The organism is Microbacterium sp. TWP3-1-2b2 (genome assembly GCF_049896145.1).
In the GTDB taxonomy this organism is placed as follows: Bacteria; Actinomycetota; Actinomycetes; order Actinomycetales; family Microbacteriaceae; genus Microbacterium.
Map to the genome: position 1 here is coordinate 2,955,690 of NZ_JAFCTS010000001.1, position 173,111 is coordinate 3,128,800.

Below are 173,111 nucleotides of genomic sequence, written 5' to 3' on the forward strand. Positions count from 1 at the left end.
GGTGGCCAGTTCGGCGAGATGCGCACGATGATGCAGTACCTCTTCCAGAGCATCAATTTCCGCGGCGCATCCGGCAAGCCGTACAAGGATCTCATCCAGGGCATCGGCACCGAGGAGATCAGCCACGTCGAGCTGATCGGAACGACCATCTCGCGGCTGCTCGACGGTTCACCGCAGTACCAGGGAAAGCCGAGCGACCCGGTTGACGAGCCGGGTGCAGGAGGTGCGACACCCCTGCGCATCGCGGTCGACACGAGCAACATCCACCACTACCTGGTCGGCGCGCAGGGCGCGTTGCCGGTCGATGCGGTGGGAAACCCCTGGTCGGGCAGCTACGTGTACAACTCCGGCAACCTCGTGCTCGACCTGCTCTACAACCTCATGCTCGAGTCCACGGGCCGACTGCAGAAGTGCCGTCTCTACGAGATGACCGACAACAAGATGGCGCGCAGCACGATCTCGTACCTGATCGTGCGGGACCAGGCTCACGAGAACGCGTACGCCAAGGCGCTCGAGACGCTCGGGGTGAACTGGCGAACGTCGCTGCCGATCCCGAAGACGAACGCCGAGCAGTTCCCCGAGGTCAAGAAGCTCCTCGATCTCGGCCTGCAGAGCAAGCAGTACTCATTCGACCTCACGGCGCAGTCCGAGGCGGGAAAGATCTTCCAGGGCGCGTCTCCGTCGAATGACGGCACCGAACTCGACGCCAGCGAGCAGGCCCCCACCGGTGCGCCGATGACGATCTCGCCCGAGCGCCTCGAGGAGTTCTCCCCGGGAGCGGACGAAGACCTGCGCAAGCTGATCGAGGCGACCGCGGCCATGGAGATGGCCGATATCGACGCGACCTTCGGCCGCATGGGATGACCCACCCCATCGTGGAAGCGCACGAGTTCAACCTCGTGCGCTTCCACGATGACACTGTCGATCATCCAGCTCTGAGGCGGTCCAGCAGATCAGTCGACGGCGACCTCGAGGATCCGGTCGTCGTCCGGCCCAGGATCGCCGCGTCCGTCGGTGTTGTTCGTCACCAGCCACGTGGATCCGTCGGGAGAGACGACGACGTCACGGAGGCGTCCGTGTTCACCGATGAGGTGCTCGGTCGACGCGGTGAGATCTTCGAGGGGAACCTCGAGGAGGCGCTCTCCTCGAAGATTCGCGATGAGGATGACATCTCCGACGACGGCGATGCCGCTCGGACTGGCGTCGTGCGGCGCCCACTGCTGCACCGGGTCGATGAAGTCGTCTCGCTCTGCGACGCCCTCGACCTCCGGCCAGCCGTAGTTGCCGCCGGGCTCTATGACGTTGAGCTCGTCCCAGGTGTTCTGTCCGAACTCGCTGGCGTAGAGGGTGCCATCGGCGTCCCAGGCGATGCCTTGGGGATTGCGATGGCCATAGCTGTACACGGGTGAATCCGGAAACGGGTTGTCCGGTGGGATCGCGCCGTCCGCCGTGAGGCGGAGGATCTTTCCGGCGGGGCTCTCGAGATCCTGTGCGTCCTGCCCGTTCCCGGCGTCGCCGGTCGTCGCGTACAGCATGTCGTCAGGGCCGAAGGCGATGCGGCCGCCGTTGTGGTTGCTCGCCGATGGGATGCCGTCGAACACCGTCTCGGGGGTGCCCAGGCTCAACGAGCCCGGCTCGCCGGTCAGCTCGAAGCGGTCGATGCGATTCTCGTCGCCGGCCGTGAGATACGCGTAGAGCTGGTCGTCGTGGACGGTGATGCCGAGCAGCCCGCCCTCGCCCCCCGGGGTGACGCCGTCGATGACGGCGACCTCGCGAGCACCTCCCTCGTCGTCGAGTTCGAGGATCCGTGCCGTGTCCCGCTCGCTGACCAGCGCCGTCGTCCCATGGAAAGTCACCGACCACGGGGCATCGAGCCCGTCGGCGATGACCGAGGGTGTCTGGGTCTCGGACGGTGACGGTCTCGCGGTGCCGTCGACGAAGGTGCACGCCGTCACTGTGGAAGCGGCGAGCAGCAGGGCGACCGAGGGCATGAGGCGGTTCTTCGTCATGGATCCTCGCCTCTTCGTCGCTGGAAGTCTCGGTCAGCTCGTTGAACCGGCCGGCGTCACCATCGCGCGCTCTGCCAGAGCCGCGGCGATCCGTCTGATGGCCTCCGACATCAGCGGCCTCGGCAGAGCGAAGACGAAGCGGGTGAAGCCGACCGCGGCGACACCGCAGGCTGCGCCGTCGGTCATCGCGACGCCGGCGTTCTCGCGGAACCAGGTGCCGAGATCGCCCGTGAGACCGGTGCCGCGGAAGTCCAGCATTGCGATGTACGTGCCTTCCGGTGTCGTCATCCGCACGTCGGGAAGGAGCTCGGCGACCAGCTCTGACAGCAACCGGCGGTTCCCGTCGAGGTAGTCCACGACTTCGCTCAGCCAGCCTCCGCCCCCGGTGTAAGCGCCGACGTTCGCCACCGCGCCGAGCGTCGATGTGCCGTGCCCGACCCACCCGCCGGCGCTCTCCCACAGCAGAGCATCCTGGTCGTTGGACAGGATGATCTGCGCGCATTTGAGGCCCGCGAGGTTCCATGCCTTCGACGCGGATGCCGCTGTGATCGTGTGTCCGGCTGCTGTCTCGGAGATCGAGGCGTACGGAATGTGCCGAGCGGGCGAGTACACGAGCGGGGCGTGGATCTCGTCGGAGAACACCCGGCCGCCTGCCGCGGCGACAGTGTCGGCGACGCGCTCGAGCTCCTCGCGTGTGGACACCGTGCCCAGAGGATTGTGCGGATTGCACAGCACGAACAGCTCGCCCCCGTCCGCGAACGCGGCGGTCACCGCATCATGGTCGATCTGCCAACGGCCGTCCACCTCGATGCTCGGCACCTCGATGACGCGGCGGTCGTGCATCTGCGGCACCATCAGGAACGGCATGTACGCGGGTGTCGGAACGATGACGGCAGCACCGGGACGTGTGAACTGCTCGATCGCGAACTCGAATGCCGCGATGACGTCTGGGACGTGGTGCACGCGATCGGCCGGTACGTCCCAGCCGTACGAATTCGCGTACCAGGCAGCTGTCGCCTGCGCGAGGCCGTCGGCGAGATGCGAAGGGAGGTAGCCGGTGAGTCCGCGTTCCAAGGCGCCGTTCACGGCGTCCTTCACGGCCGGCGCGACGCCGAAGTCCATCTCTGCGACGAATGCACCGATCATGTCGGGGAACATCGTCCATTTCATGCTTCCGGCCTGGCGCAGGTCGACTTCTGTGATCGCGTCTAAGTCCTGGGGCGACATCCGCGCCCTCCTCTCGATCGGAGCCTGGAGAACGGACTCGTGGACGTGCCGCTCCGCTTTCCAGCGTAACCACGATCTGGTGTCTGGGGCCTGCCGCGAGGACCCGGACGGCAGATCACATCCAATTGCCCGCCGTCTCCGAATAACGTGTGAGCACACCTTCACGGGTGAAGTTGGAGGAGATCGTGGCAAAGCGCAGCAGTGGCAGAGGATTCATCGCGTGGGCAGCGCTCGCAGGAGTGATCGGTGGTGCGGTCTTCCTCGCAACCGCTGAGCTGTTCGCTCTGCTCTTCGCGCGCGCAGCGAGCCCCATCCTCGCGGTGGGCGGGTTCGTGATCGACATCGTCCCGCAGCCGTTCAAAGAGTTCGCGATCGCCACCTTCGGCGAGTACGACAAGATCGTGCTGCTGGCCGGGCTCGGCCTTGCCGTGGTGATCGCGTCCGCGATCGCCGGAGTTCTGCAACTGGTGCGCCCTCCTCTCGGTGTGATCGCTCTGATCATCGCCGGGGTGCTCTCGACCGCCGCGATCGTGACCCGTGCCGGCGTGACCCCGCTGGCCTTCCTCCCTCCGGTGCTCGGAACAGTCATGGGTTCCTTCCTTCTGGTCCTCCTCGTTCGGCGGCTGCGCGCATGGCGCGCATCCACCGCCCAGGACAGCGATCGCGAGGACGCCGACGAAGCGCCGGCATCCGATACGTCCGGACGGCGTCCGGTCGAGCTCAACAGGCGACGCTTCTTCGTCCTGGCGGCGCTCGCCGGAGCATCCGCCATCGTCGTCGGCATCACCGCCCGCACTGTGAGCATGGCCGTCGCGTCAGTGGAGTCGATCCGCAAGGCCCTCAAGCTTCCCGCCCCTCGGACACGAGTGACCGTACCCGAGGGCGCAGAACTCGATGTTCCTGGACTGAGTGAGCTCTTCACCCCCAACAAGGACTTCTACCGCGTCGACACCGCGCTCACGGTTCCGACGATCGATCCGGAGACCTGGCGTCTCGTGATCGACGGCATGGTCGACCAGCGCGTCGAGCTGAGCTTCCAGGACATCCTCGACATGGGAATCGACGAGTACGCGATCACTCTCACGTGTGTCTCGAACGAGGTCGGCGGAGAGCTCGTGGGCAATGCGATGTGGCTCGGCGTGCCTCTGCGCGACGTGCTCCGCAAGGCCGGGGTGAAGTCCGGCGCCGACATGGTGCTGTCCCGCAGCGTCGATGGATACACCGCGAGCACTCCGCTCGCAGCGCTCGTCGACGACGAGCTCGATGCGATTCTCGCGGTCGGGATGAACGGCGAGCCGCTGCCGCTCGAACATGGCTTCCCGGTGCGGATGGTCGTGCCCGGTCTGTACGGCTACGTGTCGGCGACGAAGTGGCTGACTGAGCTCAAGGTGACGACCTTCGCGGACGACGAGGCCTACTGGACGCCTCGCGGATACAGCGCCGAGGCGCCGATCAAGTTCTCGTCCCGCCTTGACACTCCGAGCATCGGTGAAGCGGTACCGGCCGGGCGCATTCCGATCGCGGGTGTCGCCTGGGCCCAGTCGGTCGGCATCGAGCGCGTGGAGGTGCGCATCGATGAAGGGGAATGGGAGCAGGCGACTCTGTCCACGCCGATCAACGACGACACCTGGGTGCAATGGTTCATGGAGTGGGATGCGAAGCCGGGTACGCACTACGTCGCAGTTCGCGCGATCAACAAGAACGGTGACCTGCAGATCGAAGAGCGTGCGCCGATCGCCCCTGATGGCTCGTCCGGCTGGCAGCGTTCGCTCATCCGTGTGACGTGATCGTGCGCGGCGCACGGCGCCACCCGCATGCCGATGGGGTTGCTCGGCGCGTCCCGGAACGCCGGGCTGCGCCGAGCAACTGGCCGATCAGCGGGGGCGACCGTAGGTCTCGAGCAGTCGGAGCCACACCTCACTGATGGTCGGGTACGCGGGGACCGCGTGCCAGAGCCGCTCGATCGTGACTTCTCCGACGATCGCGATGGTCGCCGAATGCAGAAGCTCAGCGACATCCTGCCCGACGAACATCGCTCCGACGATGACGTGCCTGTCCTCATCGATGACGAGCTTGGCTCGTCCGGCGTAGTGGTCGGCGTGGAGCTTGGCGCCCGCGACCCACCCCAAGTCGTACTCCACCGCGCGGGTGCGCAGCCCCGACTCGCGAGCGCCGCTTTCAGTGAGCCCTACGGCGGCGACCTCCGGATCGGAGAACACCACGCGTGGGACCGCCGCGTGGTCGGCTGATGCGACGTGCTGTCCCCACGGTTCGTCAGACACGGCGGCTCCCTGCAGGCGAGCGGCGATCGCCTCGCCGGCCGCGCGGGCCTGATACTTCCCCTGGTGGGTGAGCAGAGCTCGGCCGTTCGCGTCTCCGACGGCGTAGAGCCAGTCAGTTCCTTCGACCAGCATCGTGTCGTCGACAGTGAGCGGTGCACCGGGGGTGAGCCCGATCGTCTCCAGACCGACGGCAGCAGTGCCGGGGCGACGCCCCGTGGCGACCACGACCTCCTCGGCTTCATGCTCGGTGCCGTCGTCCAGGGTCACAATGACAGTCCCCTCGGCATCGCGCGCGACCAGCGTCGGTGAGACTCCCATCCGCACGTCGACGCCCGGAGAACAACCGGTGCGGGGACGCGACAGCGGATACTCGACGCAGCCAACGAGCTTTTCTACAGCCACGGAATCCGGGCGACGAGCGCTGACCGGATCATCGAGCAGGTCGGTATCACCAAGGTCACGTTCTATCGACATTTCCGCACGAAGAGCGACCTGGTGGTGGCCTACTTGGAGCAGCAGTCAGACGCAGAGCGTGCGTGGCTGGAGAGTACCGTTCGCGGGGGAGACTCGATCGCGAGGGCGCGCGCGATCGCCGCGGACATCGGCTCGGCCAGCTGCACTCCGGGATTCCGCGGATGCGCGTTCATCAACGCGGCAGCAGAGTTCGCCGATCCTGACGACCCCGTGCGCATCGCTGTCGACGCGCATCGGGCGTGGATGGTCGGCGTCTTCGCCGACATCGCCGCGCAGGCCGGCGTGCGAGACACCGGATCGGTTGCGAACCAGCTCATGATTCTTCGAGACGGCGCCATGGTGAACGGCTATCTGGGCGACCCGTCGGTCGTCGCAGGTTCACTCGAGGCGGCGTTCATGTCGATCCTCACACCCGCCTGACCGGAATCAGGATCGAGCTGCCGTCGTCGAGGTGCGGATGCGGTAGAGGCTGGTCGTCGCGGTGATGAACAGTTCGGTCCCGTCGTCGCCGCCGAAGCAGAGATTCGAGACCACCTCGGGAACCGGGATGAAGAGCACTTCCGACCCGTACGGCGAGAACACGTGGATGCCGTCTCCCGCGGACGACCACACACGACCTTCGACATCGACAGCGATGCCGTCCGGTGCGCCGACCTCGATCCTCGCGAACAACCGACCACCGCTCGCCCGAGATCCGCTCACGTCGTAGACACGGATCCAGCGCCCTGGGCCCTCTTGCTGCCCCGCCGTGTCTGTGACATAGACGGTGCCGCCGCCCGGGGAGAAGGCGATTCCATTCGGGCGGTCCATGTCGTCGATCACCGAAGTGAGTCCGTCGACCTCTGACCACCGGAAGACGTGGCAGCCCCCGTACTCGCGGATGCCCGGATGCCCCTCGCGAGGCTGTGTGATCCCGTAATCAGGGTCGGTGAACCAGTAAGAACCGTCCGGTGCGAGCGCCACGTCATTCGGGGAGTTCACACGATGCTCGCCCCAGCGGCTGACGATCTCGGCGACCGTGCCGTCTGGCATCTCCCGCTCCAGCCGGCGCCTGCCGTGCGAGCATTGCACGACGCTGCCGTCTCGGTCCAGCATCCGTCCGTTTGTGAACTCCACTCCGCTTCGATGCACGCTGGCCTCGGAGGTGGCGGCACTCCAGCGCATGATGCGATCACCCGGGATGTCGCTCCATCGCACTGCGCCTTCGTCGGGGATCCAGAGCGGCCCTTCCGCCCAGGTAGAGCCGGTGGCCAGTCTCTCGATCGCTGCGCCCGGGGGGATCAGATCCGAATCGTTCGCCATCGACGCTCTCCTGCTTCTGGCTCGGGGTCGGTCCCAATCTACTCCGCACCGTTCATCCGCCGGGTTGGATACGGTGTCCGGTGACGGGAAGTTCGCCGTCTCCGAGTTCGCGCAGTGACATGTGACCGATCAGGAGTGAACAGTGACCACCAACGACACAGATGCCCGTCAATCGACGAACATCGATCCGATGCTCAGCATCAACCCGGTCTTCGTTCGGCCCGGCGAGGCGACGGAGTTCGACAAGTTCGTCATGCCCGATGGGCCCAGCCTTCCCGAGACCGCGTACCAGATCGTGCACGACGAGGCGATCCTCGACGGTAACGCCCGGTTGAACCTCGCGACGTTCGTGTCGACCTGGATGGATGACGAGGCGCGCAAGCTGTACCTCGAAGCCGCCGACAAGAACATGATCGACAAGGACGAGTACCCGGCGACGGCGGCGATCGAGGATCGCTGCTGGCGTATCCTCGCCGACCTCTGGAACGTGCCGGATGCGAATGACACGATCGGCACGTCGACGATCGGATCGTCCGAAGCGTGCATGCTCGGCGGTCTGGCGATGAAGCGGCTGTGGCGGGAGAGACGCAAGGCGGAGGGGAAGTCGACCGAGAACCCCAACATGGTCATGTCGGCAGCGGTGCAAGTGGTGTGGGAGAAGTTCTGCAACTACTGGGACATCGAGCCGCGCTACGTGCCGATCACTCCAGAGCACATGGTGCTGGACGGGCACGAGCTGGAGAAGTACGTCGACGAGAACACGATCGGCGTCGTCGCGATCCTCGGACAGACCTACACCGGGGCCTACGAGCCGGTGGAGCAGATCGCGAAGAAGCTGGATGAGATCCAGCAGAACACCGGCGTCGACGTGCGGATCCACGTCGACGGAGCATCCGGGGCGATGGTCGCACCATTCTGTCAGCCCGACCTCGAGTGGGACTTCCGCATCGATCGGGTGAACTCGATCAACACCTCAGGTCACAAATATGGTCTTGTGTATCCCGGCGTCGGATGGGTCGTATGGCGGAACACCGCCGTGCTGCCGGAGAGCATCATCTTCCACGTCAGCTATCTCGGCGGAGACATGCCGACCCTGGCTCTCAACTTCTCACGCCCCGGCGCGCAGGTGCTGCTGCAGTATTACCAGTTCCTCAGGCTCGGACGGGAGGGCTACCGCGAGGTGCAGCAGAACTCAATCGACGTTGCGACATATCTGTCGAGCGAGATCGAGCGTATGGCGCCGTTCGAGCTCGTCAGCCGCGGTGACACGATTCCTGTCTTCGCCTGGGTGCTGAAATCGGATCACACCGACAACTGGACTCTCTACGATCTCGCGGATCGGCTACGGATGAAGGGATGGCTGGTTCCGGCGTATCCGTTGGCGGATGATCTTTCAGACGTCGTGCTGCAGCGCATCGTCGTGAAGGCCGGGCTCAGCAGGGATCTCGCGACGGCGCTGCTGGCAGACATCAAGGGCGAGGTCGCCTACCTCGACAGCCTCACCTCGCCATTGCCTGATCGCGTGGCTGGTCGAGGGCAGTTCCACCACTGATCTTGTTCACAGCGCCTTGACGTGCGCACGGCGCTGATGTTGCCTTGGACGATGGAGCACGTCACGTCTGCGGACGGAACACCGATCGCCATGCACGAAGTCGGTACGGGCCCGACGATCGTCATCATCAACGGGGCGCTGTCGACGGCGCGCGATGCCGCTGAGATCGCCCGTGAGTTCTCCGACGCCGGGTTGCGTGCCATCACGTACGATCGACGCTCGCGCGGCGACAGTGGAGACAGTGCTCCCGCCGCGCCGGAGCGCGAGGTCGAGGATCTGGCCGCGATCATCGCGGCATCCGGCCCCGACGTCTCGGTGATCGGACACTCGTCCGGAGCCATCCTCGCGCTGTTCGCCGCAGGCCAAGGCGTGCCGATGTCGCGGCTGTTCCTCTCCGAGCCGCCGTTCCGATTCGGCGAGGATGACCCTGCGCCAGATCTCGAGCAGCGCCTTCAAGCGCTGGTCGACGACGGGCATCCCGAAGAGGCCGTCGTACTGTTCCAGCGGGAGGCCGTGGGTCTGCCGGAGCCGTTCATAGAGCAGTTCCGCGCCTCGCCGGCGTTCGCACAGATCGCGACGCTCGGACGCTCCACTGTTTACGACACCATGGTGACGCGTCGCGCGTCGACGCCGTCCGCAGAGATGCGTGAGGTGACGATGCCGGTGACGATCCTGCGCGGAGTCGACACGATGCCCATCCTCGTGGCCGCCGCATCCCGGCTGGCCGAGATGATGCCGGATGCCGAATTCCTGGAGGTGCCGGAGTCTGTGAGCCATCGGATGGACGCCGAGGCGACCGCCCGTATCGTAGCGGCGCGGCTCGCTGGGTGAACCACCGGCCCGCTCGTCCTTGTTGCACCGAGTCGCGCTCCACCTTCGGAGAAGTGCAGCATCTTCGGAGAGACTCTACGGAACGGGTCCGAGCGAAGCGTGCTTCTCCGAAGAACGCGCTCGTCTCACAGCCGGAGGGACTGACGGGAATCGAACCCGCGCTATCTGCTTGGGAAGCAGAAGTTCTACCATTGAACTACAGTCCCGAACCTGCTCATGAAGAACAAGTGAAGGCAAGCCTACCTGCACTCGCTTGGATGGCCAAAGCTCGACGTGACAGGCCTTGCTTGGTGCTGACCTCCGCGCTCGCAGAGGAGAACAGAGGCATGCATGGGCGCCATCATCGGCGAGTTCCTGCCCTTCGCGATCGGGATTGCGATCAGTCCGCTGCCGATCATCGTCGTGAACCTCACGCTGCTGGGCGCTCGGGCCCGAACGAGCAGCGTCGGATTCCTGCTCGGCTGGGTCGTCGGCATCCTCGCCGTGATCGTCATCTTGACCGCGGTCTCGACCGTCCTTCCGGAGCGTGCCGATTCAGCACCGAGCATCTGGTCGGGCATCCTCAAGCTCGTGCTCGGCGCCCTCCTGCTGCTGCTCGCTGTGAAACAGTGGCACAAGCGCCCGCACGCAGGCGAGACGCCGGAAGTCCCCGGCTGGATGAAGAAGGTCGATTCGCTGGGATTCGGCGGGGGAGTGCGCCTGGGTCTCTTCCTGTCCGTGGTGAATCCGAAGAACGTGATCCTGAGCACCAGCGTCGGCGTCGACCTCGGCACATCGGATCTCCCCTTCGGCGCGCTCGCAGTCGCGACCGGAGTGTTCGCGGTCATCGCCGCATCCACCGTGCTCATCCCGGTGATCGCTTACGCGATCGCGGCGCGGCGTCTGCACGCACCGCTCGAGTCCCTCCACACATGGCTCACTCGTGAGAACCACACGATCATGGGCGTGCTGTTCGTCGTGCTCGGATCCGTGACGCTCGGCAAGGGCATCGGCATCATCTGGCCGTAGTCCGCGCCATTAGGCTGTACCCGTGCTTCTCAGCGACCGCGACATCAGAGCAGAACTCGCCTCAGGTCGGATCGGCCTGTCCCCGCACGAGCCGGAGATGATCCAGCCGTCGAGTATCGATGTGCGCCTGGACAGGTACTTCCGTCTCTTCGACAACCACAAGTACCCGTTCATCGATCCGGCAGAGGACCAGCCTGAGCTCACGCGCCTGATCGAGGTCAAGCCCGACGAGCCCTTCATCCTTCACCCCGGAGAGTTCGCACTCGGTGCGACGTTCGAGCAGGTCACGCTGTCCGATGACATCGCCGCACGCCTCGAGGGCAAGAGCTCGCTCGGACGCCTCGGCCTCATCACGCACTCCACCGCGGGATTCATCGATCCGGGCTTCACCGGGCACGTCACGCTCGAGCTCGCGAACGTCGCGACTTTGCCGATCAAGCTCTGGCCGGGAATGAAGATCGGGCAGCTCTGCTTCTTCCGTCTGACCTCTCCGGCCGAGAACCCCTACGGCTCCGGCCCGTACGGCAACCGGTATCAGGGTCAGCGCGGGCCGACGGCATCCCGCTCATTCCAGAACTTCCACCGCACCGATGTGGGCAACACCGATCTGGGCTCCCTCGGCGGCTGATCAGCGGCGAGCGCCTGCTCGTCGGGTGCAGATCGTCGCGTCACACGTAGTATCGAGAGCGTGAGCGGCGAAAACACGGAAGAACCGCAAGATCCCGGCGAGGATGCCACGACTGATGCGCCCGTGTCCGGTGGTGAACCGCCTGCGCCCGCAGCAGTTCCGGGCGTAGAGCCCTTCGCCGTCCCAGCGCCGGAGACGGTGGCGATTCCGGATGCTGAGGCAGCCATCGAGAACTTCGAGGTTCCGCCGCCACCCAGATTCGGCGCGGCGCCGCCACCCGCCAGCCCGGAGCCGGTCATCCCGCGGGCCCCGTCGGAGAACGCCGCGACTGATACAGCCGACGCGCCTGCGCTCCGCAAGCGCAACACCTGGGCGCCCAACGACACATGGACCTCGGCATCGGCCCATAAGCAGGAGCCGGTGCCGCCGACCGCTGCGCAGAAAGCCGAGTCACGAGCCGCCGCTTCTCGTGCCGCGACTGCACGGGACGAAGCGAGTCGCAACTACGTCAGTCCGGCCGCTGGTGGCACGGACGGCAACAGCTATCGCGGTTGGACGGTCACGATCTTCGCCGGACTCGCGATTCTGCTCATCGGCGCCGTCGTACTGATCGGTTTCCTCGTCGGCAACCCGCCACTGGCGCTGGGGCCGCCTGCGGCGCTCGCGGACGCGACTGCGTCTTACGCGCTGCCGATCTGAGCGGATACCGCCTCCAGAGCGTCGACGGCATGCACGCCGCCGTTCTTCATCGCCATGACCGCGTCGAGCACGGAGTCGTCCGAGAGCACTCTGGTATGCCCGAGCCCGCGTGTACGGATGAGTCTCGCCCGTTCGCCGTGCGCTTCGTGAAGGCGGAGTGATCCGGCATCCGGCATCCGTCGGTCCTCCCGGTCGTGGACGATGAGCAGTTCTGTCGTGTCCGGAAGCGGGCGGGCGACCGCGTCGTAGCGCGCGAGTGCCGTGGCCTGAGTCTCACCCAGCCGTGCGTAGAAGAGCCGCTCGAACTCCGTACGAGTCGCATCGTCGAGTTCGACCATCGTGCTGAACTCGTGCAGGAAGCCGGCAGGACTCGACGTGGCGGCGATCACTGCCACTGTTCGGATCGCCGCGTCGTCACGTGCCAACGCAAGGGCCGCGAGACCGCCGAAGCAATGCCCGATGACGGCCTCGAATCCGCCATATCGGCGCGCGAGTGCGGCGCTCGCGTCGAGCCAGTCGGAGATGTCGGCACGTCGACCGTCTGATGCGCCATGTGCCGGTGCGTCGAACGACACCACCCGGTACCCCGCCGCCACAAGCTCGCGGACGAGTGGTGCGAGCTGCGAAGCGCGCCCTTGCCAGCCGTGCAGTACCAGCACCGTGCGATCGCCGGCGCCCCATCGATACGTCGCGACATCGCGACCATCCATCCGCAGATAGTCACGATGTCCGGCCAGATCGGTCGCAGCGTCGCGTTCGTGCACGGCCATCTTCGGGCCGGGTCGGAAGAACGCGCTGAGTGCGAGCCGAGCCGCGATCGTCGGAGAGATCGCGGCGGAGATGCGGATGCTGCGCCGGAGAGCGGTTACGGAGGCAGACATGATTCCTCGTTCCTGAGCCGATGGGTTCCTGAGCCAATGAATACGTACGATCGTATGTAGAGTATACGAACGATCGTGCGTACACTAGGGGTATGGCGGAGAATCTCGTTCAGGATGGGCGCCGTGCACGCGGCGACGCGACCAGGCGCATCGTCCTGTCCAGCGCGACCGATCTCGCCTCGGTCGAGGGGCTCGACGGCCTGACGATCGGGCGACTGGCCGGATCGTCCGGTCGAAGCAAGAGCAGCATCGCCACACTGTTCGGCAGCAAAGAAGCCCTTCAGCTCGCCACGATCGCCGCGGCCAGAGAGATCTTCATCGACCGGATCATCGTTCCCGCACGCGAGGAAACGCGCGGACTGCCGCGCCTTGTAGCGCTGTTGCAGAACGCGCTGATCTACTCACGCGACCGGGTCTTCCCCGGTGGCTGCTTCTTCGCGGCGACGGGCGCCGATGTCGACTCCAAGCCAGGGGAAGTCAGTGACGCCATCCGTTCCGCGACCGCCGCGTGGTACGGGTACATCGAGGCGCAGATCGATACCGCCATCGAGGCGAGGGAACTGACGGCCGACGCGGCGGGCGCCGAGCTCCTCGCGTTTCACCTGATCGCGCTGTACGAAGAGGCGAACTCTCGCTCACTGCTCATGCGTGACGACCGCCCGTACACGCTTGCCGCTGCCGCGATGACGGAGCGGCTCATCGCGGCCGGTGCGCAGCAGGGTCTGCGCGTCTCGCTGGAGAAATGACGATGGCGGATGCCGAAGCATCCGCCATCACCCGATCCGACCCGCGCGCTTCTTTCACGCACAGAGGTCACTGCGCGTCGCGACCCCGAGCGAATCCGGCGTCGAAGCCGCGTTCGTACGAACCCTGAACGAAGCGCGCGAAGTGCGCACGTCCACGGTCCTGGTGTCCGCGCCCCTCGTGAGTGCGGGGTTCGCCGCGGCGTCCGTGGTCGTCGTGCGTGCAGTGCTCGCGTCCGTCGAACTCGGGCGCGCCATAGCCCTCATGGTCGAAGTGCTGCGGGCCGAATCCGTTCGTGCTGAAACTGCGTGGGCCGAATCCGTGATCGCGTCCTCGACCGAAGTCGCCTCGACCGAAATGGCCGCGGCCGAAGTCGCGTGGGCCGAATCCGCCAGCCCCGAATCCACGACGCCCGCGTCCGCGCGGGAGCGGCGTCTCCTCGTCCCACCCGAACGTGCGAGCCAGCTGCTCGAGTGTCGACATAGTGGTGGCGAGGTCGTCCGCGGGAACCGCATCGGTGACCTTCGCCCGGATGCCGTCGACGATACCGCCGAGGCGCTCCTTGGCTGTGCGGCCCTCGTCGGTGAGTGTCCAGGTGCCATCGGCATCCGTCACCCAACCGCGCTCGATCAGTCGCGCCAGCTTGTACGAGGGCAGTGGGCGATCGCTCTTTGCGTGAGCGGCCGGAACCGTGCCGTCGACGACGTTCAGGAGACGCCATTCGCGACGTGTGATGCCCTCGGACTCGAAGGCGGAGGCGAACTCGGCCGCCATGAGACGATCGACGGCTTTGAGCCAGAATCCGAATGGGCGGGAAGTCTCATCAGTGGTTTTCGTGTTCATGGAGATCCTTTGCTTGTAACTGTGCATGTATATGTAGTGTGACATGCAATGCAAATGCATGTCAAGTCGCATGTAAAATCGGATACGTGAGCACTGACAATCCGGACCCGGCTGAGACCATCGCGCAGGCTCTGTCGCGCCTGCGCGGACGACGACCGCACGGACCGGGGCGCGGTGGTCCGCATGGAATGCGCGGCGACATCGGAGACCATCACGGGCATGGCCACGGACACGGCGACCACGCGCCTCTCGGTCGCCGCGGAATCGTACCGCCACCGTGGGTGGGCGGACCGGGTGGACGCCTGGGAGGTCCTGCCTGGATCCGGATGCTGGAGGCTCTCGCCGCAGCATCCGAGCCGCTGAGCGTCAGTGCGCTCGGCGAAGCCGTCGGCGTCGACCAGCCGCGCGCCTCACGACTCGTGCAGCAGGGCGTTCAGCGAGGACTCGTGCAGCGCGAGGCCGACCCGGACGACGCGCGCCGCACACGCATCGCCCTCACGGATGCCGGACGGAAGATCGCCCGCGGCATGCGCGGCGAGAGGCGCGAAGTGCTCTCGAAGGCACTCGAGTCCTTCACCGAGGACGAGAGCCGTGAGCTCGCCCGTCTGCTGAGCAAGCTCGCCGACAACTGGGGCAGCTGACCCCACTCGAGCCCTATTCGATGACGGCCTGCTTGGCCTTGACGGGGAGCATCAGCACCAGCCCGACGAGCAGAACGATCACGATGCCGAGGATGCCGAGGCGGGTGTCCCCACTGATGCCGACGAACAGGGCGAACAGAGTGGGGGCCAGGAACGATACGGCGCGACCCGTGGTCGCGTACAGGCCGAAGATCTCCCCCTCGCGGCCCTCCGGCGTGATGCGTGCCAGCATCGATCGACTCGCTGACTGCACGGGGCCGACGAACATGCACAGGATGAGTCCGGCGATCCAGAAGCCCATCTGCGCATCGCCGATGAACAGCACGGCGGTTCCGGCGACCACGAGTCCGATGAGAGAGGTGATGATCACGCGCTTGGGCCCGAACGCGTCATCGAGACGACCGGCGACGATCGTGCTGATGCCCGCGACCACGTTGGCGGCCACGGCGAAGTAGAGCACCTGAGAACTGGAGAAGCCGAAGACCTGCGCGGCGATGATGGCACCGAAGGTGAAGACGCCGGCGAGCCCGTCGCGGAACACGGCGCTCGCCACCAGGAACATCAGCACTTGCCGATTGCCGTGCCACAGCTTCGCGATCGTGCCGGCGAGTACGGCGTACGAGCGGAAGAATCCGACGCGGTTCTGAGATTCACGCGCGGGGATCTCCGGTACGCGCAGCAGCACGGGGATCGCGAAGACACCGAACCAGACGGCGGAGGCGAGAACGGCGAGCCGGATGTGCAGGCCGCCATCCGTGGTGATCCCGAGCGGGCCAGGGCTCGCGACAAGGCCGATGAAGCCGACGAGCAGGATGACAAGCAGCACGATGCCGCCGACATATCCCATTCCCCAGCCGAATCCGGACACCCGCCCCATGTTCTCCTTGGTGGAGACCTGCACGAGCATGGCGTTGTAGTTCACTCCGGCGAACTCGAAGAAGATGTTCCCGACGGCGAGCAACGTCGCGCCAAGGATGAGGTACTCGGGAGCGCCGACGACGAAGACCATCGCGGCCATGGCGAGTACGACGATGCCGGTGTTGATGCCGAGCCAGAGCTTGCGGCGTCCTGTCCCGTCTGAGCGCTGGCCGAGCACCGGGGCGAGTACGGCGATGAGGACACCCGCGATGGCGAGTGCCCAGCCGACCAAGCTGGCGTTGCCCGCGAGTGCGGCGACGAGTGCCGGGTCTTTCGCATCTCCGCCCGCCGCCGCCACGGTCTCGGGATCGACGAACAACTGGCTCGCCAGGAAGGTGCTGAACACGAAGGTCGTGACGACCGCGTTGAATGCGGCGGATCCCCAGTCCCACAGCGCCCAGGCGAGAACGCCGCGGCTGCGGGCGGGTCGTTCGACGTCGTCGGCCTTCGGTGCGGAAGCGCTCATGGTCGAAGTCTGGCGGGATCCGGTGAACGAGAGGTAGCGGCGCGCCGCGCACCCCGCGCCGCTCACGTGTACGACGACGTCATCAACTCGGCGAACAGCTCCTCTGCATCGCATTCCACCCGGCGCCTGGTGAACCAGTCGCACACGTTCACGCAGTCTCGATGCAGCAGATCGAGCCCTTGAGGATTCGCGATGATGTCGACGATCTGCGGCAGGTCGATCACCCGCACGCGACCCTCATGCACGAGGAGGTTGTACGGCGAGAGGTCGCCGTGGGCGAACCCCGCGGCCGCGAAGATGCGCATGATGTCGACGATCTGAGAGAAGTAGTCGGCGAGGATGCGGCGGTCGCCGCGCTCCTGCGCGAGTCGGGGCGCCGCCGTGGCATCCGTGCCGATGAACTCCATCAGCACCTCCGTCCCGTTCACCTGCACGGGATAGGGCACCGGAGCGCCGAGCTCCCACATACGGCACAGCGCGTTGAACTCGGCGAACGACCATTCGGCTGCCGCGACCTCTCGCCCGAATGCCGATTTCTTCGCGAGAGCGCGCGCATCGCGGGAGTTCTGCACGCGCCGACCCTCGGTATAGGCCGCCGATCGGTGGAAGCTGCGGTGCTCCTCGCTGCGAAAGCGCTTCGCCGCCAACAGCGTGCGCTGCGACGGATCATCGGGGACGGCGCGCTCGAGCAGGAAGACGTCGGCCTCCTTGCCGGTCTTGAGGATGCCGAGTTCGGTGTCGAGCGCACCGGCGGAGGTGACGACCCACGCGGGCCACGGCAGCGGGCCGCGTTCAGTGGGGGTGACCGCCGGCCACGTCGACCAGCGCTGGCCTTCGCCTGGTTCGACATCGGCGAAGGAGAGAGGGGTGGATGCGTCGAATGACGCGAAAGGATCAGTCAAGGTGGTTGCTCCGGAAGGGAGACCACGCGCTGATCAGGAGCGGGCGGCCTCGTGAGGAAGGATGTCGGCGAGAGGCGCGACGACGACAGCGTTCATGTCACAGCTCCTCTCTCGCAGACTTCTTCCGGGGCGTCCCGGCGCAGGAACGAGCATAGGCGCGTCCGTGTCGTGTGTCCAGAGACCCGTGGGCCGTGCGTCGGACGATCGGTCGGATGCCGCGGACGGGGGATCGGGCGCGGCACCCGCGCATCTGCGAGCGTGGGATCATGACAACGACCGCGTCCATCCCCGTCACCGAAGCTTCCGCAGCCGAGCGCATCAGATACGGCGCGCTCATCGTCATGATGCTGCTCAGCTTCCTGCTCGTGACGGCGGAGTTCCTGCCGAACGGAATGCTCACCGAGATGGCAGACGGGCTGGACATCACGCCGGGTCAGGCGGGTCAGACCGTCACCGTCACCGCTCTGGTCGGCCTCCTCGTCGCGCCGACCGTCGGAATGATCTTCCCTCGTGTGGATCGTCGTTCGCTGTTGGTCTGGATGGCGGTCGCCGCCGGTGCGACCAACCTCATCGTCGCGATCGCGCCGAACCTGATCATCATCCTGCTGGCCCGATTCCTGCTCGGCGCCGCCTTGAGCACGTTCTGGTCGATGTCGATCACGGTCGCCGTGCGGATCGCCGGGCCGGACCGGCTCGGCCGCGCGGTGATGTTCACATCGGCCGGAGCGTCGCTGGCCACGGTCGCAGGTGTTCCCGTCGGCGTGATGCTGAGCGAGGCTCTCGACTGGCGCGCGGTCTTCGCTCTCGCCGGCATCGTGACCGGGTTGCTGGCGATCGCACTGCGGATGCTTCTTCCACGCGTGCCCGCCGCGCAGGTGTCGAGTTTCCGCCTGCTCCTCGACACGATCCGCCGTCCAGGCGTTGGCCTCGGACTCACAGGGCACGTGCTCGTCGTCCTCGGACACTTCCTCGCCTACACGTACGTCCGCGTGGCACTGGAGCGGCTGCCTGAGATCGACCCAGGCACCATCGTGATGCTGCTTGCACTCTTCGGTGTCGGGGGCCTGATCGGCAATCTCACCATCGGTGTGATCATCGACCGCTCGTTCCGCCTGTTCGCGGTGCTCGCGCCGGCCGTGATCGCGGTGGCCGTCGCAGGGACGATTCTGCTGTCGGGATCGGTTCTCGGTGTCGGTATCGCCGTGTTCGTCTGGGGCTTCTTCTTCGCGTCATGGCTGATCGTGGTCAACACGTGGGTCGGACACCGGATGCCCGACCGTCTCGAGGCGGGCGGAAGCCTCGTCGTCGTCGGGTTCCAGGGCGCCATCATGGTGGCGGCGGGTGTCGGGGGCATCCTCGTCGACAGCATCGGGGTCGAGCCGTCCTACGCCCTCGGCGCAGCCGCGTTGGTGGCGGGCGCCGTGCTGTTCGGGGCATCGAACCGGGCGCGCGGCTGACCCGGAGCCACGGCCTGCCGGGACGCTAGGCCGGAACGCCCGCGTTCTCCGCACGCCAGGTCGATGGCGTCATCCCCGTCTCACGACGGAACGCGCGGCTGAAGCCCTCATCCGAGGAGTAGCCAAGTTCCCTTGCCGTCTCCGACACCGTGCTTCCGGCCGCGAGCATCGACTTCGCAGCATCCATCCGCACGCTGACGACATAGCTCGCCGGAGATCGGCCGATCACCGATCGGAAGCGCTCGGCGAACACCGAGCGTGACATCGCACCCACACCGGCGAGGGACTCGACCGTCCACTCACGGCCAGGTGCCTGATGGATCGCCGCGACCACTCGGTCCAGGAAGGGGTCGTTGGATCGGGCAGCCCACGCGTCAGGAACGCATCCGATCTCGGCCCATGCGCGGATGACCGAGAGCAGCACGGTGGTCGCCATCATCCGGCAGATCACAGGGTCACCGGAGCGCACGTCCGGGGCGGCGAACGGGTCCAACCCCAACTGCGCCGCCAGGGCGGCGGCCGCCGGTTCGAGTGCGGCGAAATCACTGACGACGACGAAACCGGGCACCATGTGCAGCGCGGTCGGATCCGAGAGTTGCAACTCGCCAACGACCAGGGTGGCGCCGTCCGGCGCGTCGAGGATGATCGAGCGATCTCCCAGTGTGAGCAACGCTCCGCCCTCGGCGAGCACGTCGGGAGCAGTCGGCCGAGTGACGCTGATGGTCCGGGTGGCCCGGTCGATGCCGAGGGTGCAGCCGCTGGCGAGCGGAGGGTGGCCGCGCACGGCACCGGCGACGACGTGCACGAAGCTCACGACGCCATCGGCGAGCGGGAGGGCCCCCGATGCCGGCAGCTCGACGCGCCGTGTACCGCCGGAGACCACTTTGACTCCGGAGAGCACGCGGTCGAGTGTCGCCTGATCGATCGTTGCCATGGTGGTGGCAACGAAGAGTCAGCGGCGCCTATTCCGCGGCGCGCGCGGGTGGAAGCCGGGGGATCGCCGAGACGAGCACCCTGGCATAGTCCGTCTGCGGCGCATGCAGCACGTCACTCGTCGCGCCGTCCTCGACCACGCGGCCGCCCTGCAGCACGATGGTGTGCTCGCACAGTGCGGCGACGGCACTCAGGTCGTGCGAGACCATGATGAGCGCGAGCCCGGTCTCGCGACGAAGCGTCTGCAGCAGCTCGATCACCTGGATGCGGGTGGTCACGTCCAGCGCACTCACCGGCTCATCCGCGAGCAGCACGCGTGGTTTCGAGACGATCGCGCGGGCGATGGCGATGCGCTGGCGCTGTCCACCGGAGAACTCGTGCGGATACCGACCCAGCACATCGACGTCCAGTCCGACGGAGGTGACAGCATCCGTCACGGCCTGTCGCGCCTGGTCGCCACTCGCGATGCCGAGCGAGCGCAGAGGCTCGCCCACGATCCGGTCGATGCGCTGACGGGGATCGAGCGATGAATACGGGTCCTGGAACACGGTCTGCACGTCTGCCCGGAAGCGCCGCATCATCCGGCGATCACGTCGATCGAGCGGAGCGCCGTCGAACCGCACGCTTCCAGCGGACGGTGCGGCGAGCCCGAGGAGCAGAGCGAGGATCGTCGATTTGCCTGCGCCGGACTCGCCCACGAGTCCGACCGACTCGCCGGCGGACACACTCAGCGAGACATCGTCGACGACCGTGCGGCTGCCGTAGGCGAAGCGGGCGCTCTGCAGTTCGAGGATGCTCATCGGCTCGCCTCACCATCGGATGCTCCGGATGCGGGGGCGTCGAGCGCGGAATCCAGTGCACGGGCGCTCGCGACCAGCGCGGCCGTGTACGGATCGTGCGGTTCGCCGACGATCTGACCCACCGTTCCCTGCTCGATCGCGCGCCCGCTGCGCATCACGACGATCCGGTCGGTCATGCGTGACACGACGGCGAGGTCGTGGCTGATGAACATGAGCGCCATATCGCGCTCGGAGACGAGCCTGTCGAGCAGGGTGAGGATCTCGTCCTGCACGGTGACGTCGAGCGCCGTCGTCGGCTCGTCGGCGATCAACAGTCTCGGTCGCGCCGCCAGGGCGACCGCGGTGGCGACGCGCTGCCGTTGCCCACCGGAGAGTTCGTGCGGGAATGCGCCGGCGAACCGGGGGTCTGGCAGCGAGACGTCTACGAGGGCAGCGCGCACGGCATCCTGCAGAGCGGTTCCGCGCAAGCCGAGATGGCGACGCATCGGCTCGGCGATCTGCCGCCCGACGCGCATCAACGGATCGAGTGCGGTCAGCGGCTCTTGGAAGAGGATGCCGGCCACCGGGCCGCGCAACGGACGAAGCTCCCTGTCGGGAGCGCCGATCACCTGCGTGTCGTGGAGCAGCACCGATCCGGAGGCGGAGAGCGCTTCAGCCAGAAGTCCGGTGACCGCGAGCGAGGTGACCGACTTGCCTGATCCTGATTCGCCGATCACGCCGACGCGCTCGCCGGCGGAGATCATGAAGGACACATCGTCGACAAGAACCAGTCGCCCGGCCGAGACGGTGAGGCCGGAGACGTCGAGAAGACTCATCGCTGCCTCCTGCGGGTGGGGTCGATGAAGTCGCGGAGGCCGTCGGCGACGAAGTTCACGCCCAGCACGAGCGTGACCAGCGCGACGCCGGGAGCGATCGCACCGACAGGTGCGGTGAGCACCGTTCCCTGCGCCTCCTGCAGCAGGCGGCCCCACGAGGCGTTCGGCGGCGGGGCACCGAGGCCGAGGTACGACAGGCTCGCCTCAGCCAGCACCGCGGCGCCGAACTGGAGCGCGAGGTTCACGCCGAGGGTGGGGGCGATGTTCGGCAGCACGTGGAACAGGACGATGCCGTGCCAGCGCGTGCCGCTCGTGCGCGCCGCGGTGATGAACTGCTCCTGAAGCACGCGGCGGGCGAGGATGCGCGTGAGCCTGGCCACGACCGCAGACATCGCGAGACCGATCGCGAGGATCGCCGACCACAGCGACGCACCCTGCACGGCGACGACGAGCATCGCCAGCAACAGCACGGGGAAGGCGATCACGACGTCGAGCGTGGCCGACAGCGAGTCATCCACCCACGGTCGCGCGAACGCGGCGATCAGACCGATGAGCACACCGAGCACTGCGGCGAGGGCGACTGAGCCGAAGCCGACGAGCAGCGCGATGCGCGCGCCGATCATGAGCTGTGTGAACAGATCGCGTCCGAGCTTGTCCGTGCCGAGCAGGTGCGCGGCGCTCGGTGCCTCCAGGCGCCCGCCGCTGATGTCGGACGGAGGGTACGGCAGCCATATGAGCGAGACGATCGCGAGCAGCACGATGAGTCCTGTCAGAGACAGCCCCAGCACGAGCGTCGAGCGTCGACCGCCGCGGCGCCGCGGCGCCGCATCCTCGATCTGCTGTTCGACGACGGCGCTCATCGGTTGCCTGCCACACTGCCGCGCAGGCGAGGATCGATGAGTCGTTGGCCGATGTCGGCGACGAAGCCGACGAGCAGCACGAACAGGGTGCTGACCACGAGCACGCCCTGGATGTTGGCGAAATCGTGCTGTTCGATGCCGCTCAGCAGCATGCTGCCGAGGCCGGGGAGCGAGAAGACGCTTTCGACGACGACGGCGCCGAGCAGCGTGGTCGACAGCTCGATGCCGAGGATGGCGACGACCGGTACGGCGCCGTTGCGCACCCCGTGCCGCAGCAGTGCTTCGCCGAGCCCGGAGCCGCCGGCCCTCGCGGTGCGCAGGTAGTCGCTGCCCAGCACATCGAGCGTGGCTGCGCGCACGTAGCGGGCGAGCGAGGCGCTCATCACGAGGGCGATCGTGACGACCGGCAGGATGAGGGCGCGCAGCGCTTCGGCCGGGTCCTCCCAATCATCGCGAGGGAAGCCGCCTGAGGGGAGGATGCCGAGTCCGAGCGCGAAGATCCAGACCAGGATGATGCCGACCCAGAACACCGGCACGGCGATACCGAGCTGCGAGAAACCGGAGAGCACCGAGCCGTACCAACGATCGGACTTGACGGCGGCCGTGATGCCGACGACGACCGAGATCACGAGCGCCAGCGCGAACGCGAGAAGAGTGAGCGGCAGGGTGATCAGCAGGCGGGACGCGATCTCCGGTGCCACCGGGAGGGTGCTGATGTACGACTCGCCGAGGTCGAAACGCAGCATCTGGCCTGCCCAGGTGAAGAACTGCTGCGCGAGTGGCTGGTCCGATCCCACCTGCGCCTGCGCTGCGGCGATCTGCTCCGGTGTGGCATCCACCGACAGCAGCGCGTTCGCGGGGTCGCCCGGCAGCAGCCGCAGCAGGACGAAGATCACGATCATCGCGACGACCAGCGACACGACGAGAAACGCGAGGCGACGTAGGAGATAGGGGAGCATGAGCACGCAATGAGTGAGTGTGTGTGGGGGCCGTTGTCCAGGCCCTCACACACACTGCGAGCGGATCAGGACTTGACGATGTCGTAGGCGAAGAACTGCGAGTTCAGGCCATTGACAGGGTATCCGGTGACATCGGTCGAGGCGACGACGATCTGCGGGTAGAGGTAGAGCCAGACGCTCGCCGCATCCTCAGCGATCTGCTGGTTCACCTTCTTGAGCAGCTCTGTCTGCGCCTCGGGCGTCGCGGCCTGCTCGGCTTCGGCGACCCACTGCTGCACGTCGGCGTTGTCGTAGCCCCAGTAGAAGTCGGGGTTGCCGTACCAGACGACATCGCGGTCGTTGACGTGCTCCTGCAGTGTCGCCTCGAAGTCGCGCTCCTGGAACACCTTCGTGTACCACTCGTCGGCGCTGATGGTGTTGATGTTGACCGTGATGCCGACCTCGGCGAGCTGCGACTGCAGGAACTCGGCGACAGCGGGGTGAGGGTCGTAGCTCGGGGTGTCGAGAGTGAACTCGAAGCCGTCGGGCACGCCCGCCTCGGCGAGCTGCTGCTTCGCGAGATCGACGTCGTACGGGTTGACGTCCGTGAGGTCTTCGTACCAGGGATCGGTCGGCGGAACCATCGAGCCGATCAGTGTGCCGTAGTCGGCCCAGATCGAGTTCAGGAGCTTCTTCGTGTCGATCGCCGAGTAGATCGCCTTGCGCACGAGCGGGTCGTTGAACGGGGCGACCCGGTCGTTGAAGGCGAGCAGCTCCTTGGTCGTGGAGGTACCCTCGCTGATCGTGTACGAGTCGTTGTCGAACTGCTCCAGCGCGTCAGGGCTCTGGATGCTGGTGATCAGGTCGATCTCGCCGGTGAGGAGTGCATTGTTCTGCGCTGTCGCGTCGGTGTAGTAGTTGAAGACGACCTCGCCGTTCTTCGCTGCCTCGCCCCAGTAGTCGTCCCAGCGGGTGAGGGTCAGGGTGCTGCCCTGCTTCCACTCGTCGAGCGTGTACGGGCCCGTGCCGTCTTCCGTCGTGGTGAGGTCGGTCGCCTCGCCGTTGACGATCCAGATGTACGCGAGGTTGTAGAGGAACGAGATCGACGGCTCGGAGAGCGTGAAGACCACGGTCGTCTCGTCCGGAGTCTCGATGCCGGAGATGACGGCGAAGGCCGAGGCTCGGGCGGACTGCGAATCCTCAGCCGTGACGGCCTCGACGCTCGCCTTCACATCCGCCGAGGTGAGGGCCTTCCCGGAGTGGAACGTGACGTCGTCGCGCAACGTGATCGTGTAGGTGAGGCCGTCTTCGCTCTTCTCGGCGTCGGTTGCGAGCAGAGGCTCGACCTCGCCGTCGTCGGTGAGTCGATACAGACCCTCGTACACGTTGCCGTTGAAGGCCTCGGTGACGCCCTGCCCGCCGCCCTGCGTATTGCTGAGGTTCTGCGGCTCGTACAGCGAGCCGATGTAGATGCTGGAGTCCTCTTCGACCGTCTCGCCTCCGCTCGGCGAGCAGCCGACGAGGACGAGTGCCGAGACGGCGATGGCTGCGACGAGCGCGAACGGACTTCTCAAGGGTTCTCCTGGGCGTGTTCGGGTTGCGGGTCAGATCGCGGCGTAGATGTCGAAGTCGTCCTGGAAGACGACGTTCTTCTCTCCGGCGCGGATCGGCTCGGCGAATCGGTTCTGTGCCGGTGGCATCGGGCAGTTGTACTGCGCGGAGAATCCGCACGGCGGCACGAAGGCGCGATTGAAGTCGAGGACGACCGTGCCCACGGCGGCGAATTCTTCAGCGGCGCGCGGCACGAAGAGAAAGCGTCCTGCCCCGTAGGTCTCCGTGCCGTTCGTGGCGTCGCCGAAGACGAGCAGCAGCGAACCGGCGTCATCGAACGCCGCGAGGCGGTGCTCGACCCCGTTGCGGGTGAACGTGATGTCGCCGGGGACGACGAGTTCGCGGGAGCCGCCGTTGTCGCGGATGTGCTCGAACGGCACGGTGCGATCGGTGTCGACAGGTGTGAACTGCGCCTCGATCACCCAGTCAGGGTCGTACTCGTACGTGTCGATGCCGTCGAAGGCCCTGATCGCCGGAGACTCCGCGTCCCAGATGCGCAGGCCGTACTCGGCCTCACCTGTCGTGAGGTTCTTGCGCTCGAGCGACGTCACCGTGACGGATGCTGTGGTCTCCTCAGCCGTGAGGTCGGGACGTTCGGCCCCGGTCCACCGCGTCTCGATGAGTGCGAGATTGCCCGTCCGCGCCGTGACAGCGTCGCGTCGCTCCGCCTGCCAGCGGGCGTGGTCTTCGGATGTGGTCAGAGGTGTCGGCATAGCTCTTCGATGTTAGGAGAACGGATGGTGGCGCGCAGATCGCTACGTCACGACGGGCAACACTACGGTCGCCTCAGCAAGGACAACCGTCCTGCTTCTCATTCAAACGCATGAGCACGCCTGGCTATTCCGATAGGTGCGGCCAGCGCCTTGGCTACGCTCGGGATCATGGTCACGATCGCGCTCTTCGCCGCCGCCGCTCTCATCGCGTTTCTCGGCATCGCGCATTCGTTCCTCGGCGAGAAGCACATCATCGGCTGGCTGCTGAAGCACGATCTTCCCCGCCTGTTCGGGGGCACGTCTTTCACCGCCGGCACGATCCGGTTCGCCTGGCACATCACGACCGTTCTCTTCCTCGGCCTCGCGGCTGTCCTCTTCGTGATCGCGTCGGGCGCACCTTCGTCGACCGTGCTCGTGGTGATCGGATCCACATTGATCCTGAGCGCCGTTCTTCCGATCTGGTTCACTCGGGCTCGACACATCTCGTGGGTGGTCCTGCTGGTGGCGGGCGTGCTGTGCCTCTGGGGAGCCGTAGGCATCTGAGGTCAGCGTTCCCGCTGGCCGACTGGCTTTCGCAGGTGTCGCTTCGCTCCGTTGCGTACTGTGGAAGCATCCCGACCAGCAAGGAGCACGATGTTCCGCACGCCCGCCAGTCTCTATCGCGTTCTGGCAATCGCCGAGGCGATCACCTGGACGCTTCTGATCGCCGCGCTGATCGCTCGCGCCGTAGGGGCGCCGCCGATCGTGGTCACGATTGCCGGTGGCATCCACGGATTCGTGTTCCTCTCCTACGGTGCCACCGCGATCCTTGTGGCGTTCAACCAGCGCTGGTCGGTCGGCGTCGGCGTTCTCGCAGTGGCAAGCGCGATCGTTCCCTATGCGACGATCCCGATGGAGATCTGGCTGCACCGGAGCGGGCGGCTGAAGGGCGACTGGCGTCTCGAAGAGAGCGACCATCCGCAGGATCGCACCTGGTACGACCGCACGATGCGCTGGTTCCTGCGCCGCGCGTGGGTCCTTGTGGCGCTCATCGCCGTCGCGGTCATCGCGCTCTACGTGGTGCTGCTTCTGATCGGCCCGCCAGGCGGCAAGTGACGGACGTTCTGCGGGATGATGCTCGGATGACGACGTACGAACTCCGGGAGACATTCGAGTGGAGAGGGCGCTCGGTGGCCTGGGATCGCTTCGGATCCGGTCCCGACCTCGTCTTCGTGCACGGGACGCCGTGGTCTTCCGCGCTGTGGCGTCCGATCGCGGAAGCGCTCGCCGCTCGGTTCACCGTGTACCTCTGGGACATGCCAGGCTACGGCGCGTCCTCGAAGGATGCCGCTCACGCGGTGGACCTCGGATCTCAGGGTGAGCTGTTCGCCGAACTGCTCGGCGAATGGGGCCTCGATCGTCCTCACGTCGTCGCGCACGACTTCGGCGGTGCGGTGGCGCTGCGCGCGCGTCTGCTGCACGATGCTCGTTACCGTTCACTGTGCCTGGTAGACGTCGTCGCGCTCAGCCCGTGGGGCTCGCCATTCTTCACGCTCGTTCGGCAGCACGCCGATGTCTTCACGCAGTTGCCTGCCGCTGTGCACCGCGGGGCGGTGGAGGCGTACATCCGTGGCGCAAGTCGTCGCGGGCTCCGCGACGACGATCTCGAGATGCTCGTCGCGCCGTGGACGAGCCCGAGCGGCCAGTCGGCGTTCTACCGGCAGATCGCGCAGGCCGACCAGCGCTACACCGACGACGTGGAACCGCTGTATGCCCGGATCGACGAACCCACGCACATCATCTGGGGTGCCGACGACACGTGGATTCCGGTTGCGCGCGCGCACCGGCTGCAGTCTTCGATCCCGGGATCGACACTGTCCGTCGTCAAGGACTCCGGACACCTCATCCAGCTCGACGCGCCTGCAGATCTCACCGCGATACTCACTCGCTGGCTGGGCGAGCAGGTGCGCTGAAGGAGATCAGTGCGCGACGATGGCGTTCTTCTCGACGACTTCAGCCAGCACGGCGTTCGCGTCGCCGCCGGTGCAGTCGACGATGACGTACACGCCGAGGCCCGGCGTGGCGAACGCTCGAGCGGCCATGATCCAGGTCCGATCGCCGTCCTGGCCCGTGATCTGCCGGTTGGCGACGTCGGTGTTCCCGCCGATCTGGTAGCTGAAGGCACCGTCGACGGCGTTCGGGGTGATGGTCGCGGCATCCGTCTGGAGGAGCGCGCCCAGAATCGCGTCGGACGATGCGGCGTCATCGCCGGGCGTCACCTGCACATCCGAGGTGTACCCCTGCCAGAACTGGGCCGTGCAAGTGCCATCGATCGTGCCATAGGCCCAGCCGCCGTTGCCGTCGTCCGGGGAGGTGCTCTCCCATCCGTCGTCTGCCAGGAGGCCGTCACCCCATTCGATGTAGGCGTCCGCCGACAGGAGGTCGCCGTCTTCGAAGGAGAGGGTGGCTGGCGCATCCCCCGAGGACTCGCCCGATTCGTCTGGCGTCGGTTCGGGGGTGCTGTTCGTCTCTTCGACCGCCGGCGTCTCGGAGGGAATCGAGCTGGACATGCATCCGCTGAGTGGCAGGGTCGTGAGCGCGACGGCCGCGACCGTGGCCCAGCGGATGGAGGGGGCCCTCGTTCGCGTGCTGTTCATGCCGGTCAGCCTAGTCCGAGTCAAAGTTGAGCGCTCTCGTATCAACTTTGTTTGACATCTCTTCGATCGGGAGTTACAGTTGAGCCATCGCGACTCAGGTTTGCCTGGTCGCCCCAGACATCAACCAGAAGGAGAAATCACATGGCACGTGCTGTTGGAATCGACCTCGGTACGACGAACTCTGTCGTCAGCGTCCTCGAAGGTGGCGAGCCGAAGGTCATCGCCAACGCCGAGGGCTTCCGCACGACCCCCTCGGTGGTCGCCTACACGAAGGACGGCGAGGTGCTCGTCGGTGAGACCGCGAAGCGCCAGGCCGTCACGAACGTCGACCGCACCGTCGCATCCGTGAAGCGCCACATGGGCACCGACTGGAGCTTCGACATCGACGGCAAGAAGTGGACGCCGCAGGAGATCTCCGCGCGCATCCTCATGAAGCTCAAGCGCGACGCCGAGTCGTACCTCGGCGACACCGTCACGGATGCCGTCATCACCGTCCCCGCGTACTTCAATGACGCTGAGCGTCAGGCCACGAAGGAAGCCGGCGAGATCGCGGGCCTCAACGTGCTGCGCATCATCAACGAGCCCACCGCCGCCGCTCTCGCGTACGGCCTCGACCGCGGCAAGGAAGACGAGCTCATCCTCGTCTTCGACCTCGGTGGCGGAACATTCGACGTGTCACTGCTCGAAGTGGGCAAGGACGACGACTTCTCCACCATCCAGGTGCGCTCGACCTCGGGTGACAACCGCCTGGGTGGTGACGACTGGGACCAGCGCCTGGTGGATCACCTCATCAAGCAGTTCAAGGAGACCAGCGGCGTCGACGTCTCCGGCGACAAGATCGCTCTGCAGCGTCTGAAGGAGGCGGCAGAGCAGGCGAAGAAGGAGCTCTCCTCCTCGACCAGCACGTCCATCAACCTTCCTTACCTGTCCCTGACCGAGTCGGGCCCCGTGTCGCTGAGCGAGACGATCACCCGCGCGAAGTTCGAGGACCTCACGAAGGACCTGCTCGATCGCACCAAGAAGCCTTTCGAGGACGTCATCCGCGAGGCGAACGTCAAGGTCGCCGACATCGATCACGTCGTACTGGTCGGTGGATCCACGCGTATGCCTGCCGTCGCCGAGCTCGTCAAGCGCGAGACCGGCAAGGAAGCGAACAAGGGCGTCAACCCTGATGAGGTCGTCGCCGTCGGCGCTGCCCTCCAGGCCGGTGTCCTCAAGGGCGAGCGCAAGGACGTCCTGCTGATCGACGTCACTCCTCTGAGTCTCGGCATCGAGACCAAGGGTGGACGGATGACCAAGCTCATCGAGCGCAACACGGCCATCCCGACCAAGCGCAGCGAGACCTTCACCACGGCAGACGACAACCAGCCGTCCGTCGCGATCCAGGTCTTCCAGGGCGAGCGAGAGTTCACCCGCGACAACAAGCCGCTCGGTACCTTCGAGCTGACCGGAATCGCCCCGGCTCCCCGTGGCGTCCCGCAGGTCGAGGTCACCTTCGACATCGATGCGAACGGCATCGTGCACGTGTCCGCCAAGGACAAGGGCACCGGCAAGGAGCAGTCGATGACCATCACCGGCGGCTCGTCGCTGTCGAAGGAGGACATCGAGCGCATGGTCCGCGAGGCCGAGGAGAACGCCGCTGAAGACAAGAAGCGCGCCGACGCCCTCGAGCAGCGCAACCAGGCCGAGACCCTGTCGTACTCGATCGAGAAGCTGATCAAGGAGAACGAGGACAAGCTCCCCGCCGACGTCAAGGACTCCGTTCAGGCCGACGTCGATGCTCTGAAGACGGCTCTCGCCGGCGAGGACGACGATGCAGTGAAGGTCGCGTTCGACAAGCTGAACGAGTCGCAGGGCAAGCTCGGTGAGGCCATCTACGCACAGTCCCAGGCGGATGCTGCCGCAGGCGAGTCCGCTGAGGGCGAGGCCCCGGCCGGTGACACCTCTGAGGAAGAGGACGTCATCGACGCCGAGGTCGTCGACGACGAGGACGAGAAGAAGTAATGACGAAGAAGAACTTCGACGGCAACGACGAGGTTCCTGAGGACGAGGGGTCGGATGCTGCGGCATCCGGCCCATCGCCGCAGGAGAACCCGTCGCCCCACGACAACCCCGACTCGACCGAAGCGGCTGCTGCCGAAGGATCTGATGACGACCTGACGGTCGACGACATCCTCGGGGCAGAGCAGACCGGAGAGGCCGCGGCGGAAGACGCCGTGCTCGCCGACCTCGAGACCACGTTGCTGAACGATCTCAAGCGTCTGCAGGCGGAGTACGCGAACTACCGTCGGCGCACCGAAGAGCAGCGTCAGCTCGAGATCGACCGCGCCAAGGGTGAGGCCGCAAAGGGCCTCATCCCTGTGCTCGATGATCTCGATCGCGCGACCCAGCACGGTGATCTCGTCGAGGGAACGCCGTTCTTCGTGATCGGCGAGAAGATCCGCGCGATGGTGGAGCGCCTCGGCGTCGTCGCCTATGGCGAGAAGGGTGAGGACTTCGATCCCCAGCACCATGAGGCGATCTTCCAGCAGCCGACTCCAGGAGCAGAATCCTCGACGATCCTCGAGGTCGTTGAGGTCGGCTATCGCCTCGGTGATGTCGAGCTGCGCCCGGCGAAGGTCGTCGTCGCGGTGCCCGCTGAGTAGGCGGGTGATCGATGGCTAGCCAGGACTGGTTCGACAAGGACTTCTACAAGACGCTCGGCGTCTCGAAGGACGTCACTGATGCGGATCTGAAGAAGACGTATCGCAAGCTCGCTCGCAAGTATCACCCTGATTCCAATCAGGGCGATGCAAAGGCCGAGGCGATGTTCAAGGAGGTCAGCGAGGCGTACTCGGTGCTCTCCGATCCGGAGCAGCGCAAGGAGTACGACGAGATCCGGGCCATGGGCTCGGGTGCGCGATTCACGGCGAGCGGTGGCGACGCCGGCGGCTTCGAAGACGTGTTCAGCCGATTCGGTCAGGGCGGGCGAGGCCAGAGCAACGCCGACTTCGAGGACATCTTCGCGATGTTCAACCAGAGCCAGGGCGGAAGCTTCGGCTCTGGCCGCTTCGGTCAGACGAGCGGCGGATACCGTGGTTTCGGTGGCCCGCAGAAGGGCGCAGACGTCACGGCGCGCACCACGCTCGACTTCGTCACCGCTGTGCAGGGCGAGACCATCACCCTGCAGGGCGAAGACGGCAAGCCGTTCAAGGTGAAGATCCCCGCCGGGGTCGCAGACGGGCAGAAGATCCGCCTGCGCGGCCGCGGCAGGCCTTCGCCGGACGGTGGGGAGAACGGCGACATCGTCGTGCAGATCAAGGTGCGCCCCCACCCCGTGTTCACTCGTGACGGTCTGAACCTGCGCCTGACGGTGCCGGTGACCTTCACCGAGGCGACCCTCGGCGCGACGATCGAGGTCCCGACTCTGGCCGGTGACATCGTCAAGCTCCGCGTCGCGCCGGGTACGCCCTCAGGGCGGATCCTGCGCGTGAAAGGCCGCGGAGTCGCGACTTCGAAGGGCACGGGAGACCTCCTCGCCGAGCTGCAGGTCGCGGTGCCCACGCACCTGGACGATGCCGCGCGCGAAGCGCTGCAGAAGTTCCATGATCTGGAGCCGAAAGAGAACCCGCGCGCCGAGATGATGGCGAAGGCGCGCGGCTGATGAGCATGCCGAGCGGAGGTGATCGCGATGGTCGAGGATGAAGATGCCCCGATCTTCGCGATCGCCGTCGCCGCCGAGTTGGCGGGCATGCACCCGCAGACTCTGCGCCAGTACGACCGGATTGGACTCGTCGTTCCCGGTCGCACGCGCGGCGGCTCTCGCCGCTATTCCGCGCGGAACATCGTCCAGTTGCGTGAGGTCGCTCGGCTCTCTGCCGATGGCATGAGTCTGCCGGCGATCGCCCGCCTGCTCGATCTCGAGGACGAGGTGCGGATGCTGCGCCGCCGAGTGGTCGATCTCGAAGGCGCGCTGCGTGCCGAGCGGGAGAACCGCCCGGGCGTGCGCGTGTTCGCGGCAGGGGCGAGCGGCGTCGTCCCGGTGCCGAGTGGCAGACGCATCCGTCGCTCCACCGACATCGTCCTGTGGCGCCCGGGAGGCCGCGGCGAGGGCTGAACCCGCGCGGCCCGGCCTCAGTGGAACGGGCAGCGCGACGTGGTGGTGTCTGCCGAGCTCACGCGCCCGCCTGATGCGGGCATGGTCGGAAGCCGCCGCCGATTCACCTCGAGGCCTGTCCCTGCAATCGTGAGACGCGGATCGCTCAACGTCGCGACGGCTGCTGCCAGAGCGGCGATCGCGAGCTTCTCGCCTGGACAGCGGTGACCGGATGCCACGTCTGCACCGCCGTGCGGGATGAAAGCCGTCAGTGCTTCGTAGTCTTCGACACCGACGAATCGTTCGGGGTCGAACTCATCGGCGCGTTCCCATGACAACTCGTCGGTATTGGTGCCGAGGATGTCGAGAACCACTCGACCGCCAGCAGTCACCTTCTCGCCTTCGAGTTCGATATCGGCGATGGCACGGCCTGGCAGCATCGGCACGAACGGTGCGGTCCGGCGAATCTCCTGCGCGAACGCCGTCGCGAGTGGGCCGCTGACGAGCGATCCGCGCTCCGCCGTCTCGGCGGCGATGCGATCGCGCCACTCGGGACGATCGTGCAGCTCCTTCGCCGCGAAAGCGACGAAGCGTGCGACCGCGATCATCGGGCGGATGCTGTTCTGCAGCTCGATCCCGGCGGTTCGAGCAGGCAGCAGCTCTCGGTCAGTGTTGCGGTGCCATGCCCACTCGTGCAGGGCGGTGCCCTCCTCGGCCTCGAGCGCACCTGCCCGTACCGCCTCGATCAGTCTTTGCGTGTGCGTGTCAGACCACCGCCGGTTGATCCACGCCTGCAGGTATTCGGGTGAGTAGGGCGCGCCGAATCCGTCCACGATCTGCGCGAGACGGGCGGCCCATCTCGTCTTCGCAGCAGGAGTTCCCGGCAGGTCCGCCCAGCGCATGATCGCGCGTCCGAGCGCTCCGACTGCGGCGTCGTATGCGGTGCGGGTGCCGCCGCCTGACCACTCCTCCAGTTCCTGCTGCCACTCCCGTTCCAGGTGGGGCAGCAGTCGTGCCACCTGCGCATCTTCGTAGGCGACGTCGACGAACGTCGACTTTCGATGGTGGTGCGCGTCACCGTCGAGGCTGTGGACGGAACCGTGACCGAAGAGCGTCTCCTGCACGATCGCCGGCATCGCACCGTGGCGCGCGATCTTCCGCTGGTCGTAGAAGAGCTCAACGCCCTCGGCTCCGCGCACGAAGATGGTGTCGTCTCCGAGGAGCCGCATCGGCGCTGATCTCGCGCCATCGCGCACTCTCCGCCAGATGCGCGCGCCGAAACCGTAACCCTGCAGGAGGATCGAGGGCGCGTCATCATTGAGCACATTCATGGCTGCTGGTCGCGTCTTGTTCGGCTGCATGGATGCCACGTTGCCAGATGCGAGCGCGGGAGTCCCGGGGGGGAGCGTTGTGAGCGTGACTGTGCTAGAGGACGCGAGGAGGTGTGTATCCTGTCAACAGTCAACAGGAGGTCGTCGTGGCTCAGACAGTGAAGCGCGGTGAGTCCCTCGGCGCCCAGGTCGCAGGTGTGCTGCGGCAGCGGATCGTGCGCGGAGAGCTCGCACCCGGCGAACGCATCACCGAGGAAGCACTCGCCGAGGAGTTCGCCGTGAGTCGCGGTCCGATCCGCGATGCGCTCATGCAACTCAGCTTCGAGAAGCTGGTGGAGGTGCAGCGCCCACGCGGGGTGTACATCGTCGGCCTCACCCGAGACGATGTCGATCAGCTCTACAGTCTGCGCGGCGCTCTCGAGCAATTGGCGCTGTCGCGCGCGATGCGCGTCGACGACCCGGCTCGATGGACGGCGATGGCGGCGGCGGTAGGCCGCATGGGAGAGGCCGCCGACTCCGGAGATCACGCTGCCTTCGTGGCTGCCGATCTGGAGTTCCATTCGCAGATCTACGCACTCGCCGATCACCCGCGATTGGCGGGTGCGTGGAATCAGTACCTGCCCACGTTCTCTGCGCTGCTCGAAGTGACGATCAACCACGACGACGACCTGCATGAGTCCTCTGGCGACCACGTCAAGCTCATGGACGTCATGCGCACCGGCTCGCCTGAGCAGGCGGCGGCGGTGCTGACCGAGCATCTGGACGGCGCGCGCGATCGGATGCTGAGCGAGCTCGCACAACGCCGGGTCTGAGTCGTCCGAGAACCGCAGAACCCTGTTCGCGCGTTGACTGTTAACAGTCAACAATGCTACGCTCGGCCAGTCGGTAAGGTCCCCACCTGCACTCAAAGAGGAGCAAAGATGCCCATCAAGCGTATGAACCGCGTGCTCGCAGCCGCCGCGGTCTTCACCACAGCCGCACTGGTCATGTCCGGATGCACGAAGGTGGAAGAGGGCGGCGACGCCGCGTCCTCCTTCCCCGAGAAGGACATCCGGTTGATCATCCAGGCCAACCCCGGCGGTGGCTCCGACCTCTCATCGCGCGCGCTCGCCAGCGAACTCGAGAAGATCCTCGACGTCAGCGTCATCCCCGAGAACATGCCAGGCGCTGCTGGTGCGCTTGCGATGGAGTACGTCGCAGAGCAGGACCCTGACGGTTATGTGATCGGGTTCGGCCCGGTCGAGATCGCCATGCTCAACACCACGCAGGACGCGAACGTCCTGCCCGAGAACTTCGACATGCTCGGTCAGATCATGCTCGCCCCCGGCGTCATCACCGTGTCAGCAGGCAGCGACATCCAGACACTCGAGGATCTCGTCGCCCAGTCCAAGAAGGCACCGGTCACGGTCGCCAACTCCGGGGCCGGTTCGATCTGGGAAGCGGCCAGCATCGCTCTCGGCTCCGAGACCGGTGGAGAAGTGACCCCGGTTCCCTATGACGGTGGTGCGCCGGCCGTCGCTGCGGCGGCATCGGGTGAGACCGTCGCCGCAGTCTCCGGGCTCGGCGAGGCTCTGTCGCAGGGATCCGCTGTGCGCATTCTTGCCGTGATGAACGACGAGCGGCACCCGGACGCACCCGATGTGCCCACGGTGGAAGAGGCCATCGGGTCCGAGCTCGTGTTCGGTGGCTGGGGCGGAATCTACGCCCCGACCGGTCTGCCGGACGACGTCCACGCAACGCTCGAGGCCGCCATCAAGGAGGCCGTCGAGTCCGACGCGTACACGAAGTTCCAGGAGGACGCCGGAAACCTGGTCGTCTACCGCGACTCTGCCGAGTTCACCGAGTTCGTCGGCGAGCAGTTCGCGCTGTTCCAGGATCTGCTGGGCTGATCACGTGGCGGAGGTCGGAGTCGTTTCCGACCTCCGCACAGCCGGAGGAAGCACATGTCTTCATCAGAAGTCGCCGACAGCGACGAGTACCAGGGTGCGACGCCATCGCGTGGGCTCGAGATCGCGTTCGCCGTGGTGGCGCTCGCGGTGACCGCCGGATACCTGGCTCTGACGACCCAGATCTCCCTCAGGCGGGAGGCCGCCCCCGGCCAGATAGATGCGCGGTTCTGGCCGATGGTCCTCGCCGTCACCGGTATCGTGGTGGCGATCGTGCTGCTCGTCATCGCGATCACCCGCCCGGCCGCCGGTCGTGAGGACATCGAGCGCATCCAGCCAGGTGGCGTCGTCAGGGTCGTGACGACCCTGGTGATCTCGATCGCATTCATCGCGCTGTGGTCGCTCGGCAGCGTCATCCTGTTCGGTTACCGCATCGAGGTGTTCCCGATCGCAGCCGCCCTGCTCATGGCCGGCCTCATGCTCGTCTACGGGCACCGGCGCTGGCTGAGTCTCATCATCTACACCGCATCCATCACGGCGTTCATCTACGTCGTGTTCGGGATGCTGCTGAGGATCCCGCTATGACCCCGCTGCTGGAGGGGCTGAACTCGCTCCTCGACGTCTCGATCCTGCTGTACATGCTCGTCGGCCTGCTGCTCGGCTTCATGGTCGGCGCCTTCCCCGGCATCACAGCCACCATGGCCGTCGCGCTGGCGGCCGGCTTCACGATGACGCTCGAGCCGGTACAGGGCCTCGCGGTGCTGCTCACGATCTACGTCGCCGCGAACTTCGGCGACCGGGTGCCGTCGATCCTCATCAACACGCCGGGTACGCCCGCATCGATCGCCACGACGCTCGACGGCTATCCGATGGCGAAGCAGGGAAGGGCGGGTCTCGCCCTCACGATGTCGGCCATCGTGTCCGCCGTCGGCATCCTCGCCTCACTCATACTCTTCGCACTCGCCGCCGTGCCGATCGCGAGCTTCGCCCGCGATTACTTCAAGTCCCCTGAGCTCTTCGCGCTCGTGGTGTTCGGCATCGCGATCATGATCGGCATCTCTTCGAAGTCGATGCTCAAAGGCATACTCGCCGGCGTCTTCGGCCTCATGCTCGGTACCGTCGGCACCTATGCCGCGACGGCTGACAAACGCTTCACCTTCGGATCGCTCGATCTCGTCGAGGGTGTGAACTTCATCGCCGTCATCATCGGCCTCTTCGGCATCGCGGAGCTGTTCGACCAGTTGCTCACGTATCGCAAGAGCAACGTGCGACCGATCTCGAGCCTCGGACGCTGGTGGCCGAACAGGTCCGAGTTCCGGCAGAGCGGCCGTGCGACAGCGGTCGGCGGTGCGGTCGGCCTCGGTGTCGGCCTCATTCCCGCCGCTGGCGGCGACATCGCGGGGCTCATCGGTTGGGAGCGTGCCCGCAAGGCGTCCAAACACCCGGAGATGTTCGGAAAGGGCTCGATCGAGGGTGTCGCGGCATCCGACACGGCATCCAGCGCGACGCTCGGCGGATCACTCACCACGACGATGGCGCTCGGCATCCCGGGTGACTCGGTGATGGCCGTCATGATCGGTTCGATGATCATCTGGGGAATCACACCCGGCCCCACGCTGTTCACCGAGCGCCCGGATCTCGTGGTCTCGATCGTCGGGATCATGCTCGTGGCCACGCTGCTCTCGCTGGTGCTGAGCCTGGTGCGGATGAAGGGCATGGTGAAACTGCTCGACGTGCCGCAGCCCTACCTGTGGAGCGGCATCCTGATCTTCTGCATCATCGGCACCTATGCGACATCGAACAGTCTCTCGACGGTCATCACGATGCTCGTGTTCGGGGTCATCGGTGTGCTGCTCAAGCGCATGCAGGTGCCTGCAGGACCCGTCGTGCTCGGCCTTCTCCTCGGACCGCTCGCCGAGGAGAACCTGGCCCGCACCCTGGCGATTCTGCCGACCCGGCCGTTCTTCGAGGTAGTGAGCCCGATCGCTATCGTGCTGCTCGTGCTCGCCGTGCTCTCGATCGTCATGCCGGCGATCCGCGCCGCACGCAAACCCCGCGCCGAGCGCGCGTCGTTCGCCGATTCCGTGCTCGACACTGCGAGCCTCGCCCAGCTCTCGAAGGCGCACGATGAGCTCGCCGCCGACCCTGACCTGCTCACCTCGACGGTGCGCAATCCGCCCGCGGTGAAGGCCCGCCGTCCTCGCAAGAACTCCAAGGAGAACAAGAAGTGACCCGTTACGACATCCTGACCGCGATCCCCACGGCGTTCCACCGCGACGGGAGCCTCGACCTCGATGGGTCGCGTGCGATCTTCCGCTTCGTGGGGGAGTCAGGCAACGAGGGCGCGTTCGTGCTCGGGACGACGGGGGAGTTCCCCGCGGTGGACGTGGCGGAGTTCACGTCGCTGGTCGAGGCGGCGCTCGAAGAGCTCGCCGATCACATGCGTGTCGTGGTACATGTCGGCCAACCCAGCGCGTTTGAAGCCGTGCGGCTCACGCGGATCGCTCGTGGCCTCGGGGCGACCGAGTTAGCCGCGCTCACGCCGTACTACCTGAGGTCGACCGACGATGCGGTGTTCGACTATTACCGTGCGGTGTCGGATGCCGTCGGTGACGGGCGGCTCTACGTGTACATCTACCCGGCGCGCAGCGGCAACCCCGTCTCGCCGGACCTGCTGGTGCGCCTGTCAGGCCTGCCGAATGTCGTCGGCGCGAAGGTGAGCGAGCTGTCGCTGGAAGACATCGCCGCCTACCGCGCCGTCGTCCCCGAAGACTTCGAGCTCTACACCGGCGCCGACCGCGACCTCATCGCCGCCGTCGAGGCCGGCGCCCAGGGCGTCGTCTCCGGCGTCTCGTCGGTCACGCCGAAGCCGTTCCGCGCGCTGGCAGATGCTGCGCGTTCGGGAGATGGTGCCGCAGTCGCTCACGCTCAGGACGCCGTCGACGCGGTCGTCTCGCTCATCGGCGGTGACATGGCGCGCATGAAAGAGGGCTATCGCGTGCTCGGCGTCACCGACACGCACTGCCGTATGGCGATCGCCGAGCCGACGGATGCCGAGCGCGCCGACGTGCGACGGGTGGTCGAGCAGTACCGCTGAGCGGCGGTCACTCCTCTAGCGGCTCGACCGAGAATCGGAATGCGGCCCCTTGCCGGAATGGCTCCACGATCTCGAAGTTCTCGTAGGCCGGACCGCCGGGGATGGGTGAGGCGCTCGCCCAGTATGACCATCGAGCGTTCACGAGTGCCGCAAGCTCTGGGTGCGGATCATCGACGACCCATGTCTGCCGCGCCCGGCGGCCGAGGAAGTGCCAGTGCGCGGCCGTGTCGTCGGAGTAGACGACTGACCACGGGTCGGCCTCATCGCCGATGGCGCTGACGATGGCGGCATCGTCGACACGCCGCAGCTCGGATAAGGCGAATCGCGCGTGCTCAGCGAAGCCGGTGCCCGCGAATCCGGGCCAGAGCTCCGCCGGTGCCACTGTGCGGTCGGCGAGTTCCAGGATGCGCAGTCTCGCCCAGTTGCCCATGGTCGCGCTGAGAACCAGATGGCTCAGCCGGGCGGAGGCCTCATCGGCGAATCCAGCTACCTCTACTTCGTGCGGGCGGTCGAGCCGGAAACGAACGCGGACGCGAACCACGGCCCCGCTATCGAATTGCTCGACGCCGATCCAGATCGTGAGGCATTCGACCCCATCGATCTGATCGATCACGCCCGGCGCGATCTCGCCGGGAGAAGCGTCGGGCGCATCCATCGACCAGAGACGCTTGCCTCGCTGCCCCGGATCGAGCGTGCTCGGCTCGAGCTCGGAGTATCCGCGCTCCGTCTGTCCATCGACGATCGGTTCGATCGCGATGAAGTTCACCAGACGCTCTCTGGGGTGGTCGAGGTATGAAGTGAAGATCCGCAGCAGGCCCCGGGGTCCGGGGATCGGCGGGATGCCCAGTTGCATGCCGTCGGCGTGTCCCCAGCGAGGCTCGGTGGCGCCATCGTGTCCTGGTCTTATCCATGGAGAATGCATGCCGGATACGCTAGCGGTCTGAAATCGATTTCGCTAGAGTGGCGCTGATCGAGGAGGATCATGCGACATGAACGCAGCGCAATTCGCCGGACAGCAGCCGCGTCGTCTGCTCTGTTGGCCATCGTGCTCGCGGCCTGCGCAAGCGGGACGAGCGTGACCGTCGACCCGAATCCGGACAAGCCGTTCGCGCTGGCCGGCGTTTCAGACCTCACCGAGATCGCTCAGCTCACGGGCCCTGACGCCATCAACGACACCGCATCCGTCTCCGTCGCCGGGACGGATCTGGGCTCGATGACGAACGTCGGCGACAGAACGTTCTTCTTCTTCGGCGACACGTTCGGAGAACGAGATCCTGAGTCGATCGGAGGGCAGGGCGGATTCTGGCGCTCCAACGTCGCCGCCTGGACGACCGACGCAGATCCGAGCGACGGCATCACATTCGACGACTGGGTGACTGATGACATCGGACTGGCGGCCGCGCTCATCGAGGGTGATCACGACGCCAACGACGCAGAAGGCGAGGTCACGAAGATCCCGACCTACGGGTTCGCGGTGGGTAAGACGATCTACGTCTCGTACATGTCGGTTCGACATTGGGGTGAGCCCGGTGCGTGGGATGCGAACCACTCCGCGCTCATAGTCTCGCGCGATGACGGCGCTTCATGGACCCAGGTCGATGGTGTGCAATGGCCGGGCGACTCGAATTTCGTCCAGTTCGCGACGGCCCCGGTGATCGAGGGCGGTGAGGAATACATCTACTTCTGGTCGATTCCTTCAGGGCGTTTCGGTGATGTGCGACTCATGCGCGTGCCCGCGTCGGAGGAGGCGGTGGAGGATCAGGCTTCGTACGAGTACTTCGCCGGCGCCGAGGGTGCGGATGCGAATTGGAGTTCCGAGATGGCGGATGCCGCGCCGATCGTCGAAGGAACCGTCGGCGAACTCTCCGTGATGTGGTCGACGTACCTGGAGCGTTGGATCATGACCTACTCGGATGCCGGCAACGCGCACATCCGCGAGGGCCTCACGCCGTGGGGGCCGTGGGGTGAGCCCATCGAACTGGTCTCCGGTGCCGAGTATCCCGGGCTCTACTCGCCCTATCTCAACCCGCGATACGTGTCGGGCGACGGGAGAACGATCTATTTCACGCTGTCGCTGTGGGGGCCGTACAACGTGTTCTGGTTCTCCGCTGAACTCGAACAAGCAGAGCTGCCGCGATGATGGTTGCGCATGAAATCGATTTCGCCTATTCTGACGCTACCCGGTCAGAGAGGATCGACTGGCATGGGCGGGCGCACTTCTGGCGCCGGCCGAGCACACAGCAAAAAGACTCGATGGTGAGTCGCGTTCCTGAGGAGGAACCAATGAGAACGACACGCACTCGTCGCACCGTCATCGCCGCTCTCGGTGCGTTGACCGTCGGCACGATGCTGGCAGGCTGCGGATCCGGGACGCCCGGTGAGGCCGCAGGCGACGGCGGAGGAGAAGCCGGAGTAACGACCATCCAGTTCTGGCACCGGACATTCACTCCGGTCGAGAACGAGTGGTACGAGAACATCGTCAAGAAGTTCAACGATTCTCAGGACGAGATCAAAGTCGTCGACACCGAGGTCCCTGCAGACGCCTGGGATCAGAAGATGAAGGCCGCACAGGCCGCAGGCAAGGCGCCCGACGTCTACACCCACGCCGGCAGCATTCAGGACGCCGTGAACGCCGGGCAGTTGCACGACCTCGATTCGATCGTCCCGAAAGATGCGCTGGCAGAGATCATCGATGCGGCGAAGCCGGTCTCGGAGATCGACGGGACGTTCTACGCGTATCCGCTCCTGCTCGAGCCGCAGACCGTCCTGTTCTGGAACAAGGATCTGCTCGACGCGGCAGGCGTCGACTCGGAGAACGGCCCAGAGAGCTGGGAAGACCTTATGGCGGCGTGCGCGAAGATCCAGCCCACGCTTGCATCAGGCCAGTACTGCATCTCGCCCGCGCAGGACGCGGCCACCTTCGCCTGGTCATCCGTCGGGCAGCAGTACAACTTCTCCGGCCACACGGCACTGACCGATGACTGGACGGCGCCGAATATCGATGACGATGGATACCGGGCGATGATGGAGCAGTACAAGACGCTCTGGGACGAGGGCTACATGCCCAAGCAGCCGCTCGCTGCGTACGTCGAAGGCAAGGACTTCGGCGAGCAGAAGGTCGCCTTCAAGGTGTCCGGTTCCTGGATGATGTCCGAGATCGGTTCGGACTACGCCGACCTGCTCGGTAAGACCGGAATCGGCGCATTCCCGAACGCACCCGGCTCCGACGACCGCACAGCCACCACGCTGGGCAACTTCAAGTGGGTCGTCGACGCGAAGAGCAAGAATGCCGACGCCGCCGGTGAGTTCCTCTCCTGGGCCATCGCCGGCGACCCGGAGAATGTCGTGCCGTTCTTCGTCGACACCCAGTTCACGAAGGTCCCGGTGCGACAAGCGGTGCAGGATGCCGTCGCCGAGAGCGACGGCGCAGCCGATGCGCCCTGGTCGGATGTCATCGTCAACGAGATCGCACCGAACGCGATCCCTGAGCCCACATACCCCTGGGACGTCTCCCTCGCCGTCGGCACCGCTTTCGAGTCGGTCATGAAGGGCGCAGCATCCGCCGACGACGCCATCAAGACTGCGAACAACGCGATTCAGACCGTGATCACCCGTGATGGTCTGCCCGAGAAGGCACCGAAGAACTGACAATGCTCACGTCGGGGGCCGGGTCATCCCGGCTCCCGAACCGTGATGCACCCGAACTACGAGGTGGACATGGCCAGTCAAGCTGTGCAAGAACGCCGGATGACCCGGCAGAGGCAGAACCGGCATCGATTCCGGGACGACAAGATCGCGTACTGGTTCCTGGCACCGCTGGTGGTGCTGCTGGGGATCTTCGTGATCTGGCCGGCGATCTACGCGGGCTACCTGTCGTTTCAGGACTGGAGCTTCTACAAGGACCCTGAGTTCGTCGGGTGGAAGAACTTCGTCGATGTGATGTCCGACCGGCTGTTCTGGGCAGCGGTCGGTCGAGGTTTCGTCTTCGTGGCGATGACTGTGCCGCCCATGCTGGTGCTCGCATTCCTCTTCGCCAGCCTCGTGGTGAGCGTCGGAAAGAAATTCGCCAGCTTCCTCAAGGTCAGCATCTACATCCCGACGATCATCTCCGCAGTGATCACGTCGATCATCTTCGTGCTGATCTACGACTACTCCGGCGGCCTGCTCAATTGGTTCCTGGCGTTCTTCGGGATCGACCCGATCGCGTGGATCGGCGACCCGGCGTGGGCGCTGCTCGCCATCGCGGTCCCGGCGATATGGCTGGGAATGGGGCTCACTTCGCTGATCATGGTCGCAGCAATGGTGGACATCCCGCAGGAGTTCTACGAGGCGGCCGCGATGGAGGGCGCGAACTGGTGGCAGAAGACCGCCTACATCACGCTCCCGCAGATGAAGAACATCCTCCTGTACCTGCTCATCACCGGCTTTGTCGCGGCGATCCAGCAGTTCGAGCTTCCGCTCGTCATGACCAACGGCGGCCCACTGGATTCGACCATGCTGCCGAACCTGTTCATCTTCAATCACTTCCGCAACGACATCAACGTCGGCTATTCGATCGCCGCTGCGCTGCTGATGTTCGTGGTGCTGGGCACAGTCTCGGCCGTGGTCTTCAGATTCGTCAACTCGGAGAGGCTGGTGGACTGAGATGACCATCGTTCAGGAGACGACTCGAATCGTCCTCGCGGGCAAAGAGCCCAAGCGCAAGCCGCTGCCGCGCACTCCTGGCTCGTGGCTGGTGCTCGTCGGCAAAGTGCTCGCCGGGCTTTTGTTCCTGGTGGCAGCACTGTTCCCGCTGGCATGGATGGTGATCGCCGGATTCAAGTCGAAGACCGAGGTCATCCAGACGCCGTTCCAGTTCTTCCCCGAGGTGTGGAAATGGCAGAACTACGCGCAGATCCTGGCGGATCCCACGTTCACGCTCACGATGGGCTGGACGTTCCTCGGTGCCGTCCTGTTCACGCTTCTGAGCCTCACGGTCAACTCGGTCGCCGCGTACGCCTTCGCGCGACTGGAGTTCCGATTCAAGAGAACCATCTGGACCATCGTCATCACCACGATGTTCATCCCCGGCATGACGATCCTGCTCACGAGCTTCATCGTGGTCACCAGGCTCTCCATGCTCGACACCCTCGCAGTGCTGGTTCTGCCGGGCGCCGCGAGTGCTGCGACGGTGTTCTTCATCCGGCAGTTCTACCTGAACATCCCGGCAAGCCTCGAGGAGGCCGCGATGCTTGACGGTTGCGGCCGACTGGGCATCTTCGTGCGGATCTTCCTTCCACTGTCGAAGCCGCCGTTCGTCGTGATGGGCATCACCTCGTTCCTCGCGTACTGGAACTCCTACGTCTGGCCGATCATGACGATCACGACTCCGGAGCGCTTCGTCGTGCAGCAGTACCTGGCGACGTTCCGCTCGGAGCGCTCGACCGAACTGGGGCTGCTCATGGCGGGCTCCGTACTCGCTGCGGCGCCGGTGATCATCCTGTTCCTCATCTTCCAGCGCCAGATCATCGGCAACATCAAGATGGCCGGCCTCAAATAAGGTTGATCCGCGGGACACTGGGGCGGTGACGACTCAGGCGAAGCGGACCCAGTTCGCGCCGTGACCGGTCTCGATCTGCTGAAGGAGTTCGAGATCGCCGTCGTGCACGGCGTAGAGCGAGATGGTCGTCGACAGTTCTCCTGCGGCCACGAGGTGTGCGCCGTTCGGGCTGACCGCGAATCCGCGCGGCTGCGTCTCGGTCACGGTGAAGCTCTCCGGGGCGGACAGCGATCCGTCGTCGGCCACTGCAACCGCGCCCAGGGTGCTCTCGGTGCGCTCGGAAGACCACAGACGCCGTTCTCCGCCGCCGAAGTGCAGGTCGGCTCCCCAGATGTAATGGTGCTCGAGTGGATCCGCGCCGAAAACGCTGTGGTCGAGGTTCTTGGTCGTGTCATAGGCGGTGCTCGCGCCGCGGAGCGTGAGCTCCCCGCTGGTGATGTCACGACTGTAGTGAAGCACCTCGCCGGAGAACTCGGTGAGCACGTACACCGCATTCTGCGCCTCATTCAGCACGAGGTGTCGAGGGCCGCTTCCGGTCGGAGCGGCGACAGTCTCCGGCTCGAGAGGCACGAGCCGAACGCCGTCGACCAACGTGTATTGCGCGACGAGGTCAGCGCCCAAGGAGACGAAGTAGGCGAAGCGGCCGTCGGCGCTCGGCAGCACTGCGTGCAGGTTCGGAAACTCGATCCTCGAGACGGGCTCACCCACGATGCCGTCTGCAACGGTGCAGCTGATGCCGTATCCGCCGCCGTATGACGCGCCGAGCAGACTCTCGCCATCCCGCGTGAGGGCGAGGTAGTTCATCCCGCCGTCGGGGAGGTCGAGGCGGGACCTTGGCGTCAGCCGTCCACTTTCGCGGTCGAGCGAGAGGGTGAGGATGCCGGCGGGTGCCCCCTTCACTCCGGCATGGACGAGATCGCGCGCGGTGTCGACGGCGAAGGTCGAGCATCCGTCGAGTCCGTCTGTGACGGCCAGGCGTTCGAGTCGCCCGCCTTCGAGGCGGAAAGAGCTGAGGGAGCCGTCGCCCGAGTTGGCGACCAGGACGAGCGAGGAGTCGGTCATGTCTCGATCGTACGGCGATCAGGACTCACCAGACGGTGTAACCGCCATCGGCGATCACGTCGGAACCGGTCATCAGGCTCGATGCCTCTGAAGCGAGGAACAGGATGATCGATGCGACCTCGTCGGGGGTGCCGAGGCGGCCGGTGGGCGTGCGCTCGCGCCATACCTCACCGAGCGCTGGTTCCCGCTCCAACAGTGCGGCGGTCAGGTCGGTCGCGATGTAACCGGGGGACACCGAGTTCACACGTACGCCGCGGTCAGCCCATTCCCCGGCGAGCGTCTTCGTGAGGTGCATCACCCCGGCCTTCGATGCGTTATAGCTCACCTGCTTCTGCGGGAAATTGCTCACCGAACCGCTCATCGATGCGATGTTGACGATCGCGCCGCGACCAGCTGCGAGCATGTGACGGCCGAAGGCCTGGCACACGTGGAATGTGCCGGAGAGATTGACGTCGATCACTCGCGTCCAATCCTCGGCAGACATGTCTTCGGCGCTCGCGGAACGCACGATGCCGGCCGCGTTGAGCACGACGTCCGGGGCGCCGAGCCGCGCGGTCAGCTCGTCCGCGACGGAAGCCACGGCGGGAGCGTTCGTCACGTCGACTTCGACGAACTCCACATCGTTGTCCGCCTCGCCACCTGCGAGATCGAGTACGACGACCCGGGCTCCCTGTGCGAGGAACCGGCGGACGGTGGCGAGCCCGATGCCGCGCCCTCCTCCGGTGGCGACGACGAGCTTGCCATTGAGGTCGGGGTAGATCGCGTCATTCATGTCGGGCTCAGTCCCGCGGAGCGCGTGACGGCGTCGCGCCGAGGTCGGGGACCGGAGCGGTTCCTAAGTGAACCTCCAGGTCATCGGCCGTCGGCGACTTCGGCCGGCGTGCGGTCGGGCGGTCGAGGTAGAACAGCGCGGTCGACGCGATGTCGTCGCGCAGCGGGAGATAGCGCCAACCGCTGCGCCATCCGAGCGCCTGGATGTCGACCTTCGGGACGCCTGTGGCGAAGTGGATCGGGTCGAGCAGGTGCCAGCGGTACATGCCGAAGCGCTGCTGACTCACGTAGAGGCCGTCAGGTCTGATCACCTGAGGCATCCCGAGGTACGGCGTGGAGAACTCGGTGTACCCCTCGCCCGGGATGTCGAAGTTCCACGCTCCGCCGAAGTAGTCCTCGGTGCCGGTGCCGGCGATCGTCGGGTAGTCGGTGTCGTCATCGAGGTAGAACTTGATCTCGCCCTCGCCCCACCAGCCGTTGGAGTTGACACCCCATGCGATATAGGTGCCGACGTACTGGCCCTGCCCCTCGATTCCTTCGAGGATCACGTGCGGCGTCATGTCCTCGAGAGGGTTCGAGCGGCGCCACTGAGCGTGGAAGTAGGCGTCGTTCGAGTAGTCGCCGCCGATCTCGTACGTCACCTGGTAGTAGATGCGCACGTCGACGGTCGAGGTGTTCTCGACGGTGAGGCGTGCGCCGTCGCGGAACGGCATCGGCCAGTACGAGTTGAAGCCGCCATGCGGATTGGCGGCGATCGTCTGCGAGTTGACCTGCGCGAAGACACCCCAGCCATTGCAGAAGAAGTCGCCGTATGGCACTTCGACAGCGGGTTCCGCCGCGCCGTCCCAATAGGCGCGGAGCAGCAGCGTGCGCCAGTTGTCCGTGTGGGTGGTGATCCACATATGGGTGATCTTGCCCGCACCCTGAATGTTCGCGAGATCGAAGGTCTCGCCGGCCTTGATGTCGACGCTCGGCGAGATCTTCCAGCCCGGACCGAGATCGCGTGCGCACTCGGCGCCGGTCCCGGTAGTGGCACGCCCGCCGCCGCCGACAGAACCGTCGAAGTTCTCGGGTGAGATCGATCGGGTCTGCACCGGGCGCAAGGCGGCGATCGTCGCCAGGTCAGAGGGTGAGAGGGTCATCTCTTCGTTCACGTCCTTGTGTCTATGTGGATGCGCGGTGGTGATGCGCCGGCGCAGCGAGATCGTGACCACTGTAATCGATTTCAGATTCGAGCGCCACAGAATGTCCCGCCCGCGATACTGTTGCTTCACCCCCGGCGGAGCCGGAGTGTGCAGTGAGGGTGGGCATGGCCACGATCTATGACGTCGCAGAGCTGGCCGGTGTGTCTCCGGCCACTGTCTCGCGCGTGTTCAACGGTACGAGCGTCTCCGTCGAGAAGTCGAAGGCGGTGCGAGATGCCGCGAAGCAGCTGAAGTTCGTTCCGAGCCGCACGGCGCGCACGCTGCGACGGCAGAGCTCGGAGGTCATCGGACTGATCATCCCCGACATCGAGAATCCCTACTTCACGGAGATGGCGCGCGGGGTCGAGGATGTCGCTTCGGAGGCCGGGTACTCGGTGGTGCTGTGCAACACCGACGCGCAGGTGGACAAGGAATCGACCTACCTGCAGATCGCCATCTCGGAGAACATGTCCGGCGTGATCATCGCGACTGCGTCTGAACAGTCCGATCTCGACCTGATCCTGGCGACCGGCAGACCGGTCGTGGCGGTCGACCGCAGCACGTCGTACGACGTCGATGGCGTGGTCATGGCGAACCGTGCGGCGGGCACATCCGCGACCAACGCGCTGATCGACGCCGGATATCGGCGGATCGCCTATATCGGCGGGCCGGAGCACATCGATACGGCCGCCGAGCGTGCAGCCGGGTGGCGGTCTGCCCTCGCCCACGCATACCCCGAGGCCGACCTCGACGCGCTGCTGCGCTTCGCCACCTTCCGCGTCGACGGCGGTCGAGAAGCGATGGAAGAACTGCTTGCGAGCCCAGAGCCTCCGGACGCAGTCGTCGCCGGTAACAACCTCATCGGCGTCGGTGCGATCCAAGTGCTCACAGAGCACAGCCTCACGCCTCCCAAGGTCGGTGTCGCCGTCATCGGCTCGCTGCCTTTCACGACCCTCTCCCCGACGGCGGTCACGGTCGTTCGGCTGCCTGCGCGCCACATGGGAGTCACAGCGGCCAAGATGCTGCTGGAGCGGATCGGCGGCGACGAGCAGCCTTCGCGCACGGTCGTGCTGCGCAACGAACTGCAGGCGGCAAGCGTTCTTCGCTGAGCATCGTCGCAGCTGTTCCTTCTTCTGCAGCATCTTCTCCGCTTGCGGCATGAAATCGATTTCGCGTACAGTTGCGTAGAAGATCCGCGTTCAAGGAGGACCGCCATGCACTACTCGCTCGGAGTCGACATCGGCACGTCGAGCACCAAGGGCGTTCTGGTCGGCGCGGATGGAACGATAGCCGCATCCGCAACGCGTGCCCACGACGTCGATCGCCCGCACACCGGCTGGGTGGAGATGGACGCGCGCATCTGGTGGGACGAGTTCGTCAGCATCACGGCGGAACTGATGGCGACCGTTCGGCAGACTCAGGGATCGGATGTCGAGATCACCGCCGTCGGAGTGAGCGGCATGGGCCCGTGCGTGCTGCTCGCGGATGCGGACGACGAGCCGGTTCGCCCCGCGATCCTCTACGGTGTCGACACGCGCTCCGGCGCGCAGATCGCGAGAATGACCGACGAACTCGGCATCGACGAGATCACGCGGATCGGCGGATCGACTCTCACATCCCAGGCCGGTGGCGCGAAGATCGCGTGGATCTCGGATGAAGAGCCCGATGCCTGGGCCGATGCGCGCCGCTTCTTCATGCCCGCATCCTGGCTCGCACGCAAGCTCACCGGCGCGTATGTGCTCGATCACCAGTCCGCGAGCCAGACGTCTCCGCTCTACGACATAGAGAACGAGACCTGGTACGACCCGTGGTGGCAGCGGTACGCGGCCACGATCGAGCAGCCGCGGCTCACGTGGGCGGGCGAGATCGCCGGCGAGGTGACGGATGCGGCGTCCGAGTCGACCGGTATCCCCGCAGGTACTCCGGTCATCACCGGCACGATCGACGCATGGACCGAGGCTGTCAGCGTCGGCGCCCACGAGGTCGGCGATCTCATGCTCATGTACGGTACGACGATGTTCCTCGTCGCCACCGGAGAGCAGACGCTGCGTACCCCTTCGATGTGGACCACGGCCGGGGCGTTCCCCGGCACGCGCAATCTCGCGGGCGGGCTCTCCACGTCCGGCGCCCTCACAGCGTGGCTCAAGAACCTCACAGGATCCGATTATCAGGAGCTGCTCGCCGAGGCCGAGATCTCGGGTCCCGGCGCCAGGGGGTTGCTGATCCTGCCGTACTTCGCGGGAGAGCGAACGCCCATCCAAGACCCGGACGCTCGCGGAGTCATCGCGGGACTCACCCTCGAACACGGTCGCGGCGACCTGTACCGCGCCGCACTCGAGGCGACGGCGCTGGGAGTGCGCCACAACGTGGAGACCATGCGTGCGGCCGGCGCAGACATCACCCGCATCGTCGCCGTCGGCGGCGGAACGCAGGGGCAGCTCTGGCTGCAGGTCATCTCCGATGTGACCGGACTCGTGCAGGAAGTCCCAGAGACCACGATCGGCGCCAGCTACGGTGCAGCGTTCCTCGCTGCATGCGCCATCGCATCCGATGGTGCGGCACCCGTGATAACCGACTGGAACCCGATCACCAAGACGATCACGCCGAACGCCGAGCTCCGCGCCTTCTACGACGCACTCTTCGATCGCTACGTGCGGCTGTATGAAGGCACGAAAGACGTCTTGCACGAGCTCGCCTCTGACCGAAGAGGAATCTCTCATGAGTGAGCGTCACCGGGGGAGTGCACCGCGTCGCGCGCGTGGCATCCCGCACACCTCTCAGGCCACAGCATTTCCGCTCGGTGGCATCGGCACCGGAAACGTGTCGATCGGCGCGCGAGGCGAGCTGCGCGACTGGGAGTTCGAGAACCTGCCGGACAAGGGCAGACGGAACCCGCATTCGTTCTTCGCCATCCACGCATCGCCGGAGGACGGCCCGGCGGTCACCCGGGTGCTCGAGGCGCGGCTCGAGGGTCGTCATGACGCGGATGCCGGGTATGCCTTCGACCAGCTCGCCGGGCTTCCACGACTGGATTCGGCGACGCTGTACGGCGAGTACCCGGTCGTCGACGTCGACTTCGCCGATGAGGTGCTGCCCGTCGAGGTGACTCTTCACGCGTTCACACCGTTCGTGCCGCTGGACGCGGATGCCTCCGCAATTCCCGCCGCCGTGCTGCGCTACCGCGTCAGCAACCCCGGTGATGCGGCGGTCGCGGTGACTGTCGTCGGCAGCGTGTCGCACACCGCCGGTCGGGCTCGGCCCGGCTCGAACGAACCGTGGGGCATGCGCGGCACGCAATCCGTGACCTGGCGAGATGACGGCGACGTGCGCGGGCTCGACTTCGGCATCGATCTACCGCAGGACGACCCTGGTTACGGGACGCTGAGTCTCACGACGACGGATGTCGCGACCACAGCGAAACCGCAGTGGGTCACGAGTTACTGGCCCGATGGGGCGCGACTGTTCTGGAACGACCTCGCCGACGACGGGATGCTCGCGTCCGAGCCCCGGTTGACCCTGGAAGATCGTCCACGCGGGCTGTTCGCCGAGCTCGACGATGAGGCCGCGGCGAGTTTCAGCGAAGAGGAGATGATGGCGCGGCTCCCGCGCATCCGCACCGGATCTCTCGGTATCTTCCACTCGATAGCGCCGGGCGAGAGCTTCGACTTCGAGTTCGTGCTGTCGTGGAACTTCCCGAACCGCGCCCGTGGATGGCACGGCCACATCGTCGCCGCGGACGGGGAGATTGCCGGTGCCGACGTCGTCAAGAACCACTACGCGGCCCTCTGGCCGGACGCCTGGTCGGCCGCCGCGTACCTGCACTCGCACCTTCCGGCCCTCGAAGCGAGCACTGATGCCTTCGTCGACGCGCTGTACGGCAGCACCCTCGACCCCGCGCTCACGGATGCCATCGGGGCGAACATCGCGGCGATCCGCTCGACGACCGCTTTCGTGCTGGAATCTCCGAATCCCACGCTCGGTGATGGCCCGGTGTTCGCCGCGTGGGAGGGGTCTTTCGATCACTCCGGTTCGTGCGAAGGCACCTGCACGCATGTCTGGTCGTACGCGCAGACCCTCGCCTGGTTGTTCCCTGCGCTGGAGCGCAGCGCACGTCGCGTCGAGTACCTGCTGGAGACCGATGAGGCAGGAGCGCAGAAGTTCCGGGGAAATCGCGTCTTCGGTGGACCTTCGTGGTTCATGGGGCCGGCGGTCGACGGTCAGCTCGGGACGCTCCTGCGCCTGCATCGTGAGTGGCGATTCAGCGGGGACGACGACTTTCTCGCCGAGCTGTGGCCTGCGGCATCCCGCACTCTCGACTACGCCGCGCGCGAATGGGACCGCGACGGGGACGGCCTGCTCGACGGCGAGTTGCACAACACGTATGACATCGAGTTTCACGGCATCGAGCCGCTCGCGAACGGGATCTACATCGCCGCACTCCGCGCCGGAGTGCGCATGGCATCGCACCTCGGCCAGGAGGAGAAGGCACATTCGTGGGCGTCGAGAGCCGACCGCGTCGCCGAAGCCATGGACGGCGTGCTCTGGAACGGCGAGTACTACCAGCAGGTCATCGACGATCCTGACAGCCATCGCTACCAATACGGCGACGGTGTGCTCTCGGACCAGCTGCTAGGACAGTTCCATGCTTTCGTGGGCGGTCTCGGGTACATCCTGCCGAAGGAGCATGTCGACTCAGCGCTCGCAGCGATCGTCAGACACAACCACCGCCGCGACCTCTCGGCGCACGAGAGCACACAGCGCGTGTATGCCCTGAACGATGAGGGCGGTCTGCTGCTGGCGTCTTGGCCGGATGGCGGCCGTCCGGCGATCCCGTTCGTGTACTCGGACGAGGTCTGGACCGGAATCGAGCATCAGGTCGCGGCATCGCTGCTGTTCGCCGGACGCGTCGATGACGCGCTGCTCATAGAGCGGACGCTGCGGGCTCGCTACGACGGTGCGCATCGAAGCCCCTGGAACGAGATCGAGTGCGGCAATCACTATGCACGCTCTCTCGCCTCGTGGGCACTGCTGCTCGGCGCGAGCGGAGCGCAGTGGGATGCGCCGACCCGTACCCTCGCCTTCGCCCCGGCATGCGACGCCTCTGAACCGTTCCGCAGCCTGTTCACCACGGGCGCAGGGTGGGGGAGGGTCGAGATCGATTCATCCGGCCTGACCCTCCACCTCGACGGCGGCACCCTTGACATCGACGAACTGCATTTGCACGGCATGAGCCTCGCTCGCAGCATCCGTCTCGTCGCCGGTGATTCTCACACTGTGCGACTTCCACTGACCCCAACCCCGGAGGAATCATGACCAGCTACACCCTTCCCGCCGCGGCATCCCGCCCGGCATCCGCCCCGAAGACCGCATACCTGATCACGTCAGGCGACCTGCGCGAGTCGGCCAACACCGCGGGGTGGGCGACGCAGGCCGCACTCGAAGCCAGCGTCACCGGCGTCTTCAACGACCTCGGCTGGAACGTCATCCGTGCGTTCGAGGTCGATCCAGAGACCGGCCACGGCTACATCTCGAGCCAGCGCATGGGCATGGAGGTCTTCAAGAACATCCCGACCGATGCTCCGCTGATCGTCGCGATCGCCAACTGGCAGTACTCGCACCACGTGCTCGCAGGCCTCCGCACGCACGAGGGCCCGATCCTCACCACGGCGAACTTCGCCCCGGACTGGCCAGGGCTGGTCGGACTGCTCGGCCTGAACGCCGGACTCACCAAGATGGGCAAGCCGTACTCGACGACCTGGTCGGTCGACTTCTCCGACGACTGGTTCAAGACGACCATCAAGGAGTGGATCGAGACCGGCAAGATCACCCACGACTACTCGCACGTACGCGATCTGCCGGCGCTGCCGGACAGCCCCGAGAAGCAGCTCGGTGAGGCGCTCGCGGCTCAGCTGCGCGATGAGAAGGCCATCATCGGCGTCTTCGACGAGGGCTGCATGGGCATGTACAACGCCATCTTCGATGACGAGCTGCTCAACCAGACCGGCATCTACAAGGAACGCCTGTCTCAGTCCGCGCTGTACGCCGAGATGCTGAACGTCGCCGAGGGCGAGGCGGACGCCGCGTACGACTGGCTCGTCGATCACGGCATGACGTTCCGCTACGGCGAGGACGGCGCCACCGAGCTCACCCGCGAGCAGGTGCAGTGGCAGATGAAGATGTACATCGCCGCCCTCCGCATCGCGGATGACTTCGGTCTGGATGCCGTCGGCATCCAGTACCAGCAGGGGCTGAAGGATCTCGTCCCGGCATCCGACCTCGCCGAAGGCATCCTGAACTCGACCGAGCGTCCCCCGGTGACCAGCCGGGACGGGTCCCGGGTGCTCCACGAGGGCCGCGCCTTCCCGCACTTCAACGAGGCCGACGAGGGTGTCGCGGTCGACGCACTGGTCACCGATCGTGTGTGGCGGGCGATGGGCCTTGTGCCGGACAACACGCTCCACGACGTGCGCTGGGGCGAGGAATACGACGGACAGTTCGTCTGGGCTTACGAGATCTCCGGCTCCGTGCCCGCTTCTCACCTCGGCGGCTGGGACAAGGCAGAGGGCTGGCGCCAGGGTCACGTCTTCTTCCCGGCAGGCGGCGCCACCCTCAACGGCGTCTCCCACCCGGGCGAGGTCGTGCTCTCACGCGTCTTCATCGCAGACGGCATCCTGCAGGCAGACATCTTCCGTGCGTCGGTCGTCGAGCTGCCGGAGGAGGAAACGCAGCGCCGCAAGGCCGTGACGAACGAGGAGTGGCCTCTCGCGCACGTCGTGCTGCACGGCGTCTCGCGCGATCAGTTCATGGCCCGCCACAAGGCCAACCACGCGCAGCTCGTCTACGCTCCCGACGCCGAGACCGCCGACAAGGCGCTCATCGCGAAGGCGGCCATGTTCGATGGCATGGGCATCAAGGTGAACCTGGTCGGCGACGTCGCGATCTGATCGAGCCTCCCGCGCGAGACCGAGTCTGCCGCACGAAACAGAGTGTGTGAAGACCTGTCTCGTGCGGGAACCTCGGTCTCGGTGGAGCTGCGTGCTTCAGGTGCGATCAGCCGGGCAGCAGCCCAGCGACGAGGGCGTCGACGACTTCGTCGGTCGGGGTGCCGGGGTCGATGGGGGAGGTGAGCCGGTCGAACACCAGACCCTCGATCGCGTAGTGGAACAGCGCCACCTCGCGGCGACCGCCGGGGAGCCCGGCCGCCTCGTTGAACGCGATGTCACCCTCGAAGGCGGTGCGCTGCCATTCGCCCAGTGAAGCGGCGAGTTCCGGGCGCCGTGCTGCGTCGAGTCTCAACTCGTAGAGCGCGAGCGTGACCTCTCGGTTCGTGGTCAGGCGGCGCACGATGTCGCGGATGTAGTCGGCGAAGAGCGCGCGACTGGGCTGCTCGGCCGCACGAGCCGCCAGGTCTTCCGGCGTCGGTGCCAGCCGGATGCCGATGCGCTCGAACAACCCGGTGATGAGCGCTTCCCGGCTGCGGAAATAGTTGGAGGTGGTGCCGATGGGCACGCCGGCCTCTGCGTCGATGGCGCGATGAGTCAGACCGCGCGAGCCCTCCCGTGCCAGCACCGCGATGCCCGCATCGGCCAGGAGTGCTCGCCGTGTCTCGTTCTTCGCCATGAGAACGACACTAGCGCAACCACTGCACCTGTTGTAGTCTCCAATCACTGCACCTGTAGTTATTGGAGAATTATGCGAGAACTCACCTATTACGTCGCCGTGAGCATTGACGGATTCATCGCCGGTCCTGACGGCGAGTTCGACCGGTTCCTGTCCGAAGGGGACCACGCGTCAGGCATAGCGAAGAAGTACCAGGGCACCGCCCCGACCGACCTCGCCGAGCGCGCAGGGTTCCCGATCGACGGCGGCCCGTTCGACACCGTGCTCATGGGGTGGAACACCTACGCCGTCGGCTTGCCTGAGCTGCCGAACCCCTACCGCCATCTGCGGCAGATCGTCTTCACGCGCGGACACGTAGCTCCCCAGGGCTCCGAAAGCGTCGAGTTCACCGACCGTGATCCCGTCGAGGTGGTCCGCGAGCTGAAGGCCGAAGAGGGCAAGGGGATCTGGCTCTGCGGTGGCGGGGCGCTCGCCGCGGTGCTGCAGGACGAGATCGACCGCCTCGCCCTCAAGCGCAATCCGATGCTCTTCGGCGATGGCGTGCCCCTGTTCGAGAGGCGCGATTACGCGCCGGCCTCCTTCCGACCCACCGGCATCACGCCGTACGAGTCGGGCGTCGTACTCGCCGAGTACGTGCGCGGCTGAACGTCAGCGGCCGCCAGGTCTACGTCGAAGCGTGATCTTCGCCGGGAGCAGGTAGTGTGGCGACACGATGAGGATGACGCGTCGCCAGCTGCTGATCGGCGCCGGAGCAGGAGCTCTCGGGGTGCTGCTCGTTTCCTGCACCCCGGAGCCCGCCCCGACGCCGACCGGGACGCGCACGCCGACACCATTGCCGACGACGAAGGTGCCTGCGCCGGCCGCGAGCATGCGCAGCTCTTGGGCCACCGACCAGTACTCGCGTGGCGCGGTGAGCTTCACGCGCATCGGGGTGCAGTCGGACACGCGCGCGACGCTGGCAGAGCCGGTCGGAGGGCGGGTCTACTTCGCGGGCGAAGCGACGGACGTCGACAATCCCGCAACGATCGCCGGAGCCATCCACTCCGGCGAGAGCGCCGCGATGCGATTGCGCGCGACCGTGACGGACGGTGAACGGATCGCCGTGATCGGCGCAGGCCTCGCCGGCGCGACGGTCGCCTCACAGCTCGCCGATCTCGATATCGAGGTGACCGTCTTCGAGGCGCGCGATCGCGTCGGTGGCCGCGTCCACTCGCAGCTCGATGACGATTGGCCGATCCCGGTTCAGCTCGGCGGATGGCTCGTCAGCCCCGACGACCACAGCGATCTGGCGGAGACGGTGGATCTGGCATCCGCGCTGTGGCGTTCTCCGGAAGGCGACATCGAACCGGTGGCCAACGCTCCGTTGGAGACCGCGATCGCCGCAGCGCAGGCTCTCCCTGCTGATGTCTCACTGGCCGAGGCCCTTGTCGCGAGCGGTGCAGACCCGGAAGAGCCGGACCTCGCCGCACTGCTCGCGTACCTCGCAACGACCTCGGGTGCTGACGCGGACACGCTTTCCGCCTGGTTCCCTCCAGCGCTGCCACTCGCCGCATCCACAGGAATCATCGGTGATCTCGGTGCGTTCGTGGAGGAGCAACTGGGAGACGCCCAGCTGACGCTGTCGTCGCCGGTGGCACGTATCGCCTACGACGAATCGGGTGTGAGTCTGAGGCTCGGAACGGGTGAGTCGACCTCGTTCGACCGGGTGGTGGTCACCGTTCCGCTCGGAGTGCTGCAACGTGAAGGCATCGAGTTCGCGCCCCCGCTGCCCTTCGCGCACCGTGGCGCATTGAACGCCCTCGGCATGGGGCACATCGAGACGATCTGGATGCGCTACGACGAGCCGTTCTGGGACACCGAGGCGACGATCTGGCATGTCGTCGGTGACCGACAGAGCGTCGGCAGCGGGTTGACGCTGGAGAACGCGGTGGCGGTGCGGACCTGGATCAACCTCTTTCCTGTCACCGGAGAGAACCTGCTCGTGGGTATCGTCGGTGGTGTCGACGCGGAGAGATTCGCCGAGCTAGAAGAAGAAGGCGCGCTGCTGTCAGCACTCACGTCCCTCGAGCTGTTCCTGCCATCCGACGCGACGGGCTGACCCGGCTGATCACGGCGAGCACCGTGGCGATCAGCGCGAATATCGTCAGCGCGAGTCCGCTCGTGATGAGGAACTCGCCTATGCCGCTGACCTGACGCAGGTCGAGGAAGTAATACGGATACCAGCCGATCATCGGCCCGCGCCACATGGTCACGCCGCCCCATACGAGGGGGAAGACCAGTGAGCCGGGGATGATCCACCACGGCACGGACCGGTGGCCCGGCGTGAGGGTCCACGCGATCGCTGTCAGCGCGGGTAGCCAGAAGTGCAGCACCTGGTCCGACCACGGCACGTCGACGCGGATGCCGCGGATCCCGGCCTGCCAGACGATGAGTGCGAACGCGAGTCCAGCGGTGATCGTCCACGTCAGCACGAGCGAGAGGGCGACGCTGAACCATCGCGGATCGTCGTCGCGGCGGAACGCGATGATGCCTCCGATGACGAGCAGGGCGACGAGTGCGCAGTTCGATTCGACGGTGAGGTACGCGAAGAAGTTGCGTCCGGCGATCGTCTGCGAACTGAGGCCCCAGAACAGCCGGTGAACGAGTGCCGTGAGACACACGGCCGCGGTGACAAGGCGAAGCGCGCCGAACATGGTTCGTGCCTTCACTGCCGCCAGCCTCCCCTTTCGACGCGGGTCCACGTCATCCGGCGATTCTACGTAGGACTTCCCCGGTGTCGAAGTCGAGGCTCGGTGACACCGGGTCGGCTCTCCGGGTCAGATGCCCAGTATCGCCTTCGCGATCACGAAGTAGATCACCAGCCCGGTGGCGTCGACGAAGGTCGTGATGAACGGGTTCGAGAACACCGCCGGATCTACACGGATCATCCGCGCGACCAACGGCATGATCCCGCCGATCGTCGCAGCCACGGCACACACCGCGACGAGGGTGCAGCCGATCACGAGTCCGATCTGCCAGTCGTACACCAGCGCGGTGATCGTGAAGCCCAGCAGGCCGAGCAGCACGCCGAGCGAGAGTCCCACCCGCAGTTCGCGGGTGAGTACGCGCACCAGATCCCGCGGACGCACCTCGCCGAGCGCGAGCGCGCGGGTCACGGTCGTCGCGGCCTGGTTGCCCGTGTTCCCTCCCGTGCCGATCAGCAGCGGCACGAACAGGGCGAGCACGGTGAGCTGTTCGAGCGTCGCCTCGAAGACCGACAGCACCTTGACAGTGAGCGTCGCGCCAACGGCGAGAACCAGGAGCCACACGACGCGCGAGCGCACGATCCGTCGGATCGGCGTCGACAGGTACGGACGGGCCAGCGGCTCCACGCCACCTTGGCGGGCGGCATCCTCGCTCTCCTCGCGCTTGAGGATGCGCGCGGCGTCGTCGATGGTGAAGATCCCGACAAGGCGATGCTCACTGTCGACCACCGGGACTGCGAGCAACCCGAGATCGGTGCAGTCGCGAGCAGCGGCCTCGGCTCGGGAGTCGGCCGGAACGGTGTGCGCGTCCTGCATCAGCGACTCGACGAACGCGTCGTCATCGGCGGCCAGCAGGTCGCGGAGGCTGACGACGCCGACGACGCGTCGCGCGTGATCGGTCACCGGGAGCGTGTAGATCGTCTCTGCATCGGCGATGCGAGAGCGCATGCGTCGCAGCGTCTCGGCGGCTGTGAGATCAGGGTGGGTCGTGACGTACTCCGGGCTCATGCGCCGACCGATCGAGTCCTGCGGGTACCCGAGCACTGATGCGGTGAGCTCCCGCTCCCGTGCTGAGAGTCCGCGGAGCAGCCTCGGTGCGACGGATGCGGGCAGCTCATCGAGCAGCCAGACCCGGTCGTCCGGGTCCATCTCGGCGAACAGCGCGGCGACTTCCGCATCCTGCAGACCCCGCACGAGTTCGCCCTGCAGCTCAGGAGAGAGTGCTTCGAAGACCTCGACCGCCAGCTGCTTCGGCAACAGCCGGTAGACGACAGCGCAGTCTCGCGGGTTCAGTCGTTCGAGAACCTGCACGACCTGCCAGGTCGGCACCGGCGACAGGCTGGCGGATGCTGCGGCCAGATCGCGCTGCGAGAGGCTCTGTTCGATCAGGTCGAGAAGGTCTGCGGTGTCGACGTTCTGGGTGGGGATCTGCTCCGTGTTCATGGAGGGCTTCTTTCGGGCAGGCCGACAAGAAGCGCAAGAGGAGGCGCTGAGGGTCGTCGGCTGGACGGATGAGTCGAAAGCCGGACACTCGCAGGATGCGTCAGAGGCTGGGCGCCTCGAATGCGATGGCGGGGTCCGGATGCTGATGGCAACTATCACCACTCATGGGAGTACCACCTCGCTTCCGTCTTCGCGGACCGCCTCAGATGCGGTCGAGTTGCAGCAGAGGATCTCCCGCTGCCTCCGCCAATGTAGTCCATCAGGATGGATGTTCGCCCGCGCGCCGTGCATGCCCGGAGGGCGAGCGGCGCTGCCTCAGTCTGCAGCGAGAAGGAATGGGCGTGTGGCATCGAGGAATGCGCGCGGATCGTCGGCCCAGATGCGCACCGAGGTCACCAGATGCTCACCACCCCGCGGCGGCAGGCCTGGTAGGCGCACGGCATACGGCCGCTCCAGTTCGATCTCGAGGTTGGTCTCGTCCTGCATCCGCTCGGCGTATTCCGTGCCGACGACCCTCGGCTGCTTGGGTTCGTCGATCCGCCTGTTGATCGCGACGGACGCGATCTCGTTCCAGGGCACGGCGACGTCGATCTCCAGACCGTTACGCACCTGGATGCCATCCGGGCCCACCGCGTGCGGGCGCAGCAGCATCGCGCAGAGCAGTCCGATCATCCAGGTGAGGCCCCAGATGCCGATGATCAGGAACGTGATGCGCACGGCAGGCCAGCGGTGCACGATCAGATCGATGATCGGAAGCTCGACCGCCGACAGCACGATGAGGACGATGAGGATCGTCAGCACCGGGTGGTGATATCCGATCCCGGTGCCTCCGCGCGGCACCGCCGGCCTGCGGGCGATCGCCCTGCCGATGCTGGCGTAGATGCGCAGCTCAGCCATCAGTGCGCGGTGCGCGAGGGAGAGGAGCCTTCGCCACAGAGATGGGGAGGACGTGCCGATCATGACCGTGCTCATGGTGCGCTCTCGGCTTCCGCGACAAGCGTCGCCAGGTGATCTGCGAGGGCGGCGACGCCGCGCTCGACCGCGTCACGGTCTTCCGGCGCGATCGCCGAGACCAGGGTCTGGTTGAGCTCGACGTGCTCCTGCTGCATCCGGGTCATGGTCGTGACGGCGCTGGAGGTGAGCTCGACGAGCACCGCCCGCCGATCCGTCGGGTGCGGTGCGCGGCGCACGTGGCCGGAGCGCTCCAACCCGTCGACGAGGCCGGTGATGTTGCGGGGGCTCACGGCGCAGAGCTTCGCCAGTGTCTGCTGCGTGGAGGGGCCGGCATGCTGCAGCACCCACAGCAGATGCACGCGCGCCGGTGTCAGCCCTGTGCCGTCGAATGCGCGCGCCATGTCCTTCTGGAACAGGTCGGCGATCTGCAGCAGGCGGTCGAGGAGCAGGGGATTAATGGTAATGATGGTACTACATCATTACCTAACTTCACTAAATGTGGATCAGGCCGGATCGATCCGCAGCACGTCGGGTGACTCGCCGCCGGAGAGATCGTCCGCGATGCGGATGCTGCGGGCCAGATCATCGAGTGCGGGAATCAGCGTGCCGAATGTCTCGCGGAAGCCTCCGACGGCGGTCAGCGTGACCAGGTGCGTTCCGGTGTCCCATGTGTAGGTGGCGAACGGAGGAGCGGTCGGCTGCTCGGGGAAGGACATCACGAGTTTCTCTCCGACCCCGAGCCTGGAGGGGAACGACTCGGTGTCGTCGTACTCCATCGGCATCATGGCTCGTGCCGTGCGCACATCGTTCGTCAGTTCCTGCGTCGTCGCCATCGCGACCACGAGTTCGGGCTCGGCCTTCCACGTCCACACCAGTACGCGGCCGTCCGCGCGCTTCATCATCGCCGGGGCGAGTTGGCTGATCGCCCACGCGCCGATGCGCGTTCCTCGGGCTGGTGTGCCACCGCCGGCCTGTACGGCATTGCCCATCAGCATCCGCAACGCGGCCTTGCGGTGCCGGCGTCCCTTCCAGCCGAAGGAGTCGGTGACAGGGATCCAGAGCTGCGGGTCTGCGGAGCTGGCGATGCGCATGTCACCACGGTAGAGGATGAGTCTGCGTGCGCGCCCTGACTCCGGCTGGCCTCCCGAGGGCGTGCAGACCGCTCGGGTAGAGTTGCCAGCGCCCTGCACCGGGGCTCATTTCCGACGCGTACCGTAAGGCTGCCATCCGTGACCACCTCTGACGCTCCGATCGACAAGGTCGTTCCGTCTAGCGCCCTCGAGTCCGCCCCGTCGCACAGCGACCGACCGCTGCGCATCGTGATCGGCTGCGACACCTTCGCCCCTGACATCAACGGGGCGGCCCGATTCGCCGAGCGTCTGGCGGCCGGCCTCGTCCAGCGTGGCCACGATGTGCATGTCGTCGCGCCGAATCGGAAGTACCGCCGCGCCGAGCCTCAGACCGAGGTGATCGAGGGCGAGCCCATGACGCTTCATCGTCTGCCGTCGGTGCGCTGGGCACCGCATGACTGGCTGCGATTCGTGTGGCCCTGGCGTGCCAAGCACTACGCCCGCAAGGTGATCGACCGCGTGCAGCCCGATGTCGTGCACATCCAGTCGCACATCGTGATCGGTCGCGGACTGTCGCGCATCGCCCACGAGCGCGGCATCCCGGTCATCGCCACCAACCACGTGATGGCCGAGAACATCCTCGATCACACCACGATGCCGAAGTTCGTCGACGACCTGGTGCTCCGCTTCGCGTGGGCAGATGCCAAGCGCACCTTCGAGATCACGCGCGCGATCACCACTCCGACCCGTCGCGCCGCCGACTTCCTCGAGCGCACGGTCGAGGTGCAGGGCGTCATCCCGATCAGCTGCGGTATCGATCGCACGCAGTACACGCCGGTGATCGCACCGCGTGAGAAGAACCGCATCATCTTCGTCGGACGACTGACCGCCGAGAAGCAGGTCGAGGTCATCCTGCAGGCGATGACGAAACTCGACCCCGCGCTCGAGACCACCTTCGACATCGTCGGCGGCGGAGATCAGCGCAAGAACCTCGAGCGCCTCACGGCAGAGCTCGGTCTCGCCGACCGCGTCACATTCCACGGGCGCACGACCGACGAGGAACTGCGCGCTCTGCTCTCGCGGGCGAGCCTGTTCGTGATCGCCTCGATCGCCGAACTGCAGTCGATTGCGACAATGGAGGCGATGGCATCGGCACTGCCGATCGTCGCTGCGGATGCTGTCGCCCTTCCGCACCTCGTGCATGACGGTGAGAACGGCTACCTGTTCGAACCCGGCAACGCCGAAGAGCTCGCTGCGCGCCTCACCGACGTGCTCACGGCAGAGTCCGCCGAGTACGAGCGGATGCAGCAGGCGTCGCTCCAGGGCGTCGTCGTGCACGACATCAACCGCACACTCGACACCTTCGAAGCGCTCTACCGCGACGAACCGCTGCCCGAGTAGTCATGCACATCGTCTTCTTCGGCGATCAGCACCTGGAGTCGCTCGGCGGCGCACAGGTGTCTATGAGGCTGCAGCGGCGATATCTGGAGCGCGCAGGACACGCGGTGACGGTGGTGGCGCCGAAGACGCACGTGGTGCACGACGCGGATGCCGGCTATCTTGACACCCCGTCGATCCCGATCACCCTCGACCGCGAGTACTCGATGTCGTGGCCGGGGCGGCGCACCGACCGCTTCCTCGACCGGGCATTCGCCCACCGACCGCCCGTCGACCTCGTGCATGTGCAGGCCGACTTCTGGGGTGCGTTCATCGGGCATCGCTTCGCGCACCGCCACGGCATCCCCGTGGTGCACACCATGCACAACCGCGTCGATGTCGGCATGGCTGCGGTCACGCCCCTGTACAAGCCGGCACTCGCCGCGCTCAATCTGTGGCGGCGCATCGCGATGCGGGGTATCGGCCGGCCGATCGGCGGCAGTGACGGCTGGGCGTTCCTGCGCGGCATCGCCCAGGGATCGGACGCCGTCACAGCGCCCTCCGGCCACTTCGCGCGCCGGCTCGAGCGGCACGGCGTCTTCGATCGGGTCGATGTGGTGTGGAACGGCATCGATGACGAACTGCTGGCGCAGACGCGCGCGGCACAGGATGCCACCGCGTCACGTGCCCGGCGCCCCCGCTTCGTGTGGCTCGGGCGGATGAGCCCGGAGAAGCGGCTGCTGCCCTTCCTCGAGGCCGTCGTGGAATCGGGCGTGGATGCCGATATCGAGGTGATCGGCGGCGGCGGACAGCTGCGTGCCGCCGAGAAGGTCGCCCGTGGCCATGACGGCATCCGGTTCGCCGGCCGCCTCTCCTACGCTGAGACACTCGCCCGGATCGCTGCGGCGGATGCCGTGGTGCAGACCTCGATCGGCTTCGAGACGCAGGGCATGACGCCGTTCGAGGCAGCGGCACTGGGTACGCCGACGGTCGTCAGTGATCCGGACATCGCCGGTGAGCTGCGCGGTGGGCTGTGGGTTGTGGCGGGGCCGGGAGTTGCGGGGCCGGGGGCTGCGGGGCGGGAGTCCTCCGAGGCTCAGCGCATCACCGCGCTCGCCGAGACATTGCAGCGCGCGGCATCCGATATCACGGCAGGCACAGCACCGACGCCCGATCCTGACGTGGCAGAGGCGTTCCGCCAGTCCTCGCGCACGGCAGCGATGATCGAGATCTACGAACGCGTGCTCGCATCGCGGTGAGAGCGGCCAGAGGCGGAGCGGCAGCCCGCCATTCAGGCGCGGGGCTTCAGAAGGCGAACGCCGAGCTGACCGAGAAGATGATGAAGCTGAAGCCGGTGCCGATGACGCCGGCCCCGCCGAGGCCTGTGGCGATGCCGGCGAGAGCGTGCGGAGCCCCCACCCGCTTGAGGCCGATGATGCCGAAGGCGAGCGCGGCTGCGGCGGCGAGGAAGACGATCACAGACAGGACGCCGCTGATGAGGTTGATCAGATCGTAAGCCTGAGAACGGATCATGATCTGGACGATCACGTTCTGCAGGAGACCGAGGCCGAGACCGACGAGTCCGATGATGAAGCCGATCTTGCCCGGTGTGTTGGAGTCGGTCGGCCTGGCTGCCGTTGACGCGTACGCCGGCTGAGCGTACTGGGGCTGAGCGTACTGGGGCTGCGGCGCCCCGCCCTGATAGTGATGCTGCGCGGTGGGCGCTGGTGCGGGACTCGGCGTCTGCTGCGTCGGGTAGCCCGCCTGCGGCGGCTGAGGAGCGTTCGACGCGTACGGCGGAACCTGAGGCTGCTGCGGGTCGCTCATGCGTTGAGCATAACGGCGAGACGTTCGTCAGCGGTAGGCAGGCGTCGGCTCTGCGTTCTGGGTGACGTCGTGCTCCGCGACTCGTGTCCAATCCGTCGCGACAGCCTGGAAGCCATCCCGGCGCACTTCCACGAGAGTCGCAACGAGACCGATGAGGGCAAGTGCTGCAAGAAGGATGATGATGACCATGGCAGAAATGCTATGCATGGCGTTTTCTCGCCACCAGTGGCAGAATCGACATAGATCATCGAAAAACTGCCAAACTGTACTCGCTGGTTTCAGACGCAGAGGAGCATCATGAAGACCGTCGCCTGCATCATCCAAGACGGGTTCGCCCCGTTCGAATTCGGCGTCGCCTGCGAGGCCTTCGGCCTCGACCGCACGGACGACGGTGTGCCGAACTTCGACTTCCGCGTCGTCACAGCCGACCCGGGCAAAGTGACCTCGAAGATCGGCTTCTCGATCAACGTCGAGGACGACCTCTCCTTCGCGTACGAAGCCGATCTCGTCATCGTGTGTCCGATCCCGCGCAAGTGGTGGGGAGCCACCGATCCCCGCATCCTCGATGTGGTGCGCGATGCCGAGGCCAGGGGCGCCTGGTTGCTCACCATCTGCAGCGGGTCATTCGTCATCGCTCAGGCTGGCGTGCTCGACGGCCGCCGTGCGACGACGCACTGGATGTACGCGGATGAGATGAAGGCGATGTTCCCCGAAGTCGACGTCGATCCCGACGTGCTGTTCGTGCAGGACGGGCGCATCATCACGAGCGCGGGCACGGCCGCCGGTCTCGATGCCTGCCTGCATCTGCTGCGACAGGAGATCGGAGCCGAGCTCACCAACCGCGTCGCCCGTCGCATGGTCGTGCCGCCGCAGCGCGACGGCGGACAGGCGCAGTACATCGACCGTCCTCTGCCGGTCGTGCAGAGCGATTCTCTCGTCACCGTCACAGACTGGGCGATCGGGAATCTCCGGGAGGAGCTGACCGTCGATCAGCTCGCCTCTCGTGCACACATGTCACCGCGCACGTTCGCGCGTCGTTTCAAGGCCGAGCACGGCGCGACGCCCGCGGCGTGGCTGGCCCGACAGCGCATCATCCACGCGCAGCGCCTGCTCGAACGCTCCGACCTGGGTCTCGATGCGATCGCCGTGGAATGCGGATTCGGCTCGGCTGCAGTCCTGCGACAGAACTTCGCGCGGGTGCTGGCGACGACGCCGACGGCGTACCGCGCGAAGTTCGCCTGTGCAGACGAACCAGCAGCCTGATCTGCTCAGCTTTCCCGGGGTGACCAGTGACCCGGGGAGGAAAGTGCGGTCCCTCGTACGTCCAGACCTTCGTGGCCGACGGAGGCGACGCAGTACAGCAACGACTGCGTCGGGTACCCGTGCGGGCGGTTGTCGCGGATGATCGCCGCGTCATCGGTGGGATCGAGAACGGTGGATGCTTCGAGCAGCTCGATCCACTCGCGATCCCAGTCGTCCCTCGTGGCCGCGTGCGCCCTGAACTCCGGCAGCCACCTGGCGATGCGCGCCGTGGCGGGGTCGTCCAGTCCGTCGTGGGCGATCATGTGCACGCCCGTCGGGACGGGTGTTTCGGTCAGGCTCGCGCCATCCCACGACAGCACGCGCGCAGCATCCGGTCCGACCTCGAGGAGATTGAAGCCGTGCATCGACAACGGGGCGACCGGAGCCCGCCCGGCGACGGATTCCAGAGCCAGGCTGCCGCGACTGAGCACCTGATCCTCCGGCAACTCGAGGGTGTCAGCGCGGTTAAGCAGAACGGCAAGGCGCCCGGTGCTCCGATTCGCCGCGAGCCAGGCCCCGCCTGCACGGCGATCGCGGATACCGATCACGCCAGGGTAGCGATCGGGCCACCATTCGCCGAGTGAATCCCAGGCGCGCTGGGGGTCCTCATCTCGGACCGCAAGAAGTCGCGACCCTCCCGGCTCAGCGACATCGATCACGACGGTGCACACAGGGCTCAGTCTAGATCGCTAGCGCACGCCCTTCATGAGACGCAGGACCGGCTTCGCAGCGAGCAGCATCGCCACGCCCACCGCGGCCGCGATGAGCCCGAGAACGAGGAAGTAGGGCACCTCGTTCGATGGATCGTAGAAAACCGCGAGCTGACCCGCCAGCGCGGTGCCCAGTGACACCGAGAGGAAGAACAGCGCGACCATCTGCGTGTGGAACGCCTGCGGGGCGAGCTTGGTCGTCACGGACAGACCGACGGGGGAGAGGAGCAGCTCAGCGATCGTGAAGGCGAACAGGATGCCGATGATCGCCAGCAGCGGTGTCGAGTTCTCGCCGCCGCCGGCGAAGGGCAGGAGCAGCAGGAACGCGCCGCCCATGATGATCGCGCCGAGTGCGAACTTCACCGGCGTCGACGGCTGGCGTTTGCCGAGTCGCGTCCAGAGCCACGCGAAGAATCCTGAGAGCACGATGATGAACACGGGGTTGATCGACTGCACCCAGGATACCGGCATCTCCCAACCGAAGAGATCGCGGTTCAGTCGTTTGTCCGAGTAGACGGTGAGCACCGTGAACTGCTGCTGGTACAGCGACCAGAACGCCACTGAGGTGAGGAACAGGGGCACGAACGCCCACACGCGACTGCGTTCCTCAGAAGTGACCTTTCGACTGGCGAGGATCACGGCGAAGTATGCGATCGTCGCGGCGATGACCGTGATGATGACGACCAGCGCGAGGTTGTCGGCACGGATGACCCCGGTGAGGACGAGCGCGACGATGACGATCACCACTGCCGCCGCGATGCCCCCGACGAACGGATACCGGCGTCGTGGCAGTGGATTCGAGACTTTGCGAGCCTCTTCGGGAAGTCCTCGCCGACCGAACGAGTACTGCACGAGGCCGGCGATCATCCCGACGGCGGCGAGTCCGAAGCCCCAGTGGAAGCCGGCCGTGGACTGCAGTAGTCCTGTGAGCAACGGCCCGAGGAACGCGCCGAGGTTGATGCCGAGGTAGAAGAGGGAGAAGCCGCCGTCGCGTCGGGTGTCGTCTGCGGAGTAGAGCGTGCCGACGACCGCGGTCGCAGTCGCCTTCAGCCCGCCGGATCCGATGGCGACGAGGACGAGCCCGACGCCGACCCCGACGAATCCCGGAAGCAGCGCCAGCGCGAGGTGGCCGGCCACGATCACGATCGCGCTGAGGAACAGCACGCGTTCCGCGCCGAGCAGCCGGTCGGCGATCCAGGCGCCGAGGATCGTGGACAGGTAGACGGCTCCGCCGTACGCCCCGACGATCCCCGCGGCCACAGCCTCGGGCATGCCCAGTCCGCCGTCTGCGGCCGAGTAGTAGAGGTAGATGAGCAGGATGCCCTGCATGCCGTAGAAGCTGAATCGCTCCCACATCTCGACGCCGAACACATGCGCGAGGGCGCGAGGGTGGCCGAAGAAGCGCGTGTCCGCGGACCCGGCGTCTGGCGCCGGGGGCGCAACAGGAGGAGTGCTCATATCCCGTCACGTTACGCTTTTTGCGCTGCTGTCGGCACGGATCGATCCGGATCGGACGGGCGAGACGCCCGCAGCGGTCGCCACTCGGGCAGAATCGACACATGAACATCGTCGTCGGAGTCACTGGCGGCATCGCCGCGTACAAGACCGTTCATCTGGTCCGACTGCTCGTCAAGGCGGGGCACGAGGTCACCGTGATCCCCACTGAGGATGCGCTGCGTTTCGTCGGAGCGCCGACCTGGGAGTCGATCAGCCGCAACGCCGTCACGACGAGCGTGCACGACGACGTTGCGAAGGTGCGGCACGTCGCACTCGGCCAGGCGGCGGACCTCGTGATCGTCGCCCCCGCCACGGCGAACACGATCGCGAAGATGACCGCGGGGCTCGCCGATGATCTGCTCGGCACCACTCTGCTGGCGACGACGGCACCGGTCGCGATCGCCCCTGCGATGCACACCGAGATGTGGCGGCATCCGGCCACCCAGGCGAACATCCACACGCTGCGCGAGCGGGGGGTCAACGTGTTCGGACCGGGGGACGGCGAACTGACCGGCGGCGATTCGGGCCCTGGTCGGATGCTCGAACCGGAGGAGATCGTCGACGCCGCTCTCGCACTGCTCGACCCGCAGGATCTCGCAGGGTTGCGGGTGGTCGTCTCGGCCGGAGGCACGCGCGAGCCCATCGATCCGGTGCGGTTCCTGGGCAATCGCTCGAGCGGGAGACAGGGTGTGGCGCTCGCCGCCGAGGCCGCGGCCCGCGGTGCCGACGTCGACCTGGTCGCTGCGAACATCACCGCCGACGTGCTCGCCGAAGCGCGGCATCCGCGAATCAGGGTGCATGCGGTCGGCACCGCCGCGCAGCTCGGTCATGTGATGACGGATGCTGCGGCGCCCGCCGACGTCGTGATCATGGCGGCAGCCGTCGCGGACTACCGTCCGGCCGAGCCGTCGGATCAGAAGCTGACGAAGGAGGCCGGCACGCTCTCCTCGATCGACCTGGTGGAGAACGACGACATCGTCGCCGGCCTCGCCGCTGCTCGCCCACCGGGGCAGATCATCGTGGCATTCGCGGCGGAGACGCTGCCCGATGCGGATGAGCGGCGCGAGCGGGCGCGTCGAAAGCGAGAGCGCAAAGGCGTCGATCTGCTCGCAGTGAACCTCGCAGACGCCGAGCACGGTTTCGAGAAGGCAGACAACGCGGTCGAGGTCATCGGCGAGGGCGGCGTGGTCGTGGTCGCGGCCGACGGGTCGAAGCGTCGCGTCGCCCGTGCAATCTGGGATGCCGTGCAGAAAACGCGCACGTGAGGTAAACTTGAGTCATCAGCACTCAACTTTGAAGAGGAGAAGTCCGGGAGGACACGATGACCAACCCCGCACAACCGCAGCAAGACGACCAGCAGTCCGCTCTCGAGCAGTACGGCATCAATCTCACCGATCGCGCACGTCAAGGCAAGCTCGATCCGGTGATCGGACGTGACAGCGAGATCCGTCGCGTCAGCCAGGTGCTCACCCGCCGCACGAAGAACAACCCCGTGCTGATCGGCGAGCCGGGTGTCGGAAAGACCGCGGTCGTCGAGGGCCTCGCCCAGCGGATCGTCGCGGGAGACGTCGCGGAGTCACTCAAGGACAAAGAGCTCATCACGCTCGACATCTCCGCGCTGGTCGCCGGTGCCATGTACCGCGGCCAGTTCGAAGAGCGGCTGAAGCAGGTCCTGAAGGAGATCACCGAGTCCGATGGACAGGTCATCACGTTCATCGACGAACTTCACACCCTGATGGGTGCGGGAGGCGGCGAAGGATCGGTCGCGGCATCCAACATGCTCAAGCCCATGCTCGCGCGTGGTGAGCTGCGCCTGATCGGTGCCACAACGCTCAACGAGTACCGCGAGTTCATCGAGAAGGACGCCGCGCTCGAGCGCCGCTTCCAGCAGGTCTACGTCGGCGAGCCGACGGTCGAGGACACGATCGCGATCCTGCGCGGGCTCAAGGAGCGCTACGAGGCGCACCACAAGGTTGCGATCTCCGACAGTGCTCTGGTCGCCGCAGCATCCCTCTCCAACCGGTACATCCCGAGCAGGCAGTTGCCGGACAAGGCGATCGACCTGATCGACGAGGCGGCATCCCGACTGCGCATGGAGATCGACTCGGCACCCGTCGAGATCGATGAACTGCGCCGTCATGTCGATCGGCTGAAGCTGGAAGAGCTCGCACTCAAGAAGGAGAAGGATGCCGCGTCGAAGGAACGCCTGGCTGCGCTGCGCGAAGATCTCGCCGCCGAGCAGTCGCGCCTCGGCGAGCTGCAGGAGCGGTGGGAGCGCGAGCGGGCGTCGCTGAACAAGGTCGGCGACCTCAAGACCCGACTGGATGCCGCGCGCAGCGACGCAGAACGCGCGCAGCGCGAGGGCAACCTCGAGAAGGCATCGCGGCTGCTGTACGCGGAGATCCCGGCGCTCGAGCGCGAGGTCATCGAGGCTGAGCGGTCGGAGGCATCCGGGGACAGCGAAGGCCGTATGGTGGGCGACCAGGTGACGGAACAGGACATCGCCGGTGTCATCGCGGCGTGGACCGGAATCCCCGTGGGCCGTCTGCTGCAGGGTGAGACCGAGAAGCTCCTGCACCTCGAGACCGAGCTCGGCAAGCGTCTGATCGGGCAGAAGGAGGCCGTCCAGGCCGTCTCTGACGCCGTGCGCCGCTCCCGTGCGGGCATCAGTGATCCAGGCCGCCCGACCGGATCGTTCCTGTTCCTCGGCCCGACCGGGGTGGGAAAGACCGAGCTTGCCAAAGCCCTCGCGCAGTTCCTCTTCGACGACGAGCACGCCATGGTGCGCATCGACATGTCGGAGTACGGCGAGAAGCACTCCGTCTCTCGTCTCGTCGGCGCCCCTCCCGGCTACGTCGGCTACGAGCAGGGTGGGCAGCTCACCGAAGCCGTCCGTCGGCGCCCGTACAGCGTCGTGCTGCTGGATGAGGTCGAGAAGGCGCACCCCGAGGTCTTCGACGTGCTGCTGCAGGTCATGGACGACGGTCGCCTGACCGATGGTCAGGGGCGTACTGTCGACTTCTCGAACGTCATCCTCATCCTCACTTCCAACCTCGGCTCGCCGATCCTCATCGACCCGATGCTGTCCCTCGACGAGAAGCGCGAGGGTGTCATGGATCTCGTGCGCCAGGCCTTCAAGCCCGAGTTCGTGAACCGTCTCGATGACATCGTCATCTTCCAGGCGCTCACCGAGGACGATCTGGCGCAGATCGTGGAGCTCGCGATCGATCAGCTGCACACGCGGCTGCGCGAACGCCGACTCACCCTCGCCGTCACACCCGATGCTCGGTCCTGGCTCGCCGAACGCGGCTACGACCCGGTGTACGGGGCGCGTCCACTGCGCAGGCTCATCACCAACCAGGTGCAGAACAAGCTCGCCACGGCGCTGCTGTCCGGCGGCGTGCGCGACGGGGATTCCGTTCGGGTCGACGTGGCTGCGGACGGGTCTGGTCTGGTGCTGACCTCGGCATAGGCGGCCAGCCCAGCGGGATGGGCGGCACCGCTGGGGCGGTAGGGTCGACCGCATGAGGCTCTCCGGTCGGTTCGTCCGTGTCTTCCAGTGGATCGCTCCGCTGCTGCTGCCGGCGCTCGTGGTGTTCGGGCGGGGGCTCCTCGGTGCGCCGATGGGATGGATGATGCTCATCGGACTGTTCGCCGGCCCCGTCGCGATGATCGCGATGTACATCGCGCCGATCATCGTCGTCTTCGACCGCGACGCGAAGGCGGCCCGCAGCACCCGATTGTTCTACAACGTCGCCAGCTGGGTGACCTGGGGCGCGCTGCTGGTCGTGATGTTCACCCTCGTCGACGGTGGGGATTCGCCTCCGTTCGGGTCCGCGCTCTCGGCCTGGGGCATCATGAGCAGCGACGTGTCGTCGAACATCTCCGGCGTCGCTCTGATCATCGCCGTCGTCGGCTGGGTCGGGACTCTCGCCACCGCGATCGTCGGGGTGGTGCAGTCGCGCAGTGCGGGCCAGGCGACGCAGGCGCTCAGCGGCCTGTGAACTCCGGCGGCCGCTTCTGCTGGAACGCGGCGAACCCCTCGCGGTAGTCGGCGGTGTCGCGCAGCGACGCCTGGTTCGCGTTCTCCTCGGCCACGGCATCCCACAGCGCGAGACGCTCGTCGCGCAATCGTGCGATGAGACGCTTGCTGGCGAGGAATGCCTGGGTCGCGCCCGCGGCGGCGCGCGATGCCGCGGCATCCGTCGCCGCGAGGATCTCGGCGGCAGGCAGTACCTGTGAGAAGAGCCCGGACTGCACGGCCTCGGTGCCGCTCATGAGGCGCCCGGTGTAGATCAGGTCGAGCGTCTTGTGCGCTCCGAGCCGGTCGAAGAACAACGCGTGACCGCCGGAGTCCAGGGTCGCGCCGAGCGCTGCGAACGGCGACCCGATCTTCGCGGTGTCGGCGACGTACACCACATCCGTGGCGATCAGCAGACCGAGTCCGACGCCCAGGCAGGCGCCGTGCGCGGCAGCGAACGTGGGTGCGGGGAACGCCGACATCTTCTGCAGCAGCGGAGTGACGAGGCCGTCGAGGTACCCGGTCACGTCGTCGGTGCTCGGGTCCACTCCTGCGATGTCGCGTCCGGCGCAGAACCCTGCGCCCTCGCCGCGCAGCACCAGTGCGCGCACGCCGGCCGCCGCGGCCTCATCGTAGGCAGTGCTGAGTTCCCCGAGAGCCGCGACGTCGAGCGCGTTGCGCTTCTGCGGCGCATTGAGCACGACGTGGGCGACCCCGTCGGAGATGGTCAGATCGATCATGTCGACTCCTTCATCGAGGCGATCAGCTGTCGTAGTCGACGACGACGCGCTTCGTCGTCGGGTGGGACTGGCATGTCAGGACGTATCCGCGTTCGATCTCGTCGGGCTCGAGCGCGTAATTCTGCGTCATCCGCACCTCACCCTCGGTCAGCCGCGCGCGGCACGTGCCGCACACGCCACCCGCGCACGCGAACGGTACGTCGCCGCGCACCCGCAGCGCGGCATCCAGGATCGCCTCGTTCGCGGGCCCCGGCGACTCCACCGTCGAGGACAACCCGTCGAGGGTGAACTCGATCAGGCGCATCTCGTCGCCCTCGCCGATGCCGACCGGCCGTCCGCGATCGACGCGCGGGCTGTCGGCATCGCTCGTGAACAGTTCGAAGCGGATGCTGTCGTGCGGCACACCTCGGCCCTCGAGCGTCTCGCGGCAGAGGGCGACGAGGTCGAACGGTCCGCACAGGAACCACTCGGTCACCGTGCTCGGCGGGAGCAGGTCGTCGAGGATCGCATTCAGTTTCTCTGCATCGATGCGTCCGGACAGCAGCGGCGCCGTGCGCTGCTCGCGGGAGAGCACGTGGTGCAGGGCGAGCCGCGCGGGGTAGCGATCCTTCAGATCGGCGAGGTCGTCGAGGAACATGACGTCCTGCGTGGCGCGGTTCGTGTAGACGAGGCTGAACTGCGCCGTCGGCGACGACGCCAGCACGTGGGAGGCGAGCGCCATCATCGGCGTCACGCCGGAGCCGGCGGCGATGCCGGCGATGTGCGCATGCTCGAGGTCGGGCAGATTCGTGGTGAACGTGCCCTCGGGGCTCATCACCTCGATGTGGTCACCGGGTTTCAGATTCTCGTGCGCCCAGACCGAGAAAAGCCCGCCGCGGTCGCGCTTGATGCCGACACTGATGCTGCTGTTCCCTGAGCCCGTCGAAGGGGCCGGCGGTCGGCAGATCGAATAGCTGCGCCGCACTTCGTGTCCGTCGACGTGGGCACGGAGCGCGACGTACTGCCCGGGAAGGTAGTCGTAGTCGCCCTGCAGGTCCGGTGGAACCGCGAACGTGACCTCGATGCTCTCCGCCGTCAGCGGCCGCACGTCGGAGACGGTGAGTTCATGGAAGCGCCCTCTGCGGCGCGTGCTCGTGTTCACAGCACCTTGAAGTGGTCGAAGGGCTCCAGGCACGTGCGGCACTCGAAGAGCGCCTTGCAGGATGTCGAGCCGAAGCGGGCGATCTCGCGAGTGTCGAGCGATCCGCAGCGCGGGCACTTCACTGCCAGTCGCAGCCGGATCGGCCCCTGCCCGAGTGCGGCGCGTGCGTGCGGTGGGGCGATGCCGTAGTCGCGGAGCTTCTGTTTGCCGGCATCCGTCATCCAGTCCGTCGTCCACGCCGGTGACAGGGTGGTGCGCACCTCGACGTCCTCGAACCCCGCGGCAGTGAGTGCGAGGAGCACATCGTCGCGCATCGCGTCGAGTGCTGGGCAGCCGCTGTATGTGGGTGTGAGGGTGACGATCACCCTGCTGCGATCGATCGTCACATCGCGCAGGACGCCGAGATCCTCGATCGTGAGCACGGGGATCTCCGGGTCGGTCACCGTGGCGGCGATCGCCCAGGCATGCTCGCGGCGCGTGGTCGTGGTGGTCACCATGATGCTCTCGGATGCTGTCGGGCCAAGACCTGCATCTCGGCGAGGAGGTGCCCCATGGTGGGGAAATGGCTGCCGCGTCGACCTCCGCCCGACGAAGCGCGTACGTCGGGAATCTCGAGTTCCGCCTCAGCGAAGACCGCCTCGATCACGGTGTCGAATCCGTCGCGCAGGGTTGATGGACGAACCGCGATGCCGTCCAGCTCGCCGATCAACGGTTCGTCGCGGAACAGCTCGTCGACGTACGGCCAGACATCCCCAACCGCGCGGATCATCCGGCGTCGCGACTCGTCGGTGCCGCCGGCGAGGCGCAGCGTCCACTGCACGGCGTGATCGCGGTGGTAGTCGACCTCCTTCAGCGCCTTTTCGGCGACGGCGGCGAGCGTGGCATCCTTCGTTGCGCGCAGAGCCGAGTAGAGCTCGAACATGTAGGCGGATGCCGCGAGCTGCCGTGCGATCGTCTGCGCGAAGTCACCGTTGGGCTGCTCGAAGAGCCAGGCACTGCGGAACTCCGGCTCATCGCGGAAGTACGCCAGATCGTCTTCGCTGCGGCCGTCGGCGGTGCCCGCATAGTGCAGCAGTGAGCGCGCATGACCGAGCAGATCGAGCGCGATGTTGCCGAGCGCGACGTCCTCTTCGAGCTCCGGCGCGCGTGCGATCCAGCCGCCGAGCTGCTGCGACAGGATGAGGGCGTCATCGCCGAGCCAGAGAGCGTACTCGGCGACGGTCGGAGTCGCGGTGGCGTTCGTGTCGCCTGCGAGTTCTGCGGCGAGTTCGAGTTCGTCGACGGTGACGTGCGGGAGTGGGCGTGAGCCGCTCATAGGTGCGGCACCCCCTCGGATGCGGTGTAGTACACGGCGTGACGGTAGTTCTTGCCCGCAGGGCTCTCGAAGAACGAGCCTTTGGCGTCCGGGTCGCTCGTGGTGATGGCATCCGCCGGCACGACCCAGATGGAGGTGCCCTCCCCGCGGCGCGTGTACAGATCGCGGGCGTTGCGCACAGCGAGCTCGGCGTCGGGGGCGTGCAGGGATCCGGCGTGCACGTGGCTCATTCCGCGGTTCGCGCGGACGAACACCTCCCACAGCGGCCACGTCTCCGGGGCGTTCTCGGTGCTGACCATCACGCGGCCTCCTTCGAGTTGCGTGCGGCCTGCTTTCGGGCGTATTCCACCGCGGCTTCGCGCACCCATGCGCCGTTCTCGTGTGCTTCGCGCCGCGCGCGCAGTCGCTCGGTGTTCATCGGGCCATTGCCGCCCAGTACCTCGAAGAACTCGGTCCAGTCGATCTCGCCGCCCACGTACTGCTGCGTCTCCTCGTCGAAGTGCAGCTCCGGATCCGGCAGCGTGATGCCGAGCGCCTCGGCCTGCGGCACCAGCATCCCGATGAAGCGCTGGCGCAGCTCGTCGTTCGAGAACCGCTTGATGTTCCACGCCATCGACTGTGCGGAGTTCGGGGAGTCGCCGTCGGGAGGGCCGAACATCATCAGGCTCGGCCAGTACCAGCGGTTCACAGCATCCTGCGCCATCCTGCGCTGGGCATCCGTTCCCTGCATCAGGGCCAGCAGGATCTCGAAGCCCTGCCGCTGGTGGAACGATTCCTCTTTGCAGATGCGGATCATCGCGCGCCCGTACGGTCCGTACGAGGCGCGGCACAGCGGTACCTGATTGCAGATCGCGGCGCCGTCGACGAGCCATCCGATCGCGCCCATGTCCGCCCAGGTCGGGGTGGGGTAGTTGAAGATCGACGAGTACCTCGCCTTGCCCTCGATGAGCTGCGTGGTCATCTCGTCGCGCGTGATCCCGAGCGTCTGAGCTGCTGAGTACAGGTAAAGGCCATGTCCTGCCTCATCCTGCACCTTCGCCATCAGGATGGCTTTGCGCTTCAGGCTCGGAGCGCGCGTGATCCAGTTGCCCTCCGGCTGCATGCCGATGATCTCGGAGTGCGCGTGTTGGCCGATCTGACGGATCAGTGCACGGCGGTAGGCATCGGGCATCCAGTCGCGCGGCTCGATCCGCGAATCAGCGGCGATGATCTCGTCGAAACGGCGCTGCTCTTCGGAGAGCTCGCCCGCGCCTTCAGGGATGGCCATCGCGACTCCTTCGTCTTTCCTGACCGTACGTTCAGTAATTCTCCCACATGCGGAAGAACTTCGCACTCGTCAGTGGGAGCGTGAGACGAGCTCCAGGAGCGCCCGACCGTACGCTTCGGAAGGATCGGGATGCTCGAAACGCAGTGCCTCACCGCTGATCTCGATCTCCACCAGGAATGAATCCTCCAGGCGAACCAGCCTGCGGAAGGTGCCGCGCAACAGGTCGCGCAACTGATCTTCGCGGGGCAGCCATACGGCGTCCGCCAGTTCGACCGCATCCAGCGCCCACTCGGTCGTGCCGTTGAACGCGAGGTCGGTGCCGCGCGGCGTCCGACGTGCCTCGATGGTCATCTCGCTGACGGTGAAGATCTCGGCCTCGACCTCGAGCTCGACCTCGTCGGGAAGATCGAGCAGGAAACGGTCGCCGCTCTGGGGGAGCCACACGAGGCCGGCCCGCCGCAGTGCGACCGCGAGTTCGCGGGTGATCACCTTTCCACGCTAGACGATGCGACGGAGTCCGCGGCCGGTCCTCTCGGTCTCCGGCGCGAGCGCCCGGTCGCTGTGTCCGTCGATTGAGGCAGAGTGGGGGTATGACCTCCCTGTCCGCCGTCGACACTCGAGCTGCCGCGCTCGCCGCACTGCGCGAACTCGTCGGCCGCCCCGATGCCGAGTTCCACGAGGGGCAGTACGAAGCGATCGAGGCGCTGGTGACCCAGCGGCGGCGGGCGCTCGTGGTGCAACGGACCGGTTGGGGCAAGTCCGCCGTCTACTTCGTCGCGACCCTGCTGCTGCGCCGACAGGGCGCCGGCCCCACGGTGCTCGTCTCGCCACTGCTGGCGCTGATGCGCGACCAGATCGCGGCGGCAGAGCGCGCAGGTGTGCGGGCGGTGGCGATCAACTCGACGAACGCGCACGAATGGGGTGACGTGCTCGCACAGCTCGACCGCGACGAGGTGGACGTGCTGCTGGTGTCGCCGGAGCGGCTGAACAACCCCGCCTTCCGCGAGCAGCAACTGCCCGCACTCGTGCGCCGCATCGGCATGCTCGTCGTCGACGAGGCGCACTGCATCAGCGACTGGGGTCACGACTTCCGCCCTGACTACCGGCGCCTGCGCGACCTCATCACGCAGATGCCGGCGGAGGTGCCGGTGCTCGCCACGACCGCGACGGCGAACAGCCGAGTCGTCGCAGACGTCGAAGAACAGCTCGGGGTCGCCGCGGCCGGCGAGGGCGTGCTCACGATCCGTGGCCCGCTCGCCCGCTCGTCCTTGCGGCTCGGCGTGCTGCGCCTTCCCGATGCGACCAGCCGGTTGGCCTGGCTGCTCAGCCACATCGACGACCTCCCAGGATCGGGCATCATCTACACGCTCACCGTCGCCGCGGCCGTCGACACGGCCCGGCTGTTGCGCGAGCGTGGCCATGAGGTGCGCGCGTACACCGGTCAGACCGACACCGATGAGCGTGAGGAGTCGGAGGGCATGCTCAGACGCAACGAGGTGAAGGCGCTCGTCGCGACGAGCGCGCTCGGCATGGGCTTCGACAAGCCCGACCTCGGGTTCGTGCTGCATCTTGGAGCGCCGTCGTCGCCGGTGGCGTACTACCAGCAGGTGGGGCGTGCGGGGCGAGCGAGCGAGAGCGCGGACGTGCTGCTGCTGCCCGGCGTGGAGGATCGAGATATCTGGCATTATTTCGCCACGGCATCCATGCCCGATCAGGAGCGGGCCGAGCGCGTGATCGCCGCTCTCGGCGATGCGCCGATCTCGACCCCTGCGCTCGAGGCGATGGTCGACATCCGCCGCACCCCGCTCGAGCTGCTGCTCAAGGTTCTCGATGTGGACGGCGCGGTACGGCGCGTGCAGGGCGGGTGGGTCGCCACCGGCGCGAGCTGGGTGTATGACCGGGACCGTTATGACCGCATCGCCGCCGAACGCGTCGCCGAGCAGCAGCACATGCTCGATTATGAGCAGACCGACGGATGCCGCATGGAATTCCTGCAGCGTGCGCTCGATGACGACACGGCCGCGCCCTGCGGGCGGTGCGACAACTGTGCCGGCGCGTGGTTCCCTCGCGAGATACGAGCGACGGCGACGTCAGCGGCATCCGAGTCCCTCGACCGGGTCGGCATTGCGATCGACCCGCGCCGCGCGTGGCCGACGGGTGCCGACCGACTCGGGGTTCCGGCCAAAGGGCGCATTCCTGCGGCCGAGCAGGCCGGCAGTGGACGAGCGCTGGCCCGACTCACCGACTTCGGCTGGGGCGGGACTCTGCGTACGCTCTTCGCAGCGGGCGCGGCTGATGCGCACGTGAGCCCGCAGGTGCTCGCCGGCTGCGTGCGGGTGCTCGCAGGGTGGGAGTGGGCCGAGCGACCCGTCGCGGTCGTGGCGATGCCGTCGCGATCGCGTCCCCTGCTCGTCGAATCACTCGCGCGCGGGATCGCCGAGATCGGCAAGCTGCCCTTCATCGGCGCACTGACGCTCGTCGATGGCGGGCCTACCGGCCAGCCCGGTGGGAACAGCGCGTTCCGGCTCGCCGGTCTCTGGGAGCGCTTCAGCGCCGATGGACTCGAGATACCCGAAGGCCCGGTGCTGCTCGTCGACGACCAGGCCGACAGTCGCTGGACCCTCACCGTCGTCGCCCGCTCCCTTCGGCAGGCGGGAGCGACCGAGGTGCTGCCGTTCGTGCTCGCGCTACGCGGTTGAGCTCTCTTTCTCCACGAGGGTCAGCACATCGTAGGTCGCGACGGTGTCGTCGTTCTGGTTGCGGATCACGGCATCCCAGCGCACCTCGCCGTACTCGTCGGTCTCACGCGGAGTGACCTGCTTTGCGGTCAGCTCGACGCGGATGCTGTCACCGGGCGAGACCGGAGTGATGAACCGCAGGTTCTCGAGCCCGTAGTTCGCGAGCACGGGGCCCGGCTCCGGGTCGACGAAAAGCCCTGCGGCCCAGGACACGAGCAGATACCCGTGTGCGACACGGCCAGGGAAGAACGGGTTCGCGGCGGCGGCCTGCTCATCCATGTGCGCGTAGAAGGTGTCACCGGTGAAATGAGCGAATGTCTCGATGTCATCCAGAGTCACCTCGCGAGATGCCGAGGCGATGCGGTCGCCGATCCGCAGCTCTGCGAGCGATTTCCGGAACGGATGAACTCCGTCATCGCGAGCCGCCGCACCGGCATGCCACACACCCGTGAGCGCCGTGAGCATGTCCGGCGAGCCCTGCACCGCCGTACGCTGCATGTGATGCAGCACCGCACGGATGCCGCCGAGCTCCTCGCCGCCGCCCGCTCGGCCGGGGCCACCGTGCACGAGACCAGGCATAGGGGAGCCGTGGCCAGTGGAGGAGCGAGCGTCATCACGGTCGAGGAACAACACGCGGCCGTTCGACGCGGCGATGCCGCCCATCAGCTCGGTCGCGAACGCCGGATCGTGCGTCGCGACACTGGTCACGAGCGATCCGCCGCCGCGGGCGACGAGCGCCGTCGCCTCGGACGCTGCCTCGTACGTCAGCAGCGAAGCAACAGGGCCGAACGCCTCCACCTCGTGCACGGCATCAGTCTCGGCGTCATCGAAGCGCAGCAGCACCGGTGCGACGAAGGCGCCGTCCGTCGCCTCGGCGGTGGAGCCGTCGGCGAGCAGCGCCGTCGGCGAGTCAATGGATCCCGCCACGATCCGGCCACCGGCATCCCGCAGCACCTGCACCTGCCGCCGCACCTCGTCGCGCTGCGCGAGCGAGACGAGTGGGCCCATCGTCACTCCCTCAGCGCGCGGATCGCCGATCACGACCTTCGCTTCAAGACGCGCGCGCACGGCATCGATCACGGCGTCGGCTGATGCCGTCGGCACGATCGCGCGACGGATCGCGGTGCACTTCTGCCCGGCCTTCGTCGTCAATTCCGTGACGAGCTGGCGCACGTAGGCGTCGAATTCGGGCGTGCCCTCGGTCGCGTCCGGCCCGAGCACCGACGCGTTGATCGAGTCGGTCTCCGCGGTGAAACGCACCCCGTCCGAAGCGCTCGAACGCAGCCCGGCGGCAGTCGATGCGCTACCGGTGAATCCGACGATGTCACCGAGGCGCAGTTCATCGAACAGGCTGGGCACGCTGCCGCTCACCAGCTGCAGCGATCCGTCGGGCAGCAATTCCGACTCGACCAGGATGCGCACGAAGGCTTCGGTGAGGTATCCGGTCGGCGTCGCAGGCTTCACGAGCGTCGGCATCCCGGCGAGGAATGCGGGCGCGAACTTCTCCAGCGATCCCCACACCGGGAAGTTGAACGCGTTGATCTGAACCGCGACGCCCGGCAGCCTGGTGAAGATGTGGCGGCCGAGGAACGTGCCGTCCTTCGAGAGCGGTTCGATCGAACCATCGACGTACACCTGGCTGTTGGGCAGTTCGCGTCGGCCCTTGCCGGAGTACGCGAACAGCACGCCGATGCCGCCATCGATGTCGACCCAGGAATCGGCCTTCGTCGCTCCGGTGCGCGCCGAGAGTGCGTAGAGCTCGTCCTTGCGTTCCGTGAGCGCGAGGGCGAACTGCTTGAGCAGTACGGCGCGCTGATGGAACGTCAGTGCGCCGAGCGACGCCTGACCGACTGTCCGGGCGTACTCGAGTGCGGCAGCGAGATCGAGTCCATCGCTGCTGACACCTGTGATCTCCTCGCCGGTCGACGCGTCGCGCACGATGAGGGCGCCGGCACTGGAATCCGGCGTCCACCACGCGCCCTGGACGTAACTGGGCAGAACCTCGCTCATTCGCCATCCCATCTGTAGAAGCCTTCGCCGCTCTTGCGGCCGAGTCTGCCGTCGGCGACCATCTGCCTGAGCAGCGCGGGCGGCGCGAAGCGCTCGCCGAGAGTCGCGTACAGTTCCTCGGCGATGTCCAGACGCACATCGAGTCCGACGACGTCCGTGGTGCGCAGCGGGCCCATCGGATGCCGGTACCCGAGTTCCATGGCCCGATCGATGTCCTCCGCAGACGCGACGCCGGCATCCAGCATCCTGATCGCCTCGAGCGCGAGGACGAGACCCAGCCGGCTGGACGCGAAGCCGGGGGAGTCGCGGACGACGATCGGTGTCTTGCCCAGCGCCTCCACCCAGCCGCGTGCCCGCTCCACGAGCGTCGGATCGGTGGCTGATCCGCTCACGATCTCGACCAATGAAGACGACGGCACGGGGTTGAAGAAATGCAGCCCGAGAAAACGCTGCGGGCGAGAGAGTGATGCGGCCAGCGCGTCGATCGCGATCGAGGAGGTGTTCGAGGCGAGCACGGCATCTTCGGCCAGCACACCCTCCACGGTCGTGAGTGCTTCCGACTTGAGCGCGCGGTCTTCCGGAACGGCCTCGATCACGAGGTCGCGATCGGTGAAGGCGCCGATATCGGTACTGACGTGCAGCGCGCTGATCGCGTCGTCGAGGGTGCGGTCGATGGTGCCGCGAGCGATCGAACGTGAGAGGGCCTCGTGGATGCGCTGGGCCGCCGCATCCTTGAGCTGCTCATCGCGCTCGACGACGATGACGTCGTGGGGTGAATCCGCGTTCGGCGACGTCAGGAATGCATGTGCGATCCCTGCACCCATGCGGCCTCCGCCGAGAACACCGACCTTCATCGTCGACCCCGCTTCTCCAGGAAGTCCGTCATCCGGCGCATCTTCTCGGGACTCTCGAACAATTCAGCCTGCAGTTCGCCGTCGATGTCGGGGTGCGCCTCACGAGGTGCGCGCATCGCACGTTTGGTGTGCTGCGTGGCGAGCGGGTCGTTCGCCACGATCCGATCTGCGATCGCATGCGCTGCCGTCATCAGCTCCGGTTCGGGGTGGATGCCGGAGACGAGCCCGGCGCTGAGCGCCTCGTCCGCCGTGAGCACGCGTCCGGTGAGCAGCAGTTCGCTCGCCAGGCCATCGCCGACGATCTCGCGCAGTCGCCAGGTGCCTCCGGCTGCCGCCATGATGCCGAGCCCCGTCTCGGGGTTGCCGATCTTCAGGGTCGGCGTTGCGGTGCGGATGTCCGCCGCATAGGCGAGCTCGGCGCCACCGCCGAGCGCGTAGCCGTCGATCGCGGCGACCACCGGCATCGGCAGCTCATGCACGCGGATGAACGCGGTGGCGTTGATTCCGCGGCGCGCGTCCTCCGCCCGGCGGGCGCGCAACTGGGTGATGTCGGCGCCGGCGGCGAACACGCCGTCAGTGCCGGTGAGGATGAGAACGCGCGGGTCGGCTTCGAGCTCGGCGCACAACGCGTGCAGGGCGTCGACCGTCTCGCGATCGATCGCGTTGCGCTTGTCGGGACGGTTCAGCCTGGCGACGACGCGGTCCGGGCCGCGATCGATGACGAGGGGTTCCTCGTTCATGTGCGCTCCTGACTGCATCGTCTGGCTGTGCGATAGTTTCTGACCGATCGTTCAGTAATTTATTATGCCAAGGATCGGAGGGGTCGGCAATCGCTGATGTCAGACTGGGACGCGTGTCAGTGCCATCGTCCGAAGAAGCCGCAGCGTCGGTGCCGACTGTGCGTCGTGGACGCCCAGGCTACGACCAGCGGCAGATCCTCGAGGTCGCTGTGCAAGTGTTCATCGAACACGGGTACGACGCGACATCCGTGTCGTCGCTCGCGGAACGCCTCGGTCTCTCGAAGTCCGCGTTGTATCACCACTACGCGTCGAAGGAGAGACTGCTCGAGCTCGCCCTCGACGAGGCGATGGGGTCGCTGGAAGCCGTGCTGCGCGAGTCTGGCGCCACGGCCGGGCCCGCAGGGGATCGGCTCGAGCATGTGCTCCGCGGAGCAGTTCGGGTGCTCGTGGACAAGCTCGCTTATGTGACCCTGCTGCTGCGCGTGCGCGGCAACAGCGACGTCGAACGCGCAGCGCTCGAGCGGCGGCGCGCGTTCGACGATGAGGTCGCTGTGCTGGTACGTGCCGCGCAGGAGGAGGGGTCGGTGCGCGACGACATCGGCGCGTCCGTCGCCACGCGCCTGCTGTTCGGCATGGTCAACTCGATCGTGGAGTGGTACCGGCCGACCGGGCCGGAGGGTGCAGGCGAACTGGCCGACGACGTGCTCGCCGTCGCACTCGATGGGTTGCGCACGCACTGAAGCCGGTTACGCCCGGATCAGGCGCTGGCGATCACCGTCTCGGCGAGCGGGCGTCGCGTGCGCGCCGCGAACTCGCGCTGCTGCAGTTTCTCGGAGAGCGCTGATGGATCACCGAGCTCGCCCATGGCGATGACCGAGATCGGTGCGAAGCGGTCTTCGACGCCAGGGAGCGCGGCGAGCTGATCGCGCTCGACACCGCCCATCTGGTGCACGAAGAGTCCGTCGGAGTGCGCCTGCACAGAGAGGTGTGCCACGGCCTGCCCGAGGTCGTACTGCGCCCACGGTCGGGGGTCGCCCTCAGCGTCGGTCTGCTCTGCGAACGCGACGATCAGCACGGCGGCGTTGCCCGCCCACTCGCGATTGAATCCCATGAGCGCGGCCTCGATGCGCTCGTGCAGGTCGGTGCCTCGCCGCGCCACGATGAAGCGCCACGGCTGGGTGTTGCTCGCGGAGGGCGACCAGCGAGCTGCTTCCAGCGCGCCCGCGAGCTTGACCTCGTCGATCGGGGTCTCGGAGTCGAAGGCGCGCGGGCTCCAGCAGCTGGCCGCGGCCAGTCGTGCCTCACGTATCAGCGCACGCGCGACGAAAGAAGGAAAACGGGGGTTCCCGGCCGTGGAAACCCCCGTTTTCCTTCTTTCAAGGAATGTGACCGCTCAGCCGCGCAGCGCCTCGCGGAACTTGACGCGCGCGCCCATCTTCAGAAGCGAGTTCTCGTAGATCTTTGCGCCGATCAGGATCACCACCGCGCACGCGACGAGCATGATCACCAGCGATGCCAGCGGCTCCCACCACTCCGCCTCGTTGAAGAACACCCGGATCGGCATCCCCACCGGCGCCGAAAACGGCACGTACGAGAGCACGGTCATCACGACCGGGTTGTCGCCGAAGAAGATGACCAGGAAGTACGGGATCATCGTCAGGTACATCACCGGGGTCAACGTGGTGCCGGCGTCCTCCTGACGCGACACCATCGATCCTGCGGCTGCGAACATGGCCGCGAGCAGGATGAATCCGAACAGAAAGAACACCGCGAACCAGATGACCGGGCCGCCGAGGCCCGCCAGGAGACCTGTCTGACCCGTGACCATCAGCCCGATGCTGCCGACCGTCGCCAACAGCAGGATCTGCGAGATCGCGAGTATCGTGTTGCCGACCACCTTGCCGGCCAGGAGAACGCGCGCGGGGATGCTGGAGAGCAGTATCTCGACGACGCGGGTCTGCTTCTCCTCCACGACACTCGACGCCACCGGCATGCCGAACATCATCGCGGACATCATGAACACCAGGCCGAAGCCGATGCCGAGCAGATACCGGAGTGGACCGCCGGCGGCATCCGGGTTGAGTAACTCGACCTCCGGTGTCGCAGAGAGCGCCATGAGCAGGCTCTGGGGTGCCTCCTTGTCGGCGATGATCACGAGGCCTGTCACAGCGGACGCGTCGTCGATCACGGCGGCGTCGACCTTGCCCGATTCGACGAGCGCGGTGGCCTCATCCCGATCGGCGACCTCGGTCACGTCGTAGCCGTCGACCTCCGAAAGAGCGGATGCTGTGGCGTTCGTCGAAGCGATGGGCGTATCGCTGGAGTTGGAAGAGGCGAATCCGGCCCAGATGACGCCGGCGAGGGCGATCAGCAGCAGGATGGCGGTGGAGACCAGATACGCCTTGCTGCGTAGCTTGGTGCTCAGTTCGCGCTCTGCGACGAGCCAGACGCCCTGGCCGGTGGAGACGGCCTTGGTCGATGAGTCGTTCACTGGATGACCTCCTTGAAGATCTGTGCGAGTGTGGGATGCTGCGGACCGAACCTGCTCACGTCGCCGTCCAGCAGTGCGCGCCTGAGCACTCGCTGCGCGGTGGCGGGGTCGTCGACGTCGAACACGGCGCTGCCGCCGTCGAAGTCCACGACGCTCACGCCCGGCTCTTCGCGCAGCCAACCGACATCGCCGCTGCTCTCCAGCTCCCACCGAGGCGCCGAGTACTGCTCACGCAGCTGATCACGTGGCCCGGATGCGCGGATCGTGCCGCCGGCGATGATGACGAGGTCATCGCACAGGCGCTCCACGACGTCGAGCTGATGGGACGAGAACAGCACGGAGACGCCGCGCGTGGCCCTTTCCTGCAGCACCCCCGCCACGGTCTCGACGGCGAGCGGGTCGAGTCCCGAGAACGGCTCGTCGAGGATGAGGACTTCAGGGTCGTGCACGAGAGATGCCGCGATCTGCGCACGCTGCTGATTCCCGAGCGAGAGCGCCTCGATGTTGTCGTTCAGCCGTTCGCCCAGTCCGAGTTCTTCGAGAAGCGCGGTGGCACGCGTGGTGGCATCCGTCTTGGAGAACCCGTGCAGGCGAGCGAAGTAGACGACCTGCTCGAGCACCTTCATCTTCGGATACAGCCCGCGCTCCTCCGGCATGTAGCCGAACTGGCGGCGTGCATCAGCAGTCAAGGGCGTGCCGCCGAGCGTCACCGAGCCGCCGTCGGAGGCGAGCAGGCCGAGCACGATCCGCATGGTGGTCGTCTTGCCTGCACCGTTGCCGCCGACGAAGCCGGTGAGGTGGCCGGCCGCGACGGGGAAGGTGACATCGTCGAGCACCCGGCGCGTGCCATAACTCTTCGTGATGCCGGTCAACTGAAGGGTTCCTGAGGTCATGGCTCCACGCTACGGAGCGTGTCCGTCTCCGGCATCCCCCCTGCGGCGGACTTCCCCTGTCAGTCCTCGGACGGACGGCGGGTGGTGCGGGTGAGGATGAGGCGCACCGCGAGTCCGGCGAGGAGCGCCCAGAAGGCCGCGCTGATCCCGGCCAGGGAGATGCCGGATGCCGCGATGAGGAAGGTCACCACGGCCGGCATCCGCTCACGCGGTTCTGCGACTGCCTGCTGAACGGCGGAGCCGAACGCTGCGAAGAGTGCGAGGCCGGCGACAGTGGGGATCACCGCTGCGGGTGCGAGGACGACGAGCGCGGAGAAGACCGCGGCGAAGCCGCCGAGCACGACGTAGGAGACGCCCGTCGAGAGGCCGGCCACCCAGCGGCGCTTCGGGTCGGGGTCTGCTTCAGGGGACGCGGCGAGGGCGGCGCTGATCGCGGCGAGGTTGATCCCGTGTCCGCCGGCGGTCGCGCCGATCGCCGTCCCGATGCCGGTCACGAGCATTGCCGGGCGCCATGGCACGTCGTACCCGTAGCTGCGCATGATCGCGACACCGGGTACGTTCTGCGAGGCCATCGTCACGATGAACAGCGGCAGCGCGATGCCGATGAGCCCTCCGATGGTGAACGTCGGTGCGACGAACTGGATGCGGGGGATGAGCATGCCCGCATCCATCGGGGTGCCGCCCCGCACCAACTCCACCCCGACCACGATCGCGGCGGCGACGAAGGCCAGTGGCACCGCCCAACGCGGTGCCACTCGAGCGAAGACCAGCCAGGTCAGCACGACGGGGATCACGCCCCACGGGTTCTCGGCGATCCCGGTCGCCGGCGCGAGGCAGAGCGGAAGAAGGACTCCTGCGAGCATCGCCTGGGCGATGGATGCCGGAATCCGAGCGATGAGCCCGCCGAAGCCGGTCCATGCTCCCGCCAACACGGTGAGCGCGGCCACGACGAGGAACGCTCCGGTCGCCGCCGGCCACCCGCCGTCGACGACTCCCGTCGCGGCGAGCAGCGCGGCACCGGGCGTCGACCACGCCGCCGTGATCGGCATCCGATAACGCGAGGCGAGGATGACGCAGGCGAGGCCCATCGTGATGCTGAGGATCAGCAGTCCGCTCGCAGCCTGTGCGGGCGACGCTCCGACAGCGGAGAGTCCGGTGAGCACCACGGCGAACGAACTGGTGAAGCCCACAAGCGCAGTGACGACACCCGCGAGGATCGGCCTGGACAACGGAGCGGGCGCGTCGGTCATAGGGGTGAGGCTAGCGCGAGAGATCGGCACTCAGGGAACTCATTATATTCATCGGAATAGAATATTGTCGGCGGTCGTTGACCCTTGAAGACAGTCGAAGGCTGTCCCTGAGCCCCGAAAAGAGAAGGAAAACCTGTGACTCGCACCATCGGCTACATCGTCGGCAGCATCTCCAGCACGTCCATCAACCGTCGGCTGGCACGCGTGCTGGCGAACCTCGCGCCCCAGGGCACGGAGCTCGTCGAGATCCCGATCAAGGACCTTCCGTTCTACTCGCCCGATTTCGACGGCGACTTCCCTCAGGTGGCGACCGACTTCAAGAAGGCCATCGCCGACGTCGACGGTGTCATCATCGTCACGCCCGAGTACAGCCGCTCCATCCCCGGCGTGCTCAAGAACGCCCTCGACTGGTCGACCCGCCCGTACGGTGAGATGTCATTCTTCGGCAAGCCCGTCGCCGTGATCGGCACCTCGGGCTCCGGCGTCGCGACCGCAGCTGCGCAGCAGCACCTGCGTGCGATCCTCGGCCACTTCAGCGCGATCACCATGGGTCAGCCTGAAGGCTTCATCCAGGACCGCCCCGGCCTGTTCACCGAAGACGGCCAGGTCACCGATGAGAGCACCGCCGGCTTCCTCAGCGGCTACCTCGAGGCTTTCAACGGCCTCATCTCGCGCGTGCAGCACTCCGCAGAGCTCGTCAACGCGTAATCGCTCAGCGCATCGATGGGAGGAAATCGCACCTCGCCGCGCGAGTTCCGATGCGCTTTCCTCCCATCGACGTGGCCACAACCTTCGTCCTCACGCCAGCCCGTTCCGCAGGGCCAGCACGACCGCCTGAACGCGGTCACGGGCCCCGAGCTTCTGCAGGATGCGTGAGACGTGCGTCTTCACCGTCGCCTCGCCGATGAACAGCCGTGTCGCGATCTCGGCGTTACTCATCGCCTCGGCGACAAGCGCCAGCACCTCGGCCTCACGATCGGTGAGCGGTTCGGCGAGGGCGGTCGCCGGGGACGTCACCGCGGCTTTCGGCACGGTCGAGGCGTAGCGCTGCACGACGCGCCTGGTCACCTCCGGCGCCAGCATCCCGTCGCCGGCGGCAAGCACGCGAACGGCGGTGACCAGATCCTCGGGCGTGCCGTTCTTGAGCAGGAAGCCGCTCGCGCCGGCATCCAGCGCGGCGAAGAGGTAGTCGTCGCGATCAAATGTCGTCACGATCGCGATCGCGGCCTGCACCTGATCATCGGCGACGATCCGCTTCGTCGCCTCGATGCCGTCCATGTCGGGCATCTGCACGTCCATCGTGATGACATCGGGTTTGAGAGCGGATGCTGCTGCCACAGCCTCCGCGCCCGTCGCCGCTTCCCCGACGACGGTGATGTCGGGCTGGATGTCGAGGATGGTCCGGAATCCGGCGCGCAGCATCGCATGGTCATCGACGAGCAGGACGCGGATCGGTTCGCTCATGCGGGTGCCCCTGCCAGCGCGGCGGGTGCAGAGAGGGGGACCTGTACGCGCACTCGCCATCCTCCGCGCTCGCGTGGCGCCGACTCGATCGTGCCGCCAGATGCCAGCGCGCGTTCGCGCATGCCCAGCTGGCCCATTCCCGATCGGGCGGCTATCACGGTGCGACCGGTGTTCACGATCTCGAGCTCGACACCGGAGTCCAGGTAGCGCAGACGCACGTCGGTGGTTGCTCCCGCCCCGGCGTGGCGCCGCACGTTCGTGAGTGACTCCTGCGCGATCCGGTACAGATTCACCTGAGTCACCGACGGCACGGGTCGCTGTTCGCCGACCACAGTGAAGTCGGTGGGCACACCGGCAGAATTCGAGGCCTCAACGAGTTGTGCGATGTCGTCGAGGGTGACAGTGGAGGCGTCGTCATCCACTCCGGCATCAGAGGAACGCAGCGTCTCCAACAGATGACGCAACTCAGTGATCGCCTCGCGAGCAGAGCCTTCGACGTCGGCGAGGATGTCCTTCGCGGTGCCGGCATCCTGGTCGATCACCATGCGCGCCGCTCCCGCCTGCACACCCATCACAGAGACGTGGTGGGCGACGACGTCGTGCAGTTCGCGGGCGATGTGCACGCGGTCGAGCGCCACGGCCTGCGCCGCGGTGACCTCGCGCTCGCGCTCCAGATCGACGGTGCGCCGTTCGAGGGCCTGGCGCTGCATCGCGGCGCGCCATGCGTGCTCGCCGAAGTAGTAGGCGCCGGCGAAGTAGAGCACGTTCACCAGCAACTGCAGCATCATGAAGGCGAGATAGGGCGACATGGCGCCCGCGATGATGTCCTCCTCGCGTGCGGTGTCGATCGCGTCGCGGTACATGGTGATCAGCAGCCAGATGAACATGCCGGCGATGATCGCGGCCCGCACGATCATCGCTGCACGGCGGTTCGCCATCCACGCACCGACCGTGTACAGGGCGATGAACATCGCGACGTTTCCGGCGTACAGCTCTGGAATTCGAAGCGTGACGGCGACGAAGTACGCGACCGAGACGACGATCGCGACCTGCGCGGGCCAGATGCGGCGCGCGGCCAATGGTGCTGCCACGAACACCAGGTAGACCAGTGCCTGCCACAGCGGTGCCTGCTCGTCACCATAGATCTCTGACACCGCAGACAGTGCGGCACTGATCACGCCGGCGATGAAGACGACGGCGGCCAGCAGTGCGTCTGACCGGCGTTGGCTCACGGTGAGCGTGCGGATTGATGCGGACATGTCTCAACGGTACGGGGGTGCGGATGCCGCGGCATCCGCCCTGCGGGGGATCAGGGACGACGTGCTCTTGACAGGTTACTTGTTTTTTGCAAGCATGTTTCGCAGCAGACGCAGCGACCGGGTTGCGTCGAACAACCAGACAAAGGAGTCAGCATGTCAACCAAGGTCTTCGTCAACCTCCCCACGTCCGATCTTGAGCGCAGCAAGGCGTTCTACACGGGTCTGGGCTGCGCCATCAGCCCTGAGTTCACCGATGAGAACGCCGCCTGCATCGTGTGGAGCGAGGACATCTACTTCATGGTCCTCAAGCGTGATTTCTTCGCCACCTTCACCGACAAGCCGATCGCCGACCCCAATGAGTCCGTGCAGGTCTCGGTCTCATTCAGCCAGGACTCTCGGGAAGCCGTCGATGCGATCGTCGCCAAGGGCCTCGCCTCGGGCGGCGCTGAGCCGAAGCCCGCGCAGGACTACGGTTTCATGTACTCCCGCGACCTGGACGACCCGGACGGCAACAGCCTCGGTTTCCTCTACATGAGCGAAGAGGCCGTCGAGAAGGGCCCAGAGGCGTACATGGCAGAGCAGGGCGCGGAGTCGGCCTGACGTGGCAGCGCGCAGCTACGGCCAGTATTGCGGGGTCACGACGGCCGTCGAACTGATCGGGGAACGATGGGCGATGCTCATCGTCCGCGATCTGCTCGTGGGGCCGAGGCGGTACACCGACCTCAAGCAGGGCCTGCCGCGCATTCCGACGAACATCCTGTCGACCAGGCTCAAGGAGCTCCAGGAGGGCGGCGTCGTCCGAAGGGTGCCGCTGAAGAACTGCGGACTCGTCTACGAACTCACCCCGTACGGTCGGGCTCTGGAGCCGATCATGCTCGCCATCGGCCGCTGGGGATTCCAGGCGATGGGAGACCCGTCGCCCGAAGACGTCGTGACGCCGGACTCGCTCACCATGGCACTGCGGACGGCGTTCCGCTCCGAGACGGCGGCGGATGCCGATTACGAACTGCACGTCGGTGACGTCGCCCTGCGCGCGCAGGTGAGCAGCGGAATGCTCTCCGTCGCGCAGATCGCACCACCTGCCCCGCCCGTCGGCGGACGGATGCCTGACGGCGAACCGGACGCCGTGTTCGTCGCAGGACCGGGTATCCGTCACCTCATCGGCGGTGAGGTCACGCCCGCCGAAGCGATCGCACAGGACATCATCGCGGTCGTCCGCGGCGAGGAGTCGTTCTTGGACTCCTTCGCCTCCACGTTCCACATCGCTTCATTCGAATTGCAAGGAGCCGCATCATGACCGGCCGCATCATCATCGATCTGTTCACAACGCTCGACGGAGTCGCTCAGGCACCCGGCGGCCCAGAGGAAGACGCATCGGACGGCTTCCCCTTCGGTGGCTGGCAGGCCGGAGTGCCGGATGAGGCCGTGGGGAAATGGGTCATGGACGGGATGTCGACACTCGACGCGCTGCTGCTCGGTCGGCGCACCTATGACATCTTCGCGGCGTACTGGCCGCATCACACGACGGGTCCGGAGGGTCCGATCGGTCAGTTGTTCGATCGCGTTCCGAAGTACGTCGCCTCGCGCGACGCTGACATCGAGCTCGAATGGCAGGGGAGCTCGCGCGTCGGCGGTGACCTGACGGCCGAGATCGCACAGTTGCGTGAGAACCACCGTGACGTGCACGTGATCGGCAGCGTCGACCTCGTGCAGACTCTGCTCACCGAGCAGCTGTTCGACGAACTGCAGCTCTGGGTCTACCCGGTCGTGCTCGGGCAGGGCAAGAAGGTGTTCCCCGACGGCGCAGCGCCCGCGAACCTGAGGCTGCTCAGCGCCGAGGTCGGCGACAACGGGGCGGTGAGTCTGCGCTACGCTCCCGCGCCGGGTCGGGTGCGCACCGGCACGATGGGGCAGTAGTGCGTGCTTCGGTGAACTGACTGTTCCTTTTCCCTGTGCTGATCCTCTAGATTCAGAAACGCACGTTGCCGCACGAGCGGCGCATTGGTTCCGGGGCCGCCGTGACAATGTCGTCGTTGCGTGGTCGTGCCCTGTTCTCGAGGGGATGAACGATGAGGTCACGACGCACGAACCGACGCTGGCCGGTGCGCGCTCTGCTTGCGGGGACGGCCGCCGCGGTGATGGCGTTGGGCGGTGGCATTCCCGCGGTCGCGGATGATGAAGAAGCGACCTCGATCATCAGCGGGACGGTGACACGCGAGGCCGACGGGACGCCCGTCGAGGGCGTCGGAGTGTTCGTGTCGGATACGGCGGGCGGCTTCTCCTACAACGGATCCTCGGATGCGAACGGAGACTACTCGGTCACTGACCTCCCCTCCGGTGAGTATGTCGTCCGATTCGACCCAGCGGGAAGCGCGCCGGAGTTGATCTCCGAGTACTGGAACGATGCGATCGACTGGATGAGTGCTGAGCGCATCGTCACAGTCGGAGGCGAGACCGTCTCCGACGTCGACGCCTCTCTGCAACTCGGAGGATCGATCGTGGGATCGGTGACGCGCGAAGCCGACGGGACTCCCGTCGAGGGCGCCGCCGTCGAGTTGTGGGCAGTCGACGGATCAGGGAGCGGGACCACGGCGTGGACCCAGCCGGATGGAACGTTCCGCGCGGATGGCCTTCGGGCCGGCGATTACACGGCAAGATTCGACGCACCGGCCGGCAGCGGACTCACCACGGAGTACTGGGATGACGCAGCGGACAGCACGGCCGCGACCCCCGTGCCCGTCATGCTCGGGGAGACGACAACGAACATCGACGCCGCACTCGCAGAGGCGGCCGTCATCAGTGGCCACGTCAGCCGAGAGGCAGACGGCACACCGGTCGAAGGGTCCGTCGAGGTCTACGCCGTCGGGGATGCAAGATTCCCGACGGCGACGGTCGACCTGAACGGCGACTACAGCGTCGATGTCGCACCGGGCTCGTACATCCTTCGCTTCCGGCCCTTCGATGAACGACTGTTCGAGGAGTTCTGGGATGACGCGACTCTGGTTGAGGATGCGACGCCCGTGACAGTCGCGGCCGGCGAGAGGCGGAGCGCGATCGATGCCGAACTCGTGGCGGGGACGTCGATCGGTGGCACGGTGCACGCTGGCGGCGAGCCTCTCGCCGACGCCTCCGTGTCCGCATATGCGGGGGATCGTCTCGCCGGTTCGTCGATCACTGCCCCTGATGGCTCCTACTCGATCACCCTTCCCGTCGGGAGCTACGTGCTGGAGGCGCGGGCCTCCGCTGCCGACCCTGTCTTCGCCGTCGAGTACTACGAGGACGCGGCGACGGCAGGCGACGCGAAGCCCGTCGACCTCGGACCTGATGAGGACCTGGTCGGCATTGATTTCGACCTCGATCTCGGTGTCGACATCCGCGGAACGGTGACCTTGGCTGGTGCAGGGGAGCCGGACGGCGAAGGTGCGACCGTCATCGCGTATCGCTGGGGTGCTGACGGGTGGATCGAAGCCGCTCGCACTCCGTCATGGGGTGCATTCGCCTTCAGCGCCGATCCGACTCGAGACGGCGGGCCGCTCCGGGCCGGGCGCTACACGTTCGGCGTCGAGATGCCCGGGTACTGCACCCACTACCTCGGCGGCGCGGTCAGTCTCGATGACGCGGAGTCGCTCGATCTCGAGCCAGGTGACACCGCCAAGGGGTCCGACGTGACTCTCACCGCCGAATGCGAGGGTCCGGAACCGACCGCCGAACTCACTCTTTCCGTCGACGCCGTGCGGGCGGGGGACGCGGTGACCGTCGCAGGGGCGGGGTTCACGCCGGGCGCGAAGGTCACTTTCGAACTCCACTCGGATCCGATCAGACTCGGCACACTGCAGGCCGACGCGGACGGTCTTCTCGGTGGCACGCTCCGCATCCCGGCCAGCGCACCGGCAGGGAAGCACACGCTCGTCGCGATGGCAGGCTCGTCAGTGATCGCCAGTGCGGCTCTCGAGGTCACCGCGGCTCAGCAGTCGGGCGTGGGCAGCGGCGGAGCGGAGACTCCGGACGGAGGGCTGGCGAGTACGGGAGCCGACGTGCCGGCGCTGGCCGCCGCCTTCGCGGTCGTCCTGGTCGTGGTCGGCGGGTTGCTCATGCTGCGTCGGCGCACCGTGAGCTGAATCGGTGTGCGGCCTCCCGCTCCCGTGAGGCCGGACACCGCATCGCGGGCACTGTGGCTGCTAGGCGAAGATCATCGGCATGTCGACGTCGTCATCCCCGGCGCCGCCGAGATCGAGGTCGACGACCACCGGCACATGATCGCTGGGCTGCTCGCCCTTGCGCTCTTCGCGGTGGATGGACGCGCCGGTGACGGCACCGGCGAGCGCGGGGGAGCCGAGTACGAAGTCGATGCGGATGCCCTCGTTACGGGGGAACTTCAGCCGCTGGTAGTCCCAGTACGTGTAGCCCTCGGGCAGCAGTGGGCGCACGACGTCCGTGAGACCCGCATCCTGGAAGGCGAAGAAGGCGGCGCGCTCTGGCGGAGAGACGTGTGTCGAGACTCCCTCGACGATGTCTGGATCACCGTTGTCGGAATCGAACGGGATGATGTTGAAGTCGCCGACGAGCGCCAGTGGCAGGTCGGGGTTCTTCTGCAGAGCCGATGCCGCATGCTGACGAAGTCCTTCGAGCCAGTGCAGTTTGTACGCGTAGTGCGGGTCGTCCAAGGAACGGCCGTTCGGCACGTACAGGCTCCACACCTGCACGCCGTCGACGGTCACGCCCAGCGCGCGGGCCTCGAGCGGAGCATCCGGACCCTCATGACCCTTCGCGAAGCCCGGCATCCCGTCGAACGCGGTCGACACATCCGTCATCGGAAGGCGGCTCGCGATCGCGACGCCGTTCCACTGATTCAGACCGTGAACCTCGACCTGGTAGCCGGCTTCTTCGAACTGCGCGTAGGGGAACTGCTCGGGCTTGCACTTGATCTCCTGCATCGCGAGCACATCGATGTCTTCGCGAACCGCGAACTCGACGGTGCGGCGCACGCGGGTGCGGATGGAGTTGACGTTCCAGGTGGCCAGGCGCATGCATCCAGCCTACGGGTGGGATGAGACACACTGCCCACGAGTGACCGGACCACGAGATCGCGATGCTCGACGCACCGCGAAGACGATGGCTGCGGCTCTAAGCTGGATGCCGTGACCGCACTCGACGCAGACCGACAGTCCCTCCTCGCTCTCATCAAGGACGAGGCCGTGTTCCACGGAGACTTCACTCTTTCCAGTGGCAAGCAGGCGACGTACTACGTCGACATGCGCCGGCTCACCCTCGACCACAGGGCAGCTCCGGCGATCGGTCGCATCATGCTCGACCTGATCGGCGATCTCGACGCCGCCGCTGTCGGCGGTCTGACCCTCGGCGCCGACCCGATCGCGAACTCCGTGCTGCACGCCTCGGTCGCCACCGACCGTCCGCTGGATGCGTTCGTCGTCCGCAAGGAGCCCAAGGACCACGGCCGCGGCCGTCAGATCGAAGGCGCAGACATCGCGGGCAAGCGCGTCGTCGTTCTCGAGGACACCTCCACCACTGGCCAATCCGCACTCAAGGCCGTCGAGGTGCTGCGCCGCGAGGGCGCCGAGGTCGTCGCCGTCGCAGTGATCGTCGACCGCAAGACCGGCGCACAGGCCGCGATCGAGGCGGAGGGCCTGCAGTGGCTGGCAGCCTTCGATCTCGACGATCTCGGTCTCGACCCGCAGTGACCCTCGGCGCATGACTCGGTATGCACTGGCCGTCGACGTGGGCGGCACGAAGTTGGAAGCCGCGCTCGTCGGCGACGACGGCGCGCTGATCGCCGGCAGCCGCAGCAGGCAGGCCACCGGCCGCACCGCGACGCCGGCGTCGTTGGATGCCGCGGTCGAGGCCGTCATCGCTCACGCACTCGCTCGTCTGCCGCAAAGCGCCGAGCTGGTGGGTGCCGGCGTCGGCAGCGCCGGACCGATCGACCTCTCGACAGGTTCGATCGTTCCCGTCAACATGCCCCAGGCGCGCGGCTACGGGCTCGCCGGGGCGGTACGGGGCGCAGCATCCGCTGTTCTCGGACGCGACGTGAAAACCGTCTTCGGACACGACGGCGGCGCGCTCGCGCTCGCCGAAGCCTGGCTCGGCGCCACCCGCGAGGCGCGTTCGTCGCTGTCGATCGTCGTCTCGACAGGGGTCGGCGGCGGATTCGTCATCGGCGGACAGTACATTCGCGGCGCCTCCGGGAATGCCGGTCATCTCGGACAGGTACGCCGCGAGGGCGGGCTGACGCTCGAGGAGATCGCCTCCGGTCCGGCCAGCGCGGCGTGGGCGCAGGCGCAGGGGTGGACCGGAGCCACCGGTGAGGATCTCGCTCGTGACGCGGCGTCCGGCGATCAGGTCGCGCGTGCGGCCATCGAGCGGTCTGCGAAAGCGGTGGGCGAGGCGCTGGCGGATGCCGCGACCCTCGTCGACCTCGACATGATCGCGATCGGCGGCGGATTCTCACGGGTGTCCGCCGACTACATCGAACTCGTGCAGCAGGCGCTCACGGCGAGCGCCGTGCACGACTACTCCCGTCGTGCGCTGGTGGTGCGCTCCGGGTTGGGCGACGAGGGGCCGTTGATCGGCGCCGCCGCGCTCGTGCTCAGGTAGTCGCGGCCGAGACGCTCGACGAGGTCACTGCCGAGACCCGCAGGAAGTCGAGCTTCTCCGCGGCCTCAGATCCGGCCGCCGCGGTGTATGCGACGATCCGCAGATCGGTGCCGGCGACGCTGAACACATCGCAGTCGAGTTCGATGTCGCCGACGACGTCATGACGAATCACTTTGCGCTCCGACTGGTGCTCGCCGACCGCGCCGCTGTGCCAGAGCGTGCGGAATCGCTCGCTCGATCCGAGAAGTTCTTCGACCAGCGCCTTGACGCCTTGGTCGTCCGGGTAATGACCGCTGACCCGTCGCAGATCGGCCACCAGCGACGCCTCGAACATTGCGGGGCTGCCGGACTGGCTGACGACCCGCTTCCTGTCGTCGCACTGGGATGTGCCGGAGAAATGCTGCCTCAGCAGGTTGGGGCGTCCGGGGCCGGCCGGGAACGGGTCACCCAGCAACGCGGTCCAGAGCGGGCTCTGGGAGATGAGATCCCATGACGCGCTGAACACCGCGAGCGGTGTCTCGCCGAGCCGGGCGATCAGCCGCTGCACACCGGGAGGGATGTGCGACGGGACCTGGCGTGGTGAGGGAGGGAGGAGGCCCGCGACGACGAAGAGATGGTCGCGTTCTGCATCGCTCAGTTGGAGGGCGCGGGAGAGCGCGGTTGCGACCTGATCTGACGGGTGCCGCGCGCGACCCTGCTCGAGCCGTACGACATAGTCGACGCTCAGCCCCGCCAACGCGGCGAGCTCTTCTCTACGCAGCCCGGCTGCGCGACGACCTTCGCCCGAGTAAATGCCGACGTCGACAGGGGAGAGCCGATCGCGCCACGCACGCAGCATCCCGCCGAGGTCCGAGATCTGCTTCTGCCGCATCCGACCAGTCTGACAGCGTCGCGCACGGTCAGGGTGGTACCGCTGATCCCCCCGCTCGGCCGGGCCACGACAGGCGCGCGAGCGATCCGCAGACTCGAGACATGACAACGACACTGATCACCGGAGCCAACAAGGGCCTCGGATACGAAACCGCCCGACGGCTCATCGAAGCAGGGCACACCGTGTGGATGGGGGCACGCGATGAGGAACGCGGAAGACAGGCGGCCGCCGAACTCGGAGGGCGCTTCGTCCGACTCGACGTGACGGACGACGCCTCGGTCGCAGACGCCGCGCGCACGATCACCGATGCCGGTGGCATCGACGTCCTGGTCAACAACGCCGGAATCTCGGGACCGATGAAGGCAGCGGAGGAGCTGACTGCAGCGGATGCAGACGCCGTGTACGCCACGAACGTCGTGAGCATCGTGCGCATGACCTCGGTGTTCGTTCCTGTCCTGCGCGCATCCCGCACGCCTACCATCGTCAATGTGACGAGCGGTCTCGGATCGTTCGCCGCAGTGCACGATCCGGCGCGCATCGAGTCCACGCTGACCGCGCCGCTGTACACGTCGTCGAAGTCGGCCGTCACCATGCTCACCGTGCAGTACGCCAAGGCCTTCCCCGAGATGCGGATCAACGCCGCCGACCCCGGTTATACGAAGACGGACTTCAACGGCAATCAGGGAACGCAGACGGTGAGCGAAGGCACCGACGCGATCGTGGAGCTCGCCACTCGCGGAGGGCAGGGCCCGACCGGCACGTTCATCGACCGGTCTGGCGTCGCCCGGTTCTAGGGGCAGCTGCGCCTGACGAATCCGTCGTACGCTCGAAGGCACGACGGAAGGACCACGCATGCGCGTACTCGGACTGCTCTCGGGCACCTCGCACGACGGGATCGACGTGACGGTCGTCGACTTCCGCGAGACGGATGGCGCCGTACGAGGCACGGTGCTGCACGAAGGCAGCGTCCCGTACGACCCTGCGCTGCGCGCGCGGCTCGTTGCGGCGCTGCCTCCTGCGCAGACGACTCTCGCGGAGGTGTGCGAACTCGACACTCTGATCGGTCAGGCATTCGCTGACGTGGCGGCGGATGCCGCGGCATCCGTCGGCGGCGTCGATGCGGTGTGCACGCACGGGCAGACCGTCTACCACTGGGTCGAAGACGGCCATGCCCGCGGGACGTTGCAGATCGGCCAGCCGGCATGGATCGCGGAACGCGTCGGCGCTCCGGTGATCTCCGACGTGCGCATCCGCGACATCACGGCCGGCGGTCATGGTGCGCCGCTGGTGTCGTTCCTCGACGAGCTGCTGCTTCGGGGCCGCGCGGGCACATCGGCCGCGCTGAATCTGGGCGGAATCGCGAACATCACGATCGTCGGCGACAGTGCCGGTACAGGTGCGAGTGCGATCGCGGCCTACGATATCGGGCCGGCGAACGCGCTCGTCGACGCCGTGATCACGAAGTACGGCCTCGACCCGCTCGGCTACGACGAAGACGCGCGCATCGCTCTCTCCGGCGATGTCGACGACGACCTGCTCGCGTCGCTGCTCTCCGACCCGTACTACGCCGTGTCGGCACCCAAGAGCACCGGCAAAGAGCACTTCCATCTCGACTACGTGCGAGGCCATGCGTCAGCGCTGGGCCGAGACGTGCGCGTGACCGACCTCGTGCGCACACTCACCGAGCTGACGGTGCGGACCGTCGCGAACGACGTGCGCGCAGCCGGCATCGACTTCCTCGCCGTGTCGGGAGGCGGATGCCACAATCCGCTGATCATGGAGGGTCTCCGAGCAGCCCTTCCGGACACCGAAGTCGTCCTCGCCGACGAGCTCGGCGCGTCCGCCGACAACAAGGAGGCGATCCTGTTCGCGCTGATCGGCTGGTGCACGATGCACGGCGTGCCGGCCGTCATCCCCGGCGGGACGGGGGCGCGCGAGCCGCGCATCCTCGGCACGATCACGCCAGGGGGCGGTCCGCTGCGGATGCCGGAGCCGGTGGCATCCGTCCGGAGCCTGACTCTGGACTGAGCCCGAGCTTCCGGTCAGCTCTTGCGGTCGTCGTCCCAGGGGCCTTCCCACCAGTTGCCGGAACGCCCATCGTCGCCGGAGTCGTTGCGCCTGCGGGAGCGGACGAACTGCACGATGATGACCGTCAGGGTGCTGACAGCGATCAGGATCATGACGAGGAAGAGCACGTCGCTCTGGTTCATGGCGTCACTCCGCGGAGGGCCTGGCCGGCAGCAGGTCGGCGACCGAGTTCACGATCTCGTCGGGGCGGAACGGGTACTTCTCGATCTCGACCTGGTCGCTGATGCCGGTGAGCACGAGCACGGTGTGCAGGCCGGCTTCGATTCCGGCGACGACGTCGGTGTCCATCCGGTCGCCGATCATGCCGGTGCGCTTCGAGTGCGCGCCGATCTTGTTCAACGCCGAGCGGAACATCATCGGGTTCGGTTTGCCGACCACATACGGCTCGCGCCCGGTGGCCTTGGTGATGAGGGCCGCGACGGCGCCGGTCGCCGGCAGCGGGCCCTCGACACTCGGGCCGGTGGCGTCGGGGTTGGTGATGATGAAGCGCGCGCCACGGTTGATCAAGCGGATCGCCTTCGTGATCGCCTCGAAGGAGTAGGTGCGGGTCTCGCCGACGACCACGAAGTCGGGATTGGTCTCGGTCATGACGAACCCGGCGTCGTGCAGGGCGGTGAGGATGCCGGCCTCGCCGATGACGAACGCCGACCCGCCGGGCACCTGCTGCTGCAGGAACGCGGCGGTGGCCAGCGCGGAGGTCCAGATCCGCTCCTCCGGCACATTGAGGCCGCTCGAGCGCAGGCGTGCCGAGAGGTCACGGGCGGTGAAGATCGAGTTGTTGGTCAGGACCAGGTACGGGATACCTTCGGCCTCCCACCCGGCGAGCAGCTCGGATGCGCCGGGGATGGCGTCGTTCTCATGAACGAGCACGCCGTCCATGTCGGTGAGCCAGCATTCGATCTCAGAGCGTTCAGCCATGAGCTCAGCCTATTGGTCGCGGATGCTAGGCGCGGAGCAGGTTCGCAAGCGCCGGCAGCTGCGCCGGATCCTCCAGTGCGGAACCGACCGCGACGACACGGACGCCTGCGCCGAGGAACTGCGCCGCATTGGTCGAGTCCATGCCCCCTGTGGCGACGAAGTTCGCCTGCGGGAAGGGGCCGGACATGGCTGTGAACCAGGCCGGTCCGAGCAGTGATGCCGGGAATGCCTTGAGCCACGTGAGTCCGGATTTCATCGCGAGCTGCACGTCCGTCGCGGTGGCGACACCCGGCAGCGCCGGCATCCCGGCGTCATGCGACGCGCGAACGACCTCGACGTCGAAACCAGGGCTGACCGTGAACGATGCGCCGGCGTCTGCGGCCTGGCGCACGTGCTCGACGGAGACGACGGTGCCCGCGCCGACGGTCAGCCCGCGTTCCTTGGCAGCGTCGGCCAACACGCGAAGCGCCTCGACATCGGCCGGCGTCTGCACCGGCACCTCGACGCTCGTGATGCCGAGATCCCACGCCGCGGTGGCGACGGCGAGAGTCCGCTCCGCACCCATTCCGCGCAGGATCGCCATCAGGGGGACGTCGCCGAAGAGCGTGGAGAGCGAAGAGTTGTCGAGCACGGGGTGTCGCCTTTCGGAGAGTGCTGCCTCGGAGAGCAGGGATGAGTCGCGACAGGAGCGCGACTACACTTCGAGTGTGACCAGAGTGAGCGTCAACTGCAATTCATGTTGCAGCATATGCACACTTTGAAGAGATGGAAGGACGACAGATGGACGAGCTCGCGGAGATCCGACTGACAGCGCGGCACAAAGGCCTGCCGCAACGGGCGGTCGGGATGACGACGGCGGAATTCCTCGCCTCCGGGCCGCGGCTGTCGGAATTCTGGTCGCCGCTTGTCGTTCTCGACGACGCGGCGATGCGGCACAACGTCGAGGTCATGGCGAACTGGTGCACCGAGCGCGGCCTCGAGCTGATGCCCCACGGCAAGACCACCATGGCCCCCTCGCTCTGGCAGCGACAGGTGGATGCGGGGTCCCTCGGCATCACGCTCGCCACGATGGGGCAGGTGCGCACCGCACGCACCTTCGGCGTCTCCTCGATCATGCTGGCCAACGCCGCTGTCGATGGGCACTCCCTTCGCTACCTGGCCGGTGAACTCGCCGACAGCGACTTCCGCTTCGTCTGCTGGGCCGACTCCGTCGCGACGGTGGAGGCGATGGAGGCGCCGCTGCGTGACGCCGCGACTCCCCGTCAGGTGGATGTGCTCGTCGAACTGGGCGGAGAGGGAGGTCGCACCGGCGCCCGCACGATCGACGAGGCGATCGCGATCGCCGAACGCATCGCGGCATCCGATGTGCTGCGCCTCGCCGGCGTCGCCGGTTACGAGGGCAGCCTTGCTCACGACCGCAGCGCGCCGGCGATCGATGCGGTCGAGACCTACCTGCGCCGCCAGATCGAGCTGCATGAGCGCATCGGCCATCTCTACGACGACGGTGACGTGTACGTCACCGCGGGTGGCAGCGCCTTTTTCGATCTCGTCGCCAAGGTGTACGCCGAGGCAGGAGCCGCCGCGGATGCCGCCGACCGTCTGGGCGGAGGCCGCACGCTGTTCACTCTGCGCTCGGGTGCCTACATCGTTCACGATGACGGCTTCTACCGCGGGATCTCGCCGTTCGACGAGGCGCGTGCGAGCGACGATGAGCCGCGTTTCGTGTCCGGCATGTTCGGCGTCGGTCGGGTCGTCTCGCACCCGGAGCCCGGACTCGCCCTGATCGACGGCGGCAAGCGCGACTTCCCGTTCGACGAGGGTCTGCCGATCCCTCGGGGGACGAGCACCGAGCTCGGGGCGGCGTGGCAGCCCCTGCCCGGCGCATCCGTCTCCGCGATGAACGACCAGCACAGCTACGTGCGGCTCGAAGACGGCAGCGAACTCGCGATCGGCGACCTCGTCCGCCTCGGGCTGTCGCACCCGTGCACGGCCTTCGACAAATGGTCGGTGCTGCCCGTCGTCGAATCGGTGGACTCCGACGTCGTCGTCGACCTGGTCCACACCTTCTTCTGATGACCGGGAGCCCGACCTCACGGATCGTCCTCCGCGGCGGCTCCGTTGTCGCCGAGCACAGCGTGACGCGCGCCGATGTGCTCGTCGTTGACGGATTCATCGCGGCGGTGGGTGAAGTCGCCGCAGAACCCGATGATCAGATCATCGACTGCTCTGATCGGCTGATCATGCCCGGATTCGTCGACGCGCATTCCCACGCCGACGGCCTGCTCACCGGCGGGGATGACGACGGCGTCCAGCGCTCCCTGCTGCGCCAGGGGGTCACCACGATCATCGCCGGTCAGGACGGGGTCTCGTATGCGCCGGGCGACGGTGCTTATGCGACCGAGTACTTCGGTGCCGTCAACGGCCCTTTCGCCGGATACACCGGTGGCGGTGTCGCGGGCTATCTCGCCGCGATCGACGGCGCCTCCAGGCTCAACGCCGCTGTGCTCGTCCCGGCGGGAACAGTGCGCTGGGAGGTGTGCGGTCGCTCGCAGAAGCCGGCGGATGCCGCGCAGCGCGCCGCGATGACCGACCTCGTCGCGCAGGGCATGGCGGACGGCGCAGTCGGTCTCTCGACCGGCCTCGACTACGTGCCCGGCATGTTCCAGAGCGCGGAAGAGATCGCCGCGCTCTGCGTGCCCGTCGCCCGCGTCGGCGGTGTCTATGTCAGTCACATGCGCGGCGGATACGAGCGCAACGCCGCCGCCGGTATCGACGAGATCGCCGCCATCGCCGGCGGTGCACACGCGGCATCCGGAGCGCCGCTCGCCGTGCACGTCTCGCACTTCCACGCCGACGCCGACATCGTCATCGAACAGATGGATGCGCTGGCCACGCGGGGATTGCACGCCACGTTCGACGCATATCCGTACGTTCGAGGCTGCTCGCTCATGAGTATGCCGTTGCTCCCGCCGGAACTCACCGCACAGCCCGTGGACGATGTGCTCGTCGCCCTCGCAGACCATGAGGAGCGCGAGCGTCTTCGTCGCGACTGGTTCCCCCGGATCGACGTGAACCCGAGTCTCGGACCGGACTGGCCGCGCATGCTCACACTCGCGCACGTGCCTTCCGTCGAGTACGACTGGACGCACGGACTCACGATCGCCGCTGCCGCGGAGCAGGTCGGCACCGATCCGATCTCGCTCGCACTCGATGTGCTGGCGGCGACGCGACTGCAGGCCAACGTGGTGATGGCGGTGGCGCACGAACGTCCGGCCTCGGAGCTCGCCAGGATCTTCGCCCACCCCGCCCATGTCGCGGGCTCTGATGGGATCTTCATCGGCGCCCACCCGCATCCGCGCGCCCGCGGCACGTTCGGCTGCTACCTGCGCGAGTACGTACGTGAACTCGGCATCTGGAGCTGGACGGATGCTGCGACCCACCTCTCGCGAACCGCAGCAGAGCGCTTCGGCCTCGGCCGGCGCGGCGTCATCGAACCGGGCGCTGTGGCCGATCTCATCGTCGTCGATCCGCGTGCCGTCTCGGATCAGTCGACATATGACGAGCCGCTGAGGGAATCGATCGGCATCGACGATGTCCTCGTCGCCGGCGTCCCCGTCCTCGCCGGCGGCGAGCTGACCGCGGCGCTGCCGGGTCGCGGCCTGCGGCGAGAGAGCGTGCGCCGAGAGGACGTGGTCTAGATGTCGCAGAGCGTCGAGCGTGCGGCCGCGATCCTCGACTCGCTCGCCGAAGAACCCAAAGCCGTCTCACCACTTGCCGTGGAGTTCGGCATCCACCGCTCGACCATGTTCCGTGAGCTGCAGACACTGCAGAAAGTCGGCTTCGTGCGCCGGCGCGAGGACGGCACGTATGCGGTCGCATTCCGCCTCGCCGTACTCGGAGCAGCAGCCCTGGAGGACGTCGCGCTGAAGGAGGCGGCGCATGTGCCCGTGCGGCAGCTGCATCGCGTGGTCGGCAACACCGTGCACGTCGCGGGGCTCGTCGGCGATGAGATCTTCTACGTCGACAAGGTCGAGGATCCGCGCAGGGTGCGGCTGTACTCCCGGATCGGGTCGCCCGTGCATCCGAATCGCAGCGCAGTGGGCAAGGCGATCCTCGCAGGGCTTCCGCAGAAGCGCCGTGACGATGTGCTCGCCGGTGCCGACTGGACACGTCACACCGCGCAGACGCTGACCACCAGGGCCGAGCTCGACGCGGAACTCGAGAAGACGTCGGTCCGCGGCTGGGCTGTCGACCAGGGTGAGTTCGAGGAGATCGTGAACTGCGTCGCAGTTCCCATCACGACCCCCGCCGGTGTCGTCGGTGCCGTGTCGATCACGGCGCTGCGGATGATCCACGATCTCACGTACTTGGAGGGGCACATACCGCTCCTGAAGCAGACGGCCGATCAGATCGCACACGCGCTGCGCTGATCGACCGATCGACCCACCAGATCACCAATAGAAAGGAAGAGAAGATGGCCAAGCAGGGCATCCAGATCACCAACGCACCGCAGCCCGCCGGTGCCTACAGCCAGGGAATCGTGGCCAATGGCTTCCTCTACACCGCAGGATTCGGCCCGCAGGACCCCGCGACCGGAGAGGTTCCGGAGGGCGCTGCCGCGCAGACCCGGCAGGTGCTGAAGAACATCAGCGCAGTGCTGGCCGAGCACGGCCTCACGCTCGACGACTGCGTCAAGACGACCGTCCACCTGCAGGATCTCGCCGACTTCGCCGAGTTCAACGCGGCCTACGCCGAGTCGTTCACGCAGCCGTACCCGGTGCGCACGACCGTCGGCTCGCAGCTCGCGAACATCCTCGTCGAGATCGATGTCGTAGCGGCGTTGCCCGCCGAATGACCACTCAGTGAGCCGCCGGCGTGCGCGGTGCGGGCGCGCAGGCGGCTCGCACCGCGCACCACGGCGAAGCCCGCGTAGACTCGCAGGCATCTGATGATGCCCGATGTCGATGGGACGTGCGCGCCGTGGAAGAGCAGTTCGGTCTGACGGTGAACAAGGGGCGCTTCGCGAGCATCGAAGACGCCTACGCCGTACTCGGTCCCGTCATGTACGCCATCGCCGGTGCGGTCGGCGACCACTGCGAGGTGGTGCTGCACGACCTCAGTCAGCGCGATATGAACCATTCGATCTACGCGATCGTCAACGGGCATGTCACCGGTCGTGAGATCGGCGGCCCGTCCACGAACCTCGGTCTCGAGGTCATGAAGAACGAGGCGGCCGAGCACGACGAGTTCGGCTACCCGGGACGCACGGCCGACGGCCGCGAACTGCACTGCTCGTCCGTGTATTACCGGGATGCGGGGGGACGCATCATCGCGTCGCTGTGCATCAACATCGACCTGACGCCTCTCCAGACCATCCAGAACGTCCTGAGCGCGGTGCTGCCGACCTCGGTGGCGCCCCACCGCGAGCGCGAGTTCCATGCGCGCGACATCGCGACCCTGCTCGACACGATGATCGCCGACGCCATCGCCGCCGTCGGGCGCCCTGTCGCGCTGATGGACAAGGCCGACCGGATGGCAGCGCTGCGGGTGCTGGATGAACTCGGCGCGTTCCATGTCAAGCGCGGAGTCGAGACCGTGGCGAAGCGACTCGGCATCTCGAAGGTCACGGCGTACGCCTATCTGGACCAGGTGCGCTCCGAGCGTGAGTGACCACGGTCGACGGATTTACATTAACGAAACGTTCACGTCATAGACGAAGTGTTCAGATGCGGTTATGTTGTCTGTAGCCCGATCGAAGCTGCCCGGAAGCCGATCGGTCTCAGGAACTCTCATCTGGACAACCCGGAGGTATCTATGGCCGCGGCAACGACAGCCACGCCGACGCTGAGCACGAAGCTGAGCAAGACGCAGAAGCGCACGATCGCAGGCGGTGCGATCGGAACTCTCATGGAGTACTACGACTACTACCTGTACGGCCTCGCATCGGCTGCAGTGTTCCCGGTCGTGTTCTTCGCAGGGGACGATCCGATCATCGCGCAATTGTCGTCATTCGCGACCTTCGCGGTCGGGTTCTTCCTCCGGCCGGTCGGGGGCATCGTCTTCGGCCACATCGGCGACCGCGTCGGCCGCAAGGCGACCCTGATGATCACCGTCGTCGGGATGGGCATCGCGACCGCCGGCATCGGACTGATCCCGCCTGGAGCGGCCATCGGCATCGCCGCTCCGATCCTGCTCATCTTCTTCCGCATGTGCCAGGGCTTCTTCGTCGGCGGCGAGATGGGTGGCGCCGCGACCATGGTCGTGGAGCACGCACCCAAGGGCAAGCGCGGCATGTACGGCGCTTTCCTCATCAGCGGTGCGGGCATCGCGAACGTGGCCTCGGCCGGGCTCATGGCAGGTCTCGGCCTCGGCCCCGAGTCCTGGTTCCTCACGTGGGGCTGGCGCATTCCGTTCGTACTCGGACTCGTGCTCGCGATCATCGCGATCCTTCTGCGCAGCAAGCTCGAAGAGTCCGACGACTTCAAGGACACGCAGGCGATCCAGATCGCGGCCGGCGTGAAGAAGCAGCCTCTCGTGGAGGTGTTCCGTCACCCGAAGAACGCCATCCTCGGCATCCTGATCGGCCTGCCGCAGAGCATCGCCGGTTACATCGTGCTGACCTTCGGCATCTCGTACATGGTCAACCAGGAGAGCATCCCCGCCTGGCAGGGGTTCGCCGGCACCATGATCGTCGGCGTCCTGCAGATCTTCGTCGCCCCGGCGTATGGTGCGCTTTCCGACCGGATCGGGCGTCGCAAGGTCTACATCACGGGCTGCATCGCCTTCGCCGCGCTGGTGTGGCCGACGTTCCTGCTCTACTCCACCGGCAACCTGTGGATGATCTGGCTCGGCATGATCATCGGCTTCGTGATCCCCGGTGTCGCCATGCAGGCGACGCTGCAGACCATGCTGGTCGAGATGTTCGACCCAGAAGCGCGCACGACCGGCGTGAACATCGGCTACCAGCTCTCCAACACGTTCGGCGGCGGCCTCGCCCCGCTCATCTGCACCGCGCTGATGGCGGCCGCAGGCGGCGGGATCTGGCCGGTCGTGATCTACGCTGCGGTGATCTGCCTCGTCGGCGCGATCGCGACGGCCACCGCGACGTTCAGCACCGACGGCTCGCGCCTGCACGAGCTGAAGGTCTGATCCGCACCGCGACGGACTGCATGCGGCGGGGCCGGGGATTCGTCCTCGGCCCCGCCGTCGTGCGCGACCTGGATGGTGTGCGTACGAGGCGTTTGCCCGACGGATGCTACGCGCTGAGCCAGACGACCTCGTCAGCGCCGTCCGGCAACTCGGCTGAAACCCCGTCGATCTCGACGCCGCCCTCGGCGACGCGGACGACGGATGACACCGACAGCCCCAGATCCTCCAGGGCGCACAGCAGGTCAGGGTCGGTGTCGGAGACGCGCAGCACGCGGCCCTCGTGACCGACCGGGGCCTGTGCCAGCAGCAGGAACGGTTCGCGTGCGACATGCCCAGCGGCATCCGGAATCGCATCGCCGTGCGGATCGAAGCGTGGGCGTCCCAGACGTTCGTCGATTCCTTCCAGCAGTCGGTCGCTGATGGTGTGCTCGAGAACTTCGGCCTCGTCGTGCACCTCGTGCCAGCCGTAGCCGAACTCGCTCACCAGCCAGGTCTCGACCAGGCGGTGACGGCGCACCATCGACAATGCTCGTCGCTCGCCGGCATCCGTCAGGCGCACGGCGCCGTAAGGCACGTGCGAGACCAGCCCCGAGGCGGCGAGCTTCTTCACCATCTCGGTCACGCTCGATGGGGCGATGCCGAGCTTCGCAGCGAGCTGCGAGGGAGTGATCGGGGCATCCTGCCACTCGGTGTGGGCATAGACGGTCTTCAGATAGTCGTCTGCCGCTGGGGATGCCACGCCTCCAGACTACGCTGGCTGAGTGACCGACACCCCTGAGCGCACGACCCATGGACTCGGACCCTGGGAAGGCGAGTGGCCGGTGGGGGAGCAGTACGACCCGGAACTGCTCGAGAACGGCGACACCCGCAACGTCATCGATCGCTACCGCTACTGGCGCATGGAGGCGATCGTCGCAGACCTCGACACGCACCGGCATCCGTTCCACGTCGCGATCGAGAACTGGCAGCACGACATGAACATCGGATCCATCGTGCGCAGTGCCAACGCGTTCCTTGCCGACACCGTGCACATCATCGGCCGCCGCCGCTGGAACAAGCGCGGTGCCATGGTCACCGACCGCTATCAGCACGTCGTGCACCACGACGACGTCGCCGCCTTCGCGGCATGGGCCGCGGCCGAGGGCATCCCGATCATCGCGGTCGACAACGTCGAAGGCGCCGTTCCCGTCGATAAGGCCGATCTGCCGGAGCGCTGCGTGCTGCTGTTCGGCCAGGAGGGCCCCGGCCTCACGGACGAGGCGATCGCCGCGGCATCCGGTCATATCGAGATCACCCAGTACGGGTCGACGCGCTCGATCAACGCGAGCGCCGCCGGCGCCGTGATCATGTACGAGTGGTGCCGCCGCTACGCGCAGTGACCGGAGTTCACCCTCGCGGATGATCCGTCGCCGAACGTGCTCGTGAGAGCATGGGGCCGTGTCCGGCGCCGTGAAGAAGAACTCCGCTTCTGACGGCTGGCGCGTACTCAACCGTCCCGACGTGATCCTCGCGATCGCCATGACGGTGCTGCTGCTCCCGGCCAGCCTGATCGCGGTCGTCCAGGCGCAAGCGGTGCCGGATCCGGCGGCGGCCGCTGTGATCACCGCGCTGTTCGCATTGGTGCACGCCGCCACTCTCGTCTCGGTGCGGTTTCCTGTCGCCGCGTTCGCCGTGGCCAGCCTCGCGATGCTCGCGCTCGCGCTGCTGCCGGGAGGCGAAGGCGTCGCCGGCGCACCGGCTGCACTGTTCCCCTCGTCCTTCGCCTACCTCCTGTGCGTCGGGGAGGTCGTTGCCCTGCGGACACTGCCCTTCGGGCTCGGCGCGTTCGGAATCGGCGTGCTCGGTGCAGCCGTGATCGCCTGGACGCCCGTGTCGACCATGCCGGATGACATCAGGGTGGGTCTCTTCGTCGGACTTGCTGCGATGATCGCCGCCGCGTCGGCGATCGGGCTGCTCCAGCGGCAGCGTCGTCAGCATGCCGAGGAGCGCCAACGCACGCGCGTGCGAGAGGCCATCGTCGCCGAACGCATGCGGATCAACCGCGACCTGCACGATGTGATCGCGCACTCCATGACCGTGATGATCGCGCAGGCGGATGTCGCACGTGCCCTCGTCCGCGATGATCCGGATGCGAGCACTCGTGCGCTGCGCGTCGTCGCCGACGCCGGACGGGAGGCGCTGCGTGGGATGCGCGGCGTTGTAGCTGCGGATGCAGATGCGCCGCGCGAGCCGGCCCCCGATATCGAAACGATCGGCACCCTGGTCGACGGAGTGCGCAGCGTCGAGACGGATGTTCGCCTCGAGGTGACCGGTGCGCCTCGTCGTCTCGAGCCGGATGCGCTCATCGCCCTGCATCACGCCATGCGCGAGGCGCTCACCAATGCCCTCCGGCATACCCTGGCCCCGCGGCGGATCGTCGTCAGCCTGGAGTGGAGCGCAGACGGCGTCATCGCCACCGTCGACGACGATGGCGGAAGCGGCCCTGGCCCCGCGAGTCCGGGGAGCGGTCTGGGCCTCATCGGCATGGCTGAGCGCGTTCGCCTCGCACGAGGAACCATGAGTGCGGGGCCGCGACATCCCGCGGGATGGCGTGTACGCATCGAACTGCCGTATGCCGAGAATGAAGCCGCACCCACGCAGGGAGGAGCCGAATGAGTGTCCGAGTGCTGATCGCCGATGATCAGGCGCTGTTCCGCGAGGCCATCGCGGCGCTGCTCGCCCGCGACCAGCGACTGGAGGTCACGGCATCCGTGGATTCCGGCGATGCCGCGATCGAGTTCGTCCGTGCCCACAGCGTCGACGTCGTGCTGATGGACATCCGGATGCCGGGAACGGACGGCATCGCGGCGACCAGGGAGGTGCTGCGGCTGCGGCCGCAGACGCGGGTGCTCGTGCTCACCACGTTCGATCTCGACGAGTACGTGTATGCCGCGGTGCGCGAGGGCGCCAGCGGATTCCTCACGAAGGATGCGACTCCTGAGGTGCTCGCCGACGCCGTCGTCGCTGTCGCCGAGGGACGACCGGTGATGTCGCCGCGTGCGACCGAGGCGCTGCTGGGGTTCGTGCGCGAAGGCGCGCCGAGGCGCGACGCCGATTCGGCGCTCGCCCTGCTGAGCCCACGCGAGCAGGACGTGGCGCGGCTGCTCGCCACGGGAGCGTCGAACGACGAGGTCGCCCGCACGCTGTTCCTCTCTGAGAACACCGTGAAGACGCACGTGAAGGCGGTGCTCGCCAAGCTCGGGGTGCCCGATCGGATTCACGTGGTCATCTGGGCTTACGAGCACGGCGTGCTGCGCCCCGCCGACTGACCTCGCAGCTGCGCCACGATCACCCGCACGGGTGAGCAAGTCCACTGCACCGGGTGATGCCGGCGGCGGGGTCCGGTTCATAGCGTGAAGACATGAACTCGCGAAACCACTCCATCCTGACGTTCGTCATCGTCCTCTGCTCTGCGGCGCTGGCCGTCGTGAGCGGGCTTCGGTTGCTCGCGCCCGCCGCGGTGACCTGGATCGACACCCTGGAGCCGGGACTTGCCAGCCGGATGCTGCCGGACGCTGTCTGCGCGGCCATCGGCGTCGCTTCCGGCCTCGCCGGCGTGGCCGTCGGCCTTCTGGGGGAGGCGGAGGCGCGCGCAGCGGCGGCTTCCGGTGGACCGTCGTCCCGTGCCCTGCGTGCCGCGGCCGTGGCGGTGGCCGTCGTCATGATCTTCCTGATGCCGGGTGGGCTGATTCCCGTGGCCGGCTACACATTCGCGGGGGTCGTGATCGTCGGTGTCTCCATACTCGCCGTGCTGCTGGTGCGACGGCATCCATGGTGGGGTCTCGCATCGATCGCGGCCTTCGCCGGCCTCGTCACCTGGGCCATCGTGCGGATGCGCGGCGCAGAACTGGCCACCGGCGTCGGCGCGGCATTCGTCGAAGTGCTCCCCGGCGCGGTGCTGGCCGCGTCCCATCTGCTCGCGGCGGTCGCCCTCATCGCGCAGATCGCCTCACGCGGTGATGGTCGCCGGGGAGCGTTCGGCACGTGGGTGCTTCGTCATCGCAGGGCGATCACGATCGTCGCTGCGTGCTGCGCCGTCCCGTACACGGTCGCCCGTCTGAGCTGGCTCACGCCATGGCCGCTGCTGGCGCCGGGCGACCTCGACCTCGCCACCATGCCGATGACGCTGCTCACTGGGTTGAGCCTGGGAGCGGCGATGCTGGCCGGCGGAGTGCTGACGCTCGGACTCATCCTGCCGTGGGGTCGGCGGTTCCCGCGTTGGATGGCCGGCATCGGCGGTCGTCCGGTGCCGATCGCGCTCGCCGTGGTACCTGCATCCGTCGTCGCGGCGCTGTTCACCGCGGGCGGCATCGATCTGGTGCTGTCGGTTCGCGGCGGCTCGCTCGGCAACGGAAGCATCGTGCAGGTTCTCGAACTCGTGTTCGTGTTCCCGTTCTGGCTGTGGGGCCCGCTGCTTGCACTGGCGACCTGGGGCTACGCCATGGCGCGACGTGCCGGCGCCGCGTCCGCCGGACGGCCGGAGGCCCGACCTCTCAGCCGAACCGCCCCTCGACGCTGAGCTGCTCGCCGGTGCCGATGCGCACGTCGTGGAGACGCAGATTCGCGCCGTCCTCGGCGATCGTCTCGTTGAGGTCGATCCGTCGGCCGACGACACTGCGCACGTGCTTTCGCGCGAACAGCAGCGCGAATTTCACGAGCGGGTTGCGGCTGCCGAGCGTGAGGTCGCGGACCGTGACGACGGCATCCTTCGTCACCTCGATCCGTGCCTCGGCTCGCGCCGATGCCATCAGCAGCTTCCAGCGCACGCCAGCGTAGGCAGTGACACGGATGCCGTCGGCGCCGTCCCGCACGACCTCGAGGCGCAGCCGGCCCAGGTGGATTCCTCCCTCGCGCAGCATCGGCCGGGCGACGGACGTGATCAGAGGAACGAGATCCTTCGTCGCAATGGCGGCGTGGAAGGTTCCGCGCATCCCGCCCTGGTCATCGTCCGGGACGAGCGAGTGAATGCTCTCCGGAACACCTGGCGCCGCGGGCTCGGCAGCAGTCAGCCACACGATCGGCACGTCGAACGCCTGCACGTCGATGCTGAGCGGGCTCCGCTCGATGCGCATCGGCCGGGCGGAGAAGCGGAAATTCTTCACGATGCCGGGCTGGCGGGTCACGATCTCCGGCTCGGGGGTGTCTTCGGCGACGGGGGCGTTCGTGACGGGGTCAGTGGGCATCGGCGGTGCATTCCAGCCGAGCGTGAGCTTCGTGCCGGTGGCATCCAGAGTGAGGTGCTCGAGATCGTAACCGGTGAGAGCGGCTGACACCTCGATGTCATCGATGCCGTTCAGCGCGATCTCGCCGGAGTCCTGCGCTGCGCGCCGCAGGGCGGATCGCACCCAGTGCACGACTGTCACGCTGTCGCCGGGCCATGCGGAGGTCATACGAACATCTTGACGCACCGAAGGCGGGTGTCAGTCGCGGTCGATGCCGAAGGTGATGCTTCATCAGCGCATTGATGTCACGATCGAGCCGATCCAACCGCTCATGGATGCCATGCATCTCGCCTCGCAGGCCGCCGATCTCACTGCGGATCACTCGGACGAACAGCGTCGACGTGATCGTGAGCATGCCGAAGATCGCCGCGGCGAAGACGCCGATCAGCACCCACACCTGGGGCTCCGTCATCGTCAGCATCCCCTCATTGTCGTCGGTCCGCACTCAGGATGCGAGAGGTACCCGCACGCGCCCACGTTCGGTGGATGACCCCGATTCGGACGCACCTGTGCAGAACAAGTCGCCTATACCGATGCGCTCAGCCAGCCACCGGTCTTCACCCGCCAGCCCAGCGTCGCGAAGCGGGCGAGCATGTAGACGCCGAAGAATGCCACGGCCAGCCACGTCACCCCAGCGGTGCCGTCGACCCCGACCAACGTGATGATCCACAGCGCCGGCAGGAACGGCACGAGATTGAGCCCACCGGCGATCGCCAGGTACCGCACGTCGCCCGACCCCATCAGCACTCCGTCGAGCACGAAGACGATCCCGGCGATCGGCTGCGCGACGGCCAGCACGATCAGCGCCGGCTGGATGAGGGCTGCGATGGCGCCGTCTCCGGTGAACGCGAGCCCGATCACGCCGGACAGGGCCGCGATCACACCGCCGACGATCACGCCGAACCATGCACCCCAGGCGACCGTGCGAGCGAGCACCTGTCGCACGGCGGGGATGTCTCGTGCGCCGAGGCCCTTGCCGATCAGCGCTTGCGCGGCGATGGCGAGCGCATCGAGGGCGAACGCCGCGGCGGAGAAGATCGTGAAGACCACCTGCCACGCGGCGAGTTCGGTGGTGCCGATGCCGGTCGCGATGCCGACAGTGACGAGCAGGGCGACGCGCAGGCTCACGGTGCGCAGGAACAGCCAGCCGCCCGAACGCGCAGATCCCCGAACCCCGTCGCGCTGGGGGCGGACGGATGCCGAGTGCCGGCGGGCCAATCGGCCGATGATGAGCACGTACGCCGCGACCATGCTCCACTGCGCGACCACGGTGCCCGCGGCGGAGCCGGCGATACCCCAGCCGAAGCCGTAGATGAACACCCAGTTCAACAGTGCGTTCGCGCCGAATCCCGCTCCGGCGATCCACAGCGGTGTCATGGTGTCCTGCATGCCGCGCAGCAGACCGGTCGCCGCGAAGACGATGAGCATGGCGGGCAGGCCCCACATCGAGATGGACAGGTAGATGTCGGCCTGTTCCGCGACCTCGGCGGACGCGCCGAACAGCGAGACCAGCCAGGGGGAGGAGAGCGCACCCGCGACGGCGAGCACCGCGCCGAGTCCCAGTGCCAGCCACATGCCGTCGATGCCGACGCTCACGGCATCCTGCTTGTCGCCTGCGCCGAACCGGCGTGCGACCGCGGGCGTCGTCGAATAGGCGAGGAAGATCATGAGTCCGACGATCGTCTGCAGCACCGCGCTGGCGATGCCGAGGCCGGCGAGCGGTGTGACGCCGAGGTGCCCGACGAGCGCGGCATCCACGATGAGGAACGCCGGTTCCGCGACCAGCGCGCCGAGAGCGGGGACGGCGAGGCGCAGGATCTCTCGATTGAGGGTCTGGCGCGCGGTCACCGTTCGAGCCTAGGCCGTACCGGCGACAGCGACTGCCCCGTCGTAGGCTGGAGGAACCGGCATCCGGAGGTGGAAGATGACTGATCCTCGAGACGCGGCCGCCCGATACCGGGCGCGCGGCGACGGCGAGCCGGATGCGGAGACCGAACCCGCACCGATGCCGCTCACGGCCGAGAATCAGCACGAGTTCGTCGAAACGGCGATCCAACTCGCGATCCGCCGCGGTGAGTTCGACGATCTGCCCGGCGCGGGCAAGCCGATCGAGGGCCTCGGTACCCACCACGACCCCGATTGGTGGATCCGGCGCAAGATCGAGACGGAGAACCTGACCGGCCTCGGCCCTCCGGCGCTGCTGCTGCGCAACGAGGACCGCGAGCTCGATGCGAACCTCGACGCTCTCGCGCGAGAGAGCGACGTGCGCGAGGTGCTGCAGGACTTCAACAAGCGGGTGATCGCCGCCCGCCGCCAGCTGCAGGGCGGTCCGCCGGTCATCACGCGCACGCGCGACGTGGATGCTGAGATCGAGGCCTGGCGAGGGCGCCGTGCCGCGCGGCCTGCGCCTGCCGCGGCGCCAGAGCCTGCTCGCCGCCGATTCGGTCGACGGAAGAAGGAGATCCCGGGGTAGCGCGATGCCGAAGCCGGGAATCGTTCTGCGAACGACGTGCGCGATGCACCCCGCGCATAGGGTGGACATCATGACTGATGCTATGACTGATGCTCTCCCCACCGGCCTCGCCACTGAAGAATTCAGCTCCGACATCCGTCCGCAGGACGATCTCTACCGGTACGTGAACGGCTCCTGGCTCGAGCGCACGGAGATTCCAGAGGACAAGGCCAGGTGGGGCTCGTTCCACCTGCTCGCCGAGCAGGCCGAGAAAGACGTGCGCACGATCATCGAGGAGTCGCAGAACGCAGAGGGCGGCACGCTCGCGCGCAAGATCGGCGACATGTTCTCGAGCTTCATGGACACCGCGAGCATCGACGCCGCCGGTGTCGCGCCCCTCGCCGAGACACTTGCGGAGATCGATCAGATCGACAGCATCCCCTCGCTGCTCGCGACGGTCGGCGCATACGAGCGTGACGGTCGCGCCCACCTGATCGGCCTCTACGTCGACGGCGACCCTGGCAACCCCGAGCGCTACCTGCCCATTCTCGTGCAGTCGGGCCTCTCCCTGCCCGACGAGAGCTACTACCGACTCGAGAACTTCGAGGGCACCCGCACCGCATATCGCGCGCACCTGGAGCGTCTGCTCGCGCTGGCCGGTGTCGCGGATGCCGCGGGCGACGCCGAGCGCTCGTTCGAGCTCGAGAAGCAGATCGCCTCGCATCACTGGGACAACGTCGCCAGCCGCGACGCCGTCGCCACCTACAACCTCAAGACGTGGGATGAGCTGCAGAGCCTGATCGGCGTCGACCTCGCACCGTGGCGGGATGCTGTCGTGCCGACGAATCCGGATGCCTTCGCCGAAGCCGTGGTCTCACAGCCCAGCGCGCTCGAGGGCCTCGGCACGCTGCTCACCGAAGAGCGACTCGACGAGTGGAAGTCGTGGTTGCGCGCGCACGTCGTGCACGCCGCCGCCCCATACCTCACGGACGACATCGTGCAGGAGAACTTCTCGTTCTACGGCACCGAGATCTCCGGCGTTCCCACGATCCGCGAGCGTTGGAAGCGCGGTGTCTCCGTCACAGAGGGCGCACTCGGCGAGGCGATCGGCAAGGTCTACGTGGAGCGCCACTACCCGCCGACGGCGAAGGCCGCGATGGACGAGCTCGTGGCGAACCTCATCGAGGCGTACCGGCAGAGCATCACGACGCTGGAGTGGATGAGCCCTGAGACCCGTGAGCGGGCGCTCGCCAAGCTCGATGCGTTCACCCCGAAGATCGGCCACCCCGAGGAGTGGCGCGATTATTCGACCCTCGAGATCGACGCATCCGACATCTTCGGCAATGTGCGCCGGGCGAACATCTTCGAGCATGACCGCAACGTCGACAAGGTCGGAAAGCCCATCGACCGCAACGAATGGCACATGCCGCCGCAGATGGTCAACGCCTACTACAACCCCTCGATGAACGAGATCGTGTTCCCCGCCGCGATCCTGCAGTACCCGTTCTTCGACGCCTCCCGCGACGCCGCAGCCAACTACGGTGGGATCGGCGCCGTGATCGGTCATGAGATCGGTCACGGATTCGACGACCAGGGCAGCCGCTACGACGGCTCGGGCAAGCTCGACGACTGGTGGACGGATGCCGACCGTGCAGCCTTCGAGGAGCGCACGAAGGCCCTGATCGCACAGTACGACGCTCTGGTCCCGGTGGGCCTCGGCGAGGACAACCACGTGAACGGTGCCCTCACGATCGGCGAGAACATCGGCGACCTGGGTGGTCTCGGCATCGCGCTGAAGGCATACGAGCTGTCGCTCGGTCGTGATTCGAACGGCGAGGCCGTCGAATCGCCGGTCATCGACGGCCTCACCGGGGTGCAGCGCCTGCTGCTGAGCTGGGCGCAGGTGTGGCAGCAGAAGAGTCGCGACGCCGAGACGATCCGGCTGCTCACGATCGACCCGCACTCGCCGAACGAGTTCCGCTGCAACCAGATCGTCCGCAACATCGATGCCTTCTACGAGGCGTTCGATGTGACCGAAGCGGATGCGCTGCACCTTCCGCGCGAACAGCGTGTGACGATCTGGTGATCTTTGCCCGCAGGGCGTGACGCTTCGACAGCGGGCGGGGTTACGATAGCGAGTGCTGCTGGGGGGCATGCTCCCAGCAGCGTCCCCTGAAGACCTTCTTGGGAAGGAACACGCGTGGGCACTCCCCCCGAGCCTTCGCCGTCTGCGATGCTGCGCCGATCACATCGCAGCCATCGACGTGTCCCTCGCCGTGCCGCCGTGGGTCGCCGGTCGTTCGTGGCCACCCTGCGCGCGCTCGAGGAACTGGCAGATGCCGGGGCCCAGGTGTCGGTGCACGTCACCGACCTCGACACCGGCGCAGAGGTGCTCGCCGGGGACGACCACGTCACGATGCCGATCGCGGGTCTCGGTGTGGTGCCGTTGCTGATCGAGGTGGCTGCAGGCTTCGAGTCTGGGACGCTGGATCCGCTGGAGATCGTCGAACGTTCCTCGGTCGACGATGTGACCATGGCAGGGGTGTGGCGCAACCTGCGGGCACCGGCGCTGCCGCTCGTGGATCTCGCGGTGCTCGCTGCGACGGCCGGTGATCCGATGGCGGTGAACGCACTCTTGGCGCACGTACGGGACGATCGCGTGAACGATCGCCTTCAGGCGCTCGGGCTCACGCAGACCGCGCTGCTCGACCGCGTCCGAGATGAGCGAGGACCGGATGACGCCCCGCATGTCGCGGTGGGCACGACGCGTGAACTCACCCGCTTGTTCGCCGCCCTGGTGAACTCCACGGCGGTGGATGTCGCAGTCAGCGCGCAGGTGTCGGAGTGGCTGAGCCTGAACCACGATCTGAGCCTGGTCGCGGCATCCACCGGGCTCGACCCGTTCGCGCACGATCACGACGCCCATGGGCTGCTGTTCATCAACAAGACGGGTCGCGAGCCCGGCGTGCGCGCCGAAGCCGGCGTGCTCGCAGGTCCTCGATCGGGGATCGCCTACGCGATGATCGTCTGCTTCGACGACCTCTCGATCACGCACCGGCTTCGCGCGCATGACGCATTCCGTGTGCTCGGGCTCGAGCTCATGGAGTACGCGCACTGACGGCGGTATCTGCACACCTGCAGGGAGATGATACGACTGCAGGGCCGACGCCCGGCGTGTCACCCTGCATCCGTGCATCGGCCCTGCAATTGTGCGCAGGTATGCGGTCAGTACGGGCCGAATCTGTTCTGCGGGTCGAGGGCCTGCACGACCGGTTCCAGAGCATCGGCGAGAGCATCCAGCTGTGTGGTTGAGAGGCGATCGAGCACCAGCCGATGCGCGGTGGCGAAGTGGTCTGGCGCTGCGAGCACGAGTCGGCGACGGCCCTGTCTGCTGAGTTTGAGCACCACGCTGCGTCGATCCTGCGTGCTCTCCTCCCTCTCCAGCAGATCACGCCGCTGGAGCCTGCTGACGACCTTCGACGCGCGAGGGAGCGTCGCGTTCGTCGCTGCGGCCAGATCGCTCAGGCGCATCGGACCCCCGCGCTGCAGCGTGCTGAGCAGGATGAATTCGTAGTGGGTGAGGTCGGCGTCGCGCTGCAACCGGGCGTCGAGCGCGGACGGAAGGAGCTCGGCCGTGCTGATCAGGGCGAGCCAGGCGCGGGATTGCTCCGGCGTCATGCGGGGGAGGGGAGCGACCATGTTCCCATTCTGCCCAGCCGCGAGGCGGTGCGGCTGGGGGTACTCTCGTCGGATGGATGACTGGACCCCGCATCGCCGCGACGATGGCGAGCTGCTCGGGTGGATCCACCCCGCCGGCGATGACGAATGGGTTGCAGTCGACGTGCTCGGCCGTACGATCTCCGCCGGTCCCATCGAATGGTTGGACGCGGAGGCGGCGCTGGAGGAGCACGGCCTGTCATGGCTGGCGGACCCGTGGATGCTGGACCGCGAGGCCGAACGTCCGCTTCGGGTGCGCATGGTCGAGGTCACCCCTGATCGTGACGGCAGTCCGGGCCGCATCGTCGTGAAGATCGACGACTATGGCGACATGACCCGCACGGCGGCGCAGCAGTTCGTGCTGCCGTGGCCGGTGCCCGAGCGGCTGCGGGCACCGCAGCCCGGCGATCCGGACGGCTTCACGCTCTGACCCGCCTGGCGCGGCGCGAGCCGAAGCGCTTCAGCTCGGCAGCGACGGATGCGGTTCGATGGCACGACTCTTCGGAATGAACAGCGACAGCACCACCGCGACGATGGCGGCGATGATGGCGAGCCAGTAGCAGACGTTGAACGCCTCGCGCGTGGGCACGGCGACCCCGTCGATCTCGACGCTCATGGCGGCCAGGACCGCGCCCATGACCGCTGAGGCGCTCGAGGTGCCCACAGAACGGAACAGCGCATTCAGTCCGTTCGATGCACCGGTCTCGTTCGCGGGCACCGCTCGCATGATGATCATGGGCATGGCCGCGAAGGTGAAGCCGATGCCGACGCCGATGATCGCGTTGGCGACGAGGATGTGCCACCACTCGGTCGACCAGAGGAGCACGTAGACATAGGCCAGCACGATCGCGAACGCGCCGACGGTGAACAGCGGTCGTGGACCGACCGTGCGTTCCAGCCATCCGGACAGCGGCGAGATCACCATCATCACCAGGCCCGCAGGCATGACGATGAAGGCGGCCGTGACCATGTCGAGTCCGAAGCCCGAGCCCGACTCCACCGGCAGCTCGAGCATCTGCGGGAATGTGACGTTCGATCCGAACAGGGCGAATCCCATGCCGATCGCCGCGATGTTCGTGAAGAGCACTGCGGGCCGCGCTGCCACGCGCAGATCGAGCAGCGGATCCTTCGTGCGCAGCTGGTACCAGCCCCAGACCAGCAGCACCAGCACGCCGCCGATGAGAAGTGCGAGCCCGATCGGTGACGTCCAGCCCCACTGCGCTCCGCGGGAGACGTAAAGGAGCAGGCCGGTCAGACCGATGGCGAGACCGATGGCGCCGGGCACGTCGAGGCGGCCGGGGGAGAGCAGCACATCCTCGGGGACGAACAGCAGCACGAGGACCAGCCCGGCGATGCCGAGCCCGGCGGCGAGCCAGAACAGGGAATGCCAGTCGGCGTTGATCGCCAGATACGCCGCCAACGGCATCCCGAGCGCCCCGCCGACACCCATGGTCGCGCTCATCAGGGCGACGGCTGTACCGAGCCGGTTCGTCGGGAGGATGTCGCGCATGATCGCGATACCGAGCGGGATGACGCCGGTGACACCGCCCTGCAGCGCGCGGCCGATGATCACGCCGACGATCGAGCCGGACAGCGCGGCGATCACCGAACCGATGATGAGCAGCGCCATCAGCACCACGACGACGCGGCGCTTGCCGTACATGTCGCCGAGACGTCCGGAGATGGGAGTGGCGACCGCGGCGACGAGCAGGGTGATCGTCACGACCCAGGTGGTGTCCTCGCGCGACGCGTTCAGCAGCGTGGGCAGCTCGGCCTGCAGCGGCACGACCAGCGTGAACATGAACGAGGAGCACAGGCCGGCGAAGGCGAGGACCGCGACCGTGAGACCACGATTCGGGGTGCGGGAGAGACGTTTTCTGGCTCTGTCGTCTCTATCTCCCACTGTGCAAGGCTATCGGTGCGCAGCAGCGGTGGGCGCGTCGGGGTGTGAACCGAGCCTCCGGTAGAGTCATGCGCGGCTGCGCACGACACGCATCCGTCCCTACTCCGTGGAAGTCGGAGCGAGAGTCACGCAGGAGTCCTCTTGAACCACGCATCCTCGTCCTTTCGAGACGTCTCTCCTGCGCTCACGTGGCGGGACGGGCAGCTCTTGCGCGCCGGGCGACCGTATCGCATCCTCGCCGGAGCGCTGCACTATTTCCGTGTGCATCCCGAGCAGTGGGCGGACCGTCTGCGTCGCCTGGCCGCGATGGGCGCGAACACGGTCGACACGTATGTGGCCTGGAATTTCCACGAACGGATGGAAGGAGAGCCGCGTTTCGACGGCTGGCGCGACCTGGAGTCGTTCATCCGGCTCGCGGGGGAGATCGGACTCGACGTCTACCTGCGTCCGAGCCCGTACATCTGCGCCGAGTGGTCGAACGGCGGGCTGCCGTTCTGGCTGACCGGACGGGTGAGCGCGCTGCGCACGAGCGATCCCGAGTATCTTGCGGCCGTCGACAGCTGGTACGACGAGCTGATCCCGCGCGTCGTGCCGCTGCAGGCGGCCTTCGGCGGGCCCATAGTCGCCGTGCAGATCGAGAACGAGTACGGCTCCTTCGGCAGCGATCACGCGTACCTCGAGCATCAGCGCGACGGACTGCGTTCGCGGGGCGTCGTCGAGCTGCTGACGACGGCAGACGGCATCACATCCGACATGATCATGCACGGCTCGGTGGCAGGAGCGCTGCCGACCTTCACCTTCGGCACGGGCGTCGCCGCGGCGCAGCAGCTGCGTCGCCCTGACGATGCGCTGATGTGCAGTGAGCTGTGGGGCGGATGGTTCGACCACTGGGGCGAGCGGCACCATGTGCGTTCGGCCGCGAGCCTGATCGGCACCGTCGACGAGCTGCTCGCGGTCGGCGGATCCGTCAGCATCTACATGGCGCACGGCGGCACGAACTTCGGACTGTGGAACGGAGCCAACCACGACGGCGCACTGCAGCCGACGATCACCAGCTACGACTCGGATGCCCCGATCGGCGAAGACGGATCGCTGAATGCCAAGTTCGAGGCGCTGCGCGCGGCATTCGCCCCGTTCCATGACGGTGAGCTGCCGGAGCGCCCCGCGCCTGCACCGGTTCAGGCCGCGCAGTCGGCGCCGCTGCACCCGGTGACCTCGTTGCGCGAGTTCGCCGAGACGCTGCCGATGATCGGAGAGATCACCCCGATGCCGCAGACGTTCGAGCAGCTCGGCGTGGAAGACGGCATCGTCATCTACCAGGCGCTGATCGACGTACCAGCGGATGCGACGATCGACATCGACACGCTGCACGATCGTGCGACGGTCTTCGTCGGCGACGAGCGCATCGGCACCCTGGAGCGGGACGGGCAGCTGTCGCTTCCGCTTCCCGGCGGCGCCCGAAAGGCGCAGCTGACGATCGTGGTCGAGAGTCTCGGACGCATCAACTACGGTCCGCACACGGGTGAGGGCAAGGGCATCATGCGCGGCGTGCGCGTCAACGGCCGCCGCTACGTGCATGGATGGACGCACCGTGCGGTGCCGCTCGATGCGGCACCCGCGCCCGACGCCACAGTCGCCGCTGGCTCTCGAGAGGCGGATGGCGTCGCGCGTGCGATGATCGAGGTCGACTCGCCCGCGGATGCCTGGCTCGCGTTCCCCGGCGGCTCCAAAGGCATGGCGTGGCTCAACGGCTTCCTTCTCGGCCGCTACTGGAAGGTCGGCCCGCAGCAGACGCTCTACGCCCCGGCCCCGATGTGGAACCGGGGAACGAACGAGATCGTCGTGCTCGACACCGACGGACTGGGCGCGACCGTCGCGGTGCGCGAGAGGCCCGAGTTCGGCCCGACCGAGGAGTTCGTCGGCTCCTGATCGTCGATCTCTGACGAATCGGTCACACTCCCGCGACCGAGGTCGTCTTCTTGATGAACCGCCGCACCGGCGCACTGATCAAGGAGATGCCATGTCCGCAACCCGCAACGACCAGCTCGAAGACTTCGCCGGCGCCATCATCGCCCCGGACTCACCCGAGTACCCGAAGGCGGCGCGCACAGCGCTCGCATCCGCCGAACCGGCACTCATCCTGCGCCCGATCGATGTCGCCGACGTGCAGCGCGCCGTGCGCTTCGCCGCGGCATCCGATCTTCCTCTCGTCGTGCGCGGTGGGGGACATTCCGCGGCGGGACTCAGCACGATCGACGACGGCATCGTCATCGATCTCGGAGTACTCGACTCCATCGAGTTACTCGGTGATCGGAGAGTGCGCGTGGGCGGTGGCGCGCTCTGGCGGCATGTGGTCGAGGCGCTCGCCCCGCACGGCCTTGTGATCTCCTCCGGAGACACGGCGGATGTCGGTGTCGGCGGGCTGACGCTGTCCGGCGGCATCGGGTGGCTGGTCCGGCGGCACGGGCTCACGCTCGATCATCTGCGCGCGGTCGAGCTCGTCACGGCAGACGGCACCGTGATCCGTGTCGACGACCGTGAGCATGAGGATCTGTTCTGGGCGCTGCGGGGCGGCGGCGGTGCGTACGGCATCGCGACCGCGTTCGAATTCGAGGCGCAACCTGCCGCACAGTTCACGTTCGCGTCGCTCACCTTTCCCGCGGGCCAAGCCGAGCACATCGTTCCCGCATGGGTCCGATTCATGCGCACCGCACCGCGGGCGATCAGCTCGACCCTGGTGCTGTCGAACCCGTTCACCGGCGGTGTCGACGCGCCGATCGAGATCACCTTCGCCCGCTGCGACGCGGAATCCGTGGACGATGCCCTCGCCGCGCTGCGGATCGCGGGAACGCCGTTGAAGGAAGCCGTGAGCCGGGTTCCGTACGCCGAGATCCTGCATGAAGGCAACGAGCTGCCCGCGGGGCTGCGGGTCGCGCTTCGCAACGGCTTCATCTCGCCGGCGTCGGCGGATGCTGCGGCCCCCGCCATCGCGCGCATCGCCGCATCGGAACAGCCGGCATCGATCGTGGTGCACAGCCTCGGAGGGGCGTTCGGGCAGACCGCGCCCGAGGCGACAGCTTTCGCGCACAGGGGCGCCGAGCTGATGGTGAGCACCTTCGCGGCGGCGCCCGTTGCTGCGTACGAGGGGTTGCGGGATCGCATGGACGAAATCTGGCGCACGCTGGAGCCGTTCACCGACGGCGCCTACGCGAATTCGCTGGACGGCACGGTGGCGGATGCCGTGGCATCCGTCTACCCGGAATCCACCCGGCGGCGACTGGCGGACATCAAGCGCACGTACGACCCGACGAATCTGTTCTCACGCACGTTCGCGCCGGCACCTGAGCATGCGCGGTAATCTGCGCAGGGCATGGGAGGAATCAGGATGGACACCAGCGCGCTCGCGGCCGAGTTCGACTCGCATCGACGCTATCTGACAGCGGTCGCCTATCGGATGCTCGGCTCGCGTGCCGATGCGGAAGATGCAGTGCAGGAGGCGTGGTTCCGGTTGGAGCGCGCCGAAGAAGCGATCGACGACAGTCGTGCGTGGCTCACCCGCGTGGTGAGCCGAATATGCCTCGACCAGCTGCGCACCCGCAATCGGAGGCAGGAGAACCCGCTCGATGCGCTGCCCGACGTCGAGGCTCTGCCGGAGGAGCAGGGCCCCGCCGCGCGCGCGGAGCAGGCCGACCAGGTCGGTTACGCACTCATGCTGCTGCTCGAGCAGCTGGCGCCGGACGAGCGGCTGGCGTACGTGCTCCACGACGTCTTCGGCGTGCCGTTCGACGACATCGCCGATGTCGTCGCTCGCACGCCCCAAGCGACACGCAAGCTCGCCAGCCGCGCCCGGGACAGGATCCGAGGTGCGGTTCCGGTCTCGCCGGTGTCCCGCGCCACCAGAGATCAGCAGCGGGCCGTCGTCGACGCTTTCCTCGCCGCCGCCCGCGGCGGCGACTTCACACGCCTCGTGGGAGTGCTGCACCCCGACGTCGAGTTCCGTGTCGACAGCGGGCATGACGGGCTGAAGATCGTTCGCGGAGCAGAGCAGGTCGCATCGCAGGCATCGCAGTTCCACCGGCTCGCACGCGACTACGCGTTCGAGGTCGTCGAACTCGGGGACAGCATCGGCGTGCTCGCCCTGGAGCGCGGTGCACCGAGCTCGCTGCTGCTGTTCACCAGCGCCGATGGCGTCATCACACGGATGGAGTCGCGGCTGCTCGGTTGAGCGGCATCCGGCACCTTCGTTTCCGCATCGGGGGCGAGGAGGGGCAGACTGGGGACGTGCGAACCATACGTGACCTTGACACCGTCGAACTCATCATCGAGGCGCAATCCCTGCTGGATGCCATCCGCGGACCGGAACGCGTCATCGACGCCGGCACCCTGCGTGCGCTGCAGCAATCCGGCAACTACGTCGTCGGGCTGTTCGACGATGAGTCCGGCGCGGACCACATGGTCGGGGCATCCGTCGCCTTCTTCGGCGTCCCAGGCCAGCGCACGATGCACTCGCACATCACCGCCCTGCTGCCGGAATACCGGGGGCGCGGGTGGGGACGCGAGTTGAAGGAACACCAACGCCAGTGGGCGTTCTCGCGTGAGGTCGGTCGGATCACCTGGACGTTCGACCCGCTCGTCGCTCGCAACGCGCATTTCTTCCTCACGGTTCTCGGCGCGCGGGTGACCGGGTACTCGGTGAACAACTACGGCATCTTCGGCGGCGGCGACGCCGGCGATGAGAGCGACCGCCTCGATGTCGAATGGGCACTCGCCGACATCGCCAAGCACCCTGCGGCGGAGACCGTCGTCGCGACCCTCGAGATTCCGTCGGATGTCGAGAGGATTCGGGCGACGGATCCCGACGCGGCGCACGAATGGCGTCTCCGGTTGCGCGGTGAGATGGAGGCACTGCTCGGTCGTGGACTGCGGATCGCCGGCTTCGACGTGGAGCGCGGGTACCTCTTCACCGAGTGATGCGCGGCGCTCAGTCCTCGGAGCGCCGGCGAGGAGGGAGCACGAATTCTCCTGTTTCACCCGGGTTCAACGCCACTTCCCAGCGGAAGCCGTCAGGATCCGCGAAATACCCTGAATACCCTCCCCAGTCACGGCGCACTGCGGGGGCGACGAACGCCCCGAGTCGTTCTGCCTCCGCCAGGACGCCGTCCACGTCGGCTTCGGTCGCGACGTTGTGGGCCAGCGTGATCGGCGCGATGCCGGGTGCGGGTGCTTCACCGATCTCGGCTGTGAAGCCGGTGATGCTCCACAGCGACAGGATGAGCCGATCGGCGACGGGCAGCATGAGCACATCGTCTGCTTCGAAGATCGGGCGCCATCGGAGACCGTCCACATAGAACGCGCGCGATCTCGCGACGTCAGCGACCGCCAGGGTGATGAAACTCAGTCGTTGTTCCATTCCGCCAGTGTGGCACCGGCATCCGACATGGTTCGATGGGTGCATGAGCGAAGTCGAACAGGTTCCTGCGGAGTCCCCGTTCCATTCCCGGTTGCCGATCGGGGAACGACTGGATGCGACGGCCCTGACCGAAGGGCTGCCGTGGGCCTTCGATGAGATCACCATGCGTCCGCTCGAGCCCATGCTCGTGCCTGAGGAGCCGCGCGGCGGTGAGACGGACCGAGCGCAGTGCGGTGCTTGCACACCGTCCGCGAACACGATCTGGCACGACGAACTGTGGCAGGTGGGTATGAGATCCGAGCTGAGCGGCCTGCCGTTCATGGCGTGGGTATCGCCGCGCGGACACTGGCTGCTCGAGGACGCCCCGATCGAGGTTCTCGCGGAACTCGGCCCGCTGATGCAGCGGATCTCCGAGGCGGTGAAGCGTATCCCCGGCGTCGCGCGCTGTCATTTCGGTCGTTGGAACGACGGCTCGGCCCATCTGCACATGTGGGCGCTGGCTCGCCCGGCCGGCATGATGCAGGCGCGCGGCGCCGCACTCGCCTTCTGGGATGACATCCTCCCGCCGCTGCCGCAGGAGATGGCCGACGAGCACGCGCGCATCGTCGCCGAGGCGCTCGCCGCAGGCGGGGGAGAGGCATTCCCGAACCGTTGAGCCGGTGTCGGATGCTCGTGGCATCCTGTTCCCATGGATGATGAGGCGGGGCAGGCGGGCGGTTCGGCGGAGAAGCCCGCGGTGTACTTCCGCGACGCGGCGGAGTTCCGCGCCTGGCTCGAGCGGCACCACGCCGACAAGCCGGAGTTGTGGATGGAAGTGCGCAAGGCCCACGTCGCCGATCGGGGTCTGACGTGGGCGGATGCCGTTCCCGAGGCGCTGTGCTTCGGCTGGATCGACTCGGTGTCGCAGCCCATCGACGATGATCGACGCCGTCAGCGGTGGACGCCGCGAAAATCGGGGAGCACGTGGTCGAAGGTCAACGTGGCGCATGTCGAGCGTCTCGTGGCCGAGGGGAAGATGGCACCCGCAGGCCTGGCCGCGTACGAAGCGCGCAGCGCAGACCGCACCGGAACGTATTCGCACGAGAACGACGCCGCAGAACTCGAGCCCGAGGTGCAGGCCGTGCTCGAGTCCTCCGCTGCCGCGCAGGCGTTCCTCGACGCCGCGACGGCGGGTTATCGCAAGGTCGTGCGGCACTGGATCGCGACCGCCAAGCGCCCTGCCACCCGCATCGCGCGCGCCGAGCAGCTGGTGGCAGAGAGCGCCGCCGGGCGGCTCGTGCCGTTCGCGCGACCGGGCAAGACGCCCGCGTGGCTGGTGCGCGCGGCTGCTGCTGCGGCCGCAGCCGAGGGCTGAACCGGGCGCGTCGGCGCGGATAGGATGGTGGATGCCGCGGCATGTCCGCGCGCAGCATCCGAATCTCTCCCGACCATTGGAGCCACCGTGGCCGAACAGTCCCGTCTTGACAAGGTCATCAGCCTCGCCCGCCACCGCGGGTTCGTGTTCCAAGCGGGTGAGATCTACGGCGGTTCGCGTTCCGCATGGGATTACGGCCCCCTCGGCACCGAGCTCAAGGAGAACATCCGTCGGCAGTGGTGGCAGACCTTCGTCCGCGGACGCGGCGACATGGTGGGACTGGACTCCTCGATCATCCTCCCGAAGCGCGTCTGGGAGGCATCCGGGCACGTCGCCACGTTCACTGATCCGCTGGTCGAGTGCCTGAGCTGTCACAAGCGCTTCCGTGCCGACACTCTCGTCGAGGACTTCGAGGCGCGCAAGGGCCGCAAGGCGGAGAACGGCCTTGCCGACGTGCCCTGCCCGAACTGCGGCAACAAGGGCCAGTACACCGAGCCGAAGGCCTTCTCGGGGCTCGTCAAGACCTACCTCGGCGTCGTCGACGACGAATCCGGGCTGTTCTACCTGCGTCCCGAGACGGCACAGGGCATCTTCGTGAACTTCGCGAACGTGCTCACCGCCAGCCGCAAGAAGCCGCCGTTCGGCATCGGTCAGGTGGGCAAGGCATTCCGTAACGAGATCACCCCCGGAAACTTCATCTTCCGCACGCGCGAGTTCGAGCAGATGGAGATCGAGTACTTCGTACCGCCCGCCGACGCGCAGGAGTGGTTCGAGCACTGGGTCGAGGCATGCTGGGCGTGGTTCGAAGACCTCGGCATCGACACCGCCAACATGCGCCGCTTCGACGTTCCAGAGGACGAGCGGGCGCACTACTCCGCCGGCACGATCGACTTCGAGTACCGCTTCGGATTCCCCGGCAAGGAGTGGGGCGAGCTGATGGGCGTCGCCAACCGCACCGACTACGACCTCTCCAGCCACTCCGAGGCCTCCGGCCAGAGCCTGTCCTATTTCGACCAGGCATCCGGCGAGCGCTACACCCCGTACGTGATCGAGCCGTCCTTCGGGCTCACCCGCTCGATGATGGCGTTCCTCGTCGACTCCTACGTCGAGGAGGAGGTGCCCAACGCCAAGGGCGGCACCGACACCCGCACGGTGCTCAAGCTCGACCCGCGCCTCGCGCCGGTCAAGGTCGCCGTTCTCCCGCTCTCGCGCAATGAGAAGCTCTCCCCGCTCGCGCGCGAAGTCGCCGACTCGCTGCGCGGCCGCTGGGCGATCGACTTCGACGACGCAGGTGCGATCGGGCGCCGTTACCGCCGACAGGACGAGATCGGCACGCCGTTCTGCGTCACGGTCGACTTCGACTCGCTCGACGACAACGCCGTCACCGTTCGCGACCGCGACACGATGGCGCAGGAGCGTATCCCCGTCGACACGCTGCACGAGTACCTGGCGGAGCGTCTCAAGGGCGCGTGAGCGGGGTGGAGTCCACGACATTCGCAGCGACAGAAGGCTTCCCCCACAACGCGCTTGTAGGGGTGACAGGCCCTGAGCAGACGCTCGCCGTGCAGGGAGACCCGCGCTCCGTGCGCCCGCTGGCATCGGTGTCCAAGCCGATATCAGCCTGGGGCGTATTGATCGCCGTCGAGCGTGGGCTCGTGGACCTCGACGAGCCGGCAGGTCCCGAGGGTTCGACACTGCTGAACCTGCTCGACCACACCAGCGGGCTGCCGTTCGAGGGCGACCAGACGCAGGCCGCGCCCGGAACACGGCGCATCTATTCGAATGCCGGGTTCGACGTGCTCGGCGCCCACGTGGCCGAGGCCGTCGGCATGCCGTTCGCCGACTGGGTGACCCATGAAGTCACCGTGCCGTTGGGCATGCAGGACATCGTCGTGACCGGTAGGCCGTCCGCAGGCTACCGGGCCTCGATCGACGATCTGCTGACGTTCGCACGTGAGGTGCTGCGGCCGGCGCTGATCCCCGTCGAGCTGCGTGATCTCGCGCTCATGGTCTCGCGGTCCGGGTTGCGCGGCGTCGTGCCGGGATACGGCTCGTTCGATGACAATCAGTGGGGACTGGGGTTCGAACTCAAGGGCGCGAAGAGTCCGCACTGGCTGAGCGACACTCTGCCGCCCGAGACCGCAGGTCACTTCGGCGGGCAAGGCAGCTTCCTGTTCATCGACCGCTCCCGCGACCTCGGTGCAGCTTTCCTCTCCGGCGTCGCCTTCGGTGATGAGCACAAGCGCATCTGGCCGCCGCTCACCGAGGAGATCGTCGCTCGCTACGGCAGTCGCTGACGATACTCACCCGGCGGCGGATGCCGGGTCTAGGCTGTCCGCATGATGGAGCAGTGGAGCGAGTTCAACGTCGCCATGGCGGGCGCCACCGCGGCGCTCGCCGGACTCGTGATCGTCGCGGCGAGCGTCAACATCGCGGAGATCATCAAATCGCGCACGCTCACCGCGCGGCTCCTCGCCGGCGTCGCGACACTCGTGCTCGCGCTCGCCGTCGCGGCACTCGGCCTCGTACCCGACCTCGAACCCGCCTGGTACGGCGGCCTGATCATCGCGGCCACGCTGCTCGCCACCGTATTCCAGGCGAACGCCACCCGGCTGATCGCACGCGATCCCGCCCCGGCGGCCCGTGCGCGACCGCTCAAGTACCTCATCGGCTTCCTGCCACTGGCCGCGTACATCGTCGCCGGCGTGATGGTGTGGGCAGAGAACCCGACCGGTCTGCACCTCGCGGCCGCCGGGTGCCTGCTCGCGATCGTCTCGGCGGTCGTCGTCTCGTGGGTCGCGCTGGTCGAGGTGCTGCGCTGACGCTCACACCCTGCGAGTGACGGAAGGCCTCAGTCGGCGACCGTCAGCTCGATCTCCGGCGAACCACCGGACTCAACCCAGGCGAGAGTGCTCACGAGGATGTCGCGGAGCACGTCGAGATCGACCTTCTCGAGGTCCTTGACGTACAGGCATCCTTTGCCGACGGTATGCGGGCCGAGATCGGAGAGCGCGTCTGCGTGCCGCTCGGTGTCATCGAGGTAGATCGTGGTCGCGTTCTTGCGCGGTGCGAACGCCAGAATCGGCATGTCGCCCTCGGTGCCGGTCGGGTAGCGGTAGTGGCAGGAGCCGAAGCCGATGATGGTTCCCCAGGCGGCGGGTTCGCGGCCGGAGACCTCTTGCATCAGGGCCGTCAGCGTCTCAGCATCCCGTCGTCTGATCGCGGGCGTCGCTGCGGCGATCAGGGCGGAGACGTTCGAACCAGTTTGCTTCATGACCTCATTCTCCGTCAGAAGGGCGATCCGGTGAGAGATCCGGCAGTGCTCTGGTGCCGAAGTCGTTCCGCAAGGCGCTCAGCGCAGCGTGCCATCCCGCCAGGCCGTGCACTCCTGGCCCTGGTGTCGTGGAGGCACCACACAGGTAGACGCCCTTCATCGGCGTCCGCCACGGATCGGGGCTGAGCACAGGACGGCGCAGCAGCTGCGCAAGATCGGGCGTACCTGCGGAGATATCGCCGCGAGGATAGTTCGGGTTGTGACGCTCCACGTCCATCGCCGTGCGGGACGATATTCCCATGATGGTGTCGCGGAAGCCGGGCGCGAACCGTTCGATCTGCCGGATGACCGCCTCCGATCTGTCCGCGCGGGATGCCGCGGGCACGTGCGTGTAGGTCCACAGCGTGTGCTGACCGGCCGGCGCCCTGGTGTCGTCGAACAGTGACGGCTGCGAGACGAGAACATACGGAGACTCGGAGAGGTTGCCGTGCGCGACGGCATTCTCGGCCGCCGCGATCTCGGCACGTGTTCCGCCGAGGTGGAGGGTTCCGGCGCGGCCGAGTTCCGGATGCGACCACGGCACAGGTTCGGAGAGCGCGAAGTCCACCTTCGCCACGGCGTTGCCGTAGCGGAAGCGACCGAGTGCATCGCGGTACCGCTGCGGCATCCGATCGCCGGCGATCCTGCTCAGCGCACGCGGCGTGACGTCGAGTAGCGTCACGCGGGACGAGGCCAGCTCGTCGAGAGAGGTCACCTCGTGATCGGTCACGAGCTCGCCGCCGTGCGCGACGAGGTCGTCAACCATGGCGTCGATGATGCTCTGGCTGCCACCGATAGGAATCGGCCACCCCTTCGCATGCGCGTAAGCCGTCAGGGCGAGGCCGGCGCCCGAGCTGGCCAGGCCAGGCATAGGAAGGATCGTGTGGGAAGCGACGCCGGTGAGCATGGCGGGGGCGGCATCCTCACGGAAGCGTGTGTTCCACAGCGGGCTGCCCTGCTCCATCGCCGCCAGGCCGAAGGCCAGGGCGGTCGGGATGTCCCGGGGAATGCGCAGGAGGGTGTCGCCCGTGAAGTCGGCGACCCTCGACGATCGCTCGACCAGCGGCCGCATCAGGCTGGCGTACGCCCTGCCATCCATGCCGAGGCCCTCCGCCGTGCGCTCCAGGTCCCGGTATGCGATCCCGGCCCTCCCGCCATCGAGCGGATGCGCGAAGGATATCTCCGGTACGGCGAACGGTACGCGTCGGGTGAGTCCGAACTCGCGGAAGAAGCGCGACTCGAAGGCGAGCGGATGCACCGCCGAGCAGACGTCGTGGCGGAAGCCGGGAAGAGTGAGCTCTGCGGTCGCCGCGCCACCTCCGGCGGTCGTCGCGCGTTCGAAGACTCGCACCGACAGGCCCGCGCGCGCGAGTGTGACGGCGGCGGCGAGACCGTTGGGCCCGGCGCCGACGACGGTGGCGTCGATCTCGGTTGAGCGGGCCGTCATCGCGTCTCCGACGGAGATGCCGTGTCGACCCTGGTGATTCCTTCGGCCAGGTATGCGAGTCGGTGCAATGTCTCGGCATTGCGCCACTGCAGCACCACATCGGTCAGAGCGCGGGGCATTGCTTTCGCGGGGCCGCTGACGGCCTCCTCCTGGATGCGGACCAGGCACCCGTCACCGAAGGGCTTGACGTCGATCGTCACGCGCGCCTCTCCGATCGGCCAGCCACGTGCGGTCATCACCATCTGACGGGGCGGATTCCAGGACACGGTGCTGGTGTTGTCGTTGAGAAGCGCCGGCCAAACCCCTACGGAGTGGTGCAACTTTGCTCCGGGCTGCGGCCACGCGGCGTCGACGTCCCGCATGCGTGATGCTCCGACCACCCAGCTCGGGTAGAGCCAGCCGTCCGCCAGCACGCGGAAGACGGCCTCAGGCGGGCAGCTCATCCTTCGGACGTTTCTCGACATGCGCGCTCCCTGGCTCGTTTGCTGACCAGTCTGCGTCACCGGATCTTCCGCCGGACCGGCCTTGACAAAGGCCTGGTCTACTTGGTGGCCTTGGCCGCGGCCTTCATGGCCTTCTTGTGCTCGCGCACCTTCGTCAGCGACTCGGGCGAGACGATGTCGGCGACGCTGCGGTATGCGCCGTCCTCTCCATAGGGAGCAGATGCTTCGCGCCACCCGGAACCGGTGAAGCCGTACTGCTTGCCGAGCAGCGCGAGGAAGATCTTCGCCTTCTGCTCGCCGAATCCTGGCAGCTTCTTCAGTCGGCGCAGCACCTCCGCACCGTTAGGATCGTCGCGGGTCCACAGTGCTGCGGCATCCCCGTCCCATGCATCGACGAGCTCCTGGCAGAGCGTCTGCACGCGAGTCGCCATCGAGCCGGGGAATCGGTGCACTGCGGGCGTCAGCTTGAACGCCTCGAGGAACGCTTCCGGGTCCATGGCGGCGATGGTCTTGGCATCCGCGGAGCCGGTGCGCTGTTCGATCTTGAGCGGGCCGGCGAACGCGGTCTCCATCGGCACCTGCTGATCGAGGAGCATCCCCACCAGAAGCGCGAGCGGGTTGTCGGTCAGCAGCGAATCGGCGGCGGTGTCTCCGGTGATGTGAAGGGCCATGTGACCAGTGTGGCACCCTGGCTCGACTGCATAGTCATGAGTGCCGTATCTGCGGGCCTTCAGTGGCATGAAATAGCTGGTGCCCATGTCTCGCCCGCACCCGCCGGAGAGGTGCGTCGTCCGTTAGGTAGAGACGATGCACCTCTGGTACTAACCATGACTCACCACGGCTGGCTATCTGGGAGCAGATACCCCTCAGGGGAGCAGCCTCGTCAGTCAGGAGGCCTTCTTCTGCCAGGCCGCCTTGTTACCCCTCTTCTCAGGTACACGCTCAATCTGCCCGGCCTGTGCAAGTGCGTAAAACACATTCTTTACCCGGTTCTCAGAACCGATGCCAGTGAGATCACGGACGATCTTGTTCGTGATCTCACCGTGGTCGGCGAGATACTCCATGACCATCTGTTCGGGCGAGGCGAGTCTTTCATGACGGATATTCACGAGAACGGAGTGATCTAGCTCCTCGATGACCGGATCCTTAAGCTGAAGCTTCTTCATCGCGGCAAAGGCCGTGTTCAGGCCCTCGCCGACGTCCTTGTTCGGTGGGTCCGGAAACTTGTTGATAAGTCGCACGATGCTGCCATTTCGCGCAAACCGCTCATCGAGGATGTTCGAAGGTGAAACATGTCCAGCGAGACGTCCGGGGCTCTCTATTTCGACCCTGTTGTCGAAGACTCGAATATGCACATCATCGGCGACCCCATAGTCCCTGTGGATGAGTGCATTAGTGATGATCTCGTGGATGGTCTCTGGCGGATAGGTAACCGCCGTCAGGCCAGACTCATCGAGCTTCTTTATGGATTCGACCAACGCGGTGGTGCGTTCGACAGCGACCTTGATCTGCGAGTAGAGCGGACCCTCGATGGTCGCCGGCTGCCCGTCGAGGGTCTCGCGGGTGCCTTCGGGTTCTGAGGTCTTGTATCTGTACAACTTCACCGATGAGCGCTTGGCCAGGTGCGCCTGCGGCAGATCAGCGAATAGCAGCACTCCGGCGACAGTGGGCCGGCCGTCTACGACGACTCGCTGCGATCTCATCCAACGCTCGGGCTCCACGGCAGGGAACGCCTCGAGCATGAACTCGATCGAAGTTTCTGAGTTTGTCACCTCCGCAGGATCGGCGTTCACCAGCTCGGTCTCGAAGGAAGTAATCCCTTTATCGCGCTCGAGTTGTCGAAGTGCCGCATCCGTAGTGATTGGAAAGGAGGCTGCGCCGCGCCGGACGTAGATGACGTCGTCCGAAGCCTTCCGGATGGAGGACCCGCGAAGTATGACAACGTGCAGCACCAGGCCCGCATATCCGGGAGCAGTCAGGAATTCGTACTGGAATCCCTCGCCGAGTGGGAACAGTTGTTCAAAGATCTGGAGATGCCCGTTCGCGTCTTCTTCATCTGCAAAGCCGTTCCAGGTGAAACTACCGTTGTCCTCATCGATACCGATGTAAAGTTCTCCACCGTCCGCGTTGGCGAACGCACTCATGGCCTTTGTAAGTTTGCCAGGTCTGATGCCCTTCGACTTCATGTCGTTGAAGTGGCCCTCGCGTACCTCGAGGATGCGGTTAACCTGCGCATCGTCGATCATCATGGTCTGTATCGGCATGGTCACACAGTACCCACCGGGTCGGACATCGACGCATTGGAACCGAAGCGGCTCCAGCAGGGCTTCATCATGCGTCAGTCATGCGGCGCGCTTGTGAACTTGGACGGTGCGTTGCTCATGGCGTCGGAAGAGCCTCGAATCCTGGGCCTCGTTTTGCGTCCCGGATTGGGCGTGAGTGTCGTGGTGGTTGTCCAGGAACGGCGCTGCGTAGAGCGTCCGAATGCACTCACGGTCTCGCGGGCGCATCGAGATTCTTGCGCTCAAGCATCACTGGCTTGCACATGGTTACCGTACCTGTTGATCGAGGCATTCCCACCAGCAGCGCGAGCGGGTTGTCGGTGAGCAGGGCGTCGGCGGCGGTGTCTCCGGTGATGTGAAGGGCCATGTGACCAGTGTGGCACTCGAGCGCGCTGCTGTGCGGTGGTCAGCGGTGGGAGCCGCGCGTGTACAGATCCCGTGGGGAGAGCGCGTTGAGCAGCGGCTCGCCGCTCCGATACCGGTCGATGTTGGCGACGATCGTGTCGATCGATCGCTGGGTCTTGTCGGGGAGCCTGGGTGTCGCGTGCGGCGTGAGAAGGACGTTGGTCATGCTCCAAAGCGGCGATGTCTCGGGAAGCGGCTCGCGTTCGAACACGTCGAGCCCGGCGCCGGCGATGGTCTGCGACTCCAATGCATCAACGAGTGCGACTTCGTCGATCACCGAGCCACGAGCCATGTTGATGATGATCGCGGACGGCTTCATCAGACCAAACTGCTCTGCACCGATCAGGTGATGGGTCTCATCGGTCAGATTGGTGGCGAGCATCACGAAGTCCGCCTCGGGCAGCGCGTCGCCGATCACGGCCCCATGATCTGCGATCAGCAGTCTGTCGACATCTGCGGACGGGCTTGTCTCTCTACGGGTGAGCACCGTCACATGCATCCCGAATGTGCGTCCCAACGCCGCCATGGCCCTGCCGGTATGGCCGAACCCGACGATGGTGAGACGCTGACCCCAGAGGGCAGGGCGGTCGCGGAATGCGTCACCGCCGCTCCAGTCGTGCGCGTCCTGCTTCGCGAGCGTGGAGCGGATGTCGTAGACGAAGTTGAGAGCGAAGAAGAACGCGTGCTGCGCGAGCGCCCCGCCTGAGCGGCCGGCGGAACCGGTCACGAGCAGCCCTCGGTCGAACACCTCTTGGCGCGCAGAGTCGTTGAGGCCGGCATGGTCGCAGTGCACCCACTCGAGGCGCGGTGCGGCGAGCGTCTCGTCGGTCAGATCCCCAGCCAAGACGGCGACGTCGACCTCCTGCAGCAGCGCTGAGATCGACGTGGTGTCATGGCGAGAGACATGTGTGAAGGAAGCGGGTGCGAATGCGACGCGCAGCTGTTCGATCTCAGCCGGGGTGAAGTCCACGGTCGCGAGGACACTGCGGATGGACCTTGTCGATTCCACGTGGGCGCCTTTCGTCATCGCTCGCTCCGCCAGCCGAACTGCGGCGAGTATCTGAGCACTCGTTTCGCCTTCTCATTCGAGAACAGGCTCTCGTGCGTGCCGAGCTGCTTGGTGAGTCTGCTGCTCGGGTGGTAGCGGCCGACGAGCTCGCTGGTCGGCGTTGTCATGACGGTGTCGTCGGCCGCGAGGATGAATCGCTCGTACCCCGGTTCGGCATACTCGGCAGCCCGAACGACGCCCTGGGCCGCATCGCGCACATCGGTGTAGCTCCAGAGGTTGTACCCCCGGCCTCGAGCGTCGTCTTCGAACCGCGCGAAATCCACGTAGGTCTCAGGAAGGACGATCGTGGTCAGCATGATCGCGCTGATGCTGAGACGCGGGTCGTCCGCGGCCATCTGCTGCGCGATCTGATCTTCGAGATGCTTCACCATGCCGTAGTCGTGACCGACGCGGAATGTGGTCGGCGAGGTCTCGACGATCGGAAGCTCGGTGGGGGAGGTGTCGAACGGCAGACCGAGGATGGTCTCGCTCGAGGCGAAGACGATCTTGCGCACATCCGCCTGCCGCGCTGCGGTCAGCACGTTGTAGGAGGTCAGCATGTTGTTGCGGAACAGGACGTCGCCTGCGACACGAGTGCGACCCGGCATGCCGGCGAGATGGATGACGGCGTCGAAGCCCCCACGACTGATGACTGCGGCGACGCTGTCGAAGTCCGTGAGATCCATGATCTCGGTCTGGGGGCCGGGGTCGCCGTCGCGGTCGATGACGGTCACCTTGTGCCCGCGGGCCCGGGCGTATGCGGTCGCCTCGCTTCCGAGTCGACCGTTGCCTCCGGTGATGGCGATCTTCAGGTTGTACGCTTTCCACTGGATTGGTATATCGATACACTATCGGATACCGCAGGTTCGCACCACCGAGCACGAAGGAGTTCTCACGCTTATGGCCACCATCGGATTCATCGGACTCGGGGTGATGGGCCGCCCGATGGCCGTCAACCTCATCGCCGCCGGGCATCGGGTCGTGGGCACGGCACGATCGGCCTCGACACTCGAACGAGCTGCGGCCGCGGGCATCCCTGTTGCAGATACCGTCGCTGAGGCGATCGCCGGCGCCGACGTCGTGATCACCATGCTGCCGGATTCGCCGGACGTCGAGCACGTCGCGCTCGGACCGGGCGGCATTCTCGAGAACATCGCCGCCGACGCCGTCTACATCGACATGAGCACGATCAGCCCGGACGTCGCTCGTGCCGTCGCCAGGAGATTCGTGGATGCGGGCCATCCCGCGCTGGACGCCCCGGTGTCCGGCGGCGAGGCCGGCGCGATCGAGGGCGTTCTGTCGATCATGATCGGCGGTGACGCCGGCACGATCGAGGCGCAGCGCGGCGTGCTCGAAGCGATGGGATCGACGATCACGCACGTGGGTCCAACCGGTGCGGGACAGGTGGTCAAGGCGGCGAATCAGCTCGTCGTCGCCGCGCATCTGCAGGCGCTCGCCGAGGCGGTGACGTTCCTCGAATCGCAAGGTGCCGACGTCGAGACCGCACTCGCGGCGATCTCCCGAGGGCTCGGTGGCAGCACAGTCATCGACCGGAAGTCGCCTGCGGTGCTGGCCGGAGAGTTCGGACCGGGCTTCCGTGTCGATCTGCACGACAAGGACCTGCGCATCGTGAAGCATGCGGCTGCGACCTCGGGAACCACGCTTCCGGTGACGAGTCTGATCGCCGAGTTCATGCATTCACTCGTCGTTGACGGGCACGGCAGGCTCGACCACTCCGCGCTCGTCCTGCGCTCTCGTGAGCTCAACCGGGCGGCGTCATCGTGACGAGCGAGCTCCTATCCGCGCGGCGCGCGGTCGGAGCACAGGAGCCGGAGCAGTCGGCTCACCGGCAGAAGATCGAGCGAGCCGGCTGGTGGAACCGGGCCTTCGGCGTATTCCAGACGAACCTGCGCGAGATAGATGTGACTCTCGACGTCGAGGCGACGCTCGACGACATCGAGTCCCACGGGGCGACAGCCTGGCTTCTCAACGTGGGCGGCATCCTCGCGCACTACCCGACAGACCTCGGCTTCCACACTCGCAACCCGCACCTGGCCGCCCGCCCCGGCGGTGATCTCGTCCGTGATGCCGTCGATGCCGCGCGTCGGCGCGGCATCCGCCTGCTCGCACGTATGGATTTCTCGAAGGTGGCTCCCGAGGTCATCCAGGCCCATCCGGAATGGGCCTACCGCTCGTCCAGCGGCGATCTGCAGATCTATGAGGGACTCGTCAGCGTCTGTCCCAGCGGGGCGTACTACCAGCAGGGCATGTTCGAGATCGTGGATGAGGTGATCAGCCGGTATCAGGTGGATGGATTCTTCTTCAACTGGTTCGGTTTCAACGAGGTCGACTACGGCGGCACGCGGCACGGCATCTGTCATTGCGCTGCGTGTCAGGCGGCCTTCCTCGACGCAACAGGCTCGGCATTGCCGACGGATGCCGGTGACCCGAACCATCAGCTCTGGAAGCAGTTCGCGCAGCGGACGATCGACGTGCTGACGGCCAGGATCAGCGCGTACATCGCCGAGCGCCGCCCAGAAGCCGCGCTCATCCTGGGGAGATCGGCCGACATCCTCTTCCACGAGGCCAACAACGCGATCGGACGGCCACTGTGGCCGCACGCCACGAACGAGCAAGTCAGCGCATCAAGGGTCACGCAGCCGGGCAAGCCCGCGCTCGTCAACGCGGTCGCGTTCTTCGACATGCCGTACCGCATGGCCGATGAGCAGCCCGAGATGCTCGGTCAGTATCTGATCCAGGCGATCGCACGCGGTGCGAATCCGTCGACGTACATCATGGGGCCGACCCGCGGCATCCGATACGACGGCCTTGAGACGGCCGGTGTGGTGACCCGGCTCGTGACCTCGAACATCGACGTGTACTCGGGCCTCAGCGCCTGCTCGTCGATTGCGCTCGTGCGTCCCGACGGGCTGCGCGCCGGCGCTGCGCGCCATGCGGAGTCGCGCGCAGAGTTCACAGGCTGGTTCGTCGCGCTTCAGGAGACCCACCTGTCGTTCGACGTGCTTCCCGCAGAAGCGATCTCGCGGGAGATGCTCGACCGGTTCACGGTCGTCGTGCTGCCGGACATCGTGACGCTCTCAGCGGAGCAGGATGCCGCGATCGAGGCGTACATGGATGCCGGCGGCCACGTCGTGGCATCCGGCGGTGCCGGGCTGGAAGGAGCGGACGGCGTCGCGGCGTGGTCGGCGGCCGCACGCGTGACCCGAATCGAGACGGCCGATTCCGAGCTGCTCTCCTCGTACGTCAAGCTGGACGACGCCGATCATGTCGAAGGCTCCGCGCTCATCCCGAGGTACGGGCGCGCCTACAGCGTGCAATGGCGCAGCGATGCCAAAGGCCGTCTTCCCGTGATCGAACGCGCGCCCTTCGGGCCACCGGAGAAAGCGCACGGTCATGTTCCTGGCGCCACGAGCGCGGCGGCCACCCGCGTCGCCGGAGCCGGCAGCGTCACGCAACTGCCGTGGACTGTCGGCGCGAACTACGCAGCGTTCGGGCTGACGCGGATACGAGACGCCGCGACAGAGAGAGTCCGCGAGGTCATGGGCGCGGCCGTGGTCGAGGTGGACGGTCCGGAACAGATCGAGGTCATCCTCGGTCGGTCTGCGGCGGGCCTCGTGATCCATCTCATAAATCACAGCGGGCAGCGTCGCAACGGACAGGGTCCGGTCGTGCCGATCCGCGGTGTGCGCGTGCGCGTGCCTGGCGTGGGTGCTGACGCAGGCGCCGAAGCTCTTGTCGTGCCCACCGCCCTCGCGATCACGAATGACGGTAACGATCTTGTCCTGTCCGTCGCGGAGATCGGCGCGTTCGAAGCACTCGTCGTGAGGCGGGCGGGATGCTAGTCGGAACCTCCGCGGCGGAAGTCGGCCTGAGCTCTCGAGAGGTGCTGCGACAGCGCCAGAGCCGCGGCGTCGGCGTCGCCGTCTCGAATCGCCGCGAGGATCTTCTCGTGCTCGCTGTGGCTGCGGTGCGCGCCATCCGGATTGCGGCGCTGCACCTGCACCATGGCGATGTGCGCGCGACCCATGAGCATCGCGTGCAGATCGGCGAGGTTGCTCAGCCCCGCCGCTTCGACGAGTGCCGTGTGAAACGCGACATCCGCGGTCGCCACAGCGTCACGGTCGCCCCTGGTCGCGGCGTTGATCAACTCGGCCTCGGCCCTCTCCGCGGCGCTCGGCGGCTTTCCGGACGCGGCGGACAGCCGCACCGCCGCTCCTTCGATGATCTGCCTGGTCTCGTACAGATCGACGACATCCTTCTCGGTGAGGAGCGGGATCTGCGCCGAGCGGTGCGGAGAACGCTCGAGGAATCCAGCCGCGACGAGGCGTTCGACGGCGGCTTTCGCAGTGGAGCGGGCTACGCCGAAGTCCTCGGACACCCGAACCTCTGTGAGCGGCGAGCCCGGCTCGTACTCGGCATTGATGATCGCAAGTCGCAGCGACTCCGCGACGGCGTCGACGAGCGAGACGGTGCGGACCGACAGAGCTGGCAATGGAACCTCCGTGAGGTGTTTTCGTCAATCACGACATTCAGGATTGTCCTACGAGTTTACATGTCGTATGGTGTTACACGGTGATCAACTCGACGGAGAGCATGCCGGATCGATCGCAGGTCACATTCGACGTCAAACGTCGCGACGCCGCGACATGGAAGGACTGCAGCGATGCACACCCAGAGCACTGACGGGATGAATGCGGTCCAGCTGGAACGCCGTGTCGGAGATGTCAGCATCGGCGCGATCGGCCTCGGAACGCAGAACCTCTCGGTGCCGGGGCGCCCGGACAGGGAGACCGCCATCGCGACGGTGCACGCAGCCCTGGATTCCGGCGTGACGCTCTTCGACTCGTCGGATGCCTACACGACCGAGCAGGACGGACAGGGCCACAACGAGCTGCTCGTCGTCGAGGCGCTGAGGTGTTACGACGGCGACACGTCCCACGTGATCCTCTCGACCAAGGGCGGTCTCATCTTCCGAGACGGCGCCATGTGGATCAGGAACGGGAAGCCGGAGTATCTCAAGGAGGCGGCGAAGGCGTCGCTCAAACGGATCGGCGGCGACGCGCTCGAGCTCTACCACTTCCACAAGAAGGATCCGGAGCACGATTTCGGCGACTCCGTCACGGCATTGCGCGATCTGCTCGACGAAGGCATCATCAAACGCGCCGGCATCTCGAACGTCGACCTTGATGAGATCCTCGTTGCGCAGGAGATTCTCGGCGGGCGGGTGAGCTCGATCGAGAACCACTTCTCGATCGGTCACCGCGATCAGCGCGCGGAGATGGAGTATGCGGCAACGCATGGCATCGCCTACCTGCTCTGGGGTCCGCTCGGCGGACTCGGCGGCGCCGCGAAGATCGCCGAGCGTCACCCTGCACTGCGCACGATATCGCTCGAGCGGGGCGTGAGCCCCCAGCGCGTCGCCCTCGCCTGGGAGCTGCGGCAATCTCCGACGGTCGTGCCGATTCCGGGCGCGATCTCGGCCTCGCAGGCAGCCGATTCTGCCGCTGCCGCCTCGTTCGAGCTGAGCGAAGAAGAGATCGCGCTGCTCGACGCCGACACCGGACAACACTGACGACGGTGCCTGAATACCTGCGCCGGCGATATTGACTTCGCGGGTGTATCGAAATACCAAACCAGATGATCACACGAAGGAGTGTCATGAATGCGTTCGAAGGTGTACCCGACCTGAAGACGAGTCGCCGCGGTTTCCTCGGTCTTCTCGGATTCGCCGTCCTCACCCCGGTCCTGGCGAGTTGCACGACCGCGGCCGGCTCCGGCAGCACGGCGGCCGGCAGCGGCCCGATCGGCATCCCCAAGGGCGTGCTGCCCAACTACGTTCCGGTCGAGTACGTCACTCCTGACATCCCCGGCATCGACGGTTCGACCCCGGGGTTCCTCGAATGGCCGAAGCTCGTGAAATCGGTCGACAAGGTGCCCGGCGTGGGCGGCTCGTACACGGCCATGACCCCGACCTACGGCAATGTCGTTCCCGGCCTCTCCGACAGCAAGTACTTGCAGCAGGTGAATGACGAGATCGGCGCGAAGTTCGACTTCAGGTTCACGGACAACAATGCTTATCCCGACAAGCTGCAGGCCATCTTCGCATCGGCGAAGGATGTGCCGGACTTCGTCACCATCGCCGAGCACAACATCCCCGCACGCTTCGATCAGGCGCTGCCGGGCCTTTTCCAGGACATGGGGGAGTACCTGAGCGGCGACAAGGTCGAGAAGTACCCCAATCTCGCGAACATCCCCACGAATGCTTGGAAGTCGTGCGTGTTCGAGGGGAAGCTCTACGGGCTCCCGTATCCGTCCGATCGGATGTCGGGTTCGTCGTTCTACCGCAAGGATCTGTTCGACGAGATGGGCATCTCCGAGCTGCCGAAGAACGCAGACGAGTTCTTCGACCTGACGGTGGAGATCACGGACGAGAAGGCCGGACGCTGGGCAGGAAACGATCTCTCCGAGACGGCCAAGCTGATCTATGCGGTGCCTCCGAAATGGAAGCGGGAGTCGGGCAAGCTCGTGCACAAGTACGAGAGCGACGAGTATCGCGGCTACCTGGAATTCACCGCGAAGCTCTTCGCCGCAGGCGTGATCCACCCCGACGCGGTTGCAGGCAACAGCGGAGAGAACAAGGCACGATTCGAATCCGGCAAGGTGCTGTTGACGTACGACGGCTACTCGGGCTGGATCGGCTCACACGTTCGCACTGTGCCGACGACACCCACATACAACCAGCAACCGTTGCCGTGGTTCGTGCATGACGGCTCCGCTCCACGGTTCTTCGTAAGTAGCCCGGCGAAGATCATGACCTTCGTCAAGAAGCAGGATGATCCCGCCCGCATGGACGAGATCCTCGATCTGCTCAACTACATCGCTGCCCCGTTCGGCACGACCGAACAGGCGCTGCTGCAGAACGGCTTCGAAGGCGTCCATTGGGAGGCGGACCCAGCCACAGGGGCGCCAGTGAAGACCGAACTCGGCCTCAAAGAGGTCGCGTCCACGTACCAGTGGCTCGTGCGTCCCCCGGTCACGCAGAACGCGCCGCAGTACCCGGACGTCGTCACCGACTACTGCAACTTCATGGCGGATTCGATGCAGTACGGCGTCGAGCCCGAGTTCTACGGAATGCAGATCCTCGAGCCGGTGAGGCTTGCGAGCCTCTCGCAGCCGTTCAACGACCTCGAGAGCGACATCGTCCGCGGACGCAAGTCGCTCGACGATCTCGACGCCGCGATCAAGACGTGGAAGAACGGTGGTGGCGACGAGCTGCGGGAGTTCTACGCAGGGTACCTGGACGTCTGATCGTGAGTGTCATCACTCCGCTCGGGCCGGCACTCAGTGCGATGGACGAGGAGGACGCGCAGCCCGAGCAGAAAACTCGGGGTGCACACGCGCGGCGCAGAAGCGTGTGGATGCGGTTCAAGCAGGACCGGTCGCTGCTGCTGATGACGCTGCCCGTGGTCGTGCTGCTGATCGTATTCGCCTACATTCCGATGCTGGGCAACGTCGTCGCATTCCAGGAGTACTCGCCCTACGTCGGCATCCCAGGAAGCCCGTTCATCGGGTTCGACAACTTCTCGCGGTTGCTGCAGGATCCGGCATTCTGGCATGCGCTCGGTAACACGCTCGCGATCACAGGGTTCCAGCTGGTGTTCTTCTTCCCGCTGCCGATCCTGCTTGCGATCCTGCTGAACAGCCTCATGCAGCCGTGGCTGCGCACGCTGATCCAAGGCATCGTGTTCCTGCCCCATTTCTTCAGCTGGGTGATCATCGTCACGGTGTTCCAGCAGATTCTGGGTGGTGCGGGACTGATCAGCCAGCAACTGCGGGCTGTCGGCGCCGAGCCGCTCAACATCATGACGAACCCCGACACCTTCATCCTCCTGCTGACCTCGCAGACCATCTGGCGAGACGCCGGGTGGGGCATCGTCGTCTTCCTCGCTGCACTCTCGTCGATCGACCCGTCCCACTATGAGGCGGCAGCTGTCGACGGTGCTTCCGGTTGGCGCAGGATGTGGCACATCACGCTGCCGGCGTTGCGCCCTGTCATCATCCTGCTGCTCATCCTGCGCCTCGGCGATGCGTTGTCGGTCGGGTTCGAACAGCTCATCCTGCAACGCGATGCCGTCGGCGCGCAGGCATCCGAAGTGCTCGACACCTTCGTCTACTATTCCGGCGTGGTGTCTGGCGACTTCAGCTACGGCGCCGCAGCAGGGTTGTTGAAAGGAATCATCAGCCTGATCCTCGTGCTGTTGGCCAACAAGGTGGCGCACATGTTCGGTGAGGCGGGGGTCTACAAGAAATGACTGCACAACCATCCACCGAGGCACTGATCACACCTGCAGCGCCGCGCGGGCTGCTCGCGAAGATCTGGCACTACGAGCCGGTGAAACGACCCGCATGGCAGGAGAAACCCTCGCTGATCGTGACGATCAGCAAGATCGTGACACTCGTGGTCGTGTGCCTCGCCGTGCTCTTCCCGCTGTGGGCCGTCGTCCTCACGAGCTTCTCCACGCAGTCGGCTATCACGAAGGCGGGTGGGCTCGTGATCTTCCCCAGCGGTCTCACCACCGTCGCCTACACTCAGATCCTCTCCGGAGGGGTCGTCACGAAAGCCGTGGGTGTCACGGTGTTCGTGACGGGGGTCGGCACGGCGCTCAGTGTGGTGGTCTCGGTGCTTGCCGCATGGGGCCTGTCCCGGCCCGGATCGCTGCTGCACCGCCCGATCCTCTTCCTCATCATCATCACGATGTTCTTCGGCGCCGGCATCATCCCGATGTACCTGCTCGTCTCCGGTCTCGGACTCATCAACTCCGTGTGGGCACTGATACTGCCGACCGCGGTGTCGGCGTTCAACATCCTGATCGTGCGCAATTTCTTCCAGAGCATCGACCAGGGGATCATCGACGCGGCGCGCATCGACGGCGCAGGTGAATGGCGGATCCTGTCGACGATCGTCGTGCCGATGTCGAAGCCTGTGATCTCCGTCGTCGCACTGTTCTACGGGGTCGGCTACTTCAATGCCTTCTTCAACGCGATCCTCTACATCAACGACAACGACAAATGGCCGTTGCAACTCGTCCTGCGGGCATACGTGCTGCAAGGGCAGAGCTTCGTCAACAGCGGCACGCTCGACACGGTCGCCCTCGATCAGGCGCAGCCGGCATCCCTGGCCATTCAGATGGCCGTCGTCGTCCTCGCGGTCCTTCCGATCCTTGTCGTGTATCCCTTCGTGCAGAGGCACTTCAAGAGCGGCATCCTCATCGGCGCCGTCAAGGGGTGAGCAGTCCTGGCATCCGTATCCGCATCCGACCAGATGATCCATCTCTACACGCTTGGGAGCAGGCATTCACATGACTGAACGACACACACCGATCCGCGTCACGGTCTGGGGTGAGAACCGGCACGAGAAGACCGATGCGGTCGTGCAGGAGCTGTACCCGGACGGCATGCACGCCACGATCGCCGATGGTATCCGCGAGTACCTCGGGGACGACGCCGTCGTGCGCACCGCCACGTTCGACGACGATGAGCACGGACTCACAGAAGAGGTGCTCGCGGAGACCGATGTGCTGACCTGGTGGGGCCACCGTGCGCACAAGGAAGTCGACGACGACATCGTCGACCGCGTGCAGGAGCACGTGCTGTCCGGAATGGGGCTGCTGGTGCTGCACTCCGGGCACTTCTCCAAGATCTTCAAGCGGCTCATGGGGACGACCTGTTCACTGCGCTGGCGCAATGAGGATGATCGTGAGCTCGTGTGGACGGTCGACCCCGCGCATCCGATCGTCAAGGACGTGCCGAACCCGATCGACATCCCCCAGCAGGAGATGTACGGCGAGTTCTTCGATGTCCCGACGCCCGATGAAACGGTGTTCATCTCGAGCTACACCGGTGGAGAGGTGTTCCGTTCCGGGCTGACTTACAAGCGCGGCCGCGGTCGGATCTTCTATTTCAGCCCCGGCGACCAGGCCTATCCCGTGTACCACCACCCCGATGTGCGCCGTGTTCTCGCGAACGCGTGCGTCTGGGCGACGGGCCCTGTCGAGCGGAAACTGCCGATGCTGGCCCGCACGGCGCCGGTTCTCAGCGCGATGGACGCAGGATGAGCGCTCAGCCCCTGCGCGTCGTCGTCGTCGGCGCCGGCAACATGGGTCGCAGATGGATCGCTATCGCGGAGGAGTCACCCGGGTTCGAGCTGGTCGGCGTCGTGGACATCTACACGGAAGGAGCGCGCGGTGCGGCCGACGGGGTCGGGCGCGCCGACGTGCCGGTTGCTGCGACCCTCGAGGAGATCCTCGAACAGGTCGAGACGGACGCTGTCGCGAATGTGACGATCCCTGCCGCTCACTTCGACGTGACCAGGGCAGCCCTCGCACGCGGGCTCCGAGTCGTGAGCGAGAAGCCCGCGGCAGCCACGCTCGCCGAGAGCCTCGCTCTCGCCGCGGCGTCCGAGGTGCACGACAGGCTGTTCGTGGTGAGTCAGTCGCGCCGGCACAACTCGCAGCTGCACGAGCTCAGACACCAGCTCTCCGTGCTCGGACGGGTCGGGATCGCCACCACCGAGTTCTTCAAAGCGCCGCACTTCGGCGGGTTCCGCGACGAGATGGCGCACCCGCTGCTCGTCGATATGGCGATCCACCCCTTCGATTCCGCACGCTTCCTGCTCGACGCCGATCCCGTTGCGGTGTACTGCGAGGAGTACAACCCCGCGTGGAGTTGGTATCAGGGTGACGCCGCGGCCACAGCGATCTTCGAGATGACCGGCGGAGTGCGCTACATCTACACCGGCAGTTGGGCCAGTCCCGGAGCTGAGACATCGTGGAACGGCGCCTGGCGCGTCAGCGGCGAAAGCGGCAGTGCGATCTGGAACGGCGACGATCGCCCGCAGAGCGATCCGCTGTCCGCGGCGCAGATCGAGGATCTCCGATACGGCGGTGTCTCGGAGTCACTGCATTCGTTCGCAGACGCCCTGCACACCGGGGGGACCTGTTCGGGAGAGGTGCACGACAACATCCTGAGCCTCGCGATGGTGGAAGCCGCAGTGATCTCCGCAGAGCGAGGTCAGCGGGTGCGCATCGATGACGTCCTCGAGGAGGCGCGCGCGGACGCGATCGTCGCGGCCGCCGAACGCGGCGATGAGACCGTGCGTTCTGCGCTTGAATCGTGGGGCGACGCGGGTACTCATCTGCGCGGCTGGGCCGCTCGCAGCGTCGCCGTCTCCGCGCTCGATCCGGCAGGGGCGTGAGTCAGTCGTGAACAGGCGCGGTCGAAGCGCGAAGAACGAGTTCCGGGTTCTTGAGCACGGCGTCGCCCTGCGGGTGCTCGCCGAGCAGGCGCAGCAGCGTGATCGCGGCGGCTCGACCGCGCTGCTCGGCATCGCGGACCACGGTGGTGAGGGCCGGCGTCATCCACTCTCCGAGATCGGCGCCGCCGTACCCGATGATCGAAAGGTCCTCCGGCACTCGGACGCCGAGTTCGACGGCCGTTCGGATGCTCGCGATGGCCATGGCATCGGAGGCGTAGAGAATCGCTGTCGGCGCCGTCGCACCTCCCAGCATTCGTCGCGTCTCTTCGGCTGCACGCTCGGGGACATAATCGGCGAAGACGTCATCGAACGGGGAGAGTCCCAGCGCCGCCAGCGCGGCCGTGAACGCCGAGCGGCGCGCCTCGGACTGGTAACGGCCGGGGGTGCCTCCGATATAGGCGATACGCCGGTGACCGAGGGCGAACAGATGCTCGATGGCATCCTCGACGCCGGCCTCGGGGTTAGGGGACTCGACGTGCGCGATCTTGGTTCCGGGGAACGGCGTCCCGACCAGGACTGCGGGCATGCGGTTGTCTGCGAGCACGTCGAAGCGCGGATCGTGCTCGGCACCGTCGGTGAGGATCATGCCGTCGACGCGCCGGGTCTCTGCGACGCGACGGTATGCGGCGAGCTGGGCGGCAGGTTCACGGCCGACCGCGTAGAGCAGCAGTCCGTAGTCGAACGCGGCGAGCTCGGACTCGATGCCAGCCAGGAACGACGCTGTACCGAACCCGATGTCGACACGGGTATTCGGTTTGTCGAGAACCAGACCGACCGTCTGCGAACGCGATCGCCGCAATGCCGTCGCCGTCGCGCTCGGCGTCCAGTTCAGTTCACGTGCGGCTTCCTGGATGCGCCGGGTCGTCTCGGCGGAGATGCTGCCCGTGCGATTGAAGACCTTCGACACGGCGGCACGCGACACTCCGGCCAGAGCTGCGACGTCGGCGATCGTGGCGCGACCTCGCGTCGTCCCGACGGCCGGTTCCGGCTGCATGTCGCTCATCGCGCTCCTGTTCACATCGTGACGCGTGTATCGATAACCGTCGCGAATCATCTTGTCACAGCGACACACACCAGAACGGATGGGTCATGACCTCGTCGATCGTTGCCAACGTCTCGCTGCTGTACGCAGACCTGCCGGTCCTGGAGCGGCTTCAGGCCGCCAGAGTCGCCGGGTTCGACCTCGTGGAATCGTGGTGGCCGTTCGACACGCCGTCGCCGTCGAACGAAGACGTAGACGCCCTGCTGAGAGCGATCGATGAGGCCGGCGTCCGCCTCGTCGCACTCAACATGTACGCAGGGGACATGGCCGCAGGCGAACGCGGTGTGTTGTCCCACCCGGGTCGGGAAGTCGACCTGCAGCGGTCACTCGCGTCTACCGCGCGGATCGCGCAGCACACCGGGTGCACGCACTTCAACGCGCTTTACGGGCTGCGCATCCACGGCGTCAGCGACGAAGCCGCCCTCGACGTTGCGGTGACCAACCTCCGTCGTGCCGCTGCCGCACTTGAAGGTGCGACGTTTCTGCTCGAACCGCTCAGCAGTGCTGCGAACGTCGGTTATCCGCTCGAGTCTCTCGATGATGCGGAGCGTGTGAGGGCTCGGGCTGCCGCACAGGGAATCGACTCGATCCGGTTGCTGTTCGACTCGTTCCATCTCTCGTCCAACGGTCGTGATCTCGAGAGGGAGATCACGAGGCACGCAGCTCGCATCGCTCACGTGCAGCTCGCCGACGACCCGGGACGCGGCGCACCGGGAACGGGACACATCGACTTCGTCGGAGTGCTGCGGACGCTGTCCGAGGTGGGCTATTCGGGACGCATCGCAGCCGAGTATGCACCAGGGGCGCAGACGGTGAGCGCGCGAGCAATCGAGGCGGCACTTGGGCTGGATCGAGAGGTCGCGGAATGAGCACCGTCGAATCCCTGTCGACCTCGGATACTGCCGCCGGTGCCCAGCGGTCCGAACTCCCGTGGTACGACCGCGCCATGCGCTGGGCGCAGCTGACGATGGTCGGTGACGACCCGCGACCCGGCAGCGGTTTCGATCCGGAGTTCTGGATCGATTACATGCGCGATATCCGCGCCGACGCCGCATGTCTGAGCGCCGGCGGGTACATGGCGTTCTATCCGAGTGACGTGGAAGGGCACCATCGCAGCCCGCACCTCGGTGACAGCGATCCCTTCGGCGCCCTCGTGAGAGGTGCACGCGGACTGGGACTCGTGGTGATGGCGCGCATCGACTCGCACGCCGTGCACGGAACGATCGCGGCACGGCATCCGGAGTGGCTCAGCCGCAAAGCCGACGGAACTCCGCAGGAGCACTGGTCGGCGCCGAACGTGTGGCTCACGTGCCCATTCGGCCCGTACGCGACCGAGTTCGTGCCCAAGATCAACGCGGAGATCCTCGAACGCTATGACGTCGATGCGATCTTCGCCAACCGCTGGACAGGCGAAGGGCGGTGCTACTGCGAGGGGTGCCGCGCGCAGTACCGGGAGGCGACGGGCGGCGCAGAGATTCCGCCGCTGCCGACGAAGAACGGCGGCTACACCGCGGAGGAGATCCGCTACCGCCAATGGTGGGAGCGCACGCTGCTCGGCATCGCACGCACTTGGGACGAGCAGATCCGCGCCATCAAGCCCGAGGCGCGGTTCGTGCCGAACTCCGGAGGCGGCGCGCTCAGCCCTCTGGACATGTCGGCGCTCGCCGCGCAGTCGGACATCCTGTTCGCAGACAAGCAAGCGCGGAGCGGGCTGAGTCCCGCCTTCACGAGCGGGCGCCATGCCAAGGAGTTCCGCGCGGTCATGGGGAACAAGCCGGTCGGCGGCATCTTCAGTATGGGCATCGAAGAGGCGCACCGCTGGAAGGACTCGGTGCAGGTCGCCGAGGAGATCCGGATGTGGGTGGCGTCGGCCACCGCCAACGGGGTGCGTGCCTGGTTCACCAAGTTCGCAGGCACCGTTCACGACACCCGCTGGCTCGAAGTCGTCAAGGACATCTACGTGTGGCACGCCGAGAACGAGCGTTACCTGCGCAACACTCACTCGATAGCCGACATCGGACTCGTGTACTCGCAGCAGAGCGCGCGTGCCTTCGACGGCGCTGAGTCCGAGCGGACCGTGCAGCGCCCGATCCTCGGCTGGTACCAGATGCTGATCGAGGCGCGGATGCCGTTCGATATGGTGCACGACCAACTGCTCGACGGGGATGCGCTCGCGAAGTACAAGGTGCTGATCCTGCCGAACACCGTCGCGATGTCGGATCGGCAGACCGACCAGCTCCGAGCGTTCGTCGCCCGCGGCGGCACGCTCGTGGCGACGTACCGCACGAGCCTCCTGGACGAGCATGGCCGAGAGCGCGACGACTTCGCCTTGGGCGATCTGTTCGGGGTCAGCGCACACGGCGTGCGCACGGACGTGTCGAACTCGTACCTGAGACTCAAAAGTGCCGGCGATGATGGCGCGGCGACGCGGGTGCTGAGGGGGATCACCGGGACGAACGTCATCATCAACTCGGCCAGTCGGGTCGAAGTGACGATGCGCGACGATCAGGATGCGAGTGAAGCCATCTCACGCGCGGTGCCGGTGACGCTCATCGACTCGTATCCCGACCTGCCGATGGAGGACGTCTACCGCCGGGACGCCGACGAGAGCACTCCGCAGCTCGTGCTCTCGCGGTTCGGTGCCGGTCGGGTGGCGTATTTCGCGAACGACATCGACAGGGCCTTCAGCGATTTCCTCGTGCAGGACCATTTCGAACTCATGCGCGGCGTCATCGACTGGGCGAGAGACGCGGCGGAACTCGTGAGCGTGCGCGGGGCGGGTGTGATCGAGGTCGTCGCGTGGGAGCAGTCCACCTCGATGACTGTGCACCTCGTGAACATGACGAACCCGCGCTATCTCAAGGGTCCGATCATCGAACTGCTGCCCAGCCCCGAGCAGTTCGTGTCGATCGGGATCCCCGAGGGGCGAGGAGTCGAACGCGTGCGGCTGCTTCGAGCCGGCATCGAGGCCGATCCCCTCATCGTCGACGGGCGCGTCGAGCTCACCATCGACTCCGTGCTCGATTTCGAGGTGATCGCGATCGACTTCGATTGAGCGGCATCAGCCGGCAGCAGCAACAGCGCAACCTCATGTGAACCACAACCGCAGTACCGACCAGGGAGAAAACCGTGCCAGTCGATGGCTTCTTACAGAGCCCAGCAGACATCATCCGCCTCACCGCCGGTTGGGAGGGGGAGCGATCGGCTGATGGCCGTCCGCGCGTCGGCGATGACGTGCTCGAGCGGATCAGGACCGCCACGTCTGAGGACGCCTGGGCGACGACGCACAAGCACCACTATCCTCGGCAGTTCGCGAGCGGATGGCAGCAGACTCATCCGAGTCGAGTGCTCGTGGGGCGTGCAGTGACGGCGCAGTTCCTGCCGCACAGGCCCGACTTCGACGCGGCGGTGGTCGCCGCCGGCGAGCGCGACGGTCTGCAGGACGGCGATCGTCAGAACTCCTGGGTCATCGACGCGCTCGGCGAGGGCGATGTCATGGTGGTCGACATCTTCGGGAAGGTCGTCGAGGGTACGGTGATCGGCGACAACCTCGGCACAGCCATCGCAGCCCGCACGCACGCCGGCGCGGTGATCGACGGCGGAGTGCGTGACCTCGCCGGTCTGCAGCGGCTCGAGGACGTCAACTTCTTCTACCGTGCCGCCGACCCCACGCCGATCCGCAACGTCACGCTCGCGGGGCTGAACGTCCCCGTGCGCGTCGGCGCGGCGACTGTGCTGCCCGGGGATGTCGTGCTCGGAACGGCGACAGGCGTCTACTTCGTGCCACCGCACTTGGCCGTCGAGTTGGCTGACAGCGCATGGGAGACGGCATCGCGCGACGCCTTCGGCAAGCAGCGGCTGCGTGAAGGACGCTATTCCAGCGCTTCCATCGACACCTCTCCGTGGCTCGACGAGATCGAGGCCGATTTCCGGAATTGGAGTGAGCTCGAGGGGAGCGCGCGCTGATGTCCACCGTGAGCGATATCGGATCGCTGTCCTCGGAGACCGAGTACGAAGTGCCCGTTTCGCGTGCCTCTGCGCCGTCTCAGCTGCGCATCACCGATCTGCGCATCGCGAACCTGGTCGGCGTCCCGTTCCGTTCGACGATCGTGCGCATCGACACGAACCAGGGTATCAGCGGATACGGGGAGGTCCGTGACCAGGCGAGCGCGAACTACGTCCTCGCTCTCAAGAGCCGGCTCGTCGGCAGGAATCCGTGCGACGTCGACGCGATCTTTCGTTCGATCAAGCAGTTCGGCGGACACGGACGCCGTGGCGGCGGAGTCAGCGCCGTCGAGATGGCGCTGATGGATCTCGCAGGAAAGGCGTACGGCGTTCCTGCCTACCAGCTCGCGGGAGGAAAGCATCGCAGCGAAGTCATGTGCTACGCGGACACTCCAGGAGGTGCGGACCCACATCGCACGGCCGCGAAGCTGCGGAGCAGGCTGGACGCGGGGTACAAGATGCTCAAGGTGGATGTCGGCGTCGACCTGCTCTGGGACATCCCTGGAACCCTCATCGCGCCACCCTATGCGCGGGAGGCCGCGCTCACGATGCATCCCTTCACCGGGCAGCAGATCACTCCCGCGGGGATCGAGTACCTCGTCGACTACGTGCGCGTGCTGCGGGACGAGGTCGGTTACGCGGTGCCGCTGGCGATGGACCACTTCGGGCACATCCCGCTCGAGTCCTGCATCCGGATCGCGCAAGCCTTCGAGCAGTTCAACCTGGCTTGGCTGGAGGACATGATCCCGTGGCAGTACACGGCCCAGTGGAAGCGCCTCACCAACGCCACGACCACGCCTACATGCACGGGTGAGGACATCTATCTGGCCGAGAACTTCCGGCCCCTGATCGAAGAGGCAGCGGTCAGCGTCATCCACCCCGACCCCGCGACGTCCGGAGGCATCCTCGAGACGAAGCGGCTCGGTGACTACGCATGGGAGCATGGCATCCCCATGGCGCTGCACCTCGCGGCCTCGCCGGTTGCCACCATGGCATGCGTGCATCTCGCTGCGGCGACCGAGAACTTCATCGGTCTCGAGCATCACGCGGCGGACGTCGAAGGATGGAGTGAGCTCGTCACCGGGCTCTCGAACCCGATCATCCAGGACGGGTTCATCCAGGTCCCGGATTCTCCGGGGCTCGGCTTCGGCGATATCAACGAAGAGGCCATGCGCGGCCACCTCGATTCGGCCGACCCGGTGTTCTTCGCAGAGACGTCCCATTGGGACGCGGAGCGCAGCATGGATCGGGTCTGGGGATGACCATGCGGATCGCGGTCACTGGGGCGGCCGGTCTGCTCGGTCGTCGTGTCGTCGCCGCGGTCCGCGCGGAGGGGCATGAAGCCGTTCCGATCGACCGGATCCCGGCGCCCGACGGCGTCGCCTGCGATGTCACGGATGCGGATGAGTTGCGGGATGCCGTGGGCCACGCGGATGCTCTCGTGCATCTGGCGGCGATCACGTCTCCGCTTGACAGGCCAGCTCACGTCGTGCACAACACCAACGTGACTGGGTCGTACAACGCACTGACCGCTGCGGCCCAGCAGGACATCGGTCGGGTGGTGATGGCGTCGAGCGTGAATGCGATCGGCGGATGCTTCAGCCGTGCGCCACGGTACGACTACTTCGCGATCGATGAAGCCCATCCGTCCTACTGCGAGGATCCGTACGGCTTGTCCAAGCGCGAGGCGGAGCTGCAGGCCGAGGCGACGGTCGCCGCCAATCCGGGTCTCTCGGTCCTGTCGCTGCGGTATCACGCGCTCATCTCCGCCCGATCGGAGCGATTGGACCGTCAGCGCCCGGATGCGCGCTCGCGAGATCTCTGGGGCTGGACGCCGCTCGACGAGGCGGCGGCGGCGACCGTGCGCGCGTGCACAGTCGTCTCGGACGGGCACGTCGTCCTCAACCTCGTCGCCGGTTCCACTCTGAGCAGTACGCCCACGGCCGAACTCGCGGCCAGACACTACCCCGACGTGCCGACCACGATGCCGCTCCGAGGAAACGTCTCGTTCTACGACTCGGAACGGGCGAGGGCGATTCTCGACTGGCGCGGATGAACCGATGAGCCGGCCCGACAGGAGCCGGCAGCGAAGACGATCTGGAGAAAATGACGATGACCGTGGATTCGGATACGACGGCGGCTCTCGCAGAGGTGATCGCCCAGGAAGAAGAACTGCGCTTCGACGGCTTCGGCTACGACGACGCCTATGTCGCGGGCGCACACATGATCGATCTTGCACGCTCACGCAATCAGGCGATAGCCGTCTCGATCATGTTCGGAGCACAGCGGGTGTTCCATGCCGCGCGTGCGGGGACTCGTGTCGAGAACGACCTGTGGCTGGAGCGGAAGATCCGCACGGTGACGTCGTACGCGCAGTCGACGTACCGGGTGGGGCTGTCCTTCCGCGCTCGTGGCGCCGATTTCCGCACGACGAACTGGCACGAGCCGAACGACTACGCGCCGTTCGGCGGCGGATTCCCCATCCGTGTGGGTGAGTTGCTCGTCGGTGTCGCCGCAGTGTCCGGGCTCGCTGAGGCCGACGACCACGCGCTCGTCGTCGAGGGCCTTCGGGCCGTGCGCAGGGGGTGATGCGGGCTCAGGCGGATTCGGCTGCCGGGGCATCGGCGGCAGCCTCGGCTGTGATGCCGTAGAGCGTCTGCAGGGCGGCGGCGAACTCGTCGCCGCGTCCCTGAGCCGCGAGTTCGTGCGCGCGCGTCGTAGGAGTGTGCGTGAGCACTCCGGCGAGGTGGCGCATGGCCTGCTCGACCTTGCCGCCCTCGTCGCCACGGGCGCGGGCACGCTCGATCTCGGCTTCCATGAGCGAGAGGATGTGGGTGCGGAACGCGACGACCGATGGTGTCACGCTCTGCTGAGCGCCGACGACGTGGAACGTGTCGGCCGCCTCGCGAACGACCGTGCGGGCAGCATCCGTCGCCTGCAGCTCTTCCAGCGGGGCATGAAGACGAATGGTCTCGAGGTCGAGCAGCGCGACTCCTTCGAGAGTCGCGATGTCGGGGTCGACGTTTCGCGGCATGCCGAGATCGATGACGAGCTGCGAAGTCTGCAGGCCCATCGGGCACCCGGCCGCGGCGCTGCCGGTCGGTCCCTGCAGCTGAGCGCGGCCGAGCACCGGTTCGGTCGCGGTGGTGCAGGTGATCAGCAGGCTGGATGCCGTCGCGACGTGCGCATAGTCGGCCTCGGCGACGGCCGTGATGTCGTGCTTCTTCGCGAAGAGTTCTGCGCGCCCGGAAGGCGAGTACACCGAGATGTTCGTCGCGCCGCGCTCGCGAAGAGTCGCGAGGGTGACCGCGGCGTACGAGCCGGTGCCGACGAGCAGCACGCGCTCTGCGGACCAGTCGGCGATACGGCTGTCGGCGAGCTCAAGTGCGAGACGGACGAGCGAGCGGCCGGCGCGGCCGAGCGCTGTCACGTTCTTGACCTTGCGCTGCGCCTGGCTCGCTCTCTGGAAGAGCCGTTCGAGTTCGGGGGAGGTGGTGCCGTGCTTACGAGCCGACGTGAGCGCGCGTCGCACCTGACCGGCGATCTCGCCCTCTCCGGACACGACGGATTCCAGGCCTGATGCCACGGCGAACAGATGCTCGGCGACCCGGCGCCCCGAGTGCACGGCGTACGCGCCGTCGAGCTCCTCGGCGGGAATGCCGGCGGACTGCTCGATCGCTTCGAGCACCGCCTCGACGCCCACGGCTCCGGCCGCGGTCACCGGCTCATCGACTTCGACGTACGCCTCGAAACGATTGCACGTCGAAACGACGACTGCACCCTGCACGCACGGAGCGAGGCGCAGAAGATTCGGCGCGACGTCGTCGGGGGTGCGGCTCAGTCGTTCGAGCATTTCGAAAGAGGCGGTCTTGTGGTTCGCCGTCACACACAGCAGCACAAAGACATCCTACGCCGCCTTCCGGAGTGCCGTCTGAATGCGGGCACCGGGCACCCACAGACTCCGGATGGGAAGATGGAGGCATGCCTTCACCCACCGCCCCGTTCCTGCGTGCGCTCGCCGGAGATCGGCCGGAGCAGACCCCCGTCTGGTTCATGCGTCAAGCCGGACGCTCATTGCCGGAGTACCGCGAACTCCGAGTCGGCACCCGGATGCTTGATGCCTGTCTGACGCCCGACCTCGCCGCCGAGATCACGCTGCAGCCGGTGCGTCGACACGGCGTCGACGCGGCGGTCTTCTTCAGCGACATCGTCATCCCGCTGCGACTGGCCGGGGTGGATGTCGTCATCGAGCCAGGTCGCGGTCCGGTCTTCGCCGAGCCGGTGCGCACGCGAGCCGATGTCGACCGGATCACGTCGATCGATCCGGAGGCGCTCGATACGACCGCGATCGCGGAGGCCGTGGGCATCGTCACCGCTGAGCTCGGCGACACCCCGCTGATCGGCTTCGCCGGTGCGCCCTTCACTCTCGCGGCCTATCTCGTCGAGGGCGGTCCGTCGAAGGAGCATCTGCGCGCCCGCGCCATGATGCACACCGACCCAGACGCGTGGAACCGTCTCGCCGGCTGGCTCTCGCGTGTCTCGCGCCGCTTCCTCGAGGCTCAGCGTGACGCCGGGGCTGCGGCAGTGCAGCTGTTCGACTCCTGGGCCGGCTCGCTCAGCACCGCCGACTACCGCGCGTTCATCGCTCCCCACTCGAAGGCGGCCGTGACCGACCTCGGCATCCCTGTGATCCATTTCGGCGTCGGCACCGGGCCCTTCCTCAACGACATGAAGCTCGACGGGATCGCATCCGCCGTCGGCGTCGACTGGCGGCAGCCGCTCGATGAGGCCGCAGGCATCCTCGGCCCTGACGTGACGGTCCAGGGGAACATCGACCCGGCTCTGCTGTCGGCTCCGTGGCCCGTCCTCGAGGCGCACGTGATCGACGTGCTCGAGCGTGGCCGTGCGGCGCGAGCACACATCCTCAATCTCGGTCACGGCGTACCGCCGGAGACCGATCCGGATCAGCTCACCCGCATCGTCGAGCTGGCGCATTCGCGTTCGGACTCGGCACGCGCATGACCGAGGATCCCGTCGACCTCGCCGCCGGCGCGGCGCAGCGCCACGTCATCGTCGTCGGTGGCGGCATCGGCGGACTGGTCGCCGCGCGTGAATGCGCGAAGGTCGGTATGAACGTGACGGTACTGGAGGCGGGGACGAGCCTCGGCGGCGCGATCCGCCGCGCCGAACTCGACTCGATCGTGGTGGATGCCGGTGCCGAGAGCTACGCGACGCGTGGGGGCCACGTGCGCGAACTGCTCGCCGAACTCGGTCTCACCGATCGCATCGTCAATCCAAACCCTGCGGGGGCGTGGCTGGTCGGCATTCCCGGAGTGGCAGCGGCGCCGCTGCCCAAGGGCGGCATCCTCGGCATCCCGTCCAATCCCTTCGCGGACGATGTGCGCCGCATCATCGGCTGGGGCGGTGCGTGGCGCGCCTACGTCGACAGGCTCCGGCCGCCGCTGACGATCGGCAAGGAGCGCAGCCTCGGCCGACTCGTCGCCAAGCGCATGGGCGACAAGGTGCGGGATCGACTGGTCGCGCCGGTGACCGCCGGCGTCTACTCGGCACACCCCGATGACGTCGACACCGAAGTTGCGGCTCCCGGGCTGAACGAGGCACTCACGCGCGCGGGTTCGCTCTCGGGCGGCGTCGCGCAGTTGCTCGCGGAGCGCGCTGATCGTGCGAAGAAAGCGCCCGGTTCGGCAGTGGAAGCGCTCGCCGGTGGCATGAGCGCGCTCGTGGACGCCCTCGCAAGCGATCTCGTCGAACTCGGCGCAGTGGTGCGCACCGGCGTGGACGTCAGATCGCTCGCCCGTGCGGGTGCGGGCTGGACGGTCACGTTCCCGCTGGGTGCAGAGGCCGGTGAAGGAGCTGACGCGGGCGAGGAGGTCATCGAGACGCTCACGGCGGATGCGGTCATCGTCGCCACAGCGGAGCCCGGAGCCCGCACGCTGCTCGAAAGTCACGTCGATGCCCTCGGTGCGCCAGGCGCCGCCCCCGAGATCGAGATCGTGAGCCTGCTGCTCGATGCTCCAGCGCTCGATGCGGCCCCGCGCGGCACCGGAGTGCTCACCGTGCCGGGCAGCCACACGGCCAAGGCTCTCACCCACGCGACGTCGAAATGGTCCTGGTTGCGCGAGGCGGCCGGTGGCCGCCACATCGTGCGGGTGTCGTTCGGCGCACAGAACGAGCCCGCCGCGACTGCCGTGCTCGATGACGACGACGCTGCGCGGCTGGCGCTGCGCGAGGCAACCGAGATGCTCGGAGTCCCACTCCCGGAATCGGCTCTCGTCGACTCGCATCGCGCACGGTTCACGCAGGCGCAGCCGGCATCTCTCATCGGAGCGGCCGATCGTCGCCGTGCAGTGCGAGAAGCGGTGCACAAGGTCGAAGGCCTGGCGGTCGTCGGTGCGTGGCTCGCTGGGACGGGTCTCGCGCAGGTCATCCCGGACGCGAAGGCTGAGGCGGATCGTCTGCGTCGAGCACTGCTCTGGACGTGAGTGAACCTTGGCTGTCAACCCCCTGACGTATAGATGCCGAAATCGGCATATGGGGTTACGCTGGGTACCTGGCCGACAGGGGCAGAATCCTGCGGCTCGACCGGAACAACGTGAGGAGACCCCATGAAGGGGAAGATCGGACTCGTCGTCGGACTCGGCGTCGGTTACGTACTCGGCACGCGCGCCGGACGCGAGCGCTACGAACAGATCAAGACGCAGTGGCTCAAAGTCTGGAACCTGGACCCGGTTCAGGATCAGGTGACCAAACTCACGGCGTTCGCGGGCGACAAGGCCGCAGCGATCCCCGGCGCGGTCTGGTCCGGCATCGTCAAGGTGGCCAAGTCCGCCGGCAACGGGACGACCCCTGGTGAGAAGCTCGACTCCGCGATCGCCACGACCAAGAAGGCGGCTGAGCACGTCGCCGACGTGGCAGAAGATGTGGTCGAGGACGCGAAGCACGCAGCGAAGAAGCCCGCAGCCAAGAAGTCCACCGCCACCTCGAGCACGTCGACAGGCTCTGCGGCGAAGAAGACCACGACGAACGGGAAGTGACATGGTCCGCGGATACCGTGACCGCGCCGACGACAGCTTCCTGACTCTCCTCGGAGACGTTCCCGAACTCGTCAGCAAGCTCGTCAAGGCCGAGGTCGACGCGGCCAAGACGTGGATCTCCCGTACCGCGAAGGACGCTGGAATCGGCAGCGTCTGGTTCCTGATCGCGTTGTTCTTCCTGTTCTGGTTGATCCCGATGATCCTCGTGTTCGCCGTCGCCGGGCTTTCATCCTGGTGGCCGGTCTGGCTCTCGGCGCTCGCCGTGATCGCTCTGCTGCTGCTCTGCGTTCTGGTGTGCGCAGTGTTCGGGCTGCTGAAGTTCCGCAAGGTGCTGCGCCGGGAGAATCCCGGTCAGGCAGTCGCGACCGATATTCGACTCGTGAAGGACGCCGGTGATGACAAACTCTGAGTTGAACCTGCCTCGTACGGCTGTTCCTGCGGGGATCACAGACCCCGTCGCATCCGCTCGCGCCGAGCTGAAGGCTGCACTCGCCGCGATCGAGATCAAGGGCAATGTTCCTCGTCGCCTCGAGAAGGCGTCTGTGCGCGGCGTCGCGAAGGCGCGCGTGTTCGCGGATCGCAATCCGGTCGGCGCAGTGGCCGCCGTCGTCGGGATCGCAGCAGCGACCGGCGCGCTCGTCTGGGCGATCGCGCGGGCACTCGCACGCTGACGCCCGGCCGTCGCGGGTGACTGCATTCGCTCCTTCCTCAAGAAACGGGCAGACTGGAAGCATGTCCGACGCGAGCGAAGAGAACCCCACCGGCTTCACCCTCTGGGCTGTATGGCGACGCAATCCTGATGCGCCCGTCGCCGAGACGGACGCGACCGAGCTGGAGACGATCTCCGAGCACATCGAGAATTCCGGAGTCACGATCCGCGGCTTCTACGACGTCTCAGGGCTGAAGGCCGATGCGGATCTGCTGGTGTGGTTGCACGGCGACACCGCCGAAGAGTTGCAGAAGGCCCTGCGCCGCCTTCGACGCACCGAACTCCTGCGCACGCTGCTGCCCGTCTGGAATGTGATGGGCGTGCACCGCGATGCCGAGTTCAACCGTGCCCACGTGCCCGGTTTCCTGCGTGGCGTCGAGCCCAAGGACTGGCTGTGCCTGTACCCGTTCGTGCGCACACCGGAGTGGTACCTCGCCCCGGAAGAAGACCGCCGCAAGATGCTCGCCGATCACGGCCGAAAGGGCGCCGCGTTCAAGGGCGTCATCGCGAACACGGTCGCCGCCTTCGCGCTCGGCGACTACGAATGGATCCTCCCGCTCGAGGCGGATGACGTCACCGAACTCGTCGATCTCATGCGCGACCTTCGTTACACCGAAGCTCGTCGATTCGTGAAGGAGGAGGTCCCGTTCTTCACGGGCCGCAGGCTCCGCTTCGACGAGATCGCGGACGTACTGCAGTAGGCCGCCATGACCACTCCCATCCGTCTCGGCACACGTCGAAGCGCACTCGCGCAGGCGCAGTCCGGTCATGTCGCCGCCGCCCTTGAGAAGATCTCCGGGCGCAAGGTCGAACTCGTCCCCATCGTGTCGGAGGGGGATACCAACCGCGCGTCGCTTTCCGAGATCGGCGGCATGGGCATCTTCGCTACGCGGCTGCGCGAAGCGCTGCTGAACGGCGAATGCGACATCCTGGTGCACTCCCTCAAGGACCTCCCGACGGCGGTGCCGGACGGTCTGCTGATCGCTGCGACGCCGGCGAGAGAGGACGCACGAGACGTCGTGCTCACTCGCGACGGCACACCGCTTCACGAACTGCGCGCCGGAGCGAAGGTCGGTACCGGTTCACCTCGGCGCATCGCACAGGTGCGCCGTCGTGCACCCCGCGCGGAGATCGTCGACATCCGCGGCAACATCGGATCGCGCATGGGGAGGGTCGAATCAGGCAAATTGGATGCCGTGATCCTCGCCGCCGCCGGCCTCTCGCGCCTCGGATCCGACGTGGCTCTCGTACGCGAAGAGCTCGGCCTCGCCGAATGGCCCACTGCGCCGGGACAGGGATCGCTCGCCGTCGAGACGACGGCTGATGCACCCGAAGAACTCCTCGCAGCCCTCGCAAGGCTCGACGATCAGGCGACCCGTCTTGCGATCAGCGTTGAGCGCGGTGTCCTTGAAGGACTGGATGCCGGATGCCAGGCGCCGATGGCGGCGCACGCCGTCGTCACCGGAGACGCTGTCCGAGTGCGAACCATCGTCTACGCGCCGAAAGGCGAGCGCCGGATAGGGCTCGACGTCACCGAAACTCTGCACCGGGGGTATATTCGTCTGAACGGCAGTGGCAATGGAGCGGATGCTGCCGATGGTGCGGACCCGAATCACGCAGCACGCGAGATCGGACTTTCTGTCGCCCGTCGGCTGCTCGATCAAGGGGCGGCCGGACTCGTCTCCCGAGAGCAATCCTGATGAGCAGCACACCCGAAACGAACCATGAGAAGCCGTTGACCGGCTGGCGCGTCCTCGTTCCGCGAGGAGGCCCCTGGGGCGACGGCGTCGCCGCGAGCCTCCGTGTGCAGGGCGCCATTCCCGTCGTCGCCCCGCTGATCAACTTCGGCCCCACGAATGACCAGGCGGCGCTCGACGACGCGCTGACGAAACTTGCTGCCGGGGAGTTCGACTGGCTAACGATCACCAGCGCGACGACCGTTGACGTGCTCTTCGCGCACCGCGCGGTCGTTCCCAAGTCGACGAAGATCGCCGCCGTCGGCGAGACCACGGCAGCGGCGCTCCAGGCCGTCGGCTATGAAGTCGCGCTCGTCCCGGAGCAGGACAACTCCGCCGAAGGCATGGCAGAGCAGCTCATCGCACTCGAACCATCTCCTCGCCGCATCCTCACGCTGCGCAGTGAGATCGCGAAGCCGGTGCTCACGCGATCACTCATCGACGCCGGACACGAGGTCTCGAGCGTCGTCGCCTATCGCACAGTGGGTGTGCCGGTGACCGACCGCATCCGTCGCGACGTCGACAGCGGTCGGATCAATGCGATCCTCATCACCAGCGGCTCGGTCGCGCAGCAGGTGCGTGAGCAGTTCCCCGACATCCCCGATGACACGCTGCTCGCCGCGATCGGCCCCCGTACCGCGAAGGATGCCCGCAAGGCGGGCCTTCCCATCACTGTGGTCGCAGACAAGCAGACCGTCGACGCCCTCATCGACGCGGTCTCGCACTTCACCCTCCCGCACGCGGCCGACGAGTTCGCGCCGTGAGCTTCCCCGAGATCCGACCGCGCAGGCTCCGTCAGTCGTCGGCGGTGCGCAACCTGGTGCGCGAGACCTCATTGGAGGCTCGCCAGCTCGTGCTGCCGATGTTCGTTCGCGAGGGCATCTCCGAGGCGGTGCCGATCAGTTCGATGCCGGGCGTGTCTCAGCACTCGCTCGATTCGCTGCGCCGCGCGGCGGTCGATGCGGCTGAGGCAGGAGTCGGCGGTGTGATGCTGTTCGGCGTTCCCGCGGTGCGCGACGCGATCGGCTCCGGTGCGGATGATCCGGACGGCATCCTCAACGTCGCCACGACCGCCCTCTACGAGGAGGTCGGAGACGCGCTCGTCGTGCAGACCGACCTGTGCCTGGACGAGTTCACGGATCACGGTCACTGCGGCGTTGTGCGCCCTTCGACGGGCTCAGGGGCAGAGCCCGAGATCGACAACGACGCGACGCTCGAAAGATATGTCGCGATGGCGCTCGCGCAGGCGCGGGCAGGATCCCATCTGCTCGGCCTGTCGGGGATGATGGACGGCCAGGTCGCTGCGATCCGTCGCGGGCTGGATGCCGAGGGGTTCACCGGCACCTTGCTTCTCGGCTACGCGGCCAAGTACGCGAGCGCCTTCTACGGACCGTTCCGCGAGGCGGTCGACTCTCAGCTTCAGGGTGACCGCCGCACGTATCAGCTCGATCCGGGCAACCGGCGCGAGGGCGTGCGTGAGGCGCTCATCGATGAGGCCGAAGGCGCGGACATCGTGATGGTGAAACCCGCGATGGGCTTCCTCGACGTGCTCCGCGAGGTGCGCGACGCCGTCCATATTCCGGTGTGGGCATATCAGATCTCCGGCGAGTACGCGATGATCGAGGCCGCGAGCGCGAACGGCTGGATCGATCGACGGGCAGCCGTCATGGAGTCGCTGCTGTCCATCCGCCGCGCGGGTGCTGACGCCATCCTCACCTACTGGGCGACAGAGGCTGCCGGCTGGCTCCGCCCGCGCTGACTGCGGAGTTGCGCGGGTTGTCGAGCCAGCACAGCGAGACGAAACGGGTCGAGTAAGCCGCAGGCGAGTCGAAACCAGAGTCGAAGAGAATCCGAGGAGTCTCCCATGAATGACCGCAATGACGACCTGTTCGCCGCCGCGCGCGCGGTGACCCCGGGCGGAGTGAACTCTCCCGTGCGTGCGTACGGCTCTGTCGGCGGTACGCCGCGATTCCTGGCCTCCGCGAAGGGCGCGACGGTGACCGACGCCGCCGGCAACGAGTATGTCGACCTGGTGGCATCGTGGGGTCCTGCGCTGCTGGGCCACGCACACCCCGACGTCGTCTCCGCCGTGCAGGAGGCAGCGACTCGCGGCCTCTCCTTCGGGGCGCCGACCGAAGGCGAGGTGGAGCTCGCTCGACTCATCACCGAGCGCGTGCGGGTCGGCGACCTCGCTCCGATCGAACGCGTCCGTCTGGTCTCCACCGGCACAGAGGCGACCATGACGGCGATCCGCCTCGCGCGCGGGGCGACCGGCCGTGATCTGCTGGTGAAATTCGCCGGGCATTACCACGGACACTCCGACGGGCTTCTCGCTGAAGCCGGCTCCGGTGTCGCGACGTTGGCGCTGCCCGGCTCGGCCGGTGTGCCAGCTCCCATCGCCGCGCAGACGCTCGTGATCGGTTACAACGACCGCGCCGCGCTCGAGACCGTCTTCGCAGAGCACGGGGATCGGATCGCAGCCGTCATCGTCGAGGCCGCAGCAGCGAACATGGGCGTGGTCGAACCGGAGCCCGGTTTCAACCGCTTCATCGCCGACACCGCACATGCTCACGGTGCGCTCATGATCCTGGACGAGGTGCTCACCGGCTTCCGCGTGCACCACGCCGGCTACTGGGCGCTGCAGGCTTCCCTCGGCGAGGAGTACCTGCCGGACATCATCACTTTCGGCAAGGTCGTCGGCGGCGGCATGCCTCTCGCCGCACTCGGTGGTCGCGCCGAGGTGATGGACCTGCTCGCCCCCACCGGCCCTGTGTATCAGGCAGGCACGCTGTCGGGGAACCCGCTGTCCGTCGCCGCGGGGCTTGCGACGTTGCGCCTCGCCACACCTGCGGTCTACGCGCGGGTGGATGCAGCGGCCGCTCGTGTCTCGGCCGCTCTGGATGCGGCACTCACCGATGCGGGTGTCGTTCATGTCGTGCCGCGCGCAGGGAATCTGTTCGGCGTCGTGTTCGCGCAGGCGGCTCCCCGCACCTACGCGGAGGCTCAGGCGCAGGAGGCCTTCCGCTATGCGCCGTTCTTCCACTCCATGCGAGAGCAGGGCATCGCGCTTCCGCCGAGCGTGTTCGAGGCGTGGTTCCTCACGGCCGCACACGACGATGCTGCTCTGACCCGCATCGAGCGCGCTCTGCCCGCGGCGGCCGCTGCCGCGGCATCCGCTCGCCCCTGAGGGACGTCGCGACACGCGACGGGGACGACCTGGCGGAACTGCACAACCGGATTGTTGCGGTCCTGTGAGGAAGTCGCAGACAGTTTGCAGGGCGTCGCTGGCAGACTGGGTGCATGGTGACGTTGCTGCTGGATCAGACACAGCTTGAGGTTGTGCTCTCTCCGCTCGAACGTGCTGCGACGTTCCACCGCGAGAACCTGCGGGTGGCGCGAGACACCATAACCAAGGTGCAGCTCACCGATGACGCATGGACGTGGCTGCGCGGCGTGCCGGGGCCGGGCACTCATATCCCCGGCATCCTCGCGGCCGGAACCTGGAAGGGCGCGGCGACGACCGACTTCGTGCTCATCCGTCGTAGCCGACCGAGCGTGGTCATCGACCTCGAGGGTGATGAGCAGTTTCAGCGGCTGATCTTCACGACCAGGCACGGCCTCGCTCTGACACAGGCGCTCCGCCTCGACGTCTCGGAAGAGCCGGTCGACGTGGTGGAGATCGCCAGCACCGCGCCGGTGCCGGTCGTGAAGGGGCGTCAGCGCCCGGTCATCCGGCCACGCCCCGTCTGAGCTCAGTGCTGGTCGTGCGCGGACTCGCTGCGACCTGAGTCGCTGTCGTCCGAAGCGCCGTCCTCTGCGTCGTCGTCTTCCGAATCGTCGCCGGATGCTGCGTCCTGTGCGTCGTCGTCGTCCTCTGATGACGGGTCACCCGTGAACGCGTCGAAGAACTCGTCGGTCGGGTCGGTCTCGTCGAGGGACTCATCCGACTCTGAGGCCGGTGCAGGCTCAGAATCCGTGGACGGTGCACCGGAGACCGTCTCGGCCGCTGTCGGCTCAGCACCCGCGCCGGGAACGACATCGATGACGCGAGTCGCGTCGAGGTCATCGACGGTTCCGTCGACGACGTCCTCGGCGTCCTGGTCGCCGGTGTCTTCCGAGGTCGGCGTGGACGAGGGCGCGTTGAAGAGGCTGGCGACGGCCGCGAGTCCCGCGATGCCGGGAAGCGGGCGGTCATCTTCCTGAGGTGCAGGCGACGTCGCGGTGTCGGCGGGTGCAGGATCCGAGTTCTCCGGATTCGCGACATCGGCATCCGACGGGGTGTCGTCACCAGCCGTCTCGTCCGCAGACTCAGTGGTCTCGTCCGCAGACTCAGCGGTGGAGTCCTCGTCGTCGGCGGCCGTTCCGACGACTCCGAACAGGGCGGTCGCCGGCCCGCCGGATTCGGGCGTCGCTTCCTCTGCGTCCATGTCCGTCACCGGCGCGACGGCCGCTGGTGCCGCAACCGCCGCGGTTGCGGTCGGACGCACGAACCTGTCGTTGACGAGGTCGAGGAACACGTCTTCGAGTGTGGGGCCGCGCTGCTGCAGCGTGGTCAGCGCCACACCGGCGCCGGCGGTCACTGCGCCGATCGTGGCCGCGTCACTGCCGCGTACGGTCAGGCCGGACCGAAGGATCTCGAACTCGAAGCCCGCGCCACGCAGCGCTGCGGACAGCGCGGGGCGGTCGACGGCGTCGACGACGACGGGACCGGTGGTCGGATCGGCGAGGTCTTCCATGGTGCCGGCGAACTTCAGCTCACCGCTCGCGATGACGAGGATCTCATCGGCCGTCTGCTCCACCTCGGAGAGCACGTGAGAGGAGACGAGCACGGTCCGCCCCTCATCGGCGAGGCCGCGGATGAGAGTACGCATCCAGCGGATGCCCTCCGGGTCGAGACCGTTCGCAGGCTCGTCGAGTACGAGCACGCCGGGGTCGCCGAGGAGTGCGGTCGCCGCGCTCAGGCGCTGGCGCATGCCGAGCGAGAGCGCAGCGATGCGCGTCTCGACGTCATCGCCGAGGCCGACGAAAGAGATGAGCTCGCCCACGCGCGACAGCGGGATGCTGTTGGCCTTGGCCGCGGCGATGAGATGACGCTCGACCGTGCGGCGGGCGCGGAAACCCGGATTCTCGAGCATCGCGCCGATCACGCGGGCCGGGTCGCGCAACTCGGAGAAGCGTTTCCCGCCGATCTTCGTCGTGCCGATGGTCGGGCGCTCTAGACCGACCAGCATCCGCAATGTGGTCGTCTTTCCTGCGCCGTTGGGTCCGAGGAAGCCGGTCACCACACCGGGGTTGACGCGCGCGGAGAAGTCCGACACCGCGGCGACAGCGCCGAAGCGCTTCGTCACATGGTCGAACTCGATCAGCTGTCCGTCTGGCATCCCGGGCCTTTCTGCGTTGGGCGTTCTCTCTATCTTGTCGGAAAACACGCAGAATCTCGCGTCGGCGCTGTGCGAAGCGTGAAGAATCAGGCGGGTAACGTGGCATTCGTGACTGACACCACCGCGGCCCCCACTGTTCTCGTCCGCACCGAGGGATCGCTGGGACGGCTCACGCTGAATCGGCCGAAGGCGATCAACGCGCTCGATATCGACATGATCCGTCAGCTCACCGCAGCACTCGACGGCTGGCGCGACGACGCCGACGTCGACATCGTGCTCATCGACGGGGCCGGCGAACGCGGACTCTGCGCCGGCGGCGATGTCCGAGGCCTTTACGACCAGATCACCAGCGGACACCATGAGGGCGTCAGTGACTTCTTCCGTGAGGAGTACGCGCTGAACCTCATGATCGCGCAGTACCCGAAGACGGTCGTGGCCTTCGCCGACGGCATCACCATGGGTGGTGGGATCGGACTCGCAGGCCACGCGGCCATCCGGATCGTGACAGAGCGCAGCCGCCTGGCGATGCCGGAGACCAGGATCGGATTCACGCCCGATGTCGGCGGCACCTATCTGCTCAGTCGCGCTCCCGGCCGCATCGGCGAGTACCTCGGGCTCACCGGAGCGACAATGACGGGAACGGATGCCGTCTACGCCGGGTTCGCTGATTACTACGTGCCATCAGCGCACCTCGACGAGCTGCGCGAAGCCCTCGGCGAACGCGCCGATCCGACCAGTCCGTCCGAGATCGTCATGCTGTTCGATGAGACACCGGAGCGATCGAATCTCGCGGATGAACGCCACTGGATCGACGAAGTGTTCTCCGCCGACACGATCGGTGAGGTCGTGCGTCGACTTTCCGAAAGGCCCGAGCCCGCGGCAACGGGCACCGCGGCGACCCTCGCCGAGCTCGCGCCCACCGGGGTGGCGGTCACGCTCGATGCCGTCCGCGAGGCGCGTGAAGGCGATCTGCGCGATGCGCTGATCGGCGAGTACCGGCGCGTGCTGTGGTTCGGGACGCACCACCCCGATCTCGTCGAGGGTATCCGTGCGCAACTGGTCGACAAGGATCGCTCGCCGAAGTGGCAGCCCGCGACCCTCGCGGAGTTGGAACCGGATGCCGGCGCCGCTGCCCGCGCGTACGTGCCAGAGGTGCCCCTGTTCGACTGAACGGACCATCGTGAGTTGCTGGACACGGTGCAGAATGTGCCGATGATCAGCGGATCGTTCGCCCTGAGCGGATAATCGTCCTTCGCCATGTCGAATGTCCGAACTTCGTGGCACGCTGTTCTGTGGCTGTTTCGGCCCTCTTCCACAAGGACACTTTCATGCTCGGAAAACTCCTCGTCCGCTACCTCGCCAAATATCGTTGGCTGCTCGTCGGCGTACTGGTGTTCCAGTTCGCCAGCGCGCTCGCCACTCTCTACTTGCCGCGGCTGAACGCCGACATCATCAACAACGGCGTCGCCCAGGCAGACACCGGCTACATCTGGCGCACAGGCGCCTTCATGCTCGTCGTGTCGCTCGGTCAGATCGTCTGCTCGATCATCGCGACCTACTTCGCCGCCAAGGCCGCGATGAGCGTCGGGCGCGACATCCGCGCAGACGTGTTCTCCCGAGTCAGTGGCTTCTCCGAGCGAGAGGTGTCGCAGTTCGGGGCCGGCTCGCTCATCACCCGCAACACGAATGACGTGCAGCAGGTGCAGATGCTGGCGATGATGGGCGCGACGATGTTCGTCACCGCCCCGCTGCTCGCGATCGGCGGCATCATCATGGCTGTCCAGCAGGACGTCGGCCTGAGCTGGCTGATCGCCGTCTCTGTCCCGGCACTGCTCATCGCCGCCGTGCTCGTCATCGGACGCATGGTGCCGCTGTTCCGCCGCAACCAGAACCAGCTCGACGCGATCAACCGCGTGATGCGCGAGCAGCTCACGGGCGTGCGGGTCGTTCGCGCCTTCGTCCGTGAGCCCATCGAAGAAGAGCGTTTCCGCGAGACCAACACCGAGTTGATGATCCTCGGCCGCAAGATCGGCTCGCTCTTCGTGCTGCTCTTCCCGCTGTTCATGCTGATCCTCAACGTCACCGTGGTCGGAGTGATCTGGTTCGGCGGTATCGAGATCAACGCGGGCAACGTCGAGGTCGGCACCCTGTTCGCCTTCATGCAGTACATCGGTCAGATCATGATGGGCGTCATCATGTCGAGCTTCATGGCGATGATGATTCCGCGTGCGGCCGTCTCGGCCGAGCGCGTGGGAGAGGTGCTCGACTCCGAGTCGACCATGCGCCGCCCTGCGGACGGTGTCGTCGACTTCAGCACACCAGGCACAGTGATGCTCGAAGATGTCGAGTTCACGTATCCCGGCGCCGACGCTCCCGTGCTGTCCGGCATCTCGTTCGGAGCGAACAAGGGCGAGACCGTCGCGATCGTCGGCTCGACCGGCGCCGGAAAGACCACGCTCGTCTCTCTGATCCCGCGGCTGTTCGACGTGACCGGCGGCTCGGTGCGAGTCAACGGAACGGATGTGCGCGAGGCAGACGTCGAAGCGCTGTGGAAGAGCATCGGTCTGGTGCCGCAGCGTCCGTTCCTGTTCACAGGGACCGTCGCCTCGAACCTGCGTTACGGACGAGAAGAAGCCACGGATGAAGAGCTCTGGCATGCACTCGAGATCGCTCAGGGCCGCGACTTCGTGGAAGAGATGCCCGACGGCCTCGAATCGCGTATCGCCCAGGGGGGTACCAACGTCTCCGGCGGGCAGCGTCAGCGACTCGCGATCGCCAGGGCCATCGTGCACCAGCCGGAGGTGCTCATCTTCGACGACTCGTTCTCAGCGCTCGACCTCACCACGGACGCCAGGCTGAGACAAGCCCTATGGCGCGAGTTGCCCGGGGTCACGAAGATCGTGGTCGCACAGCGTGTGTCGACCATCATGGACGCCGATCGCATCGTCGTCCTCGACGGCGGCACGATGGTCGGCGTCGGGACGCACGACGAGCTGGTCGCCTCCAATGACACCTACCGAGAGATCGTCGAATCGCAGCTGGGAGTGGACGCATGAGCGACCAGAAGAAGCCGTATGCCGAGGCTCCGACCAGCACGGCACAGGGAGCCGCAGGTGAGCTCACGGCAGAAGAGCAGTACGAAGCCGAACTCGCCGAGCAGGCGAGGCTGAATTCGGGCGACTGGGATGCGATCGCTCCGGGAAAGGCCGACAACTTCGGCAAGAGCTTCGCCAGGATGATCGGGCTGCTGAAGCCTTCAGCGCTCTGGTTCGTCTTCGTGTCGATCCTCGGCGCCATCGGCGTCGTCCTGACGGTCGCCGCACCGAAAGTGCTGGGCGAGGCGACGAACATCATCTACGAGGGGTTCATCTCCAAGACGCTCGGGGACAGCGGCGTGCCGGCCGGAACCTCGCAGGAGCAGGTCGTCGACATCCTGCGGTCGCAGGGTCAGGACGACTTCGCCAACATGGTGGCGGCCTTCACCGACTTCCAGGTCGGCGCGGGCATCGATTTCGACCGTCTGCGCTGGATCATCGTCGCCGTGCTCGCGATCTACGTCGGCGCTGCACTGCTGACCTGGATCCAGGGCTACGTGATCAACGTGATCATGGTGCGCACGATGTGGCGACTGCGCGAGTCGGTCGAAGCGAAGATCAACCGCCTTCCGCTGTCGTACTTCGACAAGGTGCAGCGCGGTGAGCTCATCTCCCGGGTGACGAACGACATCGACAACATCACGACCGCCATGCAGCAGTCCCTCTCGGGCGCGTTGACCTCGGTGCTCACCGTCATCGGTGTTCTGGTGATGATGTTCTCCATCTCGTGGCAGCTCGCCCTGGTCGCTCTCATCGCGCTCCCGCTCATGGGCGTGATCTTCGGAGTCATCGGTCCGCGCTCGCAGAAGGCGTTCGGATCTCAGTGGCGCAAGGTCGGGCGACTCAACGCTCGTGTGGAGGAGGCTTTCTCCGGCCACGCGCTGGTGAAGGTGTACGGCCGTGAGAAGGACGCACTCGACAAGTTCCAGGTCGAGAACGAGGAGCTGTTCCAGGCCAGTTTCAAGGCGCAGTTCCTGTCGGGCATCATCATGCCGGCCATGACCTTCGTCGGCAGCCTGACGTATGTCGGCATCGCTGTGCTCGGAGGCCTGATGGTCGCGAGCGGGCAGCTTCGCCTCGGTGACGTGCAGGCGTTCATCCAGTACTCGCAGCAGTTCACGCAACCGCTGAGCGAGCTGGGTGGCATGGCGGCGATCGTGCAGTCCGGCACGGCCTCGGCCGAGCGCGTGTTCGACTTCCTCGACGCGGATGAGCAGGACCCGGATGCCGCGGACGCACCGGATCTCGCAGAGGGCAGGGGCGTCATCGAATTCGAGAACGTCTCGTTCTCGTACACGCCGGAGCGTCCGCTGATCAATGACCTCTCGTTCCGGGTGGAGCCGGGTCAGACGGTCGCGATCGTGGGGCCGACCGGTGCGGGCAAGACGACCCTGGTGAACCTCATCATGCGGTTCTACGAACTCAGCGGCGGCCGTATCCTGCTCGATGGGCAGGACATCTCCGAGGTGACCAGGTCTCAGCTGCGCTCGCGCACCGGGATGGTGCTGCAGGATCCGTGGCTGTTCGCGGGGTCCATCCTGGAGAACATCCGGTACGGGCGAGCCTCGGCGACCGACGAAGAGGTGCTGACTGCAGCGAAGGCGACGTATGTCGACCGCTTCGTGCACGCGCTTCCCGACGGTTACGAGACGGTTCTCGAAGAAGACGCGGCGAACGTCTCGGCGGGAGAGCGTCAGCTCATCACGATCGCGAGAGCGTTCGTGGCCAAGCCGTCGATCCTCATCCTCGATGAGGCCACGAGTGCGGTCGACACGCGAACCGAGCTGCTTCTGCAGCATGCCATGGCGGCACTGCGGCAGGGGCGCACCTCGTTCGTGATCGCGCACCGTCTGTCGACGATCCGCGACGCCGACCTCATCCTCGTGATGGAGCACGGTGACATCGTTGAGAAGGGCTCGCACGATGAGCTCATCGCGGCTCAGGGCGCGTACTGGCGGCTGTACCAGTCGCAGTTCGAGCAGGCTGCGACCGACATCGATGCAGAGGAAGCCCTCACCGGCACGATCCCGGTGGTCGCGACCGGAGACGCCGAGGCCGAACCGGATGCGGTGGCAGTCGCGAGTGCGAATGCCGACGCCGAGGAGTCATCCGGGGTCTGAGCTCGATCGTTGTGGGCCCAATCGCGTCAGTCGGCACCAACCCCGAGCAGCTCGAACTGGTGGGTCATGCGCCCCCACGGAATCGGACCGGAGACATCGTCTGAGAGCGAACCCGTTA

170 protein-coding genes, 1 tRNA gene and 2 pseudogenes (1 of these 173 only partly in view) are annotated in these 173,111 nt (G+C 66.7%); 101 read left to right on the forward strand and 72 right to left on the reverse strand.

The window, feature by feature from the left end; genetic code table 11:
• Positions 1 to 864, forward strand: the 3' portion of a protein-coding gene (locus ACP7AR_RS14610) for a manganese catalase family protein (RefSeq protein WP_426187228.1). Its footprint begins 87 nt before the window's first position; only the last 864 of its 951 coding nucleotides appear in the window; its start codon lies beyond the left edge, outside the window; its stop codon occupies positions 862 to 864.
• Positions 865 to 953: 89 nt separating this feature from the next.
• Here the strand turns inward: ACP7AR_RS14610 and ACP7AR_RS14615 are convergent, their stop codons facing one another.
• Both ACP7AR_RS14615 and ACP7AR_RS14620 read right to left on the reverse strand, forming a co-directional pair.
• Positions 954 to 2,009 carry a PQQ-dependent sugar dehydrogenase gene (locus tag ACP7AR_RS14615; RefSeq protein WP_426187230.1) on the reverse strand — a complete coding sequence of 352 codons (1,056 nt, stop codon included), beginning with the start codon at positions 2,007 to 2,009 and terminating at the stop codon, positions 954 to 956.
• A gap of 33 nt (positions 2,010 to 2,042) precedes the next feature.
• Positions 2,043 to 3,236, reverse strand: coding sequence for a MalY/PatB family protein (locus ACP7AR_RS14620; protein WP_426187232.1), 1,194 nt, complete (start codon positions 3,234 to 3,236; stop codon positions 2,043 to 2,045).
• Between the two features lie 185 nt (positions 3,237 to 3,421).
• On the opposite strand from ACP7AR_RS14620, the gene ACP7AR_RS14625 reads away from it, so the two are divergent.
• A complete protein-coding gene (locus tag ACP7AR_RS14625) occupies positions 3,422 to 5,023 on the forward strand; it encodes a molybdopterin-dependent oxidoreductase (protein WP_426187234.1) in 1,602 nt (533 codons plus the stop codon).
• An 87-nt stretch (positions 5,024 to 5,110) separates the two neighbouring features.
• Here the strand turns inward: ACP7AR_RS14625 and ACP7AR_RS14630 are convergent.
• A pseudogene (locus tag ACP7AR_RS14630) lies at positions 5,111 to 5,851 on the reverse strand (FAD-dependent oxidoreductase); the annotation flags it as partial.
• 162 nt (positions 5,852 to 6,013) lie between these two features.
• Here ACP7AR_RS14630 and ACP7AR_RS14635 point away from each other — a divergent pair.
• A complete protein-coding gene (locus tag ACP7AR_RS14635) occupies positions 6,014 to 6,412 on the forward strand; it encodes a hypothetical protein (protein ID WP_426187236.1) in 399 nt (132 codons plus the stop codon).
• A gap of 6 nt (positions 6,413 to 6,418) precedes the next feature.
• Here ACP7AR_RS14635 and ACP7AR_RS14640 read toward each other — a convergent pair whose 3' ends face one another.
• The gene (locus ACP7AR_RS14640; RefSeq protein WP_426187238.1) at positions 6,419 to 7,294 is read right to left on the reverse strand and encodes an SMP-30/gluconolactonase/LRE family protein; all 876 of its coding nucleotides are present in this window, start codon (positions 7,292 to 7,294) and stop codon (positions 6,419 to 6,421) included.
• 190 nt (positions 7,295 to 7,484) lie between these two features.
• On the opposite strand from ACP7AR_RS14640, the gene ACP7AR_RS14645 reads away from it, so the two are divergent.
• A complete protein-coding gene (locus tag ACP7AR_RS14645; RefSeq protein ID WP_426187779.1) occupies positions 7,485 to 8,846 on the forward strand; it encodes a glutamate decarboxylase in 1,362 nt (453 codons plus the stop codon).
• Between the two features lie 51 nt (positions 8,847 to 8,897).
• Positions 8,898 to 9,677, forward strand: a complete 780-nt coding sequence (locus tag ACP7AR_RS14650; protein WP_426187240.1) for an alpha/beta fold hydrolase — start codon at positions 8,898 to 8,900, stop codon at positions 9,675 to 9,677.
• A 135-nt stretch (positions 9,678 to 9,812) separates the two neighbouring features.
• On the opposite strand, the gene ACP7AR_RS14655 is transcribed toward ACP7AR_RS14650, so the two are convergent.
• Positions 9,813 to 9,883: transfer RNA gene (locus tag ACP7AR_RS14655), tRNA-Gly, on the reverse strand.
• Between the two features lie 124 nt (positions 9,884 to 10,007).
• Between ACP7AR_RS14655 and ACP7AR_RS14660 the strand changes: the two genes are divergently transcribed.
• The 3 genes from ACP7AR_RS14660 to ACP7AR_RS14670 are packed head-to-tail and all read left to right on the forward strand — an operon-like array spanning position 10,008 to position 12,012.
• Positions 10,008 to 10,685, forward strand: coding sequence for a GAP family protein (locus tag ACP7AR_RS14660; protein ID WP_426187242.1), 678 nt, complete (start codon positions 10,008 to 10,010; stop codon positions 10,683 to 10,685).
• 22 nt (positions 10,686 to 10,707) lie between these two features.
• Positions 10,708 to 11,313 carry a dCTP deaminase gene (gene dcd / locus ACP7AR_RS14665; protein ID WP_426187244.1) on the forward strand — a complete coding sequence of 202 codons (606 nt, stop codon included), beginning with the start codon at positions 10,708 to 10,710 and terminating at the stop codon, positions 11,311 to 11,313.
• 60 nt (positions 11,314 to 11,373) lie between these two features.
• Positions 11,374 to 12,012 carry a hypothetical protein gene (locus ACP7AR_RS14670; protein ID WP_426187246.1) on the forward strand — a complete coding sequence of 213 codons (639 nt, stop codon included), beginning with the start codon at positions 11,374 to 11,376 and terminating at the stop codon, positions 12,010 to 12,012.
• Here ACP7AR_RS14670 and ACP7AR_RS14675 read toward each other — a convergent pair.
• Entirely contained in the window at positions 11,994 to 12,893 is a 900-nt protein-coding gene (locus tag ACP7AR_RS14675) for an alpha/beta hydrolase (protein WP_426187248.1), read from the reverse strand. The genes ACP7AR_RS14670 and ACP7AR_RS14675 overlap by 19 nt on opposite strands.
• 92 nt (positions 12,894 to 12,985) lie before the next feature.
• Between ACP7AR_RS14675 and ACP7AR_RS14680 the strand changes: the two genes are divergently transcribed.
• The gene (locus ACP7AR_RS14680) at positions 12,986 to 13,639 is read left to right on the forward strand and encodes a TetR/AcrR family transcriptional regulator (protein WP_426187250.1); all 654 of its coding nucleotides are present in this window, start codon (positions 12,986 to 12,988) and stop codon (positions 13,637 to 13,639) included.
• 67 nt (positions 13,640 to 13,706) lie between these two features.
• Here the strand turns inward: ACP7AR_RS14680 and ACP7AR_RS14685 are convergent, their stop codons facing one another.
• Positions 13,707 to 14,480: a MarR family winged helix-turn-helix transcriptional regulator gene (locus ACP7AR_RS14685; RefSeq protein ID WP_426187252.1), complete on the reverse strand. Its 774-nt coding sequence runs from the start codon at positions 14,478 to 14,480 to the stop codon at positions 13,707 to 13,709.
• Positions 14,481 to 14,566: 86 nt separating this feature from the next.
• Between ACP7AR_RS14685 and ACP7AR_RS14690 the strand changes: the two genes are divergently transcribed.
• Positions 14,567 to 15,121, forward strand: a complete 555-nt coding sequence (locus tag ACP7AR_RS14690; RefSeq protein ID WP_426187254.1) for a MarR family winged helix-turn-helix transcriptional regulator — start codon at positions 14,567 to 14,569, stop codon at positions 15,119 to 15,121.
• Between the two features lie 13 nt (positions 15,122 to 15,134).
• Here ACP7AR_RS14690 and ACP7AR_RS14695 read toward each other — a convergent pair whose 3' ends face one another.
• Positions 15,135 to 16,505: an MFS transporter gene (locus tag ACP7AR_RS14695; protein WP_426187256.1), complete on the reverse strand. Its 1,371-nt coding sequence runs from the start codon at positions 16,503 to 16,505 to the stop codon at positions 15,135 to 15,137.
• 62 nt (positions 16,506 to 16,567) lie between these two features.
• Entirely contained in the window at positions 16,568 to 17,407 is an 840-nt protein-coding gene (locus ACP7AR_RS14700) for a serine protein kinase RIO (protein WP_426187258.1), read from the reverse strand.
• A gap of 266 nt (positions 17,408 to 17,673) precedes the next feature.
• On the opposite strand from ACP7AR_RS14700, the gene ACP7AR_RS14705 reads away from it, so the two are divergent.
• Positions 17,674 to 18,864, forward strand: a complete 1,191-nt coding sequence (locus tag ACP7AR_RS14705; protein WP_426187260.1) for an MFS transporter — start codon at positions 17,674 to 17,676, stop codon at positions 18,862 to 18,864.
• A gap of 25 nt (positions 18,865 to 18,889) precedes the next feature.
• Here the strand turns inward: ACP7AR_RS14705 and ACP7AR_RS14710 are convergent, their stop codons facing one another.
• The 7 genes from ACP7AR_RS14710 to ACP7AR_RS14740 all read right to left on the reverse strand — a co-directional run bounded on the left by ACP7AR_RS14710 (position 18,890) and on the right by ACP7AR_RS14740 (position 25,534).
• Positions 18,890 to 19,798 (reverse strand): helix-turn-helix transcriptional regulator, encoded by a 909-nt coding sequence (locus ACP7AR_RS14710; RefSeq protein ID WP_426187262.1) that lies wholly within the window; start codon positions 19,796 to 19,798, stop codon positions 18,890 to 18,892.
• Positions 19,799 to 19,826: 28 nt separating this feature from the next.
• Positions 19,827 to 20,597, reverse strand: coding sequence for an ABC transporter ATP-binding protein (locus ACP7AR_RS14715; protein WP_426187264.1), 771 nt, complete (start codon positions 20,595 to 20,597; stop codon positions 19,827 to 19,829).
• Positions 20,594 to 21,412: an ATP-binding cassette domain-containing protein gene (locus tag ACP7AR_RS14720; RefSeq protein WP_426187266.1), complete on the reverse strand. Its 819-nt coding sequence runs from the start codon at positions 21,410 to 21,412 to the stop codon at positions 20,594 to 20,596. The genes ACP7AR_RS14715 and ACP7AR_RS14720 overlap by 4 nt, the downstream gene beginning before the upstream one ends.
• A complete protein-coding gene (locus ACP7AR_RS14725; protein ID WP_426187268.1) occupies positions 21,409 to 22,272 on the reverse strand; it encodes an ABC transporter permease in 864 nt (287 codons plus the stop codon). The genes ACP7AR_RS14720 and ACP7AR_RS14725 overlap by 4 nt, the downstream gene beginning before the upstream one ends.
• Positions 22,269 to 23,231, reverse strand: coding sequence for an ABC transporter permease (locus ACP7AR_RS14730; protein WP_426187781.1), 963 nt, complete (start codon positions 23,229 to 23,231; stop codon positions 22,269 to 22,271). The genes ACP7AR_RS14725 and ACP7AR_RS14730 overlap by 4 nt, the downstream gene beginning before the upstream one ends.
• A 65-nt stretch (positions 23,232 to 23,296) precedes the next feature.
• Positions 23,297 to 24,784 carry an ABC transporter substrate-binding protein gene (locus tag ACP7AR_RS14735; RefSeq protein WP_426187270.1) on the reverse strand — a complete coding sequence of 496 codons (1,488 nt, stop codon included), beginning with the start codon at positions 24,782 to 24,784 and terminating at the stop codon, positions 23,297 to 23,299.
• A gap of 30 nt (positions 24,785 to 24,814) precedes the next feature.
• Positions 24,815 to 25,534, reverse strand: a complete 720-nt coding sequence (locus ACP7AR_RS14740) for a DUF1684 domain-containing protein (protein ID WP_426187272.1) — start codon at positions 25,532 to 25,534, stop codon at positions 24,815 to 24,817.
• 168 nt (positions 25,535 to 25,702) lie between these two features.
• On the opposite strand from ACP7AR_RS14740, the gene ACP7AR_RS14745 reads away from it, so the two are divergent.
• The 3 genes from ACP7AR_RS14745 to ACP7AR_RS14755 all read left to right on the forward strand — a co-directional run bounded on the left by ACP7AR_RS14745 (position 25,703) and on the right by ACP7AR_RS14755 (position 27,486).
• Positions 25,703 to 26,077 carry a hypothetical protein gene (locus ACP7AR_RS14745; RefSeq protein WP_426187274.1) on the forward strand — a complete coding sequence of 125 codons (375 nt, stop codon included), beginning with the start codon at positions 25,703 to 25,705 and terminating at the stop codon, positions 26,075 to 26,077.
• A gap of 90 nt (positions 26,078 to 26,167) precedes the next feature.
• Positions 26,168 to 26,629, forward strand: coding sequence for a DUF3817 domain-containing protein (locus ACP7AR_RS14750; RefSeq protein ID WP_426187276.1), 462 nt, complete (start codon positions 26,168 to 26,170; stop codon positions 26,627 to 26,629).
• 26 nt (positions 26,630 to 26,655) lie between these two features.
• The gene (locus tag ACP7AR_RS14755; RefSeq protein WP_426187278.1) at positions 26,656 to 27,486 is read left to right on the forward strand and encodes an alpha/beta fold hydrolase; all 831 of its coding nucleotides are present in this window, start codon (positions 26,656 to 26,658) and stop codon (positions 27,484 to 27,486) included.
• Positions 27,487 to 27,492: 6 nt separating this feature from the next.
• On the opposite strand, the gene ACP7AR_RS14760 is transcribed toward ACP7AR_RS14755, so the two are convergent.
• The gene (locus tag ACP7AR_RS14760) at positions 27,493 to 28,170 is read right to left on the reverse strand and encodes a hypothetical protein (RefSeq protein WP_426187280.1); all 678 of its coding nucleotides are present in this window, start codon (positions 28,168 to 28,170) and stop codon (positions 27,493 to 27,495) included.
• 141 nt (positions 28,171 to 28,311) lie between these two features.
• On the opposite strand from ACP7AR_RS14760, the gene dnaK reads away from it, so the two are divergent.
• The 4 genes from dnaK to ACP7AR_RS14780 are packed head-to-tail and all read left to right on the forward strand — an operon-like array spanning position 28,312 to position 32,266.
• A complete protein-coding gene (gene dnaK / locus ACP7AR_RS14765; protein ID WP_426187282.1) occupies positions 28,312 to 30,174 on the forward strand; it encodes a molecular chaperone DnaK in 1,863 nt (620 codons plus the stop codon).
• Complete coding sequence (locus ACP7AR_RS14770) at positions 30,174 to 30,815, forward strand: nucleotide exchange factor GrpE (RefSeq protein WP_426187284.1); 642 nt, start codon at positions 30,174 to 30,176, stop codon at positions 30,813 to 30,815. The genes dnaK and ACP7AR_RS14770 overlap by 1 nt, the downstream gene beginning before the upstream one ends.
• Positions 30,816 to 30,826: 11 nt before the next feature.
• Positions 30,827 to 31,813 carry a DnaJ C-terminal domain-containing protein gene (locus tag ACP7AR_RS14775; RefSeq protein WP_426187286.1) on the forward strand — a complete coding sequence of 329 codons (987 nt, stop codon included), beginning with the start codon at positions 30,827 to 30,829 and terminating at the stop codon, positions 31,811 to 31,813.
• 27 nt (positions 31,814 to 31,840) lie between these two features.
• Positions 31,841 to 32,266 (forward strand): heat shock protein transcriptional repressor HspR, encoded by a 426-nt coding sequence (locus ACP7AR_RS14780; RefSeq protein WP_426187288.1) that lies wholly within the window; start codon positions 31,841 to 31,843, stop codon positions 32,264 to 32,266.
• A 17-nt stretch (positions 32,267 to 32,283) separates the two neighbouring features.
• On the opposite strand, the gene ACP7AR_RS14785 is transcribed toward ACP7AR_RS14780, so the two are convergent.
• Positions 32,284 to 33,606 (reverse strand): cytochrome P450, encoded by a 1,323-nt coding sequence (locus tag ACP7AR_RS14785; protein WP_426187290.1) that lies wholly within the window; start codon positions 33,604 to 33,606, stop codon positions 32,284 to 32,286.
• A 116-nt stretch (positions 33,607 to 33,722) separates the two neighbouring features.
• On the opposite strand from ACP7AR_RS14785, the gene ACP7AR_RS14790 reads away from it, so the two are divergent.
• The 5 genes from ACP7AR_RS14790 to ACP7AR_RS14810 all read left to right on the forward strand — a co-directional run bounded on the left by ACP7AR_RS14790 (position 33,723) and on the right by ACP7AR_RS14810 (position 38,559).
• The gene (locus ACP7AR_RS14790; RefSeq protein WP_426187292.1) at positions 33,723 to 34,388 is read left to right on the forward strand and encodes a GntR family transcriptional regulator; all 666 of its coding nucleotides are present in this window, start codon (positions 33,723 to 33,725) and stop codon (positions 34,386 to 34,388) included.
• 108 nt (positions 34,389 to 34,496) lie between these two features.
• A complete protein-coding gene (locus ACP7AR_RS14795) occupies positions 34,497 to 35,465 on the forward strand; it encodes a tripartite tricarboxylate transporter substrate binding protein (protein ID WP_426187294.1) in 969 nt (322 codons plus the stop codon).
• A gap of 54 nt (positions 35,466 to 35,519) precedes the next feature.
• Positions 35,520 to 36,047 (forward strand): tripartite tricarboxylate transporter TctB family protein, encoded by a 528-nt coding sequence (locus ACP7AR_RS14800; protein WP_426187296.1) that lies wholly within the window; start codon positions 35,520 to 35,522, stop codon positions 36,045 to 36,047.
• The gene (locus tag ACP7AR_RS14805; RefSeq protein WP_426187298.1) at positions 36,044 to 37,693 is read left to right on the forward strand and encodes a tripartite tricarboxylate transporter permease; all 1,650 of its coding nucleotides are present in this window, start codon (positions 36,044 to 36,046) and stop codon (positions 37,691 to 37,693) included. Before ACP7AR_RS14800 ends, ACP7AR_RS14805 begins: the two co-directional genes overlap by 4 nt.
• Positions 37,690 to 38,559 carry a dihydrodipicolinate synthase family protein gene (locus ACP7AR_RS14810; protein WP_426187300.1) on the forward strand — a complete coding sequence of 290 codons (870 nt, stop codon included), beginning with the start codon at positions 37,690 to 37,692 and terminating at the stop codon, positions 38,557 to 38,559. The genes ACP7AR_RS14805 and ACP7AR_RS14810 overlap by 4 nt, the downstream gene beginning before the upstream one ends.
• Before the next feature lie 7 nt (positions 38,560 to 38,566).
• On the opposite strand, the gene ACP7AR_RS14815 is transcribed toward ACP7AR_RS14810, so the two are convergent.
• Positions 38,567 to 39,481: a hypothetical protein gene (locus ACP7AR_RS14815; protein ID WP_426187302.1), complete on the reverse strand. Its 915-nt coding sequence runs from the start codon at positions 39,479 to 39,481 to the stop codon at positions 38,567 to 38,569.
• A gap of 60 nt (positions 39,482 to 39,541) precedes the next feature.
• Here ACP7AR_RS14815 and ACP7AR_RS14820 point away from each other — a divergent pair, with 60 nt between their 5' ends.
• The 4 genes from ACP7AR_RS14820 (at position 39,542) to ACP7AR_RS14835 (ending at position 44,098) form a co-directional block, all read left to right on the forward strand.
• Positions 39,542 to 40,699, forward strand: a complete 1,158-nt coding sequence (locus ACP7AR_RS14820) for a DUF4185 domain-containing protein (RefSeq protein WP_426187304.1) — start codon at positions 39,542 to 39,544, stop codon at positions 40,697 to 40,699.
• A 143-nt stretch (positions 40,700 to 40,842) separates the two neighbouring features.
• Positions 40,843 to 42,207 carry an ABC transporter substrate-binding protein gene (locus ACP7AR_RS14825; protein ID WP_426187306.1) on the forward strand — a complete coding sequence of 455 codons (1,365 nt, stop codon included), beginning with the start codon at positions 40,843 to 40,845 and terminating at the stop codon, positions 42,205 to 42,207.
• A gap of 99 nt (positions 42,208 to 42,306) precedes the next feature.
• Positions 42,307 to 43,203, forward strand: coding sequence for a carbohydrate ABC transporter permease (locus tag ACP7AR_RS14830; RefSeq protein WP_426187308.1), 897 nt, complete (start codon positions 42,307 to 42,309; stop codon positions 43,201 to 43,203).
• Between the two features lies 1 nt (position 43,204).
• A complete protein-coding gene (locus tag ACP7AR_RS14835) occupies positions 43,205 to 44,098 on the forward strand; it encodes a carbohydrate ABC transporter permease (RefSeq protein ID WP_426187310.1) in 894 nt (297 codons plus the stop codon).
• A 33-nt stretch (positions 44,099 to 44,131) separates the two neighbouring features.
• Here ACP7AR_RS14835 and ACP7AR_RS14840 read toward each other — a convergent pair whose 3' ends face one another.
• Genes ACP7AR_RS14840 through ACP7AR_RS14850 form a run of 3 tightly spaced genes read right to left on the reverse strand, consistent with a single transcriptional unit; the run spans position 44,132 to position 47,085 of the window.
• On the reverse strand, positions 44,132 to 45,160 hold the full coding sequence (locus ACP7AR_RS14840; protein ID WP_426187312.1) for a lactonase family protein: 1,029 nt from the start codon (positions 45,158 to 45,160) through the stop codon (positions 44,132 to 44,134).
• 25 nt (positions 45,161 to 45,185) lie between these two features.
• The gene (locus tag ACP7AR_RS14845; RefSeq protein ID WP_426187314.1) at positions 45,186 to 45,932 is read right to left on the reverse strand and encodes an SDR family NAD(P)-dependent oxidoreductase; all 747 of its coding nucleotides are present in this window, start codon (positions 45,930 to 45,932) and stop codon (positions 45,186 to 45,188) included.
• Between the two features lie 7 nt (positions 45,933 to 45,939).
• Entirely contained in the window at positions 45,940 to 47,085 is a 1,146-nt protein-coding gene (locus ACP7AR_RS14850; RefSeq protein ID WP_426187316.1) for a glycoside hydrolase family 172 protein, read from the reverse strand.
• A gap of 155 nt (positions 47,086 to 47,240) precedes the next feature.
• On the opposite strand from ACP7AR_RS14850, the gene ACP7AR_RS14855 reads away from it, so the two are divergent.
• From ACP7AR_RS14855 to ACP7AR_RS14870, 4 genes are all read left to right on the forward strand, one after another.
• On the forward strand, positions 47,241 to 48,224 hold the full coding sequence (locus ACP7AR_RS14855) for a LacI family DNA-binding transcriptional regulator (RefSeq protein WP_426187318.1): 984 nt from the start codon (positions 47,241 to 47,243) through the stop codon (positions 48,222 to 48,224).
• Between the two features lie 105 nt (positions 48,225 to 48,329).
• Positions 48,330 to 49,841 carry an FGGY-family carbohydrate kinase gene (locus ACP7AR_RS14860; protein ID WP_426187320.1) on the forward strand — a complete coding sequence of 504 codons (1,512 nt, stop codon included), beginning with the start codon at positions 48,330 to 48,332 and terminating at the stop codon, positions 49,839 to 49,841.
• Positions 49,834 to 52,428: a GH116 family glycosyl-hydrolase gene (locus tag ACP7AR_RS14865; RefSeq protein WP_426187322.1), complete on the forward strand. Its 2,595-nt coding sequence runs from the start codon at positions 49,834 to 49,836 to the stop codon at positions 52,426 to 52,428. The genes ACP7AR_RS14860 and ACP7AR_RS14865 overlap by 8 nt, the downstream gene beginning before the upstream one ends.
• Complete coding sequence (locus tag ACP7AR_RS14870) at positions 52,425 to 54,059, forward strand: fucose isomerase (RefSeq protein ID WP_426187324.1); 1,635 nt, start codon at positions 52,425 to 52,427, stop codon at positions 54,057 to 54,059. Before ACP7AR_RS14865 ends, ACP7AR_RS14870 begins: the two co-directional genes overlap by 4 nt.
• A 106-nt stretch (positions 54,060 to 54,165) precedes the next feature.
• On the opposite strand, the gene ACP7AR_RS14875 is transcribed toward ACP7AR_RS14870, so the two are convergent.
• Complete coding sequence (locus ACP7AR_RS14875) at positions 54,166 to 54,735, reverse strand: TetR/AcrR family transcriptional regulator (RefSeq protein WP_426187326.1); 570 nt, start codon at positions 54,733 to 54,735, stop codon at positions 54,166 to 54,168.
• Positions 54,736 to 54,807: 72 nt separating this feature from the next.
• On the opposite strand from ACP7AR_RS14875, the gene ACP7AR_RS14880 reads away from it, so the two are divergent.
• Both ACP7AR_RS14880 and ACP7AR_RS14885 read left to right on the forward strand, forming a co-directional pair.
• Positions 54,808 to 55,380 carry a dihydrofolate reductase family protein gene (locus tag ACP7AR_RS14880; RefSeq protein ID WP_426187328.1) on the forward strand — a complete coding sequence of 191 codons (573 nt, stop codon included), beginning with the start codon at positions 54,808 to 54,810 and terminating at the stop codon, positions 55,378 to 55,380.
• A gap of 73 nt (positions 55,381 to 55,453) precedes the next feature.
• The gene (locus ACP7AR_RS14885; protein WP_426187330.1) at positions 55,454 to 56,833 is read left to right on the forward strand and encodes an FAD-dependent oxidoreductase; all 1,380 of its coding nucleotides are present in this window, start codon (positions 55,454 to 55,456) and stop codon (positions 56,831 to 56,833) included.
• Here ACP7AR_RS14885 and ACP7AR_RS14890 read toward each other — a convergent pair.
• The 5 genes from ACP7AR_RS14890 to ACP7AR_RS14910 form a co-directional block, all read right to left on the reverse strand.
• Positions 56,790 to 57,443, reverse strand: a complete 654-nt coding sequence (locus tag ACP7AR_RS14890) for a Pr6Pr family membrane protein (RefSeq protein WP_426187332.1) — start codon at positions 57,441 to 57,443, stop codon at positions 56,790 to 56,792. The genes ACP7AR_RS14885 and ACP7AR_RS14890 overlap by 44 nt on opposite strands.
• A 108-nt stretch (positions 57,444 to 57,551) precedes the next feature.
• Positions 57,552 to 58,922, reverse strand: a complete 1,371-nt coding sequence (gene mgtE, locus ACP7AR_RS14895; protein WP_426187334.1) for a magnesium transporter — start codon at positions 58,920 to 58,922, stop codon at positions 57,552 to 57,554.
• Positions 58,923 to 59,237: 315 nt separating this feature from the next.
• A complete protein-coding gene (locus ACP7AR_RS14900) occupies positions 59,238 to 59,894 on the reverse strand; it encodes a hypothetical protein (protein WP_426187336.1) in 657 nt (218 codons plus the stop codon).
• Positions 59,891 to 60,277 (reverse strand): MarR family winged helix-turn-helix transcriptional regulator, encoded by a 387-nt coding sequence (locus ACP7AR_RS14905; protein ID WP_426187338.1) that lies wholly within the window; start codon positions 60,275 to 60,277, stop codon positions 59,891 to 59,893. The genes ACP7AR_RS14900 and ACP7AR_RS14905 overlap by 4 nt, the downstream gene beginning before the upstream one ends.
• A gap of 102 nt (positions 60,278 to 60,379) precedes the next feature.
• Positions 60,380 to 60,967, reverse strand: a complete 588-nt coding sequence (locus ACP7AR_RS14910) for a hypothetical protein (protein WP_426187340.1) — start codon at positions 60,965 to 60,967, stop codon at positions 60,380 to 60,382.
• Between the two features lie 138 nt (positions 60,968 to 61,105).
• Between ACP7AR_RS14910 and ACP7AR_RS14915 the strand changes: the two genes are divergently transcribed.
• Both ACP7AR_RS14915 and ACP7AR_RS14920 read left to right on the forward strand, forming a co-directional pair.
• Positions 61,106 to 62,347 (forward strand): glycosyltransferase, encoded by a 1,242-nt coding sequence (locus tag ACP7AR_RS14915; RefSeq protein WP_426187342.1) that lies wholly within the window; start codon positions 61,106 to 61,108, stop codon positions 62,345 to 62,347.
• Between the two features lie 2 nt (positions 62,348 to 62,349).
• The gene (locus ACP7AR_RS14920) at positions 62,350 to 63,582 is read left to right on the forward strand and encodes a glycosyltransferase family 4 protein (RefSeq protein WP_426187344.1); all 1,233 of its coding nucleotides are present in this window, start codon (positions 62,350 to 62,352) and stop codon (positions 63,580 to 63,582) included.
• Between the two features lie 46 nt (positions 63,583 to 63,628).
• On the opposite strand, the gene ACP7AR_RS14925 is transcribed toward ACP7AR_RS14920, so the two are convergent.
• A complete protein-coding gene (locus ACP7AR_RS14925; protein ID WP_426187346.1) occupies positions 63,629 to 64,150 on the reverse strand; it encodes a hypothetical protein in 522 nt (173 codons plus the stop codon).
• A gap of 27 nt (positions 64,151 to 64,177) precedes the next feature.
• Complete coding sequence (locus tag ACP7AR_RS14930; RefSeq protein WP_426187348.1) at positions 64,178 to 64,339, reverse strand: hypothetical protein; 162 nt, start codon at positions 64,337 to 64,339, stop codon at positions 64,178 to 64,180.
• Between the two features lie 108 nt (positions 64,340 to 64,447).
• On the opposite strand from ACP7AR_RS14930, the gene ACP7AR_RS14935 reads away from it, so the two are divergent.
• Positions 64,448 to 65,413 (forward strand): GlxA family transcriptional regulator, encoded by a 966-nt coding sequence (locus tag ACP7AR_RS14935; RefSeq protein WP_426187350.1) that lies wholly within the window; start codon positions 64,448 to 64,450, stop codon positions 65,411 to 65,413.
• 5 nt (positions 65,414 to 65,418) lie between these two features.
• Here the strand turns inward: ACP7AR_RS14935 and ACP7AR_RS14940 are convergent, their stop codons facing one another.
• Both ACP7AR_RS14940 and ACP7AR_RS14945 read right to left on the reverse strand, forming a co-directional pair.
• A complete protein-coding gene (locus ACP7AR_RS14940) occupies positions 65,419 to 66,123 on the reverse strand; it encodes an NRDE family protein (RefSeq protein WP_426187352.1) in 705 nt (234 codons plus the stop codon).
• An 18-nt stretch (positions 66,124 to 66,141) separates the two neighbouring features.
• The gene (locus ACP7AR_RS14945) at positions 66,142 to 67,620 is read right to left on the reverse strand and encodes a peptide MFS transporter (protein ID WP_426187354.1); all 1,479 of its coding nucleotides are present in this window, start codon (positions 67,618 to 67,620) and stop codon (positions 66,142 to 66,144) included.
• Between the two features lie 101 nt (positions 67,621 to 67,721).
• On the opposite strand from ACP7AR_RS14945, the gene coaBC reads away from it, so the two are divergent.
• The 3 genes from coaBC to ACP7AR_RS14960 are packed head-to-tail and all read left to right on the forward strand — an operon-like array spanning position 67,722 to position 71,663.
• Positions 67,722 to 68,924 carry a bifunctional phosphopantothenoylcysteine decarboxylase/phosphopantothenate--cysteine ligase CoaBC gene (gene coaBC, locus ACP7AR_RS14950; RefSeq protein WP_426187356.1) on the forward strand — a complete coding sequence of 401 codons (1,203 nt, stop codon included), beginning with the start codon at positions 67,722 to 67,724 and terminating at the stop codon, positions 68,922 to 68,924.
• A 56-nt stretch (positions 68,925 to 68,980) separates the two neighbouring features.
• Entirely contained in the window at positions 68,981 to 71,131 is a 2,151-nt protein-coding gene (locus tag ACP7AR_RS14955) for an ATP-dependent Clp protease ATP-binding subunit (RefSeq protein ID WP_426187358.1), read from the forward strand.
• 52 nt (positions 71,132 to 71,183) lie between these two features.
• Positions 71,184 to 71,663, forward strand: a complete 480-nt coding sequence (locus tag ACP7AR_RS14960) for a hypothetical protein (RefSeq protein WP_426187360.1) — start codon at positions 71,184 to 71,186, stop codon at positions 71,661 to 71,663.
• On the opposite strand, the gene ACP7AR_RS14965 is transcribed toward ACP7AR_RS14960, so the two are convergent.
• The 7 genes from ACP7AR_RS14965 to ACP7AR_RS14995 form a co-directional block, all read right to left on the reverse strand.
• The gene (locus ACP7AR_RS14965; protein WP_426187362.1) at positions 71,650 to 72,420 is read right to left on the reverse strand and encodes an enoyl-CoA hydratase/isomerase family protein; all 771 of its coding nucleotides are present in this window, start codon (positions 72,418 to 72,420) and stop codon (positions 71,650 to 71,652) included. The genes ACP7AR_RS14960 and ACP7AR_RS14965 overlap by 14 nt on opposite strands.
• A 22-nt stretch (positions 72,421 to 72,442) precedes the next feature.
• Positions 72,443 to 73,561, reverse strand: coding sequence for a 1,2-phenylacetyl-CoA epoxidase subunit PaaE (gene paaE, locus ACP7AR_RS14970; RefSeq protein WP_426187364.1), 1,119 nt, complete (start codon positions 73,559 to 73,561; stop codon positions 72,443 to 72,445).
• A complete protein-coding gene (gene paaD / locus ACP7AR_RS14975) occupies positions 73,558 to 74,058 on the reverse strand; it encodes a 1,2-phenylacetyl-CoA epoxidase subunit PaaD (protein WP_426187366.1) in 501 nt (166 codons plus the stop codon). The genes paaE and paaD overlap by 4 nt, the downstream gene beginning before the upstream one ends.
• Complete coding sequence (gene paaC / locus ACP7AR_RS14980; RefSeq protein WP_426187368.1) at positions 74,052 to 74,876, reverse strand: 1,2-phenylacetyl-CoA epoxidase subunit PaaC; 825 nt, start codon at positions 74,874 to 74,876, stop codon at positions 74,052 to 74,054. The genes paaD and paaC overlap by 7 nt, the downstream gene beginning before the upstream one ends.
• Complete coding sequence (paaB, locus tag ACP7AR_RS14985) at positions 74,873 to 75,175, reverse strand: 1,2-phenylacetyl-CoA epoxidase subunit PaaB (protein WP_426187783.1); 303 nt, start codon at positions 75,173 to 75,175, stop codon at positions 74,873 to 74,875. Before paaB ends, paaC begins: the two co-directional genes overlap by 4 nt.
• Positions 75,175 to 76,143 (reverse strand): 1,2-phenylacetyl-CoA epoxidase subunit PaaA, encoded by a 969-nt coding sequence (gene paaA / locus ACP7AR_RS14990; protein WP_426187370.1) that lies wholly within the window; start codon positions 76,141 to 76,143, stop codon positions 75,175 to 75,177. The genes paaB and paaA overlap by 1 nt, the downstream gene beginning before the upstream one ends.
• A 69-nt stretch (positions 76,144 to 76,212) precedes the next feature.
• Entirely contained in the window at positions 76,213 to 76,632 is a 420-nt protein-coding gene (locus ACP7AR_RS14995; RefSeq protein ID WP_426187372.1) for a pilus assembly protein CpaE, read from the reverse strand.
• Between the two features lie 101 nt (positions 76,633 to 76,733).
• Between ACP7AR_RS14995 and ACP7AR_RS15000 the strand changes: the two genes are divergently transcribed.
• Positions 76,734 to 78,842 (forward strand): RecQ family ATP-dependent DNA helicase, encoded by a 2,109-nt coding sequence (locus ACP7AR_RS15000; RefSeq protein WP_426187374.1) that lies wholly within the window; start codon positions 76,734 to 76,736, stop codon positions 78,840 to 78,842.
• Here ACP7AR_RS15000 and paaZ read toward each other — a convergent pair.
• The 3 genes from paaZ to ACP7AR_RS15015 are packed head-to-tail and all read right to left on the reverse strand — an operon-like array spanning position 78,831 to position 82,485.
• Entirely contained in the window at positions 78,831 to 80,891 is a 2,061-nt protein-coding gene (gene paaZ, locus ACP7AR_RS15005; protein ID WP_426187376.1) for a phenylacetic acid degradation bifunctional protein PaaZ, read from the reverse strand. The genes ACP7AR_RS15000 and paaZ overlap by 12 nt on opposite strands.
• Positions 80,888 to 81,745 (reverse strand): 3-hydroxyacyl-CoA dehydrogenase family protein, encoded by an 858-nt coding sequence (locus ACP7AR_RS15010; protein WP_426187378.1) that lies wholly within the window; start codon positions 81,743 to 81,745, stop codon positions 80,888 to 80,890. The genes paaZ and ACP7AR_RS15010 overlap by 4 nt, the downstream gene beginning before the upstream one ends.
• Positions 81,742 to 82,485 (reverse strand): enoyl-CoA hydratase/isomerase family protein, encoded by a 744-nt coding sequence (locus tag ACP7AR_RS15015; RefSeq protein ID WP_426187380.1) that lies wholly within the window; start codon positions 82,483 to 82,485, stop codon positions 81,742 to 81,744. The genes ACP7AR_RS15010 and ACP7AR_RS15015 overlap by 4 nt, the downstream gene beginning before the upstream one ends.
• Before the next feature lie 119 nt (positions 82,486 to 82,604).
• Between ACP7AR_RS15015 and ACP7AR_RS15020 the strand changes: the two genes are divergently transcribed.
• Positions 82,605 to 83,225: a TetR/AcrR family transcriptional regulator gene (locus ACP7AR_RS15020; protein WP_426187784.1), complete on the forward strand. Its 621-nt coding sequence runs from the start codon at positions 82,605 to 82,607 to the stop codon at positions 83,223 to 83,225.
• A 17-nt stretch (positions 83,226 to 83,242) separates the two neighbouring features.
• Here the strand turns inward: ACP7AR_RS15020 and ACP7AR_RS15025 are convergent, their stop codons facing one another.
• The 4 genes from ACP7AR_RS15025 to ACP7AR_RS15040 all read right to left on the reverse strand — a co-directional run bounded on the left by ACP7AR_RS15025 (position 83,243) and on the right by ACP7AR_RS15040 (position 87,119).
• Complete coding sequence (locus ACP7AR_RS15025; RefSeq protein WP_426187786.1) at positions 83,243 to 83,797, reverse strand: nitroreductase family protein; 555 nt, start codon at positions 83,795 to 83,797, stop codon at positions 83,243 to 83,245.
• Between the two features lie 81 nt (positions 83,798 to 83,878).
• Positions 83,879 to 84,976: an ABC transporter permease gene (locus ACP7AR_RS15030; RefSeq protein WP_426187382.1), complete on the reverse strand. Its 1,098-nt coding sequence runs from the start codon at positions 84,974 to 84,976 to the stop codon at positions 83,879 to 83,881.
• Entirely contained in the window at positions 84,973 to 85,869 is an 897-nt protein-coding gene (locus ACP7AR_RS15035; protein ID WP_426187384.1) for an ABC transporter ATP-binding protein, read from the reverse strand. The genes ACP7AR_RS15030 and ACP7AR_RS15035 overlap by 4 nt, the downstream gene beginning before the upstream one ends.
• Positions 85,870 to 85,928: 59 nt before the next feature.
• Positions 85,929 to 87,119: a benzoate/H(+) symporter BenE family transporter gene (locus ACP7AR_RS15040; protein ID WP_426187386.1), complete on the reverse strand. Its 1,191-nt coding sequence runs from the start codon at positions 87,117 to 87,119 to the stop codon at positions 85,929 to 85,931.
• A 135-nt stretch (positions 87,120 to 87,254) separates the two neighbouring features.
• On the opposite strand from ACP7AR_RS15040, the gene ACP7AR_RS15045 reads away from it, so the two are divergent.
• Complete coding sequence (locus ACP7AR_RS15045) at positions 87,255 to 87,827, forward strand: NADPH-dependent FMN reductase (protein WP_426187388.1); 573 nt, start codon at positions 87,255 to 87,257, stop codon at positions 87,825 to 87,827.
• A 90-nt stretch (positions 87,828 to 87,917) separates the two neighbouring features.
• Here the strand turns inward: ACP7AR_RS15045 and ACP7AR_RS15050 are convergent, their stop codons facing one another.
• Both ACP7AR_RS15050 and ACP7AR_RS15055 read right to left on the reverse strand, forming a co-directional pair.
• On the reverse strand, positions 87,918 to 88,583 hold the full coding sequence (locus ACP7AR_RS15050) for a response regulator (protein ID WP_426187390.1): 666 nt from the start codon (positions 88,581 to 88,583) through the stop codon (positions 87,918 to 87,920).
• Positions 88,580 to 89,842 (reverse strand): sensor histidine kinase, encoded by a 1,263-nt coding sequence (locus ACP7AR_RS15055; RefSeq protein WP_426187392.1) that lies wholly within the window; start codon positions 89,840 to 89,842, stop codon positions 88,580 to 88,582. Before ACP7AR_RS15055 ends, ACP7AR_RS15050 begins: the two co-directional genes overlap by 4 nt.
• A gap of 153 nt (positions 89,843 to 89,995) precedes the next feature.
• Here ACP7AR_RS15055 and ACP7AR_RS15060 point away from each other — a divergent pair, with 153 nt between their 5' ends.
• The 4 genes from ACP7AR_RS15060 to ACP7AR_RS15075 all read left to right on the forward strand — a co-directional run bounded on the left by ACP7AR_RS15060 (position 89,996) and on the right by ACP7AR_RS15075 (position 93,960).
• Positions 89,996 to 90,442, forward strand: a complete 447-nt coding sequence (locus ACP7AR_RS15060; RefSeq protein WP_426187394.1) for a VOC family protein — start codon at positions 89,996 to 89,998, stop codon at positions 90,440 to 90,442.
• 1 nt (position 90,443) lies between these two features.
• Positions 90,444 to 91,139 (forward strand): winged helix-turn-helix transcriptional regulator, encoded by a 696-nt coding sequence (locus ACP7AR_RS15065; RefSeq protein WP_426187396.1) that lies wholly within the window; start codon positions 90,444 to 90,446, stop codon positions 91,137 to 91,139.
• Entirely contained in the window at positions 91,136 to 91,759 is a 624-nt protein-coding gene (locus tag ACP7AR_RS15070) for a dihydrofolate reductase family protein (RefSeq protein ID WP_426187398.1), read from the forward strand. The genes ACP7AR_RS15065 and ACP7AR_RS15070 overlap by 4 nt, the downstream gene beginning before the upstream one ends.
• Positions 91,760 to 91,911: 152 nt before the next feature.
• On the forward strand, positions 91,912 to 93,960 hold the full coding sequence (locus ACP7AR_RS15075; protein WP_426187400.1) for an MSCRAMM family protein: 2,049 nt from the start codon (positions 91,912 to 91,914) through the stop codon (positions 93,958 to 93,960).
• A 60-nt stretch (positions 93,961 to 94,020) separates the two neighbouring features.
• Here the strand turns inward: ACP7AR_RS15075 and ACP7AR_RS15080 are convergent, their stop codons facing one another.
• Positions 94,021 to 94,869 (reverse strand): exodeoxyribonuclease III, encoded by an 849-nt coding sequence (locus ACP7AR_RS15080; protein WP_426187402.1) that lies wholly within the window; start codon positions 94,867 to 94,869, stop codon positions 94,021 to 94,023.
• A gap of 111 nt (positions 94,870 to 94,980) precedes the next feature.
• Between ACP7AR_RS15080 and pyrE the strand changes: the two genes are divergently transcribed.
• Together pyrE and ACP7AR_RS15090 are read left to right on the forward strand one after the other, a co-directional pair.
• Positions 94,981 to 95,541: an orotate phosphoribosyltransferase gene (gene pyrE / locus ACP7AR_RS15085; protein ID WP_426187404.1), complete on the forward strand. Its 561-nt coding sequence runs from the start codon at positions 94,981 to 94,983 to the stop codon at positions 95,539 to 95,541.
• 10 nt (positions 95,542 to 95,551) lie between these two features.
• Positions 95,552 to 96,454 (forward strand): ROK family protein, encoded by a 903-nt coding sequence (locus ACP7AR_RS15090; RefSeq protein WP_426187406.1) that lies wholly within the window; start codon positions 95,552 to 95,554, stop codon positions 96,452 to 96,454.
• Here the strand turns inward: ACP7AR_RS15090 and ACP7AR_RS15095 are convergent.
• Positions 96,447 to 97,325 carry a helix-turn-helix transcriptional regulator gene (locus ACP7AR_RS15095; RefSeq protein ID WP_426187408.1) on the reverse strand — a complete coding sequence of 293 codons (879 nt, stop codon included), beginning with the start codon at positions 97,323 to 97,325 and terminating at the stop codon, positions 96,447 to 96,449. The genes ACP7AR_RS15090 and ACP7AR_RS15095 overlap by 8 nt on opposite strands.
• 101 nt (positions 97,326 to 97,426) lie before the next feature.
• On the opposite strand from ACP7AR_RS15095, the gene ACP7AR_RS15100 reads away from it, so the two are divergent.
• A complete protein-coding gene (locus tag ACP7AR_RS15100) occupies positions 97,427 to 98,119 on the forward strand; it encodes an SDR family NAD(P)-dependent oxidoreductase (protein ID WP_426187410.1) in 693 nt (230 codons plus the stop codon).
• Between the two features lie 58 nt (positions 98,120 to 98,177).
• Positions 98,178 to 99,353 (forward strand): anhydro-N-acetylmuramic acid kinase, encoded by a 1,176-nt coding sequence (locus tag ACP7AR_RS15105; RefSeq protein ID WP_426187412.1) that lies wholly within the window; start codon positions 98,178 to 98,180, stop codon positions 99,351 to 99,353.
• A gap of 14 nt (positions 99,354 to 99,367) precedes the next feature.
• Here the strand turns inward: ACP7AR_RS15105 and ACP7AR_RS15110 are convergent, their stop codons facing one another.
• From ACP7AR_RS15110 to ACP7AR_RS15120, 3 genes are read right to left on the reverse strand one after another with little or no spacing between them, the layout of a single operon-like run.
• Entirely contained in the window at positions 99,368 to 99,535 is a 168-nt protein-coding gene (locus ACP7AR_RS15110; RefSeq protein WP_426187414.1) for a hypothetical protein, read from the reverse strand.
• Between the two features lie 4 nt (positions 99,536 to 99,539).
• Positions 99,540 to 100,331: an HAD-IIA family hydrolase gene (locus ACP7AR_RS15115; protein ID WP_426187416.1), complete on the reverse strand. Its 792-nt coding sequence runs from the start codon at positions 100,329 to 100,331 to the stop codon at positions 99,540 to 99,542.
• Positions 100,332 to 100,356: 25 nt separating this feature from the next.
• Positions 100,357 to 100,962: a bifunctional 4-hydroxy-2-oxoglutarate aldolase/2-dehydro-3-deoxy-phosphogluconate aldolase gene (locus ACP7AR_RS15120; protein WP_426187418.1), complete on the reverse strand. Its 606-nt coding sequence runs from the start codon at positions 100,960 to 100,962 to the stop codon at positions 100,357 to 100,359.
• Between the two features lie 134 nt (positions 100,963 to 101,096).
• Here ACP7AR_RS15120 and ACP7AR_RS15125 point away from each other — a divergent pair, with 134 nt between their 5' ends.
• The 6 genes from ACP7AR_RS15125 to ACP7AR_RS15150 all read left to right on the forward strand — a co-directional run bounded on the left by ACP7AR_RS15125 (position 101,097) and on the right by ACP7AR_RS15150 (position 107,480).
• Entirely contained in the window at positions 101,097 to 102,404 is a 1,308-nt protein-coding gene (locus ACP7AR_RS15125; RefSeq protein ID WP_426187420.1) for an alanine racemase, read from the forward strand.
• Complete coding sequence (locus ACP7AR_RS15130) at positions 102,404 to 104,029, forward strand: N-acyl-D-amino-acid deacylase family protein (RefSeq protein WP_426187422.1); 1,626 nt, start codon at positions 102,404 to 102,406, stop codon at positions 104,027 to 104,029. Before ACP7AR_RS15125 ends, ACP7AR_RS15130 begins: the two co-directional genes overlap by 1 nt.
• Positions 104,030 to 104,761: an IclR family transcriptional regulator gene (locus tag ACP7AR_RS15135; RefSeq protein ID WP_426187424.1), complete on the forward strand. Its 732-nt coding sequence runs from the start codon at positions 104,030 to 104,032 to the stop codon at positions 104,759 to 104,761.
• Positions 104,762 to 104,805: 44 nt separating this feature from the next.
• Positions 104,806 to 105,186, forward strand: a complete 381-nt coding sequence (locus ACP7AR_RS15140; protein WP_426187426.1) for a RidA family protein — start codon at positions 104,806 to 104,808, stop codon at positions 105,184 to 105,186.
• A 125-nt stretch (positions 105,187 to 105,311) separates the two neighbouring features.
• Entirely contained in the window at positions 105,312 to 106,001 is a 690-nt protein-coding gene (locus ACP7AR_RS15145; protein WP_426187428.1) for a helix-turn-helix transcriptional regulator, read from the forward strand.
• A gap of 144 nt (positions 106,002 to 106,145) precedes the next feature.
• Entirely contained in the window at positions 106,146 to 107,480 is a 1,335-nt protein-coding gene (locus ACP7AR_RS15150; RefSeq protein ID WP_426187430.1) for an MFS transporter, read from the forward strand.
• 106 nt (positions 107,481 to 107,586) lie between these two features.
• On the opposite strand, the gene ACP7AR_RS15155 is transcribed toward ACP7AR_RS15150, so the two are convergent.
• A complete protein-coding gene (locus ACP7AR_RS15155; protein ID WP_426187432.1) occupies positions 107,587 to 108,219 on the reverse strand; it encodes a metal-dependent transcriptional regulator in 633 nt (210 codons plus the stop codon).
• 22 nt (positions 108,220 to 108,241) lie between these two features.
• On the opposite strand from ACP7AR_RS15155, the gene ACP7AR_RS15160 reads away from it, so the two are divergent.
• The 4 genes from ACP7AR_RS15160 to ACP7AR_RS15175 all read left to right on the forward strand — a co-directional run bounded on the left by ACP7AR_RS15160 (position 108,242) and on the right by ACP7AR_RS15175 (position 112,038).
• The gene (locus tag ACP7AR_RS15160; protein ID WP_426187434.1) at positions 108,242 to 108,859 is read left to right on the forward strand and encodes a TrmH family RNA methyltransferase; all 618 of its coding nucleotides are present in this window, start codon (positions 108,242 to 108,244) and stop codon (positions 108,857 to 108,859) included.
• 58 nt (positions 108,860 to 108,917) lie between these two features.
• Entirely contained in the window at positions 108,918 to 110,135 is a 1,218-nt protein-coding gene (locus ACP7AR_RS15165) for a sensor histidine kinase (protein ID WP_426187436.1), read from the forward strand.
• Positions 110,132 to 110,788: a response regulator gene (locus ACP7AR_RS15170; RefSeq protein ID WP_426187438.1), complete on the forward strand. Its 657-nt coding sequence runs from the start codon at positions 110,132 to 110,134 to the stop codon at positions 110,786 to 110,788. Before ACP7AR_RS15165 ends, ACP7AR_RS15170 begins: the two co-directional genes overlap by 4 nt.
• Before the next feature lie 92 nt (positions 110,789 to 110,880).
• On the forward strand, positions 110,881 to 112,038 hold the full coding sequence (locus ACP7AR_RS15175; protein WP_426187440.1) for a hypothetical protein: 1,158 nt from the start codon (positions 110,881 to 110,883) through the stop codon (positions 112,036 to 112,038).
• On the opposite strand, the gene ACP7AR_RS15180 is transcribed toward ACP7AR_RS15175, so the two are convergent.
• From ACP7AR_RS15180 to ACP7AR_RS15190, 3 genes are all read right to left on the reverse strand, one after another.
• On the reverse strand, positions 112,013 to 112,909 hold the full coding sequence (locus ACP7AR_RS15180; RefSeq protein ID WP_426187442.1) for a hypothetical protein: 897 nt from the start codon (positions 112,907 to 112,909) through the stop codon (positions 112,013 to 112,015). The genes ACP7AR_RS15175 and ACP7AR_RS15180 overlap by 26 nt on opposite strands.
• A complete protein-coding gene (locus ACP7AR_RS15185; protein ID WP_426187444.1) occupies positions 112,800 to 113,162 on the reverse strand; it encodes a hypothetical protein in 363 nt (120 codons plus the stop codon). Before ACP7AR_RS15185 ends, ACP7AR_RS15180 begins: the two co-directional genes overlap by 110 nt.
• Before the next feature lie 104 nt (positions 113,163 to 113,266).
• Positions 113,267 to 114,589, reverse strand: coding sequence for an MATE family efflux transporter (locus ACP7AR_RS15190; protein WP_426187446.1), 1,323 nt, complete (start codon positions 114,587 to 114,589; stop codon positions 113,267 to 113,269).
• A gap of 76 nt (positions 114,590 to 114,665) precedes the next feature.
• Between ACP7AR_RS15190 and ACP7AR_RS15195 the strand changes: the two genes are divergently transcribed.
• The 3 genes from ACP7AR_RS15195 to ACP7AR_RS15205 all read left to right on the forward strand — a co-directional run bounded on the left by ACP7AR_RS15195 (position 114,666) and on the right by ACP7AR_RS15205 (position 118,311).
• Positions 114,666 to 115,214: a DUF1992 domain-containing protein gene (locus tag ACP7AR_RS15195; protein ID WP_426187448.1), complete on the forward strand. Its 549-nt coding sequence runs from the start codon at positions 114,666 to 114,668 to the stop codon at positions 115,212 to 115,214.
• Positions 115,215 to 115,296: 82 nt separating this feature from the next.
• Positions 115,297 to 117,279, forward strand: coding sequence for a M13 family metallopeptidase (locus ACP7AR_RS15200; protein WP_426187788.1), 1,983 nt, complete (start codon positions 115,297 to 115,299; stop codon positions 117,277 to 117,279).
• 147 nt (positions 117,280 to 117,426) lie between these two features.
• The gene (locus ACP7AR_RS15205) at positions 117,427 to 118,311 is read left to right on the forward strand and encodes a serine hydrolase (RefSeq protein ID WP_426187790.1); all 885 of its coding nucleotides are present in this window, start codon (positions 117,427 to 117,429) and stop codon (positions 118,309 to 118,311) included.
• A gap of 107 nt (positions 118,312 to 118,418) precedes the next feature.
• Here ACP7AR_RS15205 and ACP7AR_RS15210 read toward each other — a convergent pair whose 3' ends face one another.
• Positions 118,419 to 118,892 (reverse strand): MarR family winged helix-turn-helix transcriptional regulator, encoded by a 474-nt coding sequence (locus ACP7AR_RS15210; protein WP_426187450.1) that lies wholly within the window; start codon positions 118,890 to 118,892, stop codon positions 118,419 to 118,421.
• Between the two features lie 52 nt (positions 118,893 to 118,944).
• On the opposite strand from ACP7AR_RS15210, the gene ACP7AR_RS15215 reads away from it, so the two are divergent.
• Positions 118,945 to 119,340 carry a hypothetical protein gene (locus ACP7AR_RS15215; RefSeq protein ID WP_426187452.1) on the forward strand — a complete coding sequence of 132 codons (396 nt, stop codon included), beginning with the start codon at positions 118,945 to 118,947 and terminating at the stop codon, positions 119,338 to 119,340.
• A gap of 30 nt (positions 119,341 to 119,370) precedes the next feature.
• On the opposite strand, the gene ACP7AR_RS15220 is transcribed toward ACP7AR_RS15215, so the two are convergent.
• Positions 119,371 to 120,813, reverse strand: coding sequence for an MFS transporter (locus ACP7AR_RS15220; protein ID WP_426187454.1), 1,443 nt, complete (start codon positions 120,811 to 120,813; stop codon positions 119,371 to 119,373).
• Between the two features lie 141 nt (positions 120,814 to 120,954).
• On the opposite strand from ACP7AR_RS15220, the gene ACP7AR_RS15225 reads away from it, so the two are divergent.
• The 4 genes from ACP7AR_RS15225 (at position 120,955) to ACP7AR_RS15240 (ending at position 125,784) form a co-directional block, all read left to right on the forward strand.
• Positions 120,955 to 122,742, forward strand: a complete 1,788-nt coding sequence (locus ACP7AR_RS15225) for a beta-galactosidase (protein ID WP_426187456.1) — start codon at positions 120,955 to 120,957, stop codon at positions 122,740 to 122,742.
• 91 nt (positions 122,743 to 122,833) lie between these two features.
• Complete coding sequence (locus ACP7AR_RS15230; protein WP_426187458.1) at positions 122,834 to 124,171, forward strand: FAD-binding oxidoreductase; 1,338 nt, start codon at positions 122,834 to 122,836, stop codon at positions 124,169 to 124,171.
• Between the two features lie 27 nt (positions 124,172 to 124,198).
• Positions 124,199 to 125,038 (forward strand): sigma-70 family RNA polymerase sigma factor, encoded by an 840-nt coding sequence (locus tag ACP7AR_RS15235; protein ID WP_426187459.1) that lies wholly within the window; start codon positions 124,199 to 124,201, stop codon positions 125,036 to 125,038.
• Positions 125,039 to 125,094: 56 nt separating this feature from the next.
• The gene (locus ACP7AR_RS15240; protein ID WP_426187461.1) at positions 125,095 to 125,784 is read left to right on the forward strand and encodes a GNAT family N-acetyltransferase; all 690 of its coding nucleotides are present in this window, start codon (positions 125,095 to 125,097) and stop codon (positions 125,782 to 125,784) included.
• Positions 125,785 to 125,794: 10 nt separating this feature from the next.
• Here ACP7AR_RS15240 and ACP7AR_RS15245 read toward each other — a convergent pair whose 3' ends face one another.
• A complete protein-coding gene (locus ACP7AR_RS15245; protein WP_426187463.1) occupies positions 125,795 to 126,223 on the reverse strand; it encodes a VOC family protein in 429 nt (142 codons plus the stop codon).
• Positions 126,224 to 126,266: 43 nt separating this feature from the next.
• Between ACP7AR_RS15245 and ACP7AR_RS15250 the strand changes: the two genes are divergently transcribed.
• The 5 genes from ACP7AR_RS15250 (at position 126,267) to ACP7AR_RS15270 (ending at position 130,399) form a co-directional block, all read left to right on the forward strand.
• Complete coding sequence (locus ACP7AR_RS15250; RefSeq protein ID WP_426187465.1) at positions 126,267 to 126,878, forward strand: hypothetical protein; 612 nt, start codon at positions 126,267 to 126,269, stop codon at positions 126,876 to 126,878.
• Positions 126,879 to 126,911: 33 nt separating this feature from the next.
• Complete coding sequence (locus ACP7AR_RS15255) at positions 126,912 to 127,577, forward strand: YdeI/OmpD-associated family protein (RefSeq protein WP_426187467.1); 666 nt, start codon at positions 126,912 to 126,914, stop codon at positions 127,575 to 127,577.
• Between the two features lie 87 nt (positions 127,578 to 127,664).
• Positions 127,665 to 129,050, forward strand: coding sequence for a glycine--tRNA ligase (locus ACP7AR_RS15260; protein ID WP_426187469.1), 1,386 nt, complete (start codon positions 127,665 to 127,667; stop codon positions 129,048 to 129,050).
• A 62-nt stretch (positions 129,051 to 129,112) separates the two neighbouring features.
• On the forward strand, positions 129,113 to 129,874 hold the full coding sequence (locus tag ACP7AR_RS15265) for a serine hydrolase domain-containing protein (RefSeq protein WP_426187471.1): 762 nt from the start codon (positions 129,113 to 129,115) through the stop codon (positions 129,872 to 129,874).
• Between the two features lie 42 nt (positions 129,875 to 129,916).
• Positions 129,917 to 130,399: a hypothetical protein gene (locus tag ACP7AR_RS15270; protein ID WP_426187473.1), complete on the forward strand. Its 483-nt coding sequence runs from the start codon at positions 129,917 to 129,919 to the stop codon at positions 130,397 to 130,399.
• A gap of 29 nt (positions 130,400 to 130,428) precedes the next feature.
• Here ACP7AR_RS15270 and ACP7AR_RS15275 read toward each other — a convergent pair whose 3' ends face one another.
• From ACP7AR_RS15275 to ACP7AR_RS15310, 8 genes and pseudogenes are all read right to left on the reverse strand, one after another.
• Complete coding sequence (locus ACP7AR_RS15275) at positions 130,429 to 130,851, reverse strand: DUF1801 domain-containing protein (protein ID WP_426187475.1); 423 nt, start codon at positions 130,849 to 130,851, stop codon at positions 130,429 to 130,431.
• A 4-nt stretch (positions 130,852 to 130,855) separates the two neighbouring features.
• On the reverse strand, positions 130,856 to 132,337 hold the full coding sequence (locus tag ACP7AR_RS15280) for a phytoene desaturase family protein (protein WP_426187477.1): 1,482 nt from the start codon (positions 132,335 to 132,337) through the stop codon (positions 130,856 to 130,858).
• A complete protein-coding gene (locus ACP7AR_RS15285; protein ID WP_426187479.1) occupies positions 132,334 to 132,801 on the reverse strand; it encodes an SRPBCC family protein in 468 nt (155 codons plus the stop codon). Before ACP7AR_RS15285 ends, ACP7AR_RS15280 begins: the two co-directional genes overlap by 4 nt.
• A gap of 77 nt (positions 132,802 to 132,878) precedes the next feature.
• The gene (locus ACP7AR_RS15290; RefSeq protein ID WP_426187481.1) at positions 132,879 to 133,451 is read right to left on the reverse strand and encodes an HhH-GPD-type base excision DNA repair protein; all 573 of its coding nucleotides are present in this window, start codon (positions 133,449 to 133,451) and stop codon (positions 132,879 to 132,881) included.
• Positions 133,452 to 133,667: 216 nt separating this feature from the next.
• Positions 133,668 to 135,044 carry an ATP-binding protein gene (locus tag ACP7AR_RS15295; RefSeq protein ID WP_426187483.1) on the reverse strand — a complete coding sequence of 459 codons (1,377 nt, stop codon included), beginning with the start codon at positions 135,042 to 135,044 and terminating at the stop codon, positions 133,668 to 133,670.
• 291 nt (positions 135,045 to 135,335) lie between these two features.
• A pseudogene (locus ACP7AR_RS15300) lies at positions 135,336 to 135,429 on the reverse strand (HhH-GPD-type base excision DNA repair protein); the annotation flags it as partial.
• Between the two features lie 39 nt (positions 135,430 to 135,468).
• Entirely contained in the window at positions 135,469 to 136,476 is a 1,008-nt protein-coding gene (locus ACP7AR_RS15305; protein WP_426187485.1) for a D-2-hydroxyacid dehydrogenase, read from the reverse strand.
• A gap of 14 nt (positions 136,477 to 136,490) precedes the next feature.
• Complete coding sequence (locus tag ACP7AR_RS15310; protein ID WP_426187792.1) at positions 136,491 to 137,360, reverse strand: NAD-dependent epimerase/dehydratase family protein; 870 nt, start codon at positions 137,358 to 137,360, stop codon at positions 136,491 to 136,493.
• Between the two features lie 55 nt (positions 137,361 to 137,415).
• Here ACP7AR_RS15310 and ACP7AR_RS15315 point away from each other — a divergent pair, with 55 nt between their 5' ends.
• Both ACP7AR_RS15315 and ACP7AR_RS15320 read left to right on the forward strand, forming a co-directional pair.
• Complete coding sequence (locus ACP7AR_RS15315; protein WP_426187487.1) at positions 137,416 to 138,300, forward strand: NAD(P)-dependent oxidoreductase; 885 nt, start codon at positions 137,416 to 137,418, stop codon at positions 138,298 to 138,300.
• On the forward strand, positions 138,297 to 140,378 hold the full coding sequence (locus tag ACP7AR_RS15320; protein ID WP_426187489.1) for an alpha-amylase family protein: 2,082 nt from the start codon (positions 138,297 to 138,299) through the stop codon (positions 140,376 to 140,378). The genes ACP7AR_RS15315 and ACP7AR_RS15320 overlap by 4 nt, the downstream gene beginning before the upstream one ends.
• Here the strand turns inward: ACP7AR_RS15320 and ACP7AR_RS15325 are convergent.
• Complete coding sequence (locus ACP7AR_RS15325; RefSeq protein WP_426187491.1) at positions 140,375 to 141,028, reverse strand: GntR family transcriptional regulator; 654 nt, start codon at positions 141,026 to 141,028, stop codon at positions 140,375 to 140,377. The genes ACP7AR_RS15320 and ACP7AR_RS15325 overlap by 4 nt on opposite strands.
• Before the next feature lie 171 nt (positions 141,029 to 141,199).
• Between ACP7AR_RS15325 and ACP7AR_RS15330 the strand changes: the two genes are divergently transcribed.
• The 6 genes from ACP7AR_RS15330 (at position 141,200) to ACP7AR_RS15355 (ending at position 147,790) form a co-directional block, all read left to right on the forward strand.
• Complete coding sequence (locus ACP7AR_RS15330; protein ID WP_426187493.1) at positions 141,200 to 142,108, forward strand: aldo/keto reductase; 909 nt, start codon at positions 141,200 to 141,202, stop codon at positions 142,106 to 142,108.
• Positions 142,109 to 142,194: 86 nt separating this feature from the next.
• Entirely contained in the window at positions 142,195 to 143,844 is a 1,650-nt protein-coding gene (locus tag ACP7AR_RS15335; protein WP_426187495.1) for a sugar ABC transporter substrate-binding protein, read from the forward strand.
• Positions 143,845 to 143,846: 2 nt separating this feature from the next.
• The gene (locus ACP7AR_RS15340) at positions 143,847 to 144,848 is read left to right on the forward strand and encodes an ABC transporter permease (RefSeq protein ID WP_426187497.1); all 1,002 of its coding nucleotides are present in this window, start codon (positions 143,847 to 143,849) and stop codon (positions 144,846 to 144,848) included.
• Positions 144,845 to 145,825: a carbohydrate ABC transporter permease gene (locus ACP7AR_RS15345; RefSeq protein ID WP_426187499.1), complete on the forward strand. Its 981-nt coding sequence runs from the start codon at positions 144,845 to 144,847 to the stop codon at positions 145,823 to 145,825. Before ACP7AR_RS15340 ends, ACP7AR_RS15345 begins: the two co-directional genes overlap by 4 nt.
• A 70-nt stretch (positions 145,826 to 145,895) precedes the next feature.
• Complete coding sequence (locus tag ACP7AR_RS15350; RefSeq protein WP_426187501.1) at positions 145,896 to 146,651, forward strand: ThuA domain-containing protein; 756 nt, start codon at positions 145,896 to 145,898, stop codon at positions 146,649 to 146,651.
• On the forward strand, positions 146,648 to 147,790 hold the full coding sequence (locus ACP7AR_RS15355; protein WP_426187503.1) for a Gfo/Idh/MocA family protein: 1,143 nt from the start codon (positions 146,648 to 146,650) through the stop codon (positions 147,788 to 147,790). The genes ACP7AR_RS15350 and ACP7AR_RS15355 overlap by 4 nt, the downstream gene beginning before the upstream one ends.
• A gap of 1 nt (position 147,791) precedes the next feature.
• On the opposite strand, the gene ACP7AR_RS15360 is transcribed toward ACP7AR_RS15355, so the two are convergent.
• On the reverse strand, positions 147,792 to 148,853 hold the full coding sequence (locus ACP7AR_RS15360) for a LacI family DNA-binding transcriptional regulator (protein ID WP_426187505.1): 1,062 nt from the start codon (positions 148,851 to 148,853) through the stop codon (positions 147,792 to 147,794).
• Between the two features lie 86 nt (positions 148,854 to 148,939).
• On the opposite strand from ACP7AR_RS15360, the gene ACP7AR_RS15365 reads away from it, so the two are divergent.
• The 6 genes from ACP7AR_RS15365 to ACP7AR_RS15390 all read left to right on the forward strand — a co-directional run bounded on the left by ACP7AR_RS15365 (position 148,940) and on the right by ACP7AR_RS15390 (position 155,486).
• The gene (locus ACP7AR_RS15365) at positions 148,940 to 149,761 is read left to right on the forward strand and encodes a hydroxypyruvate isomerase family protein (RefSeq protein WP_426187507.1); all 822 of its coding nucleotides are present in this window, start codon (positions 148,940 to 148,942) and stop codon (positions 149,759 to 149,761) included.
• The gene (locus ACP7AR_RS15370; protein ID WP_426187509.1) at positions 149,758 to 151,947 is read left to right on the forward strand and encodes an alpha-amylase family protein; all 2,190 of its coding nucleotides are present in this window, start codon (positions 149,758 to 149,760) and stop codon (positions 151,945 to 151,947) included. Before ACP7AR_RS15365 ends, ACP7AR_RS15370 begins: the two co-directional genes overlap by 4 nt.
• Positions 151,948 to 152,021: 74 nt before the next feature.
• Positions 152,022 to 152,858: an RraA family protein gene (locus ACP7AR_RS15375; protein ID WP_426187511.1), complete on the forward strand. Its 837-nt coding sequence runs from the start codon at positions 152,022 to 152,024 to the stop codon at positions 152,856 to 152,858.
• On the forward strand, positions 152,858 to 154,159 hold the full coding sequence (locus ACP7AR_RS15380; protein WP_426187513.1) for a mandelate racemase/muconate lactonizing enzyme family protein: 1,302 nt from the start codon (positions 152,858 to 152,860) through the stop codon (positions 154,157 to 154,159). The genes ACP7AR_RS15375 and ACP7AR_RS15380 overlap by 1 nt, the downstream gene beginning before the upstream one ends.
• Positions 154,156 to 154,953 (forward strand): NAD-dependent epimerase/dehydratase family protein, encoded by a 798-nt coding sequence (locus ACP7AR_RS15385; RefSeq protein ID WP_426187515.1) that lies wholly within the window; start codon positions 154,156 to 154,158, stop codon positions 154,951 to 154,953. Before ACP7AR_RS15380 ends, ACP7AR_RS15385 begins: the two co-directional genes overlap by 4 nt.
• A 56-nt stretch (positions 154,954 to 155,009) precedes the next feature.
• A complete protein-coding gene (locus tag ACP7AR_RS15390) occupies positions 155,010 to 155,486 on the forward strand; it encodes a heme-degrading domain-containing protein (protein WP_426187517.1) in 477 nt (158 codons plus the stop codon).
• A 7-nt stretch (positions 155,487 to 155,493) separates the two neighbouring features.
• Here the strand turns inward: ACP7AR_RS15390 and ACP7AR_RS15395 are convergent, their stop codons facing one another.
• Positions 155,494 to 156,795: a glutamyl-tRNA reductase gene (locus ACP7AR_RS15395; protein ID WP_426187519.1), complete on the reverse strand. Its 1,302-nt coding sequence runs from the start codon at positions 156,793 to 156,795 to the stop codon at positions 155,494 to 155,496.
• Positions 156,796 to 156,878: 83 nt separating this feature from the next.
• Between ACP7AR_RS15395 and hemE the strand changes: the two genes are divergently transcribed.
• The 11 genes from hemE (at position 156,879) to ACP7AR_RS15450 (ending at position 166,147) form a co-directional block, all read left to right on the forward strand.
• Positions 156,879 to 157,919, forward strand: coding sequence for a uroporphyrinogen decarboxylase (gene hemE, locus ACP7AR_RS15400; RefSeq protein ID WP_426187521.1), 1,041 nt, complete (start codon positions 156,879 to 156,881; stop codon positions 157,917 to 157,919).
• The gene (hemG, locus tag ACP7AR_RS15405; RefSeq protein WP_426187523.1) at positions 157,916 to 159,400 is read left to right on the forward strand and encodes a protoporphyrinogen oxidase; all 1,485 of its coding nucleotides are present in this window, start codon (positions 157,916 to 157,918) and stop codon (positions 159,398 to 159,400) included. The genes hemE and hemG overlap by 4 nt, the downstream gene beginning before the upstream one ends.
• A gap of 123 nt (positions 159,401 to 159,523) precedes the next feature.
• Complete coding sequence (locus ACP7AR_RS15410; RefSeq protein ID WP_426187525.1) at positions 159,524 to 159,952, forward strand: hypothetical protein; 429 nt, start codon at positions 159,524 to 159,526, stop codon at positions 159,950 to 159,952.
• Between the two features lies 1 nt (position 159,953).
• The gene (locus ACP7AR_RS15415) at positions 159,954 to 160,361 is read left to right on the forward strand and encodes a phage holin family protein (protein ID WP_426187527.1); all 408 of its coding nucleotides are present in this window, start codon (positions 159,954 to 159,956) and stop codon (positions 160,359 to 160,361) included.
• On the forward strand, positions 160,348 to 160,623 hold the full coding sequence (locus ACP7AR_RS15420) for a hypothetical protein (protein WP_426187529.1): 276 nt from the start codon (positions 160,348 to 160,350) through the stop codon (positions 160,621 to 160,623). The genes ACP7AR_RS15415 and ACP7AR_RS15420 overlap by 14 nt, the downstream gene beginning before the upstream one ends.
• Before the next feature lie 61 nt (positions 160,624 to 160,684).
• Positions 160,685 to 161,362, forward strand: a complete 678-nt coding sequence (hemQ, locus tag ACP7AR_RS15425; protein ID WP_426187531.1) for a hydrogen peroxide-dependent heme synthase — start codon at positions 160,685 to 160,687, stop codon at positions 161,360 to 161,362.
• 6 nt (positions 161,363 to 161,368) lie between these two features.
• Positions 161,369 to 162,361, forward strand: coding sequence for a hydroxymethylbilane synthase (gene hemC / locus ACP7AR_RS15430; protein WP_426187533.1), 993 nt, complete (start codon positions 161,369 to 161,371; stop codon positions 162,359 to 162,361).
• Positions 162,361 to 163,161, forward strand: coding sequence for a uroporphyrinogen-III synthase (locus ACP7AR_RS15435; RefSeq protein ID WP_426187535.1), 801 nt, complete (start codon positions 162,361 to 162,363; stop codon positions 163,159 to 163,161). Before hemC ends, ACP7AR_RS15435 begins: the two co-directional genes overlap by 1 nt.
• The gene (hemB, locus tag ACP7AR_RS15440; RefSeq protein WP_426187537.1) at positions 163,158 to 164,156 is read left to right on the forward strand and encodes a porphobilinogen synthase; all 999 of its coding nucleotides are present in this window, start codon (positions 163,158 to 163,160) and stop codon (positions 164,154 to 164,156) included. Before ACP7AR_RS15435 ends, hemB begins: the two co-directional genes overlap by 4 nt.
• 105 nt (positions 164,157 to 164,261) lie before the next feature.
• Entirely contained in the window at positions 164,262 to 165,584 is a 1,323-nt protein-coding gene (locus ACP7AR_RS15445) for a glutamate-1-semialdehyde 2,1-aminomutase (protein ID WP_426187539.1), read from the forward strand.
• 113 nt (positions 165,585 to 165,697) lie between these two features.
• On the forward strand, positions 165,698 to 166,147 hold the full coding sequence (locus ACP7AR_RS15450; protein WP_426187541.1) for a hypothetical protein: 450 nt from the start codon (positions 165,698 to 165,700) through the stop codon (positions 166,145 to 166,147).
• A gap of 2 nt (positions 166,148 to 166,149) precedes the next feature.
• Here the strand turns inward: ACP7AR_RS15450 and ACP7AR_RS15455 are convergent, their stop codons facing one another.
• A complete protein-coding gene (locus tag ACP7AR_RS15455; protein WP_426187543.1) occupies positions 166,150 to 167,778 on the reverse strand; it encodes an ATP-binding cassette domain-containing protein in 1,629 nt (542 codons plus the stop codon).
• 108 nt (positions 167,779 to 167,886) lie between these two features.
• Here ACP7AR_RS15455 and ACP7AR_RS15460 point away from each other — a divergent pair, with 108 nt between their 5' ends.
• From ACP7AR_RS15460 to ACP7AR_RS15470, 3 genes are all read left to right on the forward strand, one after another.
• The gene (locus ACP7AR_RS15460) at positions 167,887 to 168,948 is read left to right on the forward strand and encodes an enoyl-CoA hydratase/isomerase family protein (RefSeq protein ID WP_426187545.1); all 1,062 of its coding nucleotides are present in this window, start codon (positions 167,887 to 167,889) and stop codon (positions 168,946 to 168,948) included.
• Positions 168,949 to 169,106: 158 nt separating this feature from the next.
• Complete coding sequence (locus tag ACP7AR_RS15465; RefSeq protein ID WP_426187547.1) at positions 169,107 to 170,834, forward strand: ABC transporter ATP-binding protein; 1,728 nt, start codon at positions 169,107 to 169,109, stop codon at positions 170,832 to 170,834.
• Positions 170,831 to 172,993, forward strand: coding sequence for an ABC transporter ATP-binding protein (locus tag ACP7AR_RS15470; RefSeq protein WP_426187549.1), 2,163 nt, complete (start codon positions 170,831 to 170,833; stop codon positions 172,991 to 172,993). Before ACP7AR_RS15465 ends, ACP7AR_RS15470 begins: the two co-directional genes overlap by 4 nt.
• Positions 172,994 to 173,111 lie beyond the last annotated feature (118 nt).

Bases quoted from the DNA above. Each gene is read 5' to 3' on its own strand.
- ACP7AR_RS15445 (WP_426187539.1), top strand. From the start codon at position 164,262: ATGAATGACCGCAATGACGACCTGTTCGCCGCCGCGCGCGCGGTGACC.
- ACP7AR_RS15200 (WP_426187788.1), top strand. From the start codon at position 115,297: ATGACTGATGCTCTCCCCACCGGCCTCGCCACTGAAGAATTCAGCTCC.
- ACP7AR_RS15470 (WP_426187549.1), top strand. From the start codon at position 170,831: ATGAGCGACCAGAAGAAGCCGTATGCCGAGGCTCCGACCAGCACGGCA.
- ACP7AR_RS15195 (WP_426187448.1), top strand. From the start codon at position 114,666: ATGACTGATCCTCGAGACGCGGCCGCCCGATACCGGGCGCGCGGCGAC.
- ACP7AR_RS15315 (WP_426187487.1), top strand. From the start codon at position 137,416: ATGGCCACCATCGGATTCATCGGACTCGGGGTGATGGGCCGCCCGATG.
- ACP7AR_RS15105 (WP_426187412.1), top strand. From the start codon at position 98,178: ATGCGCGTACTCGGACTGCTCTCGGGCACCTCGCACGACGGGATCGAC.
- ACP7AR_RS14770 (WP_426187284.1), top strand. From the start codon at position 30,174: ATGACGAAGAAGAACTTCGACGGCAACGACGAGGTTCCTGAGGACGAG.
- ACP7AR_RS15355 (WP_426187503.1), top strand. From the start codon at position 146,648: ATGAGCGCTCAGCCCCTGCGCGTCGTCGTCGTCGGCGCCGGCAACATG.
- ACP7AR_RS14820 (WP_426187304.1), top strand. From the start codon at position 39,542: ATGCGACATGAACGCAGCGCAATTCGCCGGACAGCAGCCGCGTCGTCT.
- ACP7AR_RS15410 (WP_426187525.1), top strand. From the start codon at position 159,524: ATGAAGGGGAAGATCGGACTCGTCGTCGGACTCGGCGTCGGTTACGTA.
- ACP7AR_RS14805 (WP_426187298.1), top strand. From the start codon at position 36,044: ATGACCCCGCTGCTGGAGGGGCTGAACTCGCTCCTCGACGTCTCGATC.
- ACP7AR_RS14715 (WP_426187264.1), bottom strand. From the start codon at position 20,597: ATGAGCATCCTCGAACTGCAGAGCGCCCGCTTCGCCTACGGCAGCCGC.
- ACP7AR_RS14615 (WP_426187230.1), bottom strand. From the start codon at position 2,009: ATGACGAAGAACCGCCTCATGCCCTCGGTCGCCCTGCTGCTCGCCGCT.
- ACP7AR_RS14930 (WP_426187348.1), bottom strand. From the start codon at position 64,339: ATGGTCATCATCATCCTTCTTGCAGCACTTGCCCTCATCGGTCTCGTT.
- paaB (WP_426187783.1), bottom strand. From the start codon at position 75,175: ATGGTCAGCACCGAGAACGCCCCGGAGACGTGGCCGCTGTGGGAGGTG.
- ACP7AR_RS14645 (WP_426187779.1), top strand. From the start codon at position 7,485: ATGCTCAGCATCAACCCGGTCTTCGTTCGGCCCGGCGAGGCGACGGAG.
- ACP7AR_RS14755 (WP_426187278.1), top strand. From the start codon at position 26,656: ATGACGACGTACGAACTCCGGGAGACATTCGAGTGGAGAGGGCGCTCG.
- ACP7AR_RS15235 (WP_426187459.1), top strand. From the start codon at position 124,199: ATGGACACCAGCGCGCTCGCGGCCGAGTTCGACTCGCATCGACGCTAT.
- ACP7AR_RS14800 (WP_426187296.1), top strand. From the start codon at position 35,520: ATGTCTTCATCAGAAGTCGCCGACAGCGACGAGTACCAGGGTGCGACG.
- ACP7AR_RS15335 (WP_426187495.1), top strand. From the start codon at position 142,195: ATGAATGCGTTCGAAGGTGTACCCGACCTGAAGACGAGTCGCCGCGGT.
- ACP7AR_RS14835 (WP_426187310.1), top strand. From the start codon at position 43,205: ATGACCATCGTTCAGGAGACGACTCGAATCGTCCTCGCGGGCAAAGAG.
- ACP7AR_RS15435 (WP_426187535.1), top strand. From the start codon at position 162,361: ATGAGCAGCACACCCGAAACGAACCATGAGAAGCCGTTGACCGGCTGG.
- ACP7AR_RS15415 (WP_426187527.1), top strand. From the start codon at position 159,954: ATGGTCCGCGGATACCGTGACCGCGCCGACGACAGCTTCCTGACTCTC.
- ACP7AR_RS15290 (WP_426187481.1), bottom strand. From the start codon at position 133,451: ATGGCCCTTCACATCACCGGAGACACCGCCGCCGATTCGCTGCTGACC.
- ACP7AR_RS15055 (WP_426187392.1), bottom strand. From the start codon at position 89,842: ATGTCCGCATCAATCCGCACGCTCACCGTGAGCCAACGCCGGTCAGAC.
- hemC (WP_426187533.1), top strand. From the start codon at position 161,369: ATGACCACTCCCATCCGTCTCGGCACACGTCGAAGCGCACTCGCGCAG.
- ACP7AR_RS14760 (WP_426187280.1), bottom strand. From the start codon at position 28,170: ATGAACAGCACGCGAACGAGGGCCCCCTCCATCCGCTGGGCCACGGTC.
- ACP7AR_RS14900 (WP_426187336.1), bottom strand. From the start codon at position 59,894: ATGAGCACGGTCATGATCGGCACGTCCTCCCCATCTCTGTGGCGAAGG.
- ACP7AR_RS14705 (WP_426187260.1), top strand. From the start codon at position 17,674: ATGACAACGACCGCGTCCATCCCCGTCACCGAAGCTTCCGCAGCCGAG.
- ACP7AR_RS14870 (WP_426187324.1), top strand. From the start codon at position 52,425: ATGACCAGCTACACCCTTCCCGCCGCGGCATCCCGCCCGGCATCCGCC.
- ACP7AR_RS14825 (WP_426187306.1), top strand. From the start codon at position 40,843: ATGAGAACGACACGCACTCGTCGCACCGTCATCGCCGCTCTCGGTGCG.
- ACP7AR_RS14695 (WP_426187256.1), bottom strand. From the start codon at position 16,505: ATGAGCGCTTCCGCACCGAAGGCCGACGACGTCGAACGACCCGCCCGC.
- ACP7AR_RS15125 (WP_426187420.1), top strand. From the start codon at position 101,097: ATGGAAGGACGACAGATGGACGAGCTCGCGGAGATCCGACTGACAGCG.
- ACP7AR_RS14965 (WP_426187362.1), bottom strand. From the start codon at position 72,420: ATGATCGATCTGACCATCTCCGACGGGGTCGCCCACGTCGTGCTCAAT.
- ACP7AR_RS14680 (WP_426187250.1), top strand. From the start codon at position 12,986: ATGGCGGAGAATCTCGTTCAGGATGGGCGCCGTGCACGCGGCGACGCG.
- ACP7AR_RS15455 (WP_426187543.1), bottom strand. From the start codon at position 167,778: ATGCCAGACGGACAGCTGATCGAGTTCGACCATGTGACGAAGCGCTTC.
- ACP7AR_RS15135 (WP_426187424.1), top strand. From the start codon at position 104,030: ATGTCGCAGAGCGTCGAGCGTGCGGCCGCGATCCTCGACTCGCTCGCC.
- ACP7AR_RS14720 (WP_426187266.1), bottom strand. From the start codon at position 21,412: ATGAGTCTTCTCGACGTCTCCGGCCTCACCGTCTCGGCCGGGCGACTG.
- ACP7AR_RS15380 (WP_426187513.1), top strand. From the start codon at position 152,858: ATGTCCACCGTGAGCGATATCGGATCGCTGTCCTCGGAGACCGAGTAC.
- ACP7AR_RS14935 (WP_426187350.1), top strand. From the start codon at position 64,448: ATGAAGACCGTCGCCTGCATCATCCAAGACGGGTTCGCCCCGTTCGAA.
- ACP7AR_RS15070 (WP_426187398.1), top strand. From the start codon at position 91,136: ATGACCGGCCGCATCATCATCGATCTGTTCACAACGCTCGACGGAGTC.
- ACP7AR_RS15035 (WP_426187384.1), bottom strand. From the start codon at position 85,869: ATGACCTCAGGAACCCTTCAGTTGACCGGCATCACGAAGAGTTATGGC.
- ACP7AR_RS14885 (WP_426187330.1), top strand. From the start codon at position 55,454: ATGACGCGTCGCCAGCTGCTGATCGGCGCCGGAGCAGGAGCTCTCGGG.
- ACP7AR_RS15115 (WP_426187416.1), bottom strand. From the start codon at position 100,331: ATGGCTGAACGCTCTGAGATCGAATGCTGGCTCACCGACATGGACGGC.
- ACP7AR_RS14620 (WP_426187232.1), bottom strand. From the start codon at position 3,236: ATGTCGCCCCAGGACTTAGACGCGATCACAGAAGTCGACCTGCGCCAG.
- ACP7AR_RS14830 (WP_426187308.1), top strand. From the start codon at position 42,307: ATGACCCGGCAGAGGCAGAACCGGCATCGATTCCGGGACGACAAGATC.
- ACP7AR_RS15420 (WP_426187529.1), top strand. From the start codon at position 160,348: ATGACAAACTCTGAGTTGAACCTGCCTCGTACGGCTGTTCCTGCGGGG.
- ACP7AR_RS15170 (WP_426187438.1), top strand. From the start codon at position 110,132: ATGAGTGTCCGAGTGCTGATCGCCGATGATCAGGCGCTGTTCCGCGAG.
- ACP7AR_RS15365 (WP_426187507.1), top strand. From the start codon at position 148,940: ATGACCTCGTCGATCGTTGCCAACGTCTCGCTGCTGTACGCAGACCTG.
- ACP7AR_RS15140 (WP_426187426.1), top strand. From the start codon at position 104,806: ATGGCCAAGCAGGGCATCCAGATCACCAACGCACCGCAGCCCGCCGGT.
- ACP7AR_RS15175 (WP_426187440.1), top strand. From the start codon at position 110,881: ATGAACTCGCGAAACCACTCCATCCTGACGTTCGTCATCGTCCTCTGC.
- ACP7AR_RS14775 (WP_426187286.1), top strand. From the start codon at position 30,827: ATGGCTAGCCAGGACTGGTTCGACAAGGACTTCTACAAGACGCTCGGC.
- ACP7AR_RS14880 (WP_426187328.1), top strand. From the start codon at position 54,808: ATGCGAGAACTCACCTATTACGTCGCCGTGAGCATTGACGGATTCATC.
- ACP7AR_RS15350 (WP_426187501.1), top strand. From the start codon at position 145,896: ATGACTGAACGACACACACCGATCCGCGTCACGGTCTGGGGTGAGAAC.
- ACP7AR_RS14730 (WP_426187781.1), bottom strand. From the start codon at position 23,231: ATGCTCCCCTATCTCCTACGTCGCCTCGCGTTTCTCGTCGTGTCGCTG.
- ACP7AR_RS15215 (WP_426187452.1), top strand. From the start codon at position 118,945: ATGGATGACTGGACCCCGCATCGCCGCGACGATGGCGAGCTGCTCGGG.
- ACP7AR_RS15345 (WP_426187499.1), top strand. From the start codon at position 144,845: ATGACTGCACAACCATCCACCGAGGCACTGATCACACCTGCAGCGCCG.
- ACP7AR_RS14960 (WP_426187360.1), top strand. From the start codon at position 71,184: ATGAGGCTCTCCGGTCGGTTCGTCCGTGTCTTCCAGTGGATCGCTCCG.
- ACP7AR_RS14750 (WP_426187276.1), top strand. From the start codon at position 26,168: ATGTTCCGCACGCCCGCCAGTCTCTATCGCGTTCTGGCAATCGCCGAG.
- ACP7AR_RS15000 (WP_426187374.1), top strand. From the start codon at position 76,734: ATGACCTCCCTGTCCGCCGTCGACACTCGAGCTGCCGCGCTCGCCGCA.
- ACP7AR_RS14920 (WP_426187344.1), top strand. From the start codon at position 62,350: ATGCACATCGTCTTCTTCGGCGATCAGCACCTGGAGTCGCTCGGCGGC.
- ACP7AR_RS15050 (WP_426187390.1), bottom strand. From the start codon at position 88,583: ATGAGCGAACCGATCCGCGTCCTGCTCGTCGATGACCATGCGATGCTG.
- ACP7AR_RS15040 (WP_426187386.1), bottom strand. From the start codon at position 87,119: ATGACCGACGCGCCCGCTCCGTTGTCCAGGCCGATCCTCGCGGGTGTC.
- ACP7AR_RS15110 (WP_426187414.1), bottom strand. From the start codon at position 99,535: ATGAACCAGAGCGACGTGCTCTTCCTCGTCATGATCCTGATCGCTGTC.
- ACP7AR_RS14660 (WP_426187242.1), top strand. From the start codon at position 10,008: ATGGGCGCCATCATCGGCGAGTTCCTGCCCTTCGCGATCGGGATTGCG.
- ACP7AR_RS15205 (WP_426187790.1), top strand. From the start codon at position 117,427: ATGCTGCGCCGATCACATCGCAGCCATCGACGTGTCCCTCGCCGTGCC.
- ACP7AR_RS15230 (WP_426187458.1), top strand. From the start codon at position 122,834: ATGTCCGCAACCCGCAACGACCAGCTCGAAGACTTCGCCGGCGCCATC.
- ACP7AR_RS14710 (WP_426187262.1), bottom strand. From the start codon at position 19,798: ATGGCAACGATCGATCAGGCGACACTCGACCGCGTGCTCTCCGGAGTC.
- ACP7AR_RS15060 (WP_426187394.1), top strand. From the start codon at position 89,996: ATGTCAACCAAGGTCTTCGTCAACCTCCCCACGTCCGATCTTGAGCGC.
- ACP7AR_RS15100 (WP_426187410.1), top strand. From the start codon at position 97,427: ATGACAACGACACTGATCACCGGAGCCAACAAGGGCCTCGGATACGAA.
- coaBC (WP_426187356.1), top strand. From the start codon at position 67,722: ATGAACATCGTCGTCGGAGTCACTGGCGGCATCGCCGCGTACAAGACC.
- ACP7AR_RS14745 (WP_426187274.1), top strand. From the start codon at position 25,703: ATGGTCACGATCGCGCTCTTCGCCGCCGCCGCTCTCATCGCGTTTCTC.
- ACP7AR_RS15360 (WP_426187505.1), bottom strand. From the start codon at position 148,853: ATGAGCGACATGCAGCCGGAACCGGCCGTCGGGACGACGCGAGGTCGC.
- ACP7AR_RS15330 (WP_426187493.1), top strand. From the start codon at position 141,200: ATGCACACCCAGAGCACTGACGGGATGAATGCGGTCCAGCTGGAACGC.
- ACP7AR_RS15095 (WP_426187408.1), bottom strand. From the start codon at position 97,325: ATGCGGCAGAAGCAGATCTCGGACCTCGGCGGGATGCTGCGTGCGTGG.
- ACP7AR_RS15285 (WP_426187479.1), bottom strand. From the start codon at position 132,801: ATGTCGAGAAACGTCCGAAGGATGAGCTGCCCGCCTGAGGCCGTCTTC.
- ACP7AR_RS15370 (WP_426187509.1), top strand. From the start codon at position 149,758: ATGAGCACCGTCGAATCCCTGTCGACCTCGGATACTGCCGCCGGTGCC.
- ACP7AR_RS15150 (WP_426187430.1), top strand. From the start codon at position 106,146: ATGGCCGCGGCAACGACAGCCACGCCGACGCTGAGCACGAAGCTGAGC.
- ACP7AR_RS15270 (WP_426187473.1), top strand. From the start codon at position 129,917: ATGATGGAGCAGTGGAGCGAGTTCAACGTCGCCATGGCGGGCGCCACC.
- ACP7AR_RS14740 (WP_426187272.1), bottom strand. From the start codon at position 25,534: ATGCCGACACCTCTGACCACATCCGAAGACCACGCCCGCTGGCAGGCG.
- paaZ (WP_426187376.1), bottom strand. From the start codon at position 80,891: ATGAGCGAGGTTCTGCCCAGTTACGTCCAGGGCGCGTGGTGGACGCCG.
- ACP7AR_RS15390 (WP_426187517.1), top strand. From the start codon at position 155,010: ATGACCGTGGATTCGGATACGACGGCGGCTCTCGCAGAGGTGATCGCC.
- ACP7AR_RS15080 (WP_426187402.1), bottom strand. From the start codon at position 94,869: ATGCGCCTGGCCACCTGGAACGTCAACTCCATCCGCACCCGCGTGCGC.
- ACP7AR_RS14675 (WP_426187248.1), bottom strand. From the start codon at position 12,893: ATGTCTGCCTCCGTAACCGCTCTCCGGCGCAGCATCCGCATCTCCGCC.
- ACP7AR_RS14865 (WP_426187322.1), top strand. From the start codon at position 49,834: ATGAGTGAGCGTCACCGGGGGAGTGCACCGCGTCGCGCGCGTGGCATC.
- ACP7AR_RS14640 (WP_426187238.1), bottom strand. From the start codon at position 7,294: ATGGCGAACGATTCGGATCTGATCCCCCCGGGCGCAGCGATCGAGAGA.
- ACP7AR_RS14650 (WP_426187240.1), top strand. From the start codon at position 8,898: ATGGAGCACGTCACGTCTGCGGACGGAACACCGATCGCCATGCACGAA.
- hemG (WP_426187523.1), top strand. From the start codon at position 157,916: ATGACCGAGGATCCCGTCGACCTCGCCGCCGGCGCGGCGCAGCGCCAC.
- ACP7AR_RS14945 (WP_426187354.1), bottom strand. From the start codon at position 67,620: ATGAGCACTCCTCCTGTTGCGCCCCCGGCGCCAGACGCCGGGTCCGCG.
- ACP7AR_RS15450 (WP_426187541.1), top strand. From the start codon at position 165,698: ATGGTGACGTTGCTGCTGGATCAGACACAGCTTGAGGTTGTGCTCTCT.
- paaC (WP_426187368.1), bottom strand. From the start codon at position 74,876: ATGAGCGGCTCACGCCCACTCCCGCACGTCACCGTCGACGAACTCGAA.
- mgtE (WP_426187334.1), bottom strand. From the start codon at position 58,922: ATGAACACGGAGCAGATCCCCACCCAGAACGTCGACACCGCAGACCTT.
- ACP7AR_RS14855 (WP_426187318.1), top strand. From the start codon at position 47,241: ATGGCCACGATCTATGACGTCGCAGAGCTGGCCGGTGTGTCTCCGGCC.
- ACP7AR_RS14955 (WP_426187358.1), top strand. From the start codon at position 68,981: ATGACCAACCCCGCACAACCGCAGCAAGACGACCAGCAGTCCGCTCTC.
- ACP7AR_RS15465 (WP_426187547.1), top strand. From the start codon at position 169,107: ATGCTCGGAAAACTCCTCGTCCGCTACCTCGCCAAATATCGTTGGCTG.
- ACP7AR_RS15255 (WP_426187467.1), top strand. From the start codon at position 126,912: ATGGATGATGAGGCGGGGCAGGCGGGCGGTTCGGCGGAGAAGCCCGCG.
- ACP7AR_RS14860 (WP_426187320.1), top strand. From the start codon at position 48,330: ATGCACTACTCGCTCGGAGTCGACATCGGCACGTCGAGCACCAAGGGC.
- ACP7AR_RS14780 (WP_426187288.1), top strand. From the start codon at position 31,841: ATGGTCGAGGATGAAGATGCCCCGATCTTCGCGATCGCCGTCGCCGCC.
- ACP7AR_RS14925 (WP_426187346.1), bottom strand. From the start codon at position 64,150: ATGAGCGACCCGCAGCAGCCTCAGGTTCCGCCGTACGCGTCGAACGCT.
- ACP7AR_RS15210 (WP_426187450.1), bottom strand. From the start codon at position 118,892: ATGGTCGCTCCCCTCCCCCGCATGACGCCGGAGCAATCCCGCGCCTGG.
- ACP7AR_RS14815 (WP_426187302.1), bottom strand. From the start codon at position 39,481: ATGCATTCTCCATGGATAAGACCAGGACACGATGGCGCCACCGAGCCT.
- ACP7AR_RS15280 (WP_426187477.1), bottom strand. From the start codon at position 132,337: ATGACGGCCCGCTCAACCGAGATCGACGCCACCGTCGTCGGCGCCGGG.
- paaA (WP_426187370.1), bottom strand. From the start codon at position 76,143: ATGGCCATCCCTGAAGGCGCGGGCGAGCTCTCCGAAGAGCAGCGCCGT.
- ACP7AR_RS14905 (WP_426187338.1), bottom strand. From the start codon at position 60,277: ATGGCGCGCGCATTCGACGGCACAGGGCTGACACCGGCGCGCGTGCAT.
- paaD (WP_426187366.1), bottom strand. From the start codon at position 74,058: ATGGTGACCACCACGACCACGCGCCGCGAGCATGCCTGGGCGATCGCC.
- ACP7AR_RS14785 (WP_426187290.1), bottom strand. From the start codon at position 33,606: ATGCAGCCGAACAAGACGCGACCAGCAGCCATGAATGTGCTCAATGAT.
- ACP7AR_RS14845 (WP_426187314.1), bottom strand. From the start codon at position 45,932: ATGAATGACGCGATCTACCCCGACCTCAATGGCAAGCTCGTCGTCGCC.
- ACP7AR_RS14795 (WP_426187294.1), top strand. From the start codon at position 34,497: ATGCCCATCAAGCGTATGAACCGCGTGCTCGCAGCCGCCGCGGTCTTC.
- dnaK (WP_426187282.1), top strand. From the start codon at position 28,312: ATGGCACGTGCTGTTGGAATCGACCTCGGTACGACGAACTCTGTCGTC.
- ACP7AR_RS15130 (WP_426187422.1), top strand. From the start codon at position 102,404: ATGACCGGGAGCCCGACCTCACGGATCGTCCTCCGCGGCGGCTCCGTT.
- ACP7AR_RS15275 (WP_426187475.1), bottom strand. From the start codon at position 130,851: ATGAAGCAAACTGGTTCGAACGTCTCCGCCCTGATCGCCGCAGCGACG.
- ACP7AR_RS14840 (WP_426187312.1), bottom strand. From the start codon at position 45,160: ATGACCGACTCCTCGCTCGTCCTGGTCGCCAACTCGGGCGACGGCTCC.
- ACP7AR_RS14725 (WP_426187268.1), bottom strand. From the start codon at position 22,272: ATGAGCGCCGTCGTCGAACAGCAGATCGAGGATGCGGCGCCGCGGCGC.
- ACP7AR_RS15295 (WP_426187483.1), bottom strand. From the start codon at position 135,044: ATGCCGATACAGACCATGATGATCGACGATGCGCAGGTTAACCGCATC.
- ACP7AR_RS15010 (WP_426187378.1), bottom strand. From the start codon at position 81,745: ATGAAGGTCGGTGTTCTCGGCGGAGGCCGCATGGGTGCAGGGATCGCA.
- ACP7AR_RS15185 (WP_426187444.1), bottom strand. From the start codon at position 113,162: ATGCTGACGATGACGGAGCCCCAGGTGTGGGTGCTGATCGGCGTCTTC.
- ACP7AR_RS14910 (WP_426187340.1), bottom strand. From the start codon at position 60,967: ATGCGCATCGCCAGCTCCGCAGACCCGCAGCTCTGGATCCCTGTCACC.
- ACP7AR_RS15245 (WP_426187463.1), bottom strand. From the start codon at position 126,223: ATGGAACAACGACTGAGTTTCATCACCCTGGCGGTCGCTGACGTCGCG.
- ACP7AR_RS15075 (WP_426187400.1), top strand. From the start codon at position 91,912: ATGAGGTCACGACGCACGAACCGACGCTGGCCGGTGCGCGCTCTGCTT.
- ACP7AR_RS15015 (WP_426187380.1), bottom strand. From the start codon at position 82,485: ATGAACGAGGAACCCCTCGTCATCGATCGCGGCCCGGACCGCGTCGTC.
- ACP7AR_RS15250 (WP_426187465.1), top strand. From the start codon at position 126,267: ATGAGCGAAGTCGAACAGGTTCCTGCGGAGTCCCCGTTCCATTCCCGG.
- hemE (WP_426187521.1), top strand. From the start codon at position 156,879: ATGCCTTCACCCACCGCCCCGTTCCTGCGTGCGCTCGCCGGAGATCGG.
- ACP7AR_RS14875 (WP_426187326.1), bottom strand. From the start codon at position 54,735: ATGGCGAAGAACGAGACACGGCGAGCACTCCTGGCCGATGCGGGCATC.
- ACP7AR_RS15180 (WP_426187442.1), bottom strand. From the start codon at position 112,909: ATGACCTCCGCATGGCCCGGCGACAGCGTGACAGTCGTGCACTGGGTG.
- ACP7AR_RS14685 (WP_426187252.1), bottom strand. From the start codon at position 14,480: ATGAACACGAAAACCACTGATGAGACTTCCCGCCCATTCGGATTCTGG.
- ACP7AR_RS15090 (WP_426187406.1), top strand. From the start codon at position 95,552: ATGACTCGGTATGCACTGGCCGTCGACGTGGGCGGCACGAAGTTGGAA.
- ACP7AR_RS15385 (WP_426187515.1), top strand. From the start codon at position 154,156: ATGACCATGCGGATCGCGGTCACTGGGGCGGCCGGTCTGCTCGGTCGT.
- hemQ (WP_426187531.1), top strand. From the start codon at position 160,685: ATGTCCGACGCGAGCGAAGAGAACCCCACCGGCTTCACCCTCTGGGCT.